The organism is Mycobacterium sp. AMU20-3851 (assembly GCF_043974665.1).
In the GTDB taxonomy this organism is placed as follows: Bacteria; Actinomycetota; Actinomycetes; order Mycobacteriales; family Mycobacteriaceae; genus Mycobacterium.
In genome coordinates this window covers 4,325,127-4,554,091 of record NZ_CP146371.1, presented here as the reverse complement: position 1 = coordinate 4,554,091, position 228,965 = coordinate 4,325,127, and the positions used below count along the sequence as shown (strand labels likewise).

Genomic DNA, 228,965 nt, shown 5'->3' with positions numbered 1-228,965 from the left:
CGGTGCTACACCCCGGCCGCGATTTCAACCGCGCATCCAGCGGCAGCGGCTCCTCACCACGCTCAATCCCGACCTATGTCCGAGGCCGTTACGGCAAAGACAGCGACGGCCGCAGCACTGTCTATTACGATCTGCGCGGAGGCCGCGCTACATGGAGCGGTGTCGCATTGACGTGGTGCAACATCGACGGCCGCACCCTCACCATGTTCTCCGCCTGGTACATGAACAAGCACGACGAGAAGCCGAGTGCCGAAGTTCACGGCCATATCGACGGACAGTTCGCCATCACCGACCTCGACCCGTACACCAAGTCACCGCACAACGCACCCGTCTTCAAACCGGCAGCACTGCGAGGAGCGTTCCCCGGCATGACAATCGCGAAGAATCGGACCCGAAACCGGCAATGGTTGTTCGAGCAATTCGGGATGAGCGACCGCGAGAAATCTCTCACCGACGTGCTGTACCGACTGCAATCAAGTAGCGAGATCCCTACCGTCAACTGGCTATTCTCCGGCATCATCCTCGACGAACCCGAAGACCTATTCGCCGCGGTGCGCGAGTCCCGCAGCGGATGGGAAAAGGTTCGCGAAACGTACCAGCAGATGACCGACCGCGAAACTCGCCACGAGATCCTGCAAAGCCTGCCGGGGCAGTGGGAGACCTACAGCAGCAGTACCACGACCGGGAAGTTTTACCGTGACATCGGATTCGGCGTCGAACGCGGTTCGATGGACCACAACACCCCGTTCTATCGGTGGTTCCACCAACGCAACTACGACCTGCTCGCCGCCGAACAAGACGCCCTCGAAGAGGCTGCACAGCAAGCGCACCGAGCCAAAGTCGCCGCCGAAGCTGTCACCGAAGCGGCGAAGCGGGAAATGCTCGACACCGACCGGGCTTACCGCAACGGCGGCGGCGACCGCTTAGGCGAAGTCGAATCCGAACTCACCTACGCGCGCCGCGACCTCGAAACCGTCCGCCGTCGACGCGAACGGCTCACCGATCGAATCGGCCACGAAATCACGCTCCCCGAAACGGAGACCGAACGCGACGAGCAACGCGCAGCATCGACCCAGTTCCTTACTGACGCGAAGGCGCAAGCCACGGTCATCGACGGCGAACTCGAAGCGGCGCAGGATTACTTCTTCGACACAAAACGCCAACTCGACGAAAAGCAACAGGCATACGACTACTACATTGGACGCAAAGACGTCCTCAGCCGCGACCTCACCGAACGTCGTGACGAATGGGCGCGAATCACCGGTATCCCTGCCGAAGACCTGAAATTCGTCGGCGAGCTGATTGACCTCAAGACTCAGCACGAGCAGTGGCGTACCGCCGCCGAAGGCGTGATGGGTTCGTTCGCACAAACACTGCTCGTACCGCAAGATCGGATCAAAGACTTCCGCCGCAAAGTCGACGCCGACAAACGCCCACCCCGTATCCGCTCCAAGGCAATCCCCACTAGCGCATGGGATCTGCACCAAGCACCGGACGAGCAACTTGCAGCCAAGCTGCAATACGCCAACCACCGCTACACCAGCTGGCTGTCCCACGAAATCGCCCACCGCTTCGCGCACCTCTGCGTCGCCGACGGTGAAGCCCTCAACGCGCTCAACCCGAACCAGAAAGGTGTCAGCCTCAACGGACAGGTCCGCCAAGGTGACGACGGCGTCCACGGTGGGCTGCGATCTGATCAACGCTCCATCGGATTCTCACCCGAAGCGTTGCTCGCCAAACTGCGCACCGAGATCGCCGAACTGCGTTCCGAATGGGAGGCAGCATCAGATCTCCGCAACGAACTAAAAGACGCACGAGACAAACTCGCGGCCTCGGCGGACCTACACACGCAGTTCATCGACGCGGCCGACAACTGGCCGGACTACGACATGCACGCCGCTGCCGCCGTCATCGCTGCGAAAGTCGCTGAGCGCGACGCATTGTCCGGTGACAAAGTCATCGCGCTGCGGAACGCGGCCGAAGCAGCGAATAAGGCGCACACGAAAGCCCAAGACGCCTCCGCACGGGCCGGGCTGCGGTACGAAGAAGCAACGATAAACCGTGATGCGCACTTAGCCCGCCAGGACCTGGCTTACGAGGAAATCGAGAAGCTTAAAGAACGCGTTGCAGCCCTCGACGAAGCCACCGCCGCGCGGCTGGACGCTGAAGCCAGGGAAACCTTCGGTACCGAAACACTGACCAGTGACCACTTCGTTCCAGCCAACACTCAAACACTGATCAAAGCTTTCGGTGCCAAGCTGCAAGCCGCCTCGAAGACTCGGAACGACGCTGCGAAATCGCTTCTCGCGGTGATGCACTCCTACAATTCCGCGTTCCCGCCGGGTCCGCTCGGGAATGCCCTACCGAAGGCTTCGGCGGCGAAAGACTTCGAGATCGCGAGCGCGGTTGAAGCCAATTACGAGGCATACGAGTACATCCTGCACCAGAACACGTTGGAGGGGCTCAAGGAGGCGCAGGAGCTGTTCGCGCAGCAGGTCATGGACTACACGAATATGACTGTCGGGCAGGTGACCGAAGGCTACGAAGCAGCCCGCCGCGACATCAAGTCCCGGCTACATGAAGTCAACTCCCTGCTCGGCGACGCCGACTTCGACGGCTCCTGCCGCCTCCAAGTGGAGATCGTCCGCGAAGAACAACCGCAGGAAGCTAAGGACTTCCAGGTCGCGCTGGGCGAACTCGCTGCACGCACCACAAAATCGTTGTCGCATGAGGACGTCGCGGCCCGGTACGAGCGGTTCGACTCGGTCATGCACATGATCTCTACCGACGACAAGATCAAGACATTGTTTGACGTGCGCAAACACATGCAACTGCAAGCCCGCAAATCCGACCCTGCCGGTGTAATGCCGTCAGTGACCTACGACCGGCTCTCTGGTGAGCAGTCCGGTGGTGAAACGCAGGAATTGACGTCGTTCATCCTCGCCGCAGCGATCCGGTACTACGTCAGCGGCGACGGCGCTCACCTCCCCCGATTCTCAACGGTCATCCTCGATGAAGCCCTGACGAAAGCGGGCCCAGAGCACACGCTCCGCGCGCTGAATGTGTGGCGCAAACTCGGCTTCCAACCCATCGTGTCCACGCCTGTTGGCAAGGCGATGTCGATGACCTACGCGACGTCTGTCGTGTACGAAGTCGCGATCGACGACCGCAAACGATCCCGCCTATGGCAGATGACGTTGAAGAACGCCGAGAGCAAACTGTGAAAACAGCCAACCAAGTCCGAGAACACCTCGACCGGTGGCTGAACAGTCACCTGCACGCGATCGTTGCGGGCGACGAGCGGTTCCCCGAGCCACTAACGGTACCGCTGCTGCCGTCGACCAGTAAGAGTGCGCTGCAAAAGAGCTGGTACACCGTTCAACCCTGGGCGGCTGCGTGGTTCGCTGCTCTCCTCCCCGAAGGGGTGACCCTTCGCGAGACGCCCCGCCGAGTCGGCACCTCACTGCAAGAAATCCCCACGCACATCGACATAGCCACCCTCGACGCGTGCGTCCAGTTCGCCGGCGCAAGCTGGACAGTCCGATACGAACAAGCTCAGTATCGTTTCAGCCGGCTACGGGCGCAGTTCGACACCGCCTTGATCGGGGCAGTATTTCGCAGCACCCGGAGTTGGGACGCACTCGACTTCGACATCCTGCTCAGAGCCGCCAACTGGTTCCGCGCCAATCCCACTAGCTGGCAGGGGTTAACGCCTCGACAAGTTCCGATCGCCGGTGTGCACGCAAAATGGCTCACCGACTCCAAACGCCGCGAGATCGCCGCGCTTGCCGGGATCGAGTCCATCGACCTCGCGCAGCGACCCAGCGAGGTTCGGTTCCGGTACTGCGACCCACAACACATCGATAGCGGCGGGCGGCAATGGGACTCGCACACGCTCGGCGACAACGTCAGTCCGGTTTATCAGCCGAAGGTTGTGGTGCTGTGCGAAAACAAAGACACCGCACTGCTTTTCCCGCGCTTTCCTGGACTGATCACTGTGTGGACTGAAGGCAACGCCGCTCATCGGGTCGCTCAACTGGACTGGGTGGCGCGTGCATCAACGGTCCTCTACTGGGGCGACATCGACGCCGACGGCTACGAAATTCTCGACCGACTCCGCCAAGTCCTGCCGACCGTACAGTCGATCCTGATGGACGCCGCCGCCTATGAGCAATACGAGCAATACGGCACTAGCGACGCACCAGGAGGCCGTCGCCTCGGCGCGCAAGCCGAGCACCCCCTCGACGCACTCACAGACAGCGAAAGGTCCGTCTATCGGTGCCTGGTCAGCGCCGATTGGCAACAACATCGCCGCGTCGAGCAGGAACGGATCCCGTTCCCGGTCGCGATCGCTGAGCTGCAACGCCTGACCACGCAGTGAAGAAAAGCCAAGATGCGCTCGCACGCGCGTACGACAGTTTTAGAACATTGGCGGAAGGGACACCCCAGGCGGTGTTGATGGCCATGAGGTTGTTGGCGATGAGGCCGAACCTGTATGGACCGTGGAACCGAAGCACGTGTCAGAACGTTCGTGCGCCATTGTCCAGTCGGAGTCAGACAGCGAGTTTCACTCGACCAAACGTGGCAAAGTGCTGCTAGCGGCGTAGATGAATATCTGGAGCTCCGTATCACGTTCACTATGACGCCAGCGGTCGCCGCAATGCAAGATGGTTTGCGACCAAGGGAAGCGGCGACTAGGGGATTGGGGAGCATGTGGACAACGATGGACCCGTACGGCAACTTGCCGAGGAAAGGCAGTTTCGCCTCACGCTAGTCGGCGCGATCGCGATTTCGGGAGTCTTCGCGTTCGCCTTTGTGACGTTTCTGGTTGTGCGTGCTGTGTTCTATCCGGGGCGCAACACGGCCGATTGGTACAGCTCCTGGGGAACGTGGGCGGCGGGCGTTGCCACCGCCGCAGCGTTTCTCATCACCGCCATGGGCGTTCGAGTCACCAGTGCGCTTGCCCGCGCAGACCGGCAGACTGCTGTGGAGTTGCGTGCAAACGATGACATGGCTCAAGCGAGACTGTTGACCATCTACAAAGTAGACATTCCAGACGGCTTCCAGTCGTTGGCATACTTTCGTATCGAAAATCGAAGCAAAGAGGTATTTTTCGACGTAACTGTGCCGTTCGCTGACTCCCCGTGCGACGTCGATGGCACGACGGAGCGTCGCACGCCTGATCGGGTGGAGGCTGAGAACCGATTGCATGAGCGTCTTCCCGACGGTGAGCTACTCGTACCGTTCAGGAATCACACCGACGAAGAGACGTGGTTCACCTTGGTCACGCTGCACACGTTCGATTGGTCTGGAATATCCTTCGCTGTCGACTACACCGACGCTGCCGGGCGGCAGTGGAAGCAGCACTTCGGCGGAAGGATCGAGCGAGTGCTAACCACAGACCCCGTGCGTGTGCGCAAAGCGGATCGTTTTCAACCTGTTCCGCAGATCCGGAGGATCAGCGCAGAGCAGGTGCAGGTCATGGATCTGAATGGTCCCCCGTACCTGGCACAAGACTATGACGATGTTGCCGACCTGAATGCAAGCGCTGAGAGCATTCTCTCGTCGTGGGAGCCTGTCCGCCGCGTCGGACCACTTGACATCGATACGGGGCTGTCAGGGATATCGGAGGGGTGTGTGTGGCTGGCCATCAGTTACGCGCCGAAGCCGCATAGGCTGTGGCACAACTACTTCGGTCCCAGGATCGAAGAGATTGAGTCTCAGCGCGGTTGGTCGTCGGGCTGGCCGTCGTCCACTGTAGAGATTCAGTTCGAGGTACCGGTGTCAAATATTGAGGATCTCGTTGAAAAGGTCGACAGCGCAATCGACTACGCGAACGAACAATTCGAGGCGAACGAACTCAGGGAAGCTGAACGGCTGGTTGTCGAGAAGGGTGCGCCAGCGCCAATCGATGATGAGGAATCTGCCGGCGTGGAGCCGATAGATCTTGAGCAACTAGACGAGCTTGCGGCGCGGCTCGCCCGTCCGGACTACGATCCGCCTTCGCATCGCTGATCCAGCACGCCAGTTCTTTTCCACGGACCTAGCTCCTATGGAGGGTGTCTGACAGGCGGAGCGCCAGCGGACAGGAAGGTCTCCCAAATGCAGGCTTGAGGCAGTGCACACACAGCACATCCAATCCGGTCACCCGACTTCGAAACCCAGCAGGCGCCGTACCTATCGAGGGTCAGGGTGTGGGTGACGGCTGCCGAGCCAACAGACACGGAACAACAGTCGCCCCCGCAGATCCGGATCCATCTGACATAGCTGGATGTTATCGGTGAAATCCAGATCAACCAGCGCGCTGGCGGCGTTTGTCACTATCGGCGAGCAAGCAGTCGGTCGACCGGGGGCGTCAGGGTGTTTTGTCCAGATTGCAGGACTTGAACGGTTCTTCACCCTTCACAGCAGGCGGACTGACCACAAAACCCGCACCTTCTGTCAGTTCCGGTCGAAAAGTGAGCAGGTAGTTCCGGGGTGGGTTCTAGTCAACGTCGCAACACCGACGGACTGCTTGACGCTAGCAGGGCGGCGAATAGATCCGCGGGGCATCGGTCTTGGAGGACCATTCGGGGACGTTGATTGAGTTCCTCCTCGACTGCCAACAGGTGCTCCAGCGAATAGTTGGCGAGGGTGACGCCCTTGGGAAAGTAGTCGCGCAGCAGCCCATTGGTGTTCTCATTGGTGCCCCGCTGCCACGGTGATCGAGAGTCGCAGAAGTACACCGGCGCCCCGAGCTTGTCGGCTGTCGCGAGGTGGCGGGCCATCTCGGTGCCCTGGTCCCAGGTGATCGACCGCATCAGCTCCGGCGGCAGGTCCTGCATCCGGTCGACCAGAGCGGTATGCAGCGAGTCGGAATCCGCGCGAGGCAGATGCACCAGGCGCAGTGTCCGGGTCTGGCGTTCGACCAGCGTGCCGATCGCTGAGAGGTGATTGTCACCGATGATGAGGTCGCCCTCCCAGTGTCCGGCTTGGGACCGGTCGACGGGTGGGAAAGGGCGGTCGTGGATGGTGAGCATGGGCTGCTGGAATCGCGGCCGGCGGCGCCGCTGGCACTGATGGGCGCGGCGGTGATCTCGGCCGGTACGCAGCGGTGAACGCCGATGCGGCGCCAATCTCGTAGGTCGCAGGAACCGTGAGTTCGATTGGTAGACAGCCTGATAGATACTCTCATGACATAACCACATCGACCGATCGTCAGGAAAAAGTAGCCGGAGGTGGCGGCTGATCTGCTGCGGGCTCCAGCGCCGACCGAGCAGCTCAGCGACCAGGACACCGAGCTGCTCATTGTTGTCGACCCGTCGTCGGTGATGACGTCCTCGGCGTGCGGTAGCCCGCCGATGAGCCTCGAAGGGCTGATATCCGCGACCAGCCGGGGTGACGTTGCGCCCGAGCTCGCGCGAGATGGTCGAGGGCGCACGTCCGAGCTTGTCGGCAATGGCGCGCATGCTCAGCCCAGCACGGCGCAGATCAGCGATCTCAATGCGCTCGTCTTGGGACAGGTAGCGCGCGCTGATCTGACGCACGGCCAGCGGATCCAGTGGCGGAACGAACCCGACCACGACGCCGTTGCGGTAGGTCTTATGACCGCTGGTCCAGGCCGTGCCCGACGACCGTGATACGCCGACTTCACGGGCCGCGGCGCGGACGCTCCACCCCCGAGCCCGCAACTCCATGAACCGCTGACGCTTGGCCGACAGCGGACGCCGCCCCGGCCCCTTCTTCACCCGACGCGACGATGCCAACACAACCTCCAGAATCTAGAGAAGTGTTGCGACGACGCCTCGAAACCACCCCAGAGCAGGCTGCTCAGGATTCAACCGGAGCTGACACCTTCAGCGGTACGAACAAGAGTAGACGCGGCCGACGGCGCCGGAAGGTCATGCGCGATTGTTGTCGGATGGCCGACGTACTGTTCGCATAGTGCGCAATACGGTTCTGCGCGGACCTTGATGGAGGAGTGCCTGTGGAGGACGACCTAGCGGCATTACGTGACTTATTGACCAAATCCCGGGCAATGCCGGTGATGTTTGTGGGTTCTGGGCTGTCACGTCGGTACATTGGTTCGCCCGATTGGGACGGATTGCTCGCCCATTTTGCCGATCTCGCCGGCAAAAACTTCGCCTACTATCGTGGCCGAGCCGGTGGGGACCGACCCAGAGCTGCATCGATGATTGCTGAAGATTTCTACGATACCTGGTGGAATTCCGACGAGTACGTCCAGTCCAGGACCGACAGTGCTCACCTTGTCAGCGACACAGCTGATCCCTTGAAGATCGAGATTTGTAAGCACATCGGATCGCTAGGCGTCTTGGACCAACCAGAGGTCGATACCGAACTTAGCGACCTGTCGAAGATCCACTGTCACGCCATCATCACGACCAACTGGGACGAAATCCTCGACGACGCATTTCCGGAGATGGAGGTCTATGTCGGTCAAAACGACGTGCTGTTCTCTTCGACGCAAACAGTGGGGGAGATCTATAAGATTCACGGCTCCATCACTGACCCGCGGTCGTTGGTGTTCACTGAGGCCGACTACGAGAGGTACTGGGACGCGAATCCGTACCTCATCGCGAAGATTCTCACGCTGTTCGTCGAGAACCCGATTATCTTCATCGGTTACAGCCTCGGCGATCCTCACATCCAACGATTGCTCGGCAACCTGGTCACCTGTCTGAGCGAAGACCAACTCGACAAACTCAACGAACGGTTCATCTTCGTCGGCAGACCCGACGAACGCCGCCGGGAGGGGCTGTCGCGATCATCAATCACAGTGCAGTCGCACACGTTCGGTGTACATGAACTCGGTCTGCACGACTACGGCGATCTGTACCGGATACTCGCGGACTTGCCGCAGCACTTCCCGTACCGGCTGCTGCGGCAGCTCCGCGAGAGCGTGTTCCAGCTCGCCTATGGCGTTGAAACTTCGGACCGAATCCATGTTCTAGACTTCGATGCAGATACGGATGTCGATCAGGTCGAAGTCGTCATCGGGGTCGGCACGATGGCACGTATCGGCCTCAAGGGGTACTCGTCGCTCACTCGCGTCGATCTCTTCAACGACATGCTCGCTTACCGAACCGATCACGATACAGACCAGCTGCTGTCGTCGGGACTTAAGACGATCTTTAAATCGGCGAAGTTCGCGCCGATCCATTACCCGCTCTACCTCGCACGTCAGGCCGGTCGCGACGTTGACAGCCTGGTGGAAAGCTTGCCGCCACGAGCGCGCGGACGTCTTGGCGATGCAATTCTAAAGCCCTATCCCGGTACAGCGCCGCTGAACTGGCAGAGCAAGACGTTCCGTGAGTTGCTCGCGATCGACCCGAAGATTGCCCGCAACCGCGGTGTCGGATGCCGCTACGAGATCGACGATGTTGTGGCTTTGCGCGACTTTCTCTCTGAAAGATTCGCGGGTGTCACAACCAACATATCGACAGATCTTGCCAAACTGGGTTGTAAATATGACCAGCTTGTATATGGCGATGACTTCGACGGCGATCGGTCTGCTATGCGGTCAGCGCTGGGAGTTCCCTCGGCGGCGCCCTAACCACGCGCTGCTGGTGACGAACGAACTGAGTACGAGCAATACGTCTGACACTCAGGTTCATCATTGCCGCCTGAAGCCATTTCATGTCAGCTCCGGTCGAAAGCGAGCAGGTAGCTCCGCCCACCAGACGGACTCGACTGCACACAGGACTCCGAAAACCGCGACCATATCGCCGCGCGCACAACGAGACACGCGGCTTGGCCTAAGCTCACCATTCTTCGTCGGTCGGGTGCGACGGTGGCCATCGGAAGTCGTCGCGTTGCCAGACCTCGATAGCGGGGATGCGTTTGCCGTGCGGGAGCCGGATGTGTATTTCGCCAGCGCAGTCATCGAGATCCTGATACCTGCCGATGACGACGTTGGCAAGCTCAGGCGAGCAATGGTCCGTGGGGCAGGGTCTGTGCTGAAACTCGATCAGTACTGGGTTGCCGATACTTCTTAGAACCTCGGCGAGGTCAGGATCTTCGTCGATCTGCCAGAAGTAGGTAATTTCCCCTCCCCAATAGTTCAGCAGGGGTTGCGTGCCGTAGGGGTCGACGGTGAGGGTCCGCAGGATTGTCAAGGCGCAGACTTCGTCGACCCTCGCCGCACGCTGTTCGGGGGCTGTGAGCACTCCCTTCGTCAACAAGCGTTCAGCGTGGTGTTCTGTCAGCACGCCTTCCTCTCGAGCTGCCCGGACTTTGTCGTGGAGCAGGGACGCCGAGGTGGCACGAAGTCCATTCAGTCGAATATCGGCAACCTCGGAGTCGAGCAGCCGGGCGCATTGATAGACCACGACGCCGTAATCGAACAAGATAGATCGAATCCGGTCGGACAGGTAAGGCGCAGGCCTCAGATCCACTGTGTTGCTGCCTCGGCACCCTTCTTGCTGGGTCGCCTCGTGCGCGAGGTCGCGCAGTTCTTGCGGCCAGGTTGCTGGTTCGTCGAGATTGACCGGACTGATCACAGTCCACAGCGTAGACAGAGCAACAGACAGGGCGTGTTTTTCATGAGCTATTGCATTCAGGACGCCATATGCTGATGCGCGGTGAAGGTGAGCTTACTGAGCATCGCGGGCGCATCACGTTGCGGATATAGCGCTATTTGGGGGAGTGAATTGAGTATCGAGTGGGTCACGCTGAAACAGCACGAGTTCGACCGTGTTGTTGAGGCGCTCGTCCTGCGACGCTTCGGTAAGGGCGTCCGTGCCGTCGATGGGAGAGGTGGCGACGACGGCATAGACATCGAAATCACGAACGGGACACGCCGCACGATTCTGCAACTGAAGTGCTTCCCGGAAGGCTTCTCCGGTGGGTTCAAGGACACACGACGGCGCCAGATTAAGGCGTCGTTCGACACCGCGATGAGCAAGCGCAAGCCGGCCGAGTGGAAGCTGGTTCTGCCGTGCGTCTGCACGAACGATGAGGACAAGTTTGTGCGGGAGCTGAAAGGAAAAAAGCGCGTCAAGATTGAGGTAATCGGCCGCGACAAACTCGACAGTTGGCTTGCCGACGATCCCAACCTCGACGCCTACTTTCAGCGCACTCCGATCAACGTCCTCATGCACTACGCGCAAGTCTTCAGCCAAGAGAGGGCTGCTCTGCTCGACGGGTACGAAGACGTCCAGCAGCGGATTACCGCTCTGGCTTCAGTCATCGACACAGTCGACCCTCTCTTTACCTACGGATTCGCCAGCGAGGGTGGGTCATCGACGATCACCATGCGCCCCATCGAGGGGGTTCAGCCTCCTGTCGATTCAGGGTTTCATGTCACTCTGAAGTCAGGGCTGAACGCTGAGCAGGCAGCAATTCTCGCTGGGGTTGAAGAGGGCATCGGCTATGGATCGGCCGACCCGATACGGATTCCAGCCGACATGGTCGAGTGGGTAGCCATCAACGGTCCCGTCCTGTTTGAGGGCCAGCAGCTCCCGCCCGGTGACGTCGAAATCAACCTGGGGCCTACGGCGCCGCGCGCTGGTCAGACCCTTGATCTACGGCTCACTGGACCCGGCGGCGACGGCGGAGAAGACGGCGAAATCAATTCTTATGAAGCAGAAGTCGTTCACTTTGACGACGGACACCTCGGGTCCTCGCTCGATCTTCTGCTCTGCGAAGGACAACTCAAGGTCCGATTCAGGATCCCGCATGTGTTGGACGCCGATGCAGTTGAATCCGCAAAGGCTCGTCTCGGCTACGATATCCCGAAGGCGCGGCCAGGGGTCGTCGCTGAGCTGCTCGCGACCGCACGCCAGATACGTTCGGCGGCAACGCTTGAGCTGTACGCAGGTGCTATTCGAGTCGCCAAAATGAAGGGTTCGGCGCCAGTTTCGATAGAGGAGTACGGTGTGGACAAACTGATCATTGAGCAGTTCGCACACGATTTGGACACGCTGCAGAAGCACTGCAAGAATTATTTCAGTCTGCCAGCAGCCATCTCACCGCGCGACCGGATAGATGTCCGTGTCGGGCGTATCTTGTTGGAAGGTGGAGTCGTCGCGTCCCCCGCGGCGCGCACCTTCACGGCAACCATGACGGGCGTGGACGCGCCGAATGTTCGGCAAGCGCTCCGGGAACCGTGGATGCTGGCCAAACAAGCCGAACGACCATTTGCGGTCAAGATCAGCGGCAAGACGCTCACAGTCGGGAACGTTCACGTAATCCATCCGAGGGCCACCGCCGTCAACGGTGGGGATGCGCTTGAAGCACTCGACGCGGGAACCGCCGAGAATTTCGCTGTCGATCTTGTGCCCGGGGACGACCATTATTTCTTTCTTGCGATGGCCGACAAGCCCGTCAGTGAATACTTGGGCGCGCCGATCACTCTGTGGTCCCTTGTCGATATCGAGCAGCCAGACGTCGACAAGTGGTTGGACGCGCAGCCGTCAGCCTAGGGCTGTGGTCGACGTGCCTGTCAGAACATACGTAGGAAATGCAGCGTCTCCAACGCTAATCACACCTTGTGCTGGTCCAAAGGAACACTCTGCCGGACAGTATGAGCGATAGCCTCGACGCACTCGCCGGCAATAGACGACGGCCGATGGCCGTCTTCGGTCCAGTGTCGGCCCCGGTGCAGCCACACGCAGTCGATCATGACCCTACGGGCTCCTCCGATGTCAGCGGTGGCGGAGTCACCGATCATCCACGCCCGTCTAGCTATCGTCCGCTTAGCCCTGAAAGAGTGCCAAGAGCATCAGTTCTGGGCTGATTTCCTACCTGGCAGCGGCATGTATCGGCTTGCTACGTCGAGCCAGAGCACGACGTTGTGCATCGGCACGTCACACATCGGGTTGGCTCCCGTGGTGAAGTCGGCTAGCCGCTGTCGGTCGGTGCTGTCTGCGACCGGATCGGGCGTGTTCAGTCGATCGTTGATCCACTGGCGGACCTTGTCGGTGGAACTGGCAAGAGTGGGATCGCTGAGCGCGGCAGTTGTAGTCGGTGTGCCAACCATCAACGCAACGAGGAGAAGGAGCCCGCGGGAGCTTTCGTCACTGGGCCCGGTGTAAGGGCGGTGGTCGGCGTAGACCCGTGCGCGCACGACGAGGTAGGTACTCAAGAAGCGTTTGGCCCGCCGTGGTGTGGTTGCTACCAACGCAGCCACCAAGCCGATATCCGTAATCTCGCGTTGTCCCAAGGACAGTGCCTCGCCCATTCGTTCGTCTTCCAGGCTGACGGAGGTCGTCCGCGCCAGCGGCGGCGCTGTGGGGGCAGTCCTTGAGTCCGTCCGATTGGTGGGCGTCTCTGCGGACTCGAGCGTGTAGGAGCCAGTAGGCGCGCGGGGATCGGTCGGCTCGGAGGCGCTGGGCAGCAGCTCACCACTCACACCGGTCAGCAACTGTTCGCAGCTGGCGGCTGACATGGCTGGCAGGGTGTACGTGAGTTGAAAAATCTTCTCTAGGTAGTCCGCGGGCATTACGGCTCCTGCGCCGGCACCGAACAGTTCGCGATGTGTCTTGGCCAGTGACTGCTCCAGCCAGTGCGGGTCGACGCCGACGACCACCGCGAATAGGGGCAGGGCCAGCAAGAGGTGCACTGCGGCCAGTACGTCGGCGACGACTTCGGGTTCGCAGCGATCGCGATCGTCAACATAGAGCACGATGCGACGTAAAGAGGGGAGGGCATCTGTGTCGTTGTGGGCAGTGGTGAGGTAGTCGCTGAGATTCTTTAGATCGCGGTGGGCCAGGGCTACTAACCCTTGGTGGCGCTCGTAGTCGTCGCTTCCGGCTCGCTCAGCCAGATATCGCTGTAGGAGAACCGTTCCCGTCAAGTGGTCGTGTTCTGATTCTGCAGCTCGGGCCTGGGCGGCAGCGGCTACGTGCTGTTCGGTCAGGGTGGTCAATTCGATCTGAGCCGCCGCCTCGGATCTTTGGGCTACCGCAATCTCGGCTTGGTGTTCGGCGCGGACTGTGGCTACCCGTGCCTCGATCTCACGCTGAACGGCTTCGGCAGGTGCCAAGAGGGTTTTGACCAGTCGGCTCTGACGGCCGATCCACGCCGCGCTGGCCGTGCACAGGGCCGCGAACTGGGCGGCGGCTGCCGCCGCGGGAGTGGTCCATTGCTGGGCGTCGACGATGTGTGGAATTGCGATACCGGCTGTGGCAATGACCGCGAACGCAAGGACAGACAGCGCCAACGGAGAAGACCACCAGTGCTTTCCGGTAGTCGCCAGGACCTTTGTCCGTTTGGTCAGGTGGACGACTTCATTGGCCGTGGTGAGCAGGCTGCGCGCCCCGACTTGCGCGGTTGGGATTCCCAGTTCGGTGCTGGCCTGGTCGAGTTTGTCCCGAAGCTCTGCGGACACGACGTCAGAGTGTTTTGCGTTGTCCAAGGCGGCCAATAGGTCTTTGGCCTTCACTTCGGCGACTGTGGAGATGGCGGCCTGCAGGCGGCTCTGGGCTTCGGCGACGGCTGCTTCGGCAGCGTCGACAACGTTGCGGGCTTCGTCGACCCGCTGCTGTAGTCCTGCGCGGATTTGTTGTGCCCCGTCGATTTTTGCCATCGCGGCCGCGAGGGTGGCCTCGGGGTGCGTCGGTGTCTGATTGAGGGCTTGGAAGACCTCGCTGAGTAGGCTGGCCCACAAGTTTCCGTCGGCGTAGTGCCAGGCGCTAAACCGCACGTGGGCGATGCCGTGTTCGAATGCGGAGTCCTCTCTGGCGGCGCGCTTTTCGAACTGTGTGATCCAGGACTGAATGCGCCGCATGAGGAACGTCTTGCCGCTGCCCCACGACCCATACACACCGAGGGCTAGAGGTGGGGTCATGCTGCGTGAGGCGAGCAGCGCGGCTAGCGCGCGGGCATCGGCGTCGACACCGAGGCGATCGGGCGTATCGGGGCTGTCGATCTCGCAGGAGATGCGGGCGACTACCAGTCGCGCCGGACTCGCACCGACCAGCGCGCGCAGTACGGGCTCGCCACCTAACCAACGACCCTCTGGATACCAACTGGTCATCTCTGCGATGAGTTCGGCGGTAATGGCACTGGCTTCGCGCTCGATTCTGGCCGCAGCAAGGTCTTTCACAAGTTGGTGGATCCGTTGTGCGCGAATGTGCTCTTGGTGCGCCTGCCTATCGTCGGACTGCTGCCTGCTGATCGCCACGTCGGTGTCCAGTGTTTCCAGTCCCGCCGCCGGCGCGCCCGAAGCCAGGTAGAGCAGGGCAAGCTGGCGGCGCACCATTCGGATGGACATTGCGGTCTCGGTGCCGAACCGGGACTGCATTCTGTCCAGGGCGAGTTCCAGGTGGCGGATCGCTTCGGTGCGCTGGTCCAATCGCACCATCGCCCCCGCTACGTCACCGTGTGCCTCGGCGACGGTGGCGTCGTCGATGAGGCCACTGGATGCTGTCTCGTCCTCTGCTTCCTCAGCAATGGCAAGAAAAATATGTAACGCTTCCTCGGAGCGGGCTGTCACGAGGTACGCCTCGCCGAGACCACGTCGGGCCTGTATCAAGAGTGCCCACTCGTCGCTGGCAACGGCGGCATCGATGTTGGCGCTGAAGAGTTCAATCGCCTCGTCGACATCTCCGGCGGAGAGCTTCGCTGTCGCCTGCGTTTGTCGGGCATCAAACCGGCGTCGATCTAGGGCTGCACTACCGCCCGAGGATGAGTTGGTGCTCGCGGAGGCGGAGGAAACCAGATGGCTGATCTGGGAGGGCTTTTCGGGGGAAACGGTGCCCTTCTCAGCTCCTGTCGCAGTCCGCCCCAGCTTAATCACTTGCTGGGGCACTTCGCCGTCGCGTTTGCTTGCCATTCCTGCATTGTGTCGCAACAGGAAGTGTTTCAGAGTGGTACTCGGCTGCGACCTGCCAGGCATGGTCTTGCATCGTTCGTTGATGGTCTCCGCGGCGTCGAAAATCTGCATCTTGCGCCGTGCCCCTATGGCAAGTTGGACACCGACCCCCTCGGGTGGCACACCTCCCAGGCCTTCTCGTTGCCGCTGTTCCCGGAATCCAATGAAAACAGGGCGACGTGACCCGAAGGGCGACGCGAGCGTCACGGTGACGAATCGAAGTCGTCGGCGCGTACGCTGTTGACGACGGTTGAAAATCCGGCCAGTCGCGACGGTTGAAAAGTAGGCCACCCAATCAGATTGGATGGGTGATCTCCTTGGAAGACTGGGCCTTGATCCGGCACCTTCACCGCAGCGAAGGGTTGTCGCAGCGGGCTATCGCACGAGAGCTGAGCATCGCGCGAGACACGGTGGCCAGCGCGTTGGCCAGTGATGGTCCGCCGAAGTACGAGCGGGCGGCAGGTCCGTCGGCGATCACCGAGGTGGAGCCGCGGCTTCGGGCGTTGTTGTCGGTTTATCCCCGGATGCCGGCGACGGTGCTCGCCGAGCGGGTCGGCTGGACCGGCTCGATCTCCTGGTTCCGGGAGCGGGTCCGGGCGATCCGTCCGGAGTATCTGCCTGCTGATCCGGTCGATCGCCTCGAGCATCCGCCGGGTCGGGTGATCCAGTGCGACCTGTGGTTCCCGGCACCGAGGATTGCGGTCGGGTTCGGTCAGGAGGCGATGCTGCCGGTGCTGGTGATGGTGGCCGCGTTCTCGCGGTTCGTCGCCGCGGTGATGCTGCCCTCGCGCCAAACCATGGACCTCGTGGCCGGGATGTGGCAGCTGCTCTCGCAGAACTTCACCACGGTGCCCCACGAGTTGTGGTGGGACAACGAAGCCGGGATCGGCCGTCGCGGCCGATTGAGCGAACCCGTGACGGCCTTGGTGGGCACGCTGGGGTCGCGACTGGTGCAGATGAAGCCTAACGACCCCGAATCCAAAGGAATGGTGGAGCGAGTCAACCGGTATCTGGAGACCTCGTTTCTGCCCGGTCGCAGCTTCAGCTCACCGCACGACTTCAATGATCAGCTCGGGCAGTGGCTTCCGCTTGCCAACAACCGACGGGTGCGGGTGTTGGATGGTCGTCCGGTCGACTTCCTCGATATCGATCGCGCGCACATGCTGGCGCTACCACCGGTGCCGCCGACCGTCGAGACGGTGACCTCGGTGCGGCTGGGACGCGACTACTACGTGCGGGTGGCCGGCAATGACTACTCCGTGGACCCCCATGCGATCGGCCAACTCGTCGAGGTGAGCACCACCCTGAGCCGTGTGACGGTGACCCGGTCAGGGCGCCTGCTGGCGGCTCACGACCGCTGCTGGGCGGCGCGACAAACCCTCACCGATCCCACCCACGTGCAGGCTGCCGCGGTGCTGCGCCACCAGTTCCAGGCCGGCCCGCCTCCGGCGGCAGGTGATCAGCTGGTGCGCGACCTGGCTGACTACGACCGGGCGTTCGGCGTCGACTTCACGACGGGCACAGTCACTTCCGATGGTGAGGTGGCATAAGCATGGCCGAGGATCCGATGAAGGCCGTCCTGCACTACGCCCAGGCTCTCAAGGCGCCGCGCATCCGCGACTCGGCTGCCCGGCTGGCCGAGCAAGCCCGCGACGCGGGCTGGACCCACGAGGAATACCTCGCCGCGGTCCTGTCACGGGAGGTCGCGGCCCGGGAAGCCTCCGGCGCGGCGACGCGTATCCGATCCGCCGGTTTCCCGACTCGCAAATCGTTGGAGGACTTCAACTTCGATCACCAGCCGGCGCTGAACCGGGACATGATCGCCCACCTGGGCACCGGCGCGTTCCTGGCCAAGGCCTCCAACGTCGTTCTCCTCGGGCCGCCCGGAACTGGCAAGACCCACCTCGCGATCGGATTAGCGGTCAAAGCTGCCCAGACCGGGCACCGCATCGCGTTCGCCACCGCGGTGGATTGGGTGGCCCGACTCAAAGCCGCCCACAACGCCGGGCGGCTCCCTGCCGAGCTGGTCAAGCTGCGGCGCATCGGTCTGCTCGTCGTCGACGAGGTCGGCTACATCCCCTTCGAGCAGGACGCGGCGAACCTGTTCTTCCAACTCGTCTCCAGCCGCTACGAGCACGCCTCACTGATCCTGACCTCGAACCTGCCCTTCGCCCGCTGGGGCGACGTGTTTGGAGACCAAGTGGTGGCCGCGGCGATGATCGACCGCATCGTGCACCACGCCGACGTCCTGACCCTCAAAGGCTCCAGCTATCGGCTCAAAGACACCGGAATCGACACCTTGCCCTCCGCCAGAGCCGACAACACGGCACAATAACCACGACCACGTGGCCTACTTTTCACCGTCGCTTCTGGCCTACTTTTCGACCGTCGTCAACATACGCAATCTCCGCAGTTTGTTCCGAGCGAACTTCACATCAATTTGGCCCCATCGGATATGACACGACTTTGAGACAGAATCCCGTGACATCAAGTGAGACAAATCGGAATTGCCGCAGCTCACACGCCCGACCATATGACATTGGATCTGAGAATCTACATCAACTGTAGATTCTCAGAACCGGTGTCATATTCTCGCGATGAGCGTCACATCGACGAACTGCCTCCCGGCATCTGCTGCGAAGTCGCCTGCGCAGCGCACCACGTTCAACTCAGCGCGCTATCGGCGCAACTTACGCCGAGCGGGAGATGCACCACGTTGGCCAAGTTGCCGATCACAGTGCTGTTGATCGCGGCCGCGGGACGCAGCGCTCAGAGGGAACGGCTGGTCCTGAGATAGCTGAGGAACGAGGCCTGGAGGCCAGTGACGTGGGTTTCGCGCAGGATCTCGCTGGTGACCGCTTCGCTGCGTGAGAGGAGGCGGTCAAGGACGGTGGCCGTGTTTGCGGCGAGGCGTCGATAGACTGCCAGCTCTCCGAGCAGCTCCCGGTCGTTGAGGGTCACGTGCAGTGTAGAGGCCCTCCGGCTATCGCCCAGTTCCAGGAGTTGACTGAAAATTCGACTGTCGCCTGCGATGACGCCGGGGCTGCCGGCTCCGATGCTCTCGAAGTGGGTGGTGCCGGTGAGCCAGGTGTAGAGACTGAAGAGCCCTCCGTAGGAGTAGCCGAAAAGGCCGTGACCGCTTGTGGCAGTGCCGTAGTCGTGTTCGATCCGCGGGTGTAGCTCCGCGGTGAGGAAGCGCAGGAATGCATCGGCGTGCGTATCGCGTAATTCGGCAAGGTAGGCGTCGGCCTCCTCCCGCGTCCTGGTGCCCGCTTGCAATCCCAACTCCACCGCATCTATGAGCTCCTTGGCGATGGGTTCGCCGGGCGGCACGAAGTCTCTGTTGCGCAACCGGTCCCAGTCCTGTGCTTCCTCGCCCGCGTAGCCAACGCTGACTTGAATGTAGGGCTGGATCCGTTGCATGGGGTCGATCTGGGTGACGATGAGCGGAGCCGTCAGGCCAACAGCGAAGTTCCCGTCGAGCACATACACCGCAGGCGAATTCGCCGTGGCGCGGTCGTAGCCCGGTGGCGTGGTAACCCAGACACCGTAGTCATGGCCGTCGCTGGAGCGCATCTCGAAATAGTCGGTGTCGGCGAGACAACCTTGCCACATGGAGCTCATCAGTAGCCCTTCACAAGCCGGCGGGCACGGTGCGCGTGCCCGCTACCAATTTATCCGTTGGAAAATTACTATCCAATGGATAGGTTGTGGAGGTGATCTTGTCAAGCGGACAAAATGGAGGCGACGCGCGCGAGCGTCTGCTGGCTCGGCTCTTTGAAGCCTTCGCCGACGATCTTCCCTCGCCGGAGGTGTCGCTGCGCGAGGTCGCGGGCCGGGCTGGGACCAGCCATGCCCTGCTGCGGTACCACTTCGGATCACTCTCGGGCGTCTTGGCGGCCATGCTCACAGTGCAGCGTGCCCGAGACAACGAGGTGCTGTTCCAGACCGCCATGCAGGGCACCTTCGATGATCTCGTCGGGGCGATCTGGCGGGCCTACACCCGCCCGGAGCAACTGGCGCGTGTTCGCGGGTTCTTTCACGTTGTCGGGCTCGCCGCATACAACCCAGGAGAGTTTCGTGGGTTCATCGACTCGCTCGACGATCTGACCGCGATGCTGGCCACGCTCGCGGAGCGCGAAGGGCATGACACCAAGGAAGCGCTGAGCATGGCCACCGTCACGGTCGCCGCTCTTCGCGGCTTGCTTCTGCAAAAGGTGCTGAATCCAGACGATTTGGAGGACGCAGTCTCCTTGATCTTGTGTATGAGAAAAGGCGGATGCGCACCAGCCGCACGCCGGGGGACTTGAGAGTTTTCCTTACCGGCCTGTCTCTATAGAGCGCGTGGGGGACCGAGTCACGCTCACTCACCTCCGGCGGGCGCGAAGTTGGACCAGCACGTTCGACACAGGTGGCTCTCTCGACCCTGGCCGCGGGCTATTGCGCGCCCGTCGTAGTCGGGGTCTGGCAGCGTGCGGTCGGCTACCAGGGTCCTTTCGCGTATGCACCTGTGCCGACGCAGGACTGAAGCAGCATCGAGGTCAACTGGGTCTATTGGCCGATTTGTTGGCAGCCAGTGATGAGTACAACTCTGCGGCCGTCCAGATCTCGGCCTGACGGGGAAACACCCGCCGCAGCAGGAAGTCGTGCACCTCGGGATCAGCGTCAGCCGTGCACTCGGCGACCACGATGATCCGGTAATCGCGGTCGGCGGCTTCTCTGATTGTGGTCAATACTGCACCGCTGGTATGGCATCCGGCGATTATCAGGGTTGTCACCCCGTAGTTGGTCAATTGCTCGTCCAGGCCGGTGGAGAAGATCCCCCACCGGGTGGTGCGCAACTCGATGTCCTCCGGTCGCACGCTCAATGCCGGGTGTAGACCGGCGTCAGGAGTTCCGTTGCGCAGTCGGTGCTCCTGCACCACTGTCGCGAACTCCTTGTTCGTCAGCGGCGGGAACCGATAGTCCATCTGGTCGAACGCCAGTCGCGCATGGACCACGATTCCCTCGTGAATGCGCGCAATGTCCACAACCTTGTTGATTCTTGCGATAAGCGCGTCGTGTTGCGGTATCGAGGCAAGGATCTCAGGTTGGCAGCCCAGAACCAGTAGTGCGCATTCACTGGGCGAAACCGGCCCACCCTGGTAGGAGTCGCCGCCCGAGGACGGCAATGAGGCCGTCGAGCGCGCAGCACTGATCCGGGAGTCGGATGCGACCGACGGGGCAGTGCCCATCCGCCTCGTCCGGCTCAGGCTACGCCATACTGATTCGACCAACACCGAATTATCCTCCAATGAACCATATTTGGTTTCGGATTCTCGCGGGCCCGTCCCTGCGGTTGTGCCGCCGCGACCGCCTAGCTGACAGGGTTGGGGCGGCTCTACACGTTCGTGGCGCGAGTGAACGAGATGGGGACCGACACGGCCCCCCATACCTGGCTCTGCACGTACTTGACCTGTTCGCCGGGCGCGACGCAGAAGTCATCGAACGCCCGGAACACCTCCTCGATGGCCACCCGGAGCTCCAGTCGGGCCAGGTGCATGCCCAAGCACTTGTGAATACCGCTCCCGAAAGTCAAGTGACGGACGTTGTTTCGGTCGAATTGGGGCTGATCGGGGTCGGAGAACTCGGCCGGGTCACGGTTAGCCGCGGGAAGCGCGAGCAGAACCCGCTCGCCGGCCTTGAGTGTCTGGCCCGCCACCGTGGTATCGGTCGCGACGGTACGTCCGGTCACCACAGGCGCGAACAGTCGCAACGCCTCCTCCACGACTTGTGCCGACGGAGATTTCCGCGCCTGCGCCTGCACCTCGGGATTCTCGGCGAAATAGGCCAGCGTCGTGGCCAGCGTCTTATAGGTGGTATCGAACCCGGCACCGATGATGCTGAATCCGATCGCGGCGATTACTTCATCGGTCAGTTCCGCCACCTCGGGTTGCTTGGCGAGGAGGTAGCTGAGCAGGTCGTCGCCGGGCTTCTCGCGCAGCGGCGCGATGATGACGTCCTGGACAAAAGCCATCGCCCCTTGCCATGCGTCGACCGCGCCGCTGGTGTCCTGCCCGGCCTGGTCGACCATGTATCGGACCCCGTCACGAATGACATCCATGTTTTGAGCCTGGACGCCGACGACCCGCAGAATCATCTCCATCGGGATCGGCAGAGCGAATTCGGTGGCCAGGTCGGCCGGCGAGGTCAACGATGCCAGGACCTCGGCGGTCAGGTCCCGCAGGACCGGCTCGAAACCGGTGATGCGCCGCGGTGTGAACCAGTCCCGCAACAGCGTCCGATAGAGACGGTGCTCGGGGTCCTCGAGCATCTGCGGTATCAGTGGATTGCCCGCGGTCATATCCGGAATGAGGGCTTCTCCGGAGGTGAATTCGTTCGGTGCCGAGGCGATCGCGTGAATCGATTCGTATTCAGTCGCAATCCAGTAACCGCCGTGACTGTTGGTCCACTGCATCGGATTCTCGCTGCGCAGGCCTCGGTACACATCGTGGATGCGGTGCGCGATACTCTGATCGTAGTGGTCGAAGTCAACGGTTGGACGCTGATCGGTGGCCGGTTGAACCATTATTTGTCACTCTTTCTGTTGCAAGCGCCGGGCGCCGCGGGCGGCCGGCAGTGCCTGATTCCAGCTTTACTGACCGCAACTGCCTTGGGAAGAACCCTGCGTGGTGTTGGCACTACTCCGATCGACTACGCGGCTCGGAGGTGAATCACCAACTTCTGCAGGCATATCGGTGGCATCATCGGGATGGGTTGCCGTAGACCGCGACGACCACGGTGCGATCAAGGGAGTTCTCCGACCAGACCCCGATGTCGGTCTGTGCGCAGTTACTCATCACCGCGAAGTCCTCCGGATCCCAGTACCACATGTTGATCAGTTCCATCGAACTGATCGCCAGCGCGGGGTTGATCGCCACCGTCTCCTGGGCTGACCCGGGGTATCCGGCAGCCGCCGCCCGCTGTTGAACCGTGGAACCATCGGATCCTGTGTGGCCGGCCAGGGACCGGTTGTCGCGGACGTCGAGCGCATGCCGTTGGGCGGCCTGCTGCAACCGGGCGTCGACTCGGAGCTTGGCACGGCAGCCCGCCTTGTACTGCACGATGCTCACCATCTGCACCACCGAAGAGTTCAGCCGGTTGTTGTCCGCGTGCGCGGCCGGGTGCGTGGAGCCGGCAACCGCCAGCACGACGGTCGTCGCTGCAATCGCTGTCTTCATGTGGTCCCGTTTCTGTTCAGATCGGCGCGAAGTCCGAGATCAGCCATCGTCCGTTGATCTGCTCAAGGGTGACCTTCACGCTTGATGCGGTATCGGTGGGAGGGTCATCGCCGATCACGGTGGTCTGATTGACGTAGACCAGCACCAGGGCATGGGTGCTGTCGGCCGATACCGATGCCGCCGCGGGAACCGTTGCGGTGGATCGGATCTTCTTCTCCTGCGCGCTGGGGATCACCACATCGTTGACGAGCGTGGTGAAGGAGTCGCGGAACTCGCCGGTGAGTTGGTCACGGACCGGCAGCAGATCTGTTTCGACGGTGTCGGAGGAGTAGCTCAGCATGGCGATGGTGGACTCGGTGGCGGCGCGGACCGATTCCGGGCCCGCCATCAGCTCCGCACGCTGCTGGGCATCGTGATGCTTGAGCCAACCCGCACCGCAGGTCAACAACAGCGCCACGCAGCCGGCGACGACCGCGGGCCGCGGGCGGCGGTCAGGGGACAAATTCCACATTGGACACCTTCGCTGTCGATCCGTCCTGTTGAACACCGATCCGCATGCGCCACTGTCGCGGCTGTGCCTCGGCGCCGTTGATCGACGTGGTCACCGCAACTGTCACCAGAACATCGGCCTGGTCGCCGCGGACCTGCTCGAGTCCCGCTTCCAGGACGGTGCCACGAGTGGTGGACTGGGCCCTGGTCACTGCCTCTACAAAAGCCTCGGAGCGCCGCTGGAAATCTTCCAGGAACGGCCCGGTCGACGAGGCGATGATGCGGGCCACGTTATCGTCCACGTGGGCGGCGTCGATGGTGGTCAGCATCTCCGAACCCGCACGTGCGGCGGCCAGGAATGACTCCTGACGGCGGAGTTCCTGACCGCCCTCGTAGCCGCGGATACCGAGAAATCCGCACAGCACCGTCAGCGCGACGATGATCGCAGCGCACAGCAATGTGGTCGGCCGTGGCGGCCATCGGCGTGCCCGCGATGGTGCGTCATCGTCCTCCGTGGGCGTCATCTCCCGGCACTCCGGGGCAACCATCTGGCTCAACTTGGCCCTGCGCATCCGTCTGGTGGCTGAAAGCTATTGTGCCCATTGTCGGCCGCGGTGCCGCACTGCGGTCAAGTCCGCCCACTTCAAATAGTGCGAGTAAAGCAAGTCCTCCAATCATGTTCTGCACCATATGAAATCGAAGCTGTTGCTGGGTCGCAGCGGCACCTGTTGCATTCAGGTGACAGCGGTGTCACCTCGCACCGCGATAGAGAGAGCAGGTGGGAGTGGTCAGCGTCGACTTGATCGCCAAACCCATGCGGGGTGTCGGCGGCTTCATCTCCATGGTGATCGACACCGCGATGCTGTTGCCAAGACCGCCGTTCGCATGGCGTGAGTGCATTTTTCAGATGTGGTTCGTGGCTCGGGTGTCCATTGTGCCGACGGTGATGCTCTCCATCCCGTTCACTGTGCTGTCGGTCTTCATCTTTAACATCCTGCTCGTCGAATTCGGGGCTGCGGACTTCTCGGGTGCCACCGCAGCCTTCGGCGCCGTCACTCAGATCGGCCCACTGGTAACGGTTCTCGTCGTCGCCGGTGCTGCCGCCACGGCGATGTGCGCGGACTTGGGCGCACGCACGATCCGCGACGAACTCGACGCCATGCGAGTGATGGGCATCGATCCGCTCCAGGCGCTGGTGGTTCCCCGGGTGGTGGCCACCGTGATCGTCGCGTTGCTGCTGAACTCGGTGGTCTGCGTGGTGGGCGTCCTCGGCGGGTTCTTCTTCTCGGTGTTCGTTCAGCACGTGACACCCGGCGCGTTCGTTGCAGGGATGACTCTCTTCACCGGAGGCGCGGAGATCCTGATCTCGTTGGTCAAGGCGGCACTGTTCGGTCTGGTGGCCGCCTTGGTGGGCTGCTACAAGGGCATCTCGGTCGGGGGCGGGCCGGCCGGCGTCGGCAACGCTGTCAACGAGACTGTGGTGTTCTCCTTCATGGCGCTCTTCGTGATCAATCTGTTGGTCACGGCCGTCGGCGTACAGGCGACGATGTGACCGGCGGCGCCCCGAGCAGCCTGCGACCGCGGCTGCGACGCAAGGTGCGCAGCATCGGTGACGGTTGGAACCAGGTGGGCCTACAGACCCAGTTCTACGGCCAGACCGTACGCTCGGTCGGCGACGCCGTGGTGCACTACCGCGCCGAGGTCGCCGTCCAGGTTGCCCAGATGAGTCTGGGCGCAGGAGCATTGGCGGTGGTGGGCGGGACGATCGTCATCGTCGCGTTCCTGACCATGTCGGCGGGTGCGCTGATCGCGGTGCAGGGTTACAACACGCTGGCCGGTGTCGGAGTGGAGGCCCTGACGGGCTTCACCTCGGCCTACCTCAATGTCCGGATCATCGGCCCGTTGACGACGGGTATCGGCCTGGCCGCCACCATCGGCGCCGGCGCGACTGCGCAACTGGGCGCCATGCGCATCTCCGAGGAGATCGATGCGCTGGAAGTGATGGGGGTGCGGTCGATCTCCTACCTGGCCTCGACCAGACTGCTGGCCGGTCTCATCGTCGTGGTCCCGCTGTACTGCGTGGCCGTGCTGATGTCGTTCGTAGCCGCACGGGTGGGCACGACGGTCGTCTACGGGCAGTCGACGGGCGTGTACGACCACTACTTCAAGACCTTTCTCAACCCGGCAGACCTGGTCTGGTCCTTTGTGCAGGCGGTGGCAATGGCGTTGGCCGTCATGGTCATCCACACCTATTACGGGTACACCGCCAGCGGTGGTCCTGCGGGGGTGGGGGAGGCGGTCGGCCGAGCGGTCCGGACCTCGCTGATCGTCGTCGTCTTCGTGACCCTGGTGATCTCGCTGTCGGTGTACGGCCGTTCCGGCAACTTCAACCTGTCTGGATGATGGACATGCTCCCGGTGAAATTCTCACAAATCCGTCCGGCATGGTCGGCCGCCTTACTGGTGGCCACCGTGCTGGCGATAGCGGCGGTGACCGTCGCGCTGTTCAACGGCTGGTTCCGTTCCTATCTGCCGGTCACGCTCACCGCCGACCGATCCGGACTGGTGATGGAACCCGGCGGCAAGGTGAAGATGCGCGGGCTTGCCGTCGGCCATGTCACCGAGGTCCGGTCCGCCGCCGGCGGGACCGCCATCATGACCTTGGCGATCGACCCGCAGTACGTCAGGTACATCCCGGCCAACGTGGCCGCGCAGATCAACGCGACGACGGCCTTCGGTGCCAAGTACGTGGACCTGATCTACCCGAGTGACCCGAGTCCCGAGCGCATCACCGCACGACAGAGCCTCCGGTCGAGTGACACGACCAGTGAGGTCAACACGGTGTTCGAGAACCTCGTGGGGTTACTGGACAAGGTCGATCCGGCGAAACTGAATGCGACGTTGAGTGCCATCGCCGAGGGTGTACGCGGTCAGGGCGAAGCCATCGGCCGGGCCACCAGCGATGCCAACGAGGTCCTGCTGGCGATCAACCCGCGCAACGAGACCATCCGCACCGATCTGCGTGCGTTGCGTGACTTCAGCGACACCTACGGTGCGGCCGCAGGCGATCTGCTGACGGCTCTGGATGCCCTCAGCACGACCTCTACCACCGTGTCCGATCGTTCCGACGATATCGATGCACTGTTGGTGAACGTCATCGGATTTGCCGACAGTGGGACTCAATTGCTCGGTGCAGCCAAGGACGATCTCGTGCGCACCGTGGATGCACTGCAACCAACGACGTCGATGCTCTTCGAACACCATCCCGCACTGACCTGCACGCTGCTGGGTGCCCAGTGGTTCATCGACAACGGTGGGGCCCAGGCCGAGGGTGGTAACGGGTACTCGATCATCCTGGATGCCTCGCTGGCCTGGGGACAGGATCCCTATCGGTATCCAGAGAACCTGCCCATCGTAGGAGCGAAGGGGGGACCCGGCGGTAAGCCGGGCTGCGGGTCGCTGCCCGACCCGAGTAAGCAGTTCCCGGTGCGGCAGCTGGTGACCAACACCGGGTGGGGTACCGGCAATGACATCAGGGTCAATCCGGGCATCGGATTTCCCGGCTGGGCGAACTATTTCCCGGTCACCCGGGCCGTTCCAGAACCACCGAGTGTGCGCAACCTGGAAGGCCCGGCGCCTGCACCGGTTCCGTATCCGGGTGGCCCGCCCTATGGCGCTCCCCAGTATGCGCCGGATGGCAGCCCGTTGTATCCCGGCCTGCCGCCGGCCCCACCGCCGGGCGCTCCGCGCGCACCGGGTCCGACGCCGGGGTCCGAGCCATTCGAGGCGCCGTTCCCGATGGCAACGCCGCCGACCCCGCAGCCGCCTCCACCACCCACCTCGCGGATAGGAGCGTCATCGCCATGAAGTCACAGCTAGCGGGTGTCCTGTGGCGCCTGATGATCTTCTTGACCGTCTGCATCACGGGTCTGTTCGTTCTGGTGGCGGTGTTCGCGCAGGTGAGATTCCAATCCCAGCAGAGCTACCGGGCGCTGTTCGGCAACGTCGGTGGGCTCAAGAGCGGCGACTTCGTCAGGATCGCCGGTGTCGAGGTCGGCAAGGTCGGCCGGCTCACGATCGGCCGAGACAGCACGGTGGACGTCGAATTCGAGATCGACGACTCCGTGCAGCTCACCAACAGCAGCCGTGCCGTCATCCGTTTCGACAACCTCTACGGCGACCGCTATTTGGCACTGGAAGCCGGCACCGGCGGCGGTGAGCCGCTCAAACCGGGTGACACCATCGCTGCGGCCAACACCGCACCCGCACTGGATCTCGACACCCTGATCGGTGGATTCCGACCCCTGTTCCGGGCATTGGACCCGGACCAGATCAACGCATTGTCCGGACAACTCATCCAGGCCTTCCAGGGCCAGGGCCGCACCATCGGTTCCCTGCTGGGCCATACCGCGATATTCACCGACGCGCTGGCAGACCGTGACGAGTTGATCGGGGATCTCATCGCCAATCTCGATAATGTGCTCGGTGCGATCGGTGACAATGACGCCGACTTCGGCAATGCGATCGGCCGGCTCGAAGAACTGACCACTGCCTTGGCCGCACGCAAGGACGGGATCGCCGATGCCACGGCGAACCTCGACAGCACCGCGCGTGAGGTCGCCGACCTGCTCGCACAGTCGCGCCCGGCGATCCAGAAGGTCCGCCAGGAGACCGATCGGGTGGCGACCATCGTGCTCAACAATCATGAGTACTTCGATGACCTGCTCAACACCCTGCCCGACGCCTATCGGATGTTGGGTAGGCAAGGGCTGTACGGGGATTGGTTCGCCTTCTACATCTGCGAGGCGATCATCAAGGTGAACGGCAAGGGCGGCCAGCCGGTCTACATCAAGGCCGCCGCCCAGACGTCGGGCAGGTGCACGCCGAAATGAAGCCGATGGCAGAACGCAATCAGGTCAAGGTGGGTGCCGCCGGATCGGTGGTGATCGCGGCCATGATTGTCGGCGCGCTGAACTATGACATGATCCCGTTTCTCAGCGCTGGTCACACCTACACGGCCCAGTTTGCCGATGCGGCCGGGCTGCGACCGGATTCACCGGTGGAGGTGGCAGGCCTGCGGGTCGGGCAGGTGTCCTCCATCGCGCTGGACGGCGATCGGGTAGTGGTCACCTTCGACATCGACCGCAACGTCTTCGTCGGGGACCGCTCCGAGGCTGCCATCAAGACCAAAACGGTGCTGGGCGCCAAGGTGATCGAGGTGACACCGCGTGGTGATGCGCCTCTGAAGCAGCCGATCCTGCTGGAACAGACCACATCGCCCTATCAGTTGGCCGATGCGCTGGGTGACCTTTCCGCAACCATCAACGGTCTGGATACCGATCAACTGTCGACCTCGCTGCGGACGCTGGCCGAGACTTTCGCCGATACACCGCCGGAGCTGCGTTCAGCTGTTGACGGAGTCTCGCGTCTGTCGGGAACCCTGGCCGAACGCGACACCCAGCTGCGGTCACTGCTGTCCGATGTGGGCAAGGTGTCCAAGGTTCTGGGTCAGCGAAGCAGTCAGATCGTGGATCTGGTCACGAACTCCAACGCGTTGCTCGCGCAGATCCGGACCCAAAGTGCCGCATTGGATTCCATTTCCTCGAGCATCGTCGCGGTCAGCGGGCAGGTGCGCGCCTTCATAGCGGAGAATCGCGAGTCGTTCACACCGACGTTGGACCGTCTCAACGGGGTGCTGGCCATAATCGACAACCGCAGGGGGCGCCTGCAGGATGCTGTCAAACGACTCAACTCCTACGCAATGGCTCTCGGAGAGTCGGTGTCCTCGGGGCCGTTCTTCAAAGGGTTTGTCGTCAATCTGCCACCCGGACAGTATATTCAGCCCTTCATCGACGCGGCGTTTTCCGACCTGGGGCTGGATCCCAACGTGCTCGCGCCCTCCCAGCTCACCGATCCACCGGTCGGGCAGCCAGGCACTCCGGCGCTGCCGGTGCCCTTCCCGCGGACAGGGCAGGGCGGTACTCCACGCATGACGGTGCCCGACGCGATCACCGGAAATCCGGGTGACCCGGGGTGTGGCCCGCCGGGCCTGCCTCTGCCCGGCCCCACGGGGTGTTACCCGTACCGGGAACCCCTCCCGGCTCCCGCCCCTGGCGGTCCACCGCCTGGGCCACCGGAACCCGGTGCCACCTCGCCGGTTCCGCCCACCCACGGTCCGGTTTTCATCCCGGCTCCCGGTGAGATACCTGCGGGTCGGGGACAGGGTATGGACGGAGGATGATGAGGATATCCAAGACCGGGCGGCTGGCCGCGGTCATCGGGCTGGTGGCCGTGTTCGCCTGCGGCGCCGCGGCACTGCGGTTCTGGGAATCTACAGGTCGGACGCACATCACCGCCTATTTCGCGAACAGCACGGGCATCTTCCCCGGCGACGATGTGCGGATCCTCGGGGTGCGCGTCGGTGAGATCGCGACGATCGAGGCGCAACCGGACCGGGTGCAGATCACCATGTGGGTCGATGACGACTACCGCGTGCCTGCCGATGCAAAGGCGGTGATCCTGTCGCCTTCGCTGATCTCGGCCCGGGCAGTGCAGCTCGTCCCCGCATACACCGGCGGGCCGGAGCTGGCAGACGAGGCCGTCATACCGGTCGACCGCACCGCCGTCCCGGTCGAGTGGGATGACCTGCGTGAGCAATTGGGCAAGTTGGCCGAGGCGTTGCAGCCGACCGAACCCGGCGGGGTGAGCACGCTCGGCGCCTACGTGAACTCGGCGGCGGACAATCTGCGCGGGCAAGGCGACAACATCCACGTGGCGATCAAGCGCCTCGCCACGACCATGTCGGCGCTCGGTGATCACAGCGACGACATCTTCGCGACCGCCCAGAACCTGGCACTGGTGGTCTCGGCGCTGCAGGACAGCAAGGATGTGATGCGCCAGCTGAACCGCAACCTGGCAGCCACCACGGAGCTGATCGACAACCAGCCTCAGGAGATCGGAACGGCCATCGATGAGCTCAGTGCGGTCGTAGGTGAGGTTGCGAGCTTCACCGCGGGCAGTCGCGAAACGATAGGGGTGACGGCAGACAAGCTGGCCTCGATCAGTAGCGCACTCCAGGAGAGCCGCGAGGACCTGGAACAAACCCTGCACGTCGCGCCGACCGGGCTTGCCAACTTCGTCAACATCTATCCACCCGCCATCGGCGGTTTCGCCGGTGCGTTCAGTCTGAACAACTTCGCGAATCCGATCCAATTCCTTTGTGGGGCAATTCAAGCAGCGTCACGGCTGAATGCCGAACAGTCGGCCAAGCTCTGCGTCCAGTATCTGGCACCGATCGTGAAGAACCGGCAGATGAACTTCCCGCCGTTGGGCGTGAACCCAGTCGTCGGAGCATATGCCCGCCCCAACGAGATCACCTACAGCGAGGATTGGATGCGCCCGGACTATGTGCCGCCCCCACCCCCGGCTCCTGCTGCGGCGCCGTTGCCGGCCGAGCAGGCACCCCAGGATCTGAACGACATGTTGATGCCACCTGGGGCGGGTTCATGACCGGTCGCCGTGGGACACCCCTGCTGGCAGGGCTGGTGGCGACAGTATCGCTGACGGCCGGGTGCGGTTGGCAGGGCGCGAACTCGCTGCCGCTGCCCGGTACCGAGGGCAGCGGTCCGGGGGCATACACCATCATGGCGCAGTTACCCGATGTCGGTAACGTTCAACGAAATTCGCGTGTACGCGTTGGCGATGTCACGGTCGGCAGCGTCACCGCGATCGAGCGCCAGGGTTGGCACGCCTTGCTGACGATACGACTCAACTCCGATGTCGACCTGCCCGCGAACTCCACCGCGACGGTAGGCCAGACCAGCCTGCTGGGCTCATTACACATCGAACTGGCCCCGCCGGTCGCCGTCGCCGCCGAGGGGCGCCTACACGAGGGTTCGTTGATTCCGCTGTCCGCGGGCGGCAGTTACCCGACCACCGAGCAGACACTTGCCGCGCTGTCACTGGTGCTCAACGGTGGTGGCCTCGGCCGGGTCCACGACATCACCCACTCGTTGAGCACCGCGTTCGCGGGCCGAGCGGGTGACCTGAGCAGCCTCGTCGAACAGGTGGACATATTCGTCGGCAATGTCGAGAACCAGACCAGGGACATCATCGACGCCGCCGACAGCGTCAACCGGCTCGTCGCGCAATTTGCCGCACGGACACCGGTCCTCGATCGCGCCCTCGACACCATTCCCAGAGCGCTCGACGTCCTGGCGGATCGCCGCGCAGAACTGGCGCTGGCACTGGACAAGCTCGGTCAGTTCGGGGCGCTCACCGCCGAGACGGTGAATCAGACCAAAGACGACCTGATCACCGAGCTCAACGATCTCGGCCCGGTACTGGAGTCCCTGGCCAACGCGGGCCCGGCGATGGTCACCTCGCTGAGCTACTTGACGACCTTCCCGTTCGTCAAGGAGAACATCGGCAATTACTTCCGCGGTGACTACGTCAACCTCACCGGGGTCTTCGATCTCACACTGAGCCGGCTCGACGCGGGCTTTCTCACCGGTACCAGATTCGAAGGCAGTCTGACCGAGCTGGAGATGCAATGGGGTCGCACGATCGGGCAGATGCCCAGCCCGTACACCGGTGGGAACCCCTTGAGCGCACCGTATATCGCCGATCAGGGACGATGAGATGAGACTCAACAAACGGACCAGGGTGCAGCTTGCCGTATTCACCGTGGTGTCGCTGGTGGCGGCAATGGTGATGAGCGTCGGATTCATGGAGGTGCCGGCCAGGGTCTTCGGCGTCGGCCAGTACCGAGTGACCATTGCGCTGCCGAGCACCGGCGGACTCTATCCGTCGAGCAATGTCACCTACCGCGGGCTGGGGGTGGGGCGGGTTGCCGACGTGCGGCTGACCGATACCGGCATCGAGGCCGACCTGTCACTGAACTCCGATGTGTCGATCCCCGCGGACGTGACCGCACGCGTGCACAGCAGGTCGGCGATCGGCGAGCAGTACGTCGAACTCACCCCGCCGGCCGATGCGGGAAGTACCGCGTTGCGCGACGGCGACGTGATAGCCATCGACCGCACTGGAATTCCGGTCGACATCAATACCATTCTCGATGAGACCAACCGAGGCCTGAGCGCCATTCCCGCGGACAATCTGCGCACCGTCATCGACGAGAGCGCCAGCGCGTTCGGCGGTCTGGGGCCGGATCTGGCCCGGTTGGTCCGGGCATCCACGGAACTGGCCTCCGGTGCCAAGTCGGATCTGAGCGCGCTCACGACCCTGATCGACGAATCGGCCCCCGTGCTGGACACCCAGAGCGACACCGCCGACGAGATCAGAGCGTGGTCATCGCACCTGGCCAGGATCACCGGGCAGCTGGCCCAGCGTGATGCCGCGGTGCATGGTCTCATCAGGGAAGGGGCCGACGCGGCGGGAGAGGTCCGCCAATTGTTCGATCGGCTGCAGCCATCCTTACCGATCATGCTCGCCAACCTTGCCGGGATCGCCGAGCTGGCGGTCACCTATCAGGCCGGCGTGCGTCAGATCCTGGTGCTCGTCCCCCAGGCCATCGCTGTTCTCGGCAGTTCCCTGGTGCCCGGTATGGGAGTCATGAGCGCCTACAAGGGGCCATTCGTCACCTTCGATCTCAACCTGAACGTGCCACCCCCCTGTCTGACCGGGTTTCTTCCTCCCAGCCAGCAGCGTTCACCGGCGTTCGAGGACTATCCGGACCGCCCACCGGGTGATCTGTACTGCCGGGTGCCACAGGACTCTCCCTTCAATGTGCGTGGCGCGCGCAACCTCCCGTGTGTCAGCACGCCGGGCAAACGCGCGCCGACGGCAAGGATGTGCAATAGCGACGAGGAGTATGTCCCGCTCAACGACGGGTTCAACTGGAAGGGGGACCCGAACGCCACCATGTCGGGTCAGGGGATCCCACAGGTCGACACCGACACACCGGTGCCGGACGCAGCACCGGGATCCACACCGCAGGCTGCGCCCGCCTCCTCGGCGCCGCCGGTGACAGGCCAAACTGCCGATATTCCAGTAGCGTTCGCTTCCTATCGCCCCGCCGACGGGTCCTATGTCGGCCCGGACGGCAACGTCTACACACTGACCAATCTGGCCGAACACCGTCCCGAGCAGACCTGGCAGTCGATGCTCTTCGCCGCCGGAGGCTGACCAACTGTCCGGCGACACAGAGCCCGTTGAGTGCCATCCTGGATGGTCGCCGTCGTCGGATCCCATCGGTGTTAGCGGAAATGCTAGCAACGAGCTATCCCTTGTTCCGGCGGTCGGTGGCTCCCTAGAGTTCGCTGCGTACGGACAACATTCACTCGGCCTTGAGCTCGGGAGGTGCGGTGGTAGGCGTAGAACAGGCCTTGGTTCGATCACTGCAGCGCGGTTTGCGGATCATCAACGTGGTGGCGGCACAGGGTCCACTGTGCGCAAAGCCTGTTGCTCGCCAGGTGGGGCTTCCCCTTCCGACGACCTACCACCTGCTGCGAACGCTGGTCCACGACGGCTATCTGATCCGGTTGGATGACGGCGCCTATGTGCTGGGTGGGCGGTTGGACTGGACTGGTTTCGCCACCGCAGAGTCGCGGTCGTTGGCCACCGTCAACAGGGTGTGCTGACCCGTGGACGCGACGGCACCCACTCTGATCCAGAGCCTCCAGCGGGGGATGAAGCTCATCGACATCGTGGCCGAGCGAGGGCCGTTGACGGCCAAATCCCTCAGCGACTCAACCGGAATCGTGGTGGCCACGGTGTATCGTCTGGTGCGGACCCTGGTGCACGAGGGGTATCTCGTCCGCACGCAGGATGGTCGCTACGCGCTGGGTTCACAGTTTGCCAGTGTCGCTGAACTGGAAGGTCGCGCACGGGACTATCGACTGGTGCGTGAGGCGATGGCGCGCCTGACCGCTGCCACGCGGTCACACGTCATGATCGGTGGCCTGATGCACGGCGACGTCGAAATCTGGAGCATGGTGGAACACCCCGCGGCTCCGCAGATCGACTGTTGGCCGGGCGTACAACTTCCCGGACATGCCACCGCGATCGGCAAGAGCATTCTGGCCCACGCCGGAGCCGGCCAGCGTGAGGCGTATCTGTCGCAGAATCCATTGCACGGCTACACATGTCACACCATCGCGACCAGCGCACGGTTGGAGCGGCATCTGGTGGCCTGCCCGTTGTCGGTCAGTGACCAGGAGTTCCGCTACGGGGTCACCTGCCTTGCCGCACCGCTGGCCGATACGAGCATGCCTGCGGCGCTGGGGCTTGCCTTCGCTTCGGGTCGTTCGGTGCGCACCCGGGACGAACTCGAAGAGCACCTGCTGGCGGCGGCGGCGAAGATCTCGAAGCTTTTGGTGCACAGCAGACTAACCCGTAGCCGAGTCGTCGCGTAGAGCGCACGTAGGGGGTGTCTTCCATACCCCCGTCGCAGCTTTTGTCACCCGCCGCCCGGCGGTATAACTGATGCTGTCGATCCTGTGTGAATCTCACGAATATCGCGAAAGATCTTAGATGACTGTGCTTTCCGCTGAAGAGCGAGCGACGCTCGGCTCTTCGGTCCGTGCCGCCTGCGCTCGCCTGCTGCCCGATCACCGGCTGCGCGCCGTCGCCTACGAGGAACCCGTGGCTGATCGCGGTTTCGACCGTCAGCTCTGGGAAGCCCTGTGCAGCCAGGTCGGCGTGGCCGCGATCGGTATCCCCGACGGTGACCAGGACGATGACTGTCCGATCGCGGTACACGCCGTGATCGCTCACGAGATGGGCCGGGCGCTGGCGCCGGTACCGTTCCTGTCGTCGGCGGTGCTGACCACCAGACTGCTCACCGCAACCGGTGGGGACGCTGAGCTGTTGGAAGACCTGGCTGCCGGGCGCCGCACGGCCGCGGCGGCCGTGCCGACCAAGGACGGTCTCGTCGACGATGCTGCATTGCCGGTGTCATCCGGCGACGGTGGGCAGTGCCGGCTCTCGGGATCGGTACGCCACGTTCTCGGCGCGGCGGGTGCCGAGCACATCGTGGTACTCGCCGCCCAGAACGGGCGGCCGCAGCTTTACCTGGTCGAGCGCGATCAGCCGGGTGTCACGATCACCGCGCAACCCGTACTGGATGCGACCCGGCCGATGGCGACCGTCGGCCTGGACGCCGCGACGGCCCGGCAGCTTCCAGCCGGTCGCCCGGTCGGGGACATCGTCGGTGACAGCCTGCGATATGCCATCGCAGTCCTGACCGCCGAGCAGGTGGGCGCCACCGAACGGGTACTGGAGATGGCGGTCGAATACGCCCGGGTGCGTGAGCAGTTCGACCGGCCGATCGGTTCGTTTCAGGTCATCAAACACAAATGCGCGGACATGCTGGTGGAACTGGAGATGGCCCGGTCGGCGTCGTTGGCCGCGGTCGAGGCCGTCGACTCCGCCGACCCAGATGCGCCCTGGCTGGTCAGCATGGCCAAGGCGGTGTGCTCGGAAACTCTGCGCAGTGCCGCGCACGCCAACCTGCAGATCCACGGTGGTATCGGCTTCACCTGGGAACATGCCGTGGGGCTGTATGTCAAACGGGCCCGCACCGATGAGGTGTTGTTCGGGTCACCGGCCGGGCACTGGAGGGTGCTGGAGCAATCAGCCGCGTTGACCGGGGTGGCGTCATGACCGCTTCCCCGACCGTCACCCGTGCGCAACTGCGCGCTTTCCTGGCCGCTGCGCCCAAACCGGCAGGACTGCGCGATTACGGACCCACTCCCACCGGGGCCGACGTCGAGCCGGGATCGGCTTGGCACACGTTCCTGGCAGAGCACGGCTACACCTGCCTGCACTGGCCGACCGTGCACGGTGGACGGGATGCGTCCGTGGCATTCCAGGCGATGTTCGCGGAGGAGTGTGCCTACGCCGAGGTTCCCCGGCAGTTCAGTATTTTCGGGCCCGACCTGGTCGGTCCGGTACTCATCCGCTATGGCACCGATGAGCAGAAGGCGCGACACCTCGAAGCCATCCGGACCGGCGAACACATTTGGTGTCAGCTGTTTTCCGAGCCCGAGGCGGGTTCCGATCTGGCGTCGCTGCGCACCCGCGCTCAGCGTACCGAGACGGGCTGGCGGGTAGACGGGCAGAAGGTGTGGACTTCCGGTGCGGCGCACGCTGATTTCGGTATTCTACTGGCCCGCACGGGATCCGATAAGCATAGCGGATTGTCGATGTTCATCGTCGCGATGCGCACCCCGGGTATCACGGTGCGCCCGCTGCGTCAGATTGACGGGGAGTCGAAGTTCAACGAGGTGTTTCTCGACGGTGTCGAACTCCCGGATGACGCTCTGGTGGGCCGCCCGGGCCAAGGCTGGGAGCTGGCACTGGCGATGCTCGGGCGGGAGCGGTTGACCCTGGGCACCCATGCGGTGGCGATGTTCCGCCGCCATGACGCCCTGGTCGCCACGGCGCGTAGCCGCGGTGTACTCGACCCGGTGCTGGCCCGAGCGTTGACGAAGTTGTGGGCCAGGACATGGTTGCTGCGCCACACCTGGCAACGTGCCGTGGCCGGCGGTGATGTGACATCACCGGAGTTCTCGGTGCTCAAACTGGTTGCCTCCGAAGCCGATCGGGATCTGTCCGACCTGGCCACCGATGTGCTTGGCATCGATGCGTGTGTCGATCCCGAGCTCGATGAACTGGTGCGGCACATGCTCGTCGGGCGAGCCCAGACGATTCTGGGCGGAACCAGCGAGATTCAGCGCAACATCCTTGCCGAGCGGGTTCTGAGGTTGCCCCGGGAACCGCATTGACCACGCTGACTCCGGCGGCGGTGTTCCGGGCGAGACTGAGGCCGGGGATGACGGTGGCCCTCGGCGACGGGGTCGGGACGCCGGGACGACTGCCTGACGGCACCTCGCTGTGCGAGGCACTGTGCAGTGCGGCAGCCGAGATCGGCGGGATCCGGCTGGTCGTCGGTTGGCTGCCCGAAATTGCCGAAGGCCTGGACGCGCGGGCCTTCGACGAGCTGATCGTCTTGATGCCCGGCGCCGGAGCGCGGCCGTTGATGCACAGTGCCACTACCCGGTTCGTTCCAGCCCGGTTCTCGGCATGGCCGGCGCTGCTGGCCGACCGACTGCGGCCGCAGCTGCTGATCACCCGCCTCGTCGAGCGCGCCGGCGCATTGCACTTCGGCAGCGAGGTGTCCTACCAGCGCGCGTTGGTCGAGGGCGGGGTACCGGTGCTGGCCGTCGTCGACGAGGCCACCCCGATGGCTTCGGCCGAGCCGCCGCTGAACCCGGGGCAGGTCGAAATCATCGCCCGTAGCTGTGTGGGCCCGGCCAGCCACCACCGGGAACCGGAAGCGGTGCACGATGCCCTTGCCGACGCGGTGCTGCGGTTCATCCCGGCCGGTACCCGGATCCAGTATGGCCCTGGACAATTGGGAACAGCGCTGCTGCGCCGGGCTGCGGTGCCACTCCATGTGGACACCGGCCTTCTCACCGACGCGGTGGTTGATCTGGAGCGCCGCGGACTGCTCTGCGGCAACCCGTCGGCGACGTATCTGACTGGGACACAGGAACTCTACGCCTGGGCGGACGGGCGGCCGATTCTGCGCGGTGTGCAGTACACCCACGATCTGACCCGGCTGTCACGGGGGCTCCCTTTCATGGCCGTCAACACCGCCGTCGAGATCGACCACGTGGGACAGGTGAACGTCGAGGGGCGGGGCGAGAAGGTCATCGGCGGGATCGGTGGGCACCCGGACTTCTGCGCCGCCGCCCGAATGCATCCGCGGGGACTGTCGATCATCGCGACTCCCTCGACGGTGAACGGTTGCCCTCCGCTGGTGGAGCAACTCAGCAGGCCGGTGTCGACACCGGCCTGCGACGTGGACCTCATCGTGACCGAAAACGGTCACGCAGACCTGCGTGATGCCGATTGGTCGTTGCGGCGCAGAAGGATAGCCGAGTTGTTCGGCCTGTGATCGAGAAGGGATCGGATATGTCAGCACTGGACGGTCAGGTGGTTCTGGTCACCGGCGGGGGTCGGGGTATCGGACGTGCCCACTGCCTGGAGCTCGCGGCGCACGGCGCCGCGGTGGTGGTCAACGATCCGGGCGTGGATCGTGACGGCAGCGGTGGTGGTGTCGGTCCCGCCGAGGCCGTCGTCGCCGAGATCACCAGCGCCGGCGGAACCGCGGTGGCGCACACCGGGTCCGTCACCGACTGGGGAGATGCCCGGGATATGGTCGCCCGGGCGGTATCGATGTTCGGGACGCTGACCGGTGTGGTGAACAACGCGGGGATTCTGCGCGACGAGGTGATCACCAGCGCAACGGAACAGTCCTGGGACGCGGTGGTCGATGTCCACCTGAAGGGGACCTTCGCGGTGACCAAACACGCCTGCGACTACTGGCGCTCGATGGCCAGGAGCGGACACGCCGTGGATGCGCACATCGTCAATACCGTCTCCGGTGCCGGGCTGTGGGGTAACCCTGGCCAGGCCGCCTACAGTGCGGCCAAGGCGGGCATCGGCGCGCTCACGATGGTCACAGCGCTGGAGATGCAGCGTTACGGGGTCGCGGTCAACGCGATCTCTCCGCTGGCGGTGACCCGGATGAGTGCAGCGTTCTTCGGTGACGAGCGGGCCGCCGATCCGGAACTCGACCCGGCGTGCATCTCGGCCGTGGTGGCCTGGCTGCAATCCCCGCAGGCGTCATGGCTGACCGGGCAGATTCTGCGCATCGACGGTCGCCGACTGATCCGCATCGAGGGGTTCACCGAGGCCCCGCACCACTACGTGGCGCGGAACGGCGAACGCCTGGAATTCGACGAACTGCAACAGGCGGCGCGCTGGCTGTGGGGCACCGCGCCACGCGGACTCGCCGGTCCGTTGCCGGTGCGCCCATGAGCACCGACGCCATGCCGTCGGTGAGTGGAGCCCTCGCCGACCTGACTGCCAACAGTGCCGAACTGACGGCGATGAGGAGTGGGATCCGGGATTTTCTGCGTGCCGACCGCGACGCGCACGGTTGGACTCCCCACGTCGACTCATGGTTGTCCTGCTGGGACGAAGGATTCAGCGAACGTCTCGGCGCCGCGGGTTTTTTGGGTATCACCACACCGCTCGAGTACGGCGGGGCAGGCCTGGGTCATCTGCACCGCTACGTGGTCACCGAGGAACTGTTGGCCCACGGCGCGCCGGTGGCCGCGCACTGGATCGCCGATCGTCAAGTCGCACCCGCACTGCTCGCCTACGGTACGGAGGAGCAGCGTCGCCGCATCCTGCCGCGTATCGCTGCGGGCCGCTTCTACTCAGCGATCGGCATGAGTGAGCATGGCGCCGGCTCGGACCTGGCTGCGGTGTCCACCCGCGCGACCAGAACAGAGGGCGGATGGAAGCTGTCGGGAACCAAGGTGTGGACCAGCGGAGCCCACCATTCGCACCAGATCGTGGTGCTCGCCCGCACCAGTGCTGTCGATCCCGAACACCGGCACGCCGGGCTGAGCCAGTTCCTGGTGCCCTGCGACGCACCCGGCGTGCGGATCAGTTCCATCGAGTTGATGTCCGGTGAGCATCACTTCAACGAGGTGCAGTTCGACGATGTCGAGATCGCCGAGGCCGATGTGCTCGGCGACATCGGAAACGGCTGGCACCAGGTCACGTCCGAGCTGTCTTTCGAGCGCAGCGGACCCGAACGCATTCTGACGACGATGCCGCTGATCTCAGCCGCGCTGGCTCGGTTGGCCGTACAGGCCGACACCCCTGATGCGGTGTTGGCCGAAATCGGCCACCTGGTCGCCCGTTTGACGTCGTTGCGGCAACTGTCGGTGGCGGTGGCCAGGGCATTGGTGGCCGGGCAACCGGCCGCCAACCAGGCTGCGTTGGTCAAGGATCTGGGAACTCGATTCGAACAGGAATCGGTCGATATCGTCGCGGATCTGCTGGACCGCATACCGACCGACCCGGGACTTCAGGCCATGGTGAACACCGCGTGGTTGCACCGGCCGCTGTTCACACTGCGGGGTGGAACCAACGAGGTGCTGCGCGGTGTGGTGGCGCGGGGAATGGGATTGCGATGACGAACTTCGACGCTGTGCTGGCCAATGGTGTGTTCGGCGCCTCGTCCGGGGCCGGCGAGTTCGATGCGCTTGCCGAACTGGCCGGCGATCTCGGTCGACGATCCGCCGACGCCCGCGCCGGGCGTCGACGGCGGCCCGACACCTTCGACGGGCAGCTCTGGGATGCGCTGGCCGCCAGCGGACTCGACCGGCTCACCAGCGATGCGGACAACGAGGCGGGACCCGCTGACCTCGCGGTGGTGCTGTACTGGTTGGCCCGGAACAGCGCCGCGGTCCCGGTCGCCGAGACGGACCTGCTGGCGGCCTGGCTGATGCAACGCGCCGATATCGAGGTACCGGGCGGGCCGTTGACGGCCGGCCGGGCCGTCGGGACGCCGCTGGGAGGATTGGTCACGGGTGTGGCGGACGCTGTCCCGTGGGCGAGGTCGGCCGCCCGGGTGGTGCTGGTCGAGGTGCGCGGGCCGGGCTGCGACGCCGCGACCTTCCACGTCGGGCTGGCCGATCCCGCCGACGGGATGATCACCGATGGCATGAATCTGGCCGGTGAGCCGCGCGACGAGATCGCCTTCGAGATCGCCAGTCACATGTTGCATCCCGTCGACCCGGCCGTCGCCGATGAGTACGAATGCCGTGGGGCGTGGGCCCGGTGTGTCCAGCTGATCGGTGCGCTCGATGCCGCGGCGGAGTCCTCGGTGCGGCACTGTCGCGAGCGGGTGCAGTTCGGCCGACCGTTGAGCAAGCTACAGAGCGTGCAGCACACCCTGGCTGTCATGGCCGGTGATATCGAGCGCGCGCGTGCCGCGGTGACATTGGCAGTTGCTGCCGCCACCGACTTCGGGTTCGGGGACACCCGCACCGAGTACGCGGTGTCGATGGCCAGGGCGGTACTGGGCCCGGTGGTCGGTGCGGTGACCGGCTCCGCGCATCAGCTACACGGCGCAATGGGAACCAGTATCGAGCATTCGCTGTGGCCGTCGACGCTGCGCGCGAGGAGCTGGGTCGACGAGTTCGGCAGCGTGAGCCACCACGCCCGGCGTGTCGGCCGGACAGTGCTGGGTGCCGCCGATCTCTTCGACTGTGTCACGGGTTCGCGTTGGGAGTCGTCACCGGAGACACAGCCGGGTGAATGAAAGACAGGAGATCACATGGACCATCTCGACTTCAGGGTTGCCGACGGTATCGGCACCCTCGTCATCAATCGGCCCGAGGCGCGAAATGCTTTCACCATGAGCATGATCCGGGACTGGGAGGAGATCCTGCGACGTTGTCGAACCGATGACGACGTGCGGGTGGTCGTGTTGACCGGAGCCGGCGACCGGGCCTTCTGTGCCGGAATCGATCTGGCCTGGCTCACCGACCCACTGACCCCGCTTGAACGAAAAACCGATCTGCATGCCGGTATTCAGCGGATTGCCCTGGCTGTCGAGGATCTCGGTAAGCCGATCATCGCGGCGATCAACGGGGTGGCGGTCGGGGCCGGTCTGGACATGGCCCTGATGTGCGATCTACGGGTGATGTCGACCACGGCTCGGGTCTCCGAGGGTTACGTCAAGCTCGGGCTGGCACCCGGCGGCGGGGGTGCCTACTTCCTGCCACGTCTGGTCGGTCTGGCCAGTGCGCTGGAGCTGCTACTCACCGGGGAGCCGGTGGATGCTGCCGAGGCACTGCGGATCGGACTTGTCAACCGTGTCGTGGAGCCGCACGAATTGTCCGACGCAACCATGACGCTGGCACGGTCCATTGCGGCGAACCCACCGGCGAGCGTGCGGATGATCCGGCGGGTCACCAGGCAGTCAGCAAGTCTGGAATTGCGGCCGGCGTTGGACATGGTGTCTTCCCATGTCGCGGTGCTGGCCACGACCGATGATGTCGGCGAGGCCCTGTCGGCGATGACGCAGGGCCGGGCGGGTGATTTCACCGGTCGATGAGCCGACTCCGATGCCCGATACCGAACAGGGCCGAACACCAGTGGTGTTCGGCCCTTTTCGGTATCGGGCGGTGGAAACCGGTCAGGGTGTCCCGTTCTTCCAGGCCGGATCGCTGAGAACCTCATCGCGGCTGGCGTCGAGCTCTTCGCCGGTCCACCGAATGGACCCGGGGGTTCGGCTGAACCGGGGAACCACCGCGGGCATCCGCATCGGACCGTACACCGGGTCCTGCACCGTTTCGATGGAGCCCCGCGCCTGATAGTGGGCATCGGCGAAAATGTCGGCGGCGTCGTACTCGACGCAATAGGCGACGTCGCTGTCATCGCAGATGCGGATCAGTTCCGCGGTGGTGTGACGGTTCACCCAGGATGCCAGGATCGCGTCGAGTTCCTCTCGGTTGGCGACTCGCAGCGAGTTCGACGCGAACCGGTCGTCGGCGGCCAACTCCGCTCCTCCCACGGTCTGCAGCAACCTCTCGGCCACCGGCTGCGTGCTGGCGGTCAGGGAGAACCATTTTCCGTCAGCGGTTTTCCAGGTACCGACCGGTGCCACATAGGTGTTGGAGGTGCCCTCCCGGCCGATCACCCTGCCCTCCTGGTCGTAGGTGGCGGTCATCAATTCCATCAGGCGGAAGCAGGCCTCGTACAGGGCCAGGTCGATCTCTTGGCCCTCGCCGGATTTCTGCCGTTCCAGGCATGCTGCCAGCACGGCGGCGGTGCCGGTGAGTGCGCCGAAGTAGTCGCCGACCGGGATGCCAGGGTGGACCGGAGGGCGGTCGGCAAACCCGTTCACCGACGAGAATCCACTGAAGGACTGGGCGATCCGGCCGAACGCCCGGCTTGCACGGTTCGGACCGGTCTGGCCGAAGCCGCTGACGCGCAGCATGATCAGCCCAGGGTTGATCGACCGTAGTGTTGGATAGTCCAGTCCCCAGCGTTCCATGGTGCCGGGAGTGAAGTTCTCGATGAAGATGTCGGCCGACTGCACGAGCGTCAACAGCACATCGCGGTCGGCCTGCTCATGTAGGTCCAGAGCGATGGAACGCTTCCCGCGGCCGTTGATCTTCCACCACAGGGGAGCGCCGGAGTGCGATCCGAGCTTGCGGATCGGGTCACCGACTCGTGGTTGCTCGATCTTGACGACATCGGCGCCCCAGTCGGCGAGATAGGTGCCGATCATCGGGCCCGCGACGAGCTGGCCCACATCGAGCACTTTAAGTCCGAGCAGTGGACCGCGCGCCTCGGTTCGATGGTTCTGCGTCGTCATCGTGTCTCTTTCGCCGTGAGTATGATTGGGATGGGCCGCGTGAGAAGGCAAACCATCATTCCGTCAGCAGGCTAGCCGCGGTTGACGACGACGAAAATGGTTGTGATGCCACCATGGTCGGGGGCAGGGGACCGTCGACGCAGCCAGCGTATGGGCATTGGTGATAGTGGGCGGTCTACCATGCCGGGACCCGCGACATTCGATAGATTCGATTTGTGGACAACCCTTTTCGGGACGCGGCCGCAATAGTCGGTGTCGGGTGTACCGATTACTCCAAACGCTCGGGCGTCTCCACGCTCACCCTCGCGGTGCGGGCCATCACGGCCGCGCTCGCCGATGCCGGGCTGACGGCTCGTGATGTCGACGGGGTGGCGTGTCACCGTATCGCCGACTCGGCGGACCCTGCACTGGTCGCCCAGGTGCTGGGTATCGCCGATGTGAGATTCATCCGAGATGTGTTCGGAGGCGGAAGTTCCTGTATCGCACCACTGGCCGCGGCGGCTACGGCGGTGGCGACCGGCCAGGCTCGGTGTGTCGTGGTGTGGCGGGCGCTGAACGCGCGCTCGGGTCCGCGGATGTCCGGTGCGGCGACCATGACCGGAATGTCCTCGGACGCACAGTACTGGCTTCCCTACCAACACGTTTCCGCGCCCGCACAGTTCGCCATGTTCACCCGCGCCTACATGCACCGGTACGACATCACCGAGGAGGATCTCGGACACGTCGCGATCAACCAGCGCGACAATGCAGTCCGTAATCCCGCAGCGATGATGCGGGAACCGATGACCATGGACGACTATCTCGGTTCGCGGTGGATCTACGAACCGCTGCGGCTGTTCGACTGCTGTATCGAAACCGATGCTGCCGTAGCGATGGTCGTCACGTCACCGGCCCAGAGCCGGGATACCAGGGCTCTGCCGGTGACCATCTGCGCCACCGCCTCAGGTGGCGGCAGCCAGTTGGCCTCCAACCGCCGTTCGGATATCACCATGTCGGGGGCGACCCGGATGGCGCCCCGACTGTACGAGGCGGCGGGAATGAGTCCTGACGACATCGATGTGGCCGAGTTCTACGACGCGTTCTCCTCGCTGGTGCCGTTACAGCTAGAGGCATACGGGTTCTGTGAACCCGGCGGGGCGGCGTCGATGATCGCGGCGGGGGAGACGAGGATCGGTGGTCGGCTTCCGGTCAACACCCACGGTGGTCATCTGTCCGAGGCATACGTGCACGGCCTCAACCATGTCGTCGAGGCGGTACGGCAGCTGCGCCATGAATGTGGTGACCGGCAGGTGACCGGTGCCGAGGTGGCGCTGTCGACCGCTCAACCGGGGATCAACAGTGGTATCACCGGTGCGGTCATCCTGAAGCGGGGAGGGTAGCCATTATGACCGATCATCCTCTGGCCGACGCTGATTCGGCGCCGTGGTGGGATGCGTTGGAGCGGGGTGAGCTGCTTGTCCAGGATTGCGCTCGCTGCCGACGGCTGCGTTGGCCGGCCCGCGCGGTGTGCGGCGACTGCAGTTCACTGGATTGGGACTGGGTTGCGGCGAGCGGCCGTGGCACCATTGCGTCGTGGACCGTTGGTCACCGGCCCGGCACCGATGCGGCGCCATCGGTTGTCGCCCTGGTCCGGCTCGATGAACAGGCCGACCTGCTGATGCCCGGGTACATCGACGGACCGGCCGACGGCCGCGGTCTGCGGATCGGGCAGTCCGTCGATCTGGGATTCGACGATGTCGAGTTCGGGTCCCAGGGCTGGCGTGTGGCGGTCCTGCGCTGGCGCCTGCGGTGACCGGCCGGCCTATGTCAATCGGCCAGCAGGGCTTGCATCCGTTCCCGAGATTCGTTGTCGGCGAGCATGTGCACCATCAACAACATGTTCGGATGCTCCAACGGGCGCAGTTGCATCAGCCGGGCACGCACGTGACCAACCCGGGGGTGGTTGATCGTCTCGACATGGTCTGCGACCCCCTGAACTTCGTGGCGTTCCCAGATGTCACGGAAGAAACTGCTCTCGGCGGTGAGTCTGTCGACGACGCTGGCGAAGTGCGGATCACCGGGGTACTTGGCGGCTTCGGCGCGGAAGCGGCCCGCGGCACGCCGGGTTTCCACTTCCCAATCTACGAGGCGGTCGCGCATATCCGGACACATGACCTGAATCCACAGGCCGTTGCGGTGTTCCGGGGCCAAGGTCGCGGGGTCGACGAACAGCTGAGCGTAGGAGCGGTTCCAGGTCACCAGGTCGGAGGCCGGCAGCATCAGGTGCGCCGGGTTGGGCAGCAAATTGTCGACCAGGGCCTTCATGCTCGAACCGATGTCGCGCGCGTCGATATAGGTGGTACGCGGCGCGACTCCGGCGAGCCGGCGCAGATAGCTGTGCCCGCTTTCGTCGAGTTGCAGCGCACGGGCCAAGGCTTCGATGACCTGCGGGGTGGTGTGGATGTCGCGAGCCTGCTCCAGCCAGGTGTACCAGGTGACACTCACTGCCGCGGTGTCGGCGACCTCGTGGCGGCGCAGTCCCTTCACACGTCGGCGACCCCTTCGCGGAATCCCGATGTCCTCGGGCTGCAGCGATTCCCGCCGGGCCCGCAGGAACGCCGCCAGCGAGTTTCGCCGGGCCTGGTCCTCCGTGGTCCGGTTGTGGCCGCTCGTTCCGGCCAGTTGTGGCACACGAAGATCGGTACCGAGGGTCGGTGCGGGACCGGGAAGAGTCAGGGTGCGGTCGTCCATGGGGCAGTCTCCTCGTCGCGGGGGCTGGGTCCGTCCGGGGCTCGGACGGTGAGGGGTCGCGAACCGGGCCGCGCGGAAAGGCGCGATGGTGTCCAGGAGCTGGCGGCACCGGGCGTACGCCGTGGGCCTGCGGGATGACCGATCCTGTTGCATCCGTGCTCTGCGTTGTACCTGGAACACCATTGTTCACAAGTCGAGACTACACTACACCGAGTAGTTTAGTTTGATATTCGTCACACTTTGGAGTTGATTCAGCACATGACCACCACGACCACCGGGACCACCGGCTCGAGCCGTCGCGGCCGCTCGGAGATCAAGCGTCGGGCGATTCTCGACGCTGCTCAGGAGCTATTTCTCACCGCAGGGTTCAAGTCGACCAGTGTCGACGCGATCGCGGCCCGCGCCGATGTGTCCAAGCGGACCGTCTATGACCATTTCGGTGACAAGGAGAACATCCTCTCCACGATCGTGGAGCTGCTGACGGAGAGGGTGCTGGTGACGGTGGCGGCGGCGCTCGAGGACGAGCTACCGACGGGATGCGATCTGCGCGATGGACTGTTGGGGTTCGTACGGCGGGTGGCCGCGGAGGCGTTGCCGTCCACCGACTACCTCAAATACCGCAACCTGGTGAACGCCGCCTCCGACGGCAATCGCGTGCTCGGACCGGAACACAGCAAGCCGATGGCGCTGTTCACCGAGCGGATGGTGCAGTTCGCACAGGAAGGTGCGATCCGCACCGATTCTCCGCTCCGGGCGGCCGAGCATTTCATCGCGCTCACGGTCCTCCTCGTGCAGGACACCGTCGACGCCTCGGCCGCATCTGCCGGAGATGCCATTGACTCGATCCTCGTCGACGGTGTCGATGCCTTTATCCGGGCCTACACATGAGCTCAAGCCACCAAACGATCAGTCATCGATGGTGATGGCTCGCTTCGGGCACGCGTTGGCCGCCTCGTGGACCTCGGCACGCATGGTTTCCGGCGGGTTGTCGTCGAGGACGTAGAGCAGTTCGTCCTCGCGTACCTCGAAAATTTCCGGTGCGGCGAAGCAGCACAGGGCATTGGATTCACACAGATCGTAGTTCACCGAGATCTTCATGGTTGTCATCGTGCCGAAATGTGCCCAGTCCAGCGAGACCGAGGCGATGAGAGCATTGCAAGCACCACTCACACGAGTTCGACGACAGTGGCGTTGGCCGTCCCGCCACCCTCGCACATCGTCTGGAGGCCGTACTGAAGTCCTTTGTCGCGCATGTGATGAATCATCCTGGTCATCAGCACAGTGCCAGATGCCCCGAGCGGATGGCCCACCGCGATGGCGCCTCCGAGCGGGTTGAGACGTTCCTCGGGTACGCCGAAATTGTCCTGCCAGGCCAGCGGTACACAGGCAAACGCCTCGTTGACCTCGAACACGCCGATATCGGAGATATCCAATCCCGTTTTGCGCAAGAGCTTTTCGGTAGCAGGGATCGGTCCGGTCAGCATCTGCACGGGGTCTGAACCGGCCACGACGCCGGCATGGTAGCGGGCGATGGGTGTCAGCCCGAGTTCACGGGCCTTGGCGGCGCCACAAATCAGGGTGGCCGATGCGCCGTCGGAGATCTGCGAGGAATTGCCCGCGTGGATGACACCGTCAGCCTGGAACGCCGGTTTCAAGCCGGCCAGGGATTCGGGACTGGTGCCACGGCGCAGCCCCTCGTCGGTCGAGAAATCCGGTTTGTCCGGCAGCGGGGCCAATTGGGTGTCGAACGCCCCGGCGTCGATCGCAGAGGCCGCCAGCTCATGCGAGCGGGCCGAGAACTCGTCGAGGCGCCTACGGGTCAGCGCCCAGCGCTGCGCGATCAACTCCGCGCCCACTCCCTGGTTGAAATCCTCGTTCGGGAAACCCCCGTCGCGTAACTCGGACCGATACCGCTGCCGTGCGCGTGGGCCGAACGGCCGGCCGAGATCGCGTCCGGCGCCCAGCGGCACCCGGCTCATCGACTCCACGCCGCCGGCCACCACCATGTCGTAATGCCCCGAGCGGACCAGGGCGGCAGCGAAATCGAACGTCGATTGGCTGGAACCGCAAGCCCGGTTGACGGTCATCGCGGCGACGCCTTCCGGCCAACCGGCGGCCAAGACCGAATAGCGACCGATCTGGGCGGCCTGATCGCCCACTTGGTTCACGCAGCCCCACAGCACATCGTCGACCATCGCGGGGTCGATACCCGTGCGTTGGGCCAGCGCGCACAGGACATGCGCGGACAGATCGGCGGGGTGCACATCGGCAAGAGACCCGTTGCGTTTACCGATGGGTGTACGTACCGCATCGATGATCACGGCCTCGTGCATATGTCCTCCAAGTTGTGTTGTGACGCGACGAATCATGCCGCCGGTCCCGGCGGCCGGTGACACGATTCTCGTGGAGCGCCAATATCGTTGTGGTACAGCATCTCTGAGTGCAGCACAGATGTGCGTGGTGATGCTACTCCGGGGGGCCGTCGTCAAGTGTGGTACGGAGACTGCCAGGCCGTGCCATCGACGACGCAGCGTGGCAGTGCTGCTAATGGCATGGTCGCAATCTGTTCCGTGCGGCCCGGTGATGGAAATACTGAACGGGACTGACGGAGGTTATATGGGCGACAACAATCGCGATTCGGGTGTCCTTCTTGTGGAAGGCACCGGCAGTGTCCGGACGGTAACGATGAACCGGCCGGATTGGATGAACGCGGTCAACGAGGAGTTGCATTCGGAACTGGCGGATGTCTGGGCCGGACTGCGAGATGACGACGAGGTGGGCGCGGTCGTGCTGACGGGAGCCGGTAGGGCTTTCTCGGCCGGCGGCGACATGGATTTCCTCAACCGCGTCTCCAGTGATCCGGACTTTCGCTACCGGAGCATGGCAGAGGCACGCCGCATCGTCACCGAACTGATCGCCTTCCCGAAACCCGTCATCGCCGCCGTCAACGGTCCGGCCGTCGGCCTGGGTTGCAGCCTGGCGGTGCTGTCCGATGTGGTGTTCATGAGCGAGCGGGCGTTCATGGCGGACCCGCACGTTACCCTCGGGCTCGTGGCCGCCGACGGCGGTGCGCTGGCCTGGCCGTTGGTGATGAGCATGTTGCGTGCCAAGGAGTATCTGCTCACCGGCGACCGCATCGACGCCGCCACCGCTGAGCGCCTGGGGATGGCGAACCACGTCGTGCCCGCCGAGGAGGTGCTGCCCAGTGCACATGCCCTGGCCCGAAGGCTGGCCGACCAACCGAAACAGGCGCTGCGGGACACCAAGCGCGCGCTCAACATGCACGTGACCGCCGCTGTCGGCAACGTGATCGACTTCGCCTTCGCAGCGGAAGCCGAGACGTTTGCCCTGCCGACATTCCGCGAACAACTGGACAGCTACACCACCGACCGAAAGATCGGCAACTCAAGGGCCGCCGCGTCGTCGTGACGCGACCAACAATCGAAGGAGAGAAGATGACGGACATTTCATTGGACTGGCTGGTCTCCGTCGACGACCATGTTCTGGAGCCGCCGCATGTGTGGCAGGACCGACTTCCGGCCAAGTTCAAGGAGGCCGGCCCGCACATCGTGAGTGACGCCGACGGCGAAGCGTGGGTCTTTGAAGGCAAGCGCAAGCCCACCACCGGCCTCTCCGCTGCGGCCGGGAAGAAGCGCGAGGACTTCAGTCCGTTGCCCATCACCTACGCCGATATGCGGCCAGGGTGCTACGAGCCGAACGCGCGAATCGAGGACATGAACCGCGCCGGTGTGCTTGCCTCGCTGTCGTTTCCCTCGTTCCCGCGGTTCTGTGGACAGGAGTTCACCGAGGCCGAGGACCGTGAACTCGGATTGCTGTGCGTGCAGGCCTACAACGACTGGATGATCGAGGAGTGGTGCGGGGCAGCCCCGGACCGGCTGATTCCGATGGTGATCCTGCCCCTGTGGGATCCCGCGTTGGCCGCCAAGGAGATCGAACGCACCGCAGCGATGGGCGCAAAGGCGATCGCCTTCAGCGAGAACGCCTATCAGCTCGGGCTGCCATCCATTCACGATCGCAGCGGGTACTGGGAACCGATGATCGCCGCCGCCAATGACACCGGGATGCCGCTCTGTATGCACCTGGGCTCATCGTCGCAACTGCCCGCGACATCTCCCGATATGCCCATGCTGGGTGTGATCGCGCTCTCCCCGGTGGCGAGTACCGCTGCGGCCTGCATCGACTGGCTGTTCAGCCCCTGGCTGCCGAAGTATGAGAATCTCAAGCTGTGCCTGTCCGAGGGCGGGATCGGCTGGATTCCCTACGTCATCGAGCGTTGTGACCACGTGGTGGAGGTTCAGCGAGGCTGGGCGGCCAAGGACGGTTTCAGTGCGGATGACTATCTCAAGGGCTGGGGCGGCGACGAGAGCAACTCCGGTGGACTGGATCTCTCGGTCATGCCCTCGGAGCTGTTCCGCAAGCACATCTTCGGCTGCTTCATCGAGGATCCGTTCGGGGTGGCGTCCATCGAGAAGATCGGTGTCGACAACGTGATGATCGAGACCGACTACCCGCACACCGATTCGACGTGGCCCAACTGCATCGAGGTGGCACACAAGGAGCTGGCGGGGCTCTCCGATGAGGTGAAGCGAAAGGTCATGCAGACCAACGCATCGCGGGTGTTCAACTTCGCACTGCCCGAGCCTCCCGCGACCCGGCAGTGACCGCGGGCCACCCCCGCGGCTTGGACGTGTGGCTGTCGCTGCCGTTCCTTCCCGCGGAGGGTTTGGTCGCGCTCACCCTCGCGGCGGAGCGGGCCGGGGTCACCGGGGTTGCGCTCTCCGAGCACCCGGCGGTGCCCGCGGAGTTCTCGTCCCCGTATCCCTACGGAGGCGGTCGACCTGCCAGCTTGCCGACCGACACCCTGCTGCCAGACCCGATCGTCGCAATCGCCGATCTGGCAGCACGGACGTCGAGCATCCGCTTCATGACTGCTGTGCTGCTCGCGCCGCTGCGTCACCCGGTGATGCTGGCCAAGGAGTCCGCGACCGCGGCGACAATGTCGGGCGGCCGGTTCGAGCTGGGTGTGGGCGTCGGATGGCTCCGTGAGGAATACGAGGCGCTCGGCAACGAGTGGTTCTCGTCCCGTGGCGCCGTGCTGGACGAGATGTTGGGGCTGATACCGAAACTGTGGACCGGCGCCCCGGTCGCGCACACTGGGCGCTTCTTCACGTTCGATGCTGTTGCGGTCAATCCCGCCCCTGGGCGGCCGATTCCGATCTTTGTCGGCGGGACATCGAAGGTGGCGGCTCGGCGCTGTGCTGCCGTCGCCGATGGCTGGGTCGGTGCCAACCACACCATCGAAGATGTGGCAGCGATGATGGGAAGGCTGGAGACCGCCAGGTCCGCCCTCAACGCGCCGTCGCGCCCGTTCACGACGCGAACGGGACTGCGCGGAGCCGTGACACCGGAATCGGTCCGGGCGTTCCGGGATGTGGGAGTTGATTCACTGCTGCTGGCGCCCTGGCAGGTGGGGGAGCGGCGCCCTTCGATTCACAGCCTCGACGTCGGCGCGATTGCCGAGGCATTGCCGAATATGGTCGACATGATCACGAACACATAGGAGTTTTCCGAGTTGAAGCGAACCCTTTTTGATGACGAGCATGAGATGTTCCGGGATTCCGTCAGAACATTCATCGGGCGCGAGCTCACCGAGAAGTTCGAGCAGTGGGAGCACGCGGGAATCATCGACAAGGCGGTCTTCACCAAGGCCGGGGCCGCCGGAATACTGGGTGTGGCCGTCCCCGAACAGTATGGTGGCGGCGGCCTTTCGGACTTCCGGTTCAACGCCATCTTCCTTGAGGAGGTGTGCCGGGCCGGTGTGATGAACGCCGGGCTGGGCATCTCCAACCATGCGGATGTCGTGGTGCCGTACATCATCAAGTACGGCACCCCCGAACAACAGCAGCGGTGGTTGCCCGGGCTGGCCTCCGGCGAGCTCGTCGGTGCCATCGCGATGACGGAACCCAATACCGGCTCGGACCTTGCGGCGATCTCCAGCTCCGCGGTTCGCGACGGAGACTCCTACGTGCTCACCGGCAATAAGGTGTTCATATCCAACGGTATCAATGCAGATCTCGTCATCGTGGTGTGCCGCACCGGGTTCGAAGGACCTGCGCAGCAAAACCTGAGCCTGATCGTCGTGGAGGCAGATCGCGCGGGCTTCAGCCGTGGCCGCAATCTGGACAAGGTCGGCCAACACTCCGCCGATACGGCGGAATTGTTCTTCGATAACGTGATCCTGCCGGCGGATAACCTGCTCGGCGAGCAGGACCGCGGCTTCTACCAGTTGATGACAATGCTTCCGCAGGAACGCCTTTCGATCGCGGTGACGGCGCTGGCACACGCGCGTGCCGCGTTCGACGAGACCTTGACCTACTGCAAGACCCGGCACGCGTTCGGCCAACCCATCGGATCCTTTCAGAATTCGAGGTTCCAGCTGGCGACCATGCGCACCGAGCTCGACGTCGCACAGGCCTTCGTCGATGCTCAACTGACCGCGCATCTGGCCGGCGAGCTGACCGGCGAGGAAGCGGCGCAGGCCAAGTGGTGGTGTACCGACCTCAACAGCCGGGTACTGCACACCTGCGTCCAGTTGCACGGCGCCTACGGCTATATGGAGGAATGCGCCGTCGGGCGGGCCTGGCGCGACGGCCGGGCAATGGCCATCTACGGAGGCACAAACGAGATCATGAAGGACATCATCGGCCGACGAATGCTGGGTGTCTGATGGATCTGAGTAGTACCGGGCTGCGGGTCGAGCGGCGCGGCCGTACCGCGTGGTGCACTGTGGATAATCCGCATCGACCCCACACCATGTCGGATGCCATGTACACCGGCCTCGCCCGCCTCATCGAAAAGGTCGAGGCCGATCCCGACCTCGACGTACTGGTGGTGACCGGCAGCGGTGATGTCTTCATCGCCGGTGGCGATCCGGGCGCGCACACCGAGGACGGTGAAGATGGCGAGGATGTCGAACTCCCGTTCCCGATATTGCACCGCACCGGGGTTGCCGTCATTGCCGTGATCAACGGACACTGCCAGGCCAGTGGAGTGTGGTTTGCCGTACTCGCCGATGTCGCCGTGGCCAGCGACCGGGCCCGGTTCCGGCTGCCGGAACTGCGCCTCGGCGTCGCCGCGCCGTGGAGTTCGGCAATACTGCCCGCCGTGGTGGGCTTGGCGCGTGCCAAGGAACTTGCCCTGACCGCACGCTCGTTCTCGGCCGACGAGGCGCTTTCGATGGGCCTCATCGGCAGAGTGGTGCCGCATGACGACCTCGAGGAGGCTGCCGAACGTATCGCCTCCGATCTCCGCGAGGCCGGTCCTGCGGCCCGCGCAGCATGGAAAGAAGCTGCACACCGACATATTCCATTGGTCGACGATCGCAGCGTGGGCGCCTCGATCAGGACCACGGAAGCTCACGAAGGATTCACCGCATATGCCGAACGCCGGCCACCGGTCTGGTCGCCGCGGCACACAGGAAGCGAGGATGCACAAACAGATGTCTGATGTGTGGTACGCACCGCGGGATGAGCCCAGCGTCGTCGGGTTGCTTCGGGAACGTGTCGATGAGGTGGGCGATGAGCTGTTTCTCGACTTCAGTGGCCAGGAGTACACCTATCGCCAGATCTTCGAGCGTGCCGCCGCGTTCGCGGCAGGGCTGGGCAAGGCCGGGTTGATGCCGGACCAGACGGTGGCCACGATGCTGGACAACAACGTGGACGCGGTGTCGCTGTGGTTCGCCACCAACCTGCGCGGCGGTATCTGGGTGCCGGTGAACACGGCCCTCAAGGGCAGCTTCTTGACGCATGTCGTCGCGGATTCCGGCGCCCGGATCGTGATCTGTGAGGCGGACTTCGTCGACCGGTTTCGTACCGAGATCACGAATCTTCCTCATTTGGAACGTATTCTGGTACGCGGATCCACCATGTGCTCCTCGATCGGTGCGGTCTCGGTGGAACCGTTGGCCGACTACTTGCTGGAGCCAGACGAAGCCGCCCATGTGGTGCGGGATGCTCGCGATACCGCGCTGATCATCTACACCGGCGGAACGACGGGTCCGTCGAAGGGCTGCGTGATCTCCAACGGGTACGTGTTCAACTCGGCCCGTGGGTTCATCGAGCAGTGCGGACGCAAAGAGGGCGAGCTCAACTGGAGCCCGCTGCCGATCTATCACTTCAACCTGGTCAGCGGCACGGTCGTCGGGAGCATGTTGCTGCGCAGTCCGGCATCGATCGCTGGCCGGTTCTCGGTCTCGGGTTTCTGGCCGGAGATGCAACGTTGCGGCGCGCAGGTGGTGAACCTGCTCGGGTCGATGGGTTCGCTGATCGCTCGGATGGACGACACACCGGAGATGTCATCGTGCCACGGCCAGATTCGTGTTGTGCACGGTGCGCCGTTTCCTGCTGAGCTGCAGAATATCTGGCGCTCACGGTTCGGTGTGCAGGTGGTCGGCGGCAACGCCTACGGGCTCACCGAGGGATTTCCCCTGACCACTCTGCCCGCCGGCATCGCGGCACCGCCGGGAAGCTCAGGCAAGGCAAACACCGAGTGCTTCGACGTCCGGATCTTCGATGACTGCGACCGAGAGGTGATGCCCGGGGTGGTCGGCGAGATCGTCTGCCGCCCCAAACGCCCGAGCGTGATGTTCGAAGGATACTGGGAGCGTCCGGATGCCTTCGCAGCTGTGATGGGTAACTTGTGGTTCCACACCGGAGATCTCGGCCGTTTCGACGAGGATGGCTTCTTCTACTTCGAGGACCGCAAGAAGGACTACCTGCGTCGTCGTGGTGAGAACATCTCCAGCCAGGAAGTCGAGCAGGTCATCCTCGGTCACACCGCGGTCGCCGAGGTGGCCGTGCATGCGGTGCCCTCCGAGGTGACCGAGGACGATCTCAAGGTCACCGCGGTGCTCAAAGCCGGCGCCCAGCTCAGCGAGATCGAGCTGTTCGAGTGGCTCAAGGACCGGATGCCGTACTTTGCGCTGCCTCGCTATATCGAATTCCGTAACGCGCTGCCGGTCAGTGCGGTCGGCCGGGTGCACAAGTATCAACTGCGCGACGAGGGCGCCACCGCGACCACCTGGGACCGCGAGAATGCGAACGTCAGCTGGGACAGGCGATAACCCTGTGGCCCCGTCCGGATTCGGGCGGGGCCACACGGTTTTTCAGTGTGCTGGGGGAGTTCCGGTCCTGACATCGATGAGCAGCGGACCCGTGCGACGCGCGAGCGCAGTGGCGATCCGGTCAAGTTGGTCGGGTCCCTCGATACGCACCGCCGGTACACCCATCGCCTCGGCCACGGCGGCGAAGTTCACATCCCCGAGCAGCGGCAGATCATGGCCCATGCCGATACGGTCGGTGATCTTGAGTTCGGCGCCATAGGCGCCGTCGTTGTACACGACCACAACCATGTCCAGTCCGTAGCGCGCGGCGGTCAGCAGCTCGGTGACGCCCATGGTCAGTCCGCCGTCTCCGACGGTCACCAGCGTCGGCCGGTCGGGCCTGCCCACCGCTGCACCGACTGCCGTCGCCAGCCCGAGACCGATCGATCCGAACGCCACCGTCTCGATGAAGGCCGACGGCTCGGTCACGTGCAGCCACGAGTAGCCCGCCAGCATGAACAGACCTGAATCGCAGACAAAGGTGCGCTCGCGCTCGAACACCGCATCGAGCAGCAGTGTCAGTTCGCGGCTGTCGACCAGGTCGGCTCGCTGCGCGGTGAATTCCGCACGCGGGTCATGCTGGGCCAGTCGCTCGGCGAGTTCCGGAGTGCACAGTGTGCCCGGTCTCGGCAGATTCACCTCATCGAACCAGTCCACCAAGGTGACCGCCGTCTGGGCGGCGTCGGCGTGGACGGCGGCAGCGACCGGAGCATGCCGGCCAAGGTGCGCAGATTCCAGGTCGACCTGCACGATGCGTTTGCCCTCCAGCAGGGACCCTTCCGCCGTGGTGTCAGGGTTCAGGCTGGCCCCGAAAACGATCAGGCAATCGGCCGCCAAGATGGTGTCGGTGGCGACCTGGTGGGACAGGCTGCCGCAGATCCCCAGATCGAATGGCTCGCCGCGGAAGTAATCCTTGGCGCACAAAGTGGTGGCGAGCGGGGCTCCGATCCGTGCGGCCAGGGCTGTCAGCGGGGTGCGGGCATCCGCCAGCACCGCCCCACGCCCGGCCAGGATGACCGGACGACGAGCATCGGCGATCGCTCCGGCGGCCACATCCAGGGCCACCGGGTCCGGCGCAATGGCTTGTAACGCACCGATATTGACCTGACTCGGCTGATAGGTGGTCGAATGGCGCTGGACATCGACCGGCACGTTGAGCACGATGGGTCGACGTTCGGCGCGGGCGCGGCCGAAGGCGCGCGCCACATCGTCGGGAATGGCGTCGGCGGAGTACACCTGCTGAAAGCCCGCGCCGGTCGGTGCGACGATACCGGCCTGGTCGACGCGCTGGCGACCGTGCGGAAGCGAAGGGTCGGTGTCGCCGGCGAAAACCACCACCGGAATCCGACGACGCGCCAGGTGGGTCAGAGCGGTGACCGCGTTGGTCAGGCCGGGACCGTGTGTCACCGAGGCGAAGCCGACCGCACCGGTGACCGCGGCGTACCCACCGGCCATCAGCACCGCACCGTCCTCACGGGCGGCCTTCACATAGTCGACGCCATGGTTGTCCCGCAGCTGGGCGAGCACCTGGATGTTGCCTTCCCCGATCACCCCGAAGGCGGTTGTGACGCGCTGATCGACGAATGCCTGAGCAAGGGCCGTATGGCCAGAGATTTTGTGGGACATTCTGGGTATAGAACCATGCACCGATCATCGGGATCGACTCTGCCAAGCCGTAGTTGAGCTCTTACGGGGGTTGAGCTGATACCAGCACCAGCACCGCCTTGTGCCTCAGTGCTGACCAGCGCAGCATCACGGTGAAGGTTAGAAAATCCCCAAGGAGGAAGACGTGTCAACGGTTCTCGACGTCGATAGCCACGAGATGGCGCCACTGGAGCTTTGGGGTGAGGTGTTCGGCGAGGAGATCGCCCGCCGCATCAACGAAGTCGGATTCGACATCCTGACCAGGACCCGGGCCAATTCGCTGTCGGTGCCGGGGCTGGAAGGTGACACCACTGCGATCAACCAGGAATCAGTGTGGCAACTCAAGGGCGCGACCGCCCCGTCGGCCATCGACCTGCGTCGACGGCCTGCGGTTCTCGACGAGATGGAGATCTCTCGTCAGCTCGTTTTCCCGACCTTCGGCCTGTTCGCACTGATCCTGGTGAACGACCCGAACGCACCCGCCTGGCTTGGGTTCGATGCGCAGAAGTTCGATGGCCGCGCGATCGGCCGCCAAGCGGTCGATGCCCATAACAAGTGGGCCGCCGAGATCACCCGGTCGACATCGAATCGGGTACGGCCGGTTGGCATCGTAATGACCGACGCACCTGCGGAATCGATCGTCGAGCAGGCCAGGTGGGCGATCGACCAGGGTATCCGCGCACTGATGATCCCGGCGAACGTGCCCCCTGCGGGTGCGTCGCCGGCGCACCCCCAGCTGGATCCGTTCTGGCGGCTCGCGGCCGAGGCAGACATTCCGGTCACCATCCATCTCGGTACCGACAGCGGATTCATCAGTTCGTCGGCGTGGTCGCAGGGCGTCGAGATCTTCCATCCCTCCGATAAATCCAGCATCGAACTGCCCATCGAGCCCTACCGCGCGACCAATATCCACTACTGCGCCGAGAACATGGTCTCGACGATGGTTCTCGGCGGAGTCTTCGAGCGGCACCCGGCACTGCGATTCGGTGCCATCGAACTGGCCGCCGGCTGGGCAGGCCCACTCGCCGACCGGTTGGATGTCTGGGCCGACACGATGTTCAAGTCACGACTCAAGGACACGCTCTCGCTGCGGCCGTCCGAGTATCTCGCCCGCAACGTGCGGGTCACACCGTTCTACTTCGAGCCACTGGGGCGCTATTACGAACAGCACACCAATGTGTGGCCAATGTACTGCTATGCAACAGATTTCCCCCATGTCGAGGGCGGTAAAGACTCCCGGAGGGTGTTGACCGAGGCACTGTCGTCGGCACCGCATTCGGCGGTCGAACAGTTCTTCAACACCAACGGTGAGTTGCTGTTGCCGGCGTGAGCCGCACCTTTCCCACCCGGACATCCGAAACGCAAGGTAACCATGACACAGACGCAAGCCGGTGACGGCCTCGAATCCGACGACGCCGCACGTGCGGTGACGTCGTTCGACCACCTCGACCCAGAGCTCAACTACGAAAGACTGCAACAGGTTTACCGTGTCCTCAGCTCGGGTTGTCCGGTACCGAAGACCACTACCCACGGTGGTTACGCCCTGGTGACCCGATACGACGATGTGATCGAGGTCGAAAAGGACGCCAAGACGTTCTCTTCGGCCGGTGGCGTGCTGCATCCTCCGCATGAGGGCCGCCCGCCCAGCATCCCGATCGAATTCGATGGGGCCGAGCACATCGCCTACCGGAAACTGTTCATGGAGGTACTCAGCGCACCCCGGGTGCGTAAGCTCCTGCCCTATCTGGAGGGCCTCACCGAACGGATGCTCGACGGGTTCGCCGCCGGGGATGAAACCGATTTCGTGCAGAATGTCGCGGTGCAGATCCCGGTGCGCGCCGTGGGACATCTGCTCGGTCTCGGCGAGGATGCCAATGAGATGATCCAGGACTTCGCTACCAAGATCCTGGAGAACGCCGGCACACCGATTATGGTGGAGGCGTTGCAGGAGCTCGATGTAGCGGCCGCCGGGCACTTCGATGAGAGACGGCACAATCCCGGTGACGACTATCTGAGTCGACTGGTGCACATGGACTTCGGCGGTCGCCAGCTCACCGATGACGAACTGAAGAACATCTTCCGGACCTTCGTGTTCGCCGGGTTCGAAACCACGGCTCATGCAATCGGAAGTCTGGTGCATCATGTCGTCAGCGATCCGGACCTGCAGGCCGGCATGCGCTCGGGCGCCATTCCGTTGGAGGGTGTCGTAGAGGAAGGTTTGCGCATGCTGCCGCCCGTGCAGACCATGTTCCGCACCACGACCTCACCGACCACGCTCAACGGCAGCGACCTGTCCGCAGGTGAGCGGCTGGTCCTGCTCTACGCGGTTGCCAACCGCGACCCCGCACAGTTCGAGGATGCCGAGTCGTTCTGTCCGAACCGCGTCAATCCCAGACAACACGTGGCGTTCGGCATCGGGCCGCACTACTGCGCGGGAGCGACTTTGGCGCGCGCGGAGATTCATGTCCTGATGAAGGCTCTCCTGAACCGGCCGCCGCTGGAACTGGTGGGTGAACCGAGACACAGTCCGCATCTGATGATGGGCCAGATGATGGGTATCGATTACCTGCCGCTGCGCTTTCAGGAAGGGCCAAGCTGATGAGGTCCGCGGTTCTGCATGAACTTGGAGCCAACCTCTCGGTCGAGAGCCTCACCCCGTTGCCCCCGGGCCCGCGTGATGTCATCGTGGAGGTCCGGGCCAGCGGCATCTGCCACACCGATCTGTCGATGCGTAACGGCCTGTTCCCGACGATGTTCTCCGGCCCGATGATCGGCGGCCACGAGGGTGCAGGCGTCGTCATCGAGGTCGGCCGGCAGGTGTCCAGAGTGGCCGTCGGGGACCGGGTGGTCACGTCCTTCCGGCCCGCGTGCGGCACCTGCACCTACTGCACCGACGGCCGCACCCACCTATGTGACTCGCTGGGCTCGTTGATGCAGCGCCCGCGCGCGCTGCGCAGTGACAACACGCACGTCAACACGATGAGCGGTATCGGTACCTTCAGTCAGTTCCTCACCTGTGACGAAGCATCGGTGGTGCCCGTGCGGACCGACCTGCCCGACGCGCACCTGGCGCTGCTCGGCTGTGGCATGACCACCGGTGTGGGGGCGGCATTGTTCACCGCACACGTCCGACCGGGATCGACGGTGGCCGTCGTCGGTTGCGGCGGGGTGGGGCTGTCGGTCATCCAGGGGGCGGCTGTCGCCGGTGCGGCGCGGATCATCGCGATCGACCCGGTCGCATCGAAACGTGAACTGGCACTGCGGACCGGGGCCACCGATGTCATCGACCCGACGGCACACCCGGCAGCCGAGCAGGTGCGGGAGATGACCCGCGGCCGTGGTGTCGATTTCGCCTTCGACGTCGTCGGTGGACCGGTGACGTTCGCATCGACCTACGCCATGCTCGACAAGGGCGGGTTGATCGTCCTGGTCGGCTACGGTCCGATCGACAGTGAACTGCGACTGCCGGCATTCGATCTGCAGTCCCAGGAGAAGATGGTGAAAGGCTGCGTGGCGGGGTCGGCCCAGATACGCCGGGACTTCCAGAAATTCATCGATCTCATCGAACACGGTCGGCTCAGGACCGATGACATGGTGTCCCACGAGGTGGCCTTGGACGGCATCAATGACGCGATGCAGGCGATGCTGTCCGGGGACGTGGTTCGCAGCGTCATCACCACCTTCTGATCGCCGCCCGCAGGGTGGTGGTAACGGCACTAGCATGACCGAGCCTCTTGGCCGCCGGCCCAGCGCTCCCTAACGTCACAAACAGCCCAAGGATAGAAAGGTCGTCCATGCCGAAGTACTACAAGGTCAGCGATCCCGGCTTCTTCGATGCCATCACCCCGCCCGAGCTGAGGTTCGCGGGGGCGGCGACGCGCGAGGTGATGCCCGGGTGGGATCTCGGTTCCATCGTGATGGGGGAGAACAGTACCGACCCGGACAACGCGGTCGTCTCGCTTCTGCGCATCGCCCCGGGAGACACGCTTCCGCGCCACGCCCATGACTGCTATCGGGTCGAGGTCGTCATATCGGGCTCAATCACGCTGCCGGACGGAGACATTCTGCGGTCCGGGGACATCATGACCTCCGATCCCCGCGAATACTACGGTCCGCACGTTGCTGGTGAACAGGGCTGCCTGTCGGTCGAGATCTTCTCCGCGGCAAAGGGAATGCTGCCCATCGGTGATGCCGAGGACGAGGTCGCCGGCGATGTCGCCGGCCGAGTGAACGAGGCGCTCTCGCGGCTGCAGGGAAGCTCCAACGCTCCAGCGGTGTAATCGCATACCCAGCAAAGCCAGCGCCGGACGTGAGCATCAGCTCGTCCGGCGCTGGTCGCATGCCCCATGAACGCCAGAAATAGAAGGTGACAGTCCTGTGCGAACAAAGAAGCCCCTGGTGGTCGGTATCGGCGGCACCCTGCGTGCCGACTCGTCCACCGAACGGGTACTACGGCACTGCCTGGCCTCCGCCGAGCGCCTGGGCGCCGACACGAAGCTGTTCTGCGGTGACGACCTGGACCTGCCGATGTACAACCCCCACGACTCCACGCGGACTGCCAAGGCGACCGCTCTGGTGGCCGGGTTGCGGGCCGCCGATGCGGTGGTTGTCGCCTCGCCCGGTTACCACGGTGCGGTCTCGGGGCTGGTGAAGAATGCCCTGGACTACGCCGAGGATCTGCGCACCGGAACACGCACCTACCTGACCGATACCCGATGGGGAGCTATCGCGTGCGCGTACGGCTGGCAGGCCGCCGTCGGCACGCTGGGTCAGCTGCGGACCATCGGTCACGCACTGCGCTCCTGGCCGACCCCGTTGGGCGTGGCGATCAACTCCGCCGCGGCCACATGGGGTCCGGACGGGTCGATCCAGGACGAGTCTGTCATCGGTCAGATCGACTGTCTTGCCGCGCAACTCCTCGAAGACATGTTGATCTGATGTGACACACCGGAGCATGCACGATGGGGGCGGGTGGCCGAAGCCACCCGCCCCCATCGCGTCATTCCGCATCGAGGTGTGCGCGCCGTTGCGCTATCTCGGTGCAAGCAGTACCGATTCGTCGAGCATGGACTGCGGTGGCTCCGGGTGGTGATACAGCGCCGCGGCATTGCCGTAACAGATCTTCTTGATGGTCTCGGTCGGCAGTGTTTCCAGCTCGGCGCGGAACAATTCCTGGCTGTCCGGCCAGGAGCTGTCGCTGTGCGGGAAGTCCACTTCGAGCATCATCCGGTCCTCGCTGATCACATCGAGGCGCTGGAATGCGGATGGATCCTCGATGGAGGTGAACCAGAAGTTGCGGTGCAGGACGTCGACCGGGTGAATGGTCGAACCCGCCCAGACCCCGGGTTCGGCTTCCCGTTGGCGGTAGGCGCGGTGCAGACGCTCCACGACCATCGGCACCCAGGAGATGCCGGCCTCCGACAGAACAATGTGAATATCGCTGTAACGCTGTGGAACTCCCGAGAATATCCAGTCGACGACGGTTTCGATCCCGTTGAGTGGGAACAACGCGACCTGTGCCGGTACCGGGGTGTCGGGGGAGGGGCAGCTGATCCGCCCGGACGACCCGATATGCAGATTGATCGCGGTATCGGTCTCGGCGCAGGCCCGCCAGAACGGCTCCCAGTGATCGGAATGCACACTGGGAAATCCGAGCTGGGCCGGATTCTCGGTGAAGCTGACCGCGTGCACACCGCGCTCGGCGTTGCGGTAGATCTCCTTGGCGGCCAGTTCGGCGTCGGCCAGGTAGCTCAGTGCGCACGGGATGAAACGATCGGGATGCGAACCCGCCCACTGTTCGACCGCCCAGTCGTTGTAGGCCTGCACACACGCGAAACCCAACTCCTTGTCCGGCATCCGTGAGAACGTGGTGCCCGCAAACCCCCACGTGATGGAAGGGAAGCACAGCGATCCCCAGACACCCGCGATATCCATGTCGTGAACTCGCGCATCGGTGTCGTAGACCGACGTGCGATAGTCCTCGAGCCGCATCTGCATGGACCGCCACTCGGTGATGGGCCGCCCGGCCGCGCCGTCCATCCCGCTGAAGAAGAACTTCTTGTCGGCGATCTGCCACGCCGGACGGCCGTCGACATCGACCAGCCGCGGAACGTCATCGCGGAACTTGGCCGGCACGGTGTCGAAGAGTGTCGATGGCTCGAAAGAGTGATCGTCGACCGAGATGACAGGGCACCAAACTGGTTTGGGCTCAGGCTCGGGCAGTAACGACAACTCGTAATCGGGGCCGACTGTGAAGATGCTGGAATCGGAAAGCGAATCCTCCAGATCACTGGGCATGAAATCCGTACCTCTCCGCCGCCGGAGCGGCAATCACCAATTTGGAAGGGACTAGAACAGGGGAACTTGTTTGGGTTCGGTGTAGGCCAGCAGGCCTTCGATACCGCATTCCCGGCCGATACCGCTTTGACCGAAGCCGCCGAACGGTCCGTCGAAGCTGCCGCCGACACCGTTGACCAGGATCATGCCGGCCCGCACGCGCTTGGCCAGCCTGGTCGCGCGGTCGACGTCACTGCTCCAAATGCTGCCGGCGAGACCGTATTCGGAGTCGTTGGCGATGGCCAGTCCCTCCTCATCATCGGTATAGGGAATGATGCAGACCACGGGACCGAAGATCTCCTCCCTGGCGATGCGCATACCGTTGTCGCCGCCGGTGAACACAGCCGGCTCCACATACCACCCGGTGTCGAGGCCGGCCGGCCGGCCACCGCCCAGAACCAGCTTGGCACCCTCCGCCTGCCCGATGGCGACATAACCCTCCACGCGCTCGCGCTGACGCTGCGATACGAGTGGGCCGATCTCGGTGGCTGGGTCGGTCGGGTCGCCGATCACCATGGACGACACCATGTCACAGAAGGCGTCGGTGAACTCGTCGATTCGGCTGTAGGGGACCAGGAGTCGGGTCTGATTTGTGCAGGTCTGGCCGCTGTTCCGAAAGGCTGCATCGCGCAGGCCCTCGACTGTGGAAGCGATATCGGCGTCGTCGAGAACCAATGCGGCGGATTTGCCGCCCAGCTCCAGCGTGCATCGCCGCAGGTCGCGACCACAGATCTCGGCGACGCGCCGACCCGCCTCGGTGGATCCGGTGAAGGCCACCCGATCCACACCTGGGTGGCTGATCAGGTGTTCACCGGCCTCTCGGTCTGCCGGCACGACGTTGAGCACACCCGGCGGCAGCCCGGCCTCGTCGAAGATCTGGGCCAGCAGCAGTCCGTCGAGTGCGGTTTCGGGAGACGGTTTGGCCACCACCGTGCAGCCGGCTACCAAGGCGGGCGCGATCTTCATCAGCATCAATGCCTGCGGATAGTTCCAGGGAGCGATAGCGGCCACCACACCGGACGGATCATGGATCACCGATACCGGGGAACTGAGCTCCGTGCGATGTTGTTCGACCTCGAAGCGGTCACCAAGAGCGGTGAAATAGGCGAGAACATGTTGCGCGATGGGGCCTTGAGCATTGCGCGAGAAAGTGATCGGACTGCCCATCTCGGCGGTGATGAGCTCGGCGATCTCGTTGGAATGCTCGGCGTAGATCTCGCCGGCACGGCGCAGATAGCTAGTCCGTTCGGTGATCGGTAGACCCGACCAGCCACCGTCGTCGAAGGTCTTCCGTGCGGCCGCGACCGCACGATCCATATCGGCCGCCGTGCCGTCCGGTGCGTGCCCGATGACCTCGAGGGTGGCCGGCGAGACGATGTCCCGGCGGGCGCCGGTCGAGGACACCCACTGGCCGCCGATGTAGATCGTGTCGCGCTGCCGGGGACCCAGTGTGTGTCCACGAGCTGACATTGCTGACCGCCTTAAATGTCGACGTTGTGATGTGTGCACCGCGTGTAACCGACGTTGTCGAATCACACTGGGCGGCAAACTTTCCCCGGATTCGGATCGGGTGGTCCGCGGTCACTGCGGTGTGTACCTCAAGGGTCGTCGTCGCCGCCGATGTGGTCAAGGACGGTGCGTGGTGGTGACAGTGCCCCGGTCTGGTTAAGGGGTGTCAACGCAACCACCCTTCGTGCGTGCGGTGGAACTAGCGTCTGCGGTAGTTGAACTGCATGACACAGAAACGGAGACACTCCGCACAGATGGTCGACCGATGGGTGTGGTCCGAGGCGGACATGGTCGGTATCGGCCCCGTTATCGCCGAAGTACGATATCTGAGTATTCCGACCGGTATTGCGCCTTTTCGGCTTCCCAATGGGCGGCTGACACCGACGAGCATCCCGGCGATCGTGCTCCGGTTGACCGATGGCGAAGGGGTGCAGGCATTCTCGCTGCTCTGGTTTCAGCAACCGGGCCAGGTGGTCCTGGTCGGAGCGGGTCTGCAGTACCTGTGCAGCGAGGTGGCTCCGCTGGCCGGTATGGCCGAACTGGACGCCGGGATCCTGGCCGCGACCCGGTTCGTCGGTGATCAGGGTGTCATGGCATTCGCGTCGTCCGGGCTTCGGATGGCAGCCGAAGACCTACTCTGCAGACGTCGTGGAATCGGCCTGGCCAACATGATCGGGCGACGCCGTGACCGGGTCCGGTGCTATCAGACGGGCCTGATGCTGCAGGCGACTACCGACGAGCTCGTGGCGGAAGCGGCGACCATATACGCGGGCGGCGTGCGCGCTCTCAAGATGCTCGTCGGCAAACCGGACCTCGACGAGGATGCGGACAGGATCCAGGCGGTCAGAGACTCTCTGCCGACCGATGCGGTGCTCATGGTCGACGCCCTGCAACGCTGGGACAGCGCTGCCACCGCGTTGCGCGCCGCCCAACGATTCGAGCCCTTCGGGATCCAGTGGATCGAGGATCCACTACCGCACGCCGATATCGCCGGCTATCGCGACCTCGCGCAGCGGTCCCCGATACCCATCGCCGGTGGCGAGACATTGTTTTCCCCAACCGATATAGACGAACTCGTGGGAGCCGGCGTGCGCTATATCGTCGGAGAGCCCGAACGGGTCGGGGGACTGCGGGCGTGGCTGGGTGTCGCGGACCGCGTACGCGAATCCGGCGCCACGATGCTGCCGCATCTGTATCCGCACGTGTCGGCGCAGCTGCTGGCGACGCTGGAACAGGACGAGGTGTGGCTGGAGTATGTGCCATGGTTCGATCAGCTGGTGTCCCAACAGTTGTCTTTTGTGGACGGCACAGTCCAGGTGGGTTGCGAGCCCGGATCGGGCTTCACCCCTTGTCCCGACGCGCTTGATCGTCTGTCTTGGGGACCCTGGTACCGAGTCGATCAGTGAGGGTCGGTCCCGAGACCGCTGGACTGGTCGGTCGAGTGATGGTGTCATACCTACCCGTCCAATCTGTTGACTCGGTACCACCGCGGCCGTGAGATCGATGGTGCCGAGACATTTTTGAGCTGTTGACTGGCATCGACGTCGGATAGCGGAGGGTAGGAGTGGCCATGGACTGGTTCGACCGGAGAATCGTGCAGTATGTGTTGCGCTGGCAGCCATTCGGTGGACCGCCCGAGGATGAAGTGCTGCCGCGGTTCGGGATGACCCTGCCCCAACTGAATCGGCGGTTCAATCGGATCGTCAAGAGAATGGAAGCTCAACAGGAGCTACTGCGATCCGAGGATCTGGCGTTGCTGTCGGCCGTCAATCGGGCCAAGGTCGAGGCTTCAGTGAGACGTGAGTTGGAGTCGGTGAGATCGCCGCTGAGGCTGCCTGCGTCGACTTCCGCCGAGCAGCGCCCCGCATGAAAGGTATTGCAAGTGACTCTTTCTGGTGATGTATCTGGATATGAGGGAGCCCTTCTGCTACTGCGAATGGTTCTCGGGTTGACGATGGCCGCACACGGGTGGAACAAGTTCTTCGGTGCCGGCGGAATCGCGGGTACGGCCCGGTGGTTCGACAGCATCGGCATGGCGCCGGGTGCTGTTCATGCTCGAGTTGCCGCAGGCGCCGAGATCGCGGCAGGAGCATGTCTGGCAATCGGATTCGTGACTCCGCTGGCGGCTGCCGGGTTTGTCTCGCTGATGGTGGTGGCGGCGTGGACTGTCCACCGCGGCAATGGGTTCTTTGTCACCAGGGACGGCTGGGAGTACAACCTGGTGCTGGCGGCCGGCGCAGTGGCGGTGGCAGGAACCGGAGCCGGGAGTCTCAGCTTGGACTCTCTGGTGTTGCGCGAAACGGCTGCCTGGCCGCTGCTACACGGGTGGGCGGGCTTGGCGATTGCGGTGACGGTCGGACTCGTGGGCAGCCTTGTCCAGTTGGCGATCTTCTTTCGTCCGCCTAGAACCGCTGTGTCCTGATCGATCCGTCCCACCGGGATGGAACGCTCTGTCCAAAAACACTATTCGCTGCCAGATGTAGTGATGAAACTGGCACAACCGGTACCCGTTCCCGACCTCTTCCGGACCTTGACCTTCGCCGAAACCGTTGGCTATAAACGGCACAGCCGTCAATTGTGACGCGCCTAACACTCTTCCCAAGTGTGTTGTCCCAGCAAGGAGTTGAGAGACATGTCTACAGATCCTGGTTCCGGGGTTGAGCTGGATCCATTCGATACAGCGCGACACAGGCACGAAACCCGATACCTGAGTCCGCATACCGGTGCAGATCGCCTCGCCCCTTCCGGAGTTGGCAGTCCGGCGGGCAGTTCATCCGCGCCGGCAACCCGACCCTGGTCTCTGATTCCTGAAACCTGGGGTCAATGGCTGCGTGTCGGCATCTTTGCCGCGGGGATCGGTCTGGCCCTGACCACCGGCCACGGCGTGGCATCGGCGGAGACATCGTCAGGGGGGTCGGATTCGTCGGGTGGTGCTTCGTCGAATACATCGGGTGGTACGTCGTCGGATCGTGACTCTTCTCAATCGAATTCTGCCCGTGTGACATCCCGCGGCGGTAAGGACGACCGGGCCGAGAACCGCGATCGTGATCAGCGCAGTGAGGGACGTGGTGGCCGCGCGGACCGTGATGAAACTGCTGACGACAGTGACAGCAAGCCCGGCGAGATCAAGGGCGGTGACGGCAATCGTGGTGAGAACAAGCGTGGTGACAGCAAGCGTAGCGGGAACAAGAGTGATGACAGCCGGCCCGAGGAGCGCAATGTCGACGCCCGTGCCGTGGCCCGTCCAGAGTCCGCCTCCGCGAGGGTATCCGCGCCCGAACGTTCGGTGGAGATGAGCGGTGCGCGTACGAGCCCGCAGCCGGTGGCGGATTCGGCCGCCCCAGATCCGGCAGCGCCGATCACACCCTCGGACGGGGCGCCTGCCTTTGTGTTCAGCGCGGCACGCGCAGCCGACGAATCCACAGCCACGGCGCGGGTGGTCCCGTGGTCGGTGTTCGTCAATAGGTGCGGGCTGATCTGCAACGGATCCAACGGCACGGAGGCGAACCCCAATGGTGTCGGTGGCGGTTGGCTGCTGGGCAACGGTGGGGCCGGGTGGTCGAGCACGGTGGCTGGTGTCGCCGGCGGACGGGGAGGCGTAGGAGGGCTGTTGTTGGGGAACGGCGGCGATGGTGGTGCCGGTGGCCTCGGTGCGCCGGGCGGGCGTGGGGGCAATGCCGGGTTCCTGGGCGGGAACGGCGGTCGTGGCGGCGATGGTGGTGGCGGGATCACCGGGGTTGCCGGCGAGTCCGGTGTGAATGGTGGCCGCGGCGGCAACGGTGGACTCGGCGGTGACGGCGGGTCCGGGGGCCGTGGCGGTCTGTTCTTCGGCTCGGGTGGCGAAGGTGGGGACGGCGGAGTCGGCGGCGCCGGCGGAATCGGAGCCCACGGCACCACGGCGTCGACCGCCGAGGGGGACGGTGGTCCCGGGAGTGACGGTGGCAGCGGCGGTTTTGGCGGCTTCGGTGGCGCCGGAGGTAACGCCGGTTTGTTCGTCGGCAACGGTGGTGACGGCGGTTCCGGTGGTGCGGCGGGTGCCGGTGGTGCCGGTGGATTCGGTGGTACCGGGGGAGCCACCGTTGTGACGCTGGCGGGCGGCCAGCTCACCGACAGTGCCGGTGTGGGTGGTATCGGTGGCTTCGGTGGTGCAGCCGGTTTCGCGGGGCTCGGTGGTGTCGGCGGCACACGGAGCATGTTCGGCCGCGAGGGTGCGACCGGAGCCAACGGTGCCGGCGCACTGGCCGGCGCCGGTGGTGGTGTGGGCGGGAACGGCGGCCTCGGCGGGCGGTTGCCGCTCACCGATCTGAACTCCGCCACTCCCGCTCAGGCGGCGCTGGCTGCCCTGATGAAGAGGCTTGGCCTGCCGATCCAGGCGGCGACCGGAATTCAGCTGGAGGATGTCGACGGCCGGCTGCTCGGCCCGTTGAACGCCTACCTCTACAACCCGGTCGTCGGTGAGGCGATCTTCAACGTCGGCAATACATTCTCTTCGTCGTCACTGTCGGCGCGGGTCAAGGAGATTGTGATTCTCTCTGTCGGCGGTAAATGGGGATCGCCCTATGAGCTGTACGCTCACGAGCTCGTCGCTCGTATGGTGGGTGTGCCCGAAGCTGCCGTCGTGTCGCTGGCCAGCGGCCAACCTCCGGTCGGTCTCACCGGAAACGAGCTCGTCGCTGCGCAGTTTGTACAGGAGCTCATCTCGACCTACCGGGTGAGTACGGCCACCTACCAGGCGGCCGAGGCGGCATTCGGTCAAACCGGTGTTGTCGACATGGTCAATCTGGCCAGTACTTACCTCGGAGTGTCGGCGACGCTGAACGCGTTCAACGTGCGCGGACCGAATACGGCTGCACCCGCGGTGCTTCCGACACCAGCACCTTATACTCCTATGTCCCCGGACGGCCCGAACGGGTTGGGTGGCCGGCTGCCGCTGCTGGATCTCGATACGGCTACGCCGGACCAGCTGGCGCTCGCGGCCCGGATCAAAGCCTCGGCGCTGCCCATCCAGCAGGCCACGGGTATCGAGTTGGTGACACCTGAGGGGCAACTGATCGGTCCGTTGAATGCTTTCCTGTACAACCCGGTCAGCGGCGGAGCGCAGTTCGACGTCGGTGAGACATTCTCGTCTTCGACGCTATCCGCCCGGGTGAAAGAGGTTGTCATCCTGTCGGTCGGCGGGCTCTGGGGTTCGGACTACGAGGTGTGGTCACACGCCAAGGTTGCCCGGCTCGTGGGTTTGCCGGAGGACGCGATCGTGTCGCTCGGCAGCGGTCAGACTCCGTTGGGGCTCAGCGGAAGCGAGCTGATCGCTGCCCAGTTTGTCCAGGAGCTGGTCTCGACGTACCGCGTCAGTGATGAGCTGTACTACGCGGCAGAGTCCGCGTTCGGCCGAACGGCTCTGGTGGACCTGGTCAATCTGGCGAGCACCTATCTGAGCGCCTCAGCAGTGTTGAACGCCTTCGAGGTTCCCGTTCCTCCGGCGGCGACGGACTCGGCGTAGACCCGGTCACGGCACGCGCGAACGGGGCGTCTCCATCACGGAGGCGCCCCGGTTTGCGTGTCCCGGTCCTGAACTGGCGGGGGGCTCAACGGGAACTGAGTCATCGCGCGGACGAGTACATCGCGCAACGTCCCGGCGGCCGGGACGTCCAGCCAGTACTGGACCGCAGCGTGAAGCGCAGCCAGAACGGTTGCCGCGACGAGGCGCGGACCGAGGTCCAAAAGCGGGTCCGCGCCGCTGCGAGCTCCGATTTCGGAGGCGATGGCGCGCTCGATTGCGATGTCGGACTTTCGTTCTTCGGCGTACAACGAAGGTTCAGATCGAATCAGGCGGGCACGAGCCATCCAGTCCCGATCAGGTTCGTCGTCGAATAGCGCCGCGGCGGCGGCCGCCAAGGAGTCGTGCAACGGCTCATCGGCGGGCCGGGCTCGCAAGGCAGAGCAAAATACTTCGGTTCGAATCGCTGCGACACCGACGATGGCTGCTTCCTTGTTCGGAAAATAGTTGTTGAACGTTCTTGGCGAGACGCCGGCTTCTGCTGCGATATCTTCGGTGCGGACAGCCGTAACGCCGCGTTTGACAGCCAGGTCGAGCGCGATCGAGCTCAACCTGGCATGCATGTCGCGCTTCTTTCGTTCTCGCAGACCCAGTAAGCGTTCATCATCGCTCACGGAACCAACCTCCCATTCATACGCTCGGCCCAAATGCGTAGTCGTATAACTCATTTGGCCTGCTAGATGACAGTCGTGAGAGTGTACGCGGGAGTGGGGTGGAAAGAAAAAGGTTACGTGCTGCGATGCCGAATCGAGTCCGGGGAACTGTGATGTAGGTGAACAGGTGGGCTTGCTTTCCAGTGACCAGGGGACGCTGTGCAGCCTCGTATCTGGCGAATGCCGGCTGTGGGCCGGCGTGGGAGGAGCTCAACTCTCCGGCGAGCCGATAGGCGCCGGTGAGCGCCAACAATGCTCCCGCCCCCGACGCCGGCGACGCGCAATATGCAGCGTCGCCTACCAGTACGACGCGTCCCATCGACCATGTCGGCAGCTTGATCTGGTCCAACGCGTCGAAGTAGAAGTCGGCGGCAACGTCGGCGGCATCGAGCATGGCGGGTACATGCCATCCGAGATCACAGAATTCGCTGCGGAGTAACTGACGCTGTGCGTCGATATCGCGGTAGTCGTACTCGATCGGCTTGGCGGAGCGGAAGATGAAGTTCATCAGTCCGCGCCCGAGCTCATCACGGTACACCGCGGCCGACTTTCCTGGCTCGTTATAGAAAGTCGTCCAATTCGGTTCCCCCACCGTCAGATCGGCACTTGCAACCGCATAGTAGTGATGCTTGAAGGTGCGAAACAAGTTCTCGGCGCCGAATGTCAGGCGTCTGATGCGCGAGTGTATTCCGTCTGCGCCCACAACGAAGTCGAACCTCTGGGGTTGCCGGTGGCTGAACGTGACGGCTACGCCGGCATCGTCTTGTTGAAGCTCGGTGACAGTGTCGCCGAATATGTAATCGACATCAGATTCGGTTGCCCCATGAAGCACGTTCGCCAGTTCGCCCCGGGTGATCTCGATGTCTTCGGAGCCCACCATTTTCTCGACGTCGGCCGCCGCGAAGCGTACACGCTGTCGGTCATCGTGGTCGACGAACCGCATACCCCGGTTGACCAACGCGCGCTCCCTGATCGCCCGGCTGAGCCCCATTCGTTCGACAACCACCAGCGCTTCGGACCGGATGTCGACGCCATTCCCGCCGCGTCGGAGCTCAGCCGCCTGTTCGACGATAGTGACCTCAAATCCGGCGCGGGTCAGCCAGAAGGCGGTCGCGGGTCCGGCGATGCTGGCACCGACGATGAGAACTCTGCTTTTCGGCATGAGTGAGATCCTGGCATAATATTGCGGAGTGCGCAAAATTGCTGATTCAGCAAATATCTGGGGGCCCCGCCTGCGGCGGGCGGAATCGTCGGATCAGTGACCGCTGCTTTGTCAACCGCTACGGGCCCCTGAATGACCCGCTAGGCGGGTGTTGTTGGTGAACGTCTAGTGAGTCGTCGAAGTTCTACACTGATTCGGATACCACCAAGGGGCAAGAGGCGCAGGGCAGGCTGTCGGATGCTTCGAAGTGCTGGTGCTCAACCGTGCCAACATCATTCATCGCTCGCGGTAGATATTCGGTGTCGGATCCCAGAATGGGAGGCTAGGACGTGGGTGCGTGGATTGATCTGTCGAAAACCATTGACACAGCGCCGGTTTCTGCCCTTCAGAGGCGAACGATAGTACTGCTGGTCATTCTCGCCATACTCGACGGTTTCGATGCGATGATGCTCGGATATGCGGTGCCGTCGATAGCCCGTGACTGGGAAGTGGGCACCGCCGAGTTTGGTGTGGTGCTGTCGGCCAGTGCTGCCGCAATGGTGTTCGGCAGCATCCTGTTCGGATCATTGTCGGACAGGTTTGGGCGGAGGCGGGTGATACTCGCAGGCACACTGTTGTTCTCCATTTTCACCCTACTGACGGCCTTCGCAGAATCCATGCCGGTCCTGATTGCGCTCCGGATCGTCACAGGTCTCGCCCTGGGCGGAGTGACTCCGAATCTTATTGCCATGGCATCGGAATTCACCCCTAAACGAATTCGCGGGACCGTCGTCACCATCCTGGTCAGTGCGATGTCGATGGGGGGATTCGTCGGGGGATTGACTGCTGCAACGCTGATCCCGAGCTATGGGTGGAAGGCGCTCTTCATCGTCGGCGGTGGTTTGCCGCTTGTCGTCGCTCTTGTCGCGGTTCGGTTGCTTCCCGAGTCGATCGCGTTTGTTTCCATGTCTGGCAACCGGGAGAAGTGCGTCGAATTGCTGCGTGCCCTCGATCCCCAGGCTTCAGTCACTGCCGACGCGAAGTTTGTGTATGCATCCGACGAGGCGCCAGAGAAGGCGTCGGTGACTCGTTTGTTCGCGCCAGGCAGGGCAACCGCGACACTCGCCGTCTGGGGAATCTTCTTCATCAACTACCTGATTCTGTACTTCTTGATGGGCTGGATGCCTACGCTTTTTGAAGGCGCCGGAATGTCTACGGCCTTGGCATCCACGGCCGTCGCGCTGTTCGCTCTTGGTGGGGTAGTCGGTGGAATCAGCCTTGGGCGCGTCGCGGATCGGCTGAGTAATCCTGCCCGGGTGGCCATGGGGAGTTATCTTCTGGCGGCGGCCTTTATTCTGGTGACTGCGGCAGTGATGGGGGTCAGCACGGGCCTCACACTGCTCGGAGTGTTCGTGGTCGGCGTCGGAGTGCTCGGGAGCCTGGCGATCATGAACGTTATCGCCGCCACCATATACCCGACCTCGATTCGAGGCTCAGGAGTGGGCTGGGCGTTGGGAATTGGGAGGCTGGGATCTATCTCCGGCCCAGCGGCCGGGGCGATCGCCCTCGCGATAGGTCTAGGCGCGTCGACTATTTTCTCGGTTATGGCGATCCCGGCGATCCTTGCGGTCGCCCTGCTCGCGACCGTCGCAAGAGGGCAGAAGCCCAGTACCCCGAGAGATTCAGAACTCAGCATCTGACGTCCGATACGTCAGGTGTGGTGACGGGCGCGCCGCCGCCATCGGCGACGTCGGGGACCATCGGGTTATCTTGCGTTCCGGATCGGGCAGAAGCGCAATGCGCAGGCAAAGGTCATTTGCACCAGAGACTTCGAAGTCGCGAGAGCAGTGGCTCATACTCGTCCTCGCATCGCGAGATGCGGCACCAGACGTGTATTCGGTCGAGAATCGGAGGCGCAAGGGAGATCTGGCCGCGCAGAGCAACGTGCAGTAGGCGGCGAATCGCCGCCGAGTGGTGCGCGCTGCCGAGGTTCATGTACACCAAGGCGCGGTCTTCGGCAGTCAGGTGGCGGTTCAGGGCATCGGCGAGTTCCCAAGCGATCTGATGTCCGGTTGCTGCGATCATGCTGATGTGAGGCCGCTGTGAGTCATTGGACGCGCTTCTCCTGGTCTCGCCAGGCGCGTTCGCGCAGCAGGTACTTCTGCGTCTTGCCGGTGGAGGTCTTTGGTAGCTCACCGAAAACAACACGCTTGGGTGCCTTGAACCGGGCGATGGTGGCCTTGACGTGATCGATTATGTCCTCGGCGGTGGCACTGCAACCGGGTTTGAGTGTGACGTAAGCGGCCGGTACTTCGCCCCACTGAGGGTCCGGCGCAGCGATCACCGCAACCTCCAGGACGGCGGGGTGCTCCATGATGGCCTGCTCGACCTCCACGGAGGCAATGTTCTCGCCACCCGAGATGATGACGTCCTTACTCCGATCACGCAATTCGATGTATCCGTCGGGATGGCGCACGCCAAGGTCGCCGGTTCTGAACCAGCCGTCCGGGGCCGCCGCTTCGGTGGCGGCCGGGTCATGCAGGTAGCCGACCATCACGTTGTTCCCGCGCAGCGCGATCTCGCCGGTGCGCGCGCCGTCAGCGGGTACATCGGTCCCGTCGTCGGCGAGCACACGAATTTCACACGAGATCATGTTCGCGACACCCTGCCGGGCCTTGATCTTCGCGCGCGCTTCCAGATCGAGTTCATCCCACTCGGGGCGCCAATCGCATATGGCAGCTGGTCCGTACGTTTCGGTCAGCCCGTACAGATGCGTGACATCGAATCCGAGGTCCGCCATCCGGCGCAGGATGGCCGGCGAGGGCGGTGCACCACCGGTGGCTATCCGCACGGGAGTGCCCTCGATGGTGTCTGCCTCGACCGCGTGGGCGATCATGGACAGCACGGTCGGGGCACCGTTGAGGTGGGTCACCCTCTGCTGCCGGATCAGGCGCCAGATCTCTGACGGGTCGACCTTGCGTAAGCACACATGTGTGGAGGCCGCGGCGGTGACCGCCCAGGGGAAACACCATCCGTTGCAGTGGAACATCGGCAGGGTCCAGAGATAGACCCCCGATGGAGACAGACCTGTATGCCCCACCATCGCGAGCGCTTGAAGGTAGGCACCGCGGTGGGAGTACATGACTCCCTTGGGTTTTCCCGTAGTCCCCGAGGTGTAGTTCACCGACAGCAACTCCAGCTCGTGGGTCGGCGTCCGGCGCTGAGGGGATGCCGCCGATAACATCTGTTCGTAATCACCCTGCGGGTCATCGTCAGCCTGCACAAGGATCGGTGGAGCGCTCAGCTGCCTCCGCACCTGCTCGACGATGTCGGCGAAGATCGGATCGTAGATCAGTACCGATGCCTCCGAATGGCTTAGCATATAGGCGATCTCGGGTGCCGAGAGGCGGGTGTTCAGGGCGATCAGGGGTGAACCGGACCAGGGCACACCGAAATGCGACTCCAGCAGAACGTGCGAGTTGGGTGCCAGAACGGCGACCGGGCGCCCCGACGACAGTTGCGCCAGACCGCCCGCCAGCTGCGCGGAACGCTGGTGCAGTTGTTCGTAGGTCCATCTGCACTCGCCGTCCACCACCGCCAGGCGATCCCCGTGACAGCTGGCCGCGCGGTCGAGGTACGCAGTAGGAGTGAGCGGTTCGTAACTCATCGATGCGCGTTGCGCTGATTGACCGTTGCCGTTCATAACGGCGTCCCTCCTCGGGGTCTGGATCTTTCGGACCCTAGTCATCCTGTGGTGCGTGAGCCGAAATGGGGTGGAGTTCAGCCAGTCAACACCGTTGTCGTACTGTCGCACAACGGGTATCGATGACATCGTGCATTCTGCCCACTGCGATAGCGCAATCCAGCGCCCCCGGTGTGCAGATCGCTCATCTCCGGGTGTGGGGGATCAGGTTGTCGAGAAGTGGAGTGATCCGGTAGTCGATGAGCTTGCGCATCACGAGCGATGTCGTTGTCTGCTCGACACCATCGATGTTCAGTATCTGGCCGGCTATCCGGTAGAGATCATCGGCTTCCCGCGCCACTACCTGGATCAGCAGATCGGTGACTCCACCCAACCCGTGGACCTCGATCACTTCGGGAATGTTCTCGAGGGCGCCCGCGATCTGGGTGAGCTTGCGCTGAGTCACCCGAGTCGAGATGAAGGCAGTGAGCGGATAACCGAGTGCGGCCGGATCGATCCGGCGTTCGAGTGATCGGAGCACCTGCTGGTTCTCCAGCCTGCCCAGCCGCGCCTGAACGGTATTCCGGGACACCCCCGTGGTGTTGGCGAGAGCGATCACGGTGGCCCGGGGATCCTCGCTGAGCGCTTTGATGATCCTTGCATCGATCGCGTCGACGCGCGGTTTGGTGGTCACGATGCCCAGCACGATGGACGCCGCACACCTGGTGCTGTGCAGATTGCTTCTTTGGAAGGGCGCGTCTTGCGCATATATGAGGCGGATGCTGCACTATAGGTGATCTTTTGCATATGCAAACCGTACCTTGGGTGGCGATACGCCACCACAGCGTCGGGACGCCCTCACCCAGGGAACCCGCGCGACAATGCGGTCGCAGACTCATGACCTGAGTCCAGTGCAGCCATCCCTGTCACACACGACGCTCACCGACGAGGACGCTTGATGCCCGGCAACTCCGCAGTGCACAGCATTGCCCACCATGTTGACAGCCCACATATCGCGCTGCGCGAGATCGAGCAGCGGGTGTTGTGGCTGTCGACGGCGATCATCCACTACGCCAACCGAATTCGCCCTAACGCCAGTGGCCTGAAGGTCGGCGGCCACCAAGCGTCCAGTGCATCGGTGGTGTCGATCATGACGTCCCTGTGGTTTGAGCAGTTGCAACCTGGGGACCGCGTTTCGGTCAAGCCGCACGCATCACCGGTCTTGCACGCCATCAACTACCTCATTGGTGAACTCGATGCATCGTATCTGCCCCGATTGCGTGAATTCGGCGGACTTCAGTCCTATCCGAGCCGGACCAAAGACCCGGATCCGGTCGACTACTCAACCGGATCGGTGGGGATCGGTGCCACCGCGCCGATTTGGGGTGCGATCGCACGCCGATACGTGGACACCCAGTTCGGCGTTGTCGGCAAGGGGCGGCAGTATTCGTTGGTCGGCGACGCCGAACTGGATGAAGGCGCGGTGTGGGAGGCGGTCCTCGATCCCGCGGTGGCGGACCTCGGCGAGATCGTCTGGATCATCGACCTGAATCGCCAATCGCTGGACCGGGTGGTGCCGAACATCGCCGCCGGACGACTGGAGGCCATGTTCACCTCGGCAGGCTGGCAGGTGATCACGGTGAAATTCGGCGCCTTGCTCGAATCGCTGTTCACCCGTCCTGGCGGGACCGCGCTGCGCACCCGGATCCTCGACATGCCCAATGCCGAGTACCAACGGCTATTACGCTGCACCGCAGATGACCTCCGCCAACGGCTGCCGGGGACGGGTCCGGACGCGACGGCCATTGCGGCGTTGGTGACCGAACTGGACGATGTGGAACTGCTCCAGGCGATTCGCAATCTCGGCGGCCACGATCTCGCTGCGCTACGCGAAGCGTACGCACAGATCGACGATACCCGCCCGACAGCCATCATCGCCTACACGATCAAGGGGCGCGGGCTACCTACACAGGGGCATCCACAGAACCACTCGTCCTTGCTCACGACGGACCAGTACGAGCAGCTGGCCACGGAGCTGGGCATCGATGTCGACGACCCCTGGTCCCGATTCGATCCCGGCACCCCCGCGGGCGAGCTCTGCGCGCTGACGGCGCAACGCCTGAAACGCGAACCGGTGCAGCTGACGACTCCGCCGCCTATACCGGGAGACCTTGGCCGCACCCCGTCGGGCACGGCGACCACTCAGGCTGCGCTGGGTCGAGCGCTGCTCGATCTGAGCCGCCAGTCTCCGGAAGCTGCCAAACGGGTGGTGACCGTCAGTCCCGACGTCAGTTCGACGACGAACCTGGCGGGTTGGCTGAACAAGGTCGGTATCTGGTCACCGAGCGAGCGGCGCAACTGGTTCGACGACGACCCCGAGACCATCATGCATTGGCGGGAGAAACCGACCGGGCAACACATGGAACTCGGCATCGCCGAAACCAACCTGGTAGGGCTCATGAGCGAACTCGGCGCGACCTGGAGCCGGTGGGGACAGCCATTGCTGCCCATCGGTGTGCTCTACGACCCGTTCGTCGAGCGCGCGCTGGAACCCTGGTCGTATGGGATCTATGCAGGTGGCCAGTCAATTCTGGTCGGTACCCCATCCGGTGTCACGTTGGCAGCCGAGGGGGGCGCCCACCAGTCGATCAAGACACCCTCCATCGGTCTGGAGCAGCCCGGTTGTGTGAGTTATGAACCGGCTTTCGCCATAGATGTCGAATGGACGCTGCTGTCGTGTATCGGCCGCCTCGGCCGCCCTGACGGCACATCGGCCTACATCCGGTTGTCCACCAGGCCGGTGGACCAGTTGCTGGCGGCTGTGCCGGCGGACCCCGCCGGACGGGAGCGGCGCCGCCGCCACGTCCTGGCCGGGGGCTACGTGCTGCGCAAGGCCGCCGACCCAGGGTTGACACTGGTCGGGATGGGTGCGGTGATGACCGAGACCTTGGCCGCCGCCGAGCGATTGGCGCTGTACGGCGTCGACGCCGACGTCGTGTGTGTGACAAGTCCGGGCCTCCTGTTCGAGGCGCTGCAGGCCCGACAGGGACGCGGCGACGGACCCACCTGGATTCTGGACCAGCTTTTCCCGGGCGGACGCGCGACACCGATGGTCAGCGTGCTCGACGGTCATCCACACACGTTGGCGTTTCTGCCGGCGATCAACGGTGTACCGGGAATCCAGCTGGGGGTCAGTCGATTCGGACAGGTCGGCTCGCTGGAAGACGTGTATCGCTATCACGGCATCGACACCGACAGCATCGTCGGCGCAGCACTCGATCTCATCGGGACGGTATGACGTGACTGCAGCGGAAAGCACAATCGCGGTGCCCTTGCCCAGCCTGGGCGAGGCCGTCACCGAGGCGACGATCACGCGCTGGCTCAAGGCAGTGGGTGATGTCGTCGAGCTCGACGAACCATTGCTCGAAGTGTCAACCGACAAGGTGGACACCGAGATCGCCGCTCCCGCAGCCGGTGTCCTGATCGAAGTCGTCGAACCCGAAGATGCCGTGGTGGCGGTGGGTACGGTCGTGGCGAGGCTCGGAGTCGCCGCCTCGACGAGACCGGGCCCGCCCGCGCAGGCGCCGGCTCCTTCAGCAACAGAACCCCCGCCCACGCCTGACACTGAGAATGCGGCGTCTTCCGCGCCTGACTGCCTGCCGCTGACCTCGCAAAGCGGGACCGGTGGTGAGGGTGACCGGGTCGAGAAGCTGCCTCGGATTCGCCGCACGATCGCGCGACGAATGATCGAATCACTGCAGACTGCAGCCCAATTGACCACTGTTGTCGAGGCTGATCTCACCCCGATCGCGGTCCGTCGCGCACAGATGAAGGAGGAGTTCCTCGAACGCACCGGCTCTCGGCTGTCCTATCTGCCGTTCATCGTGATCGCTGCGGTGGACGCTCTGGCGGAGCATCCTCTCATCAACGCCACGGTCAACGACGACTGTTCTGAGGTGATCTATCACGGCTCCGTGCACCTGGGAGTGGCGGTGGACAGCCCCAAGGGGCTTATGGTGCCGGTAATCCACGATGCCCAGCTCAAGAATCTCGTCGAGATGGGTGCGGCCATCGCGGCAGCCGCCGCGGCCGTACGCGACGGTTCGATACGGCCCGACGAAATGAGTGGCGGCACGTTCACGATCACCAACACCGGCAGCCGCGGGGCGCTGTTCGACACACCCATCATCAACCAGCCCCAGTCGGCCATCCTCGGCGTCGGTGCGGCCACCGAACGCCTGGTGCCCGAACGTGACAGCGACGGTGCACTGGTGATCCGCACCCGGTCTATGGCGTATCTGTCGATGACGTACGACCATCGGCTCATCGACGGTGCAGACGCGGCGCGCTATCTGACTGCGGTCAGGACTCGGCTGGAGGAGTGGCCATGAACCAAACACCATTCGATCTTTTCCAGCTACCGGCTGAGTATGGTGACCTGCGTACGGCGATCCGGGCGCTGGCCGAGAACGAGATAGCTCCGTATGCGTCGGATGTCGATGAAAATTCGCGGTTTCCGGACGAGGCGTTGGCGGCGTTGAACGCTTCGGGCTTCAATGCCGTGCATGTGCCCGAGGAGTACGGCGGCCAGGGTGCGGACTCGGTGGCGGCGTGCATCGTCATCGAAGAGGTGGCCCGCGTCGACGCGTCGGCGTCGCTGATTCCGGCGGTCAACAAGCTGGGCACCATGGGGTTGATCTTGCGCGGTTCGGACGACCTGAAAAAGAAGGTGCTGCCCGACCTGGTCAACGGTCAGTTGGCCTCCTATGCATTGTCTGAGCGTGAGGCCGGCAGTGATGCCGCCGGGATGCGCACGCGCGCCAAGGCCGACGGCGAGGACTGGATCCTCAACGGGACCAAAGCGTGGATAACCAACGGTGGCAAGTCGTCCTGGTACACGGTGATGGCGGTAACCGATCCCGACAAGGGCGCCAACGGGATCTCGGCGTTCGTTGTGCACATCGACGATGAGGGCTTCACCGTCGGGCCGAGAGAGAAGAAGCTCGGCATCAAGGGTTCGCCGACCACGGAGTTGTACTTCGAGAACTGCCGGATTCCGGGGGATCGGATGATCGGCGACCCGGGTACCGGCTTCAAGACGGCGCTGGCAACCCTGGATCACACTCGTCCCACCATCGGCGCCCAGGCCGTCGGGATCGCCCAGGGTGCGTTGGATGCGGCGATCGAATACACAAAGGGGCGTAGGCAGTTCGGCAAGGCGATCAGTGATTTCCAGGGTGTGCAGTTCATGCTCGCCGATATGGCCATGAAGGTCGAGGCCGCCCGGTTGATGGTCTACAGCGCCGCGGCCCGTGCTGAGCGCGGTGAAGGCAACCTCGGGTTCGTCTCGGCGGCGTCGAAGTGTTTTGCCTCTGATGTCGCGATGGACGTGACCACGGATGCGGTGCAGTTGTTCGGCGGCGCCGGGTACACCACCGACTTTCCGGTCGAGCGGATGATGCGCGACGCGAAGATCACCCAGATTTACGAGGGCACCAACCAGATCCAACGCGTGGTGATGAGCCGCGCCCTGCTCACTTAGTGGGGTTCACGTGGGCGGCTGGTCGGACGCCGTCAGCGCGTGGTATGCGGCGGTGGACATCGTGGTGACGATCGTCTCGTGGTCAAGACCCTTGTGCAGTGTCGCAGCGGCATTGAGCATCGAGAACACTGTTTGGGTGAGAAGTCGTACCGCTGGGTCGGACAAGTCCGGGCGAAGCCTTGCGACCACCGAAATCCATTCCTCCGCATAGAGATTCATGGAACGGCGGATGCGACGGCGGTCGTTCTCGGGAAGAGACTGCTCGTTCTTGAGGAAGATCAGCGGAGTCGGTGGCCCCTGCAAGACACTCCGAACGTGGAAGTCGACCATGGCCGTCAAGGTCGCATGCGGGTCGGTTTCTGCTTCGGCGGCTTGTCGAGCGAACTCCTGGAGTGCCCCGATCGGGTCCTCCACAACGGCGATGAGCAGGGCCTGCTTGTTCTTGAAGTGACGATAGAGACCGGGTGCGGAGATACCTGCTTTCGCACACAGCATTTCGACGGTGACCGAGTCGTAGGGGTGCTCGACGAACAGGTCCGCAGCCACCTTCAGTAACAACTCTCGACGGGAGCCTCTCGCGCGAGGCGCCGTGACGCGGGGTCGGTCTTCAGCCATGGCGATCACGATATCCAGTCCGACGGAGGTCGCAGAGACGGTGTTGGCGGGCCCTGCCCGGCGAGATCAACACGCCGACAGCACGGTAATCGGAGCTCAACTCCGCGCTCAGGTTCCGTCCAGGGAGTGGGGAAGTTTGCGCTTTCGGTCTTCACCACCCCATCTGTGGACTGAACAGCCGTTATGAGGCTCCAAGCTTCCACCGAGCTCGCTCCGAACTGACGATTGACAAAGTGCATCCAGCCACCTTAGGTTAATCCATGTTCACATTGCAGGCTATCTTCCGCTGCTGTGATGCCGAAGTTCGGAATGCCTCTGCAATGCGACCGGTACATTCTGCCCGTCGGACGACGTGCGCAGTGAGGCGACCGCCCCCCGAATCGTAAGAAACCCGGCGGACAACGACATGCTGATGAGCGGTCTCCGACGGTGTAACCAACAACTCTACTGAGGAACTGGACTGATGGGTGATGACGTCACGGCCGAACCGTCGCGTGCCGAGGTCAGTGACTGGGAGCCGGTGCTGTCGGCGTTGACCGGTTTCGAGGCCGTTGATCAGACCTTCCCGCAGATGCTGTGCGAACGCGCCAGATTCGAGCCGGACACCGTCGCATTTCAGAGTTGGTCGGCCGGCGTGGTTCGTCAGACCACCTGGGGCGGATATCTCGGCGAAGTACGCGAGGTGGCACTGGGCCTGCACCGGCGGGGCATCACACCGGGTGACCGCGTGGCGATCTTGTCCGGAACCCGCCGCGAGTGGGTGATCGCGGCTCAGGCAATCCTCAGCGTCGGGGGCATTCCGGTCGGTGTGCACCAGACCAGCTCCCTCTCGGAGGTTCGACACGTACTGCAGAACAGCAAGGCCACGGCGATGATTGTCGAAACGATCGACGACGCCGAGAAACTGGCCGCCCTGGCCTCCGAGCTTCCCCATCTGCGGGTGGCCATCGGGCTCGACGCACGCCCACCCGGCATGGCGGGAGACGCCACAGCGGATACGTGGGAGCAACTGCGGGCCGATGGCCGAGAGCAGGCTGCCGCGGACCCCACGCTCTTCGACGACATGGTGGAGGCCGGTGACATCGATCAACCCGCAGGCCTGTTCTACACCTCCGGCTCAACGGGTGCGCCAAAGGGTGTCACGCACACCCACCGAACCATCCAATACTCGGTCCTCGGCTTCGCCATGTCCTACCCCGACCTAGGACGCACCCGCCACGACCTCGTTGGCTTCCTCGGGTTGTCGCATGTTGCACCGGCTCTCATCGCCATATACGCGCCCATCATGACGCGACTGGTCATCACCCATTGCAGCATCGACGAACGACTCGACGCTCTCATCGGTGTGCGACCAACGGCGGTGCTGTGGCCGCCCCGAATGCACGAGAAGCTAGCCGCTGAGGCGCTGCAGGGACTGTCCGAGTCGGGGCGAATGTTCCAGCTGAGCTACCGCACGGCGATGGGTGTAGCACGCGCGGTCAGTGCCCGGCGCTGGCAGGGGCGCACGCTACCTTGGTACCTGGCGGCAGCGAACGCGCTGAGTCGCAAGGTTGTGTTCATCCCGCTGTTGGCCAAGGTCGGCATGGATCGCATTCGGGTGACCTGGACAGCATCGGGGAGCATGACCCCGGACGTGGCCGCACTCTGGCACATGTGGGGTCTTGACCTCCGTGAGCTCTTCGGGACCACCGAGACCTGTGGTTCGGTTCTGGCGCAATGGGATCGGTCGTTCCCCGAACCGGGCACCATCGGCAAGTGCCTCCCGGATCCCCGTTGGGCCCTGAGGGTGTCCGAACAGGGCGAGCTGCAACTGCGCACTCCCTCACTGTTCGTGGGGTACTGGGAGAATCCCGAGGCATCCTCCGCGGCCATGTCGGATGGCTGGTACTGCACCGGTGATCTGGTCGAGCTCGCCGCGGACGGTGAGGTGAAGATCATCGGCCGGCTCAAGGATGTCTTGAAGACCAGCGGGGGCAAGATGGTCAATCCTCAGCCGATCGAGGTGCGACTCAAGGCCAGTCCGCTCATCGACGAGGCGATCGTGGTGGGCGACGGACGAAAGTACCTGTCAGTACTGCTGGGTCTGAGCCGAGATGCCGCAGAGCTGACGGACCGGGACCGCGACGACGCGGTGGCCGCGTGGCTCAACGAGGTGAACGGCGAGTTCTCGCGGCCCTATCAGCTCAAGAAGTACCGTGTTCTACCGCGCGAGCTGTCGGTCGCCGCCGGCGAGCTCACGGCCAAAGGCACCATTCGGCGGGCGGTCATCCTCGAAGCGTTCAGCGAGCTCATCGACGAGATGTACGACGCGGGGGAGCTCGACGCGATCGCTCGCGAGGCGCGCTACGCCAGGCCGAACCGGAAGGCCAGCCGCCCCGGTGGCGGAGATTGAGTGGCCGGGCCGGACTGCGGGGGAGTCGGCCCGGCGCCACGCCAAGGCCGGGAGGGCTACCGGAAAATCCCGTAGGTGTTGGGGGCTGCGTCCAGGATTTGGTTGTCCACCAGTGGGTTCAGCATGCCCAGTGAACCCCGCTTGAGATCGCTCAGGCACGCCACGACGTCCAGGAAACGCTGCTGCTCGCGCCTGTCGATGACGCCCTCGGCGAGTTCGGTGAACTTCGCCACGTAGTCCTTACGTCCGAACGGATGGGCACCCGCGGGGTGGGCATGCGCTACGGCGAGCTCGTCAACGATCACCTCGCCATTGCGCATGGTGACATCAGCCCGTATTCCGAAGGGCGTTTCAGCGGAATCGATCGACTGGACTCCGACCGTGGATATCTTTTTCCGCAGCTCGATGGTGTCGGAACGGCGGGCACGCTCTGACGCGTAAGACCGCTCATGATGCCAAACGCCGTCTTGCAGCGCGACGGCGAACACGTACATGACGGAGTGGCTCAAGGCATTCCGTGATGCATCGGGCTCGAACTTCTTGGCATCGTCGGGGTCGGTGCCGACAACGGCATGGGTGCGGTGGCTGGTGTGCAGCACAATGGACTCGATCTCGCTGACGTCGCTGATCCGGTCCCGCATCTGGAGGGCCAGGTCGATCGGAGCTTGCCCGAGGTAGCCGGCGGAATGCTGTCGTGGGTAACTGTCCAAGATGGCCCGCTTGGGCTCTCCCATGTCGGGGAGGGACACGTCGTCCGCATGCCAGAATGCAGCGTCGAGCCCGTCATCCGCACCGTCGGCGGGCGGGGTTGATGAAAGGCCACCACGCATCGCGCGGTCGACAGCCTCGATCGCCAGTTTGCCGGTGTAGGCGGGTGTGTGAAGTCGCCAGCCGACATGGGGCTGGTCAGAGCGCCTGCATGGGAGTGCGGTCAGGTGTGCGGCGTGCGCGATGGCGGCATGGATGGTCTCGACGGGCAAGCACAGCAGGGTGCCCAGACCTGCGGCCACGGATACACCCAGATGTACATCGCGATCGAAAATGCGGTGCTGCACGGACATTCCTCTCGCGAGGCTGATCTGCACTTCGTACGCGGTGGCAATGCCGCGAATCAGATCGGTGCCACGAAGGCCGGTGTGTTGGGCCACGGCCACCAGAGCGGGGATGGTGCTACCGGGATGTGCGTGGTAGTCGGCGAGAAAGGCGTCGTGAAACTGAAGATCGCGAACGGCCACACCGTTGGCGAAGGCGGCCCACTCGGGTGAGAAGCTTCCGCAGATACCGAAAATCGCTGCCCCAGGGGTGTTCCGGTGTGCGCGCGCTTGAGTGCGCGCGACCGCCACAGGGCGCCGACCTACAGAGACGGCCGACGCTGCGGCGTTGTCGATGAGGCGGTTGATCACCATGGCTTGGGTCTCGGCCGGAACCGCAACGGGGTCCGCGGCCACTTCGGCGATCTTCCAGCCCAGATCGCGTTCGGTCATCTCGGCAGCACCGTTGCGGGCGTGCACGCCCTGGTCACTTGTGGTGGTCATCAGCGAGCATGATTCGAAAACGGCTGTCGTGGAAGATCAGTGGCGAGACAGTGTCATCATCGGCAGCGCTGACCACTTCCAGCAGGACTATCTCGTGATCACCTGCTGTGATCGACGAGCTTATCCGGCAGTCGAGCCAGGCTGCCGCATGTGCCAGGAAAACTCCCGAGGACTCGCTGGCAAACCAGGTGAGCCCGGCGAAGCGATCACCGGTCTTCGCCGCAAGCTGACGTGACAACTCGGCGTGTCCTTCGGCGAGCACGGAGATCCCGACATGGCCGTCTCGGGACAGTTGCGGCCACGTTGTCGAGGTGTGTTGCACGCAGATCGACACCAGCGCAGGTTCCATCGACACCGGGGTGAATGACGTGGCCACAATCCCCACCGGTTGTCCGTCGCGTAATGCACAGATCGCGGCCACGCCGGTCGGGTAGCGGCCGTATAGCCTGCGCAGTCGTGACATGTCGTGGCTGAGGTCGCCGGAGCTGATCTGGTTGAGAGTATTCATCTGGCTTCCTCCTGAGAGCGAACGCAGGTTGATTGGGTTTGCTGCGGGAACCCGGGACGACGCTATGCGCGTCGACTCCGGACGTGGTCGACGACCAGATCGGTCACCGAGTCGAGGCAGGCTGTGCCGATCGCGATGTTGGCTCCGTGAGGATCACCGAGAACTCCGTTGGGTGAGAGTGCTTTGAGGCCTTCGTTGAATACGCGCGCCAGAAAGGCATCATCGGTGTCGACTGAAAGTCCAGGTGCCAGCCTGTCCGGCCGTACCCGGTCCGGATGCAGAACGAGCATGACCGACGTCTCTGCAATATCCGCATGTCCACCGACGCGGGCGCGCAGTCCGGATGCGTCTGCCGCGTCGCGCCACGCCTCGAGGATCGCTTCACTGCCGAGAAAGACGATCACCGACAGCGGTGCCAATCTGCCGGCCAGGCGGCCCTCGAACTCACGCATCACGGGGTAGTTGCCGATGTGCGCGGAGAACAGGACGAGCGTGTCGAAGCCCGAGTCGGCGAGGTGCGCACCGTAGTCCTCGCACATGGCTTCCAGCGTCGACGGTCGCAGGGACAGGGTTCCCGCGAAGCCGAGATGGTGAGCGGAGTATCCGACTCGGATCGTTGGTAGAACCAGAGCACCCCCGAGTGCGTGGGCGATGCGGACGGCGAGTGCGTCGGCATGATCGGCGTCCATCGACAGGGGTAGGTGGGGGCCGTGCTGTTCGACGGCCCCCAGTGGCAGGATCGCGGTGCGGGAACCACCCGCGACGGCGGCCGTCACCTCGTCGCTGGTCATCCGCTCGATCCGCACCTCGCGGGCAGCGGCGTCTGCCGAACCTGACTCACCCATGGCCGTGCCGGGGCAGCCGAGCTTGGCCCGAGATCTGATTCAGTTCGTGACCTTCGTACATCTCATCGATCAGCTCGGCGAAGGAGACAAGAATGTTGCCCCGTCTGATGGTCGCCTTGAGCGTGAGCTCGCCGAGGTCTGCTGATAGAGCGCGCGGCAGCACTCGGAAGTTCTTGACCTGCAGCGGTCGAGCCAGTTCGGAGTTGACCTCCTCGATCCAGCTCTGGAGAGCCGCACGCTGCTCCTGTGCCGACATCTCCTTCGCTTCCTCGCTGACACTCAACAAGGCCGTCAGATACTTGCGGCCCTCGCCCACCACAATCGCCTCCTCCACCAGGGGGCTTGCCTTGAGTCGCACCTCGATGGGCTGGGGGCTGACGGATTTCCCGCCGCTCGTCTTGAGAACGTCCTTGATGCGGCCGACGATCGTGACGTCCCCGTCTGGAGCGATCTCGACGAGATCACCACTGCCATACCAGCCGTCGTCGAGAGCAGATTCGGTGGCTGCGGGGTCGTTCCAGTAACCGGTGAACAGACACGGGCCCTTCACCTGGAACTCTCCCTGCTCGCTGACCCGGACGGACCAGCGAGGGTCGGGCAGTGATCTGCCGACCGTTCCCGGACGGAACCAGGATCGGCCCCATTGCACGAGGACGGGGCCACACGTTTCCGTGGTCCCGTACATTTCGCGCAAGTCCACACCCCACATCTGCCACAACGCCGCAAGCTCGGGTGTCATTGCTCCCGACGAGGTCCAGCTGACCTCGACTCGGTCCATCCCTACCGTAGCCCGCATCGGTACGAAGACAGCCCGAAGACTGAGCCGATACAGCGCATTCAGGTGCCGCGGTAGAGGCTTGCTGCTGCCTCGTCGAGCCCAGACGGCGCGTGACACCGTCATGGCTGCCGCGTACCGCGCTCGAAACAGCAGGCCCGATCTCGCCAGCTCTCCGAGGAGTTCACCGGCCAACTTCTCATACATGCGCGGTGGCCACACGATGGCGGTGGGGTGGACTGTCTTGAGTGCAGGGAGCCGCTCTTCCATGGTGCAGAAGGTCACGACCAACTTCGTCATGATCGGCGCGAACACGTTCACCAACGCCGGAGCAACATGGGAAAGACCAAGGAATGCAACGGAATCGCGATGTACGCGGCCGATGTCCGGATAGGCGGTCGCGAACGCGAGCACCGAGTACTGCAGGGTGCGATGGGTGTGGATCACCCCCTTGGGATCTCCGGTGGACCCGGATGTCCAGAACAGGACCGCGGGGCGGTCGGCGTCGCCCCGTTCGGCGAGAGTGCCGAACAGGTCCGGCTCGGCGACCGTGCGAGCCCACCCCAGCAGTTGCAGAGATGGCCAATCCGTGCCTCGTACGGATGCCGGGAGTTCGCTCGGCGTGGTGTCGATTCCCACCGCCAGTCGAAGGTGAGGGGTGTTCGGAGCGATCGAAGCCAGTTTGCGCAGATCGGCTTCGGATTCTGCGAAGATGGCTGTCGCCTCGCTGATCTGGAGCACTCGTGCCAGCTCGGGCGCCGAACTGGTCGGATATACGCCGACGAGAGTTGCGTCGAGGCTGTGTATCGCCAGGGCGGCAATGACCCATTCGCGACGGGTCGAGGACATGATCGCAACCCGATCACCCGCTTCGACGCCGAATCCGTGAAGTCCGAGTGCGACCTGCCGGACTTCATGGAGGTACTCGGCCCACGTCGTCCGACGTACGACGCCATCCCGAAAGGAGGCGAAGGCGACCGTCTCGGGCTCACACGTAGCCCGGTCGACCAACATTTGACTGAACGTTCGCGGCGACGCCTCGAACTTTTGAATATCCTGCAGCACAGGAACTGTGCTCGTGCTGGACGCTTTCATCACCACCGCCGTCTACCTTCGTCCTCAGCGAGATCGATGTTGCCGGCCATCCGCCGCTGAGCGGCCGGCCGAGACCTTGTCCCGGTTCCAGCCGGCGCGCAGCGCGGCGGCGACGGGATCTTGGAAGTAGCCCTGCGCGGCGCTGATGGTAATGGCCAGGGACCGCTCATCTCGGCTGCTGTCGGGATCGTTGACACTTCGTTTCAATGCCCGGTAAAGAACGGGTGCTTTTGCGGCGGCGGCGCGGGCCGATTCCAGGGCTGCATCGAGCAGTGCGGCGGGGTGCTCGATTCGGTCCACCACGCCGATGTTGACGGCCTTCTGCGCGGAGAACAGGTTTCCGGACAACACCATGGATCGCACGGCCGAGGCGCCGAGGACGCGGATCGCCCGTTGCAGCCCCTTGTCGGCAGGGAGGAGGCCGTGGTTGATCTCGGGGAACCCGAACGTGGCATCCGGGGTCGCCAGGACCGTATCGGCGAAAAGCGCCAATTCCATTCCGCCACCAACGCAGTGCCCGTTGACCGCAGCTATGAGCGGCCGGGGGAAACGATCCAAGGCGACGAGCAGCGCGTGGAAGTCGCGCATGCGTCCCTCGATCTCGGCGAGTTGGGTGCCTTCCAATTCCTTGATGTCCCCGCCGGCGGTGAAGAAGCGCCCGCCTGCACCCGTGAGGACCACCGGTGCAGGATCATCATGGGATGCGAGTTCGGTGAAGAAGGTGCACAAACCGACGATCAGGCTGCGGTTCAGTGCGTTTGCGGGCGGCCTGTCCAGGGTGAGGACAAGGATGCCGGCGTGGTCGGCCCACGTCGCGCCGGGGATCTCAGGAAGGGACACCTCGGTCACGCCTGGTCGGAGGGTTGCAGGGCCGGTGCGGGTTCCTGGCCGTGCGCGGACGGGAAACGCGTCGGGCGCTTCTCCCGGTACGCACGCCGTGCTTCCAGATAGTCCGCACCCGCGAAATTCAGCGTCTCCAGGGCTGCCGAGAGTTCCTGCTGCGGGAGATTGTTCGTGAGCCAGCCGGTGTTCAGCGAGCGTTTGGTCCACTGGATGGCCCGCTGTGAACCCATCGCCAGATCATCGGCGATCGACAGGGCACGCTCGAGCACCTTCTCTTTTGGCTCGACGAGACTGACCAGCCCGATGCGTTCGGCTTCGATCCCAGTCATACGAGCGGAGGTGAGCTGGTAGTACTTGGCTTTCGCCATGCCGACGAGTAGCGGCCAGATCAATGACGAGTGGTCGCCGGCGACCACGCCGACGCGGGTGTGCCCGTCCATGAGAACAGCGTCCTCGGCGGCGATGCTGATGTCGGCCAACAACCCCAGCGACAGGCCCCAGCCGACAGCGGCACCATTGATCGCCGAGATCATCGGCTTGTCCATGCTCAATGTGGCCATGATGCGCCGGCGTTCGGTCTCCATGAGCACGATCGCATCCTCGAGCGACGGATCGGGTTGTGCGACATCCATACCCGTGCAGAATCCGCGGCCGGCGCCGGTGACCACCAGCACCCGCGTCTGCGGATCGCGGTCAACGTCGATCAGCAGGTCACCCATCATCTCGAACATCGGCATGGTGAGTGCGTTGAGGTGCTCGGGCCGGTTGAGGGTGATCAACAGAACGCCGTTGGGTTTACGCTCGATCAGGAATTCGTTGGGATAACGCGAGAAGATGTCATCGCCGTCGAGGGTGCTCATCAGGCCTCACCCCTAGCCGTGCCGACGCCACTGATTGCTGGTTGCTTCTGACTCATCGTTTCCTCGAATGCCTCTCGTTCGGCGTAATGGGCAGGACGGGCAGCGCGGATGTCGGCCAGGATGGCTTCAGGGGTGCGCGCAACGCCACGCGGATTCTTGAATCTGGGGATCACGTACTTGCCGAAGAGTTCGATCGACTTCATCAGCTCCTTGTGCGGCAGGCCGTCGATGCGCATCACCAGCGAGTCGACTCCGAGATCGGCGAAGCGCTGGACCTGGGCGATGCAATCGTCGGGATCGCCGACGATGAAGCCGGACGAGTCTTCGAACATGTACTCTTCGTCGCTGAAGTCCAGATGCTTCACCGCACCCATGTACTGGTAGTCGCTGGACAGTTTCGACAGCCGTTCATATGCGTCGGTGGACAAGCCGACCGTCTCTTTGAGGCCTCGCGCCCAGCGGCGGGCTTCCTCTCGGGTTTCAGCGCAGTGCATGCCTCCGCCGATTGCCACCAGCCGTTCGGCCTGGAGTGGATAGGTGTGAGTCGCCGAAGCCAGCGCCTCGTCGTACAGGCGGATCATGTTCTCGACGAAATCGAAGCCCAAGTAGAAGCCACCGACAATCGCGCCCACGCCGAGTTCGGCTGCCGACTTTACGGATTCGGGACTTCCGGTGGCCATGTGGATGGGGGGGTAGGGCGTCTGGATGCTTCTGGGCACAAGGCTGCGGGGCGGGATCTTGTAGTGCTCGCCGACGAAGGAGAACACGTCGTTGTGCAGTGCCCGGCGGATCACTTCGATGCCTTCAAGCTGCTGCGACTTGTTCTCGGCAGGCGAGACTTCGAAGGCGCGCAAGGCCAGCGTGGTGTTGCCCCGCCCCACGCCGAGTTCGACGCGACCGTGTGACAACAGGTCCTGGGTTGCGAGCCTCTCGGCGACACGAATTGCGTGGTTGATCCGCGTCGGCAGCAGGGTCACCAGGTGGACGAACCGGATCCGACTGGTCATCGCCATCAGATACGGATACAGAACCTCGGGTGCTGAGGTGGTGGCGGTGCCGATGGCCAGATGCTGTTCGGAGGTGCCGAATGCGTCGAAGCCCACCTCCTCGGCGAGCAGTACTTCGTCGATCAGTTCGCGGTACCGGTGCTCGTACGAGGCTCCGGGGGCGGTCTCGCCCTCACTCATGAATATGAATCTCACGGTCTCCGTCATCTCCTCAGATTGTGAATGTAAATTAACGTAAGCCTGAACCCGTAGCCTGTCAACACCTCGCGCTGAATGTCGGGCAATAGTGCTGTATAGCAAGGGGTTATGCAGTCGCCGCGGACCCGTCGGCGCTTACGCCAACCTTGCGGCTAGATGTGAACGTAACGGTTCAATGATTATCAACCTGGCTGCGATCCGTGGGTAGGGTGAGCGCTTATGGCGTCGTCGGCGACATCCGCAGAAGCGAAGGCGGAATCCCTGCGGTTTGTTAACCGCAGTCTCGTGGCTCGCGACGGAGGCGGCTTCTCGATGCTGCCGCCGAACTGTTCCTGCCGTATCGGGCTTCTCCGGGCCGGATCTGTCTGAGTCGCAGGTTCGTCTGTTGACGCGGGCAGTGTTCACAACGTTGAACTCGGCGGCCACTCTGAACAAGGGGCTGGAGAAGGAAGCGATCGTCATGACGATGACAAATGCGGCGATCGGGCGCTTACGGCTCAGCAGTCGGGCATAAGGCCTCAGCCGACGGCATCCCTGAAGCGCGTTGATCTAGATGTGCTGTTGAATGTCAGGTCCCACTGCGCTTTTCAGTCCTGTTCGTGGTTATGCTCGGTACTGGAAATCGACCCGCCGCGAGCAGTCGGGACGGCGAGGTATGCCCGATCAACCGGACAACGCAAAGGACCATGATGAGCGTTCTCGACCTGTTCAGACTCGACGGTAAGGTTGTCATCGTCACCGGGGCGTCCTCCGGGCTCGGCGTGGCCTTCGCGCGCGCGTTCGCCGAGGCCGGCGCCGACGTCGCGCTCGGCGCGCGTCGGGTTGACAAGCTCTCGGACACTGCCGAGCTGGTATCGGCGGCCGGAAGGAGGGCTTTGCCGGTGAGCACCGATGTCGCGGACCCCGTCTCCTGTCAGGCCCTCGTGGATGCGACCCTAAGTGAGTTCGGCAAGGTGGATGTACTGATCAACAACGCCGGGGTGGGCACCGCAGTGCCCGCCACGAAGGAAACGCCTGACGAGTTTCGCCGCGTCATCGACGTCAATCTGCACGGGTCCTACTGGATGGCGCAGGCCTGTGGTCGAGTCATGCATGCGGGGTCGTCGGTGATCAACATCGCCAGTGTTCTGGGCATCACCACTGCCGGTCTGCCGCAGGCCGCCTATGCGTCGTCGAAGGCGGGGGTGATCGGGCTGACCCGAGACCTGGCCCAGCAGTGGGGTTCTCGCAAAGGTATCCGGGTCAATGCCTTGGCCCCGGGCTTCTTCCGATCGGAGATGACCGACTCTTACAAGCCGGGGTACCTCGATGCGCAGATGCCACGGGTGATCCTCGGCCGAACCGGCGAGCCGGTGGAGTTGGCTGCGACCGCCGTCTGGTTGGCGTCGCCGGCCGGCGGTTTCGTCACCGGGCAGACGATCGCGGTCGATGGCGGGGTAACCATCACCTGAGCCTGCCTGTCTACCAAGGCTGTTCGCGGGCTGACAGCTGACGACTGCTACAGCGCATCAGTTGTCGACGTACGAACTGACAGCACGAGCGCTAGGACCACAATGGCGATCGCCCCGGAAACTCCCCAGGCAACGGCAAAACCGCTCCATGGCGGCGACATGTCCGCGGCAGCCCCGTCGACAGTGAGGACAGCGCCGGACACCTGAGCGCCAATGGTCCCCGCAACCGCTTGGATCGCGAAGTTCAACCCGTTGAACTCGGTCACCTTTTCCGCCGGGACACCGGTGACGACAAGGTTGAGCGACTGCGTCATGGACACTGTGATGCCAAAGTTCATCAGCATGGCGACGACGACAATGGCCAGGATGCTGCCGTGACGTCCGGCCATGAGCATCAGTACTGCGCCGGTCAGGATCGAGATCGGGCCGAGCAGTGAAGTGAGGCGCGAACCGATTCCGCGGTCCAGCATGGAGACCAATGGCGCGGACAGCCCCAACATCATGGCGGATACCAGGATGATCGAAGTGAAGGTCGCTGTCTCACCCAGGCCGTAACCTGTTGACCTTGGCAGCTGTGCCTGGATGGCAACACAGATGAGGGTCGCGTTGATGCAGTAGCCGGCCAGGAACATCAGACCCGATGCGGCGACGACGGTGAAGCTGCGCATCAGACGAAGATCGATCAGCGGATTGTCAACCCTGAGCTCGAGGCGCGCGAAGAACGCGAGCGAAGTCAGTCCCGCGGCGAAGAGCAGCAGTACTCCGCTCGAGAGCCACCCCCAGCCGGGTGCGAAGGTCAGTCCCAGCAGAATGCAGGCAAGCCCGATCGCAAGCAGAACGCTTCCGGCGACGTCGATACCCGGCCGCGCCCCGTCGGACTTCAATGATCTTGGGACGAAAGACCAGACGGCCACCATGCATGCGAAGAGTGCGATGAACGGAATCCAGAACAACCACCTGTAGGAGAGGTGGTCGGCGATCGGCCCGGCAACCATGGTCCCAACTGCCGTACTGCCGAAGATCGCCCCGACCATGAGGCCATTCGCGAATTTTGTCCGAGCTTCGCTCTGGGTGTCACGAATGATGCCGATCGCCAACGGGACGGTACTCAGGCCGACGCCTTGCATCAACTGCCCGACGATCAGCATCTCGATCGACATCGACAGCGCCGAGATCAGCGTCCCGAACGACACGATGGCCAGCACGCCGAGGAGTGCGCGGCGTTTATCCCACACTTCGCCGAGTCGGCTCATGATGGGGGTTGTAATCGTCCCGGTCAACAGGACGCCCGTGATCACCCAGGCGATCGTCGACCCGGGTACCTGGAACTGCTCCTGCAAGATCGGTAGGGCCGGCGGAGTCACCGATTCATTCAGGCCCTTGAATGCGGCGACGCAAGCAATTACCGCAGCGAGCGTCGCGCTGGCGCGGGCGCGCTGGTCAGCGGACGCCACACGCGAGTCGCGGGGGTTACGCACCGACATGTGCTGCTCCTTTCTCAGTGAGATGCAGATAGCCAGGTCAGGGCTGTCGATATGACCTGAATGCGGTTCGGTTGGGGTGTCGACCTGTTCTCCGGATGTTCCGGCGCAGGGGCATTAACAGGTCTGTCGGGTGAGAGGGGTTGGCCGGCTCAGGTGCTTGAACCCTTGCCCTCCCGCCTGCGCGGATCCGTCGCCCACAGCGGCGACCGGTCATCGCACGATCGATCTGCTGCGCCGGGTCTCGTTAAAGTGTGACTGATCATTAACGTAGAGCTGCGGTGTGATGTTGTCAACACTGCGTCGCGTGCCGTCGCACGGCAACACGGCGTACGCAGGTATTTCGTTTGTACAGCAGCAGATTATGGATTGACAGCGCCTTGTGCACGCTGACTATTCGAGCTCAGTCGGAAGTCGCAATCGTTCCAAAACTGTTAATAAGAGTTAACGTACTGGGCTGCTGCGCAGCGGCCTGACGTGACGCTCGTCAGTCGGCATGTAGCGCCCGTCGGTACCGCCGCATCCCGCTGATCCAGCGGTCGTAATCGGCGCCCTTGCCCCGGTACATGTCCAGAACCTCCGGATGCGGGAGCACCATGAACGTGTCGTTGCGCACCCCGTCGAGGACGGCCGCCGCGACGTCCTCTGCCGACAAGACCGCACCCGCGGTGGTGATCGAGTTGGCTGCCACTTGCGCGGCGGGATCATCCGACTCGACGATAGCGCTGAGCAGTGGTGTCGCCACCCCCATCGGGCAGGCAACAGTCACTCCGATACCGTTGTCGCCGTAGGTGATTGCGAGCCACTCGGCGAAGCCGACTGCTGCATGCTTCGACACCGCGTATCCTGCAGCGCCGATCTGGGTCAGCAGTCCGGCCGCCGAGGCCACCGACACGAAATGACCGCTACCGCGGGTCGTCCACTCCGGGAGAAGTGCGTCGGCGGCCCGAATGTGCGCACGCAAGTTGACGTCCAATACCCGATCCCATTCGGCATCGTTGCCCAGTCCGGGTGCGCCGATGATGCCGGCGTTGGCGACGAAGATGTCGACGGGACCGAACGTCGACCTGGCGACGTTCAGTAGAGAGGCAATGCCGTCGATCGAAGCCGCGTCCGCGCCGGCGCCGACCGCTCGATCACCGATGTCCGCCGCGGTTTCCGCCGCCGCCTGCGGGTCGATATCTCCGGCGACCACTGACGCTCCGGCAGCGGTGAATGCCGCGGCAAGCGCGCGACCGATCCCCGCTCCTGCGCCCGTGATGACGACAACGCTGCCTTCGATCTGCATGAGTCTGTGTTCTACCAGTGCTCCCTAAGCACGAGGGGTGAGGGGCTGGTGAGGGCATTGCGCGATTGCCTCAACCTCGCGTCGGAATTCGCCTTGGTCGGTGGTCGTCCCGACCAGAGCGATCGCCATAGTCCTCGGGTCCCAACTGCCGGCACGTCGGGGCAACGGATCGAACAGTCGCGTCTCCATATTTGGACGTGCCAACGACGGCGACACCATGTCACGTGACGAAACAGAACGCTCCGTATTGTCCGAGCCGAGATCGGTGACGCGAGATCAGAAATCGAAGTCGTTGCAGGTCAGCCACTCGTCAAAGTGACAAGTAGATCTGAGAATCTGCATCAACTATGGTCCCGGTCACACCCGCACATTCATTCGCGAAGGGGGACCCATGCCGATCGATCCCAGCACTGTGGGCGCCAAGACCGAGGCTCAGCTGTTCACCTGGACCGACCGCGAGACGCTGCTCTACGCGCTCGGTGTCGGGGCGGGCACCGAGGACCTCACCTTCACCACCGAGAACAGTCACGACATCGAGCAGCAGGTGCTGCCGACCTTCGCGGTCATCGCCTGCTCGGCATTCCCGGCCGCGGTGCTCATCGGTTCGTTCAACTTCGGCAAATTGCTGCACGGCTCCCAGGAGATCCGGCTGCACAAACCGCTACCCCCGGCGGGGGCGCTGCGCGTGCACGCCGAGGTCGTCGACATCCAGGACAAGGGCGAGGGTAAGAACGCCGTCGTCGTCTTCAAAGGTGTTGGGTCCGAACCGGAGTCCGGCGAGGTGGTGGCGGAAACCGTCAGCACCATGGTGATCCGGGGCGAGGGTGGGTTCGGCGGTGAGCCCGGACAGCGTCCACCCGCCCCGGACTTCCCCGACCGGGCGCCGGATGCGCGGCTGGCTTTGCCCACCCGCGTCGACCAGGCGCTGCTGTACCGGCTTTCCGGCGATCGCAACCCCCTGCACAGCGATCCGTGGTTCGCGCAGACCCTGGCCGGCTTCCCCAAACCGATCCTGCACGGACTGTGCACCTACGGGGTGGCCGGGCGCGCATTGGTCGCCGAACTCGCCGACGGTGACGCGACCCGCATCCGCGCGGTGTCGGCGCGGTTCAGCTCGCCGGTGTTCCCCGGGGAAACCCTCACAACGTCGATCTGGCGCACCGGCGACGGCCGCGCGGTGTTCCGCACCGAGGCCGGGTTGCCCGACGGCTCGGACACCCGGTTGGTGCTCGACGACGGGACCGTCGAATACGACTGATTTCGTAGGTCCAATCGCCGGTGCGCACCGCCGCGCGTTGACAGGATGAACCGATGAGATTGGTTGTCGGATACCTCGCCACCCCGGGCGGCGCGGATGCGGTCGCCCTCGGCGCCCGGTTCGCCCGCAGCCTGGGCGCCGAGCTGGACGTGTGCATGGTGCTGCCCCCGGACCGGGGCGTGCCCGCGATGGTCTCCACCGGAGGCTACGAGGAACTGCTCGCCGAACAGGCCGGGCAGTGGTTGGCCGACGCGCTGGCCGAGGTGCCGGATGATGTTGTGGCGCACCCGCACGTCAGCTTCGACGAGTCCACCGCCGACGGACTGCTCCAAGAGGTGCAGCGACTCGGCGCTCAGGCCGTCATCGTCGGCGGGTCGGGTGGGGGACTGGCCGGAAGCTACTCGCTCGGTTCGGTGGTCAACGAACTGCTGCACTCGGCTCATGTCCCGGTGGCGGTGGCCCCGAAAGGAACTCGGCTGTCCTCGGTGGCCCGGGTGCGGGAGGTGACCTGCGCGATCGGTCAGCGTGCCGGCGCCGACGTGTTGCTGAGCACTGCGGTGCGGGCGTGCGAGGCCGCCGGGGTCCCACTCCGGCTGGTGTCGCTGGTGACCCTGGATCCGATGGTCGGCTCGTTACGCGGGGACGCCGACGCGCACCGGCAGCGGGCGCTGGAGCACGCCCACCGAGCGCTGGACGAGGCAAAGGCCGGGCTGCCCGAGGGGTTCTCGGTCACCGCGACCGTCGCGGACGGCAGCTCGGTGGAGGATGCGGTGAGCCGACTGCCATGGCGCGACGGTGACGTCATCATGGTCGGGTCCAGTCGGTTGGCCGCACCGCGCCGGCTGTTCCTCGGCTCGACGGCGGCCAAGATGCTGCGGGTACTCGACGTCCCGATGATCGTCGTGCCCAGAACCACCGACGAGGAGACGTCATGACCGACCAGCACGCCGATTCGGCCACCGGGACGATTCACAAGGGCCTGGCCGAAGGCAAGGTCGGTACGCTGTCGGGTGCCATGCTCGGAATTTCCTGTGTGGCACCCGGTTACACGCTGACGGCGAGTATCGGTGTGATCGTCGCAGCGGTCGGCTTGAAGATGCCCGCAATCTTCATCGCCGGGTTCATCCCGATGTTCCTGACCGCCTACGCCTACCGCGAACTCAACTCGCGGGCTCCGGACTGCGGTGCGTCGTTCACCTGGTCCACCAAGGCTTTCGGGCCTTATGTCGGTTGGATGTGCGGGTGGGGGATGGTGGTCGCCTCCATCATCGTGTTGTCCAATCTGGCGGCGATCGCGGTGGAGTTCTTCTATCTGCTCATCGCCCGTGTCGCCGGCAACCCCGCGATTGCGGATCTGGCGGGCAACAAATTGGTCAACATCATCACCACGCTGGTGTTCATCGCCGTCGCGACGCTGATCGCCAGCCGTGGCATCACCACCAGCGAGCGGGTGCAGTACGTGCTGGTGGCATTCCAGTTGGTGGTGCTGGTGGTGTTCGCCGTCGCCGCTCTCATCCATGTGGGGCGCGGCGATGCGCCGGCCGGTCTGAGTTTCGACCTGGACTGGTTCAACCCGTTCACCGGGCTGACGCTGGGCGTGTTCGCGATCGGGCTGACCGGGTCCATCTTCGCGTTCTGGGGCTGGGACACCTGCCTGACCCTCGGTGAGGAGTCCAAGGATCCCGAGAAGGTGCCCGGCCGGGCCGGGTTGCTCTGCGTGACGTCGATTCTGATCACCTACCTGCTGATCGCGGTGGCGGTGATGATGTACGCGGGCGTTGGCGAGGAAGGGCTGGGCCTGGGCAATCCGGACAACTCGGAGAACGTGTTCGGGGCGCTGGCCGACCCGGTTCTCGGGCACTGGTTCGGCCCGCTGCTCTACCTCGCGGTGTTCGCCTCCTCGATGGCCAGCCTGCAGACCACCTTCCTGCCCGCCGCGCGGGCCATGCTCGCGATGGGGGCCTACAAGGCCTTCCCGGCCCGCTTCGCCGAGGTGAGCCCGCGCTTCCTGACCCCGGTCTATTCCACGGTGGTCGCCGCGGTGGTCACCGGCAGCTTCTACACCGTGGTCACCCTGTTGTCCGACAATGCGTTGTGGGACACCATCGCGGCGCTGGGCATCATGATCTGCTGGTACTACGGCATCACCGCGTTCGCGTGCGTCTGGTTCTTCCGTGGGGAGTTGTTCGACAACGCGCACAACATCGTGTTCAAGTTCCTGTTCCCACTGCTGGGCGGGACGATGTTGGCCATCGTGTTCGGCATCGCCGTCGGTGAGAGCATGAACCCGGAGAACGGCAGCGGTGCGGCGATCGGCGGTATCGGGTTGGTGTTCTTCATCGGGTTCGGGATTCTGGCGTTCGGCGCGGTACTGATGATGGTGATGCGGGCGCGCAGTCCGGAGTTTTTCAGCGGCCAGACGTTGCGGCGCGAGACCCCGGTGCTCAAGGGCTAGTTGTTCGCCGGTGGCGCCTTCGGTTCGTACGGGGTGTACCACCACCATTGGGCGCGTTCGCCGGTGGGACCTGTGCACGGCGGGACGTCGGGTGGGTCTGTGGTGGGCGGGCGGGCCAGTGCCGCTCCGGTCATCGGTCGGCCTTCTTCGTCGGTGATTTTGAGTTGGTCGGCCGGCCCGGTCAGGGTGATCCCACCCTGGTGATGCAGTCGATGGTGGAACGGGCAGAGCAGCACCAGGTTCGACAGGTCGGTGAGCCCGCCGTTTTCCCAGTGCACCAGGTGATGGGCGTGCAGGCCGCGGGTGGCCCCGCAGCCGGGCACCACACAGGTCGTGTCGCGGTGCTCCAGGGCACGCCGTAGTCGGCGGCTGATGGTGCGGGTGGTGCGCCCGGCCCCGATCGGGGTGCCGTGGCGTTCGAACCACACCTCGCAGGTCGCGTCGCAGAGCAGGAACCGGCGCTCGGCGTCGGTGAGGGCGGGCCCCAGATGCAGGGCGGCGACGGGTTTGTGGGCGTGGCGGTCCAGGTCGAGGTGGGCCACCACGGTGGTGTGTGCCCCGTGCGGGCGGGCGGCCACGTCGGTGTCCCAGCCGGCCTCGACCAGGCTCATGAACGCATCGGTGGTGTTGGGGAAGGGTGGCGCCTGCGGGCTGGTCCGCGCACCGGGCTGCTCATCGTCGCTGTCTCCGGCGTCGTGATCGCGTCTCCAGTCCGCGACCAACGCATCCTGGTGCGAGGCCACCGCAGCATCGAACTTCGCGGCCTCCAGCCTCGGCAGCCGGATTGTGTAGGTGGTGTAGCCGTCACTGTCATGCGATCTGAACCCGCGCTTGGGCTCGGGTTTCGGCTCCTCCTGCCGGGGTTCCTGTTTGACCGCGGTGCGCAACTGGGTCACCGTGGCGTACTGCACGAGATTGGCGTAGTGGTCATCGCAGCCTTCGGCGGCGCGTTCGGCGATCACCCCGACCCGATCCAGCGAGAGCCGGCCTTCCCGCAATCCTTGCGCCAGTCGGGGAAGCTCGTCCAACCGATGCGCGACCGCGACCATCGTCTCGGCGTTGCGCGGACTCACCCCGGCCTTCCACGCCACCAGCGACTCGATCGACCGGCACCCGGTAGCACCCCACAACGAAGTGCCGTCCGCGGTACCTCTGCCGTCGATCTCGGCGATGATCTCCACCAACCGGCCATCGATGGCGTTGCGCTGCCCGGTCAACTCCGCGATCTCGTCGAACAACACCTCCAGCCGCGGCGTGACGTAATGCTCGGCGAAAGGTGTTGTCGGAGGCGGCATAACACCATTCTCGCAGAGAGGTCCGACATTAAGTTCTTCACGCTCAGCACAGTGCCGTCACACCCAGGTGCCGCCGTCCACCCGGAGCACCGCCCCGGTGACATAGGAAGCCCGGTCACTGAGCAACCAGGCCGCAGCCTCGGCGATCTCCTCGGGTGCGGCGGCCCGTCCCAGCGGGGTCTGAGCCACCAGATCATTGATCACGCCGGGACTTTCGGCATCCCAGTCTCGGATCATCTCGGTCAAGGTGGTCCCGGGGGTGATGGCATTGACCCGGATTCCCTCCGGCCCGTAGGTGATTGCCGCCGATTCGGTCAGACTGTTCACCGCCCGCTTCATCGCACCGTACGCGGGTAGCGCCGGATTTCCGCGCAGGCTGCCGACGCTGGAGGTGTTCACGATGGCGCCGACGCCGGAAGTGGCTCGGATGGCGGAAATCTGCGCGCTCAGCGCGACCCAGACACCCTTCAGGTTGACCGAGTAGACGTGGTCGAAGTCGGCCTCGGTCACCGCGTCGAGCGGCCCGGGTGGGGTGTTGACCGCCCCGTTGTTGAACGCGATGTCGAGCCGACCCCACAACTCGACGATGCGCTGCACCGCGGCGCGGACAGCGGCACCGTTGGCGAGGTCGCAGACGATGTAGTCGGCGGTGCCGCCGGCCGCCCGGATGTCCTCGGTGACCGTCTTGAGTTGGCTCTCGGTCCTGGCGGCCAACAGCACCGTCGCGCCCTCCCTGGCGAACAGTCGTGCCGCGGCGGCGCCGATACCGCGTCCGGCGCCGGAGATGAACGCAACTTTGTCGGCCAGCAGGCCTGTCTTCGTCGTCATGGAGTCGAGCCTGCGCGGGGCCGGAGTTCGGATCCAGGTACTGCCCATACCTGGATGTCGGCCTTTCCGCAGGGACAATCGGAGCTATGGACAAACGCGAGCTGGGGGCGTTTCTGCGCAGCAGGCGGGAGCGGATCACCCCCGCCGACGTGGGCCTGCCGGCCGGCCGCCGCCGGCGTACCCCGGGCCTACGCCGCGACGAGGTCGCCCAGCTGGCCTTCATCTCCACCGAGTACTACACCCGCCTGGAGCAGGCCCGTGCGCCGAATCCCTCCCGTGAAGTGCTGGAAGGGCTGAGCCGCGCGCTGCGGTTGGCCGACAGCGAACGTACGCACCTGCACCTGCTGGCCGGGATCGAACCGCAGCGTCCGGTGGGTCCGCCGCGGGCGGTGCGGCAGAGCATTCTGGATCTGCTGCACCGGCTGCCACAGGCCGCCGCGATCGTGATGTCGGCGACGCAGGAGGTGCTGGCCTGGAATGATCTGGCCTGCGCGCTGATGGAGGACTTCTCGGCGCTGCCCCGCCGGGACCGCAATCTGGTGCGCCGGGTGTTCCTGGGGCCGAACGGGCCGGGCGGGCAACGGCTTTACGGGGTATCCGACGTCGACGACTTCGCACGGAGCAGTGCCAAGCAGTTGCGCACGGCGGCGGCCCGCTATCCCGACGACCCCGAGGTCACCGACCTCGTCGAGGAACTGGTGTCCGGCAGCGAGGAGTTCAGGGTGTTGTGGGAGTCGCACGACATCGTCGACCGGGTGACGTTGTGCAAGACGTTCGCGCACCCGGTGGTCGGGACGGTCTCGGTGAACTGCGATGTGCTCGACATCGCCGACCGGGATCAGCAGGTGGTCATCTACACCGCGGCGCCGGGGTCGGCCTCGGAGGAAGCGATGCGGCTGCTGGCGGTGCTGGGCACTCAGCGGATGGACGTGTGATGTATCAGGACATCGGTGACAGTTCTGCATCAGGACATCGGTGACAGTTGATGTATCAGGACATCGGTGACGGTTGTCGGGTTTTGGGGCGTGGGCCGCGTGGTTGTCCGTTGCCGACATACTTCACACCCGGTGCGGGTTTGGTGTGTTCGATAAGGATTTCGCCGTCCAGATCGGCCACGATGATCTTGTCGTCGACGCTGACAACCAGGACTTGCTGGAAGGCGCGTTGTGCGTCGACTCGGTATGTGACTGAGTCCAATCCGATGCTGCCCACCGAGCTCACCGTGCGGATGACTGTGTCCGAGGGTAGATCCACGGGCGAGTTCGCTCGGGGGAATTGGTATCGACTCGGGACAGGCCGTGCATAGGTCTGCCGGTCGATTGCGGGGCGGGGTGGATCTGCCGTGGGGGTCGCTTCCCATGCCGTCAGTGGTGTGACGCGCCCAGGTAGACCTTGGTGAGGGCGCTCGGTGTTGTAGATGTGGTCGAACGCATCGACCTGGGCTTGGAGCTGGGCCAGTGTCTCGGCCAGTGGCTGTTTGTCGAGATAGCGGAACAGGGTCTGGTGGAAGCGTTCGTTTTTGCCCTGCGTGGTCGGCTTGTAGGGCTTTCCGGTGATCGCCTCGACCCCGAGTGCACTCACGTGACCGACAAGTTGGCCCACATATCCGCGCCGTGAGGGGTTGAGGGCGAGTCCATTGTCCGAGAGCAGTCGTTGGGGTACGCCGTGGGCGGCTACGGCCTTGTCGAAGACCGTGATCGCCGCCTCGGCTGTCTCGCTCCAGGCCACGTGGGAAGCGACCGCGTAGCGGGAGTGGTCGTCGATGAGTTGGAAGATCACACATGTGCGTCCACCGGCCAGGACGTACCCGGTGGCGTCAAGTTGCCAGCACGCGTTCGGGGCTGGGTAGACAAACCGCCGCCACGCCGAGCGGGGCTTCTTCTTCGGCTCCATACGAGCCACACCGGCCTCCCGGAATATGCGTGCCAGCGCCGCCGTGGACGGAACCTCATCGAGGCCCATCGCGCGCATCTTCTCGTGCACGCTGATCGGCCCGTGATCCAGACCGGAAACCTCCAGCGCGGACCGCACAGCCACGGCCTGTGCTTTGATCTCATCGCTCAGCGTCGAAGGGCTCGACTTCGGTCGGCGTGTCCGGGGTTCGAGCACCGCAGCCGGACCGTCTTCCTTGGTTCGTTTACGTAACTCGTAGAACGACTTTCGTGATATGCCATGCTCGACACAGAACGTCGAGACCGCGCCGCGAGGCGCGTCGTCGGGCCACTGGGAGATCGCCAAGCGGACACGAGGATCGATGGGTTCATTGACAGCCACCGCCTAAGCCTCGAGGAAGAAGTGTCACCACCAAGAACCCTCAAAGTGTCACCGATGTCCTGATGCAGAACTGTCACCGATGTCCTGAGACATAACACTCAGCGGATGGACGCGCCCGGCTGACTGTCGAACAGATGTTCGATACACTGGCGGGGTGGGGTGGAACGACGGGCCGTCGACGTGGCCCGAGATGGAGCGCGTGCTCAACGGCAGGCCGCGCCCCGGTAAGAAGCCGCGGCGATCAGGCCTGCCCTTACCACCGCCCGGCGACGGCGGGGACAGTCCGGCCTGGTCCCGTAAGCGCGGCGCCTATCAGGCCGTCGGGGGTGAGCGGCGCAGCTCGGCCGTCCCGTATGCCGAACTGCACGCGCACTCGGCGTACAGCTTCCTGGATGGGGCCAGCACCCCGGAGGAACTGGTGGAGGAGGCGGCCCGGCTGGACCTGCGGGCCATCGCGCTGACCGACCACGACGGTCTCTACGGGGTGGTGCGGTTCGCCGAGGCCGCTCGCGAACTGGGCATGTCCACCGTCTTCGGCGCCGAACTGTCGCTGGGTAATGTGCCGCGCACCGAACAGCCCGACCCACCCGGCCCGCACCTGCTGGTGCTGGCCCGCGGCCCGGAGGGCTACCGGCGGCTGTCCCGTCAGATCTCGGCGGCGCACCTGGCCGGCGGTGAGAAGGGCAAGCCGCGGTATGACTTCGACACGTTGACCGAAGCCGCCGGCGGGCACTGGCACATCCTCACCGGATGCCGCAAAGGCCATGTGCAACAAGCCTTCACCCAGGGCGGCCCGGAGGCTGCCGGCCGTGCACTGGCCGACCTGGTGGATCGGTTCGGCGCGGATCGGGTCAGCGTCGAACTCACCCATCACGGCCACCCACTCGACGATGAACGCAATGCGGCGCTGAGAGCGCTGGCGCCGCGGTACGGCGTGACCGTGGTCGCCACCACCGGGGCGCACTTCGCGGCCCCCGCCCGCGGTCGGCTGGCGATGGCGATGGCGGCGATCCGGGCCCGCAATTCGATGGATACCGCGGCCGGCTGGCTGGCTCCACTGGGCGGGGCGCATCTGCGGTCCGGGGAGGAGATGTCACGGCTTTTCGGACCCGAGATCGTCACCGCAGCAGCAGATCTGGGTGAGCAATGCGCCTTCGGGCTGGCGTTGATCGCCCCGCAACTGCCGCCGTTCGACGTGCCCGACGGGCACACCGAGTCCAGCTGGCTGCGCCAACTGGTGCGCGACGGCGCCCGGGAACGCTACGGCCCGCCGGAACGGGCGCCCAAGGCCTACGCGCAGATCGAACACGAACTGGCGATCATCGACAAACTGGACTTCCCCGGCTACTTCCTGGTGGTACACGACATCACCCGGTTCTGCCGGGAGAACGACATCCTGTGCCAGGGCCGGGGATCGGCGGCCAACTCGGCGGTCTGTTACGCGCTGAAGGTCACCAACGTCGACCCGATCGCCAACGAGTTGCTGTTCGAACGGTTCCTGTCGCCGGCCCGCGACGGCCCACCGGACATCGACATCGACATCGAATCGGACCTGCGCGAGGACGTCATCCAGTACGTCTACGACAAATACGGCCGCGACTATGCCGCCCAGGTCGCCAACGTCATCACCTACCGGGGGCGCAGCGCCATCCGGGACATGGCCCGGGCACTGGGTTTCTCCCAAGGCCAGCAGGACGCCTGGAGCAAGCAGATCAGCCGGTGGAACGGGCTGGCCGACTCACCCGATGTGGAGGACATCCCCGAGCAGGTGGTCGACCTGGCCACCCAGATCTCCAACTTGCCCCGGCACATGGGCATCCACTCCGGCGGCATGGTGATCTGCGACCGTCCGATCGCCGATGTGTGTCCGGTGGAGTGGGCCCGCATGGAGAACCGCAGTGTGCTGCAGTGGGACAAGGACGACTGCGCGGCAATCGGTCTGGTGAAGTTCGACCTGCTCGGCCTCGGCATGCTGTCGGCCCTGCACTACGCCATCGACCTGGTACGCGAGCACAAGGGCATCGAGGTGGACCTGTCCAAGCTGGATCTGTCCGAGCCGGCGGTCTACGAGATGCTGCAGCGTGCCGATTCGGTCGGGGTGTTCCAGGTCGAGTCCCGCGCGCAGATGGCCACCCTGCCCCGACTCAAGCCGAGGATCTTCTACGACCTGGTGGTGGAGGTCGCGCTGATCCGCCCCGGCCCCATCCAGGGTGGGTCGGTGCACCCGTACATCAAGCGGCGCAACGGTATCGAACCGGTCGTCTACGATCACCCGTCGATGGAGCCGGCGTTGCGCAAGACCCTCGGGGTGCCTTTGTTCCAGGAACAGCTGATGCAATTGGCGGTGGACTGCGCCGGATTCACCCCGGCCGAGGCGGACCAGTTGCGCCGGGCGATGGGCTCGAAACGGTCGACCGAGAAGATGCGCCGGCTGCGGGACCGGTTCTACCAGGGCATGCGGGACCGGCACGGTATCACCGGCGCGGTGGCCGAGAAGATCTACGAGAAGTTGGAGGCATTCGCCAATTTCGGTTTCCCGGAGAGTCATTCACTGAGCTTCGCCTCGCTGGTCTTCTACTCGTCATGGTTCAAGCTGCACCATCCGGCGGTGTTCTGCGCGGCGCTGCTGCGGGCCCAGCCGATGGGTTTCTACTCGCCGCAGTCGTTGGTCGCCGATGCCCGCCGGCACGGGGTGGCCGTGCACGGGCCGGACGTCAACGCCAGCCTGGCGCATGCCACCTGTGCGAACGACGGGCTGGACGTGCGGATGGGCCTGGGCAGTGTCCGGCACATCGGTGACGAACTCGCACAACGGATCGTCGACGAGCGGATGGCGAACGGGCCGTTCGCGTCCCTGCTGGATCTCACTGCCAGAGTGCAACTTTCGGTACCGCAGACCGAGGCGCTGGCCACCGCGGGGGCGCTCGGCTGCTTCGGGATCACCCGGCGCGAAGGGCTGTGGGCCGCGGGCGCAGCGGCCGCGGAGCGACCGGACCGGCTCCCGGGAGTGGGATCGTCCTCGCACATCCCGCCGCTGCCGGGGATGAGCGCACTGGAACTCGCGGCCGCCGATGTGTGGGCCACCGGTGTCTCCCCGGACAGTTATCCCACCCAGTTCCTGCGCGAGGATCTGGCGGCGATGGGCGTCGTGCCCGCCGCCGACCTGCTGAAGGTGCCCGACGGCACCCGGATCCTGGTGGCCGGGGCGGTGACCCACCGGCAGCGCCCGGCGACGGCCCAGGGCGTCACCTTCGTCAACCTGGAGGACGAGACCGGCATGGTCAACGTGCTGTGTGCGCCCGGAGTGTGGGCGCGGCACCGCAAGCTGGCGCAGAGCGCCCCGGCGCTGATCATCCGCGGCATCGTGCAGAACGCCACCGGTGCGGTCACCGTGCTGGCCGACCGGATGGGCCCGGTCGATCTGAAGGTGCGGTCGCGGTCCAGAGATTTCCAGTGACGGTCACTCCGTCGGCGTCGTCCACACCTTGTCGATGCTGATCCGCAGCCGGGCCCCGTAACCCGACATCGACTCGGTCAGCCCGAACTCATCGGCCACCGGGCCGTACTTCGCCCAGTACGGCCCGTCCTCGCGGGGGTCGGAGTCCTCGGTGTCCACTCGCGCCGTCCCGCCGAGCACGATGATCCCGCCGCCGTGGCCGTCGGAATCCAGGTTCAGGCTGACCTGCGGGTGCGCACGGACATGTCGCACCTTGGCCGAACCGGGCGCGGTGTAGACGACGATCTCGGAGCCGTCGAAGAAGAACCACACCAGTTTCGGTACCGGTAAACCGGATTTCGTGACGGTGGTCAGCCACCCGTAGTGGTCGGACACGAGGCGTTCGGTGACTTCTGAAGTCAGGTCTGCAGTCATGACCGCGAATGTAGTCTCGCGGTATGACACTCAACCTGACTGCGGAAGAAGTCCTGACCACCACCCGCTCGGTGCGTAAGCGGCTCGACTTCGACAAGCCGGTGCCCCGCGAGGTCCTGCTGGAATGCCTCGACATCGCGCTGCAGGCGCCGACGGGTTCCAATGCGCAAGGCTGGCAATGGGTTTTCGTCGAGGACCCGGCCAAGAAGAAGGCGCTGGCCGATATCTACCGGACCAATGCCAACCCGTATCTGGACCTGCCCAAGCCCGAACGCGGAGACATTCGCGATGAGCAGATCGTCCGGGTGACCGACTCGGCGAAGTACCTCAACGAGAACTTCGAGCAGGCACCGGTGCTGTTGGTGCCGTGTCTGGAGGGGCGCCCCGACGGTGCGCCGGCCGGGATGAGTGCGTCGTACTGGGGGTCGTTGCTGCCGGCGGTGTGGAGTTTCATGCTGGCGCTGCGGACCCGCGGGCTGGGCTCGGCGTGGACCACGCTGCACCTGCTCGGCGACGGTGAGAAGCAGGCCGCCGAGGTGCTGGGCATCCCGTTCGACCAGTACGCGCAGGCCGGGTTGTTCCCGATCGCCTACACCAAGGGCACCGACTTCAAGAAGGCCAAGCGCCTGCCCGCGGAGAACTTCGCGCACTGGGACACCTGGTAGCCCTGCTCGCACCGGGATTGACGTTTCGGCACGATCTTCCTCGCACTTCGGCGCCCGTTTATTCGATTGGGCGAACGGTCAGACCGCGCCGGCGAATCCCTGCTGGCGCCACGCCTCGTAGGCGGCGACCGCCGCGGCATTGGACAGGTTCAACGACCGCCGCCCGGCCAGCATCGGGATGCGGACCTGCGCGGTGATATGCGGGTCGGCCAGCGTCTGCTCGTCCAGACCGGTCGGTTCCGGGCCGAACAGCAGCACATCACCGGGCTGGTAGTCCACCTGCGCGAACGACCGCTCGGCATGCGCGGTGAACGCATAGACCCGGGTGGGGGCGATGGCCGCCCAAGCCGCGGGCAGGTCCGGATGCACCGTCACCGACGCCAGGTCGTGGTAGTCCAGCCCGGCGCGGCGCAGCTTGGGCTCGGACAGGTCGAAACCGAGCGGTTCGACCAGGTGCAGTTCGCACCCGGTGGCGGCCACCATCCTGATCGCATTGCCGGTATTGGGCGCGATACGCGGGGAGAAGAACATCACCTTGAACACCGGGCCATCATCCCCTGCGGATAATGGGCGCATGGTCGAGCAGAGCCTCTGGATGCAGAAAGTCGCGGCCGATCCCGGCCATTCGCAGTGGTACATCGAACGTTTTCGGGAGATGGAACGCGCGGGGAAGGATCTTTCCGGTGAGGCCCGCCTGGTCGATGCGATGGTGCCGCGCGGCGCCCGGATCCTGGACGCCGGGTGCGGGCCCGGCCGGGTGGGTGGATACCTGGCCGCGGCCGGCCACGACGTGGTCGGTGTCGACGTGGACCCGGCGCTCATCGCGGCCGCCGAGCAGGATCACCCGGGGCCCCGGTGGCTGGTCGGCGACCTCGCCGAACTCGACCTGCCGGCGCGCGGGATCGGTGAACCCTTCGACGTCATCGTGTCGGCAGGCAACGTGATGACGTTCCTGGCCCCGAGCACCCGGGGGCGCGTGCTGCAGCGGATGCGGGCCCATCTGGCCGACGGCGGGCGCGCGGTCATCGGATTCGGGGCAGGCCGCGACTACCCGCACGACGAGTTCCTCGCCGATGCCGAACACGCCGGTTTGGTGCCCGACCTGTTGTTCTCCACGTGGGATCTGCGCCCGTTCACCCAGGATTCGGAGTTCCTCGTCGCCGTTCTCAGCCGGTCCACCGCCATCAACTGACGCCGACGGCACCTGTTTCGCCCATCGCCACAGCTGCGCAACGTAACGGTCACGAACTGTGCGCGGTCGGTATCGAGGTGTGGAATCCGCCCCGCGCGGCTGCCATACTCGACAAATTGCCAGGCGTGCCACGCCGGCCCGATGGTGGGCAAAAGCAGGAAGCATATGACCGACGCGCCAACAACGATTCGCAGATCCTGATGACGGTGAACGCCGCGTCGCCGGTCACTTCTGTCCGCAACGAATTCGACAGCGCCGCAGCGCATGCCGTGAAGCGTCCGCCGCGATGGGCGTTGGCGAACTGGCCCGTCGGCTGGAAAGTGTTCGCCATCGTGCTGGTCCCGCTGGTGCTGGCGGCGACGTTCGGCGGGATGCGCATCTACTCCGGTTTCACCGAGGCCGCCGACCTGCGGCGTGCCGCCGACCGCACCGAGATGGTCCCCGCGATCGAAAGCTACATGGCGTCGCTCGACGCGGCCGTCCTCGCCGGATCCGCGGGCGGTGAGGCCCAGTCCGTGCTGAGCGAGTTCGACAGCAACCGCGCGGCTTTGGAACGCCGGCTCGACGAGACGGACGTGCTGCCCGACGTGCGCGACGGCGTCACCGAGATCCTGCGCGGCGGCCAGGACCTGGTGAACAAGGTGGTCGCCAACTCAATCAGCCTGCGCGACAAGGTCACCACCTACGCGCCGCTGTTGTTGACCGCCGAAGACGCCATCACCGGTTCCGTGCGGGTCGACGATGCGCAGGTCCGCTCCGACGCCCTGGGACTGTCCCGCGCCATCGGCGCCCGGGGCCAGATGATGATGCAGCAGCTACTGGTCAACCTCGGCGGGGAAGTCCCCGAGCCCGAACTGCGCACCTCGATGAACACGGTCGCGGGCACCGAACCGTCCACCCTGTTCGGCATGACGCAGATCCTCGGCGTCGGCTCGGACGAGTCGAAAACCCTGCAGGAGCAGTTCATCCTGCGGATGTCGATCATGGCCAACCCGGCCGCGGTGTTGGTGAACAACCCGGAGCTGACCCAGTCCATCCAGGTCACCGCCACCATTGCCGGTGAGCTCATCGACACCACCACCGCATCGTTGACCACCGCGGTCGACGAGCAGGCCACCGCCCAACGCGGCGCCGCCATCCGCGACGCCGTCATCGTGCTCGCCGTGCTCGTGCTGGCGTTGCTGGTGGTGGCGCTGGTGGCACGGTCGCTGGTTCGGCCGTTGCGCCGGCTGCGGGACAGCGCGCTGAAGGTCGCGCACACCGAACTCGCCCGCGAACTCGAACAGGTCCGCACCGGGGGAGACCCGGGACCGGTCCGTCCGATCCCGGTGCACACCACCGAAGAGGTCGGCCAGGTCGCGCACGCGGTCGACGAACTGCACGAACAGGCGGTCCTGCTGGCCGGTGAGCAGGCCCGGTTGCAGGTGCAGGTCAGCGACATGTACGAGACGCTGTCCCGGCGCAGCCGGTCCCTGGTGGATCAACAGCTGGCGCTGATCGACCGACTCGAACGCGACGAACAGGACCCGCAACGGTTGGACAGCCTGTTCCGGCTGGACCACCTGGCCGCCCGGATGCGCCGCAACGGCGCCAATCTGCTGGTGCTGGCCGGCACCAGAGTGGCCCGCGAGCAGGCCGACCCGGTCCCGGTGGCCGCGGTGATCAACGCGGCCGCTTCCGAGGTCGAGGAGTACACCCGGGTGGTGACCGACACCATCGCGGACTGCGAGGTCAGCGGCGCGGTGGCCGCGGATCTGGTGCACGTGCTGGCCGAGTTGATGGACAACGGGTTGCGGTATTCGCCGCCGGACTCGCAGGTGCGGGTCTCGGCGGTGCGCACCGCCAACGGCGCACTGGTCATCGAGGTCGGCGACACCGGCCTGGGCATGGCCGAAGCCGACCTGCGGGTGGCCAACACCCGATTGAAGTCCGGCGGCGAGGTCAATTCGTACACTGCCCGGCACATGGGCCTGTTCGTGGTCGGTAGGCTGGCCGACCAGCACGGGCTCGTCGTGCGTCTGCGCAGTACCGTTGCCGGAGAACCGAATTCGGGACTCACCGCGGGTGTCTACGTGCCCGTCGAGTTGCTTGCGGGCATGCCGGGCGGCCCGGTACGCACCGAGTTCGCGCCCGCCCCGGTGGCCGAGGTGCTGTCCTTCGCCCCGGTGCCGCAGCAGCCCCCGCCTCACGTCGAGCCGGCACCCGAATCCGGTGACGAAGTCATCGCCCCACCGATATCGGGTCTGCCGCAGCGTAATCCGGGATCCAGCGGCTTCGGGGAGGCGCCGGCCCAACCCGAGCGGCCGGCGCAGCGGGAGGACGCCGGGTCGGCCGACGATGCCATCTATCAGAAGATGCTCTCCGAATGGTTGATCGATCCCACCGAATTCGGCGCCGGTGCCGATCTGGACTGGAAGTCGGTATGGGACCACGGCTGGTCGGCGGCTGCCTCGGCCGAGGACGCCCCGGTCACCGAACACACGCTGGAGGGGTTGCCGGTCCGCAGGCCCGGGGAACGGCTGGTACCCGGGGCCGGTGACGTCGGCGAGGACGAAGCCACGCCGGAATCGGAGCCCGTCACCGGCCCGCTACCGGATCCGGCCGCCGTGCGCGCCAGCCTCAGCAGCCACTTCGGCGGGGTGCATGCCGGCCGATCGCAGTCCCGCGACACCGGAGGAACACACCGCGCATGAGTACCCGCGAATCGCTGGACTGGTTGGTGGCCAAGTTCGCCCGCGAGGTGTCCGGGGTTTCGCACGCCGTCCTGGTCTCCGCGGACGGGCTGCTGATGGCCGCCAGCGAACACATCCCCACCGAGCGGGCCGACCAGCTGGCCGCGGTGGCGTCGGGGCTGGCCAGCCTGTCCACCGGTGCGGCGCAGCTGTTCGCGGGCGGGCACGTCATGCAGTCCATCGTGGAGATGGAGAACGGCTATCTGCTGCTGATGCGGGTCGGCGACGGATCCAACCTCGCCACCCTGGCCACCCGGTCCTGCGATATCGGCCAGATCGGTTACGAGATGGCCATTCTGGTGGAGCAAGTGGGCAATGTCATCCAGTCGGGACGACGTGCCCGACACCACAGCTGAGCCGGCGATAGCTGAGCCGGCAATGCAGCCCCCGTCCGACGCCTGGGAGTCCACCGATACGGTGGACGTGGCGGACATGGTGCGGCCCTACACGCTGACCGCCGGGCGCACCGCCGCGCGGGTGGACCTGCCGCTGGAAGCACCGGTCAGCCCGTCGACGACCGGTCCGGCGCCGCGCTGGCCGAGCAGCGATGTGCGGGCCCGGATCCTGGCTCTTGCCGAGAACAGTCCCTCGGTCGCGGAGGCCGCGGCGCGCCTGGAGTTGCCCCTCGGTGTGGCGCGTGTGCTGATCGGAGACCTCGTCGTGGAGGGGTATCTTCGGGTGCACACGACGCTGGGCGACACCGCCTCGCTCGACGACCGCCGTGAACTGATCGGAAGGACTCTGCGTGGCCTTCGGGCATTATGACCGGCCATCCGCTTCGACCAAGATCGTCATCTCCGGCGGTTTCGGCTCCGGCAAGACGACCTTCGTCGGCGCGGTCTCGGAGATCATGCCGCTGCGCACCGAGGCTCTGGTGACCGCCGCGTCCGCCGGCGTCGACGGGTTGGAGGCCACCCCGCACAAGAGCACCACCACGGTGGCGATGGATTTCGGGCGGATCACCCTGGCCGACGATCTCGTCCTCTATCTGTTCGGCACTCCCGGCCAGCGCCGGTTCTGGTTCATGTGGGACGACCTGATCCGGGGTGCCATCGGTGCGGTCATCCTGGTCGACCTGCGTCGCCTGCAGGACAGTTTCGCCGCCATCGACTTCTTCGAGGCCCGCAAGTTGCCGTTCATCGTGGCCATCAACGAGTTCGACGGGGCGCCACGGCATCCGGTGCCCGCGGTGCGCCAGGCGCTGGCATTACCGGAGTACATCCCGATCGTCACCGTGGACGCCCGCGATCGACAGTCGGCGCGGGCAGCCCTGATCGCGGTCACCGAGTACGCCCTGGCGGCGTTGGCTTCATGACCGAACCCGATCAGGTCTGGGTGGACCGTGAGTTCACCGGCCACGACTTCCGCGACGAGGACCTCAGCCGGCTGCGCACCGAGCGGGTGGTGTTCGACGAATGCGATTTCAGCGGCGTCGACCTCACCGAGTCCGAGCACCTGGGCTCGGCGTTCCGCAACTGCACGTTCCGCCGCGCTGCGCTGTCGCACAGCACCTTCCGCCAGTGCAGCCTGCTGGGCTCGGTGTTCACCGAGACCCGGCTGCGGCCGGTCCGGTTCATCGAGGTGGACCTGTCGCTGAGCGTGCTCGGCGGGTGCGATCTGCGCACGGTGGACCTGTCGGACTGCCGGCTGCGCGAGGCCAACCTGGTGGGCACCGATCTGCGCAAGGCCGTGCTGCAGCGCGCCGACCTGAGCGGCGCGCGGGTACAGAACGCCAAGTTCGACGAGGCCGATCTACGCGGCGCCCGGGTCGACCCGACGTTCTGGACCACCGCGAAGGCGCGCGGCGCGCGCATCAACATCGAGCAGGGCCTGGCCTTCGCCGCCGCGCACGGCCTCGACGTGCACGGCGAATAGCCGCGCAGCTTCGACCAGCCCCGACACCGCCGCTTCAGACAGATATCCCCGCGCAGATGCTTGGGCGAGATCGACGTCAGGGTCGCCAATTGCGCGCGACGAGCGGGAATTCACGACCCTGAGCTCGATCTCGGCGCGAGATTGAGCTCACGGTCGTAGAGCAGCCGGAAGCCGGGGAATCGGGGAACCCTCAGGTCGATCTCGCCCTAGGGATTCCAGAGCAATGTCCTCACACCCTGCGGCCGCGACGCGTAAGCCGCCACGACGACTCAGGCCGTCTTGAGCCGGATCTTCCAGCGCACGAACGACAGGTAGCCCACGCTCAGCAGCGCCAGCATGCCCATGTCGAACCACCAGGCCGACGCGGTGTGCTCCCAGTGCGCGTCCTTGGGGGTCAACGGGCCCGGCACGAGGTGGATCAGATCCACCGTGGAGGCCGAGGCCGCGAAACCCCACCGGGCCGGGGTGAACCAGGACAGCTGATCGAGCACGAGGCGGTCGGTCACCGGGATCATGCCGCCGGAGAACACCAGCTGGCTCATCACCGCCACCACCAGCAGCGGCATGATCTGCTCGTTGGACTTGGCCAGCGCGGACAGGGCCAGACCGACCATCGCGGCGGTCACCGTCGTCGCCGCCATCACGACGAACAGCTCCAGCGTCGGACTCAGGAAGGTCAACGAGCCCTGGGTGGGCGCGCCCTTACCGGCGATCGCGATCGCGGTGACGATCGAGGACTGGATGATGGCGAACACCGCATAGATGCAGACCTTGGCCATCAGATACGCCGTCGTCGACAACCCGACGGCCTGTTCGCGGCGGAAGATGGCGCGCTCGCCGATCAGATCGCGGACGGTCAGCGCGGTACCCATGAAGATGGCGCCGACGTTGAGCAGCACCAGCAGCTGACCCGGCTCGTTGGGGGCGTCGCCCATCGGGTCGGGCACGCCGAACCCGACGGTGCCGGGCACCGACAGCGACAGCACGCCCATGATGAACGGCAGCACCGCCAGGAACGCGAAGTAGCCGCGGTCGGAGACGATCAACCGCATCTGGCGGCGCGCGATCGTGGAGAACTGCCGGCGCACACTGGTTTTGGCCGGCTTGCCGAGGTCACCCGGCTGCTCGGAGGCTTCCGCCTGCGGCGGGGGCCCGCTGCGGGCCAGGTAGCGCTGATGCGAATCGTCGGGGTCACCGGCGACCGAGGAGAAGATGTCGGCCCAGTTGGTGGTGCCCAGTTCCGGTCCGATCTGGCTGGGCGGACCGTAGAACGCGGTCTTGCCGCCCGGGGCCAACAGCAGCACCTGATCGCAGACGTCGAGGTAGGTCAGCGAGTGCGTCACCACCAGCACCACACGCCCGGCGTCGGCGAGCTGGCGCAGCATCGTCATCACCTGGCGGTCCAGTGCGGGGTCCAGACCCGAGGTCGGCTCGTCCAGGATCAGCAGCGACGGACCGGTCAGCAACTCCAGCGCCACCGAGGCGCGCTTGCGCTGCCCACCGGAGAGCTTGTCCACCCGGGTCTCCAGGTGCTTGGTCATCTCAAGCTCTTCGAGGACCTGCAGGACGACGCGTTCGCGGTCCTCCTTGGTGGTGTCCGGGGGCAGCCGCAGCTCGGCGGCGTACATCAGGGCCTGCTTGACGGTCAGCTGACCGTGCACCACGTCGTCCTGCGGGACCATGCCGATCCGGGAGCGCAGCGAGGCGTACTCGGCGTGGATGTCGTGCCCCTCGAAGGACACCGTGCCCGAGGTCGGGTGGGTGAGGCCGGCGACCTGCTTGGCGAACGTCGACTTGCCGGCGCCGGAGGGGCCGATCACCGCGGTCAGGGTGCCCGGCCGGGCGTCGATCGAGATGTTGTTCAGCAGCGTCTTGTTGCCCTCGATGGTCCAGGTCAGACCCCGGACCTCCAGGCCACCGGTGCGGGTCGCGGCCTGGGTCTCCGACTTGCGGACCAGCGTGCCGCCGGTGAACACCAGGTCGACGTTGCCGATGGTGACCACGTCACCCTCGCGCAGCAGTGCGTCATCGACACGCTGGCCGTTGACGAAGGTGCCGTTGATGCTGCGGTTGTCGAGGATCTCGGTGCCACCGGGTCCGGTGACCAGGGTGGCGTGGTGCCGGGACGCCAGGACGTCGGGGATGACGATGTCGTTGTCGGTGGCGCGACCGATCTTGATCCCGCCCGGCGGCACCTCGGGTGCCTTCCCGGGACGCAGGATCTTGAGCATGCTCGTCGCCAGGTTGTTCTCCGACGGACGGGCCACCGCCGTCGGGCCCATGGCGGTCTGCGCCGGGTCGGCCGGCGGGATGTACATCGGCTGCGACCGGGAGGCCGGCTGCGGCGGGTAGGCCGGCCGCGGCGCGCTCGGGTACTGACCGCTCGGGTACGGATGCTGACCGGTCGGGTAGTGCGGCTGTGGGGGCGGCCCGGCCGGGTAACGCGGGGCTGGCTGCGACGGAGTGCCGCCGGTCGGCCACGCGGGCGGGGCGGGCGGCTGCGCCGGGGGCTGGGTCGGCCAGGACGCGCTGGCCCGTCCGCCCGCGGTGGGGACCGCCTCGGTCGGCGGGGGACTGCCCACCGAACCCTGGTGCCGGCCGACCTCGAAGACCAGCTGCGGACCGTCGGGATTACCGATGTTGACGTACTGGCCGTCGGTGATGTCCAGGGTCGGCACCCGCTGGCCGTTGACGTACATGCCGTTGAGGCTGCCGTTGTCGATGGCTATCCAGCGGCCCTGATCGAACCGCAGCACCAGATGCGCGCGGGATATCAGGGGGTGGGCGATGCGGACGTCGGCACGCAGATCGCGGCCGACGACGACGTCATTGCCTGCGGAGAAGGTGCGTGAGGACCCTTCGTACCTAACGGTCAGGGCGGGCGTTACAGGGCGGCTCATCGGGTCCAACTGTATCGGTAGCGCAGCGAGGGTTGCCTGGCCGCGGAGGTGTTGTGTCGTGACCGTTGCCCGGCCGAGATCGAGACGGCCCGGTCAGGCGGCCGTCGGTTCCTCCTCGGCCAGGGCGGGCACGGCCTCCTCCGGGTAGCGGTCCCACAGATCCCAGACGTCCCAGGTCTGCACAGCCCAGAACACGCCGAACAGCAGGATCAGCACCAGTTCGGCGGCGAACACCGCGTAGTGCACGTCGATGGTCAGGAAGACGATGGTGGCCGTCACGGTCAGCAGCATGAGCACGGCGATCCACGCGTAGAACCGGGCGCGCCGGGTGCGCTCGGCGGCCTTCGCGTAGCAGGCGTGGTACACCGCGACCAGGGTGATGGCCAGAAACAAGGCGGTCGCGGCGATCACGTGCACGCGATCGCGGAAGGCCGGCCAGAACAGCAGCAACCCGCCGATGAGCACCGCCCCGGCCAGCACCTTGGGCAGCCACGGCTCGATCGCGCGGAGCACCTGGGCCATCCGTTTCCAACCGGCGGGCGCCTCCGCGCAGTCGGCGCCCGCGCAGGTGGGCGGCGGCTGGCTGGGGCGCAGGCGCTCCAGCGCCAGGTACAGGGCGATGCCGGCAGCGGCCGCGACGAACAGCGCGATCATGTTGTTGGCGGTGGCGCCGAACGGGTCGGACACCGTGGGCAGCCAGGCCTCGCAGACCTCGGCGCTGCCGGTCGGGATGAGTGCCACCACGAAGGACAGGAACCCGGCGAAGTTGAGCAGCGCGTCCTCGCCGAGCCGGCTGCCCTGGTAGACGATCAGGCAACTGCCCATCGCGCACAGGGCGGCGACGAACACGGCGTGTGTGCGGGTGTAGAAGAACGCGCTGATCGAATCCTGCAGGCAGGTGTGCGCCCAGGTCAGACCCAGCGACACCAGCAGGAACACCACCAGGGCGACCAGCCCGACCCGGACGTAGCGGTAGGTCACCGCCGCGTCTTCCGCCGTGCTGCGCACGTCCATGACCTACACGGTGAGCGTGTCCGGCGCTCCGGTCAACACACAGTGGGTGTGGCTGTAGATGGTCGGCATGCATTTGTTGCAGTGGTCGCAGATCGACTTGACCGTGTGCGCCTGTCCGTCGGCCTTGATCCGGTTGATCAGGTCCGGCTCGGCCAGCAGGGCCCGGCCCATCGCGACGAACTCGAAGCCCTCGGCCATCGCCCGGTCCATGGTCTCGCGATTGGTGATGCCGCCCAGCAGGATCAGCGGCATCTTCAGCTCGGCCCGGAACTTGCGGGCCAGATCCAGCAGATAGGCCTCCCGGTACGGGTAATCGCGCAGGAACTTCCGGCCGGTCATCCGCATGCCCCAGCTGATCGGCGGTTTGAACGCCCCGGCGAACTCCTTGAGCGGGACCTCGCCGTGGAACAGGTACATCGGGTTGACCAGCGAGCTGCCCGCGGTGAGTTCCAGGGCGTCCAGCCCGCCGTCCTCCTCCAGCCACTTGGCGGTCTGCAGCGCCTCGTGGACCGGGATGCCGCCGCGGATGCCGTCGGTCATGGTGAGTTTGGCGATGACGGCGATCTTCTTGTCGCCGTAGCTGTCCACGGCGTCGCGCACCGCGCGCACCGCACCGCGGGCCACCTTGGCGCGGTTCTCCAGCGAACCGCCGAACTCGTCGCGGCGCTGGTTGATCAGCGGGGACAGGAACGAACTGGCCAGGTAGTTGTGGCCGAGGTGGATCTCCACCGCGTCGAACCCGGAGTCGATGGCCAGCCGGGCGGCGTTGGCGTGCGCCTCGGTGACCTCGCGGATGTCCTCGGCGGTGGCCTTCTTGGCGAACCGCATGGACAGCGGGTTGAAGAACCGCACCGGCGCCAGCGCCTTGGCCTTGTTGGTCCGCGAGTTGGCCACCGGGCCGGCGTGGCCGATCTGGGCGCTGATCGCCGCGCCCTCGGCGTGCACGGCCTCGGTCAGCCGGGTCAGTCCGGGTACCGCCTCCGGGCGCATCCAGAGCTGCCAGCCGTCGGTGCGCCCGCCCGGAGCCACCGCGCAGTAGGCGACCGTGGACATGCCCACCCCACCCGCGGCGGGCAGCTGGTGGTATTTGATCAGGTCATCGGTGACCAGGGCGTTCGGGGTGGATGCCTCGAACGTCGCGGCCTTGATAATGCGGTTGCGCAGGGTCACCGGGCCGAGCTTGGCCTCGCCAAACACATCGGTGAACACTTCTGGCTGGGTGTTCATAATCGTTAGCCTGCCATGCGGGTGGAATGATGGCTCCCGTGGGAGCGAGCACACTCGACGGTAAGGCCACCCGGGACGAGATTCTGAGCGATCTCAAGGATCGGGTGGCGAAATTGACGGCCGCGGGCCGCACGCCCGGTTTGGGCACCATCCTGGTCGGTGACGACCCGGGATCGCAGGCCTATGTCCGCGGCAAGCACGCCGACTGCGCGAAGGTGGGCATCACCTCGATCCGCCGCGACCTGCCCGCCGACATCAGCCAGGCCACCCTGGACGAGACCATCGACGAACTCAACGCCAACCCCGAGTGCACCGGCTACATCGTGCAGTTGCCGCTGCCCAAGCACCTGGACGAGAACGCCGCACTGGAACGGATCGACCCGGACAAGGACGCCGACGGGCTGCACCCGACCAACCTCGGCCGGTTGGTGCTCGGTAAGGAGGCCGCGCTGCCGTGCACGCCGCGCGGCATCGCGCACCTGTTGCGTCGCTTCGACGTTCCCATCGCCGGCGCGCACGTGGTGGTGATCGGCCGCGGCGTCACGGTCGGCCGGCCGCTCGGGCTGCTGCTGACCCGCCGGTCGGAGAACGCGACAGTGACGTTGTGCCACACCGGAACCCGGAATCTCGCCGAGCTGACCCGCCAAGCCGATATCATCGTCGCCGCGGTCGGTGTGCCGTACATGGTGACCGCCGACATGGTGAAGCCCGGCGCGGCCGTGGTCGACGTCGGCGTCAGCCGGGTGGAGGGCAAGCTCACCGGCGACGTCGCCCCGGACGTCTGGGATGTCGCCGGGCACGTGTCGCCGAATCCCGGCGGGGTGGGCCCGTTGACCCGGGCGTTCCTGCTGACGAACGTGGTGGAGCGCGCGGAGCGTGATCTCGGGCGATCCGCACGTGACGGCGACGAGTAGATGACACCGATGAGCGCTTGCGCGAGGAGTAGATGCCGCCGATGAGCGCTTGCGCGAAGAGCACATGACACCGAAAGAGTTCGCCCGCAAGGTGTTTGCCGGGCAGTGGCCGATCCTGGTGGTCGGGCTGATCCTGATCGCCGCTCTCGGCCTGGTGATCGCCGGGTACTGGCGCCGCGGTGCACTGGTCATGGGTATCGCGGTCGGGGTCGCGGCGGTGATGCGGCTGACGCTCTCGGACGAACGGGCCGGCCTGTTGGCAATCCGTTCCCGCACAATCGACTTCGCCACCACCGCGACCGTCAGCGCGACGGTGCTCTACATTGCCTGGACGATCGACCCGCTGGGCACGTCCTGAATCACACCGGGTCGGGGCGGGCCGTCATCCGTCCCAGCGCCAGGCCGGAACCGAGCATCGCCGCGGCCAGGCCGAGGTGCAGCCAGTTGACGGCGCCGTTGACCGGAACCACGTTCAGCGGGCCGCGGTGGTCGATCAGGACGCCGTAGAGCCAGAGCGCGGAGCACAGCACGCCACCGCAGACCAGGTAGACCCGGGCGGTGCCCGGCGCCCGCGCGAGCACCAGACCGGCGATCCCGGCAGCGATGTGCGCGGTGTTGTGCAGCACCGAGACGGCGAAGAGGTCCAGTAGCAGCGCACCCGAATGCGGGCCCGCCCATTCGAGCCGGTCGAAACCGGTGGTGATGCCGGGGATGAAGCCCGCGAGGCCGATCAACAGGAACACCGCGCCGATCACCATGGCGGCCATCTGCACCATCGGGGCGGTTTCACCGGCTTCGGCAAGATGGTCGTGCCCGGGCTTCGTCATGGGGCGGGGCCTCTCGTAGATCTCCGATCTACTACCCATTCCGGGCAACGGTTATTCCGTTTGCTGAATCAGGCCCTGTGTGGGCGTCAGGCCAGCGTCGCCCGGATTCCCACGGTGATGTACGGCAGCGCCAGACCGGTGCTGTTGGCCAGTGCCGGATGGGTCGCCAGCAATTCCCTGACCTTCTCCAGCGTGCGGGTGCGCACCGCGGTCGGGGAGGTGATGCAGTAACTGCGGGAGGCCACCAGATCGATCAGGGCCTGCGGGGTCAGGTAGCTGGTCCACTCGACGTGGCTGCGTTCCAGGTCGGTGAACGGTGCGGCCAGGGTGACCTCGTCGTTGAGCGGGTCGTGCTCGTGGCCGATGATGGCGCCGAGATCCTTGACCCAGCCCATCCGTTCATCGCGGGTGTTCCACACCAGCCCGAGCCGGCCGCCTGGGCGCAGCACCCGGGCGATCTCCCGGGTCGCGCGCTGCGGGTCGAACCAGTGCCAGGCCTGGGCCACCACGACCGCATCGACGCTGTCGTCGGGCAACGGGATCTCTTCGGCGGTGCCCAGCAGCGCCGGGGTTTGGGGCAGCGAACGGCTGAGGACCTCGAGCATCTCCGGAATGGGGTCCACCGCGACCACGTCCAGGCCGCGCTCGACGAGCCGCACGGTCAGCTTTCCGGTGCCGGCACCCAGGTCCAGCACCCGCTGGGCGTCCGGCGGGAGCAACCAGTCGATGGCCTCCGGCGGATAGGACGGGCGCCCGCGCTCGTAGGCGGCCGCCTCTTCACCGAAGGACAGGGACCGTTGCTGATTCGACTGGCTCACCGGGACGCGATCTCCAGGGTCTGCCGGATCAGCGGGGCCACCGCGTCGGTCTCCACCAGGAACCCGTCGTGACCGTAGATGGAGTCGACGACGCTGAGTTCGGCGCAACCGGGCAGCAGGTCGGCCAGTTCCTGCTGCTGGCGCAGCGGATAGAGCCGATCGGAGGTGATGCCGCCGACCAGCACGGGAACCGGACAACCGGCCAGTGCGGCAGCCACCCCGCCGCGGCCCCGGCCGACGTCATGACTGCTCAGTGCGTCGGTCAGCGCGACGTAGGTGCCGGCGTCGAACCGCGAGACCAGCTTGCCGCCCTGGTGCTCCAGGTAGCTCTGCACCGCGTAGCGGCCACCGTTGGTCGGGTCCTCGTTGCCCTGGGCGTCGTTGGCGAACCGCGAATCCAGTTCGGCCTCGCCGCGGTAGGTGAGATGGGCGATCCGGCGCGCGATCTCCAGACCCGACGCCGGAGTGCGTCCGGTGTCGTAGTAGTCGCCGCCGTTCCAGTCCGGATCGGCTTTGATCGCGGCGACCTGGGTGCTCTGGGTGCCGATCTGGTCGGCGGTGGCACGCGCCCCCACTGCCAGGATCAGCCCGGCGCGCACGGTGTCGGGATGCCCGACGATCCACTCCAGCGCCCGTGCCCCGCCCATCGAACCGCCGATCACCGCGGCGACTCGGGTGATGCCGAGCGCGGCCAGCGCGGCCAGATCCGCATTCACCTGGTCCCGGATGGTGATGGCGGGGAACCTTGAGCCCCAGGCCTTTCCGTCCGGCGCGATCGAGCTGGGCCCGGTCGAGCCGCGGCAGCCGCCGAGGGCGTTGGTGGCAATGGCGCACCAGCGGCCGGTGTCGATGGTCGCGCCGGGACCGGCCACACCGTCCCACCATCCCGGGGTCGGGTGGTCGGGGCCGGCCGGGCCGGTGATGTGCGAATCGCCGGTGAGGGCGTGCAGCACCATGACCACGTTGTCGCGCTCGGCAGACAGTTCACCCCAGCGCTGGAACGCGATCGACACCTGGTCGATGACCACGCCGCTCTCCAGCGTCAAGGCGCCGATGTCGACGACCCCGATCTCACCTTCAGCGGGCAGGGTCGACGGCACGTCGCTCAGTATGTCGAAAGTCGTCACGGCTGCGCTCAGACCGACTCGACCGTCTGCCCGGTGCCGGCGAAGGCCCTCGCCGCGGCGAAGCCCTGATCCAGGTCGGCCAGGATGTCGCCGATTCCCTCGATGCCGACCGCCAGCCGGACCAGGCCGGGGGTGACGCCGGTGGTGAGTTGCTCCTCCGGGGTGAGCTGCGCGTGGGTGGTCGACGCCGGGTGGATCACCAGCGAACGGACGTCGCCGATGTTGGCGACATGGCTGTGCAGGGTCAGCGCGTTGACGAATGCCTTGCCGGCCTCGATGCCGCCGGCCAGCTCGAAGGCCAGCACCGCGCCGGTGCCCTTGGGGGCGATCTTGCGGCCCAGCTCGTACCAGGGGGAGGTGGGCAGTCCGGCGTAGTTGACCGAGACGACCTCGTCGCGGCCGGACAGGTACTCGGCCACCTTGACCGCGTTGGACACGTGCCGCTCGACGCGCAGCGACAGCGTCTCCAGACCCTGGGCGATCAGGAAGGCGTTGAACGGCGAGAGTGAGGATCCGAGGTCGCGCAGCAGTTGCACGCGGGCCTTGAGTGCAAAGGCCGGCGGGCCGAGCTCGGCGAACACCACGCCGTGGTAGCTGGGGTCCGGCTCGGTGAATCCGGGGTGCCGGCCCTGGGTCCAGTCGAAGTTCCCGCCGTCGACGATCACCCCGGCGATCGCCGAACCGTGGCCGCCCAGGTACTTGGTCGCCGAGTGCACCACGATGTCGGCGCCGTGCGCGATCGGCTGGATCAGGTACGGGGTGGCGATGGTGTTGTCGACGATCAGTGGGACGCCGTGTTGATGAGCTACTTCTGCCACCGAGGGAATGTCGAGCACATCGATCTGCGGGTTGGAGATGGTCTCGGCGAAGAACGCCTTGGTGTTCGGCCGCACCGCGGCCCGCCAGCTGTCCGGGTCGTCGGGATTGTCGACGAAGCTGACCTCGATACCGAGCTTGGGCAGCGTGTAGTGGAACAGGTTGTAGGTGCCGCCGTAGAGCCGGGGCGAGGATACGACGTGATCTCCCGCACCGGCGATATTCAGGATCGCGAAGGTCTCGGCGGCCTGCCCGGAGGACAGGAACAGCGCCGCGACCCCACCCTCGAGAGCGGCCACCCGCTGTTCGATGACATCGGTGGTCGGGTTGCCGATCCGGGTGTAGATGTTGCCGGTCTCCTGCAGCCCGAACAGCGCCGCGGCGTGTGCGGTGTTATCGAAGGTGTAGGAGGTGGTCTGGTAGATCGGCAGCGCGCGGGCGTTGGTCGCGGCGTCGGGCGTCTGGCCGGCGTGCACCTGTTTGGTCTCGAAGGACCAGGTTGCCTGGGGATCGGTGTCCGGGTTGGTCATGTGGTTTCTCCTGCGAACGTCGGATGTGGTCTGGTACCGGAAGCGGCGCTTCGTCAGATGACGACAGCGCCGCGCGATCGGTTCACGGACAACAACGCATGGTCGGCCTCCATCAGGTTTCCCTGTCTCCTGGGGGTCCGATCCGACGGACCCGCGCTTGCCTTACAGCCGATCGGAAGTTTCCCGACGCCTGCTCAACCTGGTCTTCACCCGGAGCACCCCACCGCGGTTGGAGGGTTGCCGGCCAGCAAGCCGGGGCTCGATGCTGGCACTCATGACCGGTACAAAGCCTAGCTCACGACGTTGACCTGGTGCCACCCGGTTCTCGCCAGGTGTCGCAACTGCGAAAAAAATTACCGGCCGGTAGTCAAAGCTGGCCCGTCGCGCGTGCAACGGTCCTTGTAGTGTTGCCTCCGAGGACAGACCGGTGACCGCCATCAGAACGGTCGAGGACTGCCCACTGGTGCGGAAATCGCCGTTGTCGGACACCCCGGCAGGGGCCGATTTTCGCTGCAACTGACCGACATTGAGGCCGGGAGACCCTTATGAGCGCCGAGCAGCCGACCATCATCTACACCCTGACCGACGAGGCACCGCTGCTGGCGACCTATGCCTTCCTGCCGATCATCCAGACGTTCGCCGGAGCGGCCGGCATCGATGTGAAGACCAGCGACATCTCCGTCGCGGCCCGCATTCTGGCCGAGTTCAGCGATTACCTGAGCGATGAGCAGAAGGTGCCCGACAACCTGGCCGCGCTCGGCGAGCTGACCCAGGATCCGTCTGCCAACATCATCAAGCTGCCCAACATCAGCGCCTCGGTGCCCCAGCTGCTGGCCGCCATCAAGGAACTCAAGAGCAAGGGCTACGACCTGCCCGAATTCCCGGGCGACCCGAAGACCGACGAGGAAAAAGAGATCCGCCAGCGGTACGGCAAGATCCTGGGCAGCGCGGTGAACCCGGTGCTGCGCGAGGGTAACTCGGACCGCCGCGCGCCCAACGCGGTCAAGGAGTACGCCCGCAAGCACCCGCACAGCATGGGTGCCTGGTCGCAGGCCTCCCGCACGCACGTCGCCACCATGAAGACCGGCGATTTCTACCACGGCGAGAAGTCGATGACGCTGGACAAGGCGCGCAATGTGCGGATGGAGCTGGTCACCGCGGCCGGCCCGACGATCGTGCTCAAGCCCGAGGTCAAGCTCGACGAGGGCGATGTCATCGACAGCATGTACATGAGCAAGAAGGCTCTCATCGCGTTCTACGAGGAGCAGATCGAGGACGCCTACAAGACCGGCGTGATGTTCTCCCTGCACGTCAAGGCCACCATGATGAAGGTCAGTCACCCCATCGTGTTCGGGCACGCGGTGAAGGTGTTCTACAAGGACGCCTTCGCCAAGCACGGCAAGCTCTTCGACGAGCTGGGCGTCAACGTCAACAACGGCCTGTCCGACCTGTACGACAAGATCGAGGCGCTGCCCGCCTCGCAGCGCGAGGAGATCATCAACGATCTGCACGCCTGCCACGAGCACCGGCCGGAACTCGCGATGGTCGATTCCGCGAAGGGCATCTCCAACTTCCACTCGCCGTCCGACGTCATCGTCGACGCTTCGATGCCGGCGATGATCCGGCTCGGCGGCAAGATGTACGGCGCCGACGGCCGCACCAAGGACACCAAGGCCGTCAACCCGGAGTCGACGTTCTCCCGGATGTACCAGGAGGTCATCAACTTCTGCAAGACGCACGGCCAGTTCGACCCCACCACCATGGGTACCGTGCCGAATGTCGGCCTGATGGCGCAGAAGGCCGAGGAGTACGGCAGCCACGACAAGACCTTCGAGATCCCCGAGCCCGGTTACGCCCGGATCGTCGACAACGACTCGAGCGAGGTGCTGTTGAGCCAGGAGGTCGAGGAGGGCGACATCTGGCGTATGCCGATCGTCAAGGACGCCCCGATCCGGGACTGGGTCAAGCTGGCCGTAACCCGCGCCCGGCTGTCCGGGATGCCGGTGGTGTTCTGGCTGGACGACGAGCGTCCGCACGAGAACGAGCTGCGCAAGAAGGTCAAGACCTACCTGGCCGACCACGACACCGAGGGCCTGGAGATCACGATCTTGCCGCAGGTGTGGGCCATGCGGTACACGCTGGAGCGCGTCATCCGCGGCAAGGACACCATCGCCGCGACCGGCAACATCCTGCGCGACTACCTGACCGACCTGTTCCCGATCCTGGAGCTGGGCACCAGCGCAAAGATGCTCTCCATCGTGCCGTTGATGGCCGGTGGTGGGCTGTACGAGACCGGTGCCGGTGGTTCGGCGCCCAAGCATGTCAGCCAGCTGATCGAGGAGAATCATCTGCGCTGGGATTCACTGGGTGAGTTCCTGGCCATCGGCGCCAGCCTGGAGGACCTGGGCAACAAGACCGACAACGCCAAGGCCAAGGTGCTCGCCGACACGCTGGACACTGCCGTCGGAAAGCTGTTGGACGAGAACAAGTCTCCGTCCCGCAAGACCGGCGAGCTGGACAACCGCGGCAGCCAGTTCTACCTGTCGCTGTACTGGGCGCAGGCGCTCGCCGCGCAGTCCGAGGACTCCGAACTCGCGCAGTACTTCGCGCCGCTGGCCAAGTCGCTGGCCGAGAACGAGGCGACCATCGTCTCCGAGCTCAACTCGGTTCAGGGGGCCCACGCCGAGATCGGTGGGTACTACTACCCGGATCCGGAGAAGACGGCGACCGTGATGCGTCCGTCCAAGACGTTCAACGCCACCCTGGAAAAGGCGAAGAGCTAGCCGCCTCCGCCGGGACTACGGGTTGTGTCGCGATGCCGTAGTCTCGGCGAGCCGGTCAGCCGGCCGGCGGCGCAGCGCGCTCGGGACCGGTGTGCCGGTCGACGAACTCGGTGATCAGTTCGGTGATCACCCCGGGCGCCTCGAGCATCGGGATGTGCCCGAGTCCCGGCAGGCGGGTGACCGTCGCGTCGGTCGGCAGATGCTCGATGAAGTACTTTGTGCCGCGCGGGCTCGGGAAGACCCGGTCCTTCTCGCACAGCACCAGATGAGTGGGCACCCCGACCTGGGCCAGTTCCAGTAGGCCGGGCAGCCGCAGTGTCTTGATCATCAACTGCGCGTAGGCCGTGCAGTGCGTGGCGTCCTCGACCAGGGCCACCAGATCGGCGCGGCTGGGTCCGTCGGCCGGGCCGCTGACCGGCAGGGTGGCGATCCGGGTGGCGAACGGCAGGTCGAGGATGCGCGGACCGATCAGCCGGGCCGCGAGCAGGGTCGGGCCGCCTAGCAGGAACTTCAGCACGGTCTCGTATTTGGTGGGGGAGTGCCGACCCCATCCGCCCGCGGGCGCGATGGCGGTCAGGGTGCGGGCCCGGCCGCGGCGCTCCAGCTCGAAGGCCACCCAGCCGCCGAGCGAGTTGCCGACGATGTGCGCAGTGTCCCAGCCGATCTGGTCCATCCGGCGTTCGACGTCGTCGACCAGTGTGGCGGTGTCCAGCAGCCAGGTTCCGGCCCGGGCGCCGCCGTGGTGGCCGACCATGGTGGGTGCCAGCACCTCGAATCGGCCGGTGTCGGCCAGTTGATCGGCCACCGTCCGCCAGACGTTCTGGGAGCACAGAAACGGGTGCAGCATCAGGACCGGTTCACCCGATCCGCGGTGAATGGGTGCACGTTGGGTCATGGTGCCCGACGTTAAGGCGGTACCGCCGGTACTGCAAGGGTTGCTGGTCAGTGGGGTCGGCTAGGGTCGTCCTCCGTGATCGTCACCACCGTCAATGTCAACGGCATCCGCGCAGCGGTCAAGCAGCGGTCCACGGAGAACCTCGGGTTGCTGCCGTGGCTGAAGGAGAGCGCGGCCGACATCGTCTGTCTGCAGGAGACCCGCGCCGACGACGAGCAGCTTGCGGACGCGCTCGCGCCGGCGCTGGCCGATGGTTGGCACCTGGCAGCCGCCGCACCGCATGTGAAGGGACGCAACGGGGTTGCCGTGCTGTCGCGCACCCCGTTCGACGCGGTGCGGATCGGTTCGGGCGCTGAGGAATTCGCGACGCACGGCCGCTACATCGAGGTCGACACCGCCGGTCTCACGGTGGCCAGCGTGTACCTGCCCACCGGTGAGGCCGAGACCGATCGGCAGCTGGAGAAGGAACGCTTCATGGCCGCGGTGCAGGTGCGGATGGCCGAACTGCTGCTTGTCGGCCGCGACGCCGTGTTGTGCGGCGACTGGAACATCGCACACACGGAACGGGACATCAAGAACTGGAAGGGCAACGTCAAGAAGGCCGGTTTCCTGCCCGGTGAGCGGCAGTGGCTGACCGATCTGATGGCGACCGGCTGGGTGGATGTGGTGCGTGCACTGCACCCCGACGTCGAGGGCGGCCCGTACAGCTGGTGGTCCTGGCGCGGCAAGGCCTTCGACAACGATGCCGGCTGGCGCATCGACTATCACCTGGCCAGCCCCGCGCTGGCGGCCCGGGCGGTGTCGGCCAACGTCGACCGGGCCGAGCTGTACGCGCTGCGCTGGTCCGATCACGCCCCGGTCAACGTCGAGTTCTCCTGAGCCGACCACTCCGGCCGCCTGCCCAGGTGTGCCAGTAGCGTGCCGAGATCTGTTGTGCCGGTGGCCTCCACAGCGTGCCCGAAGGGTGCGTTCGCGGCGTCTCTGGACTCGTCGTCGGGGATGCCCAGCACGATCGGCAACGCCGCGGCGACCACCTCGTCGGGCAGCCGGAACACCACGCCGAGGCTGGCGGCGACGTCCCAGCCGTGCACGACATAGTCCACGAAATGCATGGCCCTGGCGATCGAGCCGAGCACCGTTGCGTTCGGGCCGAATTCGGGTAGGGCGCAGACGGCGTCGTCGATTCGATCGATGCTGAATGCCTCGAGCACCTCTCGGGCAGCAGCGGTGTAGGTGTCCACCGGGTCGGCCCGCACCTGCGCGCCGGCCGTCTTGGGATCCCAGATCCGGGCGTCGACGCCGTTGCCGCGAATCGCGGCCGCGAACCCGCGGTGCTGGACGGTCATGTGGGCGAGCAGGTCTGCCACCGTCCACCCCGCGCACGGAGTGGGCCGATCCAGGTCGGCTGTGGTGACCGACTCGACGACGGCGACGGACTGCAGGACGGCGGTGCGGTGTAGCGGTGCAATGTCCACGGAGTTAATGTGCATGCGCCTATGATAGGCACGAGCATATGGTTTGACAACGCTTAGCATGTGGCGGTGCCGCGACGTCCCGACCTGGCGGCCATGCTCGCCCCGTTGTTGCGCGACATGGCCGCCGCCGAACTGCCCGTGCTGGAGGCGCACGACCTCACCATGTGGGGTTACGTGGTGCTCTGCGCGTTGGACGGTGGGCCGGTCCGCACCCAGGCCGCCCTGGCCGAGGCGATCGGTGCCGACAAGACGCGCATCATCCGCACCCTCGATGACCTGCAGGACCGCGGCTACATCGAGCGTCAGGTCGATCCCGAGGACCGCCGGGTCCGCCTGCTGGCGATCACCGCCGACGGGCAGAAGGTCAAGGATGCCGCTCAGGCCGAGATCCAGCGCGGTGAGGAACGCTGGCTGGGTGTGCTGACCGCCGACGAGCGGCGCACCTTCCTTCGCGTACTCGGCCTGCTGACCCGCGCGGAAACCGAATGACGGCAGTGCGAAAATCGAGGGACCATGAGCGTCCCCTCCAAGAGCGTCGTCTTCTCCGGCGCACAGCCAACCTCGGATTCCCTGCACCTCGGTAACGCGCTCGGTGCCGTCAATCAGTGGGTCAGCCTGCAGAACGACTACGACGCCTTCTTCTGCGTCGTCGACCTGCACGCCATCACCGTCCCGCAGGACCCCGAGGTGCTGCGTAAACGCACCCTGGTGACCGCCGCGCAGTACCTCGCCCTGGGTGTCGACCCGGCCAAGGCGACGGTGTTCGTGCAGAGCCACGTGCCTGCGCACACCCAACTGGCCTGGGTGCTGGGTTGTTTCGCGGGGTTCGGGCAGGCCTCGCGGATGACGCAGTTCAAGGACAAGTCGCAGAAGCAGGGCGCCGAGGCGACGACGGTCGGCCTGTTCACCTACCCGGTGCTGATGGCCGCCGACATCCTGCTCTACGACACCGATCTCGTCCCGGTGGGTGAGGACCAGCGTCAGCACCTCGAGCTCGCCCGGGATCTGGCCGAGCGGATCAACTCCCGCTTCCCGGACACCTTCGTGGTGCCCGAGGCGATCATCCCCAAGGCCACCGCCAAGATCTTCGACCTGCAGGAGCCGACGGCCAAGATGAGCAAGTCGGCGGCCACCGACGCCGGGTTGATCAGCCTGCTCGACGACCCCAAGAAGACGGCCAAGAAGATCCGGTCGGCGGTCACCGACAGCGAGCGCGAGATCCGCTTCGACCGCGAGGCCAAGCCGGGCGTGTCCAATCTGCTGACCATCCAGTCCGCGGTCACCGGCACCGATATCGACACCCTGGTGGCCGGGTACGCCGGGCGTGGGTACGGCGATCTCAAGACCGAAACCGCGGACGCCGTGGTCGAATTCGTCACCCCCATCAAGGCGCGCGTCGACGAGTTGCTCGCCGACCCGACCGAACTGCAGGCGGTGCTGGCAAAGGGCGCCGCGCGGGCCGACGAGGTCGCTTCGGTGACCCTGCAACGGGTATATGACCGCATGGGATTCTTGCCGCCGACGCTCTGACCGCCCGGAAAGGGGTGCCCATGGTCGACCGCGAAGCGGTGTCGACAGCTCAGTCCGATCCGGACAAGCCCGGTGTGATGGAGCGGTTGCGCAACCGTTTCGGATGGCTCGACCGGACCATGCGTGCCCAGGAACGCTATAACGACAGCAAGGGCGACTTCTACGCCGCCGGCATCACCTACTTCACCATCTTCGCGTTGTTCCCGCTGCTCATGGTCGGTTTCTCGGTCGGCGGGTTCGTGCTGGCCAACCAACCCGATCTGATGACCGAGGTGGAGGACCGGATCCGGTCCGCCGTCTCCGGGGATCTCGGTGCCCAGTTGGTGGAACTGATGGACTCGGCGATCTCCTCCCGCGGCACCGTCGGTGTGATCGGTCTGGCCACCGCGGCGTGGGCCGGCCTCGGTTGGATGGCCAACCTGCGCGAGGCGCTGAGTCAGATGTGGGAGCAGCGGCACGAGCCCAAGGGCTTCGTGGCCACCAAGGTGAGCGACCTGCTGGCGTTGGTGTCCGCGTTCGTGGCGATGACGCTGACCATCGGCCTGACCGCGCTGAGCAAACAGTCCACGATGACGACGGTGCTGGATTGGCTCGGGCTTCCCGACGCCCCCGGGCTGAGCATCGGGCTGCAGATCGCGTCCTGGGCGACGTCGCTGCTGATCTCCTGGATGCTGTTCACCTGGATCATCGCCCGGCTGCCCCGGGAGTCGGTGAGCTTCCGCAGTTCGCTGCGGGCGGGCCTGCTCGCCGCGGTCGGATTCGAGATCTTCAAGCAGGTGGCCTCGATCTACCTACAGTCGGTGCTCACCGGTCCGGCCGGTGCGACGTTCGGGCCGGTGCTGGGTCTGATGGTGTTCGCCTACATCACCGCACGGCTGATCCTGTTCGCCACCGCCTGGGCGGCCACGTCCCCGGAGAACCTGGCCGCCATGCCGATCGATCCGCCAGGACCGGTCCGGATCAGTCCCCGGGTCCAGGTCCGCGACGGCGTCGGGATGTCCGGGGCGGTCGCGGGTTTCGCGGCCGGGGCCATCGGTGCGTTCGGTCTGTCCAGGATGCTGCGGTCCCGTCGCTGACGGCGTCTGGGCTCGATCTCTAATGCGCGATCAGCTTCAGACCCACCACGCAGACGACGATGCCGAGCAGCAGCAGGATCTTGACCAGCGAGACCCCCTCGGAGCCGGTGGCCATCGCGTAGGCCACCGTGAGTGAGGCACCGATGCCGACCCAGACGGCGTAGCTGGTGCCGACCGGTAGCGTGCGCATCGCATAGGCCAGCCCGATCATCGACAGCACCACCGTGACGCCGAAGACCACCGACGGGCCCAGCTTGCTGAAGCCCTCCGACTTGCCCAGTGCGGTCGCCCAGACGGCCTCCAACACGCCTGAGATGACCAGAACCAACCACGCCACGACGCACCTCCAAGGCGCCGTCTTGTCGCTGGCCGGGTACGGTGCCGCCTCGTCCGGTGTCACATGGTGACAATCCGACCGTAGCAAAGCGGTAGCGTCGGTGGCCATGTGGTTGTCGACACCATGGTGCGCAGAGATCGGTATCCGAGTTCCGGTGGTGAACGCCCCGATGGGCGGGGCAGCGGGAGGACGGCTGGCCGCGGCGGTGTCCCGGGCCGGCGGGCTCGGCATGATCGGGATGGGCAGCGCCGCCACCGCCGACGCGCTGCGCGGTGAACTGGCCGAACTGGGGGATCGGGCGGGCGTTTTCGGTATCGGCCTGGTGCACTGGGTGATGGCCGAGCGGCCGGAGCTTCTCGATGTCGCCCTGGCCGCCCGGCCGAGCCTGCTCAGCGTGAGTTTCGGTGACGAGTGGAGCTGGGTGACGCGGGCGCATGAGGTCGGGGTGCGGGTGGCCACCCAGGTGCCCGACATCGAGAGTGCGCGCCGCGCAGCCGACGCCGGGGTCGATGTCGTGGTGGCCCGTGGAGCCGAGGGCGGCGGCCACGGCAGGCCCGCGATGGGCACCCTGGCCCTGCTGGCCGGGGTGCTCGATGCGGTGGACGTGCCGGTGCTGGCCGCCGGCGCGGTCACCTCGGCGCGTGCGCTGGCCGCGGTGCTGGCGGCCGGCGCGTCCGGGGCGTGGGTGGGTACCGCCTTCGCCGCGTGCACCGAGGCGCTGACCACCGGTGACGCCCGCGCCGAACTGATGGCCGGCACACAGACCGAGCTGACCTCCGAGCACGACATCGCGGCCGGATACCGTTGGCCGGCCGACATTCCGGAGCGGGTGCTGCGCGGGTCCCCGGTCAATGCCGGCGAGGGGGTCGGCCAGTTACGCAGGCAGGCCGACGCGGCCGATGTCGTCGCGGAGCTGTGCTCGGGCGCAGCGGCGCTGTTGCGGCGCTGGGCCTGAATGTCAGTGCTGGGGGCGCCGATTCATCGACCGCGCCGCCATGATGAGCGCGAAGACGATGATGACACCGACGAACGCGACACCGATGCGGACCGGCAGCGCATCGGCGCTCGGCAGCGCGGTCGCCGCCACTGCGGTCGGGTCCGGGGCCGCCTTGGGTTCCGGCGCGACCAGCGTCGGGTCGGGGTCGACCAGGGTGCCGATCTTGGTGCCCGGTGCGGTGGCGAAGCCGTAGTCGAGTAGCCGGGCGGCCTGCTCCCACGGAGCGATCGGCACCCGGGTGCCCTTGAGTAACACCGCGACCAGACGACGACCGTCGCGTTCGGCGGCGCCGACGAAGGTCTGCCCGGCATCGTCGGTGTAGCCGGTCTTGCCGCCGAGCGCACCCGGGTAGTTGGCGAGCAGCTTGTTGTCGTTCTCCAGGTCGTAGGTCGGCCACTTGTATGTCTGGGTCGCCACGATCTTGGCGAAAGTCTCGTTCTGCCAAGCAAATCGGTAGAACAGCCCGATGTCGTAGGCCGAGGTGCTCATGCCGGGCCCGTCCAGGCCCGACGGGGTGGCGGCCCGGGTGTCACGGGCCCCCAGCTTGCGGGCGAGATTGTTGATCTTCTGCAGCGCGGTGTCCATCCCGCCGAGCTGGGCGGCCAGTGCGTGGGCAGCGTCGTTGCCGGAGACCATCAGCAGGCCGTGCAGCAGATCGCTGACGGTGTAGCGCTCGCCGTTCTTGACTCCGACGCTGCTGCCCTCGGCATGTTCGTCGGCTTCACTGCCGGTGACCATGCGATTGATCGGCAGTTCCTGGATCGACTGCATCGCGGTCAGCACCTTGATGACGCTGGCGGGACGGTGGCGCCCGTGCGGGTCCTTGGCGGCGATCACTTCACCGGTGTCGATGTCTGCCACCAACCACGCCTCGGCGGACACATCGCCGGGCACCGGTGGGGTATCGGGCGCCGTGATGAGGCCGCACCCGCTCATGGCCTCGCCGCCCGGCGGGGTCGCGGGTACCGGCAGTGGCTGCGGCGGTGGCCCGGCCTTGGGGACCTCCGAATCGTCCACCGCGGGTGGTGTCACCACCCGGTACGGGCAGGGGTCGGGACCCGGGTCGGCTCCGGCCGACGGCGCAGCGACCAGCGTTGTGCCGGTCAGCATCAGGGCCGCGGTGAGGGTGCACGCCAGTCGGCGCAACCAGAGGTGGGAAGCCATCGTGATTGCAGATTAGGAGAAGGCAACCCAAAATCCAGCGTGCCACGCTGTGGCTGATGTGACTTGTGTGATTGGTGTGGCGAGGCCGGGACGGCAGCCGGCCCTCCCGCAGGACGCGGGAGGGCCGGCCGGGTTCCTAGGGATTACTCCTCGCCGCCGGAGGGGCCGGAGCTGTCGGCACCGCTCGACGAGTTGTCCGACGTGTCGTCGGTGCTGTCGTCGTCGGCTGCGTCGTCGTCACCGGCATTGCCGGCGTCTCCGCCCGTGCTCGACGACGTCGACTCCGAACCGGTCGCAGGTGCACCGGCATCGGCGTCTTCGGCCTCGTCGTCGGAGGTCAGCTCGTCGACCGCCTCCTCCTCGGATGCGACGTCCTCGTCGTCGATCACCTCGTCCTCGGAGACTTCGTCCTCGGTGACCTCGTCCTCGAGGACTTCGTCGGTGACTTCTTCGACCTCGACGGCGGTCTCGACCGCGCCATCGGGCTCAGGTCCCGCATCGAGGCTGAGGTTGACGGTGACCACGTCAGCCGCGTCGCCGGGCAGGTCGTTCGCCGACGGTGCCGACGCCTCCGCGAACGATCCGGCGGCAACCAGCGCAAGCGGGGCCGGCGGGTGCTGTGGTGTGGCCGGCGCCGGTTCGATCACGTCGGCGATGCCCTTGCGCAGACCGAGCAGCCCGGCGAGCAGACCATTCGGGCCGAGCAGGCCACCGTTGCCGATCATCGGGTTGGAGCTGCCGTTGAGGATGGTGTTGAACATGTCCGAGGGGAAGCTGATGATCGCATTGATCACGGCTTCCAGATTTCGGGTCTTGAGGCCGTCGAAGATTGCCTGGGCGGTCGCACCGATCTGCAGTATCGGTGCCATCAGGTCGGTCAGCAGCGGCAGGCCCACCTGGACCAGGGTCATCGGGCTGACGATCTTGCCGATCACCCGGGAGATGTTCTCGAACGGGTTCTGCAGGATGGCGGTGATCTTGTCCAGTCCCCCGCCCAGCAGCAGCGGGAACATGGCGCCGATGATCGGGCTGAGGGGCACGAGGGCCAGCTCACCGACGCCCTGGAAGATCTGACCGCTGAGGATGGTCCGCACCGCCGCAATGGTTGCCTGCGGCACCTTGGTCAAGCCGGTGATCAGATCCCTGGCGACCGGGACCAGGACGTCCACCAGGGTCGACCCGGCGGCGATCTGATTCCGGATGAACGCCTCCAGGATCGGCGCCGGATCCTGGAAGACCGTGGTCGCCAGCGATCCGACGTTGCCCGCAGTATTGCCGAGGGCCTCGGCCCACAACACGATCGGGTTCACCAGTGCGGCGAGTTCCACCTCGGTCGACGAAATCACCACGGGTGCCGGTGCGGCAACCTGTTGAAGCCCCGGGGTGATGGGTTGGATGGGAGTGAGCGCGATGGCGCCGGCGCCGACGAACGCCACCCCGGCTGTGAGATACGAACGAGCCGATACGTGCATGTTTGTTTCCCCTCGGGTGGAACTGTGATCTTGGACACGGTCAACGTACCTGTGTAAATGCTGATAAAAGGGGCTGTTGGCGAAGCGAAACGGCGGTGCCGAGCGAATCTGCCCGCCAGTTAATTGACTAATTCGTTAAATAGGTAGCTGAGCTGTGACTAGCGCATCACAAAGCGCTTTAGGCAACTGGGTGTTATTTCAGATCGAAAGTAGGCGATCTGTCGATTGCAACCTGTTACAACTGCGTGGTGGGTTTGCTGAGCGACGGCCGATACTTGCTGCGCGGTGCCGACCCGGTTAGCAGGCTTCGCTATTGCCCAACCGATACGAAGACTGCTTGCATGGGCCGAACCGGGCTGCAGCGTTACTGCAGCAACGACCGGCGGGTCGACGCGGGATGCCGGTGGGGGAGGCGGCACCAGGCTCGCAAAAGCGATTGTCCAAGATCACCCCACGCGCAGGGAACCGCCTCCCGCTCGAGACGATAGTGCCTCGCCCGGCACACTTCGCGGGATCGGCCGCGAGCGCTACCGGAGTCGTCTGAGTTCCTCGCTGACCCGGCGGCTGCTGTCGCCGGTGGCGGTCATCTGTCCGCGGGTCAGCGGGTCGAGATAGTACTGGCGGACGATGCCGGCGTACGTCGGCATGGCCGCTCGCAGGCGCTCGCGGCCGGCCCGGGAGATCGTCGCCGTGATGCCGCGATGGTCGCGCTCGCTGGGCCTGCGGGTGAGCAGCCCTTGCGTTTCCAGTCGCTGAGTCTGTTCGGTCACCCGGCTGGGGCGCTCGACGAGTTCGTGCGCCAGCTCGCCCATCCGGCACGATCCGTCCTTGGCGTCGGCCAGGATCGCCAGGAGACGGACGTCCGACAGGCCGAGACCGTGCTCGCTCTGCAACGTGCGCTGCAGCAGCGTCCAGATGCGCGTCGACGCCTCAACGTACTGATCCCAGCACTGCTGTTCGACGTCGTCGAGCCCGGGCAGGAGCCGGCGGAAGCTCCCCCCGGGGGCACCGCGCTCAGCACGGGAGTCGAGGTGAATCCCGTCGGATGGGTCCAGCACGTCGGTCATCGGCGAAAGTGCCCTGTCGGCCGTAGGAATCTGCCCACACTTTGGCACATCACCGACATGAGGTGGGGGCGATTCGGCGGGCGGTTGCGCAGCCGGGGTCGCCGGTCACATCCGGGCGCTGGCCTCCGTCAGCACGTTGCGCAGGATGTCGTAGATGGCATCGAACTCGGCCTGGCCACTGATCAGCGGGGGCGCCAGCTGCACCACCGGGTCGCCGCGGTCGTCGGCGCGGCAGTACAGGCCGGCCTCCCACAGCGCTGGGGTCAGGAAGCCGCGCAGCAGCCGCTCGGATTCCTCGTCGTTGAAGGTCTCCTTGGTCGTCTTGTCCTTGACCAACTCGATCCCGTAGAAGAAACCCTCGCCACGGACGTCGCCCACGATCGGGAGGTCGTACAGCTTCTCCAAGGTGGCCCGGAACGCCGGGGCGTTCTGCTTCACGTGGGCGTTGATGCCCTCGCGTTCGAAGATGTCGAGATTGGCCAGGGCGACCGCCGCCGACACCGGATGCCCGCCGAAGGTGTAACCGTGGCCGAACACGGTCTGCCCGTCGTTGAACGGTTCGAACAACCGGTCGCTGGCGATCATCGCGCCCAGCGGGGAGTAACCGGACGTCAAACCCTTTGCGCTGGTGATGATGTCGGGCACGTAGCCGAAATCGTCACAGGCGAACATCGAGCCGATCCGGCCGTAGGCGCAGATCACCTCGTCGGAGACCAGCAGCACGTCGTATTCGTCGCAGATCTCGCGGACCCGCTCGAAGTATCCGGGCGGGGGCGGGAAGCAGCCGCCGGCGTTCTGCACCGGTTCCAGGAAGACGGCCGCCACGGTCTCGGGTCCCTCGAACTCGATGGCCTCGGCGATCCGGTCCGCGCAGTACTGGCCGAAGGCCTTCTCGTCGTGCGCGAAGGGCTCCGGTGCACGGTAGAAGTTGGTGTTCGGCGCCCGGAAACCGCCCGGGGTCAACGGCTCGAAAGGTGCCTTGAAGGCCGGGATCCCGGTGATCGCCAGCGCACCCTGCGGGGTGCCGTGATAGGCGATGGAACGCGAAACCACCTTGTGCTTACCGGGTTTGCCGGTCAGCTTGAAGTACTGCTTGGCCAGCTTCCAGGCGCTCTCCACGGCCTCGCCGCCGCCGGTGGTGAAGAAGACCCGGTTCAGATCGCCCGGAGCGTAATTCGCCACCCGCTCGGCGAGTTCGATCGCGGTGGGGGTGGCGTAGGACCACAGCGGGAAGAAGGCCAGCTTCTCGGCCTGCTTGGCCGCCGCCGCGGCGAGTTCCTCACGCCCGTGGCCGACCTGGACCACGAACAGCCCGGACAGGCCGTCGATGTAGCTGTTGCCCTTGTCGTCGAAGATCCGGGTGCCCTCGCCGCGGGTGATGATCGGCGGGGTGATGCCGTCGCCGTGCCGGGCGAAGTGTCCCCAGAGATGGCGGTTGGCTTTGGCGGCCAGATCGCTGGTCGCGGTCTGGTCCGTTTCGGAGATGATGGTCATCGGGTTCCCCAATTGTATTGCTGTTTAACAAGTTTGAGATATACGAGGGTTTCGGTTGCTATCACTCCCGGAACAGCGCGGATCTTGGTGTTGAGCAGGTCGAGCAGGTCGCCGTCGTCCTCGCAGACCACCTCGACGATGGCGTCGAAGGTGCCCGCGGTGAGCACCACGTAGTCGACGGATTCCAGGGCGGCGAGCTTCTCGGCGACCTTGGTGGTGTCGCCGGTGCACCGGATGCCGATCATGGCCTGCCGGGCGAAGCCGAGCTGCATCGGGTCGGTGACGGCGACAATCTGCATGACACCGGCATCGACCATCCGCTGCACCCGTTGGCGGACGGCGGCCTCGGACAGCCCGACCGCCTTTCCGATGCCGGCGTAGGACCGCCTGCCGTCCTGCTGCAGTTTCTCGATGATGGCCTTCGAGAGCTCGTCCAGCTGGAAGGCGGCGCCGGGGCGTGAATGGTTGATTCGCAGGGACACGGCGGACGCGCCGGGCTGGGAATCCGGGTTCGACATGTGTTGATTGTGCACGGAATCAGTCGTTCTGAGCAACCATTTGTATGAAATCAGGGGTTTGAGATGCCGTAGATCGGCGGAATGCGTAGCCTTGGTGTCCGTGAGTGCGCAACAACTAGCCAGCAGCTGGATCAACGGTGCGTCGGTGTCGACGACCGGCCGATCGTTCGATGTGATCAACCCCGCCACCGGTGCGGTGGCCGCCACCTACGCGCTGGCGACGCCGGCCGAGGTCGACGCCGCGGTCGCGGCGGCCCGGGCCGCCCAGCCGGGATGGGCGGCCGCGACGCCGGTGGACCGCGCCGCAGTGCTGGCCAAGCTCGCCGAGCTGATGGAAGCCGAGGCCGACACCTTCATCGCCGAGGAGGTCGCGCAGTGCGGTAAGCCGGTGCGCCTGGCCACCGAATTCGACGTTCCGGGCAGCATCGACAACGTGTCCTTCTTCGCCGGCGCGGCGCGCCATCTCGAGGGCAAGGCCACCGCCGAATACTCGGCCGACCACACCTCCAGCATCCGGCGTGAGGCCGTCGGCGTCGTCGCGACCATCACCCCGTGGAACTACCCGCTGCAGATGGCGGTCTGGAAGGTCATCCCGGCCCTGGCCGCCGGCTGCGCCGTGGTCATCAAACCCGCCGAGATCACCCCGCTGACCACGCTGACATTGGCGCGGGTGGCCAAGGCGGCCGGACTGCCCGACGGTGTACTCAACGTGGTCACCGGCTCGGGTGCCGATGTCGGCACCGCGCTGGCCGGGCACCCGGACGTGGACGTCGTGACCTTCACCGGATCGACCGGGGTCGGCCGCAAGGTGATGGCCGCGGCGGCCGTGCACGGTCACCGCACCCAGCTCGAACTGGGCGGCAAGGCGCCGTTCGTGGTGTTCGACGATGCGGATCTGGACGCCGCCATCCAGGGCGCGGTCGCCGGGGCACTGATCAACTCCGGGCAGGACTGCACGGCGGCCACCCGGGCCATCGTCGCGCGCGACCTGTACGACGATTTCGTCGCCGGGGTCGGTGAGGTGATGGGCAAGATGGTCGTCGGCGATCCCCACGACCCGGACACCGACCTGGGCCCGCTGATCTCCTTCGCGCACCGGGAAAAGGTGGCGGCCATGGTGTCGCGCGCCCCGGATCAGGGCGGGCGCATCGTCACCGGCGGTGTCGCGCCGGATCTGCCGGGTGCGTTCTACCGGCCGACGCTGATCGCCGATGTGTCCGAAACCTCGGAGGTCTACCGCGACGAGATCTTCGGCCCGGTACTCACCGTGCGGGCCTTCACCGACGACGACGACGCGCTGCGCCAGGCCAACGACACCGTCTACGGCCTGGCCGCGTCGGCGTGGACCCGTGACGTATACCGCGCGCAGCGGGCTTCACGTGAGATCGACGCCGGCTGCGTGTGGATCAACGACCACATCCCGATCATCTCCGAGATGCCGCACGGCGGTGTCGGGGCCTCCGGGTTCGGCAAGGACATGAGTGACTACTCGTTCGAGGAGTACCTCACCATCAAGCACGTGATGAGCGACATCACCGGGGTCGCCGAGAAGGAATGGCACCGGACGATTTTCGCGAAGCGCTAGGGCGTGCCGATGTTCGGCGGGTCCTAGACTCGGTCCATGACCGCGAGCGCCCGCGCCGACGAGTTCGAGGCTCTGCGCCCGCACCTGTTGGCCGTCGGCTACCGCCTCACCGGGACCTATGCCGATGCCGAGGACATCGTGCAGGAGGCCTGGCTGCGGTGGCGCGGATCCGGTGACGACATCGCCGATCTGCGGGCCTGGCTGACCACCGTGGTGAGCCGACTGGGCCTGGACCGGCTGCGCTCGGCGGCCCGCCGTCGCGAGACCTACGTGGGGCAGTGGCTGCCCGAACCGGTGGTCACCGGCTTCGACCGGGACGACCCGCTGACCGCCGTCGTCGCCGACGAGGACACCAGGTTCGTCGTCATGGTGCTCCTGGAGCGACTCACCCCGGATCAGCGGGTGGCCTTCGTCCTGCACGACGGGTTCGGAGTGCCGTTCGGCGACATCGCAGGCGTGCTGGGCGTCAGCGCGGCGAGCGCCCGCCAGCTGGCGTCCCGGGCGCGCCGCGCCGTGGACCACGCCCCGCCGCCGGTCGACGACGACAGTCACAACGAGACGGCCGGGCTGCTGATGGCGGCGCTGGCCGACGGGAATATGGACGCCGTCGTCCGGCTGCTGCATCCCGACGTCACGTTCACCGGGGACTCCAACCGCCGGGCCCCGACGGCGGCGCGCGTCATCCGCGGGCCGGACAAGGTGGCGCGTTTCCTGTTCGGGCTGGCCCAGCGGTACGGGCCGAACTGGCTGGCCGGCAGCCAGCTCGCACTGATCAACGGCCAGCTCGGTGTCTACACCCCGGGCGCGCCGGCCGGCGACGGCTACCCGGAGTTGATGCCGCGGATCACCGCGATGACCGTCCGGGACGGAAAGGTTTGTGCGGTATGGGATATCGCCAACCCGGACAAGTTCACCGCATCGCCGCTACGGGCCGGCGGGCACTAGGGCCGGTCGGCCCACGGCACCCGGCAGGCATCCCCGGAGCTGAAACCCTGCTCGGTGATGCCCAGCGCCGAGTACATCCGGGCTCGCATGTTCTCCACACCGATCTGGTAGGTCAGCTCGATCACGCCGTCGTCGCCGAACCGCCGACTCAGATCGTTGACCTGCTCGTCGGTCACGGTGTGCGGGTCGGTGGTCATCGCGTCCGCATACGCGATCGCCGCCCGTTCGTCGGCGCTGAACAACGGCGACGTCGCGTACTGGTCGATGTGCTTGAGCCGGTCGACGTCCAGACCGTCCAGCCGCTGCAGCATGGACCCGAAGTCGACGCACCAGGAGCAGCCGACGGTCCGGGCGGTCCAGAACACCGCGAGCTCGCGGACGCTGGTGGGCAGGGTCTTGGAGCCGGCCTGCAGCAGCATCTCGTGGACGCCGTTGGCCATCAGCAGCCGCGGATGGTGCGCCGCCACCGCGAACGGTTCGGGCACCTCACCGAATCTGCGCTTGGCGAAGCGGTACATCAGCCGGGTCAGCGGCCCGGCCTGCTTGGGGGGTAGCGGGGCGATTCTGGTGGTCATATCGGGTAGACGACGCAGCCCTGTGATGTGTGACAGTTCTCGTTGCATCGACCCAGTTACGGGTAAAGAGGAGGGGTGACTGACGTGCGGCCCAGCCGAGGCGCGATATTCGGCAACCATCTCCGATCGGCGGCAACGGTGTCCGTGCAGTTCATCGCCGTGGCCGCAGCCATCTGGGTGCTGGCCTGGATCCTCGGTGAAGCCTGGGTCATCATCCTGCCCGTGGCGCTGGCCGTCGTGATCTGCACGGTGCTGTGGCCGCCGGTGCGCTGGATGCGCGCCAAGGGCCTGCCACCGGCGGCCGCGGCCCTGGTCATGCTGCTGATCGCGGCCGGGGTGATCGGTGCGCTGATCGCCGCGGTGGCGCCCGCCATCGTCGAGCAGTCGGCGGAACTGGCAGAGCAGGCGTCCGCGGGCGTCGTGCAGGTGCGCGACTGGCTCGACGGCCCGCCGCTGAACATCAGAGAGGCGCAGCTCGACTCGGCGGTCGCCGCGATCACCGACGGACTCAACACCAGCAGCAGCCAGATCGCGTCGGGGGTGTTCACCGGTGTGGGTGCGGCGACGTCGGCGTTGGTGACGGTCTTCACCACCGTCGTGGTGACGTTCTTCCTGCTCAAGGACGGGCCGCGGTTCCTCCCGTGGCTGCGGCGCTCGGTCGGCAGCCCGGCCGCCCCGCACCTGGCCGAGGTGCTGACGCGCATCTGGTCCAGCCTCGGGGGATTCATCCGCACGCAGGCCCTGGTCAGCTTCGTCGACGCCGCCCTCATCGGGATCGGCTTGGTGGTGCTGGGTGTGCCGCTGGCCTTCGCGCTGGCGATCGTCACCTTCATCGGCGGCTTCGTGCCGATCGTCGGCGCGTTCGTCGCGGGTGGCCTGGCGGTGCTGGTCGCGCTGGTCGCCAACGGCCCGGTCACCGCGCTGATCGTGCTGGCGATCATCCTGGCGGTGCAGCAGCTCGAGGGCAACGTGCTGCAGCCGTGGCTGCAGTCGAAGTCGATGGAACTGCACGCCGTGATCGTCCTGCTCGCGGTCACCCTGGGTGCCTCGGCCTTCGGGGTCATCGGCGCGTTCCTGGCGGTGCCGGTGGCGGCGGCACTGGCCGTCGTGCTGCGTTACTACGACGAGCAGGTGCACGCCCTGACCGAGGACCGCGAGGAAGATCGCGAGCCGACCGCCTAGAGCGAGGAGCGTGGCTTGCGGGCGAGATATCGCCGGTTTTCGGTACCGAAGCCAACGCTCGTTTACGTGGAACCGGACGGATCGTCGGTGCGTCTGGAAACGCATGGTGTTTCTGGGCTCCGAGGCGTTGGCCGCAGGCACGGTGAACCGCTACCAACTGCGGACGAGATACGACGCGGTCCACCGCAACGTCTACGTCCCGCGCGGCGCGGTGCTGACCCCGAGAGACAAGGCGGTGGCCGCGTGGCTGTGGTCCGGGCGCCGAGGTGTGGCGGCCGGCTTGTCCGCTGCGGCGCTGCATGGTTCGAAGTGGATCGACGCCAAGTATCCGGCAGAACTCATCCAGGACAGCCGTTCCGGGCCGTCGGGGATCGTCATCCACAGTGACACGCTCGGCCCGGACGAAGTGGCGGTGGTCCGAGGTGTGCCTGCGACGTCGCCAGCGCGTACCGCGTTCGACCTCGGACGGCGAACGGGCAGCGGCGGAGAAGGCCTCGTCCAGGCAGTCATCCGTGTCGACGCGATGCTGCAGGTGACTGCCTTGAAGACGACTGATGTCGAGCCACTTCTGCTGCGTCACAAGGGGGTACGTGGTGTTTGTCAGCTGCGCCGGGTACTCGATCTCGCCGACGACGGGGCCGAGTCGCCCCAGGAGATCCGGCTGCGGCTGGTGTTGACCTGGGCAGGCCTGCGGCCCTCGCATACGCAGATCAACGTCTACGACGGGTACCGCTTGGTGGGCCGTCTCGACATGGGGTATCCGCAATGGAAGGTCGGCGTGCAGTACGACGGTGCGCAGCACTGGGAAGATCCGCGACAGCGGGCCCGCGACATCGAACAGGACGTCGCCTACCGGGACGCCGGTTGGCGCATCGTCCGGGTCGGGGCCGACCTACTCAGGTACCGGCAGGCCACGGTCATTCGGCGGGTGCGGGCCGAGCTCACGGCAGCAGGTGCACCCTAGGCGAAACGAGTGTTGGCTTGTGTTCCAGATCCCGAAGGATCTTGGTGCACAAGCCAACACTCGAAGGCCCAACAGGTCAACGCGCAAACATCAAGGCGCGCTTGACTTCCTGGATCGCCTGGGTCACCTGGATGCCGCGTGGGCAGGCCTCGGTGCAGTTGAAGGTGGTGCGGCAGCGCCACACACCGTCGACCTCGTTGAGGATGTCCAGGCGCTCGGCGGCGCCCTCGTCACGCGAATCGAAGATGAACCGGTGCGCGTTGACGATCGCGGCGGGACCGAAGTAAGACCCCTCGCTCCAGTACACCGGGCACGACGTGGTGCAGCAGGCGCACAGGATGCACTTGGTGGTGTCGTCGTAGCGGGCCCGGTCGGTCGCGCTCTGGATGCGCTCCTTGGTGGGCGCGTTGCCGCTGGTGATCAGGAACGGCTTCACCGCGCGGTAGGCGTCGAAGAACGGCTCCATGTTCACCACGAGATCCTTCTCCACGGGCAGGCCGCGGATCGGCTCGATGGTGATGGTCAGCGCCTTGCTGGCCTTCTTCGGCAGCAGGTCGCGCATCAGCACCTTGCACGCCAGCCGGTTGACACCGTTGATGCGCATGGCGTCCGAGCCGCACACGCCGTGGGCGCAGGACCGCCGGAACGTCAGGGTGCCGTCCAGGTACCACTTCACGTAGTGCAGCAGGTTGAGCAGCCGGTCGCTGGGCAGACACGGCACCCGGAAGCTCTGGTAGCCGGCATCGTCCGGGCGGTCCGGGTTGAAGCGGGCGATCTTCAGGGTGACCATCACCGCGCCATCCGGCACCGGCGGCAGTTCCGGGCCACCGGTCTCGGGCTTCTCCAAAACGCTCGTCATCTCTAGTACTTCCGTTCCATCGGCTCGTACCGGGTCTGGACCACGGGCTTGTAGTCCAGCCGGATATCGCTCAGCAGATCGGTGCCCTCTTTGTAGGCCATCGTGTGACGCATGTAGTTGGTGTCGTCACGGTTGGGGTAGTCCTCGCGTGCGTGCCCGCCGCGGGACTCCTTGCGGTTCAGCGCGCCGACGACGGTGACCTCGGCCAGCTCCAGCAGGAAGCCCAGCTCGATGGCCTCCAGCAGGTCGCTGTTGTAGCGCTTGCCCTTGTCCTGCACCGTGATTCGCGCGTAGCGCTCCTTGAGCGCGTGGATGTCGGTCAGCGCCTGCTTCAACGTCTCCTCGGTGCGGAACACCGCGGCGTTGTTGTCCATCGACTGCTGCAGCTGGGTGCGGATATCCGCGACGCGCTCGTTGCCGTGCTCGGACAGGATGTCGCCGACCCAGTTGACCACCATGCCCGCCGGGTTCTCCGGCAGGTCGACGTGGTTGTGGTTGAGCGCGTACTCGGCGGCCGCGATGCCGGCGCGGCGGCCGAACACGTTGATGTCCAGCAGCGAGTTGGTGCCCAGCCGGTTGGAGCCGTGCACCGACACGCACGCGCATTCGCCCGCCGCGTACAGGCCGGGTACGACGTTGTTGTTGTCGCGCAGCACCTGGCCGTTGACGTTGGTCGGGATGCCGCCCATCACGTAGTGACAGGTCGGGTACACCGGCACCAGCTCGGTCACCGGGTCCACACCCAGGTAGGTACGGGCGAACTCGGTGATGTCGGGCAGCTTGGCTTCCAGCACGTCCTCGCCGAGGTGGCGCACGTCGATGTAGACGTAGTCCTTGTTCGGTCCGGCTCCGCGGCCTTCGAGCACCTCCAGCACCATCGAGCGGGCGACGATGTCGCGCGGGGCCAGGTCGACGATCGTCGGCGCGTAACGCTCCATGAAGCGCTCGCCCTCACCGTTGAGCAGACGACCGCCCTCGCCGCGGACGGCCTCGGAGATCAGGATGCCCAGACCGGCCAGGCCTGTCGGGTGGAACTGGTGGAACTCCATGTCCTCCAAGGGGAGTCCCTTGCGGAAGACGATGCCCAGGCCGTCGCCGGTCAGGGTGTGCGCGTTCGACGTGGTCTTGTACATCCGCCCCGAACCGCCGGTCGCGAAGACGATCGACTTGGCGTGGAAGACGTGGATGTCGCCGGTCGCCAACTCGTAGGCGATGACGCCGGTGGCCACCGGGCCGCCGGGGGTCTCGGTCAGGGTGATGTCGAGCGCGTAGAACTCGTTGAAGAACTGCACGTCGTGCTTGACGCAGTTTTGGTACAGCGTCTGCAGGATCATGTGTCCGGTGCGGTCGGCGGCGTAGCAGGCGCGGCGCACCGGGGCCTTACCGTGATCGCGGGTGTGCCCGCCGAACCGGCGCTGGTCGATGCGGCCCTCGGGGGTGCGGTTGAACGGCATCCCCATCTTCTCGAGGTCATAGACCGCGTCGATGGCCTCTTTGCACATGATCTCGACGGCGTCCTGGTCGGCCAGGTAGTCGCCACCCTTGACGGTGTCGAAGGTGTGCCATTCCCAGTTGTCGTCCTCGACGTTGGCCAGGGCGGCGCACATGCCGCCCTGCGCCGCGCCGGTGTGGGAGCGGGTCGGGTACAGCTTGGTCAGCACCGCGGTGCGAGCCCGCGGACCGGCCTCGACCGCCGCGCGCATGCCCGCGCCGCCGGCGCCGACGATGACGACGTCGTAACGATGTTCCTGAATCATGCTTAGTCCTTTATTTCCCGTCGCTGCGCTCGCCCAGGGTGCCGATCAGATGCTCGCGTCGAACGTGACCAGCACGTAGCTACCCAGTACCAGCGTGAACCCGGTGGCCAGCAGCAGCAGCGAATTCAGATAGAACTTGGTGGTGTTCTTCCGGGCGTAGTCACCGATGATGGTGCGCATCCCGTTGGCGCCGTGGATCATCGCCAGCCACAGCAGCGCCATGTCCCAGATCTGCCAGAACGGCGAGGCCCACCGCTCGGCCACGTAGTTGAAGTCGATCCGGTACACGCCGTCCTGCCACATCAGCATGATGAACAGGTGGCCGAGTGCCAGGAACACCAGTGCCACGCCGGAGAAGCGCATGAAAAGCCAGGCGTACTTCTCGAAGTACGGGATGCCGCGCGGGCGCCGGGGCGCGCGCGGGTGATCCAGGCTTGCCGGGCGGTCGTGTTCCTTTTCCTGCACCGGGGCGATACGCCCCTCCTTGTGATGCGGGGTCCAGGCCCCGGTCGACTCGGTCACAGGAAACGCTCCGCCATGTGCATGCCGATCACTCCCAGGGACGGGATCATCACGACCAGCCAAATGGCGGCGATGACCCACAACATCGTGCGCTGATACTTCGGGCCGTGCTGCCAGAAGTCGATCAGGATGACCCGGATGCCGTTGAGTGCGTGATACAGCACCGCGGCGACCAGGCCGACCTCCATCAGACCGACCAGTGGCGTCTTGTACGTCTCGATGACCGCGTTGTAGGCCTCGGGGCTGACCCGGACCAGCGCAGTGTCGAGCACGTGCACCAACAAGAAGAAAAAGATCGTCGCACCGGTGATCCGGTGTAACACCCAGGACCACATGCCTGGGTCGCCGCGGTACAACGTGCGGCGGCGCGCCGGTTTTGCTCGCGGTGCCGGTATATCGGATTCCGCGGCCGTCGCTGTGCTCATTGAGTCCTCCAACGCCTTCGGTGGACGTCTGGGGGCATGGCTGAAATTCGTCCCCAAACCTCGGGGCGACTCTAATCCCATTTGGGGCCCGTAAAGAACTAGCGTGGGGGCGAAAGCGGCTCCACTACCACAAAGTTAGGGTCACCTACCTTGGTTGCCCGTCTCGGCGGTGGAGCCTTCGGAATGCATTCAGACGGCGGTGGACAGGGGCCCGGTGAACGCTGAAATCGACTGGAAAGCACTGCGTAACAAGGCTATTGAGGCTTCGGTGCAGGCCTATGCGCCGTACTCGGGATTCCCGGTCGGGGCCGCGGCGATTGTCGACGATGACCGGATGATCACCGGATGCAATGTGGAGAATGTCTCATATGGCCTAGGTCTCTGTGCCGAGTGTGCTGTGGTCTGCGCCCTGTATTCCGGCGGTGGTGGCCGGCTGGTGGCGCTCAGTTGCGTCGCCGCCGACGGGGCCCCGCTGATGCCGTGTGGGCGGTGCCGGCAGTTGCTGTGGGAACACGGGGGACCGGGGTTGCTCATCGACCACCCGGACGGGCCGAAACGGTTGGCCGACCTGCTGCCCGACGCGTTCGGCCCGGCCGACCTGGAGCGGGTGGGAGGCGAGCCGTGACTTTCGATGCCCCGTCCGTGATCCGGGCCAAACGCGACGGCGGAGTCCTCGGCGACGATGCCATCGACTGGGTGATCGCCGCCTACACCGACGGCCGGGTCGCCGACGAGCAGATGTCGGCACTGTTGATGGCGATCTTCCTGCGTGGGATGACCGGCTCCGAGATCGCCCGCTGGACGGCGGCGATGATCGCCTCGGGGGAGCGCTTCGACTTCACCGACCTCGGGCGGCCGCTGGTGGACAAGCACTCCACCGGCGGTGTCGGAGACAAGATCACCATCCCGCTGGTGCCGGTCGTGCTGGCCTGCGGCGGTGCGGTGCCCCAAGCGGCCGGGCGTGGGCTCGGCCACACCGGCGGCACGCTGGACAAGTTGGAGGCCATCTCCGGATTCACCGCGGAGTTGTCCAAAGCCCGTATCCGCCAACAACTGTCCGATCTCGGCGCGGCCATCTTCGCCGCCGGGGACCTGGCGCCGGCCGACCGTTTGATCTATGCGCTGCGCGACATCACCGCCACCACCGAGTCGCTGCCGCTGATCGCCAGCTCGGTGATGAGCAAGAAGCTGGCCGAGGGCGCACAGTCGTTGGTCCTCGACGTCAAGGTCGGCAGGGGTGCGTTTCTGAAGACCGAGGCCGAGTCCCGGGAACTGGCCGCCACGATGGTGGCGCTCGGCAACGAGTCCGGGGTGCCGACCCGGGCCCTGCTCACCGACATGAACCGGCCGCTGGGCCGCACGGTCGGCAACGCGGTAGAGGTGGCCGAGTCCCTGGAGGTGCTGGCCGGTGGCGGCCCGGCCGATGTGGTGGAGCTGACGCTGGCGCTGGCCGCCGAGATGCTCGACGCGGCGGGCCTGGATCAGGTGGACCCTGCCGAGACGCTCCGGAACGGCACCGCGATGGACCGGTTCCGGGCGTTGGTCGCCGCGCAGGGCGGCGACCTCACGGTGCCGCTGCCGATCGGCGCGCATACGGAGACGGTCGTGGCCACCGGCAGCGGACGGATGGGCGACATCGACGCGATGGCCGTGGCCATGGCCGCCTGGCGGCTCGGGGCGGGCCGGGCCGCGCCCGGACAGCCGGTGCAGTTCGGTGCCGGGGTGCAGATCCATCGCCGTCCCGGCGAGCCCGTCGCGGCCGGCGACACCCTGTTCACGCTCTACACCGAGACCCCGGACCGGCTGGTCCCGGCGCTGGCCGAACTCGAGGGCGGGTGGACGGTCGGTCCGGCCGCTCCCACGCTGGGCCCGCTGGTCATCGACCGGATCGGTTGACCGGCCGCTGACGACTGACCGAACATTCGGTGCCCGACGCGGCGATATCCGGGACCTGCCCACCGGCGACGGCCAAGATGGGTGGATGAGTACGCCGCTGACGTTGGACCTCATCACCGAAGCGCCCAAGGCGCTGCTGCACGATCACCTCGACGGTGGTCTGCGCCCGGCCACCGTGCTGGAACTGGCCGACGAGGTCGGTTACCAGCATCTGCCCGCCGACAACGTCGACGAGTTGGCCACCTTCTTCCGTACCGCCGCGCACAGCGGTTCACTGGTCCGGTATCTGGAACCGTTCGCGCACACCGTCGGTGTCATGCAGACCGCGGACGCCCTGCACCGGGTGGCGTTCGAGTGCGTCGAGGATCTGGCAGCCGACAACGTCGTCTACGCCGAGGTGCGGTTCGCTCCGGAACTGCACATCGATGGCGGGCTCTCGCTCGACGAGGTCGTCGACGCGGTGTTGGCCGGGTTCGCCGCGGGGGAGCAGGCCGCCGGCGGTGCCGGACGCACGATCGTGGTGCGCTGCCTGGTGACCGCAATGCGCCACGCCGCACGTTCCCGGGAGATCGCCGAGCTGGCGGTGCGTTTCCGCGACCGGGGGGTGGTCGGGTTCGACATCGCCGGCGCCGAAGCCGGGTATCCGCCGAGCCGGCACCTGGACGCGTTCGAGTACATGCGAAGTAACAACGCGCGCTTCACCATCCACGCCGGGGAGGCGTTCGGTCTGCCGTCCATCCACGAGGCGATCGCCTTCTGCGGGGCGGACCGGCTGGGCCACGGGGTGCGCATCGTCGACGACATCGCGGTGGCCGAGGACGGCACCGTGCAGCTCGGCCGGTTGGCGGCGATCCTGCGGGACAAGCGGATTCCGCTGGAACTGTGCCCGAGCTCGAATGTGCAGACCGGCGCGGTGAACAGCATCGCCGAGCATCCGTTCGACCTGCTGGCCCGCTCGAGGTTTCGCGTCACGGTGAACACCGACAACCGGTTGATGAGCGACACCACGATGAGCCAGGAGATGCTGCGCCTGGTCGAGGCGTTCGGCTACGGGTGGAGCGACCTGCTGCGGTTCACCATCAACGCGATGAAGTCGTCGTTCCTCCCGTTCGACGAACGGCTGGCGCTCATCGACGGCGTCATCAAACCCCGGTATGCGGTGCTGATCGGCTGACGGTTTGTGGAGTTTGCGCCGCAAGGAGTCAGGGTGCCGAACGGCTCACTCGTGGCGCAGGCGGGATTCGACGAAGCGCTCCAGCTCTTCCCACTGCTCGACGGCCTCGACCGTCGAACCCTTCGGCTGGGGCTTCTTGGGATCGAGCACGTGCTCGACGAAGGCACCCAGCGGCTGATCGGCGGCCAGGGTCTTCGACACGATCGGGTCCTCGGAGTAGTCGCCGACGTCGCGCAGGAACTCCAGCGCCAGCTCGAGCTGCTCGCGGTCCACCGCCTCGGGGCCGTCGGCGATATCGTCGACCAGCCCGGACAGCACGTAGATGTTCTCCTCGGTCACCTCGACGCGCAGCGAGCCGTCGGTCGCGGCGGTGCGGATGATCTCGTAGGTGCTGAAGCCGGACAGATCGCTCTCGTGCTCGTCGGCCAGGTAGCGGGCCAGGGCACGCTCGGAGTTGAACACGCTGATCCGGCCGTTGCGGCCCAGGAAGCGCGGGTCGTCGCCGACGTAGCAACGCAGCGTGTAGAGGGTGCCGCTGCTGGTCATGACGCGGATCGGATCGATGCCGACCTGTGCCCAGAAGTCCTTGTCCCCGCCGAGCACCTGACGTTCGGCCTCGGCCTCCAGCGCGTCGACCTCCTCCTCGGTGTCGACCTCGCCCTCGATGAACACCTCATCGTCGGCGGTGACGTCGTCGAACTCGGGGGCGGGTTCGGCGAGTTCGGCCTCGGCCTTCTCCGATTCCGCCTTCGGGACCGCCGGGGTGCTCACCAAGCCGTCGAGGGTGTCGACGACGCCGTCCCAGGCACGGCCGATCACCCCTTCGATCTCGGCCCACCGCTTGCGCCCCGCGCGGCCGCTGAATGCCTCGACGCCGCCGCCGATGGTGCCCAGCACCGGGTTGCCGTTGAACATCTTGGTGATGGTGGGCAGATCGCAGACCGAGCCGATGGCCGAGACGATGCCCAGCGCGCCGCGCAGCGTCTTGACGGACTCCTCGGTCGGCTTTTCGGCCACGAGTTCGGGCACCCCGATGAGATCGTGGCGCTGATCCTCGGCCGGATCGAATCGGTGCGCGTTGGCCTGGGTGAGCTTCTCCCACGCGGGATGATCGGTCAGGTCGTTGTCGCTGTCGGTGCGCACGAACGCGGCCAGATCGGCGACCGACTCGAAGGCGAAGATGTCCTCGTCCTTGCCGAGGAATGCCTCCCATTCGTCGCCGGCGTCGCGCCAGCGCGGTGCCCACAGGGTGTACAGGTCGCCATTGGTCAGTCCGATCCGGACCGGCACGATGTCAGCCGCCATGGCGCACAGCGTAACGATGTCAGCCGGGCTGGTCGGAGGGTCGTCCACCGAAATGCTCGCCCAGGGTGTGCGCGCCCGGTGTCTCGACGAGCTCGGTGGCGATCCGATCGAGTGTCTGCGCGTGGTCCCGCGCCCCCGCCAGGGCGTCGTCGACGGTGCGCCGCAGCGCCTCGAACATCATGCGGTGGGCCGCCAGAAACCCTGGAAGCCCTGGCCGGCGTTGGTGGTCCGGATCGCCGACAGCTGGACCGGGTCACCGGCCTCCACCATCAGGCCGTCGCCGACCACCATGGCCACGTGCCCGTCCCATACGGCCAGGTCACCGGGGCGCAGCGCATCGGCGCTCACGGCCGCACCGATGTCCTGCTCCTGGGCGAGCCGGGGGATGTCCAGCCCGGCTTCGCGGTACGCCCACTGGGTCAGGCCGCTGCAGTCCAGGCCGACCCCGGCCGTCGTGCCACCCCACTGGTAGGGCACGCCCAACTGGGTCAGGGCGTGCCGCACGGCGCTGGCCGCGACGGCGTTGGGCGCGGTGGCCGTGTTGCCGTCCGGCAGCGTCACGGCCTCACCGATCCCGAACTGCGCGGCGTCGGGCAGGTCGGCGCGCCCCGCCGCGAACGCCGCGTCGGTGATCTGTGGGATGCCCGCCAGGCTCGGGATATCGCCCCGACCGGTCCACCCCGTCCCGGGCCCGGCGGACGGTGCGCTCATCCCCATCGGGCTCGTCGCGGCCGGGGACGCGGTCACGGCCCGGGCCCCGGCGCCGAGCTCGGTGCGCAACTCCTCGACCAGCCGCAGCGCCTCGGCCACCGCGCGGCGGGCCTCCTCGACGAGTTGTTCGGCCGTGCCGGGACTGTCCAGCCGGGTCTCCAACGCCGCGGCGCGCGCCTCGAAGTCGGCGATCAGGCGTTCCAGGGCAGCGCGCACGTCGGAGACGCTCATCTCCGCACTCGCGGCGGCCTGCCCGAGCGCGGCGATCCGGCCGTGCAGCTCCCCGGCGAGGGCCACGGCCCGCTCCAGACGCTCGGCGGCCGCTGCCGCACCGGCTCCGGCCCAGTCGCCCTCCAGCCGTGCGGCGGTGCCGGCGGCGGCCTGCGCGACGGTGTCCAACCGGTCCTGCAGCGCGGTGAGTGAGGACGCCGGCCCGGCGGCATGGCCGGGACCCAACAGCGCCAGTAACCGGTGCAGCGGCGCGCTGAGCGCCGCGGTGAGGGCACCCGGCACGGTCAGCCGCCGAGCATGGCGATCGAACGGTCGGTCCGGTGCTCGACGTCGGCGTAGGCGGCCGCCGTCCGGACGGCGAGGCCGGCGGCTGCGGCGAGGTCGCCGCCGAGCCGGGCCACCTGAGCGGCGGACTCGTCCAGCGCGGAGGCCAGCGCGGCCAGGAAATCCGCCCCGACAGGTCCGAGGGCGGGCACCCACGGTGCGAGCGCGGCGGGCAGGTCACCGGCGATGCCGTCGAACTCGGTGGCCGATCGGGACAGCTCGGCGCCGGCGACGGTGATGGCAGCGGTATCAGCGAACATGTGGTTATGACGCGCGCCGCGACCGTTCGGTTCCACTGATCTCGCCGCGGCACCCTCGCCCGACTAACCTCTGCGCACATGGATGTACGCGTCGTTGACCACCCCCTGGCCGCTGCACGCCTGACCTCGTTGCGCGATGAGCGCACCGACAACGCGGCCTTCCGCGCGGCATTGCGGGATCTGACGCTGATGCTCATCTATGAGGCGACCCGGGATGCGCCGAGCGAAACCATCCCGGTGCGGACGCCGGTCACCGACACCACCGGTTCGCGGCTGGCCAATCCGCCCCTGCTGGTGCCGGTGCTGCGCGCCGGTCTCGGCATGGTCGATCAGGCGCATGCGCTCATCCCGGAAGCCCAGGTGGGTTTCGTCGGCATGGCCCGTGACGAGGAGACCCATCAGCCGACCCCGTACCTGGCCTCGCTGCCGGAGGACCTGAGCAACCGGGCGGTGTTCGTGCTCGACCCGATGCTCGCCACCGGCGGCTCGATGGCGCACACCATCGGACTTCTCAAGGCCCGCAACGCCGTCGACATCACCGCGGTGTGTGTGGTCTGCGCGCCGGAGGGGATCGCCGCGCTGCGGGCGGCCGCCCCCGACGTGCGGCTGATCACCGCGACCATCGACGAGGGCCTCAACGACATCGCCTACATCGTTCCCGGACTGGGGGACGCGGGCGACCGCCAGTTCGGCCCGCGCTGAGCTGTGCGGCCCGTCACCACTGTGCGACGGCCGCCGCGACCTCGGTCATCAGCCGCTGTGCCGTCTCCCGTTCGGCGGTGAGGTCCTCGGCCGGGGCGCGACGAATCTCGATGTAGGACTTCAGTTTCGGTTCGGTGCCCGACGGGCGCACCACCACGCGTACCCCGTCCCCGCCGAACACCAGGGCATCCGTGCGCTGTGGTCCGCGCCGCTCTTGCAGGTCGTCGACGGACACCGGGATGCCGGCCAGCGCGGCAGGGGGGTCGGCGCGCAGCGCCGCCATGGCCGTCCCAGCGTCCTCGACGCGCCGCGATACCGCCGAGGTCAGGTGTACGCCGTGCCGGCGGGCCAGCTCATCGAGGGCGTCGGGCAGCGTGCGGCCCCGTGACCGGAGGGCCGCGACGAGGTCGCAGACCAGCACGGCCGCGCTGATGCCGTCCTTGTCGCGCACGGCGTCCGGGTCGACGCAGTGGCCGATGGCCTCCTCGTAGGCGTAGATCAGCGTCGCGCCCGGGGCGGTGGCGCGCGCCAGCCACTTGAACCCGGTGAGGGTCTCGGCGTGCGCCGCGCCGTGCCCGGCGGCGATGGCGGCGAGCATCCGGGAGGACACCACCGTGCTGGCCACCAGTGCGGCGGCCGGATCGGGGTGCGCCGACAGCAGGTGATCGCCGAGTAGCCAACCGGTTTCGTCGCCGGTCAGCATCCGCCAGCCGGTCGCGGCGGGGACGCCGACGGCGCAGCGGTCCGCGTCGGGGTCCAGGGCGATCGCCACGTCGGCATCCACCTCGGCGGCCAGCGCGAGCAGCAGATCGGTGGCGCCGGGTTCCTCGGGATTGGGGAAGGCGACGGTGGGGAAGTCGGGGTCGGGTGCGAACTGGGCGTCGACGACGTGGACGTCATCCACACCGGCGAGGGCCAGTGCGTCCAGGGCGAATTCGCCGCCGACGCCGTGCATTGGGGTGAGGGCCACCCGCACCGAACCGACGGTGCGGCGGACGGTGGCGGCGCGCTCCAGGTAGGCGGCCACGATGTCGGCGCCCGACGGTTCGACGGCGGCGCGGGAGATTTCGTCGGCGTGCGGGGCCCGGGTGATCGCGGACTCGATGTCGCGGTCGGTGGGGGAGATGATCTGCAGGCCACCGTCGACGAACACCTTGTAGCCGTTGTCGCGGGGCGGGTTGTGCGATGCGGTGATCTGCACACCGGCGGCCGCGCCGAGTCGGCGCACCGCGAACGCGACCACCGGGGTCGGGGCGGCGGCGTAGAGGAAGGTCACCGAGAAGCCCTCGGCGGCAAGTACTTCCGCGGCCGCCCGGGCGAACTCCTCGGATCCGTGTCGAGCGTCGCGTCCGACCACCACCGCTGAGCCGCCCAGGCAACGGCCCTTGAGCACCTGTGCCAGCGCCCACGTCGCGCGCAGCACCACCGCGAGGTTCATGCCGTCCGGTCCGCCGTGCAGCGGTCCGCGCAGACCGGCGGTGCCGAAGGTCAGCGGGTGCGCGAAGCGCCGGGCGATCTCGTCGGCGTCGCAGGCGGCCAGTTCGGCGGCGGTGGCCGGGTCGGGGTCGTGTTCGATCCAGTCCTGCACCTCGGTCATGGGCTGATTGTGCCCGCTGCCGGGGTGTCGGCGTCGGCCAGCTTGCGCAGTATCGGGGCGACCAGCAGGAGCAGTCCGAACTCCAGTTCGGTGAGGTGTTCGCGCATCGAGTCGTCCAGCCAGGCGTCCCGCTCGGCGCGGTCGGCGGCCAGCAGCGTGCGGCCGCCGTCGGTGAGTTCGACGAGTTGGCGGCGGCGGTCGGTGTCGTCGGGCCGCCTCGAGGCCAGGCCGGCGGCGACGAGGCCGTTGATGCTGTCGGTCAGCGACTGCACGCGCACATGCATGCGCGCGGCCAGCTCGGCCGGGGTGGCGGCGCCGGTGCGGGTGACCTCGGCGAGCACCTGCATCTGGCTCAGGGTCAGCCCGTGGTCGGGGCGGTGGCGGCGCAACTGGCGGGCCACGGCCATCACCGATTCCCGCAACTCGGTCGCCGCGGAGGTGTCCTGCTTCGTCATATACCAAGTTATACCTTGGCAATTATCGGTGATAGTCCTGTTTGATCGGAAAGAAAAGTAAGGGCATACTTGCAAATGAAGGAGGGGTGCCTGTGGGGATGTGGCGTGCAACGGCCAAGTGGATCCTGCTGGCGGTGGTCAGCGTGGCGGTCACCATCCCGCTGAACCTGGTCGGCGTCCCGTCCGCCGGACTGTTCGCCGCCCTGGTGGTCGGCATCGCGCTGGCGTTGGCGAACCTGGCTCCGAAGGCGGTGCCCCGCAGGATCGGCGTCGCCGCGCAGGGTGTGCTCGGTGTCTATATCGGCACCATGGTGTCCCGTGACGCGCTGGGTGCGCTCGGACCGCACTGGGTGGTGGTGCTGGCGGTGGCGGTCGCCACCCTGCTCATCAGCGTGGCCGCCGGTGCCCTGCTCGGACTGCGCCGCGACGTGAGCCCGCTGACCGGGTCGCTGGCCATGGTGGCCGGCGGGGCCTCCGGCCTGGTGGCCATCGCGCGGGAACTCGGCGCCGACGACCGGGTGGTCGCCGTCGTGCAGTACCTGCGGGTCGCGCTGGTGACCGCTTCGATGCCGATCGTGGTCACCCTGATCTACCGCGCCGAGCGCACCCATCTCGCCACCAGTGTCGACCAAGCATCCTCGGCCCCTTGGTATCTCGGTCTGCTGGTGCTCGCGGTCCTGGTGCTCGCCGGCGCCACGGTGGGCCGGTGGATCCGGCTCCCCGGCGCGGGTCTGCTCGGTCCGCTGGCGCTGACGGTCGTACTGCAACTCAGCCCCGTCCCGTTCGATCTGAGCGTGCCGGCCGTGCTGGTGGAGGTCGGTTATCTGATCATCGGGTGGCAGGCGGGCGTGGCCTTCACCCGCGAGTCGCTGCGCGCGGTCGGTCGCACGCTGCCCGCCGCGCTGGCCCTGATCGTGGCGCTGACCGTCGCCACCGCGGGTCTGGGCGTGGTGCTGGCCCGCGTCGCCGGGTTGACCCCACTGGAGGGGTATCTGGCCACCAGCCCCGGCGGGGTGTACGCGGTACTGGCCACCGCCGTCGAGACGGGGTCCAACGTCACCTTCGTGATCGCCGCGCAGGTGGTGCGTATCCTGCTGATGCTGTTCGCCGCGCCGTTGCTGGCCAAGGTGATCATGCGGTTGAGCGACCGTTTCCGCCGGTCCGCCACCTCGACGCCCGAGACATCCCGGGCGGCCCCGAGCGTGCGCTGAGTTCGTTACAGCCGGGCGATGACCCCGGCCAGCAGCGCGCCCATCCGTGCCGCCGACCGGCGCCCGGCCTCCAGTACCTCTTCGTGGCTGAGCGGTTCACCGGTCATCCCGGCGGCCAGGTTCGTCACCAGCGACACCCCCAGCACCTGCGCCCCGGCGGCGCGCGCGGCGATCGTCTCGTGCACCGTCGACATGCCCACCAGGTCCGCGCCCAGGGTGCGCAACATCCGGATCTCGGCCGGTGTCTCGTAGTGCGGGCCGGGCAGCCCGGCGTACACACCCTCGGCCAGGGTGGGGTCGATCTCCCGGGCGACGGCGCGCAACCGGGGAGCGTAGGCGTCCACCAGATCGACGAACTGGGCCCCGACCAGCGGCGAACGGGCGGTCAGATTCAGGTGATCGCTGATCAGCACCGGTTGGCCGACGGTGTACTCCGAACGCAGTCCGCCCGCGGCATTGGTCAGGATCACCGTCGACGCCCCGGCCGCGCAGGCGGTCCGAACCGGGTGCACGACATGGCGCAGATCGTGGCCCTCATAGGCGTGGATGCGTCCGACCAGCACCAGCACCCGGTGTGAGCCGATGCGGATCGAATGCACCTGACCACCGTGACCGGCGGCGGTGGGCGGGCTGAATCCGGGCAGGTCGGCCATCGGCAGCGACGCCGACGGCTCGCCGAGCGCGGTCAGCGCCGGCGCCCATCCCGAGCCGAGCACCACGGCGACGTCGTGGGTGGGCACCCCGGTGTGCTCGCGGATCGCGGTGGCGGCGTCATTGGCGGCCGACTGGGGTTCTGACACGAGTGAGATACTGCCAGTATGTCCACCGTCACCGCGTCGTCGTGCGTCGAGGACGCGGTGAACCGCCGCAGCGCCGATCTCATCGCCCTGTCGCACGACATCCATGCCGAACCGGAGTTGTCCTTCGCCGAGCACCGCAGCTGCGCCAAGACCCAGACGCTGGTCGCCGAACGGGGTTTCGCGATGACCGCGGCGCCCGGCGGCCTGGACACCGCGTTCCGTGCCGAGTTCGGCAGCGGCTCGCTGGTGATCGGCGTCTGCGCCGAGTACGACGCACTGCCGGGCATCGGGCACGCGTGCGGGCACAACATCATCGCGGCCTCCGCGGTGGGCACCGCGCTGGCGTTGGCCGAGGTGGCCGACGAACTCGATCTGACGGTCGTGCTCCTGGGCACCCCGGCCGAGGAGGCCGGCGGCGGAAAGGTGTTGCTGCTCAACGCCGGAGTCTTCGATGACATCGCCGCGTCGGTGATGCTGCACCCGGGCCCCGCCGATATCGCCGCGGCCCGGTCGCTGGCGCTCACCGAGGTTGCGGTCACCTACACCGGCCGCGAATCGCACGCCGCCGTCGCGCCCCATCTCGGCGTCAACGCCGCCGACGCGGTCACCGTCGCCCAGGTGGCGATCGGGTTGCTGCGCCAGCAACTCGCGCCCGGACAGATGGTGCACGGCATCGTCACCCATGGCGGCGAGGCGACCAACGTCATCCCGGCGCACGCCGAACTGCGCTACAGCATGCGCGCCACCGACATGGCCTCGTTGCAGGCACTGGAGGCCAGGATGGCGGGCTGCTTCTCCGCGGGAGCAGTGGCCACCGGCAGTGCACACGAGGTCGCAGAGACCGCGCCGGCGTACGACGCGCTGGCGCCGGATCCGTTCCTGGCCGAGGTATTTCGTGCCGAGATGATCCGCAACGGCCGGCACCCGCTGCCGGCGGAATTGGAGGCGGCGTTGCCACTGGGCAGCACCGACATGGGCAATGTCACCCAACGGCTGCCGGGCATCCACCCGGTCGTCGGCATCGATGCGGGGGGAGCCTCGCTGCATCAGCAGGAGTTCACCGCGGCGGCCGCCGGCCCCAGCGCGGACAAGGCCGTCGTCGACGGATCGATCATGCTGGCGCGCACCGTGGTGGCCTTGGCGCAGAACGCAAGCGAACGTGACCGGGTGCTGGCAGCGCAGGCCCGCAGGAGGGCATCATGACGCTGGCTGAGCACACCGACGCCTGGTTGGCCGCCCACCACGACGAGCTGGTGTCCTGGCGCCGGCACATCCATGCCCACCCCGAGTTGGGCCGTCAGGAGTTCGCCACCACCGAGTTCGTCGCGTCCCGGTTGGCCGACGCCGGCCTCAATCCCAAGGTGCTGCCCGGCGGGACCGGTCTGACCTGTGACTTCGGGCCCGAGGATCGACCGCGTATCGCGCTGCGTGCCGATATGGACGCACTGCCGATGGCCGAGCGCACGGGCCTGCCGTTCTCCTCGACGGTGCCCGGTGTGGCGCACGCCTGCGGTCATGACGCACACACCAGCGTGCTGCTCGGCGCGGGCCTGGCCCTGGCGACGGCGCCGGAACTGCCCGTCGGGGTGCGGCTGCTGTTCCAGCCCGCCGAGGAGTTGATGCCCGGCGGCGCGATCGACGCGGTGGCCGCCGGCGCGGTGTCCGGGGTGGCGCGGATCTTCGCGCTGCACTGCGACCCGCGCCTGGAGGTCGGCAAGGTGGCGGTGCGGCTGGGCCCGATCACCTCGGCGGCCGACTCGATCGAGATCACCCTGCACTCACCGGGCGGGCACACATCGCGCCCGCATCTGACCGGCGATCTGGTGTACGCGCTGGGCACCCTGATCACCGGGGTGCCCGGGGTGTTGTCGCGGCGCGTCGATCCGCGCAAGAGCACGGTGATGGTGTGGGGCGCGGTCAACGCCGGCGTGGCGGCCAACGCCATTCCGCAGACCGGCACCCTGGGCGGGACCATCCGGACGTCCAGCCGCGAAACCTGGCTGACCCTGGAATCGCTTGTGCACGAGATTGTTTCGTCACTGCTGGCACCGTTGGCGGTGGAGTACAGCGTGAACTACCGCCGCGGGGTGCCGCCGGTGGTCAACGAGGAACTGTCCACCCGCATCCTCACCCACGCGATCGAGGCGCTGGGGCCGACCGCGCTGGCCGACACCCATCAGTCCGGTGGCGGTGAGGACTTCTCCTGGTACCTGGAGGAGGTGCCCGGGGCGATGGCGCGCCTCGGCGTGTGGTCGGGCCAGGGGTCGCAGCTGGACCTGCACCAACCCACGTTCGACCTGGACGAGCGCGCGCTGGCCGTCGGGGTGCGCACCATGGTGAACCTGGTGGAGCACTCCGCGCGGGTGTAGGCGCCGGGTGTGGGACCGCGGTCTAGGTGCCCGGGCCCACGTTGCGGGCCGGACGGGTCCGGATGTCGTGCACGTAGTCCGCCGGTGCGCCGGCGATCTCCGCGGCGTCGGCCATCACGCCGAGATAGCGCGCCGACGGCAGTCCGCCCTCCCAGGCGTCGACGACGTACAGCCACGCCAGCACCGGGTCGGTGGTGGTGTCGGAGGTGAGCCGGTCCACCCGGCAGCGGATCTTTTTGTGGAAGCCGAGTTCGGAGCCCTCCCAGCGATCGAGGTTCTCCTCGTCCTCGCGGGTCACGTCGTAGAGCACGACGAACACCCGCGACAGCGGATCCTCGACCAGGGTCGCCAGCGCGCCCTCCCAGCTGAGGTCCTCGCCTCCGAAGGTCAGCCGCCAGCCGTAGAGCCACCCGGTGCCCGCCATCGGGGAATGGGGGGCGCGCTGCAGCATCTGTTCCGGATGCATGTTCGACCCGTAAGCGGCGTAGAGCGGCACGCGCCCAACCTTAAGCGGTGCGGTGCGCGGGAGCGTAGCGACCCGGGAGATAGATGGGTGGCCTTGGGCACAGCGCCGCGGGTTCGACCCAGCTGGGCATGAGGACAGTGACCCACTACGTTCTAGGACGTGCCCACCCGCATCGTGATCATCGGCGGCGGTCCCGCCGGATATGAGGCAGCCCTGGTTGCCGCGGCCCGCGGACCGGAGACCGCGCAGGTGACCGTCATCGACTCCGACGGGATCGGCGGTGCCTGCGTGCTGTTCGACTGCGTTCCGTCCAAGACGTTCATCGCCTCGACCGGGGTGCGCACCGAGCTGCGTCGCGCCAACGGCCTGGGCTTCGACATCGCCATCGAGGACGCCAAGATCTCGCTCGGGCAGATCCACAACCGCGTCAAGACCCTGGCCCGGTCGCAATCCGCCGACATCGGCGCCCACCTGCTGCGGGAGGGCGTCAACGTGGTGCAGGGCCGCGGCGAACTGGTCGACGACGTTCCCGGCATGGCCCATCACCGGGTGAAGGTGACCACCTCGGCCGGCAAGGTCGGGGTGGTCAAGGCCGACGTGGTGCTCATCGCGACCGGCGCCACCCCGCGGGTGCTGCCCAACGCGCGTCCCGACGGTGAACGCATCCTCAACTGGCGCCAGCTCTATGACCTCACCGAGCTGCCCGAGCACCTGGTGATCGTCGGTTCCGGCGTCACCGGCGCCGAGTTCTGCAGCGCCTACACCGAGCTCGGCGTCAAGGTGACGGTGGTGGCCAGCCGGGACCAGATCCTGCCGCACGAGGACTCCGACGCGGCCGCGGTGCTGGAGGAGGCGTTCGCCGAACGCGGCGTGCAGCTGGTCAAGAACGCCCGCGCCGATTCGGTGACCCGGACCGACACCGGTGTGCAGGTGGCGATGGCCGACGGGCGCACCGTGGAGGGCAGTCACGCCCTGATGACCGTCGGGTCGGTGCCCAACACCAGCGGTCTGGGCTTGGAGCGGGTCGGCATCGAGCTGGGCCCGGGTAACTATCTGAACGTCGACCGGGTCTCGCGGACCTCCGCGCCGGGCATCTACGCCGCCGGGGACTGCACCGGCCTGCTGCCGTTGGCCTCGGTGGCCGCCATGCAGGGCCGCATCGCCATGTATCACGCCCTGGGCGAGGGCGTCTCGCCGATCCGGTTGCGCACGGTGGCCGCGGCGGTGTTCACCCGCCCGGAGATCGCCGCGGTCGGCGTCCCGCAGACCAAGATCGACAGCGGCGAGGTGCCCGCCCGCACCCTGATGCTGCCGCTGACCACCAATGCCAGGGCCAAGATGTCGCTGCTGCGACGCGGCTTCATCAAGATCTTCTGCCGCCCGGCCACCGGCGTGGTCATCGGCGGTGTGGTGGTCGCGCCGATCGCCTCCGAACTGATCCTGCCGATCGCGCTCGCCGTGCAGAACAACCTGACGGTGACCGATCTGGCGCAGACGCTGTCGGTCTATCCGTCCCTGTCGGGATCCATCGTCGAGGCCGCCCGGCGCCTGATGGCCCACGACGATCTCGACTGAGGGTCAGGTCCAGACCCTGACAGGCCACACCGGCGGGTCGTGCAACGTAGGCTCGAAGGCGTGACTGACCCGATTTCAGGTAATGGTCAAGCTCAGCTCGGTCCCGCCCAGCGCGCGGCAGCGTGGGAACGGCTCGGCAGCGAACAGTTCGATGTCGTGGTCATCGGCGGCGGCGTGGTCGGTGCCGGCGCGGCCCTGGACGCCGCGACCCGCGGCCTGAAGGTTGCGCTGGTGGAGGCGCGTGACTTCGCGTCCGGAACCTCCAGTCGCAGTTCGAAGATGTTCCACGGCGGCCTGCGCTACCTGGAGCAGCTGGAGTTCGGCCTGGTGCGCGAGGCCCTGCACGAGCGTGAGCTGTCGCTGACGACGCTGGCGCCGCACCTGGTCAAGCCGCTGCCGTTCCTGTTCCCGCTGACCAAGCGGCTGTGGGAACGTCCGTACATCGCCGCGGGAATCTTCCTCTATGACCAGCTCGGTGGCGCGAAATCGGTTCCGGCGCAGAAGCATCTGCTCAAGGCGGGTGCGCTGCGGCTGGCGCCGGGACTCAAGCGCAGTTCGCTGATCGGGGGCATCCGCTACTACGACACCGTCGTCGACGACGCCCGGCACACCATGACGGTGGCGCGCACGGCCGCCCACTACGGCGCCGTGGTGCGGACCTCCACCCAGGTGGTGGACCTGCTGCGGGAGGGGGACCGGGTCACCGGAGTGAAGGTCCGCGACTCGGAGAACGGCGCGGTGACCGAGGTGCACGGGCATGTGGTGGTGAACGCCACGGGCGTGTGGACCGACGAGATCCAGGCACTGTCCAAGGAGCGCGGCCGTTTCCGGGTGCGCGCGTCCAAGGGTGTGCACATCGTGGTGCCGCGGGACCGGGTGGTCAGCGAGGTGGCGATCATCCTGCGCACCGAGAAGTCGGTGCTGTTCGTGATCCCGTGGGGCACGCACTGGATCATCGGCACCACCGACACCGACTGGAATCTGGACCTGGCGCACCCGGCCGCGACCAAGGCCGACATCGACTACATCCTCTCCCATGTCAACACGGTGCTGGCCACTCCGCTGACCCACGATGACATCGACGGGGTGTACGCGGGGCTGCGCCCGCTGCTGGCCGGGGAGAGCGAATCCACCTCGAAGCTCTCTCGTGAGCACGCCGTCGCGGTGCCTTCGCCGGGTCTGGTCGCCATCGCGGGCGGCAAGTACACCACCTACCGGGTGATGGGTGAGGACGCCATCGACGCGGCCGCCGAGTTCGTCCCGACCCGGGTGGCACCGTCGATCACCGAGAAGGTGCCGCTGGTGGGCGCCGACGGGTACTTCGCGCTGGTGAACCAGACCGAGCATGTCGGCGCGTATTACGGTCTGCACCCCTACCGGGTGCGTCACCTGCTGGACCGCTACGGCTCGCTGATCGGCGAGGTCCTGGCGATGGCCGACGGGAAACCCGAACTGCTGGAACCGATCACCGGTGCTCCGGTGTACCTGAAGGTGGAGGCCGTCTACGCGGTGGCCGCCGAGGGGGCGCTGCATCTGGAGGACGTTCTGGCCCGCCGGATGCGCATCTCGATCGAGTACCCGCACCGTGGTGTCGATTGCGCCCGCGAGGTGGCCGAAACCGTAGCCCCCGTGCTGGGGTGGAGCGCCGAGGATGTCGAGCGCGAGGTGGTGACCTACCTGGCCCGGGTGGAGGCCGAGGTGCTCTCGCAGACCCAGCCCGACGACGAGTCCGCGGATGCGTTGCGGGCGGCGGCACCGGAGGCGCGTGCGGAGATCCTGGAACCGGTCCCGCTGAATTGAGGCGACCCAGGCGCGCGCCGCTACCCGACCGGGACGGGATCGGCCCGGCGCGAGTGCGTCTCCGCGGCGGCGCGGTGCTCGTCGAGTTGGCGGACCGGTTCGGCGAGGCCGCCGCGCAGAAGGTGCTCGACGGGGAGGTCGTCACCGCCGACGGCACCGTCGTCACCGCCGCGACTGTGCTGCAGCCGAATTCGCATGTCTACCTCTACCGCGATCTGCCCGACGAGGTACCGGTCCCGTTCGACGTGCCGATCCTGTTCCGCGACGACGACATCGTCGTCGTCGACAAACCGCACTTCCTGGCCACCATGCCACGCGGTGGCCATGTCGCACAGACCGCCCTGGTGCGACTGCGCCGCGAGCTCGACCTGCCCGAACTGAGCCCCGCACACCGGCTGGACCGGCTGACCGCCGGGGTGCTGCTGTTCACCAGCCGCCGGCAAGCGCGGGGCGCCTATCAGACGATGTTCGCCGGCGGCCGGGTGCGCAAGACGTACCTGGCGCGCGCCACCGGCACGCCCACCATCGAGCTGCCCGCGGTGCTGCGCAGCCGGATCATCAAGGAACGCAGCCGGTTACAGGCATTCGAGGAGCCCGGCGAGCCGAACGCCGAAACGTACGTCGAACCGCTCGGAGCGGGGCGGTACCGGTTGACCCCACGCACCGGCCGCACCCACCAGCTGCGGGTGCACATGTGCTCGATCGGGGTGCCGATCGAGCACGATCCGCTGTACCCGGAGGTGCGCGAGGTGGCCGCCGACGATTTCAGTGCGCCGCTGCAATTGCTGGCTCACACACTGGAGTTCGACGATCCGATCACCGGTGCGCCACGCCGGTTCGTCAGCGACCGGTCGCTGACGGGGTGAGGATCAGCCGCCGATGAGCGTGAACTGCGCGATGTCGCCGTACTGAACCAGGGTGTGCGTTGTGGCCAGCGGGTTATGGTCGAAGACGTACTCGACGTAGAGTTTGTCGATCTTGGCGGCCAGGTCGGCGGGGATGTGGTTGATCACCGCCGATTCCAGGCCTTCGATGTCGATCTTGAGGATGTCGATGTGGCCGTGCTTGTCCACGACGTCACGCAGAACCCGCTGCGAATCCACGCTTTTCACGGTCAGCGAGTTGCCGAACGCGGCATCGACGCCACCGTAACGGCCGGTTTCCTCCCAGCCGAACTCGACCTCGCCCTCGGCGGTGCTGACGGCGACCTCCTGCAAGGCGTAACGGCCCTCGAACGGGCGCAGGTTGTCCTGCAGCCGAGCGATGTTGCGGGGCAGCGGCTCGAACAGATACACGAACGCATCGGGATTGCGGGACAGGAAGTAGGCCGCCGAGATGCCGATGTTGGACCCGAAATCCACGATCACCCGGTCGGCGGGGCCGGCCTGGTAGTCGGAGCGGCAGAAGATCTCGTTGACCGTCAGCAGGTCATGCGCGGTGTACAGCTGCAGCGACACCCAGCCCAGCGGGGTGCGCAGGCGCACGGTGGTGGGGTAGTCGCCGGAGCCGCTGAGATAGCGCCGGAAGATGTCGACCGGATGCTCGTAGACCTTGATCATGTTGCGTGCCGCCACGTAGTGGCGACGTTGCAGCACTGAGCCGGCGATCTTGCCGATACTGCGGCCAGCGACCTGCATTGCACCTCCATCGTGGGCATTCATCCGGCGGCAAGTATGCCGGATTTGTGGGTGGAGGTGTTCACAAGGCCCGATTTGCCCGGTATCGACGGGACGCGACCGCCGCCCGACTCGGGTTTGTCCGATGAAACCGGCACCTTTTCTGGTCTACTGACCGGCGTGGATCGCACCGGGTTTGACCGACTGTTCGACATGGCCGATCGCACGGTGATCGTGACCGGCGGGACGCGGGGCATCGGCCTCGCACTGGCCGAGGGTTTCGTGCTGGCCGGCGCGCGAGTGGTGGTGGCCAGCCGTAAGCCCGACGCCTGTGCCGCGGCGGCGCAGCATCTGCGAGCCCTCGGCGGGCAGGCCCTGGGTGTGCCGACCCATGTGGGTGATCCCGACGATCTGGGCGCGCTGGTGTCGGCCACGGTCGAGGAGTTCGGCGGTATCGACGTGGTGGTCAACAACGCCGCCAACGCACTGGCCCAGCCGCTCGGGCAGATGACTCCGGAAGCCTGGACGAAGTCGTACGCGGTCAACCTGCAGGGGCCGGTGTTCCTCGTGCAGCACGCACTGCCGTATCTGAAGCAGAGTTCCTCGGCGGCGGTGCTGAACATGGTGTCCGTCGGCGCCTTCAACTTTGCGCCGTCGCTGGCCATCTACGCCTCCGGAAAGGCGGCTCTGATGTCGGTGACGCGCTCGATGGCGGCCGAACTCGCGCCGTCCGGTGTGCGGGTCAACGCGATCGCTCCCGGACCGGTGGACACCGACATGATGCGCAACAACCCGGCGCAGGCCATCGAAGCGATGACCGCCGGCACGTTGATGAAACGGCTCGCGTCTCCCGATGAGATGGTCGGGGCGGCCCTGCTGCTGTGCTCGGATGCGGGCAGCTACATGACCGGGCAGGTCGTCATCGTCGACGGCGGCGGTACCCCGCGCTGAGCGGTGTGATCGCGCGCTAGCTGTATTCGGCCATCAGGTTGGTCGCAGTCGGCTGATGGGTGGTAGTCCGTCGAGTGCGCTGTGGCGGCGTTGAGTGTTGTAGAACTCGACCCAGGGTGCAAGGGCTTGGGCGCGGTCGGCGTTGGAGGCGAACACTCGCCGGTAAGACCATTCGCTTTGCAGGGTGCGGTTATAGCGTTCTACCTTGCCGTTCTGCCATGGGCAATGCGGCTTGATGAACAGGTGTTTGGCGTGAAGTTGGCGCAGGACTGCGGCGACGTCGGTGGAGCGCCGGTAACTCCAGTGGTTGTCGGTGATGACGCCTTCGATGGCCGTAATGCCGTGGGATTGAAAGTAAATAGCCGCCCTGGCGATGAAAGCAGCGCACGTCGCTCCTTTCTCGTCGGCATGAATTTCTGAGTAGGCCAGCCGGCTGTGGTCATCGACCATCGAGTGCACGTAGTCATAGCCGATCCCGCGGCCGCGGACCTTCTCGCTGCGGCCATGCGCACGCCACCCGCCACCGTCCGGGATGCGTCCGAGCTTCTTGACATCGACATGCACCAATTCGCCAGGGCGGTCTCGCTCATAGCGTCGGGTGGTGGCTTTGGATGCTTTGATCACCGCGCCGGTCATCGGATCGCAGTCCCGCAGATAGGGGACACCGCGGCGACGCAGAATCCGAGCCACCGTGCGGGCCGGGATTCCGAGCTCAGGGCCCAGACAGTCCTGGCCGCGGCGGTGTTTACGCCGCGCGGCGACTACTTGGCGTTCCACGCGTGCTGGGGTCTTGGTTGGGCTGTGGTGCGGTCGTGAGGACCGGTCATGAAGTCCGGCTTCGCCTTCAGCGGCGAAACGGCTGATCCAGGTGTGTACGCATTTGCGGGAGATGCCCATCGCGTCGGCGATATGGGCCTGTTTCCAGCCCTGCTGGTGGCGTTGCACGATCAGCAATCGGCCATGCAGGGTGGTGCGGGCATTACGGTGGGACACGAGAACCTCCGGGTTGGTGATGGGCCTTCGACAAGCCACACCTCACCCGGAGGTTCTCCTCACATCAAGCCAACACGCCCGCTACCAACGTCATGGCTGAATACAGCTAGCTCTTCTTGCGCTGCCCGAAAGCTTCGGCGAACGCCCGCATCTCGCCGCTGCTGCCGGCCAGGATCTGGCTGCGGTTCTCGACGTGCAGGGCGTTCTCCAGGCTGCCCGCGTCGAGATTGGCCCACAACACCTGCTTGGTGGATTCGAGGCCGAATTTCCCGTAACCGCACAAGGTGTCGGCGATCGCGAGAGCATCCTCCAGCGCGGCACCGTCCTCGGCGATGCGGGTGACCATGCCGAGGCGCAACGCCTCGTCGGCCTCCACCGTGCGGGCCGTGAGGATCAGGTCGAACGCCGGTCCCGCCCCGATGATGCGGGGCAGGGTGTAGCTGACCCCGATGTCGCAGCCGCCGATGCCGAGCTTGATGAACTGCGTGCAGAAACGTGCCGTCCGGGCGGCGACCCGGATATCGCTGGCCATGGCTAGCGCGAAACCGCCGCCGTAGGCGGGGCCGTTCACCGCGGCGATCACCGGTTGCCGCAGCCGGTGCAGTTTCACGGTCAGCTCGGCGATGCGTTCCTGGTAGCGCATCCCGGCGCGCGGGGTGTCCAGCCCGGCCGACACCGCCGGCCGGTCCGGATCGGTGAGGTCCAGGCCCGCGCAGAAGCCGCGGCCCGCGCCGGTGAGCACCACCACCCGGCAGTCGTTGTCGGACTTGAGGCCGTCCAGGGTGTGGTGCAGGTCCTCGACCAGCTGCGCGGACAGCGCGTTGAGCTTTTCGGGCCGGTTGAGGGTGATGACGGCGATCTCGGGCCGGGGGCGGGTCAGCTCCAGGTGCGGCGACTCCATATCAGGCATGGCGACACCCTATGCGGTATCGCTGCGCCATCCGCGGACGCCGATGGTGATCATCGACATCTGTTTGATCGCAGTCTGCTTGATCGCATCCAGCGCGGCCGCGTCGGTGGCGTCCTCGGCCAACTCTGCGATCGAGATCATCGCATTGACGAACAGGTTGGCCAGCACGTTGAGGTCTTCGCTGCTCCAGTTCTGCAGGCCCGGAAACCGGGCCAGATCGATGGCCAATTCCGATGTGATCAGCCGGATCTCGGTGCGGATGGCGTACCGCAGCACCGTCGCGCCACTGGCGCGTTCCCGGGTGATGAAGCGCCAGTGCTCGCGGCGCTCGCTGATGCTGGCGATCAGGATCTCCGCGGAGGAGTCGATGACATGGTTCGGGTCCAGTTTGCCGGCGCGGGCGCCACGGAGCATGTCGCGCAGCGACCGGAAGGACTCGTCGATGAGGACCAGCCCCAGCGCTTCCATCGACTCGAAATGCCGGTAGAAGGCGGCCGGCACGATTCCCGCCTCGCGGGTGACCTCCCGCAGGCTCAGGCCGGTGAAGTTTCCCTGTTCCAGCAGATGCAGCGCGGCGGCCACGATGGCGCGACGGGTGACTTCCTTGCGCTCGTCGCGGGACAGCGTGTCGCGCTCGCGGCGCTTCCCGCGGGCTGCGCGCGGGCTGGGCGGACGACTGGACACGAATGCAGTTTACGACTGTTCACTCACGCGTCGGTGCGGGTGCCCGATCCGCGTGTGGCCGGGTCGGGCCAGCCTCGATCCGAGAACAATCCACTGTAATTTGGGCGAACATTTGTTCACGGTGTGAGTCGCAACACAAGCTGGTCAGATTGGTTGACGGAACCGGCGGTACTGACTGATGGTGTACATATGTTCACTGAAACATTGACGCAGCGGGTGTCCCGGTCCTCGCTGCTGAAGCTGCTGACCGGGCCGCATGGCATCGACCGCTACACCGAGCTCGTCGACCCGACCTGGACGCAGGGCCAGGCCCGCGCCCGCATCGTCGCGGTGCGGCGCCAGACACCACGCAGCGTCACGCTGACCCTGCAACCCAACCGTGCCTTCGCCGGCTTTCGGGCCGGCCAACACATCAACGTGAGCGTCGAGATCGACGGACGCCGCCGCACCCGCTGCTATTCACCGGCCAACGCCGAGGGCAGCGCATGTTTGGAGATCACCGTGGGGCGTCACGACGGCGGCCTGGTGTCGACCTACCTGTGCGACGAAGCCCGGCCCGGCATGATCGTCGGTCTGGACTCGGTCGCCGGTGATTTCGTGCTGCCCGATACGCGCCCGTCGCGCATCCTGTTCGTCTCCGGCGGCAGCGGCATCACCCCGGTGCTGGCCATGCTGCGTACCCTGCGCGCCGAGGGATTCACCGGCGAGATCGCCTTCGTGCACTACTCGCGATCGGCGGCGGAGGCCTGTTACCGCGCAGAACTCGACGCGATGCCCGGCGTTCGGGTGCTGCACGGATACACCCGCGATACCGCGGGAGCCGATCTGCACGGGCACTTCGGGCCTGACCATCTGGCCGCGGCCATGCCCGACCCGGAGGCGGTGTTCGTCTGCGGGCCGGCGGTGCTCATCGAATCCATGCGCGAGGTGTACCCCGACGCCCGGTCCGAGAGCTTTGTCCCGCCGGTGTTCGCGGTGCCCGTGGATTCCACCGGCGGCACCGTGACCTTCACCGCCAGCGGCGTCGAGGTCACCGACAGCGGCCAGACCCTGCTCGAGCAGGCCGAGGCCGCCGGGCTGAACCCGGAGAGCGGCTGCCGGATGGGCATCTGCTTCAGCTGCACCCGACCGAAAACCCGTGGTGTCGTGCGCAATCTGCTCAACGGCACGGTATCCACGGACGACTGCGAAGACGTCCGCATCTGCGTCAGCGCCCCGGTGGGCGACGTCGCCATAGACCTGTAGACCACCTGAAAAACCGAGAAACGAAAGGCAACGTCATGACGACCCTCGAATTGCCCCGTAGCTCTGCCACTTCCGAGCCCCGCAGCTCCGCCAAGTACACGCTGACCGCCGAACAGTTCGAGTCCTTCGGTGCAGAACTGGACGCCATCCGCGAACGCGCGCTGGCCGACCTCGGTGAGCGCGACGCCAACTACATCCGTCAGATCATCAAGTGGCAACGCGGACTTGAGGTCGGCGGCCGTGTCCTGCTCTTCCTGCCGCCGGCCTGGCCGATCGGCACGGTGCTGCTCGGACTGTCGAAGATCCTGGACAACATGGAGATCGGCCACAACGTCATGCACGGCCAGTACGACTGGATGGGCGACCCGGCGTTGCGCGGCCAGAACTTCGAGTGGGATTCGGCCTGCCCGTCCAACCAGTGGCGGCACTCGCACAACTACATGCACCACACCTACACCAACATCGTCGATCTCGACCGCGATATCGGCTACGGCATCCTGCGGATGAGCGAGGACCAGAAGTGGCACCCGTACTACCTCGGTAACCCGGTGTACGCGTTCCTGCTGATGGTGCTCTTCCAGTACGGCGTCGCGCTGCACGAACTGGAGACCGAGCGCATCCGATCCGGCGAGATCCGGCTCTCCGACAAGAAGGACATGCTCACCGAGATGTGGGCCAAGGTCAGGAAGCAGACCGTCAAGGACTACGTGGCCTTCCCGCTGCTGGCCGGACCGTTCGCGCCATTTGTGTTCGCCGGCAACATGACTGCCAACCTGATGCGCAACGTGTGGTCCTACTCCATCATCTTCTGCGGTCACTTCCCCGAGGGCACCCACGAGTTCACCGTCGAGGAGACCAAGGCCGAAACCCGCGGCCAGTGGTACTACCGGCAACTACTGGGATCGGCAAACCTCACCGGGCTGTTTCCCCGTCGCTCCGCTCGCCCCGAACAAGCAAAGTGGTTCCACATCTTCAGTGGCAACCTGTCCTTCCAGATCGAGCATCACCTGTTCCCGGACATCCCGGCGCACCGGTACGCCGAGATCTCCGCGGAAGTCAAGGAGATCTGCGGTCGCTACGGGCTGCCGTACAACAGTGGGCCGCTGCCCAAGCAGTTCTTCTCGGTGATCAAGAAGATCTGCCGGCTGGCCCTGCCGAACCGGGCGCCGGCGCCCCGGCGCGCGGAGGACGCGGCTCAGGTCGCCTGACAACTCGGGCACCAGTACCTGATCCGGTCGCCGCTGTCGTCGCGCTCGATGAGCGTGCCGCAGCGGCGACACGGCTCTCCGGCCCGGCCGTACACCCAGAACTGCTGCCCGCGCCGGGTATTGCCGGTGATGATGCGGCTGGCTCGGTTGCGGTTGAGCCACAACATGTCCCGTGCCCGCTGCACCATGCGCAACGGATCGGCCAGCGTGCCCACGGCCGCGTCGGGTGCCCTGCCCAGCACGAAGCACAGTTCGTTGGCGTAGACGTTGCCGACGCCGGCCATCACCCGCTGGTCCAGCAGCGCATCGGCCAGTTCCCGGTCCGGGTCGGCGATCAGGTTCGCCTTCGCGCGCTGCGGATCCCAGTCCGGACCCAGCAGATCGGGTCCCAGGTGCGCCACCGCGTCCTGATCGAGGCGACGTTCCAACACCTCCAGGATGCCCAGATCGATTCCGTACGCCACGCTGTCCGCGGTGCCCAACACGACCCGGATCCGGTGCGGCGCCCCCCGGAACGATCCGATCACCCAACTGCCGTCCATCTTGAGGTGGGAGTGGATGCTCGCCTCACCGACCCGGATGAACAGGTGCTTACCGCGGCTGAGCACTTCGTCGACGACCTGCCCGCGCAGGTCGACCGCGGCGTAGCGGGGGACCCGGATGTCGCAGCGGGTCAGAGTCTTCCCGGCCAGCGCCTCACGCAGTTTGGTGGCGGCGCGGAACACGGTGTCACCTTCGGGCATACCCCATTGAACAGGCTGCGGCGTCCGGCCGGCGCCACCGGCGGGGTCAGCGCAGCCGCAGGCCGCGCGGAGTGCGGGAGAATCCGGCGGTCACCAGGGCCTCGGCCGTCTCGGCGTGCTCGGCCCCGGCGCCGGGGTCCAGTACCGAGACCCCGTTGATCCGTTCCACCAGCAGCGAGGGCACCCGCCCGGTGCTGACCAGACTGGCCACCGCCGCCGCGGCCGCACCCTGCGCCTCGGGGGTGGCGCCGAAGCTGAGCAGGGATTTCCCGCCGCGCTCCAGGAACCAGGCCAGCTGACCGTCGACGAGGGCCACCAGCGCCCCGGCCTTGCGCCCGGGCCGGTGGGTCACCTCGCCGTCGCCGGGCCACGGCAATGCCATCCCGTACGGGTTGGCCGGGTCGGTCGCGGCCAGCACCACGGCGTGCAGCTGGGGGCGTTGCGGGTCCACGCCGTCGAGGTAGGAGCGCAGCCGGTCGACGGTGGCGGCCGCCGCGAACTGGGCGCCACCGAGGGACTCCACGAAGTAGCCGCGTTGGCATCGACCGGCGTCCTCGAAAGCGGTGAGCACCTTGTAGAGCATGGCGAAACCGCCGGGGACCCCGTCGGCGGCACCGCGAGTGAGCACCCCGTAGCGATTCAGCAGCAGCTCGGCCTGAAAGTGAGCGCGCACCGTGGAGTCGGTGGTCGTCGGCGGCAACGCCGACCACCGACCGGCCACCGTCGGGTCGGTCCGCGGTTGTGCGCTGGTCAGGCTGTACCGGCTCAACCGGGGCGGGCGTTGGCGCTGCCGGTGCGACGGGGCGCCGGACCGGCGCGGACCGTGCAAAAGGGCGCGCACCGGCGCGAAGGTGTCACCGGTGACCCACCCGGCCCAGATCAGTTCCCACAACGCCGATTTCAGCGACTCGCTCGACGAACCGTCGGCGAGCTGCCGGAAGAAGTACGCACCGCCGTGACTCAGGGACTCCAGAATCGCCCGGTGATCGTCGGTGAAGTCGATCTCCGCCGGCGGTGCCAGGGTCAGCAGTGCGGAGTCGCTGGGGTGGAAGGCGATCCACCCGTCGCTGCCGCCGATCTGACCGGCACCGGACCAGGTGACCTCACCGGAGGCCAGCAACTCGTCGAGCATCGCGGGCTGGTAATCGGCCACCCGCTGGCTGAACACCAGGGATTCCACCGCCGAGGCCGGCATCGCGTGGCCGGCCAGCTGTTCGATCACCGTGGCCAGCCCGTCCACGCCGCGGTTCGCGGTGGAGCCGACATGCTGCCAGGCCGGCAGGAACCGCCCGTAGGCAGCCGTGCTGACCGGCTCCACCGCGGCACGCAGCGCAGCCAGCGAGCGACGCCGCAGAATCTTGAGAACCGTTGCATCACACCACTGATCCGATGCCCCGGAGATCGTCTCAGTGAACTCTCCGCGGATCAGCCGGCCGTCCCCGGCCAGCCTGGCCAGCACATCGGCGGTCACCCGGACACCCAGCCCGAAGCGGGCGGCGGCCTGCTCGGTGCTGAACGGCCCGTGCGTGCGGGCGTACCGGCCCAGCAGGTCACCGAGCGGGTCGGCCACCGATTCGGTGAGGCTGACCGGCACCCACACCGGCACCGCGACCCCCACACCGTCGCGCAGCAGCGCGACGTCCTCGACGGTCACCCACCAGGTCTGCCCGGCGAACGACACCGTCAGGGCGCGGCGGTCGGCCCGTAGTCCGTCCAGCCAGCCGCCGATGTCGGCGCCCGCGCTGCGCTCGGAGATCTCCGCTTCGGTCAGCGGACCGAGCAACCGCAGCAGATCCGCCACCCCCTCGGCGTCGCGGGCGGCGCGGTCGGGATCCAGATGCTGCAGCTGCCGGGTGGTGGCCGTCACGACGTCCGGGTCGAGCAGATCGCGCAGTTCCACCCGGCCCAGAAGTTCGGCCAGCAGCACGGTATCCAGGGACAGTGCCGCGGCACGGCGTTCTGCCAGCGGGCTGTCGCCCTCGTACATGAACGCGCCCACGTAGCCGAACAGCGCCGAGGCCGCGAACGGGGACGGCGTGGCCGTCTCGACCTCGAGCAGACGGATCTTGCGCTGCGCGATCTGCTGCATCAGATCCGTCAGGGCGGGCACGTCGTACACGTCCTGCAGGCATTCCCGTACGGTCTCCAGCACGATCGGGAAGTCGGGGTATTTGCGTGCCACATCGAGCAATTGGGCGGCCCGCTGGCGCTGGTGCCACAGCGGCGAGCGCTTGCCGGGGTGGCGCCGCGGCAGCAGCAGCGCCCGGGCCGCGCACTCCCGGAACCGGGACGCGAACAACGCCGAGCCGCCGACCTCGGCGGTGACGATGGGTTCCAGCTCGTCGGCGTCGAACACGAAAAGGTCCGCCCCGGGCGGATCCTCACCGCCGTCGGGCAACCGCAGGATGATGCCGTCGTCGGACGCGGTGGGCTTCTCGTCGATGCCGTACCGCTCCAGCAGCCGCCGCCCGACCGCCAGCGCCAACGGGCCGTGCACCCGCAGACCGTAGGGCGAGTGCAGGATCACCCGCCAGTCACCGAGTTCGTCGTGGAAGCGTTCGACGACCAGGGTGGTGTCACTGGGCACCGCGCCGGTGGATTGGCGCTGTTCGTCGAGCAGCTGCCACAGGTTGTCGGTGGCGAAGTCGTCGAATCCGGTGTCGTGGCAGCGCTGCCGGAACTCGTCGGCGCCCAGGCCCGCCAGCTCACCGGTGAACGCGCCCACCGCGGCACCCAACTCGGCCGGGCGGCCCACGCTGTCGCCACGCCAGAACGGCAGCCGCGCGGGCAGCCCGGGTGCCGGCACCACCAGCACTCGGTCGTGGGTGATCTCGGTGATCCGCCAACTGGTCGCGCCCAGGGAGATGACGTCCCCGGGCCGGGATTCGTAGACCATCTCCTCGTCGAGTTCGCCCACCCGGGAAGGCTTGTCGTTCTCGGTGGCCAGATACACGGTGAACAGGCCACGGTCCGGGATGGCGCCGCCGGAGGTGACGGCCAACCGCTGCGCACCCGGCCGCGCGGTCAGGGTGCGGGCGTCGCGGTCGTAGACCAGGCGGGGCCGCAGCTCGGCGAACTCGGTGGACGGATACTTGCCCGACAGCAGGTCCAGCGTCGCCTCGAAGGCGCTGCGCGGCAACGTCGCGAACGGGGCACTGCGCCGCACCGCATCGAACCAGGTGTCGGCGTCCAGCGGTTCCAGAGCCGCCGCGGCCACCGTGTGCTGGGCGAGCACATCGAGCGGATTGGCCGGCACCCGCATGGTCTCGATCTGGCCGGCCCGCATCCGCTGCACCGTCACCGCACAGTCGATCAGGTCGGTCCGGTGCTTGGGGAACAGCACGCCCTGGGAGATCTCACCCACCTGATGGCCGGCCCGGCCGACCCGCTGCAGCCCGCTGGCCACCGACGGGGGCGCCGACACCTGGATCACCAGATCCACCGCCCCCATGTCGATGCCGAGTTCCAGACTGGAGGTGGCCACCACGGCCTTGAGGCGCCCGCTCTTGAGATCGTCCTCGACCAGGGCCCGCTGCTCCTTGCTCACCGAGCCGTGGTGTGCCTTCGCCAGCAGCGGTGGCGCCCCGAAACTCTGCCCGCTGGCCATCACGTGCGCCGGTGCGCCGCCGGCCACCTTGGTGTTGTGCCCGGCCGGCAGTTCGATGCCGGTGCGTTCGGCGTGGATCTCGTTGAGCCGGGAGGTGAGCCGTTCGGCCAGACGCCGAGAGTTGGTGAACACGATGGACGACCGGTGCGCCTCGATCAGGTCGACGATGCGTTCCTCGACGTCGGGCCAGATGGAGCCCTCGGCCACATTGGTCATGTCCGGCACCGGGACCTGCACCTGCAGTTCGAAGGTCTTGTCCGCGGGTGGGGCGACGATCCGGGCGGGCCGTTCGGTGCCGGTGAGGAAACGGGCCACCTCCTCGGCCGGGCGGACCGTTGCCGACAACCCGATCCGCTGTGCCGGACGGTCCAGCAGGGCATCGAGACGTTCCAGTGAAACCGCAAGGTGGGCACCGCGTTTGGTGGCGGCGACGGCGTGCACCTCGTCGACGATGACGGTGCGCACGTCGGTCAGGGTGTCCCGCGCCGACGAGGTCAGCATCAGGAACAGCGATTCCGGGGTGGTGATCAGAATGTCCGGAGGCCGGGTGACCAGATCGCGGCGCTGTTTGGGGGTGGTGTCCCCGGACCGGACCCCGACGGTGATCTCCGGGGCGGGCGCACCGAGCCGTTCGGCGACCCGGGTCAGGCCGGTCAGCGGGGTGCGCAGGTTGCGCTCGACGTCGACCGCCAGTGCCTTGAGCGGCGAGATGTAGAGCACCCGGGTCCCGGCGCCGGGCTCCGACGGAGCGCGGGCCAGATCGTCGATCGCCCACAGGAACGCGGCCAGCGTCTTGCCCGATCCGGTGGGGGCGATGACCAGGGTGTTGTCCCCGTCGGCGATGGTGTCCCAGGCCTGCGCCTGGGCCGCGGTGGGGGCGGGGAAGGTGCCCGCGAACCACTCGCGCGTCAGCGAGCTGAAACGCGCGAGCGGGTCGACGGGTGTGCGGGCCACCTTGCCATGGTGCACCAACCCACCGACAAGTCGCTCTGAGCAGTGCGAATAGTCGTGCGGATCCGGCGGGCGCGATTTATGATCCTGACGTTCAGCCAAGCCGTGAGTTCGCTCATGACGCGAATCAAAGGAGCCTGGAGATGCGGCTGTTCGCAGTACTCGCGCTACCCGTGTTGATCGGCGCGGGCGTATCCATCACACCTACACCCGTAGCAGCCGCCGACTGCACCAGCACCGGCGGGACCACGATCTGCTCGCAGGGCGACGTGCGCGGTTCCAACAGCGGCAGTGGTCCCAGCGGTGCCGGGCCGTACACGCCGTACGCGTGCGATTTCGACGACTGGTACGGCTGTGACAACGACTGGGGTTGGACGATCAACCTCGACGTCGACGCGAATCCCGGCGGGCCCGGTGGTCCGGGCGGACCCGGTGGTCCGGATATCGGCCGGCCCGGTGGTCCCGGCGGGCCCAATATCGGCGGAGGCCGGGGCGGTGGCCGTGGCGGCGGAGGCCGGCGATGAGTGAACCGAAATCGATCGAGGAGAACGACATGGTGTTTGATCCCAGTTCGGCCCGCCGGGTCGCGGCGGTGGCGCTCGCTGCGTTGGCCGTCGCGATCGGAACCGCTACCTCGGCAGCCGCGGAGCCGCCGGCGCAGCCGCTTCCCCCCAACTGCACCGCGGCCGATCTGTCCGGCATCGTCGCCGGGGTGACCGCGGCGACGTCGGCCTATCTGTTCACCCACCCGCCGGTGAACGACTTCTTCACCTCCCTGGCGGGTAAGGACCAGGAACAGCGCCGCGCTGAAACCGAAGTCTTCATGACGGCGAATCCGCAAGTGCGGGACGAGCTCCGGGCCATCCGGCAACCCACCCGGGACTTCCGTAACCGCTGCGGCGTCTAACGCCGTTCGGGGGCGATCGCGGCGGCCAGCTGCGCCGGGAGGCCCGGTACCCGGCCGATGGCGTCGAGCAGACCGTGTGCACACGTGTCGGCGACAAAGCCGGCGTCCAGGGTCGGGTCGAGCACGCGTTGGCGGCAGAGCTCGAAGGTGAACGCCAGCCAGCCGTACACGACGGTGCGCAGATTGCGCGCCGCCGTTTCGTCCGGCGGTTCGCCGGCGACCGCCCACACGTGGCGCAGGATCCGCTCGGCCTGTTTGTCATTGGCCTGCGTACCGTCGTCCAGTCCCCGCAGCACCGGGTCGGCCCGGCCGATACCCATGTAGGCGGACCAGGCGCCGTGCGGGTGCTGTTCGTCGTAGCGCAGATAGGCCAGTACACCCTGGCGGACCTGGGTGAACAGGGTCTGCTGCGGATCCAGCGGGGCATTGGTGGCCTCGAACAGCCGCTCGCCCTCGGCCCGCACCACCGCCGCGAAGAACGCCCGCTTGTCCGGGAAGTAGTGGTACATCAGCGCCCGGGACACACCGGCGCGTTCGGCGATCTCGTCGATGCGGACCTCGTCGTACGGGCGCTGTCCGAAGACTTCGGCACCGAGGGTCAACAGCTCGCTGCGCCGGTCGCCGGGGGACAGGCGCCGCCGGGTTTCGCCCACGGGGGCATCGTAGTGTGCACGTGTGCAACAGCGGACCGGGACTCACCCGGCAGGCGTCCCGCGGCGCTAGATCTTTCCATCCGGAAACATCGTCTGCACCGCCTGCGTGATGTTTTCGCGGGCACCTGATGCGCTCGTGGGGTCCAGGGAGCTGATCGCCATCACGTAGCGGCGGTCGGCGCCGATCACGCCGGTGGACACGTGCAGCTGGTTGGCCCCGTTCCAGCAACAGAACCAGCCCTGCTTGACCGCGACAGGCTCGCCATAGAGGCCCTCGGGAATGCCGAACCGCTGCGGGTAGCCGTCGTTACCCGTCGGCGTGGACTGCGCGAGGTTGCTGATGATGATGCCGGCCCGTTCCGGCGGCAGCCCGCCGGTCCCGTTCAGCAGCATGTCGTAGTAACGGACCAGGTCGCTTGCGGTGCTTGTGGTCACGTCCCAATGCCCGTTGTAGGGTGCTGTCGTGCCCGCCAACCCGTACCGCGCCTTGATGCGGGCGATGACGGCGTTGCCGCCGCTGCGATCCCAGAACTTCTGAGCGGCGCTGTCATCGGAAGAGCGCAGCATCGAGTCGAGCGACGCGCGGTCGGCAGCGGACAGCGTCGTCTCGCCCGCCGATTCCTGCAGCAGCAGGTCGTCGGCGATGAACAGCTTCACCACCGAGGCGATCGGAAAGGACTGGTCGGCCCGGCTCGATGCCCGCTGGCCGGTACTGCGGTCGAGCACGACCGCAGTGATGTCGGCCCCGGTTGCTGCGGCATCCGTGGTGGCCTGCCGGACGCGGGCGTCGAGCCCGGACCACGGCGCCACGGGCTGAGCGGGTGGCGCAGCCGAGACCTGCGCTGCACCACCGATGCCGAGTAGCGCCACACATAGGATCGCCGTTGCTGTCATCGCCGGGTTTCGCAGCCGCCAACGCATAAGTCTCCTCTGAGCAGATCCCGAACCGGCGGTGCGGGGGTTACCGACGCTGTACCCATCCATGAGCAGGCCTAATCGGTGTGCGCAGAGCAAACCGTCTGCCGGGGTGTGGGTCCGTAGGCGCCTTCGGCGATCACCGCAGCGTTGACGCGACGGGCATCGGAGGCGGCGATGTGGACGACCCCGCGCTCATCGCGAGTGACGCCAGGGCAGTAGCGTGCCCCCCGCTGGGTAGCGAGATACATTGTGCTGCAACCGATATCCGGATGATCGGGGAGCAGCACGTTCTCCAGCGAGGACACCAGGACGTCGGCGCACATGACGCCCGAGAACCTGCCGTGCACCTGCAGGGGAAGCGACATGGTCACGGTGATCTCGTTGGAACAGAGGTAACCGACGAATGGCCCCGCCACGCCACCCGATCGATGCGTATCTTCAAGTCCGAAGTGAAGGAGCTCCAGGGCGAGGTCGCCGATGAGGGGTGCGCGGCTCAGCCGCGCAACGACCGCTGATACCGGCGCATCCCGGCGATCCAGCGGTCGTGGTCGGCGGCCTTGCCACCGAACATGTCCACGACCACCGGGTGCGGCAGCACCATGAAGCGGTCCGTGCGCACCGCCTCGACTGTCAGCTCGGCGACCCGCTGCGCGCTGAGCACCTCACCGGCGGTGGTGATCGAGTCGGCGGCCACCCGCGCGACCGGATCGGCCGAGTCGCGGATGTCGCCGAGCAGCGGGGTGTCCACCCCCATCGGGCATACACACGTCACGCCGATTCCGTTGTCGCCGTACGTGATCGCCAGCCATTCGGCGAAACCGACCGCGGCGTGCTTGCTCACCGCGTAACCGGCCGCACCGACCTGGGTGAGCAGACCCGCCGCCGATGCGACGCTGACGAAATAACCGCTGCCGCGCCGCTCCCATTCCGGCAGCAGCGCGTCGGCCGCCCGGATGTGTGCGCGCAGGTTCACCTCGAGAACCCGGTCCCAGTCGCCCTCGGAGCCCAGCCCGGGCGCCCCGATCACCCCGGCGTTGGCGACGTAGATGTCGACCGGCCCGAACGCATCCCGCGCAGTGTCCAGCAGGGTGGCGATCCCGCTCTGGGCGGCGGCGTCGGCTCCGACCCCGACGGCCCGGTCGCCGATGTCAGCGGCGGTCTGTGTCGCCGTATCGCTGTCGATGTCGCCGGCCACCACCGACGCCCCACCGGCGACCAGCACCTGTGCCAGGGCGCGCCCGATACCCGAACCCGCTCCGGTGACCACGGCCACCCGGCCTTCGATGTCCATGGGATGTGTCTACCGCAAGGTTCCCCGGTTATCCCGCACCCGGTCGCGCAACTCCCGCTTGAGGACCTTGCCGTAGCTGTTCTTCGGCAGCTCGTCGACGTAGACGTAGTGCTTGGGGCGTTTGAACCGGGCGATCCGCTCCAGCAGATGCGCGTCGAGCTCGGCCTCGGCGGCGGTGCCGACGATGAAGGCGACGATCACCTCGCCCCACTCCTCGTCGGGCGCACCGACCACACAGGCCTCCTCCACCCCGGCGTGCTCGACGAGCACCTCCTCCACCTCGCGCGGGTAGATGTTGCTGCCGCCGCTGATCACCACGTCCTTGCTGCGGTCGCGCAGCGTGAGGTAGCCGTGGGCGTCGAACGAGCCCATGTCCCCGGTGTGCAGCCAGCCGCCGGCCAGAGTGGCCGCGGTGGCCTCCGGGTTGTTCCAGTAGCCCGACATGACGACGTCACCGCGGCAGACGATCTCGCCGATCTCGTCGACACCGGCCGGATTGCCGTCGGCGCCCAGGACTGCGACCTCGACCCCGGATCGCGGGTAGCCGACCGAGCCGAGCACCGCGTCGTCGGCCAATCCGTTGCCGGACAGGTGATCCTGGCGGCGCAGCCCGGTTATCGTCATCGGGGCCTCGCCCTGCCCGTAGAGCTGGACGAAGACCGGCCCGAACGCGGCCATCGCTTTCTTCAGACTGTCGATGTACATCGGCCCGCCGCCGTAGACCACGGTGGTCAGGTTGTCGGGGCGCGGGCGGCCGGTCGCCACCAGGCGCGCCACCATGGTGGGCGCCAGGAAGCAGCTGGTGCGCGGATGGTGGCCGCACAACTCGAGGAACTCCGCGGGGTCGAATCCGGCGGAGGCGGGGATCACCTGCCGTGCCGCCCGCAGCACGTAGGGCAGGATGTACAGGCCGGAGCCGTGCGACATCGGGGCGCCGTGCACCAGACTGGAATTCTCGTCCGGGGTGTCGAAATCGGCCAGATGCGACACCGTCATCGCCATCAGGTTTCGGTGGGAGAGCATGGCGCCCTTGGATTTTCCGGTGGTTCCGCTGGTGTAGAACAGCCAGGCGAGTGCATCCGCATCGGTGTCGGCGGGGACTGCCGCAGTACTCGTCAGGCGTGCACGGTAGGCGGGGGAGTCGACGGCCTCGATCGGCACCTCGGTGACCCCGGCCAGCCCGGCCGCGATCTTCGGTGACGCGAACACCAGTGCGGCGCCGGAGTCGTCGAGTATCTGCGTCATCTCGCGGGGATGCAGCTTGAAATTGATCGGTACCACGACGCATCCGGCCGCCCAGGCCGCGAACATCAATTCGATTATCTCGGGCCGGTTCTCGCTGGCGATCGCGATGCGGGCACCCGCATCCAGCTGCAGTGAGGCGCCCAGCCGCAGTGCCCGGTCCCGCAGTTCGCCGAAGGTGTGCAGCTGCTCGGTGCCGCGGTAGACCGCCCCGCGGTCACCGAACCGCGTCGCGGCCTGGTCGAGTACCGCGAACAGGTTCACTTGGCGACCCACTCCGAGCTGAGCGCGAAGTCGGACAGATACTTCGTCGAACTCCAGCCGCCGTCGACGACGATGGTTTGCCCGTTGATGAAAGCCCCTCCGGGAGAGCACAGGAACGCCACGGTGCTGGCGATGTCGTCGACCGTGCCGAGCCGGGTGTGCGGGGTCATCTCGGTGTTGATCTTGCGGAACCGCTCGTCCTCCAGCCGGGTGGCCACCATCGGGGTCAGGGTGACTCCCGGGGCGACCGCATTGCACCGGATTCCTTCGGCGCCGTACTGGCAGGCGATATGACCGGTCAGCGCGGTGAGACCGCCCTTGGCTGCCGAGTAGGCGCCGCCGCGCATGCCGCCCACCACCGCGAAGGTCGATGTCACGTTGATGATCGCCGAGCCGGGACCCATGTGCGGCAGTACATCCCGGGCCAACCGGAACGGGGCGCGCAGCATCAGGCCCAGAAAGTAGTCCAGCGATTCGTCATCGGTCTCGTGCAGTGGTTTGGGGCTGCCGACCCCGGCGTTGTTGATCAGGAAATCGACGTGGCCCCACCGGGAGACCGCCGCGTCGACGATCCGGGCCGGGGCATCGTCGGCGGTGAGATCCACGGCCAGCGTGGCGATCCGGTCGGGATCGCCGATGGCCTGCTCGAGTTCGGTGAGCCGCTCGTGGTCCCGGCCCGCACCCAGCACCGCCATGCCGGCCTCGGCGAGTTTGACGGCACAGCCGAAGCCGATACCGCTGCTGGCCCCGGTCACGATCGCTACCTGCATCTGGAGTGTGATCCCTTCATCAGCGTTGCCCGGATCTGGTGTTTGAGGACCTTGCCCGCGTCGTTCTTGGGCAGGGTGTCCCAGACGACCACCTGCTCGGGAGTCTTGAACTTGGCGAGGCCGTGCGTGGAAAGCAGCGCGGCGAGATCCGCGACGGTCGGCGTGGCGTCCGGCGCTTCGGCAGGAACGATGACCGCACAGGCGCGTTCCCCGGTGCGCGGATCGGGCACCCCGACCACGGCGATCTCGGCGACGGCGGGGTGACCGATCAGGATGTCCTCCACCTCCTTGGGGGAGATGTTCTCCCCGTTGCGGATGATGAGGTCCTTGGCGCGTCCGGTCACCACGAGGTAGCCGTCCTCGGTGAGATGTCCGAGATCGCCGGTGCGGAAGAAGCCGTCCTCGTCGAAGGCCCCGGCGTTGTCCTCGGGATGCAGATAGCCGGCGAGCATCTGCGGCCCGCGTACCCGGATCTCCCCGTCGACCACGGTGAGGGCGGCGATGCCCGCCCGGCCGTCGGTATCGGCGGCCCGGTCCGGGTGCTCGGGTGAACCGACGGTGGACACCGGCACCTCGGTGGACCCGTACACCCGGGTGACGATGGCTCGCTCGAAATAGCCGGCGGCCCGGCGGATCAGCGACGCCGGCACCGAGGCGCCACCGCAGATGAACACCTTCAGATCGGGTAGCCGGCTGCCGGCCCGCTCGGCCGCGGCGAGCAGCCCGTCCAGGAACGGGGTGGCCCCGGCCATGTGGGTGCACCGGTGCTCGTGCATCAGGGCGACGGCCTCATCGGGGTCCCAGCGGTCCATCAGGACGGCGGTCGAGCCCAGGAGCAGCGGGCATTCGAACGCGTAGATGGAACCGCCGATGTGCGCGATCGGGGACGGCACCAGGAAGGTGTCACCGGCTTCGATGCGCCAGTGCTCACCGAGCTGGCCGATCAGCGCGGCGATCGAATCATGGGTGTGCAGCACGCCCTTGGGGCGCCCGGTGGTACCCGAGGTGTACATGATCATCCGCACCGCTGCCGGATCCAGCGTCACCGCGGCGGCCGGCGATGCGGCCAGCAACCCGGCGAACTCGGTGAAACCCGGATGCCCGCCGCGGCACACGACGACCACCGGAGGGGTGTTCATTCCGGCGGTCACCCGGGCCAGCATGGCGGCGTAGTCGAAACCGCGGAACTCGGCCGGTATGAAGATCATCCGCACCTCGGCGTCGGCGAGGATGAACTGCAGCTCGCTGTCCCGCAGCGAGGGCAGGATCGGGTTGACCACCATCCCCGCCATGGTGGCGGCCAGGTAGACGACGGCGGCTTCGTGCCAGTTGGGCAGCATGAACGACACCACGCTGCCGGTCGGCATCTGCTGTGACATCGCAGCGGCCAGCGACTCGGACTGGTGCTGAAGGGTTTTCGCGTCCAGCTCGGTGTCGCCGTCGACGATGAGCACCCGGTCGGGTGTGCGCTGCGCCGCGACGGTCAGGGCATCGGCGAGGGTGCTCACGGCTGGTCCTTGACGCGCCGCATCGTCATCGAATGCCGGTAGGTCGCGGCCGGGTGGGTGTTGACGGTCACCTGGGCGATCTCGCCGTCGGATGTGGTGTAGGTGCGCTGCATCTGCAGGGCGGGAGCGCCGGCGGGAGTCTTCAGCAGGTCGGCGAGTTCGGGTGGCAGCCCGATGGCGGTGATCTCCTGGTGTACCTCGGTGATACTGACACCGTAGAGATCCTCGATGAGCGGGAAGATCGGCCCGGTGTGACGGTGCAGCATCCGGCCGACCGCCGCGAACGCGCGGTTGATGTAGTACTCGGTGCGGCAGATCGGGGTATTCGTCTCGGCGTCCCGGCGGTACCCGCGCACCGCCAGCCATTGCTCGCCGATGCCCAGGCCGGTGGAACCGGCGAGGTCGGCGTCGATGGTCACCATCGCGTTGGATTCGATCTCGAACTGTGCGCCGGATGCGAACGCCAGCAGGTCGTTGATCGACATCACGTCCTGGGCATAGGAACTCGACGACGGCCGGGGGACCACCAGCGTGCCGGTCCGGGGGCGCGAGGACACCAGGTTGTCGTCGCGCAGGCGACGCAGCGCTTCGCGCACGGTGTACCGGCTGACCGCGAAGCGTTCACACAGTTCGTGTTCGGTCGGCAACTGCGAACCGACCGGATAGACCCCGTCCACGATTTCCTTGCGGAGTGTGCGGGCCACCTGCAGGTAGCGGTGCTCGGGTGCTTGGGTGGTCATCGCTGGGCCGCTATGTCCGGGCCAGCGCGTACACGCTGCCTTCACCGTCGGCCGAAAGATAAAGGGTGTCATCAGGTCCCGCAGCGATCCCGGCGAACGGACCCTGCGGACCGGAGAACGGCGGCATGCCGCGCAACGGCTTCGGGGTGACCCCGGGAGGAGCGCCGACCGGAAGCCCCGCCGCGACCGTCCGGCGCGCACCGGTACCCAGATCGACGGCGATGACCGCCTTGTCCCCGGCGTCGACGATATAGAGCACGCCGTCGCGCACCAGGATGCCGTGCGGGGTGTGCAGTCCGTCGACGACGGTGTCGGTGCCGGCGGAGGTTATCCGCAGTACGGCGCGGCGTACCGACACCAGGACGGTGCCGTCGGCGTCGGTGGCGACCCCGACCGGGGTGTCCAGTCCTTCGGCCAGCACTTCGGTGCCGCCGGCGGTGACCACCAGCACCCGGCCGGTGCCCTGCTCGACGACGGCCGGGGTGCCGTCGGGCAGCAGGGTCACCCCGTAGAGCTGGTCCAGACCGTCTGCCAGATAAACGGTTTCGTTGTCGGCCGGCCGGTAGCGGGCGACCTGTCCACCGGAGGTGGTGACCACGAACTCACCGGAACCGACCGGGGTGAGGCCGCGGACGAAGCCCGGGTAGCCGGGACTGAACAACATGCCCACGGTCTGCAGTTCCCCGGCACTGACGCGGTAGAGGTAGGTGCCGTCGGCGACGTAGAGGGCACCGTCGGCGCCGACGGCGACGTCCAGCGGCCAGTTCAACCCGCCGGGCAACAACGCCCGGGCCTCGCCCGCACCGGTGATCTCGGTGATGGCGCCGGTGAAGTTCGACACGAACAGCCGCCCGTCGACGAACGCACAGTTGTCCAATCCCGGTGTCAGCGTGGCCAATACGGTCTGGGTGCCGGTGCGTGGATCGATGTGCAGTACCTGTCCGCTGGCGACCTGGGTGGACACGATGGTCCCGTCGGTGTCGAACTTGACCGAATCCGGCACACCGAGGTCCCCGGCGACCACCTCGGGTTCGCCGCCGTCGGGGTGCACCCGCCAGATCTGGTTTGCGTTCATCACCGGGAAGTACAACAACCCGTCGGGCCCGACCTCCATGGCGTTGGGGGAGGGCAGGTCCGCCAGGATCAACCGGGGCTCGCCGCCGGCGAGATCCATTTCGAAGAGCCGCCCGCCCTCCCGGCATTCGTTGACGAACAGCCGGCCCTGATGAACGGTGATGCCGTTGGCCGAGGGCATGTCCTCCCGCAGGACCCGGGTCACCCCGGCGCCGTCCCGCACGCTGACCCGCCCGTCCATCACCTCGGTGGCGAACAGGCTGCCGTCGGTGCCGAAGGCCAGATCGTCGGGGGCGATGATGTCGCCGCCCTTGGCGCTGATCGTCTCGATGTCGCCGCTGTCCACATCGAGCGCGCTGATCTGGCTGCCGGTCACCTGCGCGATGTAGAGGCGGCCGTCCGGCCCGGTGCGCAGACCGTTGGCACCGAACAGTCGGCTCGGGGCGGTGAGGCGGGTGAGGACCCAGCCGTCGGCAACTTCCGGTGACGAGGCGACGGGGTACCGGCCGTTCTGCAGGGCGCTCATGGGCTGGACGCTATCAAGTGCGGACTAGTCCAGACAATAGGTTCGCTTGGAGCCAAGTCGACCCTTGACGGCCCATAATCGCTGCGGAATAGTGTTCTCCATTGAGCAGAGCCGCATATGTTGTACGGACAATTGGCCCCTGCGGAAGGGCTCGACGACAGCGGCCCAGGAAAGCGAGTCATGACCGATCTGTTGACGCTCACCGGCCGCACCGTCGTGGTCTCCGGGGCGGGGGGTGGGGGCATCGGCACCACCGTGACCCGGTTGGCGGCCGAAGCCGGCGCCACCGTCGTCGCGGTGAGTCGCTCCCGGGACAACCTGGATGCGCATGTCGCACCGCTCGCCGAGGGGGGACTGCCGGTGATCCCGGTGGCCGCCGACGCGTCCACCGATGAGGGCATCGCGACCGTGCTGGAGGCGGCCCGCAACGCCGAGGGCACGCTCTACGGACTGGTGAACATCGCCGGCGGCGCGGCGCCGTCGACCTGGATGCCGGCCACCCGGGTGTCGCGCGCGGACTGGCGGGAACTGTTCACCGCCAATCTGGAGACGATGTTCTTCATGAGCCAGGCGGTCGCCGGTGAGATCCGTGCCGCCGGCAATCCGGGATCGATCGTGTCGGTGTCCTCGATCAGCGGCATGAACAGCGCGCCGTATCACGTCGCGTACGGCACCGCCAAGGCTGCGATCGTCGCCGCCACCCGCACCCTGGCCGTGGAACTCGCCGCCGACGGGATCCGGGTCAATGCCGTGGCCCCCGGGGTGACCGAGACCGCGGCCTCGGCCACCTACGTCGACGCCGACCCGGAACGCGACCAGCGCGCCATCGCCATGGGCCGGCGTGGGACCCCCGAGGAACAGGCCGGCGCGATCCTGTTCCTGCTGTCGGACCTGTCGGCCTATGTCACCGGGCAGACGCTGCTGGTCGACGGCGGGCTGAACCTGAAATGGACGCACCTCGGCGCGGACAACACGTCGTTGTTCCTCAAAGACGACACTTTTCGTGAAGCGATCAGGAGGATCTAGTGACCCATACCGAATCCGACCTCGACGCCGCGATCGAGATCGACGGCGATCCCGACGACTCCACCGGTCAGGTCGCCGAGGATCTGTCGACCCCGATGACCATTCCGGTGGACGCCTACATCTCGCCGGAGTACGCGCGCAACGAACGGGACCGGTTGTGGCGCAAGGTCTGGCAACAGGTCGGCCGGGTCGAGGAGATCCCCGAGATCGGCAGCTACCTGACCTACGACATCCTCGACGACTCCATCATCGTGGTGCGCACCGGCGAGAACGAGTTTGCCGCGCATCACAACGTGTGCATGCACCGCGGCCGCAAACTGATCGACAACCCCGAGGGCGCGAAGAATGCGACCGGCCGGGCGCGCAAGTCTTTCGTGTGCGGCTTCCATGGTTGGACCTACGGCCTCGACGGTACGTGCACGCACATCCGCGAGCAGGACGACTGGCAGGGCAAGCTCAGCCCCGCCAACACCCACCTGGCACCGGTGCAGGTGGACACCTGGGGCGGTTGGCTTTTCATCAACATGGACCCGCACTGCGAACCGCTGGCCGACTATCTGTTCCCGGCCGCCAAGATCCTGGATCCGTTCGGGCTGGAGAACATGCGGTACAAGTGGCGCAAATGGCTCTACTTCGACTGCAACTGGAAGGTCGCGATGGAGGCCTTCAACGAGACCTACCACGTGTTCACCACTCACCCGGAGTTCAACAAGTTCGGTGAGTTCAAGGGATGGGCCAAGGCGCAGGGCAAGCACAGCAATATTGGCTACGACGCGCCGAAGGGGATGGACGAGACCAAGTCCAAGATCCGGCTCGGCACCGGCGACCCGCGGATCTCCACTGCCGAGATGCAGGTCTACACCATGGAAGAGACCAACGCGACCACCACGCAGACGCTGGTCAACGCGGCCAGACGCCTCGTCGACGAACTGCCCGAGGGCACCCCGGCCGATCAGGTGCTGGCGCACTGGCTGGCCTCGGCCCGCCGCGACGACGAGGCCCGCGGCGTGGTCTGGCCGACCATCCCGCCCGACATCCTGGGCCAGAGCGGGACCGCGTGGCAGATCTTCCCCAACTTCCAGGTGGGCCAGGGCCTGACCAGCGCCCTGTGCTACTCGGCGCGCCCCGACCCGAGCTACGACCCGAACAAGTGCATCTTCGAGGTGGCCGTCTTCGAGCTGTACCCGAAAGGTGAAGAGCCCGAGACGGAATGGGCATACACACCCAAGGACTCGCCCAACTGGCTGTCGGTGCTGCCACAGGACTTCTCCAACATGGCCGCCGTACAGCAGGGCATGAAGTCGGCCGGTTTCCCCGGCACGCTGCCCAACCCGTACCGCGAACGAAGCACCGTCAACCTGCACTACCAGCTGTCCAAGTACATGGACGCCGGCGAACCCAACGACCTCTAGCGATTTGTGGAGTCTCAGTCGGTATCAGCGCGGCCAAAACTCCACAAATCACATAGCAAGGAGAACTCCATGAAGGTAAACCTCGGTACAGGTGCGCAGAACTCGCAGGATTGGGAACGCGTCATGGCCGGCGATTTCAGCACGCCGCCCGCCACCCCGGACTACAAGTGCGTGCAGGCCGCGCTGGCGCTCGGCGATCTCGCCGAACCGCTCGGCTTCGACGGGATCTGGTTCCCCGAACACCAGGGCACCCCATATGGGATGACCCCCAACCCGATCCAGGCACTCACCTACTTCGCGGCGCGCACCGAGCGGGTCAGCCTGGGCACCTTCGTCGCGGTCGCGCCCTGGTGGAATCCGGTGCGCTTGGCCCACCAGATCGCCTACCTCGACATCGTCTCCAACGGCCGGTACAACACCATCGGCATCGGCCGGGGAGTCTCGAAGGCCGAGTTCGACGCCGTCGGTGTGCCGCGGGAGGAGAGCCGTCAGCGTTTCAACGAAACCCTCGACATCCTGGAACTGGCCTTCTCCGGGGAGCGGTTCTCCTACGACGGTGAGATCTTCAGCTTCCCGGAGATGTCGCTGCGGCCCGAACCGATCAGCAAGGATCTGTTCTCCCGGATCTACAGTTCGTCCTCGACGGCCGAGTCGCTGGAGATCCTGTCCCGGCGCGGCATGGTGCCGCTGTTCGTCGGCAACAAGCCGATCTGGGACGCCGGCGAGGAAGTGAAGAAGGTCAACACGTTCCGGGCCGAGGAGGGTTTCGAACCCTGTCAGCCCAAGAACGTGATGTTCATGTACTGCGTGGCCGACGATTCCGAGGCCGCCGAGACCGAAGAGTGGATCTGGACCGCCAATCGGGACGTCAACGTGCACTACGGCTTCGCCGATGCCTCGAACTTCAAGGGCGTCAAGGGGTATGAGGCCTATGCAGCCCGCGAGGCGACCGCCACCGCCGTGCTGGCCTCCCAGGTCGGGGACCAGAAGAAGGGCGGCCCGCCCGGATATCACGCGTCGAACCTGCTGATCGGCACCCCGGAGGTGGTGTTCGAGAAGCTCAAGGCCGCCCAGGAGGCGTGCTCGTTCTCCGAGGTGACGATCGTTCCGCAGTTCGGCACCATGCCGTATGAGAAGGCCATGGACAGCACCCGCCTCTTCGCCGCCGAGGTGTTGCCTGCCGTGCACGAGATGCCGGCACCCCTGCATCCGTCTGTGCTTCCGGAGAGCGTGACTGCATGACGACCGATACCTGTGGGCCCACCGATACGCCCACCGACATCGACATTCCCGCGATCCGCGAGAAGTACGCCGCCGAGCGTGCCAAACGCCTGCGACCCGAGGGCGGGGACCAGTACCTGGAACTGGAAGGCGAATTCGCCGAATTCTACGAGGTCGACCCGTACACCACGGTGACGCAACGAGATCCGATCACCGAGGACTCCGACGTGGTCATCCTCGGCGGCGGGTTCGCCGGTCTGCTGGCCGGAGCCTACCTGCGCAAGGCCGGCGTCGAGGGGATCCGCGTCATCGAGATGGCCGGCGACTTCGGCGGCGTGTGGTACTGGAACCGATTCCCGGGAATCCAGTGTGACAACGACGCCTACTGCTACGTCCCGCTGCTCGAAGAACTCGACTTCATGCCGAGCAAGAAGTTCGCCGACGGCGCCGAGATCTTCGGCCACTGCCGCAACATCGGCAAGCACTTCGGCCTGTACGACGGTGCGCTGTTCTCCACCCAGGTGCGCGACATGCGCTGGGATGACTCGGCGCAGCGCTGGCAGATCAGCACCGACCGTGGCGACGACATCCGGGCCCGGTTCGTGGTTATGGCGCAGGGCTCCTACAACCGGCCGAAGTTGCCGGGCATCCCCGGCATCAAGGATTTCACCGGGCATGTGTTCCACTCCGCGCGCTGGGATTACGACTACACCGGCGGCGACGCGGACGGCGGACTGCACAAGCTGGCGGATAAGCGGGTCGCCCTCGTCGGCACCGGCGCGACCGGTATCCAGCTCGTACCCCACCTCGGCCGGGATGCCAAGGAGCTGTTCGTTTTCCAGCGCACACCGTCCTCTGTCGACGCCCGCACGAACCCGCTGACCGACCCGGACTGGGCGGCCACGCTGCAGCCGGGCTGGCAGGAGGAACGCAAACGCAACTTCCACAACTGGTCGCCGTTCGTCGGTGTGGTGTTCGGTGAACCGGATCTGGTCTGCGACTTCTGGACCGAACTCGGCCGCAATCTCACCGCACGAATCGCGAGCAGCCCGGACCCGGCATCGGTGACGATCGAACAGATCATGGCGTTCCGTGAAGAGGAAGACTTCAAGATCATGGAGCGGCTGCGTCGCCGCGTGGCCGAGATCGTCGAAGATCCGGCCACCGCCGAGGCGCTCAAGCCGTACTACCGCTTCATGTGCAAGCGGCCGACGTCCAGCGAGCACTATCTGGCCACGTTCAATCGACCCAATGTGACGCTGGTCGATGTGTCGGCATGCAAGGGCGTGGAGCGGCTGACCGAGAAGGGGATCGTCGCCAACGGCACCGAGTACGAGGTGGACTGCGTGATCTTCGCGAGCGGCTTCGAGATCTCCACCGAGATCAACCGCCGATTCGCGATCGACTCCATCACCGGTCGTGACGGGCTCTCACTGTTCGACCATTGGCGCGACGATTACAAGACGTTGCACGGCATGACCAGCCGAGGGTTCCCGAACCAGTTCTTCATGGGCTTCATCCAGGGCGGCGTGTCGGCCAACACCACGGCGATGTTCGAACAGCAGGCCCGCCACATCGCCTACATCATCGCCGAAGCCCAGAACCGGGGTGCCACCACGGTCGAGCCCAGCCAGGACGGCCAGGACGGCTGGGTCGCCACCGTCCGGGAACTCTCGATCGACAACTCGGCCTTCGAACTGTCCTGTACGCCTGGCTATTACAACAACGAAGGCCGCGGCGGCGCCGAACGCAACGGCGCATTCCTCGGCGACTTCTACTCGCCCGGATTCTATGCGTTCGACGAGTTGATCGAGCAGTGGCGGGACAAGGGCGACCTCGACGGATTAGAGCTCACATGACGACCGCCACTGCGCTCCAGATCCGCGATATCAAGCCGCGCATCGGAAGCGAGATCCGCGCGGACAAGGCGACGCTGCTCTCGGGCGAGCACGCCGGGCGCATCCGGGAACTGCTGGAGCAGCGGGGAGTGCTGGTGTTCCCGCAGATCGCGTTCACCGACGAGGAACAGATCGCCTTCACCGAAACCCTCGGCACCTTCGCCCCGGAGCACCAGGGCGAGAAGCTCTACAAGGTGTCGCTGGACACCCAGGTCAACAAGCAGGCCGACTACCTGAAGGGCTCGCTGTACTGGCATCTGGACGGCACCATGAACGAGGTGCCGATCCTCGCCTCGCTGCTGCAGAGCGTCTCACTCGGCAACCCAGATGAGGGGGACACCGAGTTCTGCAACACCTACGCCGCATACGACGACCTCTCCGACGCGGAGAAGACCGAGATCGCGGATCTGCGAGTGATGCACTCGGCCTGGAACACGCTGTTCTACTACGACCCGGAACCCTCGGCGAAGACACTCAAGCAGATGATGGCCATCGGGGATCGGGAACTCCCGCTTGTGTGGACACACAAGTCGGGCCGCAAGTCATTGGTGCTGGGTGCGACCGCGCGCCAGGTCAACGACGTCGACTACGCCAAGAGCGCCGAACTGCTGGTGCGGCTGCGAGATTGGGCGACCCAACCGCAGTTCACCTATCGACACAAGTGGACCGTCGGTGACCTGGTCATCTGGGACAACACCGGCACCATGCACCGGGCCACCCCGTATGACCCGAACTCGGGACGGTTGTTGCAGCGCACCAAACTCGAGGGTGAGGAGCCGTTCGCTTGAGCGAGCTCAGATTCGACGACCGGGTCGCTGTCATCACCGGCGGCGGCCGAGGCCTGGGCCGCGAATACGCCCTGCTGCTGGCATCGCGGGGCGCCAAGATCGTCGTCAACGATCCCGGTGCAAGCCTGACCGGGGACGGGTCCGACGAGGCCCCCGCCCACCAGGTGGTGCGCGAGATCACCGCCGCCGGAGGGCAAGCCGTCGCCAACACCGACTCGGTGGCGACCGTGGAGGGTGGCCAGGCCATCGTGGACACCGCCATCGAGAACTACGGGCGGGTCGACATCCTGATCCACAATGCGGGCACCGTCCGTCGAGGCTCCCTCAAGGAGTTGAGCTACCAGGACTTCGAGGCCGTGCTCGACGTACACCTGCGCGGCGCATTCCATGTGGTGCGCCCGGCCTTTCCGCTGATGTGCGCGGCCGGGTACGGAAGGATCGTGCTGACCTCGTCGATCGGCGGGCTGTACGGCAACCACGGCGTCGCCAACTACGCCGCGGCGAAGGCCGGCATCGTCGGGCTCACCAATGTGGTCGCCCTCGAAGGTGCCGCCGAGGGTGTCACCTGCAATGCGATCATTCCGGGCGCGGTCACCAGAATGGCTGCGGGACTGGACACCTCGGCCTACCCGCCGATGGGCTCCGATCTGGTGGCGCCCGCCGTCGGCTTTCTGTCGCACGAGACGTGTTCGGTCAGTGGTGAGCTGTTCATCGCGATCGCCGGCCGGATCGCGCGCGCCTTCATCGCCGAGACTCCGGGCATGTACCGGCCGTCATGGTCCATCGAGGATGTCGCGGAGAACCTCGAGACGATCCGCGATGACACCGCACCGCTGGTGTTCCCGCCAGTGCCAGACGGGCATACCGACCACATCCGCTATTCGTTCGGGGTGGCCACCCATGAGTGATCATCAGGGTCCGCTCAAGGGCATCCGGGTCGTCGACCTCACCGCGATGGTGATGGGCCCGTACTGCACCCAGATCATGGCCGATATGGGCGCCGACGTCATCAAGGTCGAGCCGCCCGCCGGTGACAACACCCGCTACATCTCCGTCGGCCCGGTGGCCGGGCTCAGCGGGGTGTTCATCAACGTGAACCGCGGCAAACGCGGTGTGATGCTGGACCTGCAGACCGCCGAGGGCAAGGCCGCACTGCGGTCCCTGATCGAGACGGCCGACGTGTTCATCCACTCGATGCGGGCAAAGGCGATCGCGAAGCTCGGCTTCGGCTATGACGACGTCGCCGCGCTGAACCCGTCGATCGTCTATACGAACTGCTACGGGTATGGCAGGCGCGGCCCGGACGCCGACCGCCCCGCCTACGATGACACCATCCAGGCCGAGTGCGGATTGCCTGCGGTACAGGAACAATTGACCGGCGAGGCCAGCTATGTCGGCACCATCATGGCGGACAAGGTGGCGGGCTTGACCGCCCTCTACGCCACCACGATGGCGTTGTTCCACCGGGAGCGCACCGGCGAGGGGCAAGAGGTGGAGGTCAGCATGTTCGAGACGATGGCCTCGTTCATGTTGGTGGAGCACGCCAACGGCGCCATGTTCGACCCCGCTCTCGGGCCGGCGGTGTATCCGCGCGCGGTGGCGCCCAACCGAAAGCCGTACGAGACCAAGGACGGTCAGATCGCGGCCTTGATCTACAACGACAAGCACTGGCAGGCGTTCATCGAACGCGTCCAACCCGTGTGGAACAGCCCGGAGTTCGCGACGCTGGAGCAGCGCGCAAAACAGATCGACACCGTGTACGGGCTGGTGGCGCAGACGCTCAAGGAACGCACCACCGACGAGTGGCTGCAACTGTTCCGCGAGCTGGAAATCCCGGCCGCCGCGGTCAACAGCCCCGACGCGCTGTTCGACAATGACCACCTCAACGCCGTCGGGCTTTTCGAGACCGTCGACACCGTGCACGGCTCCATCCGGATTCCCGGGGTGCCGACCTGGTTCTCCCGCACTCCCGGCCGGGTTCACGGGCCGGCGCCGGAACTGGGTGCCGACACCGAATCGGTGCTGGCCGAACTGAAGGCGGAGCCGCGGCAGTAGGCCGTTCTGCGCATGCGGCCCGCCTTTTCACCTATGTCATGCTCGACGTTCTGTATCGAGCATGGCATATCACGAAAGTCGTTCTACTAGTTGCGTAAACGAGCCAAGGAAGACGGGCCGGCTGCGGTGCTCGAACCCCGGACACGCCGACCGAAGTCGAGCCCTTCGACGCTGAGCGATGAGATCAAAGCACAGGCCGTGGCTGTGCGGTCCGCGCTGGAGGCTTCCGGTCTGGATCACGGGCCGATCAGCGTGTACGAGAAGATGCGCGCGATGGGCCTCGATGAGGTTCCGTCCACGGCGGCGCTGGCACGCATATTCCGGGAGGCCGGCGTGGCTCGTATGGAGCCGAAGAAGAAGCCCCGCTCGGCGCGGATATGTGGGCCAACTTGTCGGTCACGTGAGTGCACTCGGGGTCGAGGCGATCACCGGAAAGCCCTACAAGCCGACCACGCAGGGCAAAAACGAACGCTTCCACCAGACCCTGTTCCGCTATCTCGACAAACAGCCACTGGCCGAGACACTGGCCGAGCTCCAAGCCCAGGTCGATGCGTTCGACCACATCTACAACACCGAGCGCCCTCACCAAGGTCTACCTGGGCGCGTCACACCACTGACGGCATGGGAAGCGACCCCCAAGGCAGATCCACCCCGCCCCGCAATCGACCGGCAGACCTATGCACGGCCTGTCCCGAGTCGATACCAATTCCCCCGAGCGAAGTCGCCCGTGGATCTACCCTCGGACACAGTCATCCGCACGGTGAGCTCGGTGGGCAGCATCGGATTGGACTCAGTCACATACCGAGTCGACGCACAACGCGCCTTCCAGCAAGTCCTGGTTGTCAGCGTCGACGACAAGATCATCGTGGCCGATCTGGACGGCGAAATCCTTATCGAACACACCAAACCCGCACCGGGTGTGAAGTATGTCGGCAACGGACAACCACGCGGCCCACGCCCCAAAACCCGACAACCGTCACCGATGTCCTGATACATCAACTGTCACCGATGTCCTGATGCAGAACTGTCACCGATGTCCTGATACATCACACTTGCACGCCTTGGCTTTCGGATGTAGCATCGAACACAAGTTCGAATGCGATGTTGCTCCCAGTGCTCCACGGTGAGCTTCAGACCGCGACTCCGGTCGCCGAGAGGTTCGATGGTCCCGCGGGACTGTGCGAACCGTGTTGCCTGATCGTGCCTGTGGGCACCTTCTGTGAAAGTCGGTATCCGTCATGGACGCCACTCATCTCGACAGTTTCGTCGATACGTTGATCGACGATCTCGCCGTCACCGCTGTCCCGGAGGACGATGTCGGGCGCACCCTGTTTCATCTGCTGGACTGTCCGCGGCGGGTGGTCGATGAGTCGGCCCTGCTGGCGGTGCTGGTGGCCGCAGTCACCGCCCGCAACCTGCTCGATCATGTGATCGCCCAGGCAGTTTCGGCCGCGGAGCGGCTCGGCATCCCGGCGCGGCGGCACCTGCGTACGGGGGCCGACCTGCTCACCAGCCTGGGCGTGGCCCCGGGCGCCGCGCAGCGCTTGGTGCGGGTGGGCCGGGCGGCGCACACCCTGCCCGCGCTCACCCGGGAACAACGCTTGGGCGGGATCGGTATCGAATTCGCCGACGCCGTCGGGCGGGGCGTCTCCCACATCCAAGCCCGGACCCCTCTGTCGGAGGAGGACCGAGCGAAGGTCGTGACGAAGCTGATGATTCAGACCACCCCAGCTGAGGTCGCGGAAAAGGCCCGCACGAACGCCATCGAGCGTGCCTCGACGGTGCCGGGCGACGCAGGCGCGGTGCCGATCGCCGAGAACACTGACCTCAACGAGATGACGCTGGTGCAGACCGACGAAGGACGCGTCGCGGCGACTCTGGATCTGGATGCGCTGACCGGGGAGGAACTGTTCGCCGCGCTGGACCCGTTGTGCCGGCCGGTGCCACAACCGGACGGATCGCCGGACCCGCGACCACCCGGGCGGCGGCGCGCGGACGCGTTCGGGCAGATCATGCGCACGTATCTGTCGAGTTCGCAGCGCCCGATGTCGGGGGGTGTGCTGCCGCACGTCACCCTGATCCGGCCCGCCGGCGTCGACAGCCTCGGTTTCACCGGGCCGGTCAGCGCGCCCACCGCCGACCTGATCTCCTGCGACAGCACCCTGACCTCGGTGACCGTCGACGGCGCCGGTGCGCCGCTGAATGTGGGACGCGCCGAACGGCTGTTCACGCCGATCATTCGTAAGGGACTTAGCGTACGCGACCGTGGCTGCGCATTCCCCGGCTGCGGAAGGCCGGTGTCCTGGTGCGATGCCCACCACATCCGACCCTGGAGCGAAGGGGGCGCCACGAGTGTGGACAACGGAGTGCTGCTGTGCCGCAGCCACCACACCGCCGTCCACCACGGCGGCTGGCGGGTCTACCTCGGCCCCGACCGCCACCCCTGGTTCATCCCACCCCGCGACCCGGCAGGCCCCGAACCGGCCCATCTGCGTTCCCACGCCCGACGCACCATGACCGACCTACCCACCGCCGCATAACCGAATCTCACCGCGCACCTTGACAACTCCACAGAGAACCCGTACCCGCGGCGGGAACCGGCACCGATGACGCCGCCGGACCCGCCACGATGACGTGCGGCCAGGACGACGGCTGGGGCAGCTAGAAGGTCTTGGCCAGCCGGTCGGCGAGGATGGCCGCGAAGCGCGCCGGATCGTCGAGGGATCCGCCCTCGGCGAGAAGAGCTGTGCCGTACAGCAACTCGGCGGTATCGCTGAGCCCGTCCTGCGACGACGCCAGGGCGTCCCGCAGACCTGCGACGAGCGCATGATCGGGGTTGATCTCCAGGATGCGTTTGCCGACCGGCACATCCTGACCGGACGCGCGGTACATGCGTGCCAGCTGCGGGGTGATGCCGAAGCTGTCGGTGATCAGGCAGGCCGGCGACGACGTCAGTCGGGTCGACAGCCTGACCTCCTTGACATGCTCGTCCAGCGTCTCCTGCAGCCAGGCCAGCAACTCGGCGAAGTCCGGACGGTCGGAGTCGGAATCGGAACCGTCCTTGGCTCCCAGGTCGACCTCGCCCTTGGCCACCGACTGCAGCCGCTTGCCGTCGAACTCCGGCACCGACTCGACCCACACCTCGTCGACCGGATCGGTGAGTAACAGGACCTCGTAGCCCTTGGCCTTGAACGCCTCCAGATGCGGTGAGTTCTCCAGTAATTGGCGCGATTCGCCGGTGGCGTAGAAGATCTGCTCCTGATCGTCCTTCATCCGCCCGACATAGTCGGTCAGGGTGGTCGAGTCGTTGAACGTCGATGCGAACGATGACAGCTTCAGCAGCGTGTCGCGGTTGTCGGCGTCGGAGAGCAGGCCCTCCTTGAACGCGCGGCCGAACTGCGTCCAGAACGTCGCATAATCGTCAGGTCGGTTCACCTGCAGGTCCTTGATCGCGGACAGCACCTTCTTGGTGAGACTGCGCCGGATCACCTTGATCTGCCGGTCCTGCTGCAGGATCTCGCGAGAGACGTTGAGCGACAGATCCTGTGCGTCGACGACACCCTTGATGAATCGCAGGTACTCGGGCACCAGTTCATCGCAGTCACCCATGATGAAGACGCGCTTGACGTAGAGCTGCACACCGGTGTGCCCGTCGCGATTGAACAGATCGAACGGCGCCTGCGACGGGATGAACAGCAGCGCTTGGTATTCGAACGTGCCCTCGGCCTTCATCGCGATGACGTCGAGCGGCTCGTCCCATGCGTGCGCGATATGCCGGTAGAACTCTTTGTACTCCTCATCGCTTACTTCGCTCTTGGGCTTGGCCCACAGCGCGGTACGCGAGTTGAGCGTCTCCGTCTCGACGGTGGTGGTGTCGGCGGCACCTTCCTCCTCGGCCGGAACCGTCTTCTCCACCTCCATCCGGATCGGCCAGGAGATGAAATCGGAATACTTCTTGACCAGCTGCCGGATCTTCCACGGCGCGGTGTAGTCGTGCAACTCGTCGTCGGCATCCTCGGGCTTCAGATGCAGAGTGACCGAGGTGCCCTGCGGGGCCTCGTCTACGGTCGCAATGGTGTATGTGCCGTCGCCGCTCGATTCCCAACGAGTGGCGTTGCTTTCGCCGGCCCTTCGGGTCAGCAGGTCGACCTTGTCGGCAACCATGAACGTCGAGTAGAAGCCGACGCCGAACTGGCCGATCAGATCGTTGACATCACCCGCCCCGCTTCGCCCGCCCGCGGCATCATCGGTCTGCTTCGCCTCGCTCAGCTTGCGGCGCAGCTCACCGGTGCCGGACTTGGCCAGCGTGCCGATCAGGTCGACGACCTCGTCTCGGGACATGCCGATGCCGTTGTCGCGGATGGTCAGCGTCCGCGCGGCCGCGTCGGTCTCGATGTCGATGTGCAGATCCGACGTGTCGACATCCAGGTCCTTGTCCTGGTAGGCCGCCAGGCGCAGCTTGTCCAGCGCGTCGGAGGCGTTGGAGACCAGTTCCCGCAGGAACGAGTCCTTGTTCGAGTAGATGGAGTGCACCATCAGCTGCAGCAGCTGACGGGCCTCTGCCTGGAATTCCCGCTGTTCTACCTGCTCGCTCACGCGGACATACTAAAACCTGCCGTCTCAGCCGAACCGGACCCCCTGAGCCAGCGGCAACTCGGAGGAGTAGTTGACGGTGTTGGTCGCCCGGCGCATATAGGCCTTCCAGGCGTCCGATCCGGACTCCCGGCCGCCGCCGGTCTCCTTCTCACCGCCGAACGCACCGCCGATCTCGGCCCCCGAGGTGCCGATGTTGACGTTGGCGATGCCGCAGTCCGAGCCGTCGGCCGCCATGAACCGTTCCGCCTCCCGGATGTCGGTGGTGAAGATGGCGGACGAGAGGCCTTGCGGTACGGCGTTGTTGAGGGCGATGGCCTCGTCGAGGTCATCGTAGGTGAGCACGTACAGGATCGGAGCGAAGGTCTCGTTGTGTACCACCTCGGTTTGCGTGGGCATCCGTACCACCGCCGGGGCGACGTAGAAGGCGTCCTCGGCACCCAAATCGTGCCGGTGACCGCCGATCACCTCGCCGCCATCGGCGGCGGCAGTTTGCAGTGCACCGACCATGTCCCGGTAGGAGCGGCTGTGTATCAGCGGGCCGACCAGGGTGCCGTCCACGGACGGGTCACCGATGGGCAGCGTCTCGTATGCCGCGGCGATCCGGCGGCACAGGTCATCGGCTATCGAGGAATGCGCGATGACCCGCCGCATCGTGGTGCACCGCTGACCCGCCGTGCCGGCCGCCGAGAACACGATGGCGCGCACCGCGAGATCGAGATCGGCCGACGGGGTGACGATGGCGGCGTTGTTGCCGCCCAGCTCCAGCAACACCTTGCCGAAGCGCTGGGCGACCCGGGGGCCGACCTCGCGGCCCATCCGGACCGACCCGGTGGCGCTGACCAAGGCCACCCGCGGATCGTCGATCAGGCGCTCGCCGACGTCGCGGCCGCCCTGGACGAGCCGGCTGACGGAGCCACTGACCCCGACGTCGGCGCAGGCGCGCTCCATCAGGGCCTGGCAGGCGATGGCGGTCAACGGGGTCAGCTCCGAGGGTTTCCACACCACGGTGTCCCCGCACACCAGTGCCACCGCGGTGTTCCAGGCCCACACCGCGACCGGGAAGTTGAACGCGGTGATGACCCCGACCACGCCGAGCGGGTGCCAGGTCTCCATCAGTCGGTGTCCGGGCCGCTCCGAGGCGATCGTCTTGCCGTACAACTGCCGGGACAGGCCGACCGCGAACTGGCAGATGTCGATCATCTCCTGCACCTCGCCGAGCGCTTCGGAGGTGATCTTTCCGGCCTCGACGGTGACCAGGGTGGCCAGATCGGCCTTGTGCTCGGTGAGCAGTTCACCGAGTCGCGCCACCACGGCGCCGCGGACCGGGGCCGGCGTGGTCCGCCACACGGCGAACGCCGCGGCCGCATCGTCCACCGCGGCCGCCGCCTGAGCCGCGCTGGTCTCGGGAACCGAGAACAGCACGTCACCGGTGATCGGGCTGCCGGCAGCCAGTCCGTATGCACCGGGCTCGCCGAGGGCGGCTTCGGCACCGACGGCCTGCAGCGCGACGCGCACCCGGTCGCGGAGGTCCTCGGCCGTCGGCAGGCTGTTCTTCTGCATGGTGGTCATGATGCCGCTTTCTCGTAGAGGGCGTAAGGGTCGTGGATGTGATGGCCGATGGCGCCCGCCATCCAGTCCAGGTCGTAATGAGTCGCGCGGTCGGTGGTCTCGCTGACCCGGGTGTCGTCGTCCAGGTTCGACCGGAAGATCCCGGCCGCCGATGCCGGCAGGAAGTCCTCGTAGACAACGGGTTTGGCGGGATTGCCGCCCCGGTAGTAGGCCAGTCCCTCGACGGCCATCTCGGCGTCGGTGCCGGGGAAGTACCGGTGCCAGTTGTCGCGGTCGGCCATCGCGGCGTCATAACGGGCCCGGCCCGCGCGGGTCAGTGCGACTCCGCGGGCCTCGACCTCGCCGAAGCGCACCCGCAGCGTGCCGTCGTATACCGCACCGTCCGGGGCCCGGAACCGCCGTGGCTCGGCGAGCGCCCGAAACGACGTCTGCCGCAGCAACACCGCCGGGCCCGAGGTGCGTGGGGGCCCCTGGATGGCGCCGATCATGGTGATGCCGCGGTCGGTCATCCGGGCGTACAGCTCATCGATGTCGAGCACCCTGGGGGTGAGGTGGTTGATATGGGCGCTGCGCACCCCGGCGATGTCGGCGGCGACCGCGGACACCGCGGCCAGCTCGTCGTACCACGCCTTGTCGATCGGTTCCCGGGACAGCGCGAACGCCTCGGTGGCTGCCCGGACGAAGTCGTCCGCTCGATCCGCCGGGCAGCCGTCGGCGGTGATGCGGCGGGCCTGGGCGATCAGGTCGGGGTCGAACAGGGCGCGCTGGGCGACGAAACTGTGCACCCGGGTCTGCAGATCGGGGTGGAAGAACCGGGGGTCGTCGGTGGCCAGCATCGAGGTGAAGACCCGGAACGGGTTGGCATCCAGTTCGTCGGCGTCGATGGGCCGGAACGCGGTGGACACCACCGGAACCGGGGAGGCCGCGTCACGCAGATCGTAGAACCCGACCGGGAACATCCCGAACGCCGCGAAAAGGTCTGCGGCCTCGGCGAGTTCGGCGACGCTGCCCACCCGGATCGCGCCATGGCGCTCGGCGGTGACGCGCTCCAGCGAGCCCAGTCGGTCCGAGTGCGGGGTGTCCCGGTTCACCTCCGAGGTGACGTCCACCAACGTGGTGTAGGCGGGTACTTCGGCGCCGTACATCCGGGACAACGCGGCGGCGAACGCGGCCCGCAATATCGAGGTGGGTACGGTCACCGGTCGCATACCCGCGCTCGGGTGCTGCGATAGTCTCCGGCCATGGTCGACACCGAACATCTCGACGACATCGATCGCATCCTGGTTCGGGAACTGATCGCCGACGGCCGGGCCACGCTGGCACACCTCGCGGCCACCGCCGGCCTCTCGGTGTCGGCGGTGCAGTCCCGGGTGCGCAGGCTGGAAGCACGCGGGGTGGTGATCGGGTACGCCGCGCGGGTCAACCCGGAAGCGGTCGGACGCATGTTGTCGGCGTTCGTGGCCATCAGTCCTCTCGATCCCTCTCAACCCGATGACGCTCCCGCCCGGCTGCGCCATATCGACGAGATCGAGTCGTGTCACTCGGTCGCCGGGGATGAGAGCTATGTGCTGTTGGTGCGCGTGGCTTCGGCGCGGGCGTTGGAGGATCTGCTGCAGCGAATCCGCACGGCCGCCAATGTCCGCACCCGAAGCACCATCATCCTACAGACTTTTTACGAGGGTCGGACCCATCTACCGGAATAGTTCCTGTGGTAGCGGCATATGAAAGTAAAAATTGCGTTAGGATGGCCGCATGACGGCTGTCCTGAACACTGCTGACCAGTGCCCCGCCGAGCACCTCCGCGCCGATGAGGTGCACGACGTGCTGCGCCGCAACATGCTGGCCGACGGCATGGATCTGGTGCTCGACCTCGATCGCTCCCGCGGCTCGGTGCTGGTCGACGCCCGGGACGGTCGCCGGTACCTCGACATGTTCACGTTCTTCGCCTCCTCGGCGCTGGGGATGAACCATCCGGCGCTGGCCGACGACGCCGCGTTCCGTGCCGAACTGGCCCAGGCCGCGGTGAACAAGCCCAGCAACTCCGACGTCTACACCGTGCCGATGGCGCGGTTCGTCGAGACGTTCGCCCGGGTGCTGGGCGATCCGGCGCTGCCGCATCTGTTCTTCGTCGACGGGGGAGCGCTCGCGGTGGAGAATGCGCTGAAGGTCGCCTTCGACTGGAAGAGCCGCCACAACGAGGCGCGGGGCATCGACCCGGCGTTGGGTACCCGGGTCCTGCATCTGCGGGGCGCGTTCCACGGCCGCAGCGGTTACACGCTGTCGCTGACCAATACCGACCCCAACAAGGTCGCCCGCTTCCCGAAGTTCGATTGGCCCCGCATCGACGCCCCCTACCTGCGCCCGGGTGCGGATATCGCAGCGCTGGAAGCGCACTCCCTGCGTCAGGCGCGCGCCGCGTTCGAGGCAAACCCGCACGACATCGCGTGCTTCATCGCCGAGCCCATCCAGGGCGAAGGAGGCGACCGGCACATCCGTCCGCAATTCTTCGCCGCGATGCGCGCACTGTGCGACGAGTTCGACGCGTTGTTCATCTTCGACGAGGTGCAGACCGGATGCGGCATCACCGGAACCGCATGGGCCTACCGGCAATTGGGCGTGGTCCCCGATGTGGTGGCGTTCGGTAAGAAGACCCAGGTGTGCGGTGTGATGGCCGGCGGCCGGCTCGACGAGGTGCGCGACAACGTATTCCGGGTGAGCTCGCGGATCAACTCCACCTGGGGTGGCAATCTCGTCGACATGGTGCGCGCGCGGCGCATTCTGGAGGTCATCGAATCCGACGGGCTGATCGACCATGCCGCCGCGGTGGGCGAGCACCTGCTGGATCGGTTGCGGGCGTTGGCCGTCGAGTTCGAGGGCCGGGTGCGCGACCCGCGTGGCCGCGGTCTGATGTGCGCGTTCAGTCTGCCCACCGGCGCCGAGCGCGACGAACTGATCCGGCGACTCTGGGACCGCGGGGTCATCATGCTGGCCAGTGGGACGGACTCGGTGCGGTTCCGCCCGTCGCTGACGGTGACTTACGCCGAGATCGACACCGCGGTCGACACGGTGCGGGCCGTGCTCGCCGAGGGCTGATCAGCGCTTCGGCTCGGCGGTGAGCCGGCGGATCATCCCTTTCAGCCGGGGCAGGTCGCTGCCGCCGACCAGGATGCAGTCATGCCGCTCGGCGAGTTTCCTTGCCGCCGGGGTGAACTCGTTGTTGGTCACCACCATGGTGCGGGTGCAGTCCTGCATGGCCGCCCCGGCCACCACCTCCTGCACGGCGCCGGTGCCGACCGGTCGGGTCATCCGTTTGCACTGGATGGCCAGCCGGTCCGGGCGGCGCCCGACGATCAGATCCACCCCCCAGTCGCCGGTGATCGACGTCATGATCACCGGCGTCCCACAGGAGCGCGCGATCCGGGCGACGTAATCCTCGAATTCGGTGCCCGACATCAGGTTGATCGGGTTCTCGCTAGGGGCGGGGGTGCGCAGTCCGGTCAGGACGTGCGGCACAGCGGCCAGCAGCATCGGCGCGGCCAGCGCGCAGACCAGGGTCAGTGGCCAGTCGGCGCCCATTGCGTAAGCGGCACCGCCGGCCGTGATGCCCACCGCGAGAACGATCTTGATCCGCACCCACGCATGGTAGGTGGGGGCTCCGACAGGACGCCGATCGGTCAGTGCAACCGAGAGGTTGCACGATCGGTGATGATGTGCAACTCTGTGGTTGCACAAAAACCTACCGGGGAGAAGACCATGACCGCACTTGAGATCAACCGCCGCATCGACATCGCCGCGCCCATCACCAATGTGTGGGCCGCGCTCACCGAAGCCGACCTGATCACCCAATGGCTCGGCGACAGCGCCGAGTTCGACGCCGTCCCGGGTGGCGCCGGATTCTTCGGCTGGTCGGAACACGGGAAGTTCCGGCTGCGGGTGGAACAGGCCGACAAGCCCCGGCTGCTGGTCTATCGGTGGGCGCGCGAATCCGACACCGACCCGGTGCCGGGCAACTCGACTGTGGTGCGGATCGAACTCACCGAGGTCGACGGCGGAACCCGGCTTGCCTTGCTGGAGAGCGGGTTCGAGGAACTGGAGAACCCGTCCGTCGCGCACACCGAGAACGAGGGCGGCTGGACGGCCGAGCTCGGCGAACTGGTCGAGTTCCTGGCAGCCACGCAGTGACCTCCCCGCCGGCGCTGCTCGCGGTGCTGGCCGACGAAACCCGTTGGCGCATCCTCACCGAGCTCGGCGCGCAGGAGTTGTCGGCCAGCGCGTTGGCCACCCGGCTGCCGGTGTCCAGGCAGGCGATCGCCAAACACCTGGCGGTACTGTCCCGCGCCGGGCTGGTCGAGTCCGTGCGGGAGGGTCGCGAGGTTCGCTACCGCGCGCTGGGTGCTCGGCTGAGCGCCCTCGGCAGCCAACTCACGGTGATCGGGCAGCAATGGGATCGTCGTCTTTTGGCTATCAAGCGCATCGCCGAAAGCATGGATGACCGGGCATAATCCACCGTGAGATGACTGATGGACAACACAACTGCAGCGAGGCGCCGGAAGAGCCAGCACTCTCCGGTGGCGAACATCATCGTGTCGGCTGGTTCCGGTTCTACTTCGCCGACGAGCGGTGGGAATGGTCCGACGAGGTGGCGCGCATCCACGGCTACCCGCCCGGCGCCGTGGAACCCACCACCGAACTGGTGCTGTCACACAAGCATCCGGACGACTACGGACAGGTGGCCGCCACGCTGGAGGAGATCCGGCGCACCGGTGCGGCGTTCAGTACCCGGCACCGCATCGTGGACACCCGGGGCCGGACCCGGCACGTCGTGGTGGTCGCCGACCGGTTGTTCGACGATGCCGGCGGTGCGGTCATCGGGACCCACGGCTTCTACATCGATACGACGCCGGCGACGCACACCGGTGTCCGCGAACAGCAGGAGCGGGTGAGCGAGGCCGTCGCCGAGATAGCGGAGGCGCGCAGCGGTATCGAGCAGGTCAAAGGCATGCTCATGCTGGTCTACCGGATCACCCCGGAGGCGGCGTTCGAGCTGCTCAAGTGGCGGTCTCAGGAGACCAACACCAAGCTCAAGGCGCTCTCCGAACAGATCCGCAAGGACTTCCTCGAGCTCGACTACCAGGACCTGCTGCCCCACCGCAGTGTCTATGACCGACTGCTGCTGACGGCACATCTGCGCGTCGAGCCCTGACGTTTACCCCCCGACCGGCTCGGGCACCCAACCGCCATGGCTACCTGCGCCACCTGTGGCAATGACTACGACAAAGCCTTCACCGTGCAGTGGGGCGGGCAGACCGCCACCTTCGACAGCGTCGAGTGCGCAGCGGTCCAGATCGCACCGGAGTGCGCGCACTGCGGCTGCCGGATCCTGGGGCACGGCCTGGAAGCAGACGGTGCGATCTACTGCTGTGCACACTGCAGCCGTGCCGCCGGAGACCGGACCCTGGTCGACCGCCATCCGCGCAGCGAAGGATAGTTTGATGCGTACCGAACCACGGATCCATCGAGACGAGCCCGAGGTGCGATCGGCCATCCGATTCGGTTTGGTGACGGCGGTGCTCGGGGTCATGTTCCTGATCGTGGCCGCGGTGCTGACGCGATCCTGCGAGGGCGCGGTGGTGGATTCGGCCTCGTGTGGCCGACCGGAACGGCTGGTACTGGCGCTGGGCGCGCCGGTGATCTTGTTCGGCGGCGGGGTTTACGCGTTTGTGCGCACCTACCGCACCTGGAAGAACCGGCAGGTCTGGTGGGCGTGGCAGGGAGCCGGCTGGTTCCTGATGCTGCTGATGCTGACGGTGCTCACCATGAGCTTGCCCGCGCTGGCCGGTTACGGCGGATGAGACGGTTCGACCCCCGCTAGCCGATTGCGGATCTACTCTGGAAAGCAGCCCGGTTTCGGGTTGGCGGAAGGAGCGGCCATGAAAGGCCCCAAGGATCCGGTGGATCACACCCGCACGACGCGCACGCACGCCGGCGAGTCCATGAAAGACAACCTGATCATGCCGGCCCTCATCCTGATCGGGCTGGCCCTGGTGATGTTCGTGAGCTGCCTGGCCGCGTTCGCCACCGGCCACCACGATGTCGGCCTGGTGCTGGCCGCCCTGTCCGGGGGCGGTTTCCTGCTGGGTGCGTTGTGGTTGGCGGTGGAACACACCCGGGTGCGGCGCATCGAAGAACGGTGGTACGCGGCACATCCCGAGGCAGCACGGCAACGTCCCGCCAGCTGAACCTTCGACCGGACGAGCTCATCCTTCAGCGGATCCGGGCACGGACACGGAAAGGCCCAGCCCCGCGGGGGAGCTGGGCTGGGCCGATCCAGGTACTGCCGGAAACGCCCTACTGCTCGGCCTTCTGGCGTTCTTCGGCCGCCTTGGCGCCCGCGCGGGCGCTGTCGGCCTCGGCTTCCTTCTTCGCCGCGTCGCGTTGAGCATCGGCCTTGTCCTGCTGGGCCTCGCCTTCCCGGACCAGGTCGTCACGACCGGTCACGGTGCCGACGGCCTCCTTGGCCTTACCCTTGACGTCCTCGACGACGCCGCGGATGCCTTCTTCGGGTCCAGAGTTCTTGTCAGACATTAATCGAACCTTTCCGCTACACGAGTGGATTGGTGGCCTACACGGAGGGCTTGTTCCCTCACGCAGCGAGGTTTCCCGATGAGCCCGACGGCCAAACCTCGGTCCCGGTGAACGGAACCTCAGCTAACCGCCGACCAACAGCATCGGCCGTATCACCGTGGGACGCAACACCACCGGCGTCCGGTACCGCGAACTGCAGGCCGCGAAGATCAGGTTTGACGCCCACGTCAACGGGGTACACCCGGGCTGCAATCATCAACGCTACGGAGGGCTCTCATGGGACGCGGACTCATCGGCACGCTGGTCTTGATCTGGTTGTTGATCGGCGTGTTCGCGGCATGGCAGCGCGACTACTTCGCCGGCGGTGCCACCAACTGCGCGACCGCCGGAACCATCGCACTGACGGTGGTGGCCGGCCCGCTGAACTACGCGGGCGTGAACCCGAAGGTGGCGGATTGCAAGTTGCCGGAACCCAGTGCTTTTGGATCGATGGAAATGAGGGTGTCGTGATACTGCTCGGTGCGTTGCTGCTGATTCTCGGTTTCGTGCTCGACGTCTACCTGCTCTGGGTGGTCGGCGTCGTGCTCCTGGTCGTCGGCGCGGTGTTCTGGGCGCTGGGCGCGATCGGGCGCCCGGTCGCCGGTCGCCGCGCGTGGTTCTAATGAACCGCAGGCGGGTCTCGGTGGTCCAGAATCGGCCGCGAGGTCGACGTGGACCGGCTGGAGCGTGACCAGCGCTGGAACGAGAAGGCTCGTCACGAGACGAGCACGCAAAGGCTGGACCGGAACTGGTCCAGCCTTTTGCAGGAGCTCAGGGTTGTCCAGACCGGCGTCCAACTGCTGACCGGCCTGCTGCTGACGCTGCCGTTTCACGACGGCTTCGAGGATCTGCGCCCCGAACTGCGCACCGTCTACCTCTACACCGTCGGCTGCTCGATCGGCGCGACGGCTCTGCTGATCGCCCCGATCGGCATCCACCGGTCGATGTTCCGCCGTCACCGTCTCGACGTGGTCGTCACGACGGCACATCACCTGGCCAGGGCGGGCATTCTGCTGCTCGGATTGACCCTCGCCGGGGTGATGGTGCTGATCTTCGGAGCGGTGCTCGATCTGCACGCCGGCGTCGTGGCCGGTCTCTGCACCGCGCTGGGCATCGTGCTCTGCTGGTTGGTACTGCCGCTGGTGTTGCGGATGCTCGCGCCCCCCGACCCGTGACCACCGCGCGTTTGTCCGCCCTTCGATCGGGTATGCCGAGGCCATGACCGGATTCGGGTACACCTTGATGACCGAGCAGGCTGGTCCGAAAGATCTTGTTCGCCATGCTGTTTCCGCAGAGCAGGTGGGCTTCGATTTTGAGGTCTGCAGTGACCACTTCTCCCCGTGGCTGGCCGCCCAGGGGCACGCCCCCAATGCCTGGCCGGTGCTGGGCGCGGTGGCCCAATCGACCACGCGGGTCGACCTGTTCTCCTACGTGACCTGTCCGACGATGCGTTACCACCCGGCGGTGGTGGCCCAGCAGGCCGCCACCGTGCAGATCCTGGCCGACGGCCGGTTCACCCTCGGACTCGGCAGTGGCGAGAATCTCAACGAGCATGTCGTCGGCCAGGGTTGGCCCACCGCCGGCCGCCGGCTGGACATGCTCGCCGAGGCCATCAGGATCATTCGCGAGTTGCTCAGCGGCGATCTGGTGGACTTCCACGGCGAGTACTTCAGCGTCGATTCGGCGCGGGTGTGGGACGTGCCTGACCAGCCGGTCGGGCTGGCGGTGTCGATGACCGGAGACCGCTCGGTCGAACAATTGGCCGTGATGGCCGACCACCTGGTCAACACCGCCCCGGACCGGGAGGTGATCGACGGCTGGAACTCGGCACGTCAGGGCAAGGGGCTGACCGAAGGCCGGGTCGTCGGCCAGCTGCCGATCTGCTGGGATCCCGATCGCGACGCCGCGGTGGCCCGGGCACACGACCAGTTCCGGTGGTTCGCCGGAGGCTGGCCGGTCAACGCCGATCTGCCCACTCCGGCCGGTTTCGCCGCGGCCACCAAGTTCGTGCGGCCCGAGGACGTCGCAGCGGAGATTCCCTGCGGGCCCGACCTCGACGCAGTCGTGGCGGCGGTCAAGCCCTACCGGGACGCGGGATTCACCGATATCGCGCTGGTGCAGATCGGCGGAGAGAGCCAGGACCGGTTCCTGGCCGAGGCTGCCGAACCGCTGTTGGACGCGCTGCGCTCCGAACTCGGCTGAGGCAGGTGAGTTCAGGGCAGCGCACGCAGTAGTGAAGTCTCTTCTGCCGACCAGGATTTCACCATGTGCTCGGCCAGCAGACGCTCCACGAGATCGTGTGCGCGGATCCCGAACACGATGTCGTCGTTGAGTTCTGGTTCGGCCGCCAACAGGTCCCGTACCACCTCGATGGCCACGCCGTTCTCCGAGCACGCCTCGGCATGTTCGCGGTAGAACTGCGTGCATACCGGGGGAGCGTCCAACCGGACCAGCGCATCGGCGATCCGTTGCGAGTACGGCGGGGAGGTGATCTCGGTGGCCGCGAAATGGCCGACCGCCGCGCCGCGCAGGCTGCGGTGCAGGCCGAACATCGACATCAGGTTCACCACCGCAAGCGATTCCGCGGGAACCGCGGTCAGATAGGCCAGGTAGGCGTCGTCCAGTTCGGCCGCGGCCATGAGTTCGGCGAACAACCGCTGATCCATGTGCGAGGCGTGCCCGGAGCCGTACTCGTCGAATTCGATGGCCACGAAGGATGCCTTGGCCTGTCCGGTGAGCCGCGGAATCACCCACGCCTGCGGGTCCGCCTCTTTGAGGCGGTGCACGGAGCGGTGCACGAAGTACTCCCGCATCTGCTGCCAGGTGCCGGTGAGCAGGAATCGCGCCGGGCCACCGCCGTTGTCGGATTCCGCTGCCACCCGGTGCATCTCGTCGGCAGCGGATGCCACGGGCACCGTCGGCACGCGCTCGTGCAGTTGGTCCAGGAACACCCGTTCCAAGCGCCCGCGCAGGCCGATCAGGTCGGCGTCCCACTCGAAACTCGGGTCCACACCCGCGAATCCGCGGTAGGTCAACTCGTAGCAGACGTACAGCGTCAGCTGGATGTCGAGTCCCAGTGGATCCGCCGCTCCGGGCCGGACCCGGGTGAGGTCCTGAACCCGCCCGGCCAGATGCGCCGTCACCGCCGCCGACACGGGGCCGGCGGCGGCGGGTAGGGCCGGGGACAGGCTCTTACCGGGCATCATGGCGGGGCGGTCACGGGCGGTGTCTAACCGCGCAGTCTCCGCCACTTCGAAGACAACTGCTCGCCGCCTTGCTCCAGGGCGTTCTCGGCCAGTTCCGAGCCGCGGCGGCGCGCCTGGGCAGCGAGCGGAACCGCTTTGTCGGCGCCTTTCTGCAGGGCGTGGGCGCTGCGTTCGTAGGCCTCGGTGGCCAGCGGGGCGGCCCGGTCGGCACCTTTCTGCAGGGCGTGGGCGCTGCGTTCGTAGGCCTCGGCGGCCAGCGGCGCGGCCCGGTCGGCACCCTTCTGCAGGGCGTGCGCGCTGCGCTCGAAGGCAACCGCGGCCAGTGGTGCCGCCCGGTCCTCGGCCTTGCGCAGGGCATGTGCGCTGCGTTCGTAGGCGGTGGCGGCCAGCGGCGCTGCCCGGTCGTAGGCCGTCTCGGCGAGTTCCCGCCCGCGCTCGACACCGACCTGGACACCGTGGCTGAGTTTCTCGGTGAGCTCCGGGTCGATCAGGGCGTCGTTCGAGGACGGCAGCACCGCGGAAACCTTCTCGGCGACACGACGTCCCGCGCGGCGGCCGCGCCACCCCAGCGACGGCTTGCCGGCGGTGTCGGCGGAGGCCAGCACCAGCCCGCCGATCAAGCTGAGGTCGGTCAGGAAGCCCCGCCGTTTCTCGGCCTTGAGTGCGGGATCGGTTTCCTCCCAGAACATGTGATTGCCGAGATTGCCCGGGATGACGGTCGCCGCCAGCAGCGCCGAGGCCACCCGGGGTATACGCCCGGTGGCCAGCAGCAGGCCGCCGCCGATCTGCACGGCGGCGTTGATCCGGGCCACGGTGACGGCGTTGTCCGGGATCTGGTCGGCGACCTGGCTCGGGAGTGACTGTGCGGCATTGAGGGTCGGCTGCACGACCTCGGCGGCGGGTTTGACGTCCCGGAGGGCTTCGATTCCCTGGCCGATGAACGCGGCGGACAACAGTGGGCGGGCAATTCTGCGAACCAACATGGGCGAGGAGTGCCCGCCGGGTGGACATTGCAAACCCGTCCGGCGGGGGATTTGATCTAGAAAAGCAGGGCCGATCGGCGGGCGTAGCCGGGCCGCAACACGATGTGCTCGGAACCGATCCGGGCGAGGTCGGTCCAACCGGCCAGGAAGGTCCCGCGATGACGCCACCGCGCCAGCGCCGCCAGCAGCAGGGGTGCGCGCGTCGTGGTGCGCTCATAGCCGAGATAGGACGACCGGGTGTGCGGGCTGACCACCAACCCGACCACTTCCGGTGCCCGGTCCTCGGTCCAGGCCAACCGCACATCCACCACGGTGCCGACCCGGGCACCGTCGGAATCGTGCACCGTGCGCCCGAGCAGTTCACTGAGTTGCATGCCGGCCTCCCGGGATGTGCGCGATGATCCGCCGGCGCAGCCAGTGTTCCACCCAGTGCCCCTCGGCCGGCTGGTCGGTGTCGTGCAGACATACCGTGACACCCACCTTTGCGACCAGGCGCCAGGGAAACTCGGTGTAGCGCGACCGGGGCGGGGACCCGCCGAACACCCGGGTGGCGAATACGTGGCCGGACAGTAGTGCGGCGACCGTAGGTGCCGGTGCGCCGGCCTCGATGTCCCGGTCCGGTTCGACACCGTCGAGTTCCAGGTCGTCGACGATGCCGACGGGATCCCCGTCGTGGTCGACCAGCTGACGGTCCAACAGGTGCAGGCGCGCGTCCAGATACCTGGTGGCGGTCGTGTCGTTCGTCACTGTCCCGCTCCCGTCACGATCATCAGTGGGATGGCCGCCACCGAGGCGGCCACGATGATGACCAGGTAAACCGAACCGAGCGCATTGATCACCCGACCGTTGGTGTGCTCACCCATGTACTGGGGGTCATTGGCGACGATCAGTATCGGCAGATAGGTCAGCGGCAGTGCGATGGCGGAGAACACCACCGAGTACTCGGTCACCAGGATCGGGTCCACGCCGGTGAACAGCACCGCCGCGCCGACCACGATGGACACGAACATCACCACGTGGAAGCGGGCGGCCTCGGCCGGGCGGCGGAACTTGCCCCACGTCCAGCCGAGGAACTGGGCCAGGATGTATCCGCCGGAAAGGGTGGTCTCCAGCGCCGCCCCGAAGGTGGCGGCCACGATGCCGATGATGACGAACGCGAGCGCCAGTTTGCCGCCGGCCGCGACCACCGGCATCACCACCTGGGACAGCGAGGTCACATCGATCTGGTTGGGCAGCAGCACTATTGCCGAGCAGGTCGCCACCGCCACCGACAGGATGCCGCCGAGCGGGAACCCGACGAGGACGTTGGCCCGCGACACCGCGAGGTCCTTGATCTTCCAGCGTTCCTCGATGGCCCCCGAAGAGAAGAAGAAGACCTCGTAGGGCGTCATCGCCGCGCCGAACAGCGCGATCGCGTAGTACCAGTAGGTGGCCGCGGATTCGGTCTCCGGGATCACCGGATGCAGCACGTCGCTGCCGAGTGCAGACCAATCAGGTTGCAGGGCAAAAACACTCACCGCGAAGATGATCAGGCAGAGCCCGGCCAGGCCGGTCACGTTCTCCATGATCTGGAACTTCACCCGCCAGATGACCAACCAGACGGCGAACGCGGCCACCGGTATCCACATCAGCGGCCCCACATCGGTGGCCAACTGCAGGGCCAGCGCGATGCCACCGATCTCCGCGGTCAACGTCATCAGGTTGATCAGGAAGGAGGCCAGCAGGTTGGCGGCCGCGGTCCTGGGCCCCAGCCGCTCCCGGATGATCTCGAAGGTGGCCCGCCCGCTGACCGCGGCCACCCGGCCCGACATCTCCGCGAACAGGCAGATGCCGACGACCCCGACCACCACCACCCAGACCAGCGCCAGACCGAACCGTGATCCGACGACAGCGTTGGTGACCAGATCGCCGATGTCGAGGAAGCCGCCGAAGGCGGTCAGCACGCCGAGCGCGACCGCGAAGACCTTCTTCATCAGCGGTACCCGGTCTCCAGCTCATCGGCCAACGCGAACAGCCGGTCTCGTAGCTCGGGCAACGGAGGCTGACCGTGCAGATCGCGCAATTGGGCCGCGGCGCGGCCGAGTTCGGCCAGGGCGTTGTTCAGGAACCCGGCGAGCAGGCGTTGCCGGTCGAGGTCGACGGGATCCTCGATGCGCAGTGCGGTGATATCCGAGTAGGCGCGGACGAGCTCGTCACCGGCATCGGAGACCTGGACCGCGGCGAGCTCGGAGGTCGAGCGGTCCCGGATCCGCAGATCGAGGGCCAGTGCCGCGCTGCGGACCGCCGACGTGGTCTCGGTGAGGGCTGCGGCGAGCACCCCGGGGGCACCGTCGCGGTTGGCCGGACACTGGGTCAGCAGCAGGCCCAGCGCCACCAGGAACGCGGCGGCAATCCCGACGCGGCTGCGTCGGCGACCCTGCTGCGTCATGGCGCCTCATCTCGAAAGGGGCGGCCGGGACCGGCGCCGCCGGGTGCGATCAGTCGCGGCGGTCGGCGTCATCCACATCGAAATCTGCGACGGCGTCCTCGTCCTGCTCCTGCCAATCTGCTTCCGGTGCCTCCATCGGCGGTCCGACCGACCCGAGGTTGGGCGCTTCCTCGTCGGGCACGACTTCCGCGGCCTGGCGCAACTGTTCGGCGGCATCGGCCGGCGGAACATCGTCGGGTAGGTCCTGGCTTGTCATAGCCGGGTGATTACCCAGGTCTGGGCAGCCGAAACGACGGTCGCGACCACCATGTTTGGGGGGTAGGTGGTTCTGGGTACAGGGCGTCTCGTGCAGAAATCAGGCCATCATCGGTCCGAGCATCAGGAATGCGACGGCGTACACACCGATGGCAAACAGAACGGCAATGATCAGGACCACGGCTACCGCGACGAGTATTCCGCGCAACGTGTGGTTGCTCATGCCGCAGGATTACCCCACGGGGGTCGGGGTGACACACCAGCGAGGCGGTGCAGCACCGTTGGTTAACGACGATCAGATGTGGGGTAACCTCCGAGCGGACTCAGCGGGAGGTCAGATGGTGCAGGGAACGGGCACGTACGACGGCACAGTCGTCGGAGACAGATCGGTCGAACTTCGGGTCGCCGCAACGGTGGAGAACCTGGCTGTGTTGCGTGCGCTGGTCGCCGCCGTGGCCACGTTCGAGGATCTGGATTTCGATGCGGTCTCCGATCTGCGGTTGGCCGTCGACGAGGCGGCGACCCGCCTGATCCGGTCGGCCGCCGCGGGTTCGGCTCTGGTCGTGCGGGTGGAACCACGCGATGATGCCGTCGTCGTGCACGCCTCCACCAAGTGCGAGACCGACGAGGACAGCATCGTGTCTCCCGGCAGCTTCAGCTGGCACGTTTTGAGCTCGCTCACCGACGAGGTGAGCACGTTCAACGGCGCCGGAAGGGTCTTCGGGATTTCGCTCACTGCGAGACGAGCGAGCCTGTTGCAGTGACCTCGGAATACGCCGATGTTCTCGAGATGTTCCGCGAACTACGCGAACTTCCTGATGACTCAACAGAATTCGCGCGTCAACGGGAGAAGATCGTGCAGCGCTGCCTGCCGCTGGCAGATCACATCGCGCGCCGCTTCGAGGGCCGTGGTGAAGCCCGCGACGATCTGGTCCAGGTAGCGCGTGTCGGTCTGGTCAACGCGGTCAACAGATTTGACGTCGATGCCGGTTCGGACTTCGCCTCCTATGCGGTTCCGACCATCATGGGAGAGGTGCGCCGGCACTTCCGTGACAACGGCTGGTCGGTCAAGGTGCCGCGCCGGCTCAAGGAGCTGCATCTGCGGCTCGGTGCCGCCACCGCGGAGCTGTCGCAACGCCTCGGCCACGCGCCGACCGCCTCGGAGCTGGCCGCCGAACTCGGTATGGACCGACAGGAAGTCGTCGAGGGGCTGATCGCGGGTAGCTCGTACAACACGCTGTCCATCGACAGTGGCGGCTCGGGCGACGATGAGGCCCCGGCGATCGCCGACACCCTCGGATCCCCCGATGACGCGCTGGACCAGATCGAGAACCGGGAGGCGTTGCGTCCGCTGCTGGCGACCCTGCCCGAGCGGGAACGCACCGTGCTGATTCTGCGGTTCTTCGAATCGATGACCCAGTCCCAGATCGCCGAGCGGGTCGGTATCTCGCAGATGCATGTGTCTCGGCTGCTGGCGAAGTCGCTGGCGCGGCTGCGCGACGAACTGCAGTAGGGGATTCAGCCGGCTTCGCGCAGGGCCTGGTCGGGATCGCAGATCTGCAAGATCCTGTCCGCCGCGGCGCTGGTCAGCATGCTCCACTGCACGCTCTCGGCGGCGGCCTGTACGCCCACCTTGTGGATGGCAGAAAATGCCTCTGCGGCAAAGAACTCCACGCCGGTGAGGTCGAGCACGAGGTTGTCGGCGTTGCGCAGGCGCAAGTCGATGTAGGCGCTGAACTCGTCGGTGTTGGCGGCGTCGAGTTCGCCCTGCACGGTCACGACCACGGTCGAGGGCGGACGGGTCTGCGTGTCGAAGCGGGCGCGGTTGCGGGGGCGGTGCAGCATGATGACTCCATCAGTCGGGTAGCACTCGGATTGACCTGATCGTGCTGGCACGCGTCGAGGAGTTCGGCGTCCGGAGAATGAAAGCCCCGTGTGCTCGAGGCCCAGGAGAGCGGAACTACCTACCACGGGTCAGTGCGGAAACCGCGTGGCGATGACGCGTCGTGCCCGGCTGTGAACTCAACCTGTTCGTGACCCTACGCCACATCACCCGGCGGAACAATCGGATGACGAATGCGGCGGGGAGGGCCTTCGGGCGGGCTACTTTTGACGCCGACGTCAGCCACCCCGGCGTTCGTGCGGACGGAAGCCGGTACACACTGATGCCATGAGCAGTGATGCCACCGCGGCCGGGGTGGTGCTGGCAGCCGGGGCCGGAACCCGTTACGGGATGCCGAAAGTCTTTGCCGAAAAAGGTCTTTGGTTGCAGAAGGCGGTCGCGGCCCTGCGTGACGGCGGGTGCGGTGAGGTGTTCGTCGTCCTCGGTGCCGCCGGCCCGGACACCGTGAACCTGCCCGCTCCAGCGCGGGCCGTGCACGCAGGGCAGTGGGCGCAGGGCTTGTCGGCATCCCTGCGCGCGGGACTTGAGGCGGTGCGTGCGCAATCCGGCGCCGCCTTTGCCGTCGTGCATCTGGTCGACACGCCCGATGTCGGGGCCGGGGTGGTGGCCCGGGTCCTGACGACCGCGAACGCATCGGATTCGGGCCTGGCGCGGGCGGTCTACGCGGGGCGACCGGGGCATCCCGTCGTGCTCGCCCGCAGGCACTGGCCCGTGCTGCTGGGCGAACTGCACGGCGACGTCGGGGCCGGGCCGTTCCTGCGGGCCCGCACCGACGTCATCGCCGTGGAATGCGGGGATCTGGCCACCGGTGCCGATATCGACACGCCCGGGGCGTGAGACAGATCAGGTGTGCACCTGCAGGCCCAGCCGGGCCGCCGCGTACCGCCGCACCGTGTCCTCGGACATGGCGGCGGCATCCTCGTAGCCGGGCCGCGCGCGGCTGGCCATGAATCCGGTGCTGCGGTCCAAGGTGATCTCGGCGAGTAGCTCCCCGGTGGTCGGTTCGCAGACCGCCCAGGTGTAGCGGGTGTCGGATTCCCAGCCGTCGGCGGCGTCGTCGATGTAGTCCAGATCGGTCTCACCGAGGTCGGCCAGCGCGGGCCGGTCGTCGACGCGGTCGTCGTAACGCAGCCCGCGCAGGTACCACTGGCCGTTGTTGATCTCGACGGGTTCCACGTGTCTGGCCTTCCTGTGAATGACCGCGAGGCTGCAGCCGCCGGAACGATGGTCCGGCAACTGCAGCCTCGGCGGGGAAAACGGGTCGGGCTAGTCCTTGATCTCGGCGATCACGGTGCCCTGGGTGATGGCCGCGCCGGCCTCCACCGACAGCCCGGTGATGGTGCCGTCCTTGTGGGCGGTGACCGGATTCTCCATCTTCATGGCTTCCAGCACCACGACCAGATCGCCCGCGGAGACCTGCTGGCCCTCTTCCACGGCGACCTTGACGACCGTGCCCTGCATGGGTGCGGTCACCGAGTCGCCGGAGGCCGCCGCGCCGCCGCCGCCGGCACGCTTGCGGGCCTTGGGCTTCTTGCGTATCGCGCCGCCGGCACCGCCACCGCCACCGATGGCCAGGTCGCCGGGCAGCGACACCTCCAGGCGGCGACCGCCGACCTCGACCACGACCTTCTGCCGGGGCAGGTTGTCCTCTTCATCGAGCGGCTCGCCGCCGGTGAAGGGCTCCACCGTGTTGTCCCACTCGGTTTCGATCCAGCGGGTGTGCACGTCGAACTTGGTGCCGTCGCCGATGAAGGCGGGATCGGAGACCACCGCGCGGTGGAACGGGATGACGGTCGCCAGACCCTCGACGTTGAACTCGGCCAGGGCGCGGCGCGAACGGGCCAGGGCCTCTTCGCGGGTCGCGCCGGAGACGATCAGCTTGGCGAGCATGGAGTCGAACTGGCCGCCGATGACCGACCCGGTCTCCACGCCGGAGTCCATCCGCACGCCGGGGCCGGTCGGGGGCTCGAACTTGCTGACCGGGCCGGGGGCGGGCAGGAAGCCGCGGCCGGCGTCCTCACCGTTGATGCGGAACTCGAACGAGTGGCCGCGCGGCTCGGGATCCTCGGTGATGTCCAGCGCCTCGCCGTTGGCGATCTTGAACTGCTGCAGCACCAGGTCGATGCCCGAGGTCTCCTCGGTGACCGGGTGTTCCACCTGCAGGCGCGTGTTGACCTCGAGGAAGCTGATCAGGCCGTCCTGGCCGACCAGGTACTCGACGGTGCCGGCACCGTAGTAACCGGCCTCCTTGCAGATGCGCTTGGCCGATTCGTGGATCTCCTTGCGCTGCGCGTCGGTGAGGAACGGCGCCGGGGCCTCCTCCACCAGCTTCTGGAAGCGGCGCTGCAGCGAGCAGTCGCGGGTACCGGCGACCACCACGTTGCCGTGGGTGTCGGCGATGACCTGAGCCTCGACGTGGCGCGGCTTGTCCAGGTAGCGCTCGACGAAGCACTCACCGCGACCGAAGGCGGCAACGGCCTCACGGGTGGCCGACTCGAAGAGCTCGGGGATCTCCTCGATGGTGCGCGCCACCTTCATGCCGCGTCCACCACCGCCGAAGGCGGCCTTGATCGCGACCGGCACGCCGTACTCCTTGGCGAACGCGACGACCTCGTCGGCGTCCTTGACCGGATCCGGGGTGCCCGGGACCAGGGGAGCGTCGGCACGCGCGGCGATGTGCCGGGCGGTGACCTTGTCGCCGAGGTCGCGGATGGACTGCGGGCTGGGGCCGATCCAGATCAGCCCGGCGTCGAGAACGGCCTGGGCGAAGTCGGCGTTCTCCGAGAGGAACCCGTACCCGGGGTGGATGGCGTTGGCGCCGGACTTCTCCGCGGCTTCGAGCAGCTTCTCGAACACCAGGTAGGACTCGGCCGAGGTCTGACCACCGAGCGCGAACGCCTCATCGGCGAGCCGCACGTGGGGTGCGTCGGCGTCCGGTTCGGCGTAGACGGCCACGCTGGCCAGCCCGGCGTCTTTCGCGGCTCGGATCACGCGGACGGCGATCTCCCCGCGGTTGGCGACGAGCACCTTTGAGATCTTCGAGCTGGCGTGACTGGGCACTGGGCCTCCTGAATGGCATGTTCTCTAAGAAACGTCTTTAAGAATGTATCGGGCGAAGTTTAAGCGTCCAATTCCGGGGTGGCGAGTCGGACCCCCGAAATTCCGGCGAGATACTGTCGGCCTTCCGGTAGGCCGTTTTTGTTACTGGTCGGTACATGTGACGTGCGCTGGGCGAACGGAGGCGCGCGCCCGCCGATCGTCATGCTGCCAGACCATCACACCCGACACCGGGCATCGGCCCAACCGGACGCGCGGATCACCCGAAGAGGGCGGGGATGCCCTCCATCGAAGGGCCGGGTTCCACCCTGAGCACATTGGCCAACAGGGACGGGGCCACGTCGAGGACGTCGACCTGTTTGCGCGACGGATCCGGCTTCACCTCCGCGCCCGCGGCCAGCAGGATGCCCTCCGGAATGTGGTAACCGGTGTTCACCCCGCCGACCCGGCTGTGCGGGGCAAACCCGAGTTCCGAGGCCGGTGCGGTCGCGTCGTGAGCGGCGCCGTCCGGGTGGAACCGCAGCACCGGATCGGAGTTGGCCTCGACGGCGTGGTCCGTCCCGAACGTGACCGTGCGGCCCTGCACCCGGACCCGGGCGAACAGCGGGCGACCGCCGTCCACACGCACCGACTCCAGCGGCGCGGTGGCGGCTTCGGCGTCTGCCTCGGAGCCGAACACCAGCGACAGCATGGGGTACATCGCCAGGCCCAGTCCGGTCGCCGCCAGGTTCAGGCCGGCCACCAACCTGGTGTGGTCGTCGAGCACCAGGCAGGTGTCGTCGGACTTGACGACCTCGACCGGGCCCTGGCCCATGCTGGCCGACAAGACCAGCATCGACCGAGGGTTCCTGGCCAGGAACCGGCGGATCCGGCCGAGCTGCCGATCGGCGATATCCATTGCCGCGACGATGAATTCGCCGTAGACATCGTCGGGGGAGTAGTCGTATCTGTCGGTGTAGCCCGGCATCGCGTCGCCCCAGAACCGGTGCATCATGCCGGCGACGTGGTTGGTGAAGAAGATGCTGAGCCGGGGCCGGTGCGCGCGGTGCAGGGCCCAGTAGAGGTCGAAGCTCAGCGGTGCCTGCATGGCCGAGCGGAACGCCTTGTTCCGCGGATCACGGCGCTCCCGGACCAGATGGCCGCCGATCGTCGCGATCGAGCGCGGCGTCAGGCCCCGGCGCAGCAGGCTCATGCCGGTGCCGGCGAGCGTCTTGGGATGCAGGGCGGCGTTCGGCGAGAATCCGTTCTCACCGGTCATCGCGAGGTTGAACGCCTGGAAGCGCTGCAGCGCCACGGGGTAGGCGACGGCGTCCTGGCTGAAGGTGTCCGGGATGTAGAAGCCGCCGTGCCGGAACTGGCGGGCCGGCCAACTCTGCATCGGTCCGAACAGGCCCACCGACAGACCCGCGTTCTCGGCGACGGTCCAGATCGGGTCCCCCCGGAAGGTCGTCGGATCCTGGCCGAGATCGAAGGAATTGTGCGAATAGGTGGACGAATGCAGGGTGGGCCAGGTGCGCCAGGGCTGCAGCCCCTGCAATTCCTCGCGGTCCTCGTGCACGGTGGTCAACGATTGACCCTCGGCGAGCAGCGCGGCCAGGTGGGAACCGGGCCGCTTCTGCACGTAGATGTCGACCACATCCCAGGGCACTTCGTTGAGCTCGTAGAGGATGACGTCCCTGGCTTGCCGGCTCATCGACCGCGGCCCCTTTCCATGGTCCACATCGCCTCCGGGACCACGGCACTCGCGCGACACCTGGGCAAAATGTCACAGGCCGACTCGGCCGGCCTGCTCGTCACGTCATTCTGGCAGGGTTGGCCGCAGATTTTGCGCAGTCAATTATTGACGTGCAGGCAAAAATCACGCCGGCTGCGGACCCAGGATGCCGCAGGCGCGGCTACGCGCGCAGCCGCCGTTTGATCCGCGTCAGCATCGCCGACATGCCGCGCAGCCGCAGCGGACTGATGAGCGCCGCCAGGCCGAGATCGGCATAGAAGTCGTCGGGCACCGCGAGGATGTCCGCGGCGGACTGGCCGTCCAGCCCGGCAGCGAGAATCGACGCGAAGCCCCGGGTGGTCGGCGCCTCGGCGGGCGCGCTGAAGTACAGCCGGACGTGCTCGGGATCGGAGGCGTCCACGTCGAGGAACAGCGGAGACTGGCACTCTGGCACCGGCTCCATCGCCGCTTCCTCGAGGTGCGAGGGCAGCGCGGGAAGCTCGTTCGCGAACTCCAGCAGCAGCTGCAGCTTGTCCTGGCCGGTGACGTCCTGGAAGTCGCTGACGACCTCGGCCAGTGCCTCGGGCATCGTCACGAGGTCACCTCGACGGTGCTTCGCCCGGTTCGGCCCCGACCGCCACCGGAACGCGCACGGCGTTGCCCCACTCCGTCCAGGACCCGTCGTAGTTGCGCACATTCGGCAGGCCGAGCAGATGAGTCAGCACGAACCAGGTGTGGCTGGAACGTTCGCCGATCCGGCAGTACACGATCGTCTCGTCGTCGGCATCCAGGTGCCCGTACAACGCATCGAGTTCGGCGCGGCTGCGGAACCGGCCGCTGTCCTCGGCGGCCTTGGCCCACGGGATCGACACGGCCGTCGGGATGTGCCCACCGCGCAGCGCGCCCTCCTCCGGGTAATCGGGCATGTGGGTGCGCTCGCCGGTGTACTCCTGTGGCGAGCGGACATCGATCAGCGGTTGGTCGCCGAGCGCGGCCAGCACATCGTCCCGGAACGCCCGGATCGCCGAATCGTCGCGCTCCACCACCGGGTAACCGGTGCTCGTCCGGGAGGGGACGTCCAGGGTGGTGTCCCGGCTGTTGGACACCCACAGGTCGCGGCCGCCGTCGAGCAGGCGGACATCCGGATGGCCGAACAGGGTGAACACCCACAGCGCGTACGCCGCCCACCAGTTGCTCTTGTCCCCGTAGATGACCACGGTGTCATCACGGGAGATGCCCTTGCGGTCCATCAGCGCGGCGAACTGGGCCCCGTCGATGTAGTCGCGGACGGCCGGATCATTGAGGTCGGTGTGCCAGTCGATCTTCACCGCGCCGGGGATGTGCCCGGTGTCGTAGAGCAGGACATCCTCGTCGGACTCGACGATGGCCAGCCCGGGGCGGCCGAGGTTGGCCGACAGCCAATCCGCGGTCACCAACCGTTCCGGATGCGCGTAGGCGGCGAGGGCAGGGTCTGGATCGGCAGGAAGCGACACACAATGAGCGTACCCATGCCAGATGACCCCTCGCACGAGAGTCTCGGCCCGACCGCCGGGTGCAGCTCAGGGCAGACAGTCGGCCGCCGGGACCAACTCGGCGCGCATGTTGCTCTGCATCATCTTCAGTGCCGCTTTGCCCAGGTCGGCATCGATATGGGCGACCGCGTCCGGTGCGACGACCACGTTGTAGTGCCGGACGTAGGCGTCCAGCGCGGTGTAGAGCACGCACTGTTCGGTGACCTGGCCGGCAATCACCAGACGTTCCGGCTGCAGTTGCTGGAGCAGATAGTCCAGTTGTGTCGAGAAGAACGCGCTGTGCCGAACCTTGGTCAGCCGCAAGCAATCCGGGGTCGGCAGAATCGGTTTCACCAGATCCGGGCGCGCCCCGTCGAGGGCCTTGGCCACGATGTCGTCCCAGGTGCCGGTGAAATCGCCGAAGTTGTCGTTGACGTAGATGACGTCCACGTCCGCACGCCGGCGCCCCTCGGCGATCAGTTCGGCCAGCGGATCCACCATGTCGGCCACACTGGTGGTCAACTGTTCGGCATCGGGGTGCTCGTAGGCGTTGAGCATGTCCACAACCAGTAGCGCGGTATCTGCCATGGCGGGGGATTACCCAGGCGCCCGGATTTCAAGCGCCGACCCGCGTCAGCCGCCCAGGTTCGAGATCGTCGCGTCCAATCCGGCCGCCACTTCGGCGAGTTCGTGTTCGGTCGGCTCGGTGGAACCCAGCCTGTCGATCATCTCCTGACGGGATGCGCAGGTCAGTGCTCCCCGGTACTGATCGGAGTCCAGCGCGGCCGCGGGTAGCACCTCGGTCCGGCCCTCGATCAGGACCAATCGCGCATCGGCATCGGTCGCGGCGAGTAGCCGGCGCACATCGTCGGTCGAAATCGTCATGGTGGGTCTCCTGGCATCGCGGACGGGTCATTCCCGACGGGAGTTATTCCCACCTGGCCGCGAATCAATCAGCCGGGGCCCGGGCGGACGCCCGATGCCTGCGGAAAACGCCGATATGGGTCAGCCGCGGGGTGACTCGTTCGCCGCCCACAACTGCGCGACCGATATCCCCATGCCCGCCAGCAGGTTCCGCAACAACGGCAGGCTCACGCCGATCACGTTCGACGGATCGCCCTCGATCCGGTCGATGAACCAGCCGCCCCATCCGTCGATGGTGAAACCGCCGGCGACATAAAGCGGTTCACCGCCGGCCAGGTAGGCATCCAGATCGTCCTGCGACGGGGTGCCGAAGTGCACCGCGGTGCTGCCGGTCCGGTTCGCCTCACCGACGACGGCACCGTCGAGAAGTCGCAGCACGCTGTGCCCGGTGTGCAGCATCCCGGTGCGTCCGGCCGAGGCCTGCCAGCGACGGCGGGCCGCCTGCACCGAGCCCGGCTTGCCGGCGAGTACTCCGTCGATCTCCAGCATCGAATCGCAGCCGACCACCACACAGTCGACGCGCACGTCCTCGTCGAGAAGTTCGACGACGCGGGCGGCCTTGGCCGCGGCCAGCGCCGCGACGACCTCCGCCGCAGGGTTCCCGGACATCCGCGCGATGATCGCGTCCTCGTCCACGTCGGACACCGTGACCAGGGGATCGACCCCGGCCCCGCGGAGCACGCTGAGTCGGCCCGCCGACGCGGAGCCGAGAACGAGCCGTGTCACCTGCAGGCGCTCATCACGACCAGAAGCTCTTCGCGCAGGCGCTCATCACGACCAGATGCTCTTCGCGCAGGCGCTCATCACCGGCGCAGGTGGGTCCGCTCCAGCAGCGTGACCCGCTGCCAGCTGTGGCTCTGGTAGCGCAGCCGGTCCACCGGGTGCCCCCACAGGTTGGTCTCCTTGACGCCCGGCTCGGCCGGACCGCCGCCGGCGGCCGACAGCACGCCGATCAGGGCGGCCAGCTCTTCGGCGGTCGGCTCACCCTTGAGCACCTTGAGGTGCGGCTCGTGGGTCGCCGGGGTGGCGGCTGATTCGGGCACCGAATTCTCCTCGCTCACAGCGGGATGTTCCCGTGCTTCTTGGGCGGAACCTGGCTGATCTTGCGCTCCAGCAGGCGCAGCGAGGTGGCCACGTAGCCGCGGGTGTGCGACGGCGGGATGACCGCGTCGACGTATCCGCGTTCGGCGGCGATGTACGGGTTCACCAGGGTGTCCTCGTATTCCTGCTGCAGCTCCAGGCGCAGGGCGTCGACGTCCTTGCCCTCGGCGGCGGCCTGCTTGAGGTCCGAGCGGTAGACGAAGCCGACTGCACCGGAGGCGCCCATGACCGCGATCTGGGCGGTCGGCCAGGCGACCACCACGTCGGCACCCATGTCCTTGGAGCCCATCACGCAGTACGCGCCGCCGTAGGACTTGCGGGTGATGACGGTGATCTTCGGGACGGTGGCCTCGCCGTAGGCGTAGAGCAGCTTGGCGCCGCGCCGGATGATGCCGTCGTACTCCTGGCCGGTGCCGGGCAGGAAGCCCGGGACGTCGACCAGCAGCACGATCGGGATGTTGAAGGCGTCGCAGGTACGGATGAAGCGGGCGGCCTTCTCGGAGGCCTTGATGTCCAGGCAGCCGGCGAACTGGGTCGGCTGGTTGGCGACGATGCCCACCGAGCGACCGTCCACCCGGCCGAACCCGATGATGATGTTCTGCGCGTAACCGGCCTGCACCTCGAGGAACTCATCGTCGTCGAGGATGCGCGAGATGACCTCGTGCATGTCGTAGGGCTGGTTCGGGGAATCCGGGATCAGCGTGTCGAGTTCGATGTCCTCGCCGGTGAGGCTGTCCTCGATGGCGCCGGTCGGGGCCGGCGCCGGGTACCGCGGCGGATCGGCATAGTTGTTCGGCGGCAGGTAGCCCAGCAGGTCGCGGACGTAATCCAAGGCGTCCTGCTCGCCGGAGGCGACGTAGTGCACGGTGCCGGACTTGGCCATGTGGGTCTGGGCGCCGCCCAGTTCCTCCATGGTGACGTCCTCACCGGTGACGGTCTTGATGACGTCGGGTCCGGTGATGAACATCTGGCTGGTCTGGTCGACCATGACGATGAAGTCGGTCAGTGCCGGGGAGTACACGTGGCCACCGGCGGCGGCACCCATGATCAGCGAGATCTGCGGGATCACGCCGGAGGCCTTGATGTTGTTGTGGAAGATCTTGCTGTACAGGCCGAGCGAGACCACACCCTCCTGGATGCGGGCGCCGGCGCCGTCGTTGATGCCGATCAGCGGGCGGCCGGTCTTGATGGCCAGCTCCTGGACCTTGACGATCTTCTCGCCGTACACCTCGCCGAGGCTGCCGCCGAACACGGTGGCGTCCTGGCTGAACACGCAGACCTCGCGGCCGTCGATGGTGCCGTAGCCGGTCACCACGCCGTCGCCGAGCGGACGGTTCTTCTGCAGGCCGAAGTTGGTGCTGCGGTGCTTGGCCAGCGCGTCGAGTTCGACGAACGAGCCCTCGTCGAGCAGGGCGTAGATGCGCTCGCGGGCGGTCAGCTTGCCCTTGGCATGCACCTTTTCGACCGCTGCCTCACCCACCGGGTGCAGCGCCTCTTCCGCGCGCTTGCGCAGGTCGGCCAGCTTGCCGGCCGTGGTGTGAATATCGGGTACGTGCTCTGCCGCCGGCTCGATAGTGCTCGTCATGGTGGTCGATGTTAACGGTTCTCTAAGAAGTCGGACAGCTGGGTGTGGTTTGGCCCGCACCGGGTGACGCCGGGGGCGTCGGCTCACCGGGTATTTCGGGCCCTGTCCTCGCAGTTCTGCCGCGCGCCCGGGTGGTGTGGTCGCGATATCCGGCCGGATATTTGCCAGCGGTATTCGCCGGTCGACCGGTTCGCGGCGCAATGACAAATCACGGTTACCGCGAATTAACTCCGGTGCCGCGCTCGTAATGGACGATTCGCGGGTCGGGTCCGGTGGCCACCATCGACGCGTTGGCAATATAGTTCGCGGAGCCGACGAGCGATTGCTGGCAGCCGGCAGCGGTGTGGGTCCGGCTCGGGGGCGGTCGAGGACCCGGAGAGGAACGACAGTGTGACGGTTCATCGCGCTTACGACGGCGTGGACGGTCCCCGCGTGGTGATCGCGCACGACTACCTGACCCAACGCGGTGGCGCCGAGAAGGTCGTGCTGTCCATGAGCAAGGCGTTCCCAGATGCGCCGATCTACACGCTGCTCTACGACCCGGACGGCACCTACCCCGAATTCGCCGGGCGCGACGTGCGGGTTTC

215 protein-coding genes, 2 pseudogenes and 2 riboswitches (2 of these 219 cut by a window edge) are annotated in these 228,965 nt (G+C 66.3%); of the genes and pseudogenes, 113 read left to right on the top strand and 104 right to left on the bottom strand.

Going from position 1 to position 228,965, the window contains the following annotated elements; genetic code table 11:
* From V4U86_RS21705 to V4U86_RS21695, 3 genes are all read left to right on the top strand, one after another.
* A protein-coding gene (locus tag V4U86_RS21705) for an ATP-binding protein (protein ID WP_395307970.1) crosses the window boundary here: on the top strand, positions 1-3,224 show its 3' portion. The gene continues 169 nt to the left of window position 1, outside the view; the window shows 3,224 of its 3,393 coding nt (coding positions 170-3,393); the start codon falls outside the window, past its left edge; it ends in the stop codon at positions 3,222-3,224.
* Positions 3,185-4,381, top strand: coding sequence for a Wadjet anti-phage system protein JetD domain-containing protein (locus tag V4U86_RS21700; protein WP_395307969.1), 1,197 nt, complete (start codon positions 3,185-3,187; stop codon positions 4,379-4,381). The genes V4U86_RS21705 and V4U86_RS21700 overlap by 40 nt, the downstream gene beginning before the upstream one ends.
* Before the next feature lie 332 nt (positions 4,382-4,713).
* A complete protein-coding gene (locus tag V4U86_RS21695; RefSeq protein ID WP_395307968.1) occupies positions 4,714-6,015 on the top strand; it encodes a hypothetical protein in 1,302 nt (433 codons plus the stop codon).
* A 473-nt stretch (positions 6,016-6,488) separates the two neighbouring features.
* Here V4U86_RS21695 and V4U86_RS21690 read toward each other — a convergent pair whose 3' ends face one another.
* Positions 6,489-7,727 carry an IS30 family transposase gene (locus tag V4U86_RS21690; protein WP_425590829.1) on the bottom strand — a complete coding sequence of 413 codons (1,239 nt, stop codon included), beginning with the start codon at positions 7,725-7,727 and terminating at the stop codon, positions 6,489-6,491.
* A 239-nt stretch (positions 7,728-7,966) separates the two neighbouring features.
* Between V4U86_RS21690 and V4U86_RS21685 the strand changes: the two genes are divergently transcribed.
* Positions 7,967-9,553, top strand: coding sequence for an SIR2 family protein (locus V4U86_RS21685; protein WP_395307967.1), 1,587 nt, complete (start codon positions 7,967-7,969; stop codon positions 9,551-9,553).
* A 208-nt stretch (positions 9,554-9,761) separates the two neighbouring features.
* On the opposite strand, the gene V4U86_RS21680 is transcribed toward V4U86_RS21685, so the two are convergent.
* Positions 9,762-10,499 carry a hypothetical protein gene (locus tag V4U86_RS21680; RefSeq protein ID WP_395307966.1) on the bottom strand — a complete coding sequence of 246 codons (738 nt, stop codon included), beginning with the start codon at positions 10,497-10,499 and terminating at the stop codon, positions 9,762-9,764.
* Between the two features lie 150 nt (positions 10,500-10,649).
* On the opposite strand from V4U86_RS21680, the gene V4U86_RS21675 reads away from it, so the two are divergent.
* Positions 10,650-12,422, top strand: coding sequence for a hypothetical protein (locus V4U86_RS21675; RefSeq protein WP_395307965.1), 1,773 nt, complete (start codon positions 10,650-10,652; stop codon positions 12,420-12,422).
* Positions 12,423-12,481: 59 nt separating this feature from the next.
* On the opposite strand, the gene V4U86_RS21670 is transcribed toward V4U86_RS21675, so the two are convergent.
* Together V4U86_RS21670 and V4U86_RS21665 are read right to left on the bottom strand one after the other, a co-directional pair.
* Positions 12,482-12,688, bottom strand: a complete 207-nt coding sequence (locus tag V4U86_RS21670) for an HAD hydrolase-like protein (RefSeq protein ID WP_395312155.1) — start codon at positions 12,686-12,688, stop codon at positions 12,482-12,484.
* Between the two features lie 33 nt (positions 12,689-12,721).
* Positions 12,722-15,886, bottom strand: coding sequence for a P-loop NTPase fold protein (locus V4U86_RS21665; RefSeq protein ID WP_395307964.1), 3,165 nt, complete (start codon positions 15,884-15,886; stop codon positions 12,722-12,724).
* A 245-nt stretch (positions 15,887-16,131) separates the two neighbouring features.
* Here V4U86_RS21665 and istA point away from each other — a divergent pair, with 245 nt between their 5' ends.
* Positions 16,132-17,364, top strand: coding sequence for an IS21 family transposase (gene istA, locus V4U86_RS21660; protein ID WP_395311938.1), 1,233 nt, complete (start codon positions 16,132-16,134; stop codon positions 17,362-17,364).
* A gap of 2 nt (positions 17,365-17,366) precedes the next feature.
* On the top strand, positions 17,367-18,149 hold the full coding sequence (gene istB, locus V4U86_RS21655; RefSeq protein WP_395307447.1) for an IS21-like element helper ATPase IstB: 783 nt from the start codon (positions 17,367-17,369) through the stop codon (positions 18,147-18,149).
* A gap of 434 nt (positions 18,150-18,583) precedes the next feature.
* Here istB and V4U86_RS21650 read toward each other — a convergent pair whose 3' ends face one another.
* The gene (locus tag V4U86_RS21650) at positions 18,584-19,438 is read right to left on the bottom strand and encodes an alpha/beta hydrolase (protein ID WP_395307963.1); all 855 of its coding nucleotides are present in this window, start codon (positions 19,436-19,438) and stop codon (positions 18,584-18,586) included.
* 86 nt (positions 19,439-19,524) lie between these two features.
* Here V4U86_RS21650 and V4U86_RS21645 point away from each other — a divergent pair, with 86 nt between their 5' ends.
* Positions 19,525-20,124, top strand: coding sequence for a TetR/AcrR family transcriptional regulator (locus tag V4U86_RS21645; protein WP_395307962.1), 600 nt, complete (start codon positions 19,525-19,527; stop codon positions 20,122-20,124).
* 231 nt (positions 20,125-20,355) lie between these two features.
* Here V4U86_RS21645 and V4U86_RS21640 read toward each other — a convergent pair whose 3' ends face one another.
* The 5 genes from V4U86_RS21640 to V4U86_RS21620 form a co-directional block, all read right to left on the bottom strand.
* Complete coding sequence (locus V4U86_RS21640; RefSeq protein ID WP_395307961.1) at positions 20,356-21,048, bottom strand: cysteine hydrolase; 693 nt, start codon at positions 21,046-21,048, stop codon at positions 20,356-20,358.
* 146 nt (positions 21,049-21,194) lie between these two features.
* Positions 21,195-22,382 carry a cytochrome P450 gene (locus V4U86_RS21635; RefSeq protein ID WP_395307960.1) on the bottom strand — a complete coding sequence of 396 codons (1,188 nt, stop codon included), beginning with the start codon at positions 22,380-22,382 and terminating at the stop codon, positions 21,195-21,197.
* Positions 22,383-22,557: 175 nt separating this feature from the next.
* A complete protein-coding gene (locus V4U86_RS21630) occupies positions 22,558-23,034 on the bottom strand; it encodes a CAP domain-containing protein (RefSeq protein ID WP_395307959.1) in 477 nt (158 codons plus the stop codon).
* 16 nt (positions 23,035-23,050) lie between these two features.
* On the bottom strand, positions 23,051-23,545 hold the full coding sequence (locus V4U86_RS21625) for a hypothetical protein (RefSeq protein ID WP_395307958.1): 495 nt from the start codon (positions 23,543-23,545) through the stop codon (positions 23,051-23,053).
* A complete protein-coding gene (locus tag V4U86_RS21620; RefSeq protein WP_395307957.1) occupies positions 23,526-24,047 on the bottom strand; it encodes a mammalian cell entry protein in 522 nt (173 codons plus the stop codon). Before V4U86_RS21620 ends, V4U86_RS21625 begins: the two co-directional genes overlap by 20 nt.
* Before the next feature lie 290 nt (positions 24,048-24,337).
* On the opposite strand from V4U86_RS21620, the gene V4U86_RS21615 reads away from it, so the two are divergent.
* The 17 genes from V4U86_RS21615 (at position 24,338) to V4U86_RS21535 (ending at position 42,471) form a co-directional block, all read left to right on the top strand.
* Positions 24,338-25,075, top strand: a complete 738-nt coding sequence (locus V4U86_RS21615; protein ID WP_395312154.1) for an MlaE family ABC transporter permease — start codon at positions 24,338-24,340, stop codon at positions 25,073-25,075.
* Complete coding sequence (locus V4U86_RS21610) at positions 25,072-25,926, top strand: ABC transporter permease (RefSeq protein WP_395307956.1); 855 nt, start codon at positions 25,072-25,074, stop codon at positions 25,924-25,926. Before V4U86_RS21615 ends, V4U86_RS21610 begins: the two co-directional genes overlap by 4 nt.
* A gap of 5 nt (positions 25,927-25,931) precedes the next feature.
* Positions 25,932-27,389 carry an MCE family protein gene (locus tag V4U86_RS21605; protein ID WP_395312153.1) on the top strand — a complete coding sequence of 486 codons (1,458 nt, stop codon included), beginning with the start codon at positions 25,932-25,934 and terminating at the stop codon, positions 27,387-27,389.
* Positions 27,386-28,414, top strand: coding sequence for an MCE family protein (locus V4U86_RS21600; protein ID WP_395307955.1), 1,029 nt, complete (start codon positions 27,386-27,388; stop codon positions 28,412-28,414). The genes V4U86_RS21605 and V4U86_RS21600 overlap by 4 nt, the downstream gene beginning before the upstream one ends.
* Entirely contained in the window at positions 28,411-29,763 is a 1,353-nt protein-coding gene (locus V4U86_RS21595) for an MCE family protein (protein WP_395307954.1), read from the top strand. The genes V4U86_RS21600 and V4U86_RS21595 overlap by 4 nt, the downstream gene beginning before the upstream one ends.
* Positions 29,763-31,031, top strand: a complete 1,269-nt coding sequence (locus V4U86_RS21590; protein WP_395312152.1) for an MCE family protein — start codon at positions 29,763-29,765, stop codon at positions 31,029-31,031. Before V4U86_RS21595 ends, V4U86_RS21590 begins: the two co-directional genes overlap by 1 nt.
* Positions 31,028-32,161 (top strand): MCE family protein, encoded by a 1,134-nt coding sequence (locus V4U86_RS21585; RefSeq protein WP_395307953.1) that lies wholly within the window; start codon positions 31,028-31,030, stop codon positions 32,159-32,161. The genes V4U86_RS21590 and V4U86_RS21585 overlap by 4 nt, the downstream gene beginning before the upstream one ends.
* A gap of 1 nt (position 32,162) precedes the next feature.
* On the top strand, positions 32,163-33,668 hold the full coding sequence (locus tag V4U86_RS21580; RefSeq protein WP_395307952.1) for an MCE family protein: 1,506 nt from the start codon (positions 32,163-32,165) through the stop codon (positions 33,666-33,668).
* A gap of 179 nt (positions 33,669-33,847) precedes the next feature.
* Positions 33,848-34,123: a helix-turn-helix domain-containing protein gene (locus V4U86_RS21575; protein WP_395307951.1), complete on the top strand. Its 276-nt coding sequence runs from the start codon at positions 33,848-33,850 to the stop codon at positions 34,121-34,123.
* Positions 34,124-34,126: 3 nt separating this feature from the next.
* Positions 34,127-34,897, top strand: a complete 771-nt coding sequence (locus V4U86_RS21570) for an IclR family transcriptional regulator (RefSeq protein ID WP_395307950.1) — start codon at positions 34,127-34,129, stop codon at positions 34,895-34,897.
* A 118-nt stretch (positions 34,898-35,015) separates the two neighbouring features.
* Positions 35,016-36,146 carry an acyl-CoA dehydrogenase family protein gene (locus V4U86_RS21565; protein ID WP_395307949.1) on the top strand — a complete coding sequence of 377 codons (1,131 nt, stop codon included), beginning with the start codon at positions 35,016-35,018 and terminating at the stop codon, positions 36,144-36,146.
* The gene (locus V4U86_RS21560) at positions 36,143-37,270 is read left to right on the top strand and encodes an acyl-CoA dehydrogenase family protein (protein ID WP_395307948.1); all 1,128 of its coding nucleotides are present in this window, start codon (positions 36,143-36,145) and stop codon (positions 37,268-37,270) included. The genes V4U86_RS21565 and V4U86_RS21560 overlap by 4 nt, the downstream gene beginning before the upstream one ends.
* A 47-nt stretch (positions 37,271-37,317) precedes the next feature.
* The gene (locus V4U86_RS21555) at positions 37,318-38,445 is read left to right on the top strand and encodes an acetyl-CoA hydrolase/transferase C-terminal domain-containing protein (RefSeq protein WP_395307947.1); all 1,128 of its coding nucleotides are present in this window, start codon (positions 37,318-37,320) and stop codon (positions 38,443-38,445) included.
* 17 nt (positions 38,446-38,462) lie between these two features.
* Positions 38,463-39,371 carry an SDR family NAD(P)-dependent oxidoreductase gene (locus V4U86_RS21550; protein ID WP_395307946.1) on the top strand — a complete coding sequence of 303 codons (909 nt, stop codon included), beginning with the start codon at positions 38,463-38,465 and terminating at the stop codon, positions 39,369-39,371.
* Positions 39,368-40,543, top strand: a complete 1,176-nt coding sequence (locus V4U86_RS21545; protein WP_395307945.1) for an acyl-CoA dehydrogenase family protein — start codon at positions 39,368-39,370, stop codon at positions 40,541-40,543. The genes V4U86_RS21550 and V4U86_RS21545 overlap by 4 nt, the downstream gene beginning before the upstream one ends.
* Positions 40,540-41,673, top strand: a complete 1,134-nt coding sequence (locus V4U86_RS21540) for an acyl-CoA dehydrogenase family protein (RefSeq protein WP_395307944.1) — start codon at positions 40,540-40,542, stop codon at positions 41,671-41,673. The genes V4U86_RS21545 and V4U86_RS21540 overlap by 4 nt, the downstream gene beginning before the upstream one ends.
* A gap of 15 nt (positions 41,674-41,688) precedes the next feature.
* Complete coding sequence (locus V4U86_RS21535) at positions 41,689-42,471, top strand: enoyl-CoA hydratase/isomerase family protein (RefSeq protein ID WP_395307943.1); 783 nt, start codon at positions 41,689-41,691, stop codon at positions 42,469-42,471.
* Positions 42,472-42,552: 81 nt separating this feature from the next.
* Here the strand turns inward: V4U86_RS21535 and V4U86_RS21530 are convergent, their stop codons facing one another.
* A complete protein-coding gene (locus tag V4U86_RS21530) occupies positions 42,553-43,737 on the bottom strand; it encodes a CaiB/BaiF CoA transferase family protein (protein ID WP_395307942.1) in 1,185 nt (394 codons plus the stop codon).
* Between the two features lie 215 nt (positions 43,738-43,952).
* Here V4U86_RS21530 and V4U86_RS21525 point away from each other — a divergent pair, with 215 nt between their 5' ends.
* Both V4U86_RS21525 and V4U86_RS21520 read left to right on the top strand, forming a co-directional pair.
* On the top strand, positions 43,953-45,116 hold the full coding sequence (locus V4U86_RS21525) for a thiolase C-terminal domain-containing protein (protein ID WP_395307941.1): 1,164 nt from the start codon (positions 43,953-43,955) through the stop codon (positions 45,114-45,116).
* Between the two features lie 5 nt (positions 45,117-45,121).
* Positions 45,122-45,529 (top strand): Zn-ribbon domain-containing OB-fold protein, encoded by a 408-nt coding sequence (locus V4U86_RS21520; RefSeq protein ID WP_395307940.1) that lies wholly within the window; start codon positions 45,122-45,124, stop codon positions 45,527-45,529.
* A gap of 14 nt (positions 45,530-45,543) precedes the next feature.
* Here the strand turns inward: V4U86_RS21520 and V4U86_RS21515 are convergent, their stop codons facing one another.
* The gene (locus V4U86_RS21515) at positions 45,544-46,467 is read right to left on the bottom strand and encodes a helix-turn-helix transcriptional regulator (RefSeq protein WP_395307939.1); all 924 of its coding nucleotides are present in this window, start codon (positions 46,465-46,467) and stop codon (positions 45,544-45,546) included.
* A 258-nt stretch (positions 46,468-46,725) separates the two neighbouring features.
* Here V4U86_RS21515 and V4U86_RS21510 point away from each other — a divergent pair, with 258 nt between their 5' ends.
* A complete protein-coding gene (locus V4U86_RS21510) occupies positions 46,726-47,355 on the top strand; it encodes a TetR/AcrR family transcriptional regulator (protein WP_395307938.1) in 630 nt (209 codons plus the stop codon).
* Positions 47,356-47,373: 18 nt separating this feature from the next.
* Here V4U86_RS21510 and V4U86_RS21505 read toward each other — a convergent pair whose 3' ends face one another.
* Complete coding sequence (locus V4U86_RS21505; protein ID WP_395307937.1) at positions 47,374-47,574, bottom strand: ferredoxin; 201 nt, start codon at positions 47,572-47,574, stop codon at positions 47,374-47,376.
* A gap of 59 nt (positions 47,575-47,633) precedes the next feature.
* Positions 47,634-48,800 carry a thiolase family protein gene (locus tag V4U86_RS21500; RefSeq protein ID WP_395307936.1) on the bottom strand — a complete coding sequence of 389 codons (1,167 nt, stop codon included), beginning with the start codon at positions 48,798-48,800 and terminating at the stop codon, positions 47,634-47,636.
* 352 nt (positions 48,801-49,152) lie between these two features.
* Between V4U86_RS21500 and V4U86_RS21495 the strand changes: the two genes are divergently transcribed.
* Genes V4U86_RS21495 through V4U86_RS21470 form a run of 6 tightly spaced genes read left to right on the top strand, consistent with a single transcriptional unit; the run spans position 49,153 to position 55,609 of the window.
* The gene (locus V4U86_RS21495) at positions 49,153-49,896 is read left to right on the top strand and encodes an enoyl-CoA hydratase/isomerase family protein (protein ID WP_395307935.1); all 744 of its coding nucleotides are present in this window, start codon (positions 49,153-49,155) and stop codon (positions 49,894-49,896) included.
* A gap of 26 nt (positions 49,897-49,922) precedes the next feature.
* Positions 49,923-51,149, top strand: coding sequence for an amidohydrolase family protein (locus tag V4U86_RS21490; protein WP_395307934.1), 1,227 nt, complete (start codon positions 49,923-49,925; stop codon positions 51,147-51,149).
* 26 nt (positions 51,150-51,175) lie between these two features.
* Positions 51,176-52,048: a TIGR03619 family F420-dependent LLM class oxidoreductase gene (locus tag V4U86_RS21485; protein WP_395312151.1), complete on the top strand. Its 873-nt coding sequence runs from the start codon at positions 51,176-51,178 to the stop codon at positions 52,046-52,048.
* Positions 52,049-52,060: 12 nt separating this feature from the next.
* Positions 52,061-53,215 carry an acyl-CoA dehydrogenase family protein gene (locus tag V4U86_RS21480; protein WP_395307933.1) on the top strand — a complete coding sequence of 385 codons (1,155 nt, stop codon included), beginning with the start codon at positions 52,061-52,063 and terminating at the stop codon, positions 53,213-53,215.
* Positions 53,215-53,994 (top strand): enoyl-CoA hydratase/isomerase family protein, encoded by a 780-nt coding sequence (locus V4U86_RS21475; RefSeq protein ID WP_395307932.1) that lies wholly within the window; start codon positions 53,215-53,217, stop codon positions 53,992-53,994. Before V4U86_RS21480 ends, V4U86_RS21475 begins: the two co-directional genes overlap by 1 nt.
* Entirely contained in the window at positions 53,987-55,609 is a 1,623-nt protein-coding gene (locus V4U86_RS21470) for an AMP-binding protein (protein ID WP_395307931.1), read from the top strand. Before V4U86_RS21475 ends, V4U86_RS21470 begins: the two co-directional genes overlap by 8 nt.
* A 42-nt stretch (positions 55,610-55,651) precedes the next feature.
* Here V4U86_RS21470 and V4U86_RS21465 read toward each other — a convergent pair whose 3' ends face one another.
* Entirely contained in the window at positions 55,652-57,274 is a 1,623-nt protein-coding gene (locus tag V4U86_RS21465; RefSeq protein ID WP_395307930.1) for a thiamine pyrophosphate-binding protein, read from the bottom strand.
* Positions 57,275-57,437: 163 nt separating this feature from the next.
* Here V4U86_RS21465 and V4U86_RS21460 point away from each other — a divergent pair, with 163 nt between their 5' ends.
* From V4U86_RS21460 to V4U86_RS21440, 5 genes are all read left to right on the top strand, one after another.
* A complete protein-coding gene (locus tag V4U86_RS21460; protein WP_395307929.1) occupies positions 57,438-58,622 on the top strand; it encodes an amidohydrolase family protein in 1,185 nt (394 codons plus the stop codon).
* 42 nt (positions 58,623-58,664) lie between these two features.
* Entirely contained in the window at positions 58,665-59,891 is a 1,227-nt protein-coding gene (locus V4U86_RS21455; RefSeq protein WP_395307928.1) for a cytochrome P450, read from the top strand.
* Positions 59,891-60,979 (top strand): zinc-binding dehydrogenase, encoded by a 1,089-nt coding sequence (locus V4U86_RS21450; protein WP_395307927.1) that lies wholly within the window; start codon positions 59,891-59,893, stop codon positions 60,977-60,979. Before V4U86_RS21455 ends, V4U86_RS21450 begins: the two co-directional genes overlap by 1 nt.
* Before the next feature lie 107 nt (positions 60,980-61,086).
* On the top strand, positions 61,087-61,572 hold the full coding sequence (locus tag V4U86_RS21445; protein WP_395307926.1) for a hypothetical protein: 486 nt from the start codon (positions 61,087-61,089) through the stop codon (positions 61,570-61,572).
* Between the two features lie 97 nt (positions 61,573-61,669).
* Positions 61,670-62,230, top strand: coding sequence for an NADPH-dependent FMN reductase (locus tag V4U86_RS21440; protein WP_395307925.1), 561 nt, complete (start codon positions 61,670-61,672; stop codon positions 62,228-62,230).
* A 93-nt stretch (positions 62,231-62,323) separates the two neighbouring features.
* On the opposite strand, the gene V4U86_RS21435 is transcribed toward V4U86_RS21440, so the two are convergent.
* Together V4U86_RS21435 and V4U86_RS21430 are read right to left on the bottom strand one after the other, a co-directional pair.
* Positions 62,324-63,589 carry an amidohydrolase family protein gene (locus V4U86_RS21435; RefSeq protein WP_395307924.1) on the bottom strand — a complete coding sequence of 422 codons (1,266 nt, stop codon included), beginning with the start codon at positions 63,587-63,589 and terminating at the stop codon, positions 62,324-62,326.
* A gap of 51 nt (positions 63,590-63,640) precedes the next feature.
* Positions 63,641-65,137 carry an aldehyde dehydrogenase gene (locus V4U86_RS21430; RefSeq protein WP_395307923.1) on the bottom strand — a complete coding sequence of 499 codons (1,497 nt, stop codon included), beginning with the start codon at positions 65,135-65,137 and terminating at the stop codon, positions 63,641-63,643.
* A gap of 410 nt (positions 65,138-65,547) precedes the next feature.
* Here V4U86_RS21430 and V4U86_RS21425 point away from each other — a divergent pair, with 410 nt between their 5' ends.
* From V4U86_RS21425 to V4U86_RS21410, 4 genes are all read left to right on the top strand, one after another.
* Complete coding sequence (locus V4U86_RS21425) at positions 65,548-66,543, top strand: mandelate racemase/muconate lactonizing enzyme family protein (protein WP_395307922.1); 996 nt, start codon at positions 65,548-65,550, stop codon at positions 66,541-66,543.
* A gap of 164 nt (positions 66,544-66,707) precedes the next feature.
* A complete protein-coding gene (locus tag V4U86_RS21420) occupies positions 66,708-67,007 on the top strand; it encodes a hypothetical protein (protein WP_395307921.1) in 300 nt (99 codons plus the stop codon).
* Between the two features lie 66 nt (positions 67,008-67,073).
* The gene (locus V4U86_RS21415; RefSeq protein WP_395307920.1) at positions 67,074-67,559 is read left to right on the top strand and encodes a DoxX family protein; all 486 of its coding nucleotides are present in this window, start codon (positions 67,074-67,076) and stop codon (positions 67,557-67,559) included.
* A gap of 210 nt (positions 67,560-67,769) precedes the next feature.
* The gene (locus V4U86_RS21410) at positions 67,770-70,637 is read left to right on the top strand and encodes a carboxymuconolactone decarboxylase family protein (RefSeq protein WP_395312150.1); all 2,868 of its coding nucleotides are present in this window, start codon (positions 67,770-67,772) and stop codon (positions 70,635-70,637) included.
* A gap of 35 nt (positions 70,638-70,672) precedes the next feature.
* Here V4U86_RS21410 and V4U86_RS21405 read toward each other — a convergent pair whose 3' ends face one another.
* Together V4U86_RS21405 and V4U86_RS21400 are read right to left on the bottom strand one after the other, a co-directional pair.
* Positions 70,673-71,308, bottom strand: coding sequence for a TetR family transcriptional regulator (locus tag V4U86_RS21405; RefSeq protein ID WP_395307919.1), 636 nt, complete (start codon positions 71,306-71,308; stop codon positions 70,673-70,675).
* A gap of 16 nt (positions 71,309-71,324) precedes the next feature.
* On the bottom strand, positions 71,325-72,509 hold the full coding sequence (locus V4U86_RS21400) for an FAD-dependent monooxygenase (RefSeq protein WP_395307918.1): 1,185 nt from the start codon (positions 72,507-72,509) through the stop codon (positions 71,325-71,327).
* A 329-nt stretch (positions 72,510-72,838) separates the two neighbouring features.
* Here V4U86_RS21400 and V4U86_RS21395 point away from each other — a divergent pair, with 329 nt between their 5' ends.
* A complete protein-coding gene (locus V4U86_RS21395; protein WP_395307917.1) occupies positions 72,839-74,188 on the top strand; it encodes an MFS transporter in 1,350 nt (449 codons plus the stop codon).
* Positions 74,189-74,300: 112 nt separating this feature from the next.
* On the opposite strand, the gene V4U86_RS21390 is transcribed toward V4U86_RS21395, so the two are convergent.
* Genes V4U86_RS21390 through V4U86_RS21380 form a run of 3 tightly spaced genes read right to left on the bottom strand, consistent with a single transcriptional unit; the run spans position 74,301 to position 76,879 of the window.
* On the bottom strand, positions 74,301-74,573 hold the full coding sequence (locus V4U86_RS21390) for a hypothetical protein (RefSeq protein ID WP_395307916.1): 273 nt from the start codon (positions 74,571-74,573) through the stop codon (positions 74,301-74,303).
* A 22-nt stretch (positions 74,574-74,595) separates the two neighbouring features.
* Positions 74,596-76,320, bottom strand: coding sequence for an AMP-binding protein (locus tag V4U86_RS21385; RefSeq protein WP_395307915.1), 1,725 nt, complete (start codon positions 76,318-76,320; stop codon positions 74,596-74,598).
* A 55-nt stretch (positions 76,321-76,375) separates the two neighbouring features.
* Complete coding sequence (locus tag V4U86_RS21380; protein ID WP_395312149.1) at positions 76,376-76,879, bottom strand: Lrp/AsnC family transcriptional regulator; 504 nt, start codon at positions 76,877-76,879, stop codon at positions 76,376-76,378.
* A gap of 249 nt (positions 76,880-77,128) precedes the next feature.
* Here V4U86_RS21380 and V4U86_RS21375 point away from each other — a divergent pair, with 249 nt between their 5' ends.
* Genes V4U86_RS21375 through V4U86_RS21365 form a run of 3 tightly spaced genes read left to right on the top strand, consistent with a single transcriptional unit; the run spans position 77,129 to position 81,712 of the window.
* Positions 77,129-79,468, top strand: a complete 2,340-nt coding sequence (locus V4U86_RS21375) for a transketolase-like TK C-terminal-containing protein (protein ID WP_395307914.1) — start codon at positions 77,129-77,131, stop codon at positions 79,466-79,468.
* Position 79,469: 1 nt separating this feature from the next.
* Positions 79,470-80,561 (top strand): 2-oxo acid dehydrogenase subunit E2, encoded by a 1,092-nt coding sequence (locus V4U86_RS21370; protein ID WP_395307913.1) that lies wholly within the window; start codon positions 79,470-79,472, stop codon positions 80,559-80,561.
* Positions 80,558-81,712, top strand: a complete 1,155-nt coding sequence (locus tag V4U86_RS21365) for an acyl-CoA dehydrogenase (RefSeq protein ID WP_395307912.1) — start codon at positions 80,558-80,560, stop codon at positions 81,710-81,712. The genes V4U86_RS21370 and V4U86_RS21365 overlap by 4 nt, the downstream gene beginning before the upstream one ends.
* Before the next feature lie 6 nt (positions 81,713-81,718).
* Here V4U86_RS21365 and V4U86_RS21360 read toward each other — a convergent pair whose 3' ends face one another.
* Positions 81,719-82,327 carry a TetR/AcrR family transcriptional regulator gene (locus V4U86_RS21360; RefSeq protein WP_395307911.1) on the bottom strand — a complete coding sequence of 203 codons (609 nt, stop codon included), beginning with the start codon at positions 82,325-82,327 and terminating at the stop codon, positions 81,719-81,721.
* Positions 82,328-82,790: 463 nt separating this feature from the next.
* Between V4U86_RS21360 and V4U86_RS21355 the strand changes: the two genes are divergently transcribed.
* Positions 82,791-84,719, top strand: a complete 1,929-nt coding sequence (locus V4U86_RS21355; RefSeq protein WP_395307910.1) for an AMP-dependent synthetase/ligase — start codon at positions 82,791-82,793, stop codon at positions 84,717-84,719.
* Between the two features lie 56 nt (positions 84,720-84,775).
* On the opposite strand, the gene V4U86_RS21350 is transcribed toward V4U86_RS21355, so the two are convergent.
* The 7 genes from V4U86_RS21350 to V4U86_RS21320 form a co-directional block, all read right to left on the bottom strand.
* Complete coding sequence (locus tag V4U86_RS21350; RefSeq protein ID WP_395307909.1) at positions 84,776-86,254, bottom strand: MmgE/PrpD family protein; 1,479 nt, start codon at positions 86,252-86,254, stop codon at positions 84,776-84,778.
* Positions 86,238-86,762 carry a flavin reductase family protein gene (locus V4U86_RS21345; RefSeq protein ID WP_395307908.1) on the bottom strand — a complete coding sequence of 175 codons (525 nt, stop codon included), beginning with the start codon at positions 86,760-86,762 and terminating at the stop codon, positions 86,238-86,240. The genes V4U86_RS21350 and V4U86_RS21345 overlap by 17 nt, the downstream gene beginning before the upstream one ends.
* A gap of 62 nt (positions 86,763-86,824) precedes the next feature.
* A complete protein-coding gene (locus V4U86_RS21340; protein WP_395307907.1) occupies positions 86,825-87,607 on the bottom strand; it encodes a creatininase family protein in 783 nt (260 codons plus the stop codon).
* Positions 87,600-89,477 carry an AMP-dependent synthetase/ligase gene (locus tag V4U86_RS21335; RefSeq protein ID WP_395312148.1) on the bottom strand — a complete coding sequence of 626 codons (1,878 nt, stop codon included), beginning with the start codon at positions 89,475-89,477 and terminating at the stop codon, positions 87,600-87,602. Before V4U86_RS21335 ends, V4U86_RS21340 begins: the two co-directional genes overlap by 8 nt.
* A gap of 24 nt (positions 89,478-89,501) precedes the next feature.
* Positions 89,502-90,326, bottom strand: coding sequence for an enoyl-CoA hydratase/isomerase family protein (locus V4U86_RS21330; RefSeq protein WP_395307906.1), 825 nt, complete (start codon positions 90,324-90,326; stop codon positions 89,502-89,504).
* Positions 90,323-91,180 carry an enoyl-CoA hydratase-related protein gene (locus V4U86_RS21325; protein ID WP_395307905.1) on the bottom strand — a complete coding sequence of 286 codons (858 nt, stop codon included), beginning with the start codon at positions 91,178-91,180 and terminating at the stop codon, positions 90,323-90,325. Before V4U86_RS21325 ends, V4U86_RS21330 begins: the two co-directional genes overlap by 4 nt.
* Positions 91,180-92,367: an LLM class flavin-dependent oxidoreductase gene (locus tag V4U86_RS21320; RefSeq protein WP_395307904.1), complete on the bottom strand. Its 1,188-nt coding sequence runs from the start codon at positions 92,365-92,367 to the stop codon at positions 91,180-91,182. Before V4U86_RS21320 ends, V4U86_RS21325 begins: the two co-directional genes overlap by 1 nt.
* 707 nt (positions 92,368-93,074) lie before the next feature.
* Here V4U86_RS21320 and V4U86_RS21315 point away from each other — a divergent pair.
* A complete protein-coding gene (locus tag V4U86_RS21315; RefSeq protein WP_395307903.1) occupies positions 93,075-93,836 on the top strand; it encodes an SDR family NAD(P)-dependent oxidoreductase in 762 nt (253 codons plus the stop codon).
* A 47-nt stretch (positions 93,837-93,883) separates the two neighbouring features.
* Here the strand turns inward: V4U86_RS21315 and V4U86_RS21310 are convergent, their stop codons facing one another.
* Together V4U86_RS21310 and V4U86_RS21305 are read right to left on the bottom strand one after the other, a co-directional pair.
* A complete protein-coding gene (locus V4U86_RS21310) occupies positions 93,884-95,320 on the bottom strand; it encodes an MFS transporter (RefSeq protein WP_395307902.1) in 1,437 nt (478 codons plus the stop codon).
* Between the two features lie 484 nt (positions 95,321-95,804).
* Entirely contained in the window at positions 95,805-96,605 is an 801-nt protein-coding gene (locus V4U86_RS21305) for an SDR family oxidoreductase (protein WP_395307901.1), read from the bottom strand.
* 391 nt (positions 96,606-96,996) lie between these two features.
* On the opposite strand from V4U86_RS21305, the gene V4U86_RS21300 reads away from it, so the two are divergent.
* From V4U86_RS21300 to V4U86_RS21290, 3 genes are read left to right on the top strand one after another with little or no spacing between them, the layout of a single operon-like run.
* Positions 96,997-97,863: a MaoC/PaaZ C-terminal domain-containing protein gene (locus tag V4U86_RS21300; RefSeq protein WP_395307900.1), complete on the top strand. Its 867-nt coding sequence runs from the start codon at positions 96,997-96,999 to the stop codon at positions 97,861-97,863.
* Positions 97,864-97,916: 53 nt separating this feature from the next.
* Positions 97,917-98,798, top strand: coding sequence for a universal stress protein (locus V4U86_RS21295; protein ID WP_395307899.1), 882 nt, complete (start codon positions 97,917-97,919; stop codon positions 98,796-98,798).
* On the top strand, positions 98,795-100,318 hold the full coding sequence (locus V4U86_RS21290) for an APC family permease (RefSeq protein ID WP_395307898.1): 1,524 nt from the start codon (positions 98,795-98,797) through the stop codon (positions 100,316-100,318). Before V4U86_RS21295 ends, V4U86_RS21290 begins: the two co-directional genes overlap by 4 nt.
* Here the strand turns inward: V4U86_RS21290 and V4U86_RS21285 are convergent.
* On the bottom strand, positions 100,315-101,613 hold the full coding sequence (locus V4U86_RS21285) for an HNH endonuclease signature motif containing protein (RefSeq protein ID WP_395307897.1): 1,299 nt from the start codon (positions 101,611-101,613) through the stop codon (positions 100,315-100,317). The genes V4U86_RS21290 and V4U86_RS21285 overlap by 4 nt on opposite strands.
* A 57-nt stretch (positions 101,614-101,670) precedes the next feature.
* Positions 101,671-102,441, bottom strand: a complete 771-nt coding sequence (locus V4U86_RS21280; RefSeq protein ID WP_395307896.1) for an SDR family NAD(P)-dependent oxidoreductase — start codon at positions 102,439-102,441, stop codon at positions 101,671-101,673.
* 86 nt (positions 102,442-102,527) lie between these two features.
* Between V4U86_RS21280 and V4U86_RS21275 the strand changes: the two genes are divergently transcribed.
* Positions 102,528-103,376 carry a helix-turn-helix transcriptional regulator gene (locus V4U86_RS21275; RefSeq protein ID WP_395307895.1) on the top strand — a complete coding sequence of 283 codons (849 nt, stop codon included), beginning with the start codon at positions 102,528-102,530 and terminating at the stop codon, positions 103,374-103,376.
* 55 nt (positions 103,377-103,431) lie between these two features.
* Here the strand turns inward: V4U86_RS21275 and V4U86_RS21270 are convergent, their stop codons facing one another.
* Positions 103,432-104,715 carry an integrase core domain-containing protein gene (locus V4U86_RS21270; protein WP_425590828.1) on the bottom strand — a complete coding sequence of 428 codons (1,284 nt, stop codon included), beginning with the start codon at positions 104,713-104,715 and terminating at the stop codon, positions 103,432-103,434.
* Between the two features lie 154 nt (positions 104,716-104,869).
* On the opposite strand from V4U86_RS21270, the gene V4U86_RS21265 reads away from it, so the two are divergent.
* Complete coding sequence (locus V4U86_RS21265; RefSeq protein WP_395307894.1) at positions 104,870-108,172, top strand: error-prone DNA polymerase; 3,303 nt, start codon at positions 104,870-104,872, stop codon at positions 108,170-108,172.
* A gap of 3 nt (positions 108,173-108,175) precedes the next feature.
* Here V4U86_RS21265 and V4U86_RS21260 read toward each other — a convergent pair whose 3' ends face one another.
* A complete protein-coding gene (locus V4U86_RS21260; RefSeq protein WP_395307893.1) occupies positions 108,176-108,586 on the bottom strand; it encodes a TIGR03667 family PPOX class F420-dependent oxidoreductase in 411 nt (136 codons plus the stop codon).
* A gap of 23 nt (positions 108,587-108,609) precedes the next feature.
* On the opposite strand from V4U86_RS21260, the gene V4U86_RS21255 reads away from it, so the two are divergent.
* Positions 108,610-109,251: a nitroreductase family protein gene (locus V4U86_RS21255; RefSeq protein WP_395307892.1), complete on the top strand. Its 642-nt coding sequence runs from the start codon at positions 108,610-108,612 to the stop codon at positions 109,249-109,251.
* 78 nt (positions 109,252-109,329) lie between these two features.
* Here V4U86_RS21255 and V4U86_RS21250 read toward each other — a convergent pair whose 3' ends face one another.
* A complete protein-coding gene (locus V4U86_RS21250; RefSeq protein WP_395312146.1) occupies positions 109,330-109,782 on the bottom strand; it encodes a tRNA (cytidine(34)-2'-O)-methyltransferase in 453 nt (150 codons plus the stop codon).
* Positions 109,783-109,825: 43 nt separating this feature from the next.
* On the opposite strand from V4U86_RS21250, the gene V4U86_RS21245 reads away from it, so the two are divergent.
* The 6 genes from V4U86_RS21245 (at position 109,826) to V4U86_RS21220 (ending at position 115,050) form a co-directional block, all read left to right on the top strand.
* On the top strand, positions 109,826-110,443 hold the full coding sequence (locus tag V4U86_RS21245) for a class I SAM-dependent methyltransferase (RefSeq protein WP_395307891.1): 618 nt from the start codon (positions 109,826-109,828) through the stop codon (positions 110,441-110,443).
* A 200-nt stretch (positions 110,444-110,643) separates the two neighbouring features.
* On the top strand, positions 110,644-113,136 hold the full coding sequence (locus tag V4U86_RS21240; protein ID WP_395312145.1) for a HAMP domain-containing sensor histidine kinase: 2,493 nt from the start codon (positions 110,644-110,646) through the stop codon (positions 113,134-113,136).
* Complete coding sequence (locus tag V4U86_RS21235) at positions 113,133-113,531, top strand: roadblock/LC7 domain-containing protein (RefSeq protein WP_395307890.1); 399 nt, start codon at positions 113,133-113,135, stop codon at positions 113,529-113,531. Before V4U86_RS21240 ends, V4U86_RS21235 begins: the two co-directional genes overlap by 4 nt.
* Positions 113,532-113,553: 22 nt before the next feature.
* Positions 113,554-113,940 carry a DUF742 domain-containing protein gene (locus tag V4U86_RS21230; RefSeq protein ID WP_395307889.1) on the top strand — a complete coding sequence of 129 codons (387 nt, stop codon included), beginning with the start codon at positions 113,554-113,556 and terminating at the stop codon, positions 113,938-113,940.
* Positions 113,921-114,490: a GTP-binding protein gene (locus tag V4U86_RS21225; protein ID WP_395307888.1), complete on the top strand. Its 570-nt coding sequence runs from the start codon at positions 113,921-113,923 to the stop codon at positions 114,488-114,490. Before V4U86_RS21230 ends, V4U86_RS21225 begins: the two co-directional genes overlap by 20 nt.
* A complete protein-coding gene (locus tag V4U86_RS21220) occupies positions 114,487-115,050 on the top strand; it encodes a pentapeptide repeat-containing protein (RefSeq protein WP_395307887.1) in 564 nt (187 codons plus the stop codon). The genes V4U86_RS21225 and V4U86_RS21220 overlap by 4 nt, the downstream gene beginning before the upstream one ends.
* A 269-nt stretch (positions 115,051-115,319) precedes the next feature.
* Here the strand turns inward: V4U86_RS21220 and V4U86_RS21215 are convergent, their stop codons facing one another.
* The 3 genes from V4U86_RS21215 to V4U86_RS21205 all read right to left on the bottom strand — a co-directional run bounded on the left by V4U86_RS21215 (position 115,320) and on the right by V4U86_RS21205 (position 120,191).
* Positions 115,320-117,950 carry an FHA domain-containing protein gene (locus V4U86_RS21215; RefSeq protein WP_395307886.1) on the bottom strand — a complete coding sequence of 877 codons (2,631 nt, stop codon included), beginning with the start codon at positions 117,948-117,950 and terminating at the stop codon, positions 115,320-115,322.
* Positions 117,951-118,043: 93 nt separating this feature from the next.
* On the bottom strand, positions 118,044-118,964 hold the full coding sequence (locus tag V4U86_RS21210; protein WP_395307885.1) for a diphosphate--fructose-6-phosphate 1-phosphotransferase: 921 nt from the start codon (positions 118,962-118,964) through the stop codon (positions 118,044-118,046).
* A 3-nt stretch (positions 118,965-118,967) separates the two neighbouring features.
* The gene (locus V4U86_RS21205) at positions 118,968-120,191 is read right to left on the bottom strand and encodes an NADH:flavin oxidoreductase (RefSeq protein ID WP_395307884.1); all 1,224 of its coding nucleotides are present in this window, start codon (positions 120,189-120,191) and stop codon (positions 118,968-118,970) included.
* Between the two features lie 38 nt (positions 120,192-120,229).
* Between V4U86_RS21205 and V4U86_RS21200 the strand changes: the two genes are divergently transcribed.
* Positions 120,230-121,105: a bifunctional methylenetetrahydrofolate dehydrogenase/methenyltetrahydrofolate cyclohydrolase gene (locus V4U86_RS21200; RefSeq protein WP_395312144.1), complete on the top strand. Its 876-nt coding sequence runs from the start codon at positions 120,230-120,232 to the stop codon at positions 121,103-121,105.
* Between the two features lie 64 nt (positions 121,106-121,169).
* Entirely contained in the window at positions 121,170-121,463 is a 294-nt protein-coding gene (locus tag V4U86_RS21195) for a DUF3017 domain-containing protein (RefSeq protein ID WP_395307883.1), read from the top strand.
* Position 121,464: 1 nt separating this feature from the next.
* On the opposite strand, the gene V4U86_RS21190 is transcribed toward V4U86_RS21195, so the two are convergent.
* The 4 genes from V4U86_RS21190 to V4U86_RS21175 all read right to left on the bottom strand — a co-directional run bounded on the left by V4U86_RS21190 (position 121,465) and on the right by V4U86_RS21175 (position 125,223).
* On the bottom strand, positions 121,465-121,932 hold the full coding sequence (locus V4U86_RS21190) for a DUF4383 domain-containing protein (protein ID WP_395307882.1): 468 nt from the start codon (positions 121,930-121,932) through the stop codon (positions 121,465-121,467).
* An 86-nt stretch (positions 121,933-122,018) separates the two neighbouring features.
* Positions 122,019-122,750, bottom strand: coding sequence for a class I SAM-dependent methyltransferase (locus V4U86_RS21185; RefSeq protein ID WP_395307881.1), 732 nt, complete (start codon positions 122,748-122,750; stop codon positions 122,019-122,021).
* The gene (gene metX, locus V4U86_RS21180; protein ID WP_395312143.1) at positions 122,747-123,862 is read right to left on the bottom strand and encodes a homoserine O-acetyltransferase MetX; all 1,116 of its coding nucleotides are present in this window, start codon (positions 123,860-123,862) and stop codon (positions 122,747-122,749) included. The genes V4U86_RS21185 and metX overlap by 4 nt, the downstream gene beginning before the upstream one ends.
* A gap of 23 nt (positions 123,863-123,885) precedes the next feature.
* Complete coding sequence (locus V4U86_RS21175) at positions 123,886-125,223, bottom strand: bifunctional o-acetylhomoserine/o-acetylserine sulfhydrylase (RefSeq protein ID WP_395307880.1); 1,338 nt, start codon at positions 125,221-125,223, stop codon at positions 123,886-123,888.
* Positions 125,224-125,371: 148 nt separating this feature from the next.
* A riboswitch (SAM riboswitch) is annotated at positions 125,372-125,503 on the bottom strand.
* A 265-nt stretch (positions 125,504-125,768) separates the two neighbouring features.
* Between V4U86_RS21175 and V4U86_RS21170 the strand changes: the two genes are divergently transcribed.
* Positions 125,769-128,006: an NADP-dependent isocitrate dehydrogenase gene (locus V4U86_RS21170; protein WP_395307879.1), complete on the top strand. Its 2,238-nt coding sequence runs from the start codon at positions 125,769-125,771 to the stop codon at positions 128,004-128,006.
* Positions 128,007-128,061: 55 nt separating this feature from the next.
* Here the strand turns inward: V4U86_RS21170 and V4U86_RS21165 are convergent, their stop codons facing one another.
* A complete protein-coding gene (locus V4U86_RS21165; RefSeq protein WP_395307878.1) occupies positions 128,062-128,901 on the bottom strand; it encodes an alpha/beta fold hydrolase in 840 nt (279 codons plus the stop codon).
* 75 nt (positions 128,902-128,976) lie between these two features.
* Between V4U86_RS21165 and V4U86_RS21160 the strand changes: the two genes are divergently transcribed.
* Positions 128,977-129,780 (top strand): exodeoxyribonuclease III, encoded by an 804-nt coding sequence (locus tag V4U86_RS21160; protein ID WP_395307877.1) that lies wholly within the window; start codon positions 128,977-128,979, stop codon positions 129,778-129,780.
* On the opposite strand, the gene V4U86_RS21155 is transcribed toward V4U86_RS21160, so the two are convergent.
* The gene (locus V4U86_RS21155; protein ID WP_395307876.1) at positions 129,750-130,391 is read right to left on the bottom strand and encodes a TIGR03086 family metal-binding protein; all 642 of its coding nucleotides are present in this window, start codon (positions 130,389-130,391) and stop codon (positions 129,750-129,752) included. The genes V4U86_RS21160 and V4U86_RS21155 overlap by 31 nt on opposite strands.
* A gap of 78 nt (positions 130,392-130,469) precedes the next feature.
* On the opposite strand from V4U86_RS21155, the gene V4U86_RS21150 reads away from it, so the two are divergent.
* From V4U86_RS21150 to yhjD, 3 genes are read left to right on the top strand one after another with little or no spacing between them, the layout of a single operon-like run.
* Entirely contained in the window at positions 130,470-130,865 is a 396-nt protein-coding gene (locus V4U86_RS21150; RefSeq protein WP_395312142.1) for a MarR family winged helix-turn-helix transcriptional regulator, read from the top strand.
* Between the two features lie 24 nt (positions 130,866-130,889).
* Positions 130,890-131,906 (top strand): tryptophan--tRNA ligase, encoded by a 1,017-nt coding sequence (gene trpS / locus V4U86_RS21145; protein WP_395307875.1) that lies wholly within the window; start codon positions 130,890-130,892, stop codon positions 131,904-131,906.
* Between the two features lie 20 nt (positions 131,907-131,926).
* Entirely contained in the window at positions 131,927-132,982 is a 1,056-nt protein-coding gene (gene yhjD / locus V4U86_RS21140; RefSeq protein ID WP_395307874.1) for an inner membrane protein YhjD, read from the top strand.
* Positions 132,983-133,001: 19 nt separating this feature from the next.
* Here yhjD and V4U86_RS21135 read toward each other — a convergent pair whose 3' ends face one another.
* On the bottom strand, positions 133,002-133,319 hold the full coding sequence (locus tag V4U86_RS21135) for a DMT family transporter (protein ID WP_395307873.1): 318 nt from the start codon (positions 133,317-133,319) through the stop codon (positions 133,002-133,004).
* Between the two features lie 11 nt (positions 133,320-133,330).
* Positions 133,331-133,395, bottom strand: a riboswitch (guanidine-III (ykkC-III) riboswitch).
* A 30-nt stretch (positions 133,396-133,425) separates the two neighbouring features.
* Here V4U86_RS21135 and V4U86_RS21130 point away from each other — a divergent pair.
* Entirely contained in the window at positions 133,426-134,274 is an 849-nt protein-coding gene (locus V4U86_RS21130) for a nitronate monooxygenase (protein WP_395307872.1), read from the top strand.
* 3 nt (positions 134,275-134,277) lie between these two features.
* On the opposite strand, the gene V4U86_RS21125 is transcribed toward V4U86_RS21130, so the two are convergent.
* The 5 genes from V4U86_RS21125 to V4U86_RS21105 form a co-directional block, all read right to left on the bottom strand.
* The gene (locus tag V4U86_RS21125) at positions 134,278-135,480 is read right to left on the bottom strand and encodes a D-alanyl-D-alanine carboxypeptidase family protein (protein WP_395307871.1); all 1,203 of its coding nucleotides are present in this window, start codon (positions 135,478-135,480) and stop codon (positions 134,278-134,280) included.
* Between the two features lie 143 nt (positions 135,481-135,623).
* Positions 135,624-136,952 carry a hypothetical protein gene (locus V4U86_RS21120; protein ID WP_395307870.1) on the bottom strand — a complete coding sequence of 443 codons (1,329 nt, stop codon included), beginning with the start codon at positions 136,950-136,952 and terminating at the stop codon, positions 135,624-135,626.
* A gap of 527 nt (positions 136,953-137,479) precedes the next feature.
* The gene (locus V4U86_RS21115; protein WP_395307869.1) at positions 137,480-138,019 is read right to left on the bottom strand and encodes a MarR family winged helix-turn-helix transcriptional regulator; all 540 of its coding nucleotides are present in this window, start codon (positions 138,017-138,019) and stop codon (positions 137,480-137,482) included.
* Between the two features lie 105 nt (positions 138,020-138,124).
* Positions 138,125-139,513, bottom strand: coding sequence for an aspartate aminotransferase family protein (locus V4U86_RS21110; protein WP_395307868.1), 1,389 nt, complete (start codon positions 139,511-139,513; stop codon positions 138,125-138,127).
* On the bottom strand, positions 139,510-140,031 hold the full coding sequence (locus V4U86_RS21105; protein ID WP_057166871.1) for an Lrp/AsnC family transcriptional regulator: 522 nt from the start codon (positions 140,029-140,031) through the stop codon (positions 139,510-139,512). The genes V4U86_RS21110 and V4U86_RS21105 overlap by 4 nt, the downstream gene beginning before the upstream one ends.
* 94 nt (positions 140,032-140,125) lie before the next feature.
* Between V4U86_RS21105 and V4U86_RS21100 the strand changes: the two genes are divergently transcribed.
* A complete protein-coding gene (locus V4U86_RS21100) occupies positions 140,126-141,616 on the top strand; it encodes a gamma-aminobutyraldehyde dehydrogenase (RefSeq protein WP_395307867.1) in 1,491 nt (496 codons plus the stop codon).
* A 36-nt stretch (positions 141,617-141,652) separates the two neighbouring features.
* Positions 141,653-142,561: a sigma-70 family RNA polymerase sigma factor gene (locus V4U86_RS21095; RefSeq protein WP_395307866.1), complete on the top strand. Its 909-nt coding sequence runs from the start codon at positions 141,653-141,655 to the stop codon at positions 142,559-142,561.
* Here V4U86_RS21095 and V4U86_RS21090 read toward each other — a convergent pair.
* A pseudogene (locus tag V4U86_RS21090) lies at positions 142,558-143,148 on the bottom strand (carboxymuconolactone decarboxylase family protein); the annotation flags it as partial. The gene V4U86_RS21095 and the pseudogene V4U86_RS21090 overlap by 4 nt on opposite strands.
* A 63-nt stretch (positions 143,149-143,211) precedes the next feature.
* Here V4U86_RS21090 and V4U86_RS21085 point away from each other — a divergent pair.
* Both V4U86_RS21085 and V4U86_RS21080 read left to right on the top strand, forming a co-directional pair.
* Positions 143,212-144,318: an AI-2E family transporter gene (locus V4U86_RS21085; RefSeq protein WP_395307865.1), complete on the top strand. Its 1,107-nt coding sequence runs from the start codon at positions 143,212-143,214 to the stop codon at positions 144,316-144,318.
* Between the two features lie 103 nt (positions 144,319-144,421).
* Positions 144,422-145,282, top strand: a complete 861-nt coding sequence (locus V4U86_RS21080) for an endonuclease domain-containing protein (RefSeq protein ID WP_395307864.1) — start codon at positions 144,422-144,424, stop codon at positions 145,280-145,282.
* Between the two features lie 76 nt (positions 145,283-145,358).
* On the opposite strand, the gene V4U86_RS21075 is transcribed toward V4U86_RS21080, so the two are convergent.
* The 4 genes from V4U86_RS21075 to sdhC are packed head-to-tail and all read right to left on the bottom strand — an operon-like array spanning position 145,359 to position 148,845.
* Positions 145,359-146,141, bottom strand: a complete 783-nt coding sequence (locus tag V4U86_RS21075; RefSeq protein ID WP_395307863.1) for a succinate dehydrogenase iron-sulfur subunit — start codon at positions 146,139-146,141, stop codon at positions 145,359-145,361.
* A gap of 2 nt (positions 146,142-146,143) precedes the next feature.
* A complete protein-coding gene (gene sdhA, locus V4U86_RS21070; protein WP_395307862.1) occupies positions 146,144-147,898 on the bottom strand; it encodes a succinate dehydrogenase flavoprotein subunit in 1,755 nt (584 codons plus the stop codon).
* A gap of 45 nt (positions 147,899-147,943) precedes the next feature.
* A complete protein-coding gene (locus V4U86_RS21065; protein WP_395307861.1) occupies positions 147,944-148,420 on the bottom strand; it encodes a succinate dehydrogenase hydrophobic membrane anchor subunit in 477 nt (158 codons plus the stop codon).
* Positions 148,417-148,845 (bottom strand): succinate dehydrogenase, cytochrome b556 subunit, encoded by a 429-nt coding sequence (sdhC, locus tag V4U86_RS21060; RefSeq protein ID WP_395307860.1) that lies wholly within the window; start codon positions 148,843-148,845, stop codon positions 148,417-148,419. Before sdhC ends, V4U86_RS21065 begins: the two co-directional genes overlap by 4 nt.
* Positions 148,846-149,059: 214 nt before the next feature.
* Here sdhC and V4U86_RS21055 point away from each other — a divergent pair, with 214 nt between their 5' ends.
* From V4U86_RS21055 to V4U86_RS21045, 3 genes are all read left to right on the top strand, one after another.
* Entirely contained in the window at positions 149,060-149,470 is a 411-nt protein-coding gene (locus tag V4U86_RS21055; RefSeq protein ID WP_395307859.1) for a cytidine deaminase, read from the top strand.
* Positions 149,467-150,741, top strand: a complete 1,275-nt coding sequence (locus tag V4U86_RS21050; RefSeq protein WP_395307858.1) for a thymidine phosphorylase — start codon at positions 149,467-149,469, stop codon at positions 150,739-150,741. The genes V4U86_RS21055 and V4U86_RS21050 overlap by 4 nt, the downstream gene beginning before the upstream one ends.
* An 85-nt stretch (positions 150,742-150,826) precedes the next feature.
* On the top strand, positions 150,827-151,915 hold the full coding sequence (locus V4U86_RS21045) for an adenosine deaminase (RefSeq protein ID WP_395307857.1): 1,089 nt from the start codon (positions 150,827-150,829) through the stop codon (positions 151,913-151,915).
* Between the two features lie 45 nt (positions 151,916-151,960).
* Here V4U86_RS21045 and satS read toward each other — a convergent pair whose 3' ends face one another.
* The 4 genes from satS to V4U86_RS21025 are packed head-to-tail and all read right to left on the bottom strand — an operon-like array spanning position 151,961 to position 154,746.
* Positions 151,961-153,220, bottom strand: coding sequence for a protein export chaperone SatS (gene satS / locus V4U86_RS21040; protein ID WP_395307856.1), 1,260 nt, complete (start codon positions 153,218-153,220; stop codon positions 151,961-151,963).
* A 19-nt stretch (positions 153,221-153,239) separates the two neighbouring features.
* Complete coding sequence (locus V4U86_RS21035; protein ID WP_395307855.1) at positions 153,240-153,401, bottom strand: hypothetical protein; 162 nt, start codon at positions 153,399-153,401, stop codon at positions 153,240-153,242.
* Complete coding sequence (locus V4U86_RS21030; RefSeq protein ID WP_395307854.1) at positions 153,398-154,444, bottom strand: C40 family peptidase; 1,047 nt, start codon at positions 154,442-154,444, stop codon at positions 153,398-153,400. Before V4U86_RS21030 ends, V4U86_RS21035 begins: the two co-directional genes overlap by 4 nt.
* Before the next feature lie 2 nt (positions 154,445-154,446).
* Positions 154,447-154,746 (bottom strand): hypothetical protein, encoded by a 300-nt coding sequence (locus tag V4U86_RS21025; protein ID WP_395307853.1) that lies wholly within the window; start codon positions 154,744-154,746, stop codon positions 154,447-154,449.
* 78 nt (positions 154,747-154,824) lie between these two features.
* Between V4U86_RS21025 and upp the strand changes: the two genes are divergently transcribed.
* The gene (gene upp / locus V4U86_RS21020; RefSeq protein WP_395307852.1) at positions 154,825-155,448 is read left to right on the top strand and encodes a uracil phosphoribosyltransferase; all 624 of its coding nucleotides are present in this window, start codon (positions 154,825-154,827) and stop codon (positions 155,446-155,448) included.
* Between the two features lie 13 nt (positions 155,449-155,461).
* Here upp and V4U86_RS21015 read toward each other — a convergent pair whose 3' ends face one another.
* Positions 155,462-157,045 carry a phospho-sugar mutase gene (locus tag V4U86_RS21015; protein WP_395307851.1) on the bottom strand — a complete coding sequence of 528 codons (1,584 nt, stop codon included), beginning with the start codon at positions 157,043-157,045 and terminating at the stop codon, positions 155,462-155,464.
* The gene (locus V4U86_RS21010) at positions 157,042-157,500 is read right to left on the bottom strand and encodes a MarR family winged helix-turn-helix transcriptional regulator (protein ID WP_395307850.1); all 459 of its coding nucleotides are present in this window, start codon (positions 157,498-157,500) and stop codon (positions 157,042-157,044) included. The genes V4U86_RS21015 and V4U86_RS21010 overlap by 4 nt, the downstream gene beginning before the upstream one ends.
* 98 nt (positions 157,501-157,598) lie before the next feature.
* Between V4U86_RS21010 and V4U86_RS21005 the strand changes: the two genes are divergently transcribed.
* Positions 157,599-158,711, top strand: coding sequence for an AbrB family transcriptional regulator (locus V4U86_RS21005; protein ID WP_395307849.1), 1,113 nt, complete (start codon positions 157,599-157,601; stop codon positions 158,709-158,711).
* Between the two features lie 5 nt (positions 158,712-158,716).
* On the opposite strand, the gene V4U86_RS21000 is transcribed toward V4U86_RS21005, so the two are convergent.
* A complete protein-coding gene (locus V4U86_RS21000; RefSeq protein WP_395307848.1) occupies positions 158,717-159,511 on the bottom strand; it encodes a purine-nucleoside phosphorylase in 795 nt (264 codons plus the stop codon).
* Between the two features lie 18 nt (positions 159,512-159,529).
* On the opposite strand from V4U86_RS21000, the gene V4U86_RS20995 reads away from it, so the two are divergent.
* Both V4U86_RS20995 and V4U86_RS20990 read left to right on the top strand, forming a co-directional pair.
* Positions 159,530-160,714, top strand: a complete 1,185-nt coding sequence (locus tag V4U86_RS20995; protein ID WP_395307847.1) for a M20 family metallopeptidase — start codon at positions 159,530-159,532, stop codon at positions 160,712-160,714.
* Positions 160,711-161,880, top strand: coding sequence for a M20 family metallopeptidase (locus V4U86_RS20990; RefSeq protein ID WP_395307846.1), 1,170 nt, complete (start codon positions 160,711-160,713; stop codon positions 161,878-161,880). The genes V4U86_RS20995 and V4U86_RS20990 overlap by 4 nt, the downstream gene beginning before the upstream one ends.
* A gap of 22 nt (positions 161,881-161,902) precedes the next feature.
* Here V4U86_RS20990 and V4U86_RS20985 read toward each other — a convergent pair whose 3' ends face one another.
* The gene (locus tag V4U86_RS20985; protein ID WP_395307845.1) at positions 161,903-162,376 is read right to left on the bottom strand and encodes a gamma-glutamylcyclotransferase; all 474 of its coding nucleotides are present in this window, start codon (positions 162,374-162,376) and stop codon (positions 161,903-161,905) included.
* A gap of 129 nt (positions 162,377-162,505) precedes the next feature.
* Between V4U86_RS20985 and V4U86_RS20980 the strand changes: the two genes are divergently transcribed.
* Genes V4U86_RS20980 through V4U86_RS20970 form a run of 3 tightly spaced genes read left to right on the top strand, consistent with a single transcriptional unit; the run spans position 162,506 to position 166,587 of the window.
* Positions 162,506-163,921: an NAD(P)H-quinone dehydrogenase gene (locus V4U86_RS20980; protein ID WP_395307844.1), complete on the top strand. Its 1,416-nt coding sequence runs from the start codon at positions 162,506-162,508 to the stop codon at positions 163,919-163,921.
* Positions 163,922-163,981: 60 nt separating this feature from the next.
* Positions 163,982-165,721, top strand: coding sequence for a glycerol-3-phosphate dehydrogenase/oxidase (locus V4U86_RS20975; protein WP_395307843.1), 1,740 nt, complete (start codon positions 163,982-163,984; stop codon positions 165,719-165,721).
* Positions 165,718-166,587, top strand: a complete 870-nt coding sequence (locus V4U86_RS20970) for a pseudouridine synthase (RefSeq protein WP_395307842.1) — start codon at positions 165,718-165,720, stop codon at positions 166,585-166,587. The genes V4U86_RS20975 and V4U86_RS20970 overlap by 4 nt, the downstream gene beginning before the upstream one ends.
* A gap of 3 nt (positions 166,588-166,590) precedes the next feature.
* On the opposite strand, the gene V4U86_RS20965 is transcribed toward V4U86_RS20970, so the two are convergent.
* The gene (locus V4U86_RS20965) at positions 166,591-167,358 is read right to left on the bottom strand and encodes an FkbM family methyltransferase (protein WP_395307841.1); all 768 of its coding nucleotides are present in this window, start codon (positions 167,356-167,358) and stop codon (positions 166,591-166,593) included.
* Between the two features lie 159 nt (positions 167,359-167,517).
* Here V4U86_RS20965 and V4U86_RS20960 point away from each other — a divergent pair, with 159 nt between their 5' ends.
* Positions 167,518-168,288, top strand: a complete 771-nt coding sequence (locus V4U86_RS20960) for an SDR family NAD(P)-dependent oxidoreductase (protein ID WP_395307840.1) — start codon at positions 167,518-167,520, stop codon at positions 168,286-168,288.
* A gap of 33 nt (positions 168,289-168,321) precedes the next feature.
* Here V4U86_RS20960 and V4U86_RS20955 read toward each other — a convergent pair whose 3' ends face one another.
* The 3 genes from V4U86_RS20955 to V4U86_RS20945 all read right to left on the bottom strand — a co-directional run bounded on the left by V4U86_RS20955 (position 168,322) and on the right by V4U86_RS20945 (position 170,875).
* Complete coding sequence (locus tag V4U86_RS20955) at positions 168,322-169,281, bottom strand: IS481 family transposase (RefSeq protein WP_395307032.1); 960 nt, start codon at positions 169,279-169,281, stop codon at positions 168,322-168,324.
* Positions 169,282-169,387: 106 nt separating this feature from the next.
* Positions 169,388-170,191 carry an enoyl-CoA hydratase/isomerase family protein gene (locus V4U86_RS20950; RefSeq protein ID WP_395307839.1) on the bottom strand — a complete coding sequence of 268 codons (804 nt, stop codon included), beginning with the start codon at positions 170,189-170,191 and terminating at the stop codon, positions 169,388-169,390.
* A 9-nt stretch (positions 170,192-170,200) separates the two neighbouring features.
* Positions 170,201-170,875: a TetR family transcriptional regulator gene (locus tag V4U86_RS20945; protein ID WP_395307838.1), complete on the bottom strand. Its 675-nt coding sequence runs from the start codon at positions 170,873-170,875 to the stop codon at positions 170,201-170,203.
* A gap of 189 nt (positions 170,876-171,064) precedes the next feature.
* On the opposite strand from V4U86_RS20945, the gene V4U86_RS20940 reads away from it, so the two are divergent.
* Positions 171,065-172,120 carry a ferredoxin reductase gene (locus V4U86_RS20940; RefSeq protein ID WP_395307837.1) on the top strand — a complete coding sequence of 352 codons (1,056 nt, stop codon included), beginning with the start codon at positions 171,065-171,067 and terminating at the stop codon, positions 172,118-172,120.
* Between the two features lie 35 nt (positions 172,121-172,155).
* Positions 172,156-173,328 (top strand): fatty acid desaturase family protein, encoded by a 1,173-nt coding sequence (locus V4U86_RS20935; protein WP_395307836.1) that lies wholly within the window; start codon positions 172,156-172,158, stop codon positions 173,326-173,328.
* On the opposite strand, the gene nei2 is transcribed toward V4U86_RS20935, so the two are convergent.
* Together nei2 and V4U86_RS20925 are read right to left on the bottom strand one after the other, a co-directional pair.
* Positions 173,316-174,071, bottom strand: coding sequence for an endonuclease VIII Nei2 (gene nei2, locus V4U86_RS20930; RefSeq protein ID WP_395307835.1), 756 nt, complete (start codon positions 174,069-174,071; stop codon positions 173,316-173,318). The two genes, V4U86_RS20935 and nei2, sit on opposite strands and share 13 nt — an antisense overlap.
* A 46-nt stretch (positions 174,072-174,117) precedes the next feature.
* On the bottom strand, positions 174,118-178,632 hold the full coding sequence (locus V4U86_RS20925; RefSeq protein WP_395307834.1) for an ATP-dependent helicase: 4,515 nt from the start codon (positions 178,630-178,632) through the stop codon (positions 174,118-174,120).
* Positions 178,633-178,772: 140 nt separating this feature from the next.
* On the opposite strand from V4U86_RS20925, the gene V4U86_RS20920 reads away from it, so the two are divergent.
* Together V4U86_RS20920 and V4U86_RS20915 are read left to right on the top strand one after the other, a co-directional pair.
* A complete protein-coding gene (locus V4U86_RS20920) occupies positions 178,773-179,153 on the top strand; it encodes a hypothetical protein (protein WP_395307833.1) in 381 nt (126 codons plus the stop codon).
* Positions 179,150-179,536 (top strand): heme-binding protein, encoded by a 387-nt coding sequence (locus V4U86_RS20915; RefSeq protein ID WP_395307832.1) that lies wholly within the window; start codon positions 179,150-179,152, stop codon positions 179,534-179,536. Before V4U86_RS20920 ends, V4U86_RS20915 begins: the two co-directional genes overlap by 4 nt.
* On the opposite strand, the gene V4U86_RS20910 is transcribed toward V4U86_RS20915, so the two are convergent.
* The 9 genes from V4U86_RS20910 to V4U86_RS20870 form a co-directional block, all read right to left on the bottom strand.
* A complete protein-coding gene (locus V4U86_RS20910) occupies positions 179,533-180,189 on the bottom strand; it encodes a TetR/AcrR family transcriptional regulator (RefSeq protein WP_395307831.1) in 657 nt (218 codons plus the stop codon). The two genes, V4U86_RS20915 and V4U86_RS20910, sit on opposite strands and share 4 nt — an antisense overlap.
* 66 nt (positions 180,190-180,255) lie before the next feature.
* Complete coding sequence (locus V4U86_RS20905; protein ID WP_395307830.1) at positions 180,256-181,110, bottom strand: serine hydrolase; 855 nt, start codon at positions 181,108-181,110, stop codon at positions 180,256-180,258.
* 71 nt (positions 181,111-181,181) lie between these two features.
* Positions 181,182-181,523 (bottom strand): hypothetical protein, encoded by a 342-nt coding sequence (locus V4U86_RS20900; protein WP_395307829.1) that lies wholly within the window; start codon positions 181,521-181,523, stop codon positions 181,182-181,184.
* Between the two features lie 77 nt (positions 181,524-181,600).
* A complete protein-coding gene (locus tag V4U86_RS20895; protein WP_395307828.1) occupies positions 181,601-182,398 on the bottom strand; it encodes an SDR family oxidoreductase in 798 nt (265 codons plus the stop codon).
* Between the two features lie 9 nt (positions 182,399-182,407).
* Positions 182,408-183,904, bottom strand: a complete 1,497-nt coding sequence (locus V4U86_RS20890) for an AMP-binding protein (RefSeq protein ID WP_395307827.1) — start codon at positions 183,902-183,904, stop codon at positions 182,408-182,410.
* A complete protein-coding gene (locus V4U86_RS20885) occupies positions 183,901-184,674 on the bottom strand; it encodes an SDR family NAD(P)-dependent oxidoreductase (RefSeq protein ID WP_395307826.1) in 774 nt (257 codons plus the stop codon). The genes V4U86_RS20890 and V4U86_RS20885 overlap by 4 nt, the downstream gene beginning before the upstream one ends.
* Positions 184,665-186,182 carry an AMP-binding protein gene (locus V4U86_RS20880; protein ID WP_395307825.1) on the bottom strand — a complete coding sequence of 506 codons (1,518 nt, stop codon included), beginning with the start codon at positions 186,180-186,182 and terminating at the stop codon, positions 184,665-184,667. Before V4U86_RS20880 ends, V4U86_RS20885 begins: the two co-directional genes overlap by 10 nt.
* Positions 186,179-186,922 carry a GntR family transcriptional regulator gene (locus V4U86_RS20875; RefSeq protein WP_395307824.1) on the bottom strand — a complete coding sequence of 248 codons (744 nt, stop codon included), beginning with the start codon at positions 186,920-186,922 and terminating at the stop codon, positions 186,179-186,181. The genes V4U86_RS20880 and V4U86_RS20875 overlap by 4 nt, the downstream gene beginning before the upstream one ends.
* 10 nt (positions 186,923-186,932) lie before the next feature.
* Positions 186,933-188,522 (bottom strand): SMP-30/gluconolactonase/LRE family protein, encoded by a 1,590-nt coding sequence (locus V4U86_RS20870; RefSeq protein ID WP_395307823.1) that lies wholly within the window; start codon positions 188,520-188,522, stop codon positions 186,933-186,935.
* 180 nt (positions 188,523-188,702) lie between these two features.
* On the opposite strand from V4U86_RS20870, the gene V4U86_RS20865 reads away from it, so the two are divergent.
* The 9 genes and pseudogenes from V4U86_RS20865 (at position 188,703) to V4U86_RS20825 (ending at position 199,462) form a co-directional block, all read left to right on the top strand.
* Positions 188,703-189,548 (top strand): SDR family NAD(P)-dependent oxidoreductase, encoded by an 846-nt coding sequence (locus V4U86_RS20865; protein WP_395307822.1) that lies wholly within the window; start codon positions 188,703-188,705, stop codon positions 189,546-189,548.
* Positions 189,548-190,960, top strand: a complete 1,413-nt coding sequence (locus V4U86_RS20860) for an aromatic ring-hydroxylating oxygenase subunit alpha (RefSeq protein WP_395307821.1) — start codon at positions 189,548-189,550, stop codon at positions 190,958-190,960. Before V4U86_RS20865 ends, V4U86_RS20860 begins: the two co-directional genes overlap by 1 nt.
* A 69-nt stretch (positions 190,961-191,029) precedes the next feature.
* A complete protein-coding gene (locus V4U86_RS20855; RefSeq protein ID WP_395307820.1) occupies positions 191,030-192,202 on the top strand; it encodes an LLM class flavin-dependent oxidoreductase in 1,173 nt (390 codons plus the stop codon).
* Complete coding sequence (locus tag V4U86_RS20850) at positions 192,199-194,040, top strand: flavin-containing monooxygenase (protein WP_395307819.1); 1,842 nt, start codon at positions 192,199-192,201, stop codon at positions 194,038-194,040. The genes V4U86_RS20855 and V4U86_RS20850 overlap by 4 nt, the downstream gene beginning before the upstream one ends.
* On the top strand, positions 194,037-194,867 hold the full coding sequence (locus V4U86_RS20845; protein WP_395307818.1) for a TauD/TfdA dioxygenase family protein: 831 nt from the start codon (positions 194,037-194,039) through the stop codon (positions 194,865-194,867). The genes V4U86_RS20850 and V4U86_RS20845 overlap by 4 nt, the downstream gene beginning before the upstream one ends.
* Complete coding sequence (locus tag V4U86_RS20840; protein WP_395307817.1) at positions 194,864-195,775, top strand: SDR family NAD(P)-dependent oxidoreductase; 912 nt, start codon at positions 194,864-194,866, stop codon at positions 195,773-195,775. Before V4U86_RS20845 ends, V4U86_RS20840 begins: the two co-directional genes overlap by 4 nt.
* Positions 195,768-196,922, top strand: a complete 1,155-nt coding sequence (locus tag V4U86_RS20835; protein ID WP_395307816.1) for a CaiB/BaiF CoA transferase family protein — start codon at positions 195,768-195,770, stop codon at positions 196,920-196,922. The genes V4U86_RS20840 and V4U86_RS20835 overlap by 8 nt, the downstream gene beginning before the upstream one ends.
* Positions 196,923-196,964: 42 nt before the next feature.
* Positions 196,965-197,913, top strand: a pseudogene (locus tag V4U86_RS20830) (integrase core domain-containing protein); the annotation flags it as partial.
* Positions 197,914-198,160: 247 nt separating this feature from the next.
* A complete protein-coding gene (locus tag V4U86_RS20825; RefSeq protein ID WP_395307815.1) occupies positions 198,161-199,462 on the top strand; it encodes an HNH endonuclease signature motif containing protein in 1,302 nt (433 codons plus the stop codon).
* Positions 199,463-199,583: 121 nt separating this feature from the next.
* Here the strand turns inward: V4U86_RS20825 and htpG are convergent, their stop codons facing one another.
* From htpG to hglS, 3 genes are read right to left on the bottom strand one after another with little or no spacing between them, the layout of a single operon-like run.
* Entirely contained in the window at positions 199,584-201,518 is a 1,935-nt protein-coding gene (htpG, locus tag V4U86_RS20820; RefSeq protein WP_395307814.1) for a molecular chaperone HtpG, read from the bottom strand.
* Between the two features lie 24 nt (positions 201,519-201,542).
* Positions 201,543-203,087 carry an L-piperidine-6-carboxylate dehydrogenase gene (gene amaB / locus V4U86_RS20815; RefSeq protein ID WP_395307813.1) on the bottom strand — a complete coding sequence of 515 codons (1,545 nt, stop codon included), beginning with the start codon at positions 203,085-203,087 and terminating at the stop codon, positions 201,543-201,545.
* Positions 203,084-204,295, bottom strand: coding sequence for a 2-oxoadipate dioxygenase/decarboxylase (gene hglS / locus V4U86_RS20810; protein ID WP_395307812.1), 1,212 nt, complete (start codon positions 204,293-204,295; stop codon positions 203,084-203,086). Before hglS ends, amaB begins: the two co-directional genes overlap by 4 nt.
* A gap of 33 nt (positions 204,296-204,328) precedes the next feature.
* Here hglS and V4U86_RS20805 point away from each other — a divergent pair, with 33 nt between their 5' ends.
* Positions 204,329-204,790 carry an Lrp/AsnC family transcriptional regulator gene (locus V4U86_RS20805; RefSeq protein WP_395307811.1) on the top strand — a complete coding sequence of 154 codons (462 nt, stop codon included), beginning with the start codon at positions 204,329-204,331 and terminating at the stop codon, positions 204,788-204,790.
* 49 nt (positions 204,791-204,839) lie between these two features.
* Positions 204,840-206,180 carry an L-lysine 6-transaminase gene (lat, locus tag V4U86_RS20800; protein WP_395307810.1) on the top strand — a complete coding sequence of 447 codons (1,341 nt, stop codon included), beginning with the start codon at positions 204,840-204,842 and terminating at the stop codon, positions 206,178-206,180.
* On the opposite strand, the gene V4U86_RS20795 is transcribed toward lat, so the two are convergent.
* On the bottom strand, positions 206,181-206,720 hold the full coding sequence (locus tag V4U86_RS20795; protein ID WP_395307809.1) for a restriction endonuclease: 540 nt from the start codon (positions 206,718-206,720) through the stop codon (positions 206,181-206,183).
* Positions 206,721-206,840: 120 nt separating this feature from the next.
* On the opposite strand from V4U86_RS20795, the gene V4U86_RS20790 reads away from it, so the two are divergent.
* The 6 genes from V4U86_RS20790 to usfY all read left to right on the top strand — a co-directional run bounded on the left by V4U86_RS20790 (position 206,841) and on the right by usfY (position 209,326).
* The gene (locus V4U86_RS20790; RefSeq protein ID WP_395307808.1) at positions 206,841-207,269 is read left to right on the top strand and encodes an SRPBCC domain-containing protein; all 429 of its coding nucleotides are present in this window, start codon (positions 206,841-206,843) and stop codon (positions 207,267-207,269) included.
* Positions 207,266-207,589 (top strand): ArsR/SmtB family transcription factor, encoded by a 324-nt coding sequence (locus V4U86_RS20785; protein WP_395307807.1) that lies wholly within the window; start codon positions 207,266-207,268, stop codon positions 207,587-207,589. Before V4U86_RS20790 ends, V4U86_RS20785 begins: the two co-directional genes overlap by 4 nt.
* 11 nt (positions 207,590-207,600) lie before the next feature.
* A complete protein-coding gene (locus tag V4U86_RS20780; RefSeq protein ID WP_395307806.1) occupies positions 207,601-208,290 on the top strand; it encodes a PAS and ANTAR domain-containing protein in 690 nt (229 codons plus the stop codon).
* A 36-nt stretch (positions 208,291-208,326) separates the two neighbouring features.
* Complete coding sequence (locus tag V4U86_RS20775) at positions 208,327-208,575, top strand: hypothetical protein (protein ID WP_395307805.1); 249 nt, start codon at positions 208,327-208,329, stop codon at positions 208,573-208,575.
* Between the two features lie 4 nt (positions 208,576-208,579).
* Positions 208,580-208,939, top strand: coding sequence for a hypothetical protein (locus V4U86_RS20770; protein ID WP_395307804.1), 360 nt, complete (start codon positions 208,580-208,582; stop codon positions 208,937-208,939).
* A gap of 78 nt (positions 208,940-209,017) precedes the next feature.
* Positions 209,018-209,326 carry a protein UsfY gene (usfY, locus tag V4U86_RS20765; RefSeq protein ID WP_395307803.1) on the top strand — a complete coding sequence of 103 codons (309 nt, stop codon included), beginning with the start codon at positions 209,018-209,020 and terminating at the stop codon, positions 209,324-209,326.
* Between the two features lie 109 nt (positions 209,327-209,435).
* Here usfY and V4U86_RS20760 read toward each other — a convergent pair whose 3' ends face one another.
* Entirely contained in the window at positions 209,436-209,672 is a 237-nt protein-coding gene (locus V4U86_RS20760; protein WP_395307802.1) for a CsbD family protein, read from the bottom strand.
* A gap of 276 nt (positions 209,673-209,948) precedes the next feature.
* On the opposite strand from V4U86_RS20760, the gene V4U86_RS20755 reads away from it, so the two are divergent.
* Genes V4U86_RS20755 through V4U86_RS20740 form a run of 4 tightly spaced genes read left to right on the top strand, consistent with a single transcriptional unit; the run spans position 209,949 to position 211,913 of the window.
* On the top strand, positions 209,949-210,182 hold the full coding sequence (locus V4U86_RS20755; RefSeq protein ID WP_395307801.1) for a hypothetical protein: 234 nt from the start codon (positions 209,949-209,951) through the stop codon (positions 210,180-210,182).
* On the top strand, positions 210,179-210,334 hold the full coding sequence (locus V4U86_RS20750) for a hypothetical protein (protein ID WP_097933869.1): 156 nt from the start codon (positions 210,179-210,181) through the stop codon (positions 210,332-210,334). The genes V4U86_RS20755 and V4U86_RS20750 overlap by 4 nt, the downstream gene beginning before the upstream one ends.
* Before the next feature lie 48 nt (positions 210,335-210,382).
* Positions 210,383-210,886, top strand: coding sequence for a DUF6328 family protein (locus V4U86_RS20745; RefSeq protein ID WP_395307800.1), 504 nt, complete (start codon positions 210,383-210,385; stop codon positions 210,884-210,886).
* Positions 210,887-210,929: 43 nt separating this feature from the next.
* Positions 210,930-211,913: an LLM class F420-dependent oxidoreductase gene (locus tag V4U86_RS20740; protein WP_395307799.1), complete on the top strand. Its 984-nt coding sequence runs from the start codon at positions 210,930-210,932 to the stop codon at positions 211,911-211,913.
* An 11-nt stretch (positions 211,914-211,924) separates the two neighbouring features.
* On the opposite strand, the gene V4U86_RS20735 is transcribed toward V4U86_RS20740, so the two are convergent.
* The 8 genes from V4U86_RS20735 to V4U86_RS20700 form a co-directional block, all read right to left on the bottom strand.
* Complete coding sequence (locus V4U86_RS20735; RefSeq protein ID WP_395312141.1) at positions 211,925-212,914, bottom strand: iron-containing redox enzyme family protein; 990 nt, start codon at positions 212,912-212,914, stop codon at positions 211,925-211,927.
* Positions 212,915-212,940: 26 nt separating this feature from the next.
* The gene (locus V4U86_RS20730) at positions 212,941-213,900 is read right to left on the bottom strand and encodes a DoxX family protein (RefSeq protein WP_395307798.1); all 960 of its coding nucleotides are present in this window, start codon (positions 213,898-213,900) and stop codon (positions 212,941-212,943) included.
* Between the two features lie 56 nt (positions 213,901-213,956).
* Positions 213,957-214,274, bottom strand: a complete 318-nt coding sequence (locus V4U86_RS20725; protein WP_395307797.1) for a PRC-barrel domain-containing protein — start codon at positions 214,272-214,274, stop codon at positions 213,957-213,959.
* Entirely contained in the window at positions 214,261-214,647 is a 387-nt protein-coding gene (locus tag V4U86_RS20720; RefSeq protein ID WP_395307796.1) for a PRC-barrel domain-containing protein, read from the bottom strand. Before V4U86_RS20720 ends, V4U86_RS20725 begins: the two co-directional genes overlap by 14 nt.
* Positions 214,644-215,873 (bottom strand): Nramp family divalent metal transporter, encoded by a 1,230-nt coding sequence (locus V4U86_RS20715; protein WP_395307795.1) that lies wholly within the window; start codon positions 215,871-215,873, stop codon positions 214,644-214,646. Before V4U86_RS20715 ends, V4U86_RS20720 begins: the two co-directional genes overlap by 4 nt.
* A complete protein-coding gene (locus tag V4U86_RS20710) occupies positions 215,873-216,328 on the bottom strand; it encodes a hypothetical protein (protein WP_395307794.1) in 456 nt (151 codons plus the stop codon). Before V4U86_RS20710 ends, V4U86_RS20715 begins: the two co-directional genes overlap by 1 nt.
* Positions 216,329-216,377: 49 nt before the next feature.
* The gene (locus tag V4U86_RS20705) at positions 216,378-216,584 is read right to left on the bottom strand and encodes a hypothetical protein (RefSeq protein ID WP_395307793.1); all 207 of its coding nucleotides are present in this window, start codon (positions 216,582-216,584) and stop codon (positions 216,378-216,380) included.
* A gap of 99 nt (positions 216,585-216,683) precedes the next feature.
* Complete coding sequence (locus V4U86_RS20700; RefSeq protein ID WP_395307792.1) at positions 216,684-216,806, bottom strand: hypothetical protein; 123 nt, start codon at positions 216,804-216,806, stop codon at positions 216,684-216,686.
* 115 nt (positions 216,807-216,921) lie between these two features.
* On the opposite strand from V4U86_RS20700, the gene V4U86_RS20695 reads away from it, so the two are divergent.
* Together V4U86_RS20695 and V4U86_RS20690 are read left to right on the top strand one after the other, a co-directional pair.
* The gene (locus V4U86_RS20695) at positions 216,922-217,347 is read left to right on the top strand and encodes an ATP-binding protein (protein WP_395307791.1); all 426 of its coding nucleotides are present in this window, start codon (positions 216,922-216,924) and stop codon (positions 217,345-217,347) included.
* 26 nt (positions 217,348-217,373) lie between these two features.
* The gene (locus V4U86_RS20690) at positions 217,374-218,096 is read left to right on the top strand and encodes an RNA polymerase sigma factor SigF (protein ID WP_395312140.1); all 723 of its coding nucleotides are present in this window, start codon (positions 217,374-217,376) and stop codon (positions 218,094-218,096) included.
* A 5-nt stretch (positions 218,097-218,101) separates the two neighbouring features.
* Here V4U86_RS20690 and V4U86_RS20685 read toward each other — a convergent pair whose 3' ends face one another.
* Positions 218,102-218,428 (bottom strand): STAS domain-containing protein, encoded by a 327-nt coding sequence (locus V4U86_RS20685; protein ID WP_395307790.1) that lies wholly within the window; start codon positions 218,426-218,428, stop codon positions 218,102-218,104.
* A gap of 325 nt (positions 218,429-218,753) precedes the next feature.
* Between V4U86_RS20685 and V4U86_RS20680 the strand changes: the two genes are divergently transcribed.
* Complete coding sequence (locus tag V4U86_RS20680; RefSeq protein WP_395307789.1) at positions 218,754-219,323, top strand: nucleotidyltransferase family protein; 570 nt, start codon at positions 218,754-218,756, stop codon at positions 219,321-219,323.
* 6 nt (positions 219,324-219,329) lie between these two features.
* On the opposite strand, the gene V4U86_RS20675 is transcribed toward V4U86_RS20680, so the two are convergent.
* From V4U86_RS20675 to V4U86_RS20630, 10 genes are all read right to left on the bottom strand, one after another.
* Complete coding sequence (locus V4U86_RS20675) at positions 219,330-219,662, bottom strand: hypothetical protein (protein ID WP_395307788.1); 333 nt, start codon at positions 219,660-219,662, stop codon at positions 219,330-219,332.
* A gap of 90 nt (positions 219,663-219,752) precedes the next feature.
* The gene (locus V4U86_RS20670; RefSeq protein WP_395307787.1) at positions 219,753-221,546 is read right to left on the bottom strand and encodes an acetyl/propionyl/methylcrotonyl-CoA carboxylase subunit alpha; all 1,794 of its coding nucleotides are present in this window, start codon (positions 221,544-221,546) and stop codon (positions 219,753-219,755) included.
* A 256-nt stretch (positions 221,547-221,802) separates the two neighbouring features.
* Entirely contained in the window at positions 221,803-223,236 is a 1,434-nt protein-coding gene (locus V4U86_RS20665) for a hypothetical protein (protein ID WP_395307786.1), read from the bottom strand.
* A 202-nt stretch (positions 223,237-223,438) separates the two neighbouring features.
* Positions 223,439-223,846: a SufE family protein gene (locus tag V4U86_RS20660; protein ID WP_395312139.1), complete on the bottom strand. Its 408-nt coding sequence runs from the start codon at positions 223,844-223,846 to the stop codon at positions 223,439-223,441.
* 10 nt (positions 223,847-223,856) lie between these two features.
* Positions 223,857-224,750, bottom strand: coding sequence for a sulfurtransferase (locus V4U86_RS20655; protein WP_395307785.1), 894 nt, complete (start codon positions 224,748-224,750; stop codon positions 223,857-223,859).
* 66 nt (positions 224,751-224,816) lie between these two features.
* Positions 224,817-225,356 (bottom strand): isochorismatase family cysteine hydrolase, encoded by a 540-nt coding sequence (locus V4U86_RS20650; protein ID WP_395307784.1) that lies wholly within the window; start codon positions 225,354-225,356, stop codon positions 224,817-224,819.
* Between the two features lie 45 nt (positions 225,357-225,401).
* Positions 225,402-225,653 (bottom strand): hypothetical protein, encoded by a 252-nt coding sequence (locus V4U86_RS20645; protein WP_395307783.1) that lies wholly within the window; start codon positions 225,651-225,653, stop codon positions 225,402-225,404.
* 120 nt (positions 225,654-225,773) lie between these two features.
* A complete protein-coding gene (locus tag V4U86_RS20640) occupies positions 225,774-226,418 on the bottom strand; it encodes a Maf family protein (protein WP_395307782.1) in 645 nt (214 codons plus the stop codon).
* A gap of 77 nt (positions 226,419-226,495) precedes the next feature.
* On the bottom strand, positions 226,496-226,735 hold the full coding sequence (locus tag V4U86_RS20635; protein WP_395307781.1) for an acyl-CoA carboxylase subunit epsilon: 240 nt from the start codon (positions 226,733-226,735) through the stop codon (positions 226,496-226,498).
* Positions 226,736-226,749: 14 nt separating this feature from the next.
* The gene (locus V4U86_RS20630) at positions 226,750-228,378 is read right to left on the bottom strand and encodes an acyl-CoA carboxylase subunit beta (protein ID WP_395307780.1); all 1,629 of its coding nucleotides are present in this window, start codon (positions 228,376-228,378) and stop codon (positions 226,750-226,752) included.
* Between the two features lie 390 nt (positions 228,379-228,768).
* Between V4U86_RS20630 and V4U86_RS20625 the strand changes: the two genes are divergently transcribed.
* Positions 228,769-228,965, top strand: the 5' end (the start) of a protein-coding gene (locus tag V4U86_RS20625; RefSeq protein ID WP_395307779.1) for a glycosyltransferase. Its footprint extends 946 nt past the window's final position; 197 of the gene's 1,143 nt are visible here — the first part of the coding sequence; its start codon is at positions 228,769-228,771; its stop codon lies beyond the right edge, outside the window.

Bases quoted from the DNA above. Each gene is read 5' to 3' on its own strand.
- V4U86_RS21010 (WP_395307850.1), bottom strand. From the start codon at position 157,500: ATGACGAAGCAGGACACCTCCGCGGCGACCGAGTTGCGGGAATCGGTG.
- V4U86_RS21120 (WP_395307870.1), bottom strand. From the start codon at position 136,952: ATGCACGTATCGGCTCGTTCGTATCTCACAGCCGGGGTGGCGTTCGTC.
- V4U86_RS21400 (WP_395307918.1), bottom strand. From the start codon at position 72,509: ATGCCGAAAAGCAGAGTTCTCATCGTCGGTGCCAGCATCGCCGGACCC.
- V4U86_RS21535 (WP_395307943.1), top strand. From the start codon at position 41,689: ATGGACCATCTCGACTTCAGGGTTGCCGACGGTATCGGCACCCTCGTC.
- V4U86_RS21565 (WP_395307949.1), top strand. From the start codon at position 35,016: ATGACTGTGCTTTCCGCTGAAGAGCGAGCGACGCTCGGCTCTTCGGTC.
- nei2 (WP_395307835.1), bottom strand. From the start codon at position 174,071: ATGCCCGAAGGTGACACCGTGTTCCGCGCCGCCACCAAACTGCGTGAG.
- V4U86_RS20725 (WP_395307797.1), bottom strand. From the start codon at position 214,274: ATGCAACTCAGTGAACTGCTCGGGCGCACGGTGCACGATTCCGACGGT.
- V4U86_RS21165 (WP_395307878.1), bottom strand. From the start codon at position 128,901: ATGACCCAACGTGCACCCATTCACCGCGGATCGGGTGAACCGGTCCTG.
- V4U86_RS21505 (WP_395307937.1), bottom strand. From the start codon at position 47,574: ATGACAACCATGAAGATCTCGGTGAACTACGATCTGTGTGAATCCAAT.
- V4U86_RS21580 (WP_395307952.1), top strand. From the start codon at position 32,163: ATGAGACTCAACAAACGGACCAGGGTGCAGCTTGCCGTATTCACCGTG.
- V4U86_RS20760 (WP_395307802.1), bottom strand. From the start codon at position 209,672: ATGTCTGACAAGAACTCTGGACCCGAAGAAGGCATCCGCGGCGTCGTC.
- V4U86_RS20780 (WP_395307806.1), top strand. From the start codon at position 207,601: ATGACTGATGGACAACACAACTGCAGCGAGGCGCCGGAAGAGCCAGCA.
- V4U86_RS21420 (WP_395307921.1), top strand. From the start codon at position 66,708: ATGGACTGGTTCGACCGGAGAATCGTGCAGTATGTGTTGCGCTGGCAG.
- V4U86_RS21015 (WP_395307851.1), bottom strand. From the start codon at position 157,045: ATGACCGAGGTGCAGGACTGGATCGAACACGACCCCGACCCGGCCACC.
- V4U86_RS20700 (WP_395307792.1), bottom strand. From the start codon at position 216,806: ATGAGCAACCACACGTTGCGCGGAATACTCGTCGCGGTAGCCGTGGTC.
- V4U86_RS20660 (WP_395312139.1), bottom strand. From the start codon at position 223,846: ATGCCCGAGGCACTGGCCGAGGTCGTCAGCGACTTCCAGGACGTCACC.
- V4U86_RS21335 (WP_395312148.1), bottom strand. From the start codon at position 89,477: ATGAAAGCGTCCAGCACGAGCACAGTTCCTGTGCTGCAGGATATTCAA.
- V4U86_RS21390 (WP_395307916.1), bottom strand. From the start codon at position 74,573: ATGATCGCAGCAACCGGACATCAGATCGCTTGGGAACTCGCCGATGCC.
- V4U86_RS20740 (WP_395307799.1), top strand. From the start codon at position 210,930: ATGACCGGATTCGGGTACACCTTGATGACCGAGCAGGCTGGTCCGAAA.
- V4U86_RS20790 (WP_395307808.1), top strand. From the start codon at position 206,841: ATGACCGCACTTGAGATCAACCGCCGCATCGACATCGCCGCGCCCATC.
- V4U86_RS21115 (WP_395307869.1), bottom strand. From the start codon at position 138,019: ATGACCGACGTGCTGGACCCATCCGACGGGATTCACCTCGACTCCCGT.
- V4U86_RS20630 (WP_395307780.1), bottom strand. From the start codon at position 228,378: ATGACGAGCACTATCGAGCCGGCGGCAGAGCACGTACCCGATATTCAC.
- V4U86_RS20650 (WP_395307784.1), bottom strand. From the start codon at position 225,356: ATGGCAGATACCGCGCTACTGGTTGTGGACATGCTCAACGCCTACGAG.
- V4U86_RS21500 (WP_395307936.1), bottom strand. From the start codon at position 48,800: ATGCACGAGGCCGTGATCATCGATGCGGTACGTACACCCATCGGTAAA.
- V4U86_RS20850 (WP_395307819.1), top strand. From the start codon at position 192,199: ATGACGACCGATACCTGTGGGCCCACCGATACGCCCACCGACATCGAC.
- V4U86_RS20665 (WP_395307786.1), bottom strand. From the start codon at position 223,236: ATGAGCCGGCAAGCCAGGGACGTCATCCTCTACGAGCTCAACGAAGTG.
- V4U86_RS20950 (WP_395307839.1), bottom strand. From the start codon at position 170,191: ATGCCTGATATGGAGTCGCCGCACCTGGAGCTGACCCGCCCCCGGCCC.
- V4U86_RS20920 (WP_395307833.1), top strand. From the start codon at position 178,773: ATGCGGCTGTTCGCAGTACTCGCGCTACCCGTGTTGATCGGCGCGGGC.
- V4U86_RS21005 (WP_395307849.1), top strand. From the start codon at position 157,599: ATGTGGCGTGCAACGGCCAAGTGGATCCTGCTGGCGGTGGTCAGCGTG.
- V4U86_RS21205 (WP_395307884.1), bottom strand. From the start codon at position 120,191: ATGAACACCCAGCCAGAAGTGTTCACCGATGTGTTTGGCGAGGCCAAG.
- V4U86_RS20730 (WP_395307798.1), bottom strand. From the start codon at position 213,900: ATGTTGGTTCGCAGAATTGCCCGCCCACTGTTGTCCGCCGCGTTCATC.
- V4U86_RS21560 (WP_395307948.1), top strand. From the start codon at position 36,143: ATGACCGCTTCCCCGACCGTCACCCGTGCGCAACTGCGCGCTTTCCTG.
- satS (WP_395307856.1), bottom strand. From the start codon at position 153,220: ATGGCGGCTGACATCGTGCCGGTCCGGATCGGACTGACCAATGGCGAC.
- V4U86_RS21435 (WP_395307924.1), bottom strand. From the start codon at position 63,589: ATGCCCAGTGATCTGGAGGATTCGCTTTCCGATTCCAGCATCTTCACA.
- V4U86_RS21130 (WP_395307872.1), top strand. From the start codon at position 133,426: ATGTGGTTGTCGACACCATGGTGCGCAGAGATCGGTATCCGAGTTCCG.
- V4U86_RS21300 (WP_395307900.1), top strand. From the start codon at position 96,997: ATGCCGATCGATCCCAGCACTGTGGGCGCCAAGACCGAGGCTCAGCTG.
- usfY (WP_395307803.1), top strand. From the start codon at position 209,018: ATGAAAGGCCCCAAGGATCCGGTGGATCACACCCGCACGACGCGCACG.
- V4U86_RS21295 (WP_395307899.1), top strand. From the start codon at position 97,917: ATGAGATTGGTTGTCGGATACCTCGCCACCCCGGGCGGCGCGGATGCG.
- V4U86_RS20695 (WP_395307791.1), top strand. From the start codon at position 216,922: ATGGTGCAGGGAACGGGCACGTACGACGGCACAGTCGTCGGAGACAGA.
- V4U86_RS21075 (WP_395307863.1), bottom strand. From the start codon at position 146,141: ATGACGAGCGTTTTGGAGAAGCCCGAGACCGGTGGCCCGGAACTGCCG.
- V4U86_RS21280 (WP_395307896.1), bottom strand. From the start codon at position 102,441: ATGACGACGAAGACAGGCCTGCTGGCCGACAAAGTTGCGTTCATCTCC.
- V4U86_RS21515 (WP_395307939.1), bottom strand. From the start codon at position 46,467: ATGGACGACCGCACCCTGACTCTTCCCGGTCCCGCACCGACCCTCGGT.
- V4U86_RS21045 (WP_395307857.1), top strand. From the start codon at position 150,827: ATGAGTACGCCGCTGACGTTGGACCTCATCACCGAAGCGCCCAAGGCG.
- V4U86_RS21465 (WP_395307930.1), bottom strand. From the start codon at position 57,274: ATGTCCCACAAAATCTCTGGCCATACGGCCCTTGCTCAGGCATTCGTC.
- V4U86_RS21190 (WP_395307882.1), bottom strand. From the start codon at position 121,932: ATGACGAAGCCCGGGCACGACCATCTTGCCGAAGCCGGTGAAACCGCC.
- V4U86_RS21590 (WP_395312152.1), top strand. From the start codon at position 29,763: ATGAGGATATCCAAGACCGGGCGGCTGGCCGCGGTCATCGGGCTGGTG.
- V4U86_RS21340 (WP_395307907.1), bottom strand. From the start codon at position 87,607: ATGGGTGAGTCAGGTTCGGCAGACGCCGCTGCCCGCGAGGTGCGGATC.
- V4U86_RS20870 (WP_395307823.1), bottom strand. From the start codon at position 188,522: ATGAGCGCCCTGCAGAACGGCCGGTACCCCGTCGCCTCGTCACCGGAA.
- V4U86_RS21255 (WP_395307892.1), top strand. From the start codon at position 108,610: ATGACACTCAACCTGACTGCGGAAGAAGTCCTGACCACCACCCGCTCG.
- V4U86_RS21355 (WP_395307910.1), top strand. From the start codon at position 82,791: ATGGGTGATGACGTCACGGCCGAACCGTCGCGTGCCGAGGTCAGTGAC.
- V4U86_RS20940 (WP_395307837.1), top strand. From the start codon at position 171,065: ATGTTCACTGAAACATTGACGCAGCGGGTGTCCCGGTCCTCGCTGCTG.
- V4U86_RS21415 (WP_395307920.1), top strand. From the start codon at position 67,074: ATGGTTCTCGGGTTGACGATGGCCGCACACGGGTGGAACAAGTTCTTC.
- V4U86_RS20990 (WP_395307846.1), top strand. From the start codon at position 160,711: ATGACGCTGGCTGAGCACACCGACGCCTGGTTGGCCGCCCACCACGAC.
- V4U86_RS21155 (WP_395307876.1), bottom strand. From the start codon at position 130,391: ATGCACATTAACTCCGTGGACATTGCACCGCTACACCGCACCGCCGTC.
- V4U86_RS21275 (WP_395307895.1), top strand. From the start codon at position 102,528: ATGGACAAACGCGAGCTGGGGGCGTTTCTGCGCAGCAGGCGGGAGCGG.
- V4U86_RS21230 (WP_395307889.1), top strand. From the start codon at position 113,554: ATGCAGCCCCCGTCCGACGCCTGGGAGTCCACCGATACGGTGGACGTG.
- V4U86_RS21665 (WP_395307964.1), bottom strand. From the start codon at position 15,886: ATGCAGATTTTCGACGCCGCGGAGACCATCAACGAACGATGCAAGACC.
- V4U86_RS20935 (WP_395307836.1), top strand. From the start codon at position 172,156: ATGACGACCCTCGAATTGCCCCGTAGCTCTGCCACTTCCGAGCCCCGC.
- V4U86_RS21175 (WP_395307880.1), bottom strand. From the start codon at position 125,223: ATGACCAACCCGGACACCGATCCCCAGGCAACCTGGTCCTTCGAGACC.
- V4U86_RS21360 (WP_395307911.1), bottom strand. From the start codon at position 82,327: ATGGCTGAAGACCGACCCCGCGTCACGGCGCCTCGCGCGAGAGGCTCC.
- V4U86_RS20705 (WP_395307793.1), bottom strand. From the start codon at position 216,584: ATGACAAGCCAGGACCTACCCGACGATGTTCCGCCGGCCGATGCCGCC.
- V4U86_RS21260 (WP_395307893.1), bottom strand. From the start codon at position 108,586: ATGACTGCAGACCTGACTTCAGAAGTCACCGAACGCCTCGTGTCCGAC.
- V4U86_RS20680 (WP_395307789.1), top strand. From the start codon at position 218,754: ATGAGCAGTGATGCCACCGCGGCCGGGGTGGTGCTGGCAGCCGGGGCC.
- V4U86_RS21615 (WP_395312154.1), top strand. From the start codon at position 24,338: ATGCGGGGTGTCGGCGGCTTCATCTCCATGGTGATCGACACCGCGATG.
- V4U86_RS20915 (WP_395307832.1), top strand. From the start codon at position 179,150: ATGAGTGAACCGAAATCGATCGAGGAGAACGACATGGTGTTTGATCCC.
- V4U86_RS20845 (WP_395307818.1), top strand. From the start codon at position 194,037: ATGACGACCGCCACTGCGCTCCAGATCCGCGATATCAAGCCGCGCATC.
- V4U86_RS21220 (WP_395307887.1), top strand. From the start codon at position 114,487: ATGACCGAACCCGATCAGGTCTGGGTGGACCGTGAGTTCACCGGCCAC.
- sdhC (WP_395307860.1), bottom strand. From the start codon at position 148,845: ATGAGCACAGCGACGGCCGCGGAATCCGATATACCGGCACCGCGAGCA.
- V4U86_RS20710 (WP_395307794.1), bottom strand. From the start codon at position 216,328: ATGACGCAGCAGGGTCGCCGACGCAGCCGCGTCGGGATTGCCGCCGCG.
- istB (WP_395307447.1), top strand. From the start codon at position 17,367: ATGGCCGAGGATCCGATGAAGGCCGTCCTGCACTACGCCCAGGCTCTC.
- V4U86_RS21495 (WP_395307935.1), top strand. From the start codon at position 49,153: ATGAACCGGCCGGATTGGATGAACGCGGTCAACGAGGAGTTGCATTCG.
- V4U86_RS21410 (WP_395312150.1), top strand. From the start codon at position 67,770: ATGTCTACAGATCCTGGTTCCGGGGTTGAGCTGGATCCATTCGATACA.
- V4U86_RS21325 (WP_395307905.1), bottom strand. From the start codon at position 91,180: ATGAGCACCCTCGACGGCGATGACATCTTCTCGCGTTATCCCAACGAA.
- V4U86_RS20755 (WP_395307801.1), top strand. From the start codon at position 209,949: ATGGGACGCGGACTCATCGGCACGCTGGTCTTGATCTGGTTGTTGATC.
- V4U86_RS21240 (WP_395312145.1), top strand. From the start codon at position 110,644: ATGACGGTGAACGCCGCGTCGCCGGTCACTTCTGTCCGCAACGAATTC.
- V4U86_RS20875 (WP_395307824.1), bottom strand. From the start codon at position 186,922: ATGACCACCCAAGCACCCGAGCACCGCTACCTGCAGGTGGCCCGCACA.
- V4U86_RS21635 (WP_395307960.1), bottom strand. From the start codon at position 22,382: ATGGTTCAACCGGCCACCGATCAGCGTCCAACCGTTGACTTCGACCAC.
- V4U86_RS20835 (WP_395307816.1), top strand. From the start codon at position 195,768: ATGAGTGATCATCAGGGTCCGCTCAAGGGCATCCGGGTCGTCGACCTC.
- amaB (WP_395307813.1), bottom strand. From the start codon at position 203,087: ATGACCACCATGCAGAAGAACAGCCTGCCGACGGCCGAGGACCTCCGC.
- V4U86_RS21235 (WP_395307890.1), top strand. From the start codon at position 113,133: ATGAGTACCCGCGAATCGCTGGACTGGTTGGTGGCCAAGTTCGCCCGC.
- V4U86_RS20645 (WP_395307783.1), bottom strand. From the start codon at position 225,653: ATGACGATTTCGACCGACGATGTGCGCCGGCTACTCGCCGCGACCGAT.
- V4U86_RS21540 (WP_395307944.1), top strand. From the start codon at position 40,540: ATGACGAACTTCGACGCTGTGCTGGCCAATGGTGTGTTCGGCGCCTCG.
- V4U86_RS21625 (WP_395307958.1), bottom strand. From the start codon at position 23,545: ATGTGGAATTTGTCCCCTGACCGCCGCCCGCGGCCCGCGGTCGTCGCC.
- V4U86_RS20805 (WP_395307811.1), top strand. From the start codon at position 204,329: ATGGTCGACACCGAACATCTCGACGACATCGATCGCATCCTGGTTCGG.
- V4U86_RS21110 (WP_395307868.1), bottom strand. From the start codon at position 139,513: ATGACCATCATCTCCGAAACGGACCAGACCGCGACCAGCGATCTGGCC.
- V4U86_RS21350 (WP_395307909.1), bottom strand. From the start codon at position 86,254: ATGACCACCACAAGTGACCAGGGCGTGCACGCCCGCAACGGTGCTGCC.
- V4U86_RS21450 (WP_395307927.1), top strand. From the start codon at position 59,891: ATGAGGTCCGCGGTTCTGCATGAACTTGGAGCCAACCTCTCGGTCGAG.
- V4U86_RS21025 (WP_395307853.1), bottom strand. From the start codon at position 154,746: ATGTTCGCTGATACCGCTGCCATCACCGTCGCCGGCGCCGAGCTGTCC.
- V4U86_RS21035 (WP_395307855.1), bottom strand. From the start codon at position 153,401: ATGATGTTCGAGGCGCTGCGGCGCACCGTCGACGACGCCCTGGCGGGG.
- V4U86_RS21600 (WP_395307955.1), top strand. From the start codon at position 27,386: ATGAAGTCACAGCTAGCGGGTGTCCTGTGGCGCCTGATGATCTTCTTG.
- V4U86_RS21195 (WP_395307883.1), top strand. From the start codon at position 121,170: ATGACACCGAAAGAGTTCGCCCGCAAGGTGTTTGCCGGGCAGTGGCCG.
- V4U86_RS20825 (WP_395307815.1), top strand. From the start codon at position 198,161: ATGGACGCCACTCATCTCGACAGTTTCGTCGATACGTTGATCGACGAT.
- hglS (WP_395307812.1), bottom strand. From the start codon at position 204,295: ATGCGACCGGTGACCGTACCCACCTCGATATTGCGGGCCGCGTTCGCC.
- V4U86_RS21605 (WP_395312153.1), top strand. From the start codon at position 25,932: ATGCTCCCGGTGAAATTCTCACAAATCCGTCCGGCATGGTCGGCCGCC.
- V4U86_RS21305 (WP_395307901.1), bottom strand. From the start codon at position 96,605: ATGCAGATCGAAGGCAGCGTTGTCGTCATCACGGGCGCAGGAGCGGGG.
- V4U86_RS21210 (WP_395307885.1), bottom strand. From the start codon at position 118,964: ATGGACGTGCGCAGCACGGCGGAAGACGCGGCGGTGACCTACCGCTAC.
- V4U86_RS21170 (WP_395307879.1), top strand. From the start codon at position 125,769: ATGAGCGCCGAGCAGCCGACCATCATCTACACCCTGACCGACGAGGCA.
- V4U86_RS21345 (WP_395307908.1), bottom strand. From the start codon at position 86,762: ATGAATACTCTCAACCAGATCAGCTCCGGCGACCTCAGCCACGACATG.
- V4U86_RS20775 (WP_395307805.1), top strand. From the start codon at position 208,327: ATGGCTACCTGCGCCACCTGTGGCAATGACTACGACAAAGCCTTCACC.
- yhjD (WP_395307874.1), top strand. From the start codon at position 131,927: ATGGTCGACCGCGAAGCGGTGTCGACAGCTCAGTCCGATCCGGACAAG.
- V4U86_RS20895 (WP_395307828.1), bottom strand. From the start codon at position 182,398: ATGGACATCGAAGGCCGGGTGGCCGTGGTCACCGGAGCGGGTTCGGGT.
- V4U86_RS21245 (WP_395307891.1), top strand. From the start codon at position 109,826: ATGGTCGAGCAGAGCCTCTGGATGCAGAAAGTCGCGGCCGATCCCGGC.
- V4U86_RS21095 (WP_395307866.1), top strand. From the start codon at position 141,653: ATGACCGCGAGCGCCCGCGCCGACGAGTTCGAGGCTCTGCGCCCGCAC.
- V4U86_RS21445 (WP_395307926.1), top strand. From the start codon at position 61,087: ATGCCGAAGTACTACAAGGTCAGCGATCCCGGCTTCTTCGATGCCATC.
- V4U86_RS21125 (WP_395307871.1), bottom strand. From the start codon at position 135,480: ATGGCTTCCCACCTCTGGTTGCGCCGACTGGCGTGCACCCTCACCGCG.
- V4U86_RS21290 (WP_395307898.1), top strand. From the start codon at position 98,795: ATGACCGACCAGCACGCCGATTCGGCCACCGGGACGATTCACAAGGGC.
- V4U86_RS21310 (WP_395307902.1), bottom strand. From the start codon at position 95,320: ATGTCGGTGCGTAACCCCCGCGACTCGCGTGTGGCGTCCGCTGACCAG.
- V4U86_RS20965 (WP_395307841.1), bottom strand. From the start codon at position 167,358: ATGCAGGTCGCTGGCCGCAGTATCGGCAAGATCGCCGGCTCAGTGCTG.
- V4U86_RS21365 (WP_395307912.1), top strand. From the start codon at position 80,558: ATGAACCAAACACCATTCGATCTTTTCCAGCTACCGGCTGAGTATGGT.
- V4U86_RS21490 (WP_395307934.1), top strand. From the start codon at position 49,923: ATGACGGACATTTCATTGGACTGGCTGGTCTCCGTCGACGACCATGTT.
- V4U86_RS21285 (WP_395307897.1), bottom strand. From the start codon at position 101,613: ATGCCGCCTCCGACAACACCTTTCGCCGAGCATTACGTCACGCCGCGG.
- V4U86_RS21650 (WP_395307963.1), bottom strand. From the start codon at position 19,438: ATGAGCTCCATGTGGCAAGGTTGTCTCGCCGACACCGACTATTTCGAG.
- V4U86_RS21700 (WP_395307969.1), top strand. From the start codon at position 3,185: ATGGCAGATGACGTTGAAGAACGCCGAGAGCAAACTGTGAAAACAGCC.
- V4U86_RS20995 (WP_395307847.1), top strand. From the start codon at position 159,530: ATGTCCACCGTCACCGCGTCGTCGTGCGTCGAGGACGCGGTGAACCGC.
- V4U86_RS21555 (WP_395307947.1), top strand. From the start codon at position 37,318: ATGACGGTGGCCCTCGGCGACGGGGTCGGGACGCCGGGACGACTGCCT.
- V4U86_RS20715 (WP_395307795.1), bottom strand. From the start codon at position 215,873: ATGAAGAAGGTCTTCGCGGTCGCGCTCGGCGTGCTGACCGCCTTCGGC.
- V4U86_RS20885 (WP_395307826.1), bottom strand. From the start codon at position 184,674: ATGCAGGTAGCGATCGTGACCGGGGCCAGCAGCGGTATCGGCTTCGGC.
- trpS (WP_395307875.1), top strand. From the start codon at position 130,890: ATGAGCGTCCCCTCCAAGAGCGTCGTCTTCTCCGGCGCACAGCCAACC.
- V4U86_RS21250 (WP_395312146.1), bottom strand. From the start codon at position 109,782: ATGTTCTTCTCCCCGCGTATCGCGCCCAATACCGGCAATGCGATCAGG.
- V4U86_RS21595 (WP_395307954.1), top strand. From the start codon at position 28,411: ATGAAGCCGATGGCAGAACGCAATCAGGTCAAGGTGGGTGCCGCCGGA.
- V4U86_RS21455 (WP_395307928.1), top strand. From the start codon at position 58,665: ATGACACAGACGCAAGCCGGTGACGGCCTCGAATCCGACGACGCCGCA.
- V4U86_RS21640 (WP_395307961.1), bottom strand. From the start codon at position 21,048: ATGGGCACTGCCCCGTCGGTCGCATCCGACTCCCGGATCAGTGCTGCG.
- V4U86_RS21150 (WP_395312142.1), top strand. From the start codon at position 130,470: ATGCTCGCCCCGTTGTTGCGCGACATGGCCGCCGCCGAACTGCCCGTG.
- V4U86_RS21320 (WP_395307904.1), bottom strand. From the start codon at position 92,367: ATGAGTGAGGGCGAGACCGCCCCCGGAGCCTCGTACGAGCACCGGTAC.
- V4U86_RS21080 (WP_395307864.1), top strand. From the start codon at position 144,422: ATGGTGTTTCTGGGCTCCGAGGCGTTGGCCGCAGGCACGGTGAACCGC.
- V4U86_RS21375 (WP_395307914.1), top strand. From the start codon at position 77,129: ATGCCCGGCAACTCCGCAGTGCACAGCATTGCCCACCATGTTGACAGC.
- V4U86_RS21475 (WP_395307932.1), top strand. From the start codon at position 53,215: ATGGATCTGAGTAGTACCGGGCTGCGGGTCGAGCGGCGCGGCCGTACC.
- lat (WP_395307810.1), top strand. From the start codon at position 204,840: ATGACGGCTGTCCTGAACACTGCTGACCAGTGCCCCGCCGAGCACCTC.
- upp (WP_395307852.1), top strand. From the start codon at position 154,825: ATGGATGTACGCGTCGTTGACCACCCCCTGGCCGCTGCACGCCTGACC.
- V4U86_RS21530 (WP_395307942.1), bottom strand. From the start codon at position 43,737: ATGACGACGCAGAACCATCGAACCGAGGCGCGCGGTCCACTGCTCGGA.
- V4U86_RS21620 (WP_395307957.1), bottom strand. From the start codon at position 24,047: ATGACGCCCACGGAGGACGATGACGCACCATCGCGGGCACGCCGATGG.
- V4U86_RS21215 (WP_395307886.1), bottom strand. From the start codon at position 117,950: ATGAGCCGCCCTGTAACGCCCGCCCTGACCGTTAGGTACGAAGGGTCC.
- V4U86_RS21550 (WP_395307946.1), top strand. From the start codon at position 38,463: ATGTCAGCACTGGACGGTCAGGTGGTTCTGGTCACCGGCGGGGGTCGG.
- V4U86_RS21510 (WP_395307938.1), top strand. From the start codon at position 46,726: ATGACCACCACGACCACCGGGACCACCGGCTCGAGCCGTCGCGGCCGC.
- V4U86_RS21545 (WP_395307945.1), top strand. From the start codon at position 39,368: ATGAGCACCGACGCCATGCCGTCGGTGAGTGGAGCCCTCGCCGACCTG.
- V4U86_RS20735 (WP_395312141.1), bottom strand. From the start codon at position 212,914: ATGCCCGGTAAGAGCCTGTCCCCGGCCCTACCCGCCGCCGCCGGCCCC.
- V4U86_RS20770 (WP_395307804.1), top strand. From the start codon at position 208,580: ATGCGTACCGAACCACGGATCCATCGAGACGAGCCCGAGGTGCGATCG.
- V4U86_RS21470 (WP_395307931.1), top strand. From the start codon at position 53,987: ATGTCTGATGTGTGGTACGCACCGCGGGATGAGCCCAGCGTCGTCGGG.
- V4U86_RS21585 (WP_395307953.1), top strand. From the start codon at position 31,028: ATGACCGGTCGCCGTGGGACACCCCTGCTGGCAGGGCTGGTGGCGACA.
- V4U86_RS20865 (WP_395307822.1), top strand. From the start codon at position 188,703: ATGACCGATCTGTTGACGCTCACCGGCCGCACCGTCGTGGTCTCCGGG.
- V4U86_RS21385 (WP_395307915.1), bottom strand. From the start codon at position 76,320: ATGTCATCGATACCCGTTGTGCGACAGTACGACAACGGTGTTGACTGG.
- V4U86_RS20685 (WP_395307790.1), bottom strand. From the start codon at position 218,428: ATGCTGCACCGCCCCCGCAACCGCGCCCGCTTCGACACGCAGACCCGT.
- V4U86_RS21630 (WP_395307959.1), bottom strand. From the start codon at position 23,034: ATGAAGACAGCGATTGCAGCGACGACCGTCGTGCTGGCGGTTGCCGGC.
- V4U86_RS20905 (WP_395307830.1), bottom strand. From the start codon at position 181,110: ATGCGTTGGCGGCTGCGAAACCCGGCGATGACAGCAACGGCGATCCTA.
- V4U86_RS20690 (WP_395312140.1), top strand. From the start codon at position 217,374: ATGTTCCGCGAACTACGCGAACTTCCTGATGACTCAACAGAATTCGCG.
- V4U86_RS21315 (WP_395307903.1), top strand. From the start codon at position 93,075: ATGAGCGTTCTCGACCTGTTCAGACTCGACGGTAAGGTTGTCATCGTC.
- V4U86_RS21105 (WP_057166871.1), bottom strand. From the start codon at position 140,031: ATGTCGAACCCGGATTCCCAGCCCGGCGCGTCCGCCGTGTCCCTGCGA.
- sdhA (WP_395307862.1), bottom strand. From the start codon at position 147,898: ATGATTCAGGAACATCGTTACGACGTCGTCATCGTCGGCGCCGGCGGC.
- V4U86_RS21520 (WP_395307940.1), top strand. From the start codon at position 45,122: ATGACCGATCATCCTCTGGCCGACGCTGATTCGGCGCCGTGGTGGGAT.
- V4U86_RS20855 (WP_395307820.1), top strand. From the start codon at position 191,030: ATGAAGGTAAACCTCGGTACAGGTGCGCAGAACTCGCAGGATTGGGAA.